General features: G+C 61.5%; 204 protein-coding genes, 3 tRNA genes and 12 pseudogenes (2 of these 219 running past the window's edge). 95 read left to right on the top strand and 124 right to left on the bottom strand.

Translation table 11 applies throughout. From position 1 onward, the window contains the following. The 8 genes from ACZYHG_RS23360 to ACZYHG_RS23325 all read right to left on the bottom strand — a co-directional run. On the bottom strand, nucleotides 1–748 hold the 5' portion of the coding sequence (locus ACZYHG_RS23360) for an agmatinase (RefSeq protein WP_464610575.1). It extends 158 nt beyond the left edge of the window; 748 of the gene's 906 nt are visible here — the first part of the coding sequence; its start codon is at nucleotides 746–748; its stop codon lies beyond the left edge, outside the window. Nucleotides 749–1227: 479 nt separating this feature from the next. Beyond that, entirely contained in the window at nucleotides 1228–2049 is an 822-nt protein-coding gene (locus tag ACZYHG_RS23355; protein WP_464610574.1) for an MBL fold metallo-hydrolase, read from the bottom strand. A 3-nt stretch (nucleotides 2050–2052) separates the two neighbouring features. After that, the gene (locus ACZYHG_RS23350) at nucleotides 2053–2847 is read right to left on the bottom strand and encodes a TatD family hydrolase (protein WP_464610573.1); all 795 of its coding nucleotides are present in this window, start codon (nucleotides 2845–2847) and stop codon (nucleotides 2053–2055) included. Next, nucleotides 2847–4400, bottom strand: a complete 1554-nt coding sequence (gene metG, locus ACZYHG_RS23345) for a methionine--tRNA ligase (protein ID WP_464610572.1) — start codon at nucleotides 4398–4400, stop codon at nucleotides 2847–2849. The genes ACZYHG_RS23350 and metG overlap by 1 nt, the downstream gene beginning before the upstream one ends. Nucleotides 4401–4538: 138 nt before the next feature. Continuing rightward, nucleotides 4539–5594, bottom strand: coding sequence for a DNA polymerase III subunit delta' (locus ACZYHG_RS23340; RefSeq protein WP_464610571.1), 1056 nt, complete (start codon nucleotides 5592–5594; stop codon nucleotides 4539–4541). After that, complete coding sequence (gene tmk, locus ACZYHG_RS23335; RefSeq protein WP_464610570.1) at nucleotides 5591–6265, bottom strand: dTMP kinase; 675 nt, start codon at nucleotides 6263–6265, stop codon at nucleotides 5591–5593. The genes ACZYHG_RS23340 and tmk overlap by 4 nt, the downstream gene beginning before the upstream one ends. Before the next feature lie 76 nt (nucleotides 6266–6341). Beyond that, nucleotides 6342–7505 carry a D-alanyl-D-alanine carboxypeptidase family protein gene (locus ACZYHG_RS23330; RefSeq protein WP_464610569.1) on the bottom strand — a complete coding sequence of 388 codons (1164 nt, stop codon included), beginning with the start codon at nucleotides 7503–7505 and terminating at the stop codon, nucleotides 6342–6344. A 112-nt stretch (nucleotides 7506–7617) separates the two neighbouring features. Further along, nucleotides 7618–8850, bottom strand: coding sequence for a septal ring lytic transglycosylase RlpA family protein (locus ACZYHG_RS23325; protein WP_464610568.1), 1233 nt, complete (start codon nucleotides 8848–8850; stop codon nucleotides 7618–7620). Nucleotides 8851–9130: 280 nt separating this feature from the next. Here ACZYHG_RS23325 and ACZYHG_RS23320 point away from each other — a divergent pair. Then, a tRNA-Ser gene (locus tag ACZYHG_RS23320) sits at nucleotides 9131–9220 on the top strand. Nucleotides 9221–9278: 58 nt separating this feature from the next. Here ACZYHG_RS23320 and ACZYHG_RS23315 read toward each other — a convergent pair. The 5 genes and pseudogenes from ACZYHG_RS23315 to ACZYHG_RS23295 all read right to left on the bottom strand — a co-directional run bounded on the left by ACZYHG_RS23315 (nucleotide 9279) and on the right by ACZYHG_RS23295 (nucleotide 12395). Further along, nucleotides 9279–9503, bottom strand: coding sequence for a sunset domain-containing protein (locus tag ACZYHG_RS23315; RefSeq protein WP_464610567.1), 225 nt, complete (start codon nucleotides 9501–9503; stop codon nucleotides 9279–9281). Between the two features lie 899 nt (nucleotides 9504–10402). After that, a complete protein-coding gene (locus tag ACZYHG_RS23310; protein WP_464610566.1) occupies nucleotides 10403–10756 on the bottom strand; it encodes a hypothetical protein in 354 nt (117 codons plus the stop codon). A gap of 123 nt (nucleotides 10757–10879) precedes the next feature. Next, nucleotides 10880–11026 (bottom strand): annotated as a pseudogene (locus tag ACZYHG_RS23305) (ATP-dependent DNA ligase); the annotation flags it as partial. Between the two features lie 355 nt (nucleotides 11027–11381). Continuing rightward, on the bottom strand, nucleotides 11382–11471 hold the full coding sequence (locus ACZYHG_RS23300) for a putative RiPP precursor (protein WP_464610565.1): 90 nt from the start codon (nucleotides 11469–11471) through the stop codon (nucleotides 11382–11384). A gap of 333 nt (nucleotides 11472–11804) precedes the next feature. Next, nucleotides 11805–12395 carry a CatB-related O-acetyltransferase gene (locus ACZYHG_RS23295; RefSeq protein WP_464610564.1) on the bottom strand — a complete coding sequence of 197 codons (591 nt, stop codon included), beginning with the start codon at nucleotides 12393–12395 and terminating at the stop codon, nucleotides 11805–11807. Nucleotides 12396–12770: 375 nt separating this feature from the next. On the opposite strand from ACZYHG_RS23295, the gene ACZYHG_RS23290 reads away from it, so the two are divergent. The 4 genes from ACZYHG_RS23290 (at nucleotide 12771) to rimO (ending at nucleotide 16290) form a co-directional block, all read left to right on the top strand. Next, nucleotides 12771–13469 carry a DUF2161 domain-containing phosphodiesterase gene (locus ACZYHG_RS23290; RefSeq protein ID WP_464610563.1) on the top strand — a complete coding sequence of 233 codons (699 nt, stop codon included), beginning with the start codon at nucleotides 12771–12773 and terminating at the stop codon, nucleotides 13467–13469. 56 nt (nucleotides 13470–13525) lie between these two features. Further along, the gene (locus ACZYHG_RS23285; RefSeq protein WP_033838844.1) at nucleotides 13526–13933 is read left to right on the top strand and encodes a DUF930 domain-containing protein; all 408 of its coding nucleotides are present in this window, start codon (nucleotides 13526–13528) and stop codon (nucleotides 13931–13933) included. Between the two features lie 191 nt (nucleotides 13934–14124). Next, nucleotides 14125–14811, top strand: a complete 687-nt coding sequence (locus ACZYHG_RS23280; protein ID WP_027028943.1) for a TerC family protein — start codon at nucleotides 14125–14127, stop codon at nucleotides 14809–14811. Nucleotides 14812–14976: 165 nt separating this feature from the next. Then, nucleotides 14977–16290, top strand: a complete 1314-nt coding sequence (gene rimO / locus ACZYHG_RS23275; RefSeq protein WP_464610562.1) for a 30S ribosomal protein S12 methylthiotransferase RimO — start codon at nucleotides 14977–14979, stop codon at nucleotides 16288–16290. A 75-nt stretch (nucleotides 16291–16365) separates the two neighbouring features. Here rimO and ACZYHG_RS23270 read toward each other — a convergent pair whose 3' ends face one another. The 8 genes from ACZYHG_RS23270 to ACZYHG_RS23235 all read right to left on the bottom strand — a co-directional run bounded on the left by ACZYHG_RS23270 (nucleotide 16366) and on the right by ACZYHG_RS23235 (nucleotide 24646). Then, nucleotides 16366–17433, bottom strand: a complete 1068-nt coding sequence (locus tag ACZYHG_RS23270) for a BMP family ABC transporter substrate-binding protein (protein ID WP_464614771.1) — start codon at nucleotides 17431–17433, stop codon at nucleotides 16366–16368. 51 nt (nucleotides 17434–17484) lie between these two features. Next, entirely contained in the window at nucleotides 17485–18405 is a 921-nt protein-coding gene (locus ACZYHG_RS23265; RefSeq protein ID WP_464610561.1) for an ABC transporter permease, read from the bottom strand. Next, entirely contained in the window at nucleotides 18405–19535 is a 1131-nt protein-coding gene (locus ACZYHG_RS23260) for an ABC transporter permease (RefSeq protein ID WP_464610560.1), read from the bottom strand. Before ACZYHG_RS23260 ends, ACZYHG_RS23265 begins: the two co-directional genes overlap by 1 nt. Beyond that, entirely contained in the window at nucleotides 19532–21109 is a 1578-nt protein-coding gene (locus ACZYHG_RS23255) for an ABC transporter ATP-binding protein (RefSeq protein WP_464610559.1), read from the bottom strand. Before ACZYHG_RS23255 ends, ACZYHG_RS23260 begins: the two co-directional genes overlap by 4 nt. Before the next feature lie 133 nt (nucleotides 21110–21242). Further along, on the bottom strand, nucleotides 21243–22220 hold the full coding sequence (locus ACZYHG_RS23250) for a quinone oxidoreductase family protein (protein WP_464610558.1): 978 nt from the start codon (nucleotides 22218–22220) through the stop codon (nucleotides 21243–21245). A 22-nt stretch (nucleotides 22221–22242) separates the two neighbouring features. Next, entirely contained in the window at nucleotides 22243–23049 is an 807-nt protein-coding gene (pcsA, locus tag ACZYHG_RS23245; RefSeq protein ID WP_464614770.1) for a phosphatidylcholine synthase, read from the bottom strand. Nucleotides 23050–23087: 38 nt separating this feature from the next. Then, the gene (locus ACZYHG_RS23240) at nucleotides 23088–23702 is read right to left on the bottom strand and encodes a DUF1326 domain-containing protein (RefSeq protein WP_464610557.1); all 615 of its coding nucleotides are present in this window, start codon (nucleotides 23700–23702) and stop codon (nucleotides 23088–23090) included. Between the two features lie 14 nt (nucleotides 23703–23716). Next, entirely contained in the window at nucleotides 23717–24646 is a 930-nt protein-coding gene (locus ACZYHG_RS23235; protein ID WP_464610556.1) for a DUF2182 domain-containing protein, read from the bottom strand. 71 nt (nucleotides 24647–24717) lie between these two features. On the opposite strand from ACZYHG_RS23235, the gene ACZYHG_RS23230 reads away from it, so the two are divergent. Both ACZYHG_RS23230 and hspQ read left to right on the top strand, forming a co-directional pair. After that, nucleotides 24718–25932, top strand: coding sequence for a UbiH/UbiF family hydroxylase (locus tag ACZYHG_RS23230; protein ID WP_464610555.1), 1215 nt, complete (start codon nucleotides 24718–24720; stop codon nucleotides 25930–25932). 149 nt (nucleotides 25933–26081) lie between these two features. Beyond that, nucleotides 26082–26405 (top strand): heat shock protein HspQ, encoded by a 324-nt coding sequence (hspQ, locus tag ACZYHG_RS23225; protein WP_056577259.1) that lies wholly within the window; start codon nucleotides 26082–26084, stop codon nucleotides 26403–26405. Nucleotides 26406–26487: 82 nt separating this feature from the next. Here hspQ and ACZYHG_RS23220 read toward each other — a convergent pair whose 3' ends face one another. Further along, nucleotides 26488–27117: an invasion associated locus B family protein gene (locus ACZYHG_RS23220; RefSeq protein WP_464610554.1), complete on the bottom strand. Its 630-nt coding sequence runs from the start codon at nucleotides 27115–27117 to the stop codon at nucleotides 26488–26490. Between the two features lie 233 nt (nucleotides 27118–27350). Between ACZYHG_RS23220 and ACZYHG_RS23215 the strand changes: the two are divergent. After that, nucleotides 27351–29169 (top strand): annotated as a pseudogene (locus ACZYHG_RS23215) (extracellular solute-binding protein). A 17-nt stretch (nucleotides 29170–29186) separates the two neighbouring features. Continuing rightward, nucleotides 29187–29867 (top strand): DsbA family oxidoreductase, encoded by a 681-nt coding sequence (locus tag ACZYHG_RS23210; RefSeq protein WP_464610553.1) that lies wholly within the window; start codon nucleotides 29187–29189, stop codon nucleotides 29865–29867. Between the two features lie 28 nt (nucleotides 29868–29895). On the opposite strand, the gene ACZYHG_RS23205 is transcribed toward ACZYHG_RS23210, so the two are convergent. After that, nucleotides 29896–30330 carry a hypothetical protein gene (locus tag ACZYHG_RS23205; protein ID WP_464610552.1) on the bottom strand — a complete coding sequence of 145 codons (435 nt, stop codon included), beginning with the start codon at nucleotides 30328–30330 and terminating at the stop codon, nucleotides 29896–29898. Between the two features lie 288 nt (nucleotides 30331–30618). Between ACZYHG_RS23205 and ACZYHG_RS23200 the strand changes: the two genes are divergently transcribed. The 3 genes from ACZYHG_RS23200 to mgtE all read left to right on the top strand — a co-directional run bounded on the left by ACZYHG_RS23200 (nucleotide 30619) and on the right by mgtE (nucleotide 34920). After that, entirely contained in the window at nucleotides 30619–31020 is a 402-nt protein-coding gene (locus ACZYHG_RS23200; protein WP_464610551.1) for a DUF6252 domain-containing protein, read from the top strand. Nucleotides 31021–31391: 371 nt separating this feature from the next. Further along, nucleotides 31392–33284: an ABC transporter ATP-binding protein/permease gene (locus ACZYHG_RS23195; protein ID WP_464610550.1), complete on the top strand. Its 1893-nt coding sequence runs from the start codon at nucleotides 31392–31394 to the stop codon at nucleotides 33282–33284. A 271-nt stretch (nucleotides 33285–33555) separates the two neighbouring features. Then, nucleotides 33556–34920 carry a magnesium transporter gene (gene mgtE, locus ACZYHG_RS23190; protein WP_027028959.1) on the top strand — a complete coding sequence of 455 codons (1365 nt, stop codon included), beginning with the start codon at nucleotides 33556–33558 and terminating at the stop codon, nucleotides 34918–34920. 56 nt (nucleotides 34921–34976) lie between these two features. Here mgtE and ACZYHG_RS23185 read toward each other — a convergent pair whose 3' ends face one another. The 4 genes from ACZYHG_RS23185 to rpiA all read right to left on the bottom strand — a co-directional run bounded on the left by ACZYHG_RS23185 (nucleotide 34977) and on the right by rpiA (nucleotide 39025). Beyond that, nucleotides 34977–36137, bottom strand: a complete 1161-nt coding sequence (locus tag ACZYHG_RS23185; RefSeq protein ID WP_464610549.1) for a serine hydrolase domain-containing protein — start codon at nucleotides 36135–36137, stop codon at nucleotides 34977–34979. 28 nt (nucleotides 36138–36165) lie between these two features. Then, nucleotides 36166–37554: a glutathione-disulfide reductase gene (gor, locus tag ACZYHG_RS23180; RefSeq protein WP_464610548.1), complete on the bottom strand. Its 1389-nt coding sequence runs from the start codon at nucleotides 37552–37554 to the stop codon at nucleotides 36166–36168. 120 nt (nucleotides 37555–37674) lie between these two features. Next, nucleotides 37675–38307, bottom strand: a complete 633-nt coding sequence (locus tag ACZYHG_RS23175) for a DUF2059 domain-containing protein (RefSeq protein WP_464610547.1) — start codon at nucleotides 38305–38307, stop codon at nucleotides 37675–37677. Continuing rightward, nucleotides 38294–39025, bottom strand: coding sequence for a ribose-5-phosphate isomerase RpiA (rpiA, locus tag ACZYHG_RS23170; protein ID WP_464610546.1), 732 nt, complete (start codon nucleotides 39023–39025; stop codon nucleotides 38294–38296). The genes ACZYHG_RS23175 and rpiA overlap by 14 nt, the downstream gene beginning before the upstream one ends. Before the next feature lie 150 nt (nucleotides 39026–39175). On the opposite strand from rpiA, the gene ACZYHG_RS23165 reads away from it, so the two are divergent. Next, complete coding sequence (locus tag ACZYHG_RS23165) at nucleotides 39176–39862, top strand: phosphoglycolate phosphatase (RefSeq protein WP_464610545.1); 687 nt, start codon at nucleotides 39176–39178, stop codon at nucleotides 39860–39862. Nucleotides 39863–39998: 136 nt separating this feature from the next. Next, a tRNA-Val gene (locus ACZYHG_RS23160) sits at nucleotides 39999–40073 on the top strand. Between the two features lie 34 nt (nucleotides 40074–40107). On the opposite strand, the gene ACZYHG_RS23155 is transcribed toward ACZYHG_RS23160, so the two are convergent. Further along, nucleotides 40108–40503 (bottom strand): hypothetical protein, encoded by a 396-nt coding sequence (locus tag ACZYHG_RS23155; protein ID WP_464610544.1) that lies wholly within the window; start codon nucleotides 40501–40503, stop codon nucleotides 40108–40110. A gap of 63 nt (nucleotides 40504–40566) precedes the next feature. On the opposite strand from ACZYHG_RS23155, the gene ACZYHG_RS23150 reads away from it, so the two are divergent. The 3 genes from ACZYHG_RS23150 (at nucleotide 40567) to ACZYHG_RS23140 (ending at nucleotide 42288) form a co-directional block, all read left to right on the top strand. After that, entirely contained in the window at nucleotides 40567–40824 is a 258-nt protein-coding gene (locus ACZYHG_RS23150) for a PepSY domain-containing protein (RefSeq protein WP_464610543.1), read from the top strand. Nucleotides 40825–40953: 129 nt separating this feature from the next. Next, nucleotides 40954–41694 carry a lysozyme inhibitor LprI family protein gene (locus ACZYHG_RS23145; protein ID WP_464610542.1) on the top strand — a complete coding sequence of 247 codons (741 nt, stop codon included), beginning with the start codon at nucleotides 40954–40956 and terminating at the stop codon, nucleotides 41692–41694. Nucleotides 41695–41805: 111 nt separating this feature from the next. Then, a complete protein-coding gene (locus ACZYHG_RS23140; RefSeq protein ID WP_464614769.1) occupies nucleotides 41806–42288 on the top strand; it encodes a hypothetical protein in 483 nt (160 codons plus the stop codon). Between the two features lie 69 nt (nucleotides 42289–42357). Here ACZYHG_RS23140 and ACZYHG_RS23135 read toward each other — a convergent pair. Both ACZYHG_RS23135 and ACZYHG_RS23130 read right to left on the bottom strand, forming a co-directional pair. Continuing rightward, a pseudogene (locus ACZYHG_RS23135) lies at nucleotides 42358–44236 on the bottom strand (L,D-transpeptidase family protein). A 211-nt stretch (nucleotides 44237–44447) separates the two neighbouring features. Further along, nucleotides 44448–45194, bottom strand: a complete 747-nt coding sequence (locus ACZYHG_RS23130) for a 3-oxoacyl-ACP reductase family protein (protein WP_464610541.1) — start codon at nucleotides 45192–45194, stop codon at nucleotides 44448–44450. A gap of 100 nt (nucleotides 45195–45294) precedes the next feature. On the opposite strand from ACZYHG_RS23130, the gene ACZYHG_RS23125 reads away from it, so the two are divergent. Then, nucleotides 45295–45909 (top strand): TetR/AcrR family transcriptional regulator, encoded by a 615-nt coding sequence (locus ACZYHG_RS23125; protein ID WP_464610540.1) that lies wholly within the window; start codon nucleotides 45295–45297, stop codon nucleotides 45907–45909. 67 nt (nucleotides 45910–45976) lie between these two features. Continuing rightward, nucleotides 45977–46372, top strand: coding sequence for a rhodanese-like domain-containing protein (locus tag ACZYHG_RS23120; protein ID WP_464610539.1), 396 nt, complete (start codon nucleotides 45977–45979; stop codon nucleotides 46370–46372). Between the two features lie 70 nt (nucleotides 46373–46442). On the opposite strand, the gene ACZYHG_RS23115 is transcribed toward ACZYHG_RS23120, so the two are convergent. Continuing rightward, nucleotides 46443–47348: an alpha/beta hydrolase gene (locus ACZYHG_RS23115; RefSeq protein WP_464610538.1), complete on the bottom strand. Its 906-nt coding sequence runs from the start codon at nucleotides 47346–47348 to the stop codon at nucleotides 46443–46445. Nucleotides 47349–47395: 47 nt separating this feature from the next. Between ACZYHG_RS23115 and ACZYHG_RS23110 the strand changes: the two genes are divergently transcribed. Then, nucleotides 47396–47848 carry a MarR family winged helix-turn-helix transcriptional regulator gene (locus ACZYHG_RS23110; RefSeq protein WP_027028975.1) on the top strand — a complete coding sequence of 151 codons (453 nt, stop codon included), beginning with the start codon at nucleotides 47396–47398 and terminating at the stop codon, nucleotides 47846–47848. Between the two features lie 47 nt (nucleotides 47849–47895). Here the strand turns inward: ACZYHG_RS23110 and ACZYHG_RS23105 are convergent, their stop codons facing one another. Then, complete coding sequence (locus tag ACZYHG_RS23105) at nucleotides 47896–48507, bottom strand: pyridoxamine 5'-phosphate oxidase family protein (protein ID WP_464610537.1); 612 nt, start codon at nucleotides 48505–48507, stop codon at nucleotides 47896–47898. A 190-nt stretch (nucleotides 48508–48697) separates the two neighbouring features. After that, entirely contained in the window at nucleotides 48698–49051 is a 354-nt protein-coding gene (locus tag ACZYHG_RS23100; protein ID WP_464610536.1) for a gamma-butyrobetaine hydroxylase family protein, read from the bottom strand. A gap of 197 nt (nucleotides 49052–49248) precedes the next feature. On the opposite strand from ACZYHG_RS23100, the gene moaA reads away from it, so the two are divergent. The 12 genes from moaA (at nucleotide 49249) to ACZYHG_RS23040 (ending at nucleotide 58436) form a co-directional block, all read left to right on the top strand. Next, nucleotides 49249–50244, top strand: coding sequence for a GTP 3',8-cyclase MoaA (moaA, locus tag ACZYHG_RS23095; RefSeq protein ID WP_464610535.1), 996 nt, complete (start codon nucleotides 49249–49251; stop codon nucleotides 50242–50244). Between the two features lie 55 nt (nucleotides 50245–50299). After that, the gene (locus ACZYHG_RS23090; protein WP_464610534.1) at nucleotides 50300–50773 is read left to right on the top strand and encodes a hypothetical protein; all 474 of its coding nucleotides are present in this window, start codon (nucleotides 50300–50302) and stop codon (nucleotides 50771–50773) included. 120 nt (nucleotides 50774–50893) lie between these two features. Beyond that, nucleotides 50894–51253 carry a hypothetical protein gene (locus ACZYHG_RS23085; RefSeq protein WP_027061703.1) on the top strand — a complete coding sequence of 120 codons (360 nt, stop codon included), beginning with the start codon at nucleotides 50894–50896 and terminating at the stop codon, nucleotides 51251–51253. A 177-nt stretch (nucleotides 51254–51430) separates the two neighbouring features. Next, complete coding sequence (locus tag ACZYHG_RS23080; RefSeq protein ID WP_464610533.1) at nucleotides 51431–52351, top strand: DMT family transporter; 921 nt, start codon at nucleotides 51431–51433, stop codon at nucleotides 52349–52351. A 45-nt stretch (nucleotides 52352–52396) separates the two neighbouring features. Further along, nucleotides 52397–53020, top strand: coding sequence for a molybdenum cofactor guanylyltransferase MobA (mobA, locus tag ACZYHG_RS23075; RefSeq protein ID WP_464610532.1), 624 nt, complete (start codon nucleotides 52397–52399; stop codon nucleotides 53018–53020). Continuing rightward, nucleotides 53017–53526 (top strand): molybdopterin-guanine dinucleotide biosynthesis protein B, encoded by a 510-nt coding sequence (gene mobB, locus ACZYHG_RS23070; protein ID WP_464610531.1) that lies wholly within the window; start codon nucleotides 53017–53019, stop codon nucleotides 53524–53526. Before mobA ends, mobB begins: the two co-directional genes overlap by 4 nt. 158 nt (nucleotides 53527–53684) lie before the next feature. Further along, nucleotides 53685–54470, top strand: a complete 786-nt coding sequence (locus ACZYHG_RS23065) for an ABC transporter substrate-binding protein (protein WP_464610530.1) — start codon at nucleotides 53685–53687, stop codon at nucleotides 54468–54470. A gap of 81 nt (nucleotides 54471–54551) precedes the next feature. Further along, nucleotides 54552–55271: an ABC transporter permease gene (locus ACZYHG_RS23060; protein ID WP_464610529.1), complete on the top strand. Its 720-nt coding sequence runs from the start codon at nucleotides 54552–54554 to the stop codon at nucleotides 55269–55271. Beyond that, nucleotides 55268–56089 (top strand): ABC transporter permease, encoded by an 822-nt coding sequence (locus ACZYHG_RS23055; protein ID WP_464610528.1) that lies wholly within the window; start codon nucleotides 55268–55270, stop codon nucleotides 56087–56089. Before ACZYHG_RS23060 ends, ACZYHG_RS23055 begins: the two co-directional genes overlap by 4 nt. Before the next feature lie 112 nt (nucleotides 56090–56201). Beyond that, nucleotides 56202–57071 carry an NAD(P)-dependent oxidoreductase gene (locus ACZYHG_RS23050; protein WP_464610527.1) on the top strand — a complete coding sequence of 290 codons (870 nt, stop codon included), beginning with the start codon at nucleotides 56202–56204 and terminating at the stop codon, nucleotides 57069–57071. A 6-nt stretch (nucleotides 57072–57077) separates the two neighbouring features. Further along, on the top strand, nucleotides 57078–57782 hold the full coding sequence (locus ACZYHG_RS23045) for a DNA alkylation repair protein (protein ID WP_464610526.1): 705 nt from the start codon (nucleotides 57078–57080) through the stop codon (nucleotides 57780–57782). A gap of 87 nt (nucleotides 57783–57869) precedes the next feature. Next, nucleotides 57870–58436, top strand: coding sequence for a DUF3299 domain-containing protein (locus tag ACZYHG_RS23040; protein WP_464610525.1), 567 nt, complete (start codon nucleotides 57870–57872; stop codon nucleotides 58434–58436). Nucleotides 58437–58442: 6 nt separating this feature from the next. On the opposite strand, the gene ACZYHG_RS23035 is transcribed toward ACZYHG_RS23040, so the two are convergent. The 4 genes and pseudogenes from ACZYHG_RS23035 to ACZYHG_RS23020 all read right to left on the bottom strand — a co-directional run bounded on the left by ACZYHG_RS23035 (nucleotide 58443) and on the right by ACZYHG_RS23020 (nucleotide 60924). After that, complete coding sequence (locus ACZYHG_RS23035; RefSeq protein ID WP_464610524.1) at nucleotides 58443–58934, bottom strand: Lrp/AsnC family transcriptional regulator; 492 nt, start codon at nucleotides 58932–58934, stop codon at nucleotides 58443–58445. A 108-nt stretch (nucleotides 58935–59042) separates the two neighbouring features. Next, on the bottom strand, nucleotides 59043–59717 hold the full coding sequence (locus tag ACZYHG_RS23030) for a uracil-DNA glycosylase family protein (RefSeq protein WP_464614768.1): 675 nt from the start codon (nucleotides 59715–59717) through the stop codon (nucleotides 59043–59045). Beyond that, a complete protein-coding gene (locus tag ACZYHG_RS23025) occupies nucleotides 59657–60268 on the bottom strand; it encodes a glutathione S-transferase (RefSeq protein WP_464610523.1) in 612 nt (203 codons plus the stop codon). Before ACZYHG_RS23025 ends, ACZYHG_RS23030 begins: the two co-directional genes overlap by 61 nt. A 34-nt stretch (nucleotides 60269–60302) precedes the next feature. Further along, nucleotides 60303–60924 (bottom strand): annotated as a pseudogene (locus tag ACZYHG_RS23020) (thermonuclease family protein). A 76-nt stretch (nucleotides 60925–61000) separates the two neighbouring features. On the opposite strand from ACZYHG_RS23020, the gene ACZYHG_RS23015 reads away from it, so the two are divergent. Further along, nucleotides 61001–62521, top strand: coding sequence for a sensor histidine kinase (locus ACZYHG_RS23015; protein ID WP_464610522.1), 1521 nt, complete (start codon nucleotides 61001–61003; stop codon nucleotides 62519–62521). A gap of 33 nt (nucleotides 62522–62554) precedes the next feature. On the opposite strand, the gene ACZYHG_RS23010 is transcribed toward ACZYHG_RS23015, so the two are convergent. Next, the gene (locus ACZYHG_RS23010; protein WP_464610521.1) at nucleotides 62555–63553 is read right to left on the bottom strand and encodes a nicotinate-nucleotide--dimethylbenzimidazole phosphoribosyltransferase; all 999 of its coding nucleotides are present in this window, start codon (nucleotides 63551–63553) and stop codon (nucleotides 62555–62557) included. 197 nt (nucleotides 63554–63750) lie between these two features. Between ACZYHG_RS23010 and ACZYHG_RS23005 the strand changes: the two genes are divergently transcribed. Both ACZYHG_RS23005 and ACZYHG_RS23000 read left to right on the top strand, forming a co-directional pair. Continuing rightward, the gene (locus ACZYHG_RS23005) at nucleotides 63751–63981 is read left to right on the top strand and encodes a DUF1289 domain-containing protein (RefSeq protein WP_096446020.1); all 231 of its coding nucleotides are present in this window, start codon (nucleotides 63751–63753) and stop codon (nucleotides 63979–63981) included. A 72-nt stretch (nucleotides 63982–64053) separates the two neighbouring features. Next, nucleotides 64054–64758, top strand: a complete 705-nt coding sequence (locus ACZYHG_RS23000) for a TIGR02281 family clan AA aspartic protease (protein WP_464610520.1) — start codon at nucleotides 64054–64056, stop codon at nucleotides 64756–64758. A 2-nt stretch (nucleotides 64759–64760) separates the two neighbouring features. Here ACZYHG_RS23000 and dusA read toward each other — a convergent pair whose 3' ends face one another. Next, entirely contained in the window at nucleotides 64761–65759 is a 999-nt protein-coding gene (gene dusA / locus ACZYHG_RS22995; protein WP_464610519.1) for a tRNA dihydrouridine(20/20a) synthase DusA, read from the bottom strand. 196 nt (nucleotides 65760–65955) lie between these two features. Here dusA and ACZYHG_RS22990 point away from each other — a divergent pair, with 196 nt between their 5' ends. The 8 genes and pseudogenes from ACZYHG_RS22990 (at nucleotide 65956) to ACZYHG_RS22955 (ending at nucleotide 74340) form a co-directional block, all read left to right on the top strand. Then, nucleotides 65956–66936, top strand: coding sequence for a site-specific integrase (locus ACZYHG_RS22990; RefSeq protein WP_464610518.1), 981 nt, complete (start codon nucleotides 65956–65958; stop codon nucleotides 66934–66936). A 61-nt stretch (nucleotides 66937–66997) separates the two neighbouring features. Further along, on the top strand, nucleotides 66998–67225 hold the full coding sequence (locus ACZYHG_RS22985; protein ID WP_464610517.1) for a hypothetical protein: 228 nt from the start codon (nucleotides 66998–67000) through the stop codon (nucleotides 67223–67225). Nucleotides 67226–67326: 101 nt separating this feature from the next. Next, a complete protein-coding gene (locus ACZYHG_RS22980; protein WP_464610516.1) occupies nucleotides 67327–67761 on the top strand; it encodes a tyrosinase family protein in 435 nt (144 codons plus the stop codon). After that, complete coding sequence (locus ACZYHG_RS22975; protein ID WP_464610515.1) at nucleotides 67758–68438, top strand: tyrosinase family protein; 681 nt, start codon at nucleotides 67758–67760, stop codon at nucleotides 68436–68438. Before ACZYHG_RS22980 ends, ACZYHG_RS22975 begins: the two co-directional genes overlap by 4 nt. Before the next feature lie 689 nt (nucleotides 68439–69127). Beyond that, nucleotides 69128–69991, top strand: coding sequence for an NAD(P)/FAD-dependent oxidoreductase (locus ACZYHG_RS22970; RefSeq protein ID WP_464610514.1), 864 nt, complete (start codon nucleotides 69128–69130; stop codon nucleotides 69989–69991). 14 nt (nucleotides 69992–70005) lie between these two features. Then, nucleotides 70006–71353, top strand: a pseudogene (locus ACZYHG_RS22965) (LodA/GoxA family CTQ-dependent oxidase); the annotation flags it as partial. 126 nt (nucleotides 71354–71479) lie between these two features. Then, on the top strand, nucleotides 71480–72913 hold the full coding sequence (locus tag ACZYHG_RS22960; RefSeq protein WP_464614767.1) for an iron-containing redox enzyme family protein: 1434 nt from the start codon (nucleotides 71480–71482) through the stop codon (nucleotides 72911–72913). A gap of 488 nt (nucleotides 72914–73401) precedes the next feature. Continuing rightward, entirely contained in the window at nucleotides 73402–74340 is a 939-nt protein-coding gene (locus tag ACZYHG_RS22955) for a S1 family peptidase (RefSeq protein ID WP_464610513.1), read from the top strand. A 336-nt stretch (nucleotides 74341–74676) separates the two neighbouring features. Here ACZYHG_RS22955 and ACZYHG_RS22950 read toward each other — a convergent pair whose 3' ends face one another. Further along, a complete protein-coding gene (locus ACZYHG_RS22950; protein WP_464610512.1) occupies nucleotides 74677–76392 on the bottom strand; it encodes a S53 family peptidase in 1716 nt (571 codons plus the stop codon). Between the two features lie 460 nt (nucleotides 76393–76852). On the opposite strand from ACZYHG_RS22950, the gene ACZYHG_RS22945 reads away from it, so the two are divergent. Then, entirely contained in the window at nucleotides 76853–77341 is a 489-nt protein-coding gene (locus tag ACZYHG_RS22945) for a hypothetical protein (RefSeq protein WP_464610511.1), read from the top strand. Beyond that, nucleotides 77338–78435: a hypothetical protein gene (locus ACZYHG_RS22940; RefSeq protein WP_464610510.1), complete on the top strand. Its 1098-nt coding sequence runs from the start codon at nucleotides 77338–77340 to the stop codon at nucleotides 78433–78435. The genes ACZYHG_RS22945 and ACZYHG_RS22940 overlap by 4 nt, the downstream gene beginning before the upstream one ends. 209 nt (nucleotides 78436–78644) lie before the next feature. On the opposite strand, the gene ACZYHG_RS22935 is transcribed toward ACZYHG_RS22940, so the two are convergent. Together ACZYHG_RS22935 and ACZYHG_RS22930 are read right to left on the bottom strand one after the other, a co-directional pair. Beyond that, nucleotides 78645–78845, bottom strand: a complete 201-nt coding sequence (locus ACZYHG_RS22935) for a helix-turn-helix transcriptional regulator (protein WP_464610509.1) — start codon at nucleotides 78843–78845, stop codon at nucleotides 78645–78647. Between the two features lie 128 nt (nucleotides 78846–78973). After that, a pseudogene (locus ACZYHG_RS22930) lies at nucleotides 78974–80242 on the bottom strand (Ti-type conjugative transfer relaxase TraA); the annotation flags it as partial. A 156-nt stretch (nucleotides 80243–80398) separates the two neighbouring features. Between ACZYHG_RS22930 and ACZYHG_RS22925 the strand changes: the two are divergent. Next, on the top strand, nucleotides 80399–80746 hold the full coding sequence (locus tag ACZYHG_RS22925) for a hypothetical protein (protein ID WP_464610508.1): 348 nt from the start codon (nucleotides 80399–80401) through the stop codon (nucleotides 80744–80746). A gap of 10 nt (nucleotides 80747–80756) precedes the next feature. Here ACZYHG_RS22925 and ACZYHG_RS22920 read toward each other — a convergent pair whose 3' ends face one another. Next, nucleotides 80757–81035, bottom strand: a complete 279-nt coding sequence (locus ACZYHG_RS22920) for a LexA family protein (protein WP_258581105.1) — start codon at nucleotides 81033–81035, stop codon at nucleotides 80757–80759. Nucleotides 81036–81078: 43 nt separating this feature from the next. Between ACZYHG_RS22920 and ACZYHG_RS22915 the strand changes: the two genes are divergently transcribed. From ACZYHG_RS22915 to ACZYHG_RS22890, 6 genes are all read left to right on the top strand, one after another. Next, on the top strand, nucleotides 81079–82203 hold the full coding sequence (locus tag ACZYHG_RS22915) for an IS630 family transposase (protein WP_258580779.1): 1125 nt from the start codon (nucleotides 81079–81081) through the stop codon (nucleotides 82201–82203). A 251-nt stretch (nucleotides 82204–82454) separates the two neighbouring features. After that, a complete protein-coding gene (locus tag ACZYHG_RS22910; RefSeq protein WP_464610507.1) occupies nucleotides 82455–83003 on the top strand; it encodes a DUF4365 domain-containing protein in 549 nt (182 codons plus the stop codon). Between the two features lie 213 nt (nucleotides 83004–83216). After that, nucleotides 83217–84068 carry a uracil-DNA glycosylase family protein gene (locus ACZYHG_RS22905; RefSeq protein WP_464610506.1) on the top strand — a complete coding sequence of 284 codons (852 nt, stop codon included), beginning with the start codon at nucleotides 83217–83219 and terminating at the stop codon, nucleotides 84066–84068. Between the two features lie 24 nt (nucleotides 84069–84092). Then, nucleotides 84093–85325: a hypothetical protein gene (locus ACZYHG_RS22900; RefSeq protein WP_464610505.1), complete on the top strand. Its 1233-nt coding sequence runs from the start codon at nucleotides 84093–84095 to the stop codon at nucleotides 85323–85325. Beyond that, nucleotides 85322–88174: an amidohydrolase family protein gene (locus ACZYHG_RS22895; protein WP_464610504.1), complete on the top strand. Its 2853-nt coding sequence runs from the start codon at nucleotides 85322–85324 to the stop codon at nucleotides 88172–88174. The genes ACZYHG_RS22900 and ACZYHG_RS22895 overlap by 4 nt, the downstream gene beginning before the upstream one ends. Next, complete coding sequence (locus ACZYHG_RS22890; RefSeq protein ID WP_464610503.1) at nucleotides 88171–90573, top strand: S8 family serine peptidase; 2403 nt, start codon at nucleotides 88171–88173, stop codon at nucleotides 90571–90573. Before ACZYHG_RS22895 ends, ACZYHG_RS22890 begins: the two co-directional genes overlap by 4 nt. Nucleotides 90574–90819: 246 nt before the next feature. On the opposite strand, the gene ACZYHG_RS22885 is transcribed toward ACZYHG_RS22890, so the two are convergent. The 7 genes from ACZYHG_RS22885 to ACZYHG_RS22855 form a co-directional block, all read right to left on the bottom strand. Next, complete coding sequence (locus ACZYHG_RS22885; RefSeq protein ID WP_464610502.1) at nucleotides 90820–91326, bottom strand: hypothetical protein; 507 nt, start codon at nucleotides 91324–91326, stop codon at nucleotides 90820–90822. Nucleotides 91327–91329: 3 nt separating this feature from the next. Then, nucleotides 91330–92775 (bottom strand): GMC oxidoreductase, encoded by a 1446-nt coding sequence (locus ACZYHG_RS22880; RefSeq protein WP_464610501.1) that lies wholly within the window; start codon nucleotides 92773–92775, stop codon nucleotides 91330–91332. 23 nt (nucleotides 92776–92798) lie between these two features. Continuing rightward, complete coding sequence (locus ACZYHG_RS22875) at nucleotides 92799–93698, bottom strand: hypothetical protein (RefSeq protein ID WP_464610500.1); 900 nt, start codon at nucleotides 93696–93698, stop codon at nucleotides 92799–92801. Between the two features lie 1145 nt (nucleotides 93699–94843). After that, the gene (gene aspS, locus ACZYHG_RS22870; RefSeq protein ID WP_464610499.1) at nucleotides 94844–96160 is read right to left on the bottom strand and encodes an aspartate--tRNA(Asn) ligase; all 1317 of its coding nucleotides are present in this window, start codon (nucleotides 96158–96160) and stop codon (nucleotides 94844–94846) included. 338 nt (nucleotides 96161–96498) lie between these two features. After that, nucleotides 96499–97263 carry an ATP-binding cassette domain-containing protein gene (locus ACZYHG_RS22865; protein ID WP_464610498.1) on the bottom strand — a complete coding sequence of 255 codons (765 nt, stop codon included), beginning with the start codon at nucleotides 97261–97263 and terminating at the stop codon, nucleotides 96499–96501. Next, nucleotides 97256–98416 (bottom strand): hypothetical protein, encoded by a 1161-nt coding sequence (locus tag ACZYHG_RS22860; RefSeq protein WP_464610497.1) that lies wholly within the window; start codon nucleotides 98414–98416, stop codon nucleotides 97256–97258. The genes ACZYHG_RS22865 and ACZYHG_RS22860 overlap by 8 nt, the downstream gene beginning before the upstream one ends. Nucleotides 98417–98481: 65 nt before the next feature. Continuing rightward, nucleotides 98482–99195, bottom strand: coding sequence for a TetR/AcrR family transcriptional regulator (locus tag ACZYHG_RS22855; RefSeq protein WP_464610496.1), 714 nt, complete (start codon nucleotides 99193–99195; stop codon nucleotides 98482–98484). A gap of 171 nt (nucleotides 99196–99366) precedes the next feature. Between ACZYHG_RS22855 and ACZYHG_RS22850 the strand changes: the two genes are divergently transcribed. From ACZYHG_RS22850 to ACZYHG_RS22830, 5 genes are read left to right on the top strand one after another with little or no spacing between them, the layout of a single operon-like run. Further along, nucleotides 99367–99834 carry a serine hydrolase domain-containing protein gene (locus ACZYHG_RS22850; RefSeq protein WP_464610495.1) on the top strand — a complete coding sequence of 156 codons (468 nt, stop codon included), beginning with the start codon at nucleotides 99367–99369 and terminating at the stop codon, nucleotides 99832–99834. Further along, a complete protein-coding gene (locus ACZYHG_RS22845) occupies nucleotides 99779–100771 on the top strand; it encodes a serine hydrolase domain-containing protein (RefSeq protein ID WP_464610494.1) in 993 nt (330 codons plus the stop codon). Before ACZYHG_RS22850 ends, ACZYHG_RS22845 begins: the two co-directional genes overlap by 56 nt. A 9-nt stretch (nucleotides 100772–100780) precedes the next feature. Next, on the top strand, nucleotides 100781–101284 hold the full coding sequence (locus ACZYHG_RS22840) for a lysozyme inhibitor LprI family protein (RefSeq protein ID WP_464610493.1): 504 nt from the start codon (nucleotides 100781–100783) through the stop codon (nucleotides 101282–101284). A gap of 50 nt (nucleotides 101285–101334) precedes the next feature. Continuing rightward, nucleotides 101335–101835, top strand: coding sequence for a lysozyme inhibitor LprI family protein (locus ACZYHG_RS22835; protein ID WP_464610492.1), 501 nt, complete (start codon nucleotides 101335–101337; stop codon nucleotides 101833–101835). Then, nucleotides 101832–102362 (top strand): hypothetical protein, encoded by a 531-nt coding sequence (locus ACZYHG_RS22830; RefSeq protein ID WP_464610491.1) that lies wholly within the window; start codon nucleotides 101832–101834, stop codon nucleotides 102360–102362. The genes ACZYHG_RS22835 and ACZYHG_RS22830 overlap by 4 nt, the downstream gene beginning before the upstream one ends. A gap of 155 nt (nucleotides 102363–102517) precedes the next feature. Here the strand turns inward: ACZYHG_RS22830 and ACZYHG_RS22825 are convergent, their stop codons facing one another. The 5 genes from ACZYHG_RS22825 to ACZYHG_RS22805 all read right to left on the bottom strand — a co-directional run bounded on the left by ACZYHG_RS22825 (nucleotide 102518) and on the right by ACZYHG_RS22805 (nucleotide 106501). Beyond that, nucleotides 102518–102982, bottom strand: coding sequence for a GyrI-like domain-containing protein (locus ACZYHG_RS22825; RefSeq protein ID WP_464610490.1), 465 nt, complete (start codon nucleotides 102980–102982; stop codon nucleotides 102518–102520). 122 nt (nucleotides 102983–103104) lie between these two features. Next, the gene (locus tag ACZYHG_RS22820) at nucleotides 103105–103512 is read right to left on the bottom strand and encodes a hypothetical protein (RefSeq protein ID WP_464610489.1); all 408 of its coding nucleotides are present in this window, start codon (nucleotides 103510–103512) and stop codon (nucleotides 103105–103107) included. Between the two features lie 511 nt (nucleotides 103513–104023). Beyond that, a complete protein-coding gene (locus ACZYHG_RS22815) occupies nucleotides 104024–105337 on the bottom strand; it encodes an RNA polymerase sigma factor (protein ID WP_464610488.1) in 1314 nt (437 codons plus the stop codon). Further along, nucleotides 105334–105696 (bottom strand): YciI family protein, encoded by a 363-nt coding sequence (locus tag ACZYHG_RS22810; protein WP_464610487.1) that lies wholly within the window; start codon nucleotides 105694–105696, stop codon nucleotides 105334–105336. The genes ACZYHG_RS22815 and ACZYHG_RS22810 overlap by 4 nt, the downstream gene beginning before the upstream one ends. A 28-nt stretch (nucleotides 105697–105724) precedes the next feature. Beyond that, a complete protein-coding gene (locus ACZYHG_RS22805) occupies nucleotides 105725–106501 on the bottom strand; it encodes a VOC family protein (protein ID WP_464610486.1) in 777 nt (258 codons plus the stop codon). 291 nt (nucleotides 106502–106792) lie between these two features. On the opposite strand from ACZYHG_RS22805, the gene ACZYHG_RS22800 reads away from it, so the two are divergent. Both ACZYHG_RS22800 and ACZYHG_RS22795 read left to right on the top strand, forming a co-directional pair. After that, complete coding sequence (locus tag ACZYHG_RS22800) at nucleotides 106793–107137, top strand: ArsR/SmtB family transcription factor (RefSeq protein ID WP_464610485.1); 345 nt, start codon at nucleotides 106793–106795, stop codon at nucleotides 107135–107137. Continuing rightward, nucleotides 107134–107652 (top strand): SRPBCC family protein, encoded by a 519-nt coding sequence (locus ACZYHG_RS22795; RefSeq protein WP_464610484.1) that lies wholly within the window; start codon nucleotides 107134–107136, stop codon nucleotides 107650–107652. The genes ACZYHG_RS22800 and ACZYHG_RS22795 overlap by 4 nt, the downstream gene beginning before the upstream one ends. Before the next feature lie 16 nt (nucleotides 107653–107668). Here the strand turns inward: ACZYHG_RS22795 and ACZYHG_RS22790 are convergent, their stop codons facing one another. Next, entirely contained in the window at nucleotides 107669–108028 is a 360-nt protein-coding gene (locus ACZYHG_RS22790; protein WP_464614867.1) for a hypothetical protein, read from the bottom strand. Here ACZYHG_RS22790 and ACZYHG_RS22785 point away from each other — a divergent pair. Then, nucleotides 107960–108505, top strand: coding sequence for a GrpB family protein (locus tag ACZYHG_RS22785; RefSeq protein ID WP_464610483.1), 546 nt, complete (start codon nucleotides 107960–107962; stop codon nucleotides 108503–108505). The two genes, ACZYHG_RS22790 and ACZYHG_RS22785, sit on opposite strands and share 69 nt — an antisense overlap. A gap of 336 nt (nucleotides 108506–108841) precedes the next feature. Here ACZYHG_RS22785 and ACZYHG_RS22780 read toward each other — a convergent pair whose 3' ends face one another. Continuing rightward, nucleotides 108842–109642 (bottom strand): DUF2066 domain-containing protein, encoded by an 801-nt coding sequence (locus tag ACZYHG_RS22780; protein WP_464610482.1) that lies wholly within the window; start codon nucleotides 109640–109642, stop codon nucleotides 108842–108844. A 53-nt stretch (nucleotides 109643–109695) separates the two neighbouring features. On the opposite strand from ACZYHG_RS22780, the gene ACZYHG_RS22775 reads away from it, so the two are divergent. After that, nucleotides 109696–110343 carry a CGNR zinc finger domain-containing protein gene (locus tag ACZYHG_RS22775; RefSeq protein WP_464610481.1) on the top strand — a complete coding sequence of 216 codons (648 nt, stop codon included), beginning with the start codon at nucleotides 109696–109698 and terminating at the stop codon, nucleotides 110341–110343. A gap of 796 nt (nucleotides 110344–111139) precedes the next feature. Here the strand turns inward: ACZYHG_RS22775 and ACZYHG_RS22770 are convergent. The 5 genes and pseudogenes from ACZYHG_RS22770 to ACZYHG_RS22750 all read right to left on the bottom strand — a co-directional run. Continuing rightward, a pseudogene (locus tag ACZYHG_RS22770) lies at nucleotides 111140–111970 on the bottom strand (transposase); the annotation flags it as partial. An 87-nt stretch (nucleotides 111971–112057) separates the two neighbouring features. Continuing rightward, entirely contained in the window at nucleotides 112058–112657 is a 600-nt protein-coding gene (locus ACZYHG_RS22765) for an invasion associated locus B family protein (RefSeq protein ID WP_464610480.1), read from the bottom strand. Between the two features lie 20 nt (nucleotides 112658–112677). Beyond that, entirely contained in the window at nucleotides 112678–120813 is an 8136-nt protein-coding gene (locus ACZYHG_RS22760) for a hypothetical protein (RefSeq protein ID WP_464610479.1), read from the bottom strand. A 4281-nt stretch (nucleotides 120814–125094) separates the two neighbouring features. Further along, nucleotides 125095–126894 carry an ATP-binding response regulator gene (locus ACZYHG_RS22755; protein WP_464610478.1) on the bottom strand — a complete coding sequence of 600 codons (1800 nt, stop codon included), beginning with the start codon at nucleotides 126892–126894 and terminating at the stop codon, nucleotides 125095–125097. Continuing rightward, nucleotides 126891–127520 carry a response regulator gene (locus ACZYHG_RS22750; protein ID WP_464610477.1) on the bottom strand — a complete coding sequence of 210 codons (630 nt, stop codon included), beginning with the start codon at nucleotides 127518–127520 and terminating at the stop codon, nucleotides 126891–126893. Before ACZYHG_RS22750 ends, ACZYHG_RS22755 begins: the two co-directional genes overlap by 4 nt. A gap of 762 nt (nucleotides 127521–128282) precedes the next feature. Between ACZYHG_RS22750 and ACZYHG_RS22745 the strand changes: the two genes are divergently transcribed. After that, the gene (locus ACZYHG_RS22745) at nucleotides 128283–129986 is read left to right on the top strand and encodes an adenylate/guanylate cyclase domain-containing protein (RefSeq protein ID WP_464610476.1); all 1704 of its coding nucleotides are present in this window, start codon (nucleotides 128283–128285) and stop codon (nucleotides 129984–129986) included. 708 nt (nucleotides 129987–130694) lie between these two features. Here ACZYHG_RS22745 and ACZYHG_RS22740 read toward each other — a convergent pair. Both ACZYHG_RS22740 and ACZYHG_RS22735 read right to left on the bottom strand, forming a co-directional pair. Next, complete coding sequence (locus ACZYHG_RS22740) at nucleotides 130695–132740, bottom strand: SPFH domain-containing protein (RefSeq protein ID WP_464610475.1); 2046 nt, start codon at nucleotides 132738–132740, stop codon at nucleotides 130695–130697. Between the two features lie 303 nt (nucleotides 132741–133043). Then, entirely contained in the window at nucleotides 133044–133949 is a 906-nt protein-coding gene (locus ACZYHG_RS22735) for a LysR family transcriptional regulator (RefSeq protein ID WP_464610474.1), read from the bottom strand. A gap of 114 nt (nucleotides 133950–134063) precedes the next feature. On the opposite strand from ACZYHG_RS22735, the gene ACZYHG_RS22730 reads away from it, so the two are divergent. From ACZYHG_RS22730 to ACZYHG_RS22715, 4 genes are all read left to right on the top strand, one after another. Beyond that, a complete protein-coding gene (locus ACZYHG_RS22730; protein WP_464610473.1) occupies nucleotides 134064–135398 on the top strand; it encodes an amidohydrolase family protein in 1335 nt (444 codons plus the stop codon). 69 nt (nucleotides 135399–135467) lie between these two features. Next, nucleotides 135468–136661: an arabinose transporter gene (locus tag ACZYHG_RS22725; RefSeq protein WP_464610472.1), complete on the top strand. Its 1194-nt coding sequence runs from the start codon at nucleotides 135468–135470 to the stop codon at nucleotides 136659–136661. Nucleotides 136662–136711: 50 nt separating this feature from the next. Beyond that, nucleotides 136712–137482 (top strand): SDR family NAD(P)-dependent oxidoreductase, encoded by a 771-nt coding sequence (locus ACZYHG_RS22720; RefSeq protein WP_464610471.1) that lies wholly within the window; start codon nucleotides 136712–136714, stop codon nucleotides 137480–137482. 108 nt (nucleotides 137483–137590) lie between these two features. Then, complete coding sequence (locus ACZYHG_RS22715; RefSeq protein WP_464610470.1) at nucleotides 137591–137962, top strand: YybH family protein; 372 nt, start codon at nucleotides 137591–137593, stop codon at nucleotides 137960–137962. A 67-nt stretch (nucleotides 137963–138029) separates the two neighbouring features. On the opposite strand, the gene ACZYHG_RS22710 is transcribed toward ACZYHG_RS22715, so the two are convergent. From ACZYHG_RS22710 to ACZYHG_RS22675, 8 genes are all read right to left on the bottom strand, one after another. Further along, a complete protein-coding gene (locus ACZYHG_RS22710) occupies nucleotides 138030–138332 on the bottom strand; it encodes a DUF982 domain-containing protein (protein WP_027029005.1) in 303 nt (100 codons plus the stop codon). Between the two features lie 137 nt (nucleotides 138333–138469). Beyond that, complete coding sequence (locus ACZYHG_RS22705) at nucleotides 138470–139450, bottom strand: ABC transporter ATP-binding protein (protein WP_464610469.1); 981 nt, start codon at nucleotides 139448–139450, stop codon at nucleotides 138470–138472. An 8-nt stretch (nucleotides 139451–139458) separates the two neighbouring features. Beyond that, nucleotides 139459–140418: an ABC transporter ATP-binding protein gene (locus tag ACZYHG_RS22700; protein ID WP_464610468.1), complete on the bottom strand. Its 960-nt coding sequence runs from the start codon at nucleotides 140416–140418 to the stop codon at nucleotides 139459–139461. Beyond that, nucleotides 140415–141386, bottom strand: a complete 972-nt coding sequence (locus tag ACZYHG_RS22695) for an ABC transporter permease (protein ID WP_464610467.1) — start codon at nucleotides 141384–141386, stop codon at nucleotides 140415–140417. The genes ACZYHG_RS22700 and ACZYHG_RS22695 overlap by 4 nt, the downstream gene beginning before the upstream one ends. Continuing rightward, on the bottom strand, nucleotides 141386–142402 hold the full coding sequence (locus ACZYHG_RS22690; protein WP_464610466.1) for an ABC transporter permease: 1017 nt from the start codon (nucleotides 142400–142402) through the stop codon (nucleotides 141386–141388). The genes ACZYHG_RS22695 and ACZYHG_RS22690 overlap by 1 nt, the downstream gene beginning before the upstream one ends. A 23-nt stretch (nucleotides 142403–142425) precedes the next feature. Next, nucleotides 142426–144087 (bottom strand): ABC transporter substrate-binding protein, encoded by a 1662-nt coding sequence (locus tag ACZYHG_RS22685; protein WP_464610465.1) that lies wholly within the window; start codon nucleotides 144085–144087, stop codon nucleotides 142426–142428. A 17-nt stretch (nucleotides 144088–144104) separates the two neighbouring features. Then, nucleotides 144105–145010, bottom strand: a complete 906-nt coding sequence (locus ACZYHG_RS22680; protein ID WP_464610464.1) for a proline iminopeptidase-family hydrolase — start codon at nucleotides 145008–145010, stop codon at nucleotides 144105–144107. Between the two features lie 37 nt (nucleotides 145011–145047). Further along, the gene (locus ACZYHG_RS22675; protein ID WP_464610463.1) at nucleotides 145048–146562 is read right to left on the bottom strand and encodes a leucyl aminopeptidase; all 1515 of its coding nucleotides are present in this window, start codon (nucleotides 146560–146562) and stop codon (nucleotides 145048–145050) included. A 264-nt stretch (nucleotides 146563–146826) separates the two neighbouring features. On the opposite strand from ACZYHG_RS22675, the pseudogene ACZYHG_RS22670 reads away from it, so the two are divergent. From ACZYHG_RS22670 to ACZYHG_RS22660, 3 genes and pseudogenes are all read left to right on the top strand, one after another. Further along, nucleotides 146827–146958: pseudogene (locus tag ACZYHG_RS22670) on the top strand (LysR family transcriptional regulator); the annotation flags it as partial. A 197-nt stretch (nucleotides 146959–147155) separates the two neighbouring features. Next, nucleotides 147156–147728, top strand: coding sequence for a LysR substrate-binding domain-containing protein (locus tag ACZYHG_RS22665; RefSeq protein WP_464610462.1), 573 nt, complete (start codon nucleotides 147156–147158; stop codon nucleotides 147726–147728). Nucleotides 147729–147935: 207 nt separating this feature from the next. After that, nucleotides 147936–149393, top strand: coding sequence for an NCS1 family nucleobase:cation symporter-1 (locus ACZYHG_RS22660; RefSeq protein WP_464610461.1), 1458 nt, complete (start codon nucleotides 147936–147938; stop codon nucleotides 149391–149393). Nucleotides 149394–149494: 101 nt separating this feature from the next. Here the strand turns inward: ACZYHG_RS22660 and ACZYHG_RS22655 are convergent, their stop codons facing one another. From ACZYHG_RS22655 to tpiA, 5 genes are all read right to left on the bottom strand, one after another. After that, nucleotides 149495–150034 (bottom strand): DUF1697 domain-containing protein, encoded by a 540-nt coding sequence (locus ACZYHG_RS22655; protein WP_464610460.1) that lies wholly within the window; start codon nucleotides 150032–150034, stop codon nucleotides 149495–149497. 18 nt (nucleotides 150035–150052) lie between these two features. Further along, nucleotides 150053–151690 (bottom strand): CTP synthase, encoded by a 1638-nt coding sequence (locus ACZYHG_RS22650; RefSeq protein ID WP_464610459.1) that lies wholly within the window; start codon nucleotides 151688–151690, stop codon nucleotides 150053–150055. A gap of 139 nt (nucleotides 151691–151829) precedes the next feature. Further along, nucleotides 151830–152957 carry a L,D-transpeptidase gene (locus ACZYHG_RS22645; protein ID WP_464610458.1) on the bottom strand — a complete coding sequence of 376 codons (1128 nt, stop codon included), beginning with the start codon at nucleotides 152955–152957 and terminating at the stop codon, nucleotides 151830–151832. Between the two features lie 212 nt (nucleotides 152958–153169). After that, nucleotides 153170–153646 carry a preprotein translocase subunit SecG gene (gene secG / locus ACZYHG_RS22640; RefSeq protein ID WP_464610457.1) on the bottom strand — a complete coding sequence of 159 codons (477 nt, stop codon included), beginning with the start codon at nucleotides 153644–153646 and terminating at the stop codon, nucleotides 153170–153172. A gap of 167 nt (nucleotides 153647–153813) precedes the next feature. Further along, entirely contained in the window at nucleotides 153814–154584 is a 771-nt protein-coding gene (gene tpiA / locus ACZYHG_RS22635) for a triose-phosphate isomerase (RefSeq protein ID WP_464610456.1), read from the bottom strand. 144 nt (nucleotides 154585–154728) lie between these two features. On the opposite strand from tpiA, the gene ACZYHG_RS22630 reads away from it, so the two are divergent. From ACZYHG_RS22630 to ACZYHG_RS22610, 5 genes and pseudogenes are all read left to right on the top strand, one after another. Then, nucleotides 154729–156621, top strand: coding sequence for a peptidylprolyl isomerase (locus tag ACZYHG_RS22630; RefSeq protein ID WP_464610455.1), 1893 nt, complete (start codon nucleotides 154729–154731; stop codon nucleotides 156619–156621). Beyond that, nucleotides 156618–157627, top strand: a pseudogene (gene trpD, locus ACZYHG_RS22625) (anthranilate phosphoribosyltransferase). The gene ACZYHG_RS22630 and the pseudogene trpD overlap by 4 nt, the downstream one beginning before the upstream one ends. A 3-nt stretch (nucleotides 157628–157630) precedes the next feature. After that, nucleotides 157631–158443, top strand: a complete 813-nt coding sequence (trpC, locus tag ACZYHG_RS22620; protein ID WP_464610454.1) for an indole-3-glycerol phosphate synthase TrpC — start codon at nucleotides 157631–157633, stop codon at nucleotides 158441–158443. Nucleotides 158444–158445: 2 nt separating this feature from the next. Further along, nucleotides 158446–158928, top strand: coding sequence for a cyclic pyranopterin monophosphate synthase MoaC (moaC, locus tag ACZYHG_RS22615; RefSeq protein ID WP_464610453.1), 483 nt, complete (start codon nucleotides 158446–158448; stop codon nucleotides 158926–158928). Next, nucleotides 158928–160133: a molybdopterin molybdotransferase MoeA gene (locus tag ACZYHG_RS22610; RefSeq protein WP_464610452.1), complete on the top strand. Its 1206-nt coding sequence runs from the start codon at nucleotides 158928–158930 to the stop codon at nucleotides 160131–160133. The genes moaC and ACZYHG_RS22610 overlap by 1 nt, the downstream gene beginning before the upstream one ends. Before the next feature lie 47 nt (nucleotides 160134–160180). Here the strand turns inward: ACZYHG_RS22610 and ACZYHG_RS22605 are convergent, their stop codons facing one another. Together ACZYHG_RS22605 and ACZYHG_RS22600 are read right to left on the bottom strand one after the other, a co-directional pair. Next, nucleotides 160181–161011 carry an alpha/beta hydrolase gene (locus ACZYHG_RS22605; RefSeq protein ID WP_464610451.1) on the bottom strand — a complete coding sequence of 277 codons (831 nt, stop codon included), beginning with the start codon at nucleotides 161009–161011 and terminating at the stop codon, nucleotides 160181–160183. An 84-nt stretch (nucleotides 161012–161095) separates the two neighbouring features. Continuing rightward, on the bottom strand, nucleotides 161096–161320 hold the full coding sequence (locus tag ACZYHG_RS22600; RefSeq protein WP_464610450.1) for a hypothetical protein: 225 nt from the start codon (nucleotides 161318–161320) through the stop codon (nucleotides 161096–161098). Here ACZYHG_RS22600 and ACZYHG_RS22595 point away from each other — a divergent pair. The 4 genes from ACZYHG_RS22595 (at nucleotide 161319) to lexA (ending at nucleotide 166291) form a co-directional block, all read left to right on the top strand. Further along, the gene (locus ACZYHG_RS22595; RefSeq protein WP_464610449.1) at nucleotides 161319–162944 is read left to right on the top strand and encodes an AMP-binding protein; all 1626 of its coding nucleotides are present in this window, start codon (nucleotides 161319–161321) and stop codon (nucleotides 162942–162944) included. The two genes, ACZYHG_RS22600 and ACZYHG_RS22595, sit on opposite strands and share 2 nt — an antisense overlap. Then, on the top strand, nucleotides 162941–163777 hold the full coding sequence (gene kynA, locus ACZYHG_RS22590; protein WP_464610448.1) for a tryptophan 2,3-dioxygenase: 837 nt from the start codon (nucleotides 162941–162943) through the stop codon (nucleotides 163775–163777). Before ACZYHG_RS22595 ends, kynA begins: the two co-directional genes overlap by 4 nt. Before the next feature lie 81 nt (nucleotides 163778–163858). Further along, the gene (kynU, locus tag ACZYHG_RS22585) at nucleotides 163859–165106 is read left to right on the top strand and encodes a kynureninase (RefSeq protein ID WP_464610447.1); all 1248 of its coding nucleotides are present in this window, start codon (nucleotides 163859–163861) and stop codon (nucleotides 165104–165106) included. Nucleotides 165107–165550: 444 nt separating this feature from the next. Further along, on the top strand, nucleotides 165551–166291 hold the full coding sequence (gene lexA, locus ACZYHG_RS22580; protein ID WP_027029021.1) for a transcriptional repressor LexA: 741 nt from the start codon (nucleotides 165551–165553) through the stop codon (nucleotides 166289–166291). Here lexA and ACZYHG_RS22575 read toward each other — a convergent pair. Then, a complete protein-coding gene (locus ACZYHG_RS22575) occupies nucleotides 166285–168744 on the bottom strand; it encodes a ComEC/Rec2 family competence protein (protein ID WP_464610446.1) in 2460 nt (819 codons plus the stop codon). The genes lexA and ACZYHG_RS22575 overlap by 7 nt on opposite strands. A gap of 102 nt (nucleotides 168745–168846) precedes the next feature. Here ACZYHG_RS22575 and gltX point away from each other — a divergent pair, with 102 nt between their 5' ends. Together gltX and gltA are read left to right on the top strand one after the other, a co-directional pair. Beyond that, on the top strand, nucleotides 168847–170271 hold the full coding sequence (gene gltX, locus ACZYHG_RS22570; RefSeq protein WP_464610445.1) for a glutamate--tRNA ligase: 1425 nt from the start codon (nucleotides 168847–168849) through the stop codon (nucleotides 170269–170271). Nucleotides 170272–170454: 183 nt separating this feature from the next. Further along, nucleotides 170455–171778, top strand: a pseudogene (gene gltA, locus ACZYHG_RS22565) (citrate synthase). Nucleotides 171779–171807: 29 nt separating this feature from the next. On the opposite strand, the gene lpxB reads toward gltA, so the two are convergent. The 13 genes and pseudogenes from lpxB to ACZYHG_RS22500 form a co-directional block, all read right to left on the bottom strand. Beyond that, nucleotides 171808–172983 (bottom strand): lipid-A-disaccharide synthase, encoded by a 1176-nt coding sequence (gene lpxB, locus ACZYHG_RS22560; RefSeq protein ID WP_464610444.1) that lies wholly within the window; start codon nucleotides 172981–172983, stop codon nucleotides 171808–171810. Further along, nucleotides 172976–173890 (bottom strand): LpxI family protein, encoded by a 915-nt coding sequence (locus ACZYHG_RS22555; RefSeq protein WP_464610443.1) that lies wholly within the window; start codon nucleotides 173888–173890, stop codon nucleotides 172976–172978. The genes lpxB and ACZYHG_RS22555 overlap by 8 nt, the downstream gene beginning before the upstream one ends. Continuing rightward, nucleotides 173862–174695 carry an acyl-ACP--UDP-N-acetylglucosamine O-acyltransferase gene (lpxA, locus tag ACZYHG_RS22550; protein WP_464610442.1) on the bottom strand — a complete coding sequence of 278 codons (834 nt, stop codon included), beginning with the start codon at nucleotides 174693–174695 and terminating at the stop codon, nucleotides 173862–173864. Before lpxA ends, ACZYHG_RS22555 begins: the two co-directional genes overlap by 29 nt. Before the next feature lie 13 nt (nucleotides 174696–174708). Next, a complete protein-coding gene (gene fabZ / locus ACZYHG_RS22545) occupies nucleotides 174709–175176 on the bottom strand; it encodes a 3-hydroxyacyl-ACP dehydratase FabZ (protein ID WP_464610441.1) in 468 nt (155 codons plus the stop codon). Then, nucleotides 175169–176224, bottom strand: coding sequence for a UDP-3-O-(3-hydroxymyristoyl)glucosamine N-acyltransferase (gene lpxD, locus ACZYHG_RS22540; RefSeq protein ID WP_464610440.1), 1056 nt, complete (start codon nucleotides 176222–176224; stop codon nucleotides 175169–175171). The genes fabZ and lpxD overlap by 8 nt, the downstream gene beginning before the upstream one ends. Nucleotides 176225–176299: 75 nt before the next feature. Further along, nucleotides 176300–178667 (bottom strand): annotated as a pseudogene (gene bamA / locus ACZYHG_RS22535) (outer membrane protein assembly factor BamA). A 217-nt stretch (nucleotides 178668–178884) separates the two neighbouring features. Next, nucleotides 178885–180026, bottom strand: a pseudogene (gene rseP, locus ACZYHG_RS22530) (RIP metalloprotease RseP). A gap of 103 nt (nucleotides 180027–180129) precedes the next feature. Further along, nucleotides 180130–180945: a phosphatidate cytidylyltransferase gene (locus tag ACZYHG_RS22525; RefSeq protein ID WP_464610439.1), complete on the bottom strand. Its 816-nt coding sequence runs from the start codon at nucleotides 180943–180945 to the stop codon at nucleotides 180130–180132. Then, complete coding sequence (locus ACZYHG_RS22520) at nucleotides 180942–181676, bottom strand: isoprenyl transferase (RefSeq protein WP_464610438.1); 735 nt, start codon at nucleotides 181674–181676, stop codon at nucleotides 180942–180944. Before ACZYHG_RS22520 ends, ACZYHG_RS22525 begins: the two co-directional genes overlap by 4 nt. Nucleotides 181677–181708: 32 nt before the next feature. Next, a complete protein-coding gene (gene frr, locus ACZYHG_RS22515; protein WP_027029034.1) occupies nucleotides 181709–182260 on the bottom strand; it encodes a ribosome recycling factor in 552 nt (183 codons plus the stop codon). A gap of 109 nt (nucleotides 182261–182369) precedes the next feature. Continuing rightward, nucleotides 182370–183092 carry a UMP kinase gene (gene pyrH / locus ACZYHG_RS22510; protein ID WP_464610437.1) on the bottom strand — a complete coding sequence of 241 codons (723 nt, stop codon included), beginning with the start codon at nucleotides 183090–183092 and terminating at the stop codon, nucleotides 182370–182372. A 141-nt stretch (nucleotides 183093–183233) separates the two neighbouring features. Continuing rightward, nucleotides 183234–184343, bottom strand: coding sequence for an aldo/keto reductase (locus tag ACZYHG_RS22505; RefSeq protein ID WP_464610436.1), 1110 nt, complete (start codon nucleotides 184341–184343; stop codon nucleotides 183234–183236). Nucleotides 184344–184379: 36 nt separating this feature from the next. After that, a complete protein-coding gene (locus tag ACZYHG_RS22500) occupies nucleotides 184380–184907 on the bottom strand; it encodes a nuclear transport factor 2 family protein (RefSeq protein ID WP_464610435.1) in 528 nt (175 codons plus the stop codon). Between the two features lie 130 nt (nucleotides 184908–185037). Between ACZYHG_RS22500 and ACZYHG_RS22495 the strand changes: the two genes are divergently transcribed. After that, nucleotides 185038–185973: a LysR family transcriptional regulator gene (locus ACZYHG_RS22495; RefSeq protein WP_464610434.1), complete on the top strand. Its 936-nt coding sequence runs from the start codon at nucleotides 185038–185040 to the stop codon at nucleotides 185971–185973. Nucleotides 185974–185986: 13 nt separating this feature from the next. Here ACZYHG_RS22495 and tsf read toward each other — a convergent pair whose 3' ends face one another. From tsf to ACZYHG_RS22470, 5 genes are all read right to left on the bottom strand, one after another. After that, the gene (gene tsf / locus ACZYHG_RS22490; protein ID WP_464610433.1) at nucleotides 185987–186907 is read right to left on the bottom strand and encodes a translation elongation factor Ts; all 921 of its coding nucleotides are present in this window, start codon (nucleotides 186905–186907) and stop codon (nucleotides 185987–185989) included. Between the two features lie 109 nt (nucleotides 186908–187016). Beyond that, a complete protein-coding gene (gene rpsB / locus ACZYHG_RS22485; protein ID WP_023777441.1) occupies nucleotides 187017–187799 on the bottom strand; it encodes a 30S ribosomal protein S2 in 783 nt (260 codons plus the stop codon). A gap of 177 nt (nucleotides 187800–187976) precedes the next feature. Next, nucleotides 187977–188588: a LysE family translocator gene (locus tag ACZYHG_RS22480; RefSeq protein WP_464610432.1), complete on the bottom strand. Its 612-nt coding sequence runs from the start codon at nucleotides 188586–188588 to the stop codon at nucleotides 187977–187979. Continuing rightward, nucleotides 188585–188863 carry a DUF4031 domain-containing protein gene (locus ACZYHG_RS22475; protein ID WP_027029041.1) on the bottom strand — a complete coding sequence of 93 codons (279 nt, stop codon included), beginning with the start codon at nucleotides 188861–188863 and terminating at the stop codon, nucleotides 188585–188587. The genes ACZYHG_RS22480 and ACZYHG_RS22475 overlap by 4 nt, the downstream gene beginning before the upstream one ends. Nucleotides 188864–188899: 36 nt before the next feature. After that, complete coding sequence (locus ACZYHG_RS22470; RefSeq protein WP_464610431.1) at nucleotides 188900–189730, bottom strand: cell envelope integrity EipB family protein; 831 nt, start codon at nucleotides 189728–189730, stop codon at nucleotides 188900–188902. A 138-nt stretch (nucleotides 189731–189868) separates the two neighbouring features. On the opposite strand from ACZYHG_RS22470, the gene ACZYHG_RS22465 reads away from it, so the two are divergent. The 5 genes from ACZYHG_RS22465 (at nucleotide 189869) to ACZYHG_RS22445 (ending at nucleotide 194610) form a co-directional block, all read left to right on the top strand. Beyond that, on the top strand, nucleotides 189869–190333 hold the full coding sequence (locus ACZYHG_RS22465) for a RidA family protein (RefSeq protein WP_027029043.1): 465 nt from the start codon (nucleotides 189869–189871) through the stop codon (nucleotides 190331–190333). Nucleotides 190334–190346: 13 nt separating this feature from the next. Further along, entirely contained in the window at nucleotides 190347–191075 is a 729-nt protein-coding gene (locus tag ACZYHG_RS22460; RefSeq protein WP_464610430.1) for a glycerophosphodiester phosphodiesterase, read from the top strand. A gap of 55 nt (nucleotides 191076–191130) precedes the next feature. Next, nucleotides 191131–192345 carry a GNAT family N-acetyltransferase gene (locus tag ACZYHG_RS22455; protein WP_464610429.1) on the top strand — a complete coding sequence of 405 codons (1215 nt, stop codon included), beginning with the start codon at nucleotides 191131–191133 and terminating at the stop codon, nucleotides 192343–192345. A 98-nt stretch (nucleotides 192346–192443) separates the two neighbouring features. Further along, nucleotides 192444–194117 (top strand): sulfatase-like hydrolase/transferase, encoded by a 1674-nt coding sequence (locus ACZYHG_RS22450; protein ID WP_464610428.1) that lies wholly within the window; start codon nucleotides 192444–192446, stop codon nucleotides 194115–194117. A gap of 64 nt (nucleotides 194118–194181) precedes the next feature. Further along, on the top strand, nucleotides 194182–194610 hold the full coding sequence (locus ACZYHG_RS22445; protein WP_464610427.1) for an HIT family protein: 429 nt from the start codon (nucleotides 194182–194184) through the stop codon (nucleotides 194608–194610). Nucleotides 194611–194613: 3 nt separating this feature from the next. Here ACZYHG_RS22445 and ACZYHG_RS22440 read toward each other — a convergent pair whose 3' ends face one another. From ACZYHG_RS22440 to ACZYHG_RS22420, 5 genes are all read right to left on the bottom strand, one after another. Further along, the gene (locus ACZYHG_RS22440; RefSeq protein ID WP_464610426.1) at nucleotides 194614–195555 is read right to left on the bottom strand and encodes a phosphatase PAP2 family protein; all 942 of its coding nucleotides are present in this window, start codon (nucleotides 195553–195555) and stop codon (nucleotides 194614–194616) included. Between the two features lie 54 nt (nucleotides 195556–195609). Beyond that, the gene (locus tag ACZYHG_RS22435; protein ID WP_464610425.1) at nucleotides 195610–196251 is read right to left on the bottom strand and encodes a chloramphenicol phosphotransferase CPT family protein; all 642 of its coding nucleotides are present in this window, start codon (nucleotides 196249–196251) and stop codon (nucleotides 195610–195612) included. A gap of 63 nt (nucleotides 196252–196314) precedes the next feature. Continuing rightward, nucleotides 196315–198786: an ATP-dependent Clp protease ATP-binding subunit ClpA gene (gene clpA, locus ACZYHG_RS22430; protein ID WP_464610424.1), complete on the bottom strand. Its 2472-nt coding sequence runs from the start codon at nucleotides 198784–198786 to the stop codon at nucleotides 196315–196317. 6 nt (nucleotides 198787–198792) lie between these two features. Then, nucleotides 198793–199122, bottom strand: a complete 330-nt coding sequence (gene clpS, locus ACZYHG_RS22425; protein WP_027029050.1) for an ATP-dependent Clp protease adapter ClpS — start codon at nucleotides 199120–199122, stop codon at nucleotides 198793–198795. 295 nt (nucleotides 199123–199417) lie between these two features. Beyond that, nucleotides 199418–199747 carry a phasin family protein gene (locus tag ACZYHG_RS22420; RefSeq protein WP_027029051.1) on the bottom strand — a complete coding sequence of 110 codons (330 nt, stop codon included), beginning with the start codon at nucleotides 199745–199747 and terminating at the stop codon, nucleotides 199418–199420. A 285-nt stretch (nucleotides 199748–200032) separates the two neighbouring features. Between ACZYHG_RS22420 and ACZYHG_RS22415 the strand changes: the two genes are divergently transcribed. Next, complete coding sequence (locus tag ACZYHG_RS22415; RefSeq protein ID WP_464610423.1) at nucleotides 200033–201484, top strand: SPOR domain-containing protein; 1452 nt, start codon at nucleotides 200033–200035, stop codon at nucleotides 201482–201484. A gap of 47 nt (nucleotides 201485–201531) precedes the next feature. Here ACZYHG_RS22415 and ACZYHG_RS22410 read toward each other — a convergent pair whose 3' ends face one another. The 3 genes from ACZYHG_RS22410 to ACZYHG_RS22400 form a co-directional block, all read right to left on the bottom strand. After that, nucleotides 201532–202233 (bottom strand): DnaJ domain-containing protein, encoded by a 702-nt coding sequence (locus tag ACZYHG_RS22410; RefSeq protein ID WP_464610422.1) that lies wholly within the window; start codon nucleotides 202231–202233, stop codon nucleotides 201532–201534. 276 nt (nucleotides 202234–202509) lie between these two features. Next, a complete protein-coding gene (locus ACZYHG_RS22405; RefSeq protein ID WP_464610421.1) occupies nucleotides 202510–202947 on the bottom strand; it encodes a DUF1489 family protein in 438 nt (145 codons plus the stop codon). A gap of 77 nt (nucleotides 202948–203024) precedes the next feature. Beyond that, nucleotides 203025–204428, bottom strand: a complete 1404-nt coding sequence (locus ACZYHG_RS22400; protein WP_464614766.1) for an L-serine ammonia-lyase — start codon at nucleotides 204426–204428, stop codon at nucleotides 203025–203027. A gap of 179 nt (nucleotides 204429–204607) precedes the next feature. On the opposite strand from ACZYHG_RS22400, the gene ACZYHG_RS22395 reads away from it, so the two are divergent. Beyond that, a complete protein-coding gene (locus ACZYHG_RS22395; protein ID WP_464610420.1) occupies nucleotides 204608–205327 on the top strand; it encodes a DUF599 domain-containing protein in 720 nt (239 codons plus the stop codon). Here ACZYHG_RS22395 and ACZYHG_RS22390 read toward each other — a convergent pair. From ACZYHG_RS22390 to ACZYHG_RS22360, 7 genes are all read right to left on the bottom strand, one after another. Next, entirely contained in the window at nucleotides 205300–206097 is a 798-nt protein-coding gene (locus ACZYHG_RS22390; protein WP_464610419.1) for a YdcF family protein, read from the bottom strand. The genes ACZYHG_RS22395 and ACZYHG_RS22390 overlap by 28 nt on opposite strands. Before the next feature lie 28 nt (nucleotides 206098–206125). Continuing rightward, the gene (locus ACZYHG_RS22385) at nucleotides 206126–207691 is read right to left on the bottom strand and encodes an amidase (RefSeq protein WP_464610418.1); all 1566 of its coding nucleotides are present in this window, start codon (nucleotides 207689–207691) and stop codon (nucleotides 206126–206128) included. Continuing rightward, nucleotides 207691–208146, bottom strand: coding sequence for a GNAT family N-acetyltransferase (locus ACZYHG_RS22380; protein ID WP_464610417.1), 456 nt, complete (start codon nucleotides 208144–208146; stop codon nucleotides 207691–207693). Before ACZYHG_RS22380 ends, ACZYHG_RS22385 begins: the two co-directional genes overlap by 1 nt. A gap of 7 nt (nucleotides 208147–208153) precedes the next feature. Then, nucleotides 208154–208441 carry an Asp-tRNA(Asn)/Glu-tRNA(Gln) amidotransferase subunit GatC gene (gene gatC, locus ACZYHG_RS22375; RefSeq protein WP_027058916.1) on the bottom strand — a complete coding sequence of 96 codons (288 nt, stop codon included), beginning with the start codon at nucleotides 208439–208441 and terminating at the stop codon, nucleotides 208154–208156. A gap of 80 nt (nucleotides 208442–208521) precedes the next feature. Next, nucleotides 208522–209382, bottom strand: a complete 861-nt coding sequence (locus ACZYHG_RS22370) for a radical SAM protein (RefSeq protein WP_464610416.1) — start codon at nucleotides 209380–209382, stop codon at nucleotides 208522–208524. Continuing rightward, the gene (locus ACZYHG_RS22365) at nucleotides 209379–209795 is read right to left on the bottom strand and encodes a hypothetical protein (protein WP_464610415.1); all 417 of its coding nucleotides are present in this window, start codon (nucleotides 209793–209795) and stop codon (nucleotides 209379–209381) included. Before ACZYHG_RS22365 ends, ACZYHG_RS22370 begins: the two co-directional genes overlap by 4 nt. A 24-nt stretch (nucleotides 209796–209819) precedes the next feature. Then, complete coding sequence (locus tag ACZYHG_RS22360) at nucleotides 209820–210527, bottom strand: metal-dependent hydrolase (protein ID WP_464610414.1); 708 nt, start codon at nucleotides 210525–210527, stop codon at nucleotides 209820–209822. Nucleotides 210528–210651: 124 nt separating this feature from the next. On the opposite strand from ACZYHG_RS22360, the gene ruvX reads away from it, so the two are divergent. Further along, nucleotides 210652–211158 (top strand): Holliday junction resolvase RuvX, encoded by a 507-nt coding sequence (gene ruvX, locus ACZYHG_RS22355; RefSeq protein WP_027029064.1) that lies wholly within the window; start codon nucleotides 210652–210654, stop codon nucleotides 211156–211158. Here ruvX and ACZYHG_RS22350 read toward each other — a convergent pair. From ACZYHG_RS22350 to ACZYHG_RS22340, 3 genes are all read right to left on the bottom strand, one after another. Continuing rightward, nucleotides 211076–211417, bottom strand: coding sequence for a DUF6105 family protein (locus ACZYHG_RS22350; protein WP_033838495.1), 342 nt, complete (start codon nucleotides 211415–211417; stop codon nucleotides 211076–211078). The genes ruvX and ACZYHG_RS22350 overlap by 83 nt on opposite strands. Beyond that, nucleotides 211417–211965, bottom strand: a complete 549-nt coding sequence (locus tag ACZYHG_RS22345; protein ID WP_464610413.1) for a hypothetical protein — start codon at nucleotides 211963–211965, stop codon at nucleotides 211417–211419. Before ACZYHG_RS22345 ends, ACZYHG_RS22350 begins: the two co-directional genes overlap by 1 nt. Before the next feature lie 145 nt (nucleotides 211966–212110). After that, nucleotides 212111–213739, bottom strand: coding sequence for a DNA alkylation response protein (locus ACZYHG_RS22340; RefSeq protein WP_027029066.1), 1629 nt, complete (start codon nucleotides 213737–213739; stop codon nucleotides 212111–212113). A 177-nt stretch (nucleotides 213740–213916) separates the two neighbouring features. On the opposite strand from ACZYHG_RS22340, the gene ACZYHG_RS22335 reads away from it, so the two are divergent. From ACZYHG_RS22335 to dprA, 4 genes are read left to right on the top strand one after another with little or no spacing between them, the layout of a single operon-like run. After that, nucleotides 213917–214882, top strand: coding sequence for an aspartate carbamoyltransferase catalytic subunit (locus tag ACZYHG_RS22335; RefSeq protein ID WP_464610412.1), 966 nt, complete (start codon nucleotides 213917–213919; stop codon nucleotides 214880–214882). Next, nucleotides 214879–216165 carry a dihydroorotase gene (locus tag ACZYHG_RS22330; RefSeq protein ID WP_464610411.1) on the top strand — a complete coding sequence of 429 codons (1287 nt, stop codon included), beginning with the start codon at nucleotides 214879–214881 and terminating at the stop codon, nucleotides 216163–216165. Before ACZYHG_RS22335 ends, ACZYHG_RS22330 begins: the two co-directional genes overlap by 4 nt. Nucleotides 216166–216222: 57 nt before the next feature. Further along, nucleotides 216223–216810 carry a glycerol-3-phosphate 1-O-acyltransferase PlsY gene (gene plsY, locus ACZYHG_RS22325; RefSeq protein ID WP_464610410.1) on the top strand — a complete coding sequence of 196 codons (588 nt, stop codon included), beginning with the start codon at nucleotides 216223–216225 and terminating at the stop codon, nucleotides 216808–216810. Between the two features lie 17 nt (nucleotides 216811–216827). Further along, a complete protein-coding gene (gene dprA, locus ACZYHG_RS22320) occupies nucleotides 216828–217958 on the top strand; it encodes a DNA-processing protein DprA (protein WP_464614765.1) in 1131 nt (376 codons plus the stop codon). A gap of 9 nt (nucleotides 217959–217967) precedes the next feature. Here the strand turns inward: dprA and ACZYHG_RS22315 are convergent, their stop codons facing one another. The 5 genes from ACZYHG_RS22315 to ACZYHG_RS22295 form a co-directional block, all read right to left on the bottom strand. Beyond that, nucleotides 217968–218174 carry a hypothetical protein gene (locus ACZYHG_RS22315; protein WP_464610409.1) on the bottom strand — a complete coding sequence of 69 codons (207 nt, stop codon included), beginning with the start codon at nucleotides 218172–218174 and terminating at the stop codon, nucleotides 217968–217970. A gap of 16 nt (nucleotides 218175–218190) precedes the next feature. Continuing rightward, nucleotides 218191–218967, bottom strand: coding sequence for a trehalose-phosphatase (gene otsB / locus ACZYHG_RS22310; RefSeq protein WP_464610408.1), 777 nt, complete (start codon nucleotides 218965–218967; stop codon nucleotides 218191–218193). Then, nucleotides 218967–220736 carry an alpha,alpha-trehalose-phosphate synthase (UDP-forming) gene (locus ACZYHG_RS22305; protein WP_464610407.1) on the bottom strand — a complete coding sequence of 590 codons (1770 nt, stop codon included), beginning with the start codon at nucleotides 220734–220736 and terminating at the stop codon, nucleotides 218967–218969. Before ACZYHG_RS22305 ends, otsB begins: the two co-directional genes overlap by 1 nt. Before the next feature lie 109 nt (nucleotides 220737–220845). Further along, nucleotides 220846–223008: an amylo-alpha-1,6-glucosidase gene (locus ACZYHG_RS22300; RefSeq protein WP_464614764.1), complete on the bottom strand. Its 2163-nt coding sequence runs from the start codon at nucleotides 223006–223008 to the stop codon at nucleotides 220846–220848. A gap of 39 nt (nucleotides 223009–223047) precedes the next feature. Continuing rightward, nucleotides 223048–224109 carry a glycosyltransferase family 4 protein gene (locus ACZYHG_RS22295; protein ID WP_464610406.1) on the bottom strand — a complete coding sequence of 354 codons (1062 nt, stop codon included), beginning with the start codon at nucleotides 224107–224109 and terminating at the stop codon, nucleotides 223048–223050. A 174-nt stretch (nucleotides 224110–224283) separates the two neighbouring features. Between ACZYHG_RS22295 and ACZYHG_RS22290 the strand changes: the two genes are divergently transcribed. Then, a complete protein-coding gene (locus ACZYHG_RS22290; protein ID WP_464610405.1) occupies nucleotides 224284–224781 on the top strand; it encodes a hypothetical protein in 498 nt (165 codons plus the stop codon). A 56-nt stretch (nucleotides 224782–224837) separates the two neighbouring features. Here the strand turns inward: ACZYHG_RS22290 and ACZYHG_RS22285 are convergent. Then, a tRNA-Lys gene (locus ACZYHG_RS22285) sits at nucleotides 224838–224913 on the bottom strand. A 302-nt stretch (nucleotides 224914–225215) separates the two neighbouring features. Here ACZYHG_RS22285 and ACZYHG_RS22280 point away from each other — a divergent pair. Further along, nucleotides 225216–225716 carry a BA14K family protein gene (locus ACZYHG_RS22280; protein ID WP_464610404.1) on the top strand — a complete coding sequence of 167 codons (501 nt, stop codon included), beginning with the start codon at nucleotides 225216–225218 and terminating at the stop codon, nucleotides 225714–225716. A gap of 70 nt (nucleotides 225717–225786) precedes the next feature. Here the strand turns inward: ACZYHG_RS22280 and glpK are convergent, their stop codons facing one another. Continuing rightward, nucleotides 225787–227277 carry a glycerol kinase GlpK gene (gene glpK / locus ACZYHG_RS22275; protein WP_464610403.1) on the bottom strand — a complete coding sequence of 497 codons (1491 nt, stop codon included), beginning with the start codon at nucleotides 227275–227277 and terminating at the stop codon, nucleotides 225787–225789. A gap of 92 nt (nucleotides 227278–227369) precedes the next feature. Continuing rightward, nucleotides 227370–228024, bottom strand: partial view of an ABC transporter substrate-binding protein gene (locus tag ACZYHG_RS22270; protein ID WP_464610402.1) — the 3' portion only. It continues 1070 nt past the right edge of the window; the window shows 655 of its 1725 coding nt (coding positions 1071–1725); its start codon lies beyond the right edge, outside the window; the stop codon is at nucleotides 227370–227372.

Below are 228024 nucleotides of genomic sequence, written 5' to 3'. Positions count from 1 at the left end.
GCGTGTAGGTGAGGCCGCCCGGCGTACGCGCGGCTACGCCCGGCATGATGCCGGGATCGAGACTGTCGCAGTCGAACGTGACGACGACTCGTGCGCCTTCCGGAATATGCCGAAGGGCGGCCTCCACACCTTGAGCATGAACCTCGCGCGCGGTCACGAAACGGCTGCCGTAGTGCTGCGCCGTTTCGATTTCAGCGCGGCGCGCGCTGCCGACGCTGCGCAGGCCGACCTGCACCATGCCGGCGACATGCGGCATCTCGCTCGCTCGCCGCATCGGGCTCGAATAGCCGTAACGTTCGCCGTGCACCTCGTCGCGCCAGTCGATATGGGCGTCGATCTGCAGGATCCAGACCGGTCCGTGATCGGCAAAGCCGGCAAGGAACGGAATGACGACGGAATCATCGCCGCCAAGCAGGATCGGCACGGCCGGTAAGGACAGGACTTCGCGCGTCTTCGCCTCGATCCGGTCGCGGTTGCCGGCATTGTCATGCAGGATGGTCAAGATGTCGCCGGCGTCGACACAGGAGATCGGCTTGCCGTCGAACAGCGGCCCGCCGAGATCGAAATCCCAATGCTCGACGAGCGAAGCCTCATCCTTGCTGGCTGCGCGGATCGCGTCGGCTGCCAAGGCATGGCCGCTGCTGTCCTTGCCGGGATAGGCGCTGCCGTGGCCGGCTCCGAAGATCACCGCACGAGGCGTGCGGCCATCGGCGAGGCGATCGGGAAAGCCGAGAAACGATGCGGTCATTAGCTTGATGGTCCTGATGATATTGGGTGGGAGGTTAGCACGCGTGACGACACATTTCGCTATCTCCGGACCCATGTCTGAAAGTCGCATAAGATAGATTATGGAACTATCATATTGATCGGCGGATGGAAATTGCCGCTGATTTTCATAGGCTTGGCACTATCGATGCGTGTTGCCTTGAGCGGATCGCCAACGCTACGCTGCGAGAATGACGACAACAAAGCGTGAGATCGAAGTGGCGATCGAGGTGTTCGTACATGGCCGTTCGGAGATCTCGGCTACCGGCTGCTTCGGAGATGTATGTTGAGCCTTCGCACCGGCGTCGCGGCACCAGTCGCTGATGTCCAAAATGCTGCATGACGATCTGGCGCTTGGATCGAGGTGCTGGGTGCTGGCGGCGACGCACGCCCCGCATGGGCTACGAGCGCATCGGCACACCGCTGATATTCCAACCAAAAAAGAGAAATGAAAAAACGTGTTTATGGCGCTGATTTATAAGGAATTTCGATGACCATGCCATCATAGGCTGGCACTACGTTGTCCGGCGTCTCGGCCATCACCGTAGCGTAGTCCAACGGCACGTGCATGTGCGTCAGGACAGAGTGTTTCGGCGCCAGCCGTTCGATCCATTCAAGCGCCTGGCCAAGCGATATGTGACTCGGGTGCGTCTTGTACTGCAGCGCGTCGATGATCAGGACATCAAGGTCACGCAGTCGCTCGGCGGTGGCGTCGGGGAAGTCGCTGATATCAGGGCAATAGGCCAGCTCGCCAATGCGGAAGCCGAGCGAAATGATGTCGCCATGGATCTGCGGCAAGGGCTCGAAGGTGAGGGCACCCCCCTCTCCTTCGATCACGACAGGCGTGGCGTGGTCGATGATATGGGCGCTGACGATCGGCGGATAGGAACTGCCTGGTGGCGTCTCGAAGCAGTAGCCGAACGCCTGGCGCAGCCGCAGCATTGTTGGCTCGTCGGCATGGACATCGATCCGGTGACGCTGATCATGGACGAAGCCGCGCAGATCATCGATGCCGTGAATGTGGTCGGCGTGCGGATGCGTGTAGACAGCAGCGTCAATGCGCCTGACCGATGCCATCAGCATCTGCTGACGAAAATCCGGTCCGGTATCGATGACGACTGTCGTCCGAGCGCCATTCGCCGTGATCCGCTCGACCAGCACAGCAGTGCGCATACGCCGGTTCTTTGGATTGCCCGGATCGCAATTGCCCCAGTCACCAGTGATGCGCGGTACGCCTGGCGACGAGCCGCAGCCGAGAATGGTGAGGCGCAGCCGGTCAGTCATGCTCTAGGCGCTCCGTAGATCCGGACGCGGCATTTTCTCAAACAGCCGGAAGAAATTGTTGGTCGTCAATGTTGCGATTTCCTGCTCGCTGACGCCGATCGTCTCCGCCAGCACCTTGGCGGTGTGCGCGACATAGGCAGGCTCGTTGCGCTTGCCGCGAAACGGGATCGGCGCGAGATAGGGCGCATCGGTTTCGACGAGCAGCCGGTCGTGCGGTAACTCGGCGGCGATGGCGCGCAGCTCCGGCGAGTTCTTGAACGTCAGGATGCCCGAAAACGAGACATAGCCGCCGAGCGCGACGCCGATTTCGGCCAGCCGGCGTCCCGAGGAGAAACAATGCAGGATGAAGGGGAAAGCGCCCTTCCCTGTCTCCTCCTCGAGAATGGCGGCCATGTCGTCATCGGCATCGCGTGAATGGATGACGAGCGGCAGCCCGGTCTCGCGAGCAGCGGCAATGTGGGTGCGAAAGCCCTGTGCCTGCGCCTCGCGCGGCGCCTTGTCGTAGAAATAGTCGAGCCCGGCCTCGCCGATCGCCACCACCTTGGGGTACGCCGACAGACGCACGAGCTCGGCAGTGGTGACGTCGAGCTCTTCGGCCGCATTGTGCGGATGGGTGCCGACGGAGCAATAGACCTCGTCGAAAGTCTCCGCGATTTCAAGGATTTGCTGAAAGCGCTTCACACGGGTAGAGATCGTCACCATGCGGCCGATGCCGGCCGCTTTGGCGCGGGCGACAATGGCCGCCCGCTCCTCGGCGAAATCTGGAAAATCCAGATGGCAGTGGCTGTCGACAAGCATCAGGCGTTCGCGCCCGGCTGTTCGACGTAGCGCGGAAAGACGCCTTCCGGCGCGGGCAACGCCGTGCCGGGAACCAACGCATGGTCGGCATGGACATGCACGAAATCGCGCTTGTCCGCCGGCACCGCCAGCAGGTCGAGCAGCTTCGTCGCCGAGCCCGGAATGTAGGGTTGGCTCAGAAGTGCGACGCGACGAACGATTTCGGCGGTGGTCCACAGCACCGTTTCCATCCGCGCCGGGTCGGTCTTCTTCAGCGCCCAGGGCTCCTGAGACGTGAAATAACGATCGGCTTCGGCGGCCACGCCAAAGATCGCCGCCAACGCCAGATGGATGCCCTGCTCCGCCATTGCCTTGCGCGCCGTGCCAAGCGCTTCCACCGCCTGGTCGAGGATCGCCCTGTCGGCTTCGGTTAGCCCGCCACGCTGCGGCACCACGCCACCGCAATTCGCAGCGATCATCTTCAGAGAGCGTTGCGTCAGATTGCCGAGACCATTAGCGAGGTCGGCATTGGTGCGGTTGACGATCGCTTCATGGCTGTAGCTGCCGTCCTGGCCGAACGGCACCTCGCGCAGGAAGAAATAGCGCACCTGGTCGAGACCGTAATGCTCGATCATGGTGAACGGGTCGATGACGTTGCCGACCGACTTCGACATCTTCTCGCCGCGGTTGAACAGAAAGCCGTGGCCGAAAACGCGCTTCGGCAGCGGGATGCCGGCCGACATCAGGAAGGCCGGCCAGTAAACCGCATGGAAGCGCACAATGTCCTTGCCGATGATGTGCGCATCGGCTGGCCAGAAACGCCATTTCTCATCATTTTCATTGGGATAGCCGACACCTGTGATGTAGTTTGTCAGCGCATCGACCCAGACATACATCACGTGCTTCTCGTCGCCCGGCACCGGCACACCCCAGTCGAAGGTGGTGCGCGAGATCGACAAATCCCTCAGTCCGGATTTGACGAAGCTCATCACCTCATTGCGGCGCTCGGCCGGACCGATGAAGTCAGGCTGGTTTTCATAAAGCGCAATCAGCTTGTCCTGATAGGCCGAGAGGCGAAAGAAATAGCTCTCTTCCTCGACCCATTCGACCGGCGTTCCCTGCGGCCCATAGCGAATATCGTCAGGACGGACCTCCGTCTCCTCCTCGCCGTAATAGGCTTCGTCGCGCACCGAGTACCAGCCGGCATAGCCGCCCTTGTAGATGTCGCCATTCGCGTCCATCGCCTTCCAGATCGCCTGCGAGGCCGCGTAATGCCGCTCTTCGGTGGTCCGGATGAAATCGTCGTTGGACGCGTTGAGCGCGGTCGCCATGCGCTTGAAATCGGCCGAGTTGCGATCGGCCAGCTCGCGCGCCGAAATGCCTTCGCGCTTGGCCGTCTGCAGCATCTTGATGCCGTGCTCGTCCGTACCGGTGAGGAAGAAGACCTGCTTGCCGTCGAGCCGCTGGAAGCGTGCGAGCGCGTCGGTGGCGATCAGCTCGTAGGCGTGGCCGATATGCGGCTTGCCGTTCGGGTAGGAAATCGCTGTCGTGATGTAGAATGTGTCGCGTGACATGAATGAACCATCATGAAAGTCTGAATGGAAGCCGTGGCGGTGGATATCGCATCGGAATGGCGATTGCCATCCCGGTGCTGATGCATGCCGCCCAAAAGTGGCCCCGGTCTTGGGGCGACGGCATGCACGACGAAACCGTCACATTCGCATTGCAGAATTCAGGCGGTCGATCATGGTCAGGGCGTGCTGCTTCTTGTCGAGATTGTAGGTGTCGGTCTCAGATATAGCGTCCAGCGCCTCATGCCAAGTGTCCGACAGCGTTTTGGCCCGTGCGAGATCCCCGGCGAGGGCAGCCTCGCTTGCCGCGTCCGACAGGAGGTCGAGAGCCCGGCGGTTGAAGATATCGAACTGGATCGCCTGGTCGCGCCCGGCAACGGCTTCCGCCAGCCGATAGGCTCCGTTGACGTCGCTCTTTCCCTTCGCCACCAGCGCATCGAGCGTCTGGGCGATCTCCAGCCCGCCATATTGCGTCAGCAGGATCGCGTTGCGGGCGCTGCCCCCTGCCCGCTCGACCAGGGCTGCCCGCGCGGCCGGATCGTCCGGTGGCGGCGGGTCGGCGGTTTTCAGCACCGCCAGCAAGTCGTCGGTATCGAGCGGCGTCAGGCGCACCACCTGGCAGCGTGAGCGGATCGTCGGCAGCAGGCTGCCCGGCGCATGGACGATGAGAATGAACAGCGTTCGCGCCGGCGGCTCCTCAAGGTTCTTCAGCAAGGCATTGGCGGCATTGGCATTCATGTCGTCGGCGGGATCGACGATGACAACCCGGTAGCTGCCGTCATGCGAGGTCAGCGACAGGAAGCGGTTGACCTTGCGGATCTCGTCGACGGTGACCACGGTCTTGAAGCTCTTGGTCTTGTCGTTCAGTGGGCGGGTCAGATGCAATACGCCCGGATGCGCTCCGGTTGCGATCTGGCGAGACAGCGGCGAGGCCGGATCGGGCATGGCAAGGCTTTCCGGCGCCTGTTCGAAGGCCGGGTGCTTCAGCAGGTGATGCGCCAGATGGAAAGCCAGCGTCGCCTTGCCGATGCCGACCGGTCCGGAAAAGATCAGCGCATGTGGCAGCTTTCCCGACCGATAGGCGGCGGCGAGCATGCCGGCTGCTTGCCCGTGCCCGACCAGACGCGGCGTTTCGGACGGTTCGGGCACGCCGTCCAGCGTGTCATGCTGTTCGGGCGCAATGCGTTCGAAGATCATACCGGTGCGGCCTGCCTATTGCGCGCGGGCGCCCTCGCCTCCAATGCCGCGAACACGGCCGCGGTGACGACGTGCTCCACCGTATCGGGATCGGCGGACGCGTTGATGACGATGCAGCGTTCCGGCTCGGCCGCGGCGATCGCCAGAAAGGCCTCGCGGCGGGCCTGATGGATGGCGAGCGTTTCCTTCTCGAAGCGGTCGGCGTCGGCGTCGTTGCCGCGCCGCAGCGTCGCGCGCCTGAGGCCCTCGGCCGGATCGATATCGAAGATCAGTGTCATGTCTGGCATCATGCCGTTGATGGCAACCTCTTCGAGCGCCGCCATGAATGCCGGATCGATGCCACCGGTGACGCCCTGATAGACACGTGAGGAATCCAGAAAACGGTCGCACAGCACGACGGAGCCGCGCTCGACCGCCGGCCGGATGACCTGCTCGACATGGTCGGAACGGGCGGCAGCGAAGAGCAGCGCCTCCATCTTCGGTCCGAATGGCTCCGCCGCGCCCGAGAGCAGCACATGCCTGACTGCCTCGGCGCCCGGCGAACCGCCGGGTTCGCGCGTCAGCAGGACATCATACTTCTTGGCGCGCATCTTCCTCGCCAGCCGCTCGATCTGCGTCGACTTGCCTGCGCCTTCGCCGCCTTCAAAGGTGATGAAAAATCCGCGCGCCAATCGAAAGGGCCTTTGTCCATGTGGATTGTTGCGCTCTAGATAGTCCGCGTTCGGGAAAACGTCCATGCCGTCGGCGCTATCGCAGCCAGCCGATCGCCAGTTCCTTGACGGCATCGAGCGCGCGCTGCGGCAGTGTGCCGACACCGATCGATTCAGCGGCGAAAAGCGGTGTCTCCTGGCTCAGTGTGTCGCCGATGAAGACGCGCAGCGCCCCCACCGGCTGGCCCTCCTCCACGGGTGCCGCAACCGGGCCAGTATAGACGATCCTGGCCGTCAGCTTGTCACGGTTGGTGATCGGCAGGAAGATGTCGATCGGCCCATTTGCCTTGAGCGTCACGCCGGATTTCGCACCGCCAAAAACCTGCGCCTCGCCGACCACCTCGTCCTTGGCGAAGATTTCGGTCTTCTGGAAGGAGCGCGCGCCCCAGTCGAGCAGCTTTCGGGCCTCCTCGGCACGCTCCTTATCGTTGGCCAACCCGCTCATCGCCATGATCACCCGCGTGCCGTCATGGCTGACCGAAGCGACGATGCCGAATCCCGACGCCTCGCTCGCGCCGACAGCCAGGCCATCGGCGCCGATATCCATCGCCAGCAGCGGGTTGCGGTTCTTCTGCGAGATCTTGTTCCAGGTGAAATCCTTCAGGCCGTAGTAGCGATAGAAGTCGGGATAATCGCGCCACAGATGCAGTGCCAGTTGCGCCAGTTCGCGCACGGTCGTCTGCTGGCCGTCGGCCGGCAGGCCGGTCGAATTGACGAAGGTCGATGTCTTGAGGCCGATCTGGTGCGCGCGCTCAGTCATCTCAGCGGCAAAATTGTCCTCGGACCCGGCCATCCCTTCGGCGATGACGATGCAGCCGTCATTGGCCGCCTGCACGGTCACGCCCTGGATCAGGTCCTCAAGGCGGATCGCCGATTTGAGCTTGGCAAACATCGTCGATGTTCCCGACGGGGCGCCGCCCTTGCGCCAGGCGTTTTCGCTCACCACGAACGTGTCGTCGAGTTTGAGGCGTCCGGATTTCAGCGCGTTGAAAACCACTTCCATGGTCATCAGTTTGGCCATCGAGGCCGGCGGGATCGGCTTGTCGGCATCTTTCGAGAACAGCACCGTGCCGGTGTCGGCATCGATCATGAAGGCCTGTGTGGCCTTGGTCTCGAAAAGCTGCGCTTGGGCTGGAGCGAGTGAAAGCAGAAAGCCGAGGAGCAAAAACCCGGCAAAAGGCTGTAGCAAGCGAAACTGCATGAAATTCAATCCGTTGGCCGGTCCCTCCGGCAAGCCCGCGAAACTATCGGGCTTTTTCCAAGACGGATCAACTGTGACGGATCAACTGTTCAGCGGAAATCGGGTTGGTAATTCAGTTGCGCACTGCCAGCGCATCGGGTGCGCCATGCGACCATGCGGCCTGCAGCAACTCGTCCAGGCCGCCATGGCCATTGGGATAGAGGTTGACCGCATACCAGTCATTGCCGTCGAGATCGGTACGCTGGATCTCTGTTCTGCCAAAGGGCTCAAGTGCCGCGGCCACGCGCTTGGCTTCGGCGGCGTTGTCAAACGTACCAGCAGCAACATAGTCGGCGTTGGCGGGCGAGGCTTGCGGGCTGGACTTCTTCCACGACCGCAGGATGTCGGCGGGCGACATGCCGCTATCGTCCAGCGCGGCAAAAACATCGGCGCGCCGCACACGTTCATCCGCATAGTTCAGCGAGGCCATGGCGAAGGGCGACTGCGGCGGCAGGCCGATCGCCGGGCGCTCGGGTACGATCGGCCCGAAATTGGGCAGCGCCAGATTGCCGAATGCGGGTGTTTGCGCCGACAGGGACGGCTGCTCGTCGAACGCTTGCCCCGAATTCGTCAGTTGGCCTGGGAACGGTACGGCGGCGGCACCCACGGGCACGCTTGGCGACGGTCCGTTCATGGCCACCATGACGCCGGTTGGCAAGCCATCCGACGGATCCGGAATCCTGTTGCCTGGATGGTAGGAGGCCATCAGGTATTGATCGTCATTGCCGTCGAGCGGTGCGCGGCCGACATATTCGACCTTGACCTTTGCGGTGCCGACCTTGGCGTAGTCGAGCATCTGCGCGGCACGCTCGGAGACGTCGATGATGCGGCCCTCGTGATAGGGGCCGCGGTCGTTGACGCGCACGATAACCGAACTGCCGGTTTCGAGGTTGGTGACGCGGGCATAGCTTGGCAGCGGCATGGTCGGGTGCGCCGCCGTCAGATGCGTCATGTCGTAGACTTCGCCATTGGCGGTCAACCGGCCGTGAAAGGCGTCGCCATACCAGGAGGCCAGGCCGACCTTGGCGTAGCCCTTCTTGTCTTCCTTCGGATAGTACCACTTGCCGCGCACCTGGTAGGGCTTGCCGAGCTGGTCACGGCCGCCGCCGCGGCGCATGAATTGGACGCGCGGGCTGGCCTTCACCCCATATTCGGTTTCGGCGAAATATTCCTTGGAACGAGGCTTGGAATTTACCATGGCTTTCGGCTCAGGCTGCGACGCGCAAGCCGCCAGCAAGGCAGCCGACGCCGCAAGCAGCGTAAGCGTGGAAGCGCGACGAAGACGCTGATGCGTCGTAGCCTGCATTTTCCTGAAAATCCCCTACAGTCTCAATCAAAGACGCCGTCGTTTGAACAGCAGAGGAGCCAAAGCACTCACTCGACGATACCAACGGCGCCCTGAACCCCGATCCTTTGTGCGCAGGAATTGTTTATTACGGTATTAACCGATTGTGGCCGGAACCGGGCAAGATTGTGACGATGAGGGCCGCACGGTGGTCGGCCGCCAAACATGCGCGCTTCACGCATGCCGGTTGACAGGCCTTTGCCAGGCACACTAGAGCATTCGCACGTGACGAACAGTCACTGGAGGAATGGCCGAGCGGTTTAAGGCACCGGTCTTGAAAACCGGCGTGGGTGCAAGCTCACCGTGGGTTCGAATCCCACTTCCTCCGCCATACCATCAATAAAATCAAACAGTTAGGTTAAGTCTTTGGGGTTATCATAACCCCTGGCCTAACGCCGCGATTTACGCCAGCCAGCCGCCCTCGCCTCAGTCTCGCTGCAGAACCACTGCTCACCGAACTCCGGCCGGATGATCGTCTCGCTATAAAATCTCTGGCCAGGCACATGATAGATGCGCTCGCCGGTATTGATCGAGATGTTGCCACTGATATTGCAGCCAACGCCTGCCGACACGGCAGCTACGGCGCTGGTTGATCGACCATAATTGGAAATCACACACCCACTCGAAACTCTTGGCGACACTCTCGGCAAGCGAATCTGCGTGAGTTAGCAGGGTCGTCGTCGTCTTCGGCAGTTAGGCTAGACGTCACGCCTGTGAAGTGACACTTCGGGCACCAGCAGTCTCCATCTCGTACTGGCTGGTAGGTCGCCAGCCGCCACAACCGACCTGCTATTCTTGCGATCTTTTCGGCGATTTCGACCAGTCCACCGTGCAGTGGCAATGTTGAGCTCATCATTGAGGCTTCCCCTTTCCTGAAGCGGGCAGTGCCTGTACAGCGCTGCACCGAATCACACCATAGGAGGTGCCGCCATAGATTCCGTGCCAGGAAACCTTGCGGAAAAAGCCCGCCTAAGCGGGCATTCAAATCAAGGTGGCAGAACTCAAGCAAACTCTGCCGCGAATCGTGGTTCCACGTAGGTGTCGTACAAAGCGAACTGTTGGTCGGGTGCATCCACCTTCAGAGCCTGCGCCAGAGCAACTGCGCCCGCATGGTCGTCAGCCAACTGCCAGTCCACCGGTCCGCCTCTTTCGTCAATCCGAGCAACTTGCGACCCTCTATACAGGCCCCTAACCAGAACGGCATTCCCCTCAAAGTCGGTGATACTATTTCCTCTGAAAACAACTGGCCGCCAATTCGGCCACGCAAACCACGATGCGCCCAGGTTGAGATGGAGTCAAGTCATTGATTTTACTAGGCGTTTTCGTATCTTTTGCGGCGCCAGAATAGGCGTTTTCGCCTACTCTCAAGGCGTTTGCACAACTCGACATGACGTAACGGAAAGACTCAGCTATGTCTGAGGTGCGGCGGACCTGAAAAGGACCGTCTGGCCGGCGCCATTCAGGCAAGCTCCCAGCAGAAGCGCGCCGGCCTTCTTTCAGTGCCTTTAATATTTCATGGCTCGTTGATCAGCCGCTTGATCTTCTTACCTTGATATCCGTAGTCGTCGACCAGCTTCTGGCAGGCCGGCGAAAGCGGTTCCGGCTTGGGGCCGCCGGGAGGCGGTGTGCCGGCAAAGGCCATGGCTATGTCGCCGTTAGATTTAAGCGCGGCGCTGATGTTGCCTTGATTGTCCAGTTCCGTCTGCAGCATCTGCAGTCTCGGAAGATTGATAGATAGCGTCGGGCAGCCATTCAGCCCTTCCATCGCCTCCGAAATCTGCTTCCTTACTTTATCGGCTTTGGTTGCGGCCAGGCATGGCGTCACAGTCATGCAGGCTATCAAGGTGGCAGCAAGTACAGCTTTCATCGCATTTCCCCCTGTCCCGGAAACGATAGTGTCGTAAACTGCCGGGTCACGTCAACGGGGGGCAGCCTCACCCTTGGGATGACTGGCTAACTCCTGCGCTACCGGCCGTAGGAGGCCGCACCGGCCGTTGCGCGTGAAGGTGCGGACATCATGGTCGATGATGATCTGGGAGCGATAGCCGTCGAACTTGATCTCGTGAATCCATTCGTCGCCTTCGGGAGGCTTGTCGACAAGGGTCGGCAGCAGAGGCTCGACGAACTTCAGACGCATGCAGGTCCTCAAACACGAAACCGCGATTCAATCAGCATGCGCTAAAATAATTCCGGAACATTTTAGGCGAATTGAAAGTTCGATGGGAATGACGAAGCTCTCAGACCTTGGCCCACCCATCCCCGGCAAACTGCACGGTGGCGACCTGATCCGAGAGGAAGGTCATTTCTACAACTACCCGAACTGTGGCCAGCGGGTCGATCAGCGCGATTTGCGCGAAGTGTTTGGAATGAAGAGCCCGGGCACGAGCCGCTTGAGCCCGAGACCGAGCGGAACGTTCCGGAATTCCGTAAGCGCAAATAAAAAGCCCGCCGGCCGATGCCAGCGGGCTGATCGTCGGTGGAAACTTTGGACTTCAGGTGGCGGTGGGAGCCGACGGGCCGGCAACCACCCTGGACAGCCGATCTCGCTTGATCAGAACCGGCTTTTCGTATGTCTTCTTCATATAACTGTCCTCGCTTTTCCCTCACCGGAAGAAGTGACCTGCAACGGGGAACCTTGTCAAGGCGCCCGGACCGCCGCAAAACTGGGACATGGCTCCAGAAGTTGACACCGGCGAGCTAATGCTCTCGGATATCGCAGACCCGGTTGCCGCTGCAAAGCCCGCGCGAGATGTCTACGGTCCTGATGCCACGACGGCGGCTGCTTACTGCGCGATGGAAGCGCATTTCGCGGGTCGGACGGCCGACTTTCAATACTGGTGAAGTTCGCGTTCGTGTCGCCATCGCCATGGACCGCATCGCGATCCCAATCGTTCGTCTTGTCGGTGGCCGTTCAGTCAGTGACGGGCGAGGAAAGTTTCTACCGGCCCGACCAGAGCGTCGCCTTCAGCCATGATCTTGTCGTCATCCCAATCCCACCAGCGCAACGATATCAGGTGCTCGATTGTTTCCGGCGGAAATCGGTACCGCAAAATCTTCGCTGGCATCCCGACAACTATCGCGTAGGGCGGAACGTCTTTCGTCACAAGCGCATTCGTCCCGATGACAGCGCCGTCGCCAATCTTTACCCCAGGCAGGACAACGGCGCCGAAGCCGATCCAGACATCGTTGCCAATCTTGACACCGCGCGGCCTTCCCGCGTTTGGCACAGCCGGCGGCCTATCTAGCAGGCGGTTTTCAATCGGAAAGGTCGTCGCCGAATTGGTGGCGTGCTGGCCGGCACACAAGATCCTGACACCGGGCGCGATCGAGCAAAAGGCGCCAAGGCTCAAAGGCGCATCTTTTTCGGCAAACAGTACGTTTTCCGGGTGGATTCCGTATGAGTGGCGACCAATGGTGACGTGCGGCGGCAATCGCTTCTTTTTCTTCGGCAACATTCCCTTAGCGCGCAGCCAAATCTTCCATGTCTTCAAAGTTTTGTTTTGCATAGATGGGAACCCTTTACGAACCGAACTAAGCAAAGCTTACTGCTCTGTCAAACCAGCGCGGCAGCGGAGGTTGCCCGTGCCCGTCATCTCTATGATTCTGGGTAGGGTGGGGTGGGATCGGATTGGCAAAGTCAAAGTATAATTTGGGGAGCCCTCCCCCTATGATGCGGCCGCCCTCTCCTGCCGCATCCGCTCGATCTCATTCTTCATGTCCTGGATCACGTCACGCGTGCCGTACACGGCACCGAAGTCCTGCCGCAACTCGTCGTGTCGGCGGTTGAAATTAGCCGTTTGTGAACGTGCGATGGCAGGCAGTTCAGCAAGATGCCATCCGACTGGAGGGCTTTTTGCCTCGAATCGGCTAGACCTTGAGGCATGAACGAGACCTCCCTTTATGCGCCGGTGAAGCGGTTCCTCGAAAATCTCGACTTCGTCGTGAAGGGGGAAATTGGCGGCTGCGACATCGTTGCGCTGCGCGAGGGTGAGCCGCCGGTGGTCGTCATCTGTGAATTAAAGCTGCAGTTCAATCTCGAACTGGTGCTGCAAGGCGTCGACCGTGCGGCTGTTTGCGACGAGGTCTGGCTGGCGGCGCGCATGTCGGCGCGGGGCAAGGGCCGCGAAAGCGACGCCCGGTTCCGCAACCTCTGCCGCCGGCTTGGCTTCGGCCTGCTTGGCGTGACAGCCAATGACAAGGTCGAAGTGCTTGTCAGCCCCGCCGCACTGCCGCCGCGCAAGAATGCGCGGCGGCGCTCTCGTCTCGTTGACGAGCACCAGCGCCGCCGCGGCGATCCTGTCGCGGGCGGAGGATCGCGCAATCCAATCATGACCGCCTACCGCCAAAGCGCCCTCACCTGCGCCGCGGCGATGGTCGACGGACCCAAACGGCCGCGTGACCTGAAGGCCTTGACACCGATCGCGCCGAAAATTCTGCAGCACAATGTCTATGGCTGGTTCGCGCGCGTCGACCGTGGCCTCTACGATCTCACGGATGCTGGCCGCGCCTCGCTGGTCCGTTGGCCGCAGGCCTCGCACGATGCGCCGCAACACGAGATTTTGATTGCGCCGACCCCCTGAATGCTGGGGGCTGCCGAGCATGAAGCGCCCCTCTTGGTTGATTTTTCAGACAAAATATGCTGCTTGTCCCGCCCATGAAGACACTCTGCATGACGGCCATTGCGTCCCTGACGCTGGCATTCCCGGCCAGCGCAATGGACAACGCCTTGCGCAACGGACTGATGAAACTTGATCCGCAAACACGCCTTGAGCAGCGTTGCGATGCAGAAATCCTGGACCGGATCACCCACGACGATCGCAAGTTCAAGGCCGACCGTGTCGTCGCTTATGCCTTCGCCACACCCGAGATGAGCGCCGATGCGATCAGGAGCACGGGCGCGGCATTCCGCAGCAAGGGACAATGGTATCGGCTGAGATTCAAATGCCAGACGGGGCCGGACCATATGGAAGTCCTGCAGCTCCGCTACCGGATCGGTGACGAGATCCCTGAAGCCGACTGGGCCAAGTACAATCTCTACGACTAATTTTTATAGACTTGCCTTGGCGCAAGCTTGCCTGCAGCGAGTGCTGAGAATCCCCCTGTAATGCCGCTGTAACAAAGTGGTTTTCTAACGTTGTCCGATGCAGCGTCTTGACGTCAGCGGACCATCCCATTAGGCCCGTCTGGATAGTCGACGACCAACACTCGGCGAACAGGCAAGGGGCTTCCAGATCGATGGAAATATTCACTGCCGCGGGCTTATCGGCTCTTCTTCAGGTCATTGCTATCGACCTTGCGCTGGCAGGCGACAACGCCATCGTCATAGGCCTCGCCGCAGCCGGCCTGCCGGCCAGCCAACGCCAGCGGGCCATTCTCGTCGGCATTGCCGCGGCCACCGTTCTTCGCATCTTCTTCGCCCTGATCACGCAATGGCTGCTCACCATCGGCCCCATGCTGCTTATCGGCGGCGGCCTGCTGTTGTTGTGGGTCTGCTGGAAGATGTGGCGCGAATTGCGTGTCAGCCATGAGCAGGAGCGCGATGCCACCGAATCGCTGTCGAACGGCGACTTCGACAAGGACGGCGTCGTTGGCGGCAAGGGTCCGAGCAAGACCTTTTCGCAGGCCGCCTGGCAGATCGTCATCGCCGACGTTTCGATGTCGCTCGACAACGTTCTTGCCGTAGCGGGAGCGGCGATGAACCATCCGACGGTGTTGATTGTCGGACTGGCCCTGTCGATCGCCCTGATGGGCTTTGCCGCTTCGTTCGTCGCGCGACTGCTGCACAAATATCGCTGGATCGCTTATCTCGGTTTGGCGATTATTCTCTACGTTGCGGTGAAAATGCTGCTCGACGGTGCGGTACAGCAGTACCCCGATCACTTCGCGTTCCTGGCGCCCTGGTTCGGTTCAGGGGGGCACTGAGACGCGTTCGGCGGCGCGCCGGTGCCGGTCTTGTTTGCTTGATTGCTGAACCCATGCTATTGCGCCGCCCAAATCGAGCTCCCGCGGGAGCCATGCAAACCGTCATATGTTGAGACTGCGGACCGGATCGATGTTTCCGGCGTCGCGTCCATTGGAAACTTGCCCATGTCCGCCCCTCGCGTCAGTTTCGTCAGCCTTGGATGTCCGAAGGCGCTCGTGGATTCCGAACGCATCATCACGCGCCTGCGCGCCGAAGGCTATGAGATCGCCCGCAAGCATGACGGCGCCGATCTCGTCGTCGTCAACACCTGCGGTTTCCTGGATTCCGCCCGCGACGAGTCGCTCAATGCCATCGGTTCCGCACTTTCGGAAAATGGCAGGGTCATCGTCACCGGCTGTCTCGGCGCCGAGCCGGACGTCATCCGCGAGAAACACCCCAACGTGCTGGCGATCACCGGCCCGCAGGCTTATGAGAGCGTGATGGCGGCCGTGCATGAGGCGGCGCCGCCTTCGCACGATCCCTACATCGATCTCCTGCCGCCGCAGGGCGTCAAGCTGACGCCGCGCCACTATGCCTATCTCAAGATTTCGGAAGGCTGCAACAATCGCTGCACCTTCTGCATCATTCCCGCACTGCGTGGCGACCTCGTCTCGCGGCCGGCGGCCGATGTGCTGCGTGAAGCCGAGAAGCTGGCCAAGGCCGGTGTCAAGGAGCTGCTGGTCATCTCGCAGGATACCAGCGCCTACGGCATCGACATCAAGTACCAGACGTCCATGTTCGGCGACCGCGAAGTGCGCGCGAAATTCCTCGATCTTTCAGAGGAACTGGGCAGGCTCGGCATCTGGGTGCGCATGCACTACGTCTACCCCTACCCGCATGTCGCCGACGTCATTCCGCTGATGGCCGAGGGCAAAATCCTTCCCTATCTGGACATCCCGTTCCAGCACGCTTCGCCGCAGGTGCTGAAGAACATGCGCCGGCCGGCGCATGGCGAAAAGACGCTGGAGCGCATTCGCGGCTGGCGCGAAGTCTGCCCGGATCTCGCCATCCGCTCGACCTTCATCGTCGGCTTCCCCGGCGAGACCGACGACGATTTCGAGATGCTGCTCGACTGGCTGGACGAGGCCAAGATCGACCGCGCCGGCTGCTTCAAATACGAGCCGGTCAAAGGCGCCCGCTCCAACGACCTCGGCCTTGAACAGGTGCCGCAGGAAATCAAGGAAGCGCGCTGGCACCGTTTCATGCAGCGCCAGCAGAAGATTTCGGCGACCCAGCTCGCGAAGAAAGTCGGCAAGCGCCTGCCGGTGCTGATCGACGAAGCGCACGGCACATCGGCAAAGGGACGCACCAAATACGACGCGCCCGAGATCGATGGCTCGGTCCACATCCAGTCGCGCCGTCCGCTGCGCCAAGGCGACATCGTCACCGTCAAGATCGACCGTGCCGATGCGTATGACCTCTACGGTTCCGCTGTCTGAGCCTTTGATCCGTTCTCTCGGCAAATGAAAAGGGCGCCTCGCGGCGCCCTCTCTATGTTCGGTATGTGATGTGCCTTACTGCGGCAGCTTGTCGTCGACGCCTTTGACGTAAAAGTTCATGCCGAGCAGCGTGCCGTCGTCGGCGACTTCGCCGTCCTTCAGCCATGCCGAGCCGTCCTGCTTGGCGATCGGTCCGGTGAAGGGGTTCCAGCCGCCGGCGATCTTCTTCTCGGTCGCCTCGGCCATCGCCTTCACGTCGTCGGGCATGTTGGTGTAGGGCGCAAGCTTGACCGCGCCATCCTTGATGCCGAGCCAGACATTGTCCGGCTTCCAGGTGCCGTCGATGGCGGCCTGGACCCGGCTGATGTAGTACGGACCCCATTCGTCGGTCAGCGAGGTCAGCTGCGCATTCGGCGCGAACTTGATCATGTCTGACGACTGGCCGAAGCCGTGCAGCTTGCGCTCCTCGGCCACCTGCAGGGCGGCGGTCGAATCGGTGTGCTGGACGATGATGTCGGCGCCCTGGTCGAACAGTGCCTTGGCGGCGTCGGCTTCCTTGCCCGGATCGAACCACGAGTTCACCCAGACGATCTTGGCCTTGAAGTTCGGGTTGATCGACTGCGCGCCGAGCATGAACGAGTTGATGCCCATCACCACTTCCGGGATCGGGAAGGAAACGATGTAGCCAGCGACGCCGGCCTTCGATTCCTTGGCGGCGATCTGGCCGAGCACGTATCGGCCTTCATAGAAGCGTGCATTGTAGATGCCGAGATTGTCGCCGGTCTTGTAGCCGGTCGCATGCTCGAACATCACCTTTGGAAACTTCTTCGCGACCTTCACTTCGGCGTCCATGAAGCCGAACGATGTGCCGAAGATAAGTTTGCAGCCCTCGCGCGCCAGGCGCTCGAAGGCACGGTCGGCATCGGGGCCTTCGGAGACGTTCTCCAGATAGGCGGTCTCGACCTTGTCGCCGAGCGCCTTTTCGACCTCAAGGCGGCCCTGGTCGTGCTGGTAGGAGTAGCCGAAATCGCCGATCGGGCCGGTGTAGACCCAGCAAGCTTTCAGTTTGTCGGCAGCCTGCGCGGACGCCGCCAGCGACAATGCCGCTGTCGTCGTCATCAGGGCAATAAGCAGTTTTTTCATCATGTTACCTCTCTGTGTTAAGCCTTGGAGCTTCCCGTCTTTTTATTGTTGTCAACGATCCGGAACGAATGGCTGCCCCAGGGATGCCGGCGTGTTCATCATCGTCAGACGCTTGTTGCGCGAGATTAGAACGAGAACCACGACGGTTGCCAGATAGGGCAGCGAAGAAAGCATCTGCGAGGGCACCGGAATGCCAAAAGCCTGTGCATGAAGTTGGCCGATCCACACCGCGCCGAAGATATAGGCGCCGGCCAGCACCCGCCACGGCCGCCACGATGCGAACACCACCAGCGCCAGCGCGATCCAGCCACGGCCCGCGCTCATGTTCTCGACCCATTGCGGCGTGTAGACCAGCGACAGATGCCCACCGGCAAGGCCGGCGCAGGCGCCGCCGAAGATCACCGAGAGATAGCGGTAACGGATGACCTTGATGCCGAGCGCGTGCGCCGAGGTATGGCTGTCGCCGATCGAGCGCAGCGTCAGGCCAGTGCGTGTCTTGAACAGGAACCACATCACGGCGGCGGTCAGCGCGATCGAGATGTAGAAGATCGGATCCTGGCCGAACAGCAACCTGCCGATCACAGGAATCTCGGTCAGCACCGGGATATCGAGATTGGGCAGCCTGACGCCTGGCTGGCCGACGAAGCTCGTTCCGATCATGCCGGAGAGACCGAGGCCGAGCAGCGTCAGCGACAGACCGGTTGCCACCTGGTTGGTGGCGAGCGACAGCGTCATCACGGCAAACAGCAGCGAGAACAAGGCTCCCATGGCGATCGCCGCAAGCAGGCCGATCCAGGGCGATCCGGTCAGATAGCCGGCGCCGAAGCCGCCGACCGCGCCCATGATCATCATGCCCTCGACGCCGAGATTGAGCACGCCGGAGCGCTCGACCACCAGTTCGCCGATCGCCGCGATCAACAGGGGCGTTGCTGCCGTGGCGATGGTCAGGAGGATGTTGACGGCGATATCCATCAGCGGGCTTCCTTCAGCTTGGGTGCGGCTTCGAGCTGTGCGGCACCCTTCGGCTTGGTCAGTGCGACGCCGATCAGCCGGATGCGGTAGTGGATGAGCGTGTCGCAGCCGAGCACGAAGAACAAAAGCATGCCCTGGAACACCCTCGCCACCTTGTCGGAAATGCCGAGCGCGCTTTGCACCGCCTCGCCGCCGAGATAGGTCAGCGCCAGAACCAGGCCGGCGGCGACGATGCCGAGCGGATTGAGGCGGCCAAGGAACGCAACGATGATGGCGGTGAAGCCATAGCCGGGCGAAATCACCGGCTGCAATTGTCCGATGGCGCCGGAGACTTCCGAGATGCCGGCCAGGCCAGCCAGTGCACCCGACAGCAGGAAGGCGAAGAACACCATCCGGTTGAGGCCGAAGCCGGCGAAGCGCCCTGCCCGCGGGCTCGAGCCCAGCACGCGGACCTCGAAGCCCTTGAGCATGCGGCTCATCAGGATCCAGACCAGCACAGCGGCAACCAATGCGAAGACAAAACCCCAATTGGCGCGTCCGGCATCCGGCATCAGTTCCGGCAGCACGGCGGAGTCGCCGAACTGGATCGTCTGGGGGAAGCCGTGGCCCTGCGGATCGCGCCATGGGCCGCGCACCAGCCAGTCGAGGAAGAGCTGGGCGACATAGACCAGCATCAGGCTGGTCAGGATCTCGTTGGTGTTGAACCGGGTCTTCAAAAATGCGGGTATCGCGGCGTAGGCCGCGCCGCCGACCATGCCGAGCAGAAGCATCAGCGGCAGCACCAGCGGGCCTTCGAACTGCGGGAACAGCACCGGAATGGCCGAGCCGAAGATGGCGCCGAAAACGAACTGGCCTTCGGCGCCGATGTTCCAGATGTTGGCCTTGTAGCAGACCGACAGGCCGACAGCGATCAGGATGAGCGGCGCTGCCTTGATCGCCAGCTCATGCAACTGCCAGACCTGGCTGATAGGCTCGATGAAGTAGATCCGGAACGCGGTCAGCGGATTGACGCCGAGCAGCGCGAACAGAACCGCACCTGCGATGATCGTCAGCGCGAAGGCGATGAATGGCGACAGGGCTGAAAACAGTGCGGAACGCTGCGGGCGTTTGACGAGTTCGAGGCGCATCATGCCGTCTCCAGCGTGTGTTCGGCGTGGCCGGGCTCGGCACCGCCCATCAGCAGGCCGACCTTCTCGAAGGTCGCTTCCGCGATTGGCATCGGCCTGGATAGTTCGCCATTGTGCATGACCGCGATCGCGTCCGATATCTCGAACAACTCGTCGAGATCCTGGCTGATCACCAGCACCGCCGAGCCGCTGCGCGACAGTTCGATCAGCGCTTGGCGGATATGGGCGGCGGCACCGGCATCGACGCCCCATGTCGGCTGGTTCACCACCATGACGCTTGGCCGGCGGTCGAGTTCGCGGCCGACAATGAATTTCTGCAGATTGCCGCCCGAAAGCGCTGCCGCTTCCGGATCCGGCGCGCTCTTGCGCACGTCCATCGCCACGATGATGCGCTGGGCGGCGGCGTAGATCGCTGCGGCCCTGACCATACCACCACTGCTGACGAAAACCTTCCCGTCGGTGGCATGGCGTGACAGCAACAGGTTTTCCGAGAGCTTCATGCGTGGCGCCGCACCATGGCCGAGACGCTCTTCGGGCACGAAGGCCGCACCCAGCAGGCGCCGTCCGGTGATGGTGAGGCTACCAGCGTCCTTGTCGCGGATGCGCACCGAGGCCGCATCCTGCTGCAAGACCTCGCCGGAGACGGATTCGAAGAACTCGCCCTGGCCATTGCCGGCGACACCGGCAATGCCGATCACCTCGCCGGCGCGGACATTGAGGCTGATGTTCTTGAGCGGAATGGAAAACGGCGTTGCCGGCTTGCGGCTGAGGCTGCGGATTTCGAGCAACGGCTGTGCGGTTTCGATCCCTTCGACCGGCGCACGCACCACGGCCTGCACTTCGTTACCCACCATCATGCGGGCCAGCGACGACGCGGTTTCCTCACGCGGGTTGCAGTGTCCAACTACCTTGCCATGCCGCAACACGGTGGCTTGGTCGCAGATGCGTTTGACCTCTTCCAGCCGGTGCGAAATGTAGAGGATCGATTTGCCTTCCGTGCGCAGCCGCTCCAGCGTCTCGAACAGCTTGTCGGCTTCCTGCGGCGTCAGCACCGAGGTCGGCTCGTCGAGAATGATGAGCTGCGGCGTCTGCAGCAGGCAGCGGATGATCTCGATGCGCTGGCGCTCGCCGACCGACAGGTCACCGACCAGCGAGTCCGGATCGAGCGGCAGGCCGTAGCTGAAGGAGAGCGCCCTCGCCTTGGCGGCGATCGAACTGATCGGCGAACCGTCATCCAGTGACAGCGCGATGTTTTCGGCTGCGGTCAGGGCCTCGAACAGCGAGAAATGCTGGAACACCATGCCGATGCCGAGCTTCTTCGCGGCACCCGGGCTGTTGATCCGCACTGCCTGGCCGTTCCAGAAAATCTCGCCGGAATTGGGCTCCAGCGAGCCGAACAGCATCTTGACGAGCGTCGACTTGCCGGCGCCGTTCTCGCCGAGCAACGCGTGGATTTCACCCTTGGCGATGTTGAGATCGATATGATCGCACGCCGTAAGCGTGCCGAATATCTTGGTCAGGCCACGAACCTCAAGCAGGTTCGCCCCGTCATGATCTGCACTCACAGTGCCTCCCATCTGGTTAGCCAGATATGTTCTGTGTTCCCGCAAGCATGGTAGGCGTCGCCGGCTCCCATCGGAAAGCGGCACGCGTCTTGAAAGAGCTTCAAGAATTTCAGCGGAAATTCAAGGGATAGCAAGCCTGGCGGGACTAAGGGATGAGAATGGTCGTCCCTGTTGTCCTGCGGCCCTCGAGGTCAGCATGCGCCTTGCCCGCATCCCTGAGCGCGTAGCGCTGGTTGATCTGGATCTTGACGGCGCCGCTGAGCACGACCTCGAACAGCGCAGCCGCGGAGGCATCGAGGTCCTCGCGTTTTGCGTTGTAGACGAACAGCGTCGGCCTTGTGGCGAACAACGAGCCCTTCTGGGCCAGCAGCGACATCGAAAACGGCGGGATCGGTCCTGAGGATTGGCCGAAGCTGACGAACATGCCGAGTGGCTTGAGACAATCGAGCGAAGCCGGAAATGTGTCGTTGCCGACTGAATCGTAGACGACGTCGCATTTCCTGCCGCCGGTGATGGCCGCGACGCCGGCGACGAAATCCTGCTCCTTGTAGTTGATGACGTGATCGAAACCATGTGCCCTGGCGAGCTCGATCTTGTCGGTTGTACTCGCCGTGCCGATGACGGTTGCGCCGAGATGTTTGGCCCATTGGCCGAGAATGAGCCCGACGCCGCCGGCCGCGGCATGAAACAGGATCGTATCGCCCGCCTTCACTTTGAAGGTCCGGCGTAGCAGATACTCCGCGGTCATGCCTTTCAGCATCATCGCGGCGGCCTGCTCGTCGCTGATGCCTTCGGGAATCTTCACCACGCGGTCGGCGGCGATGACACGTTGCTCGGCATAGGCACCGACATTCGTCGAATAGGCGATCCGGTCGCCCGGCTTCAGCCAGTCGACGCCCTCACCGACCTCCAGCACCACGCCAGCCGCTTCGCTGCCCGGAATCAGCGGAAAACCGCCAGGCGGCGGATAGAGACCGGTGCGGTGGTAGACATCGATAAAGTTGAGGCCGATGGCCGTATGCCTGATCAGGATTTGCCCCGAACCCGGCTGGCCGGGGTCGGTGTCCTCATAGGTCAGAACTTCCGGGCCACCATGGGCGTGGATGCGGATCGCCTTGGGCATGGATTGTGATTCCTCTGGCTGATCAGGCCTTTTTGGCGCCGAGATTTGGAAAGAACTGCATGATCCCACCGATAGAGGCGAGGTAGAGCCCGCTGATGGTGATGCCGATCTTGATGAAAGTGCTGACCTGCTCGCCCAGCACGCCGATCTGGTCGTAGAAGGCGGCAAGTGCCGCCTGCGCAAGCGCAAGCGCACCGAAAGCGCACCACAACAGGGTCATTGTGAGATTGATGCGCCGCAACCGCACCACCCGCACCGGATGAATGAAATTGATCGGCACGAAGGTGAGAATACCGGCCACCACCACAACAGCGAACGAAACCCATTGTCCCGGTTCGATGACAAACAGCGTGAACACCACCATGTTCCAGACCACCGGGAATCCCTTGAAGAAATTCTCCTTCGTCTTCATGCCGGTGTCGGCATAGTAGATCGCGCTGGAGACGACGATGATCGCCGCCGACAGGAACGACAGGCCCTCGCCCATGAAGCCGCGCTGATAGAGCGCGAAGGCCGGGATCAGCACGTAGGTCACGTAGTCGATGATGTTGTCGAGGAGTTCGCCCGACCAGGTCGGCAGGATTTCCTTGACCTCCAGCTTCCTGGCGATCGGCCCATCGATACCGTCGACGAACAGCGCCAGTCCAAGCCACCAGAACATCGCCGTCCAGCGCTCCTCGCTCGCCGCCACCAGCGACAGGAAGGCAAGGAACGAGCCTGACGCTGTCAGCAAATGGACGGAGAACGCCCTTGCCTGTGGCCAGGTGACTTTCTTTTTCGGTCGCGGAATCCGGTCCGTGATCTTCTTGGCGGCTTTGCGTGCCGCCATATTCCTGGCCGCCATGTTCCTGGGCGTTGTGTTTTTGCTCACGGGCCCCGCCAATCCAGCTTGCAGATTTCGGCCGAGCGGCCGGCAAAATTCCAGTTGCGGCCAAAGGCCCGCATCTTGCTCTTGTCGGACCTGGCCACGATGATCTCCGGCGCGATCCAGTATTCCGAATTCGTGATCACCGTATCCTTGTCGCGATCCTTGCCGGCGATTGGCGTGACCGCCCCGTCGATGATCTTCGGTATCTGGAAGATTCGCGTCTTGTCGCGCGTCTCATAGGTGATCGGCACCTGTTCGACACCAAGAGATTTTCCGACCAGGATCGACAGCAGCGACGTTGTCCCGCCGGCCTTGCCGGTGAAGATCTTCGTCAATGCCTTGACCGCGTAGACCGAGGCGCGTTTGTCGATGAAAAGGCCCGCGGTCCAGTTGCCGCGGCTCATGTAACCGGGAATTTCCATGATCAGACCAAGGTTGAGACCGGAGAGGTCGACCTCGCCGAAATGACCGGCATCGATACGGAAACCCGCCCAGGTCTGGCAATAGCCCTCGGTCGGAGGGTGATTGCCGAGCGACAGTACGCAAGGGCAAAAAACCGTGCAATTGCAGGAGAGTACGAGCTCTCCTTTCATTGCCCAGCCCTGATCTGTCATCGAATTTCCCCCACTCACAGCGAGACTACTAGCAGCGCGGCTGCCCAGACAAGCAGTATCGCACCGGCCAGCCGGGTTGGAAGACTGCCCGTCGTCTGTTTTTCAATCAGGGTGAACACGCCGATCAGCGCCATCCAGAAGATGTTCATCACGCCTACGGCAAACATCACCAGCATCAGCGCCCAGCAGCAGCCGACGCACCAGATGCCTTGCACGATGCCGAGCCGGAAGACGCGGATGGGTTTGGCGCTCCAGTTCGAAAACAGGATCGAGAACGGGTTGCGGCATTTCTTCAGGCAGGCTTCCTTGAGACCACTGAACTGGTAGAGGCCGCCAATCAGCAATGCCAGCGCGCCGGCAACGCCAAGCACCGGATCGAAGATCCCGCCGGGCGCAGCGACTGTATGCACAGCCAGCGTCAGAGCCGCAAACAGCATCGAGGCGGCCAACCAGACGCCGAGATAGCCGGCAACCAGCACCAGCGGATGAACGACAGGCTCGCCCTTGATCCGGGCTGTATCAGCGATCTCGCAATAGGTGCGGATCATTGGCGCCGCGGACGGCAGCATCGCCGCGATCGCCATCAGCAACCACATCAGGATGAGCGCCAGGGCACGCGGACCAATGCTGGCATCCAGCGGCGTCGGTGAGAGGCAGAGCGCGAAAAACCGTTCGAGGAAATTGGGCAGCGGCAGCTGTGGCAGACCACGCAGGAGAATGTCGCCAGGCGCGCTGCCTAGAGCCTCGGCGCCGCGAATCGCCATGGCGGCCAACAGCACCCAGGCAAGCGCAACGCCGGCACCGACAACGATATTGACCGTCAAGCGCGGATTGCGCGCGATATCAGCCGTGGCGCGGCCGGCGCGGTCGAGATGGCGGAAATCGTCCTGGTGGCCGGTCATGACACCCGAATGGGCCGAATCGCCGCGTTGATCAAGCCGCATGAACTGACCTATATGCTGCTTGACTGGCGGGCCCTGGTGGGCCGCCTCGCACAGCAAGCCGGAAGCCGACCTTGGAGCATCAGGAAACAGCGCGGATACTGATTGCCGGCACCGGGCCGGCGGGACTGATCGCGGCGCTCGCTTTCGCAGATGCCGGCTTCCCGGTGACGCTGGTCGGGCCCGAGGCGTCAGCACCCGATGGCCGGACAACGGCACTGATGAACCCTGCCCTGAAGGTGCTTGAGCGGCTTGATATCCTCGAAGACATCAAGCCCAAGGCCGCACCCTTGAAGGTGATGCGCATCGTCGATGCGACCAGCCGGCTGATCCGCAGCCCTGTCGTCACCTTCCGCGCCAGCGAGATCGACGAGGAACAGTTCGGGCTGAACCTCCCCAACAGCGTCTTTGGCCCAGCGCTTGCCGGAAAGGTGGCCGCCCATCCCGGGATCGAATGGCTGAGATCGATGGTCAAGACCTGGACTCTCGGCGCCGATAAGGCCGAAGCAATCCTCGCCGACGGCAGCGAGGTTGGCGCATCGCTGGCTGTCGCCGCTGATGGGCGCCAGTCGCCTGCCCGTGAGGCCGCGGACATCGCGACTGCCGCACGCTCCTACCCGCAGGCGGCTCTCGTGCTCAATTTCGGGCATAGCCGCGAGCATGCGTTCACTTCGACGGAGTTTCACACCGAGACGGGACCGTTCACGCAGGTTCCGCTGCCCGGCAATCGCTCAAGCCTCGTCTGGGTGGTGAAACCAGAGACCGCAAAGGCGCTTGCCGCATTGGATGACGCCACGCTCTCGCTGCGGGTCGAGCAGCAGATGCAATCGATGCTGGGCCGGGTGACGGTAGAGCCGGGCCGGCAGATCTATCCACTTTCGACGGTGACCCCCTTGCGCTTCGCGCGACAGCGCGTGGCACTTGTCGGCGAGGCCGCGCACGTATTCCCGCCAATCGGCGCGCAAGGCCTTAACCTTGGCATCAGGGATATTGACGATCTGGTTGGAATTGCAGGGGAAAATCGTGAAGATCCGGGCGCGGCCAAGGCGCTGGCCGCCTACGATTTCAGGCGTCGCCCCGACATTCTGGCACGCAGCAGCGCTGTTAATCTGCTCAACATGTCGCTACTCTCCGACATGCTGCCGGCGCAGATGGCGCGCGGCGCCGGTCTCGGCGTGCTCGGCGGCTTTGCACCGCTGCGCGCCTTCTTCATGCGCGAAGGGCTTCGCCCCGGCAGCGGCTTTGCAGCACTTGCAGGTAGCCTGCGAAAGCCGGTACGGCAACAGTAGCGATCTTGCCGAGTTTATCGCGACATCGCGACATCAATCAAAAACCTTTGCTCCGCATTCTGCGTAGCTTGAAGGCGCTCAAACGCTTCGGGATTGAATTGACTCGGAGTCTGCGCCAAATAAAGTCAAGGAATTCAGTGGTGAGTACGATGAAAACAGCCAAATTCGCTATCGGACAGGTGGTTCGCCACCGGCTGTTTCCGTTTCGGGGCATCATTTTCGACGTCGACCCGCAATTCGCCAACACCGACGAATGGTACGAAGCCATCCCCGCCGACGTGCGGCCGCGCAAGGATCAGCCCTTCTACCATCTGCTCGCCGAGAATTCGGAGACGGAATACATCGCTTATGTCTCGGAGCAGAACCTGCTCGAGGATCGGTCGGGCGAGCCTGTCCGCCACCCGCAGATCAAGGAGATGTTCGACAAGAAGCCGGACGGACGCTACGAGCCGAAACGGCAATCCAGGCACTGAGATCTCGAGCGCTCCTGGAACGAAAAAAGCGGGGCATTACCCCGCTTTTTCTTTAGGATTCGGTTTTGGCCGAGGCCGGTGATCAGTTGGCTGTCTTCGCCTTGTCCTGCTCTTCCTTGAGCTTCTTGGCGAAGTCCTGCTGATTTTTGGCCGCGTAATCCTGAAGCTTCTTCTGCCGGTCCTCGATATCGGACTGCTGCAGCGGCGGGCCGTCATAGGCACCGCTGAAGCCCTGCAACGCGACCTTGATCGGGTTCGGCTGGTTCTGGAAATTGATCGAGGTCAGGGTGATCGCCTGTCCCTTCTTGAAGGCGCCGACGAGCTGGTCGGTCAGCGGTACTTCCGCCACGCAACGGTCGGGGAAGCAAACCACGTATTCAAGCTTCTGCGCCTTGCCCGTGTCGATCTGCAGGCCGATGCCGGCACCGACCAGTCGGCCGGTCGGAACCGTTACCTGGAACACCTTGCGGTTCACCTTGCCCTTCAACTCGATCAGGCTGACGCCAGTGACCAGCTGCCCGTTCTGGGCGGTGGTGATGTTCTGGACGTTGCAGATATCGACGTCTTCCTGCTTGGTACAGGCCTTGAACCAACCCTGTGGAATCTGTTGCTGCTGCTGTGCGGAAGCAGAGGGAAGTCCTGCGCCCAGAAAGCCGATCACGCCAGCGGCCATGACCGACAGGCGGTACGCGTTGCTGTTCAGGCTCGTCATGTCGTGCACTTCCTCTCAAATGATCCCGGGACCGGCTTCTTCGTGCCGTGTGGTCCAGCTACCTGTTGCCGAAATGAGGCAACAGAATGACTTCGGACGGCGTGTTACACTGCAAGTGATGTCGAATCCAGCCCGCCCACTTGTAATTCTTGAAGACCCCATTGGCCGGCAGACGGCTGCCTCATGCTAGGGTGCGCACCGAATCATCAAGCCGACCTGTTAAGGAGACGGTCATGGGCCGCGTTCTTGTTTGGCTGATCACCGCGATATCGCTTCTCATCCTGTCGCCGCCCGCGCTGTCGGAGCCAAAATACGCGATTGCAATGCAGGGCGAACCCGCGCTGCCGCCCGACTACACGCATTTCAGCTACGTTAATCCCGATGCGCCGAAGGGCGGCAGCATTACTTATTGCGTTGTCGGCAGCTTCGATAACCTCAACCCGTTCATCCTGAAAAGCCTGCGTACGACGGCGCGGGGCATGATGGACACGATCTACGGCAATCTGGTCTTCGAGCCGCTGATGCAGCGCAACTATGACGAGCCCTTCGGCCTCTACGGCCTGCTTGCCGACAGCGCCGACATGGATTCTGAGCGCAAGTCGATCGAGTTCCATCTCAACCCAAATGCAAAATGGTCGGACGGCCAACCGGTAACGCCGGAGGATGTGCTGTTCACCTACGACGTCTTCACCGACAAGGGCCGCCCGCCCTACAGCGCTCGCATGAGCCTGATCGCCAAGCTTGAAAAGACCGGTGACCACAGCGTGCGCTTCACCTTCAACGACAAGGCCAATCGTGAAACGCCCCTGATCATCGCGCTGACGCCGATCATCCCGAAACATGCCTTCGACAAGGAGACTTTCGACAAGACAACGCTGAAGCCGGTGGTTGGCAGTGGACCTTACACCATTGCCCAGGTGGCCCCCGGCCAGCGCATCGTGTTCAAGCGCAACCCTGACTACTGGGGCAAGGATGTTCCGGCCAAGCGCGGCTTCGACAATTACGACCAGATCACCATCGAATATTTTCTCAACGCCAACGCCAAGCTCGAGGCCTTCAAAAAAGGTCTCTGCGCCATCGACGACGACAGCGATCCGGTCAAGCGTGAGCGCGATCTCGATTTCCCGGCCTTCCACAGGGGCGACGTGATTGCCGAGACCTTCGATACCGGCATTCCGCCTGTCGTGACCGGTTTCCTGTTCAACACCAGGCTGCCAAAGTTCTCCAACCCGGTCGTGCGGCGTGCACTTGGCATGCTCTACGACTTCGAATGGGCCAACAAGAACCTGTTCGGTGGCAAGTACGCGCGGGCAATGAGTTACTGGCAGAACTCCGAGCTTTCCGCGCTCGGTCACCCGGCCGACGACAGGGAAAAGGCGCTTCTGGCACCCTACCCCGGCCGCGTACCGGCCGATGTCATTGACGGTACATACCGACCACCCGTCACCGATGGTTCAGGTCAGGACCGCAAGGTGCTGAAAGCTGCCTTCGATCTGCTGAAAAGCATCGGCTATAATGTCAAGGACGGGACGATGCTCGATCCCGGCGGGCAACCCTTCGGTTTCGAGATGCTGGTTGCTTCGCAAGATGAGGAACGCTTGGCCGGCATCTATCAGCGTACGCTGGAGAAGATCGGTATCAATATCACCATTCGCAGTCTCGACGGTGATCAGATCCAATCGCGCAAGCAGCGCTTCGATTTCGAGACTTCTGATCGGATCGAGCGGCTTCAACAATTCACTCTCGCCCGGCTTCGAACAGCTCGGGCGCTGGGGATCCGAGGCGGCCAAGGCCGAAGGTTCCTTCAATCTTGCCGGGGTCGCCGACCCGGCGGTTGATGCGGCGATCGAGGCAATGCTGCGTGCTCGTTCGAAGGAAGACTATGTCGCGGCCGTGAGGGTCCTCGACCGGCTGCTGATCTCGGGCAACTACATGGTGCCGACCCAATACAACACCCAGCAATGGATCGCCTATTGGAGCTACTTGGAACATCCCAAGAAGACATCCATATTTGGCTATCAACTGCCGACCTGGTGGCGCAAGGCTAACTGAAGATTCGGGAGATCGAGATGAGCGAATTGAACGCCATCACCGTTGATGTGGTGTCCGACGTCGTTTGCCCCTGGTGTTTCATTGGTCAGAAACGGCTCGACAAAGCGATATCAGCTGTTGGCGACGCCGAGGTGCATATCCGCTGGCGGCCGTTCCAGCTCGATCCGACCATTCCGCCGCAAGGCAAGGACCGCCGGGAGTACATGCTGACCAAGTTCGGCAGCGAGGAGCGCATTCGCGAAATCCATGCCCGCATCGAACCGCTTGGCGAGGCAGAGGGCATTTCCTTCGCCTTCGATGCCATCAAGATAGCGCCAAACACGCTCGATGCGCACCGCCTGATCCGCTGGGCCGGCGCTGCTGGCGAAGCCGTGCAAAACAAGCTGGTCCGTCGCCTGTTCCAGCTGAATTTCGAGGAGGGCGCCGATATCGGCGACCATGCCGTGTTGGTCGAAGCCGCCCGCGAGGCCGGCATGGACGCGTCCGTGGTCGCCACGCTCTTGCCGACCGACGCCGATGTCGAAGCGGTGCGCACCGAGATCGCCACGGCGTCAAGCATGGGCATATCAGGCGTGCCGTGCTTCCTCCTCGAAGGCAAATATGCCGTGATGGGAGCACAGGACGTCGACACGCTGGCTGATGCCATCCGCCAGGTGGCGGCCGCCAAGGCACGCGGCGAACTGGAAAAGGTCGGCTAAGGTCCGTGGCCTCCGCGGGCACTGCAGCCTATCGCACCGTCACCTTGGCTTTGCTCACGAAGAACCCGTGACCATTGCTGCCCGTGCAGGTCAGCCCCTTTGTCGACGACTGGCAGGTGAACGGCCCCTGGCTCCAGCTGTTCCCATAGTCAAGCTTGTCTACGTCGCTGCAACAGCTCTGTTCACCGGGGTTCTTGATCAGGGTGGCCGGCCCTTTCGGGCCGAGGATTACGGTCACGTAGCTCGGTTCAACCCGGGAGCAGCTCAGCTCCGGACCGCCATCCAGTGGTGAATAGGTGCTGGTGCCGCCTTTCGGCGTGTAGATGCAGCCGATGTTGCCGGAGGGAGCATTGAACTCGACCTGTCCTTCCGAACTTGCCGGAATGGATTGATCGCCGGCATGCGCGAGAGGCAGCCAAGCGAAAAGCAAGAGGATTGCGGGTGCGGCTGCGCGTGCAAGCATCGGAAAGCTTCCTTGTTGGAGAACCTGATACGCATTGGTGCCGACAGCTCCGGAATAGGTTCAACCTCATGTGCATATTTTGTCAAACGGCACTCTTCGCATGACGATCTGGGCATGACGATCTGGTGAATCGCGTGGCGGCAGGCTCTGCGCTATTGTCCCAGTGCGGTTCATGGATGGGGGACTTCAATGCTCATGGAACTCCGAGGCGTTTCATTCTTGCTGCTTTGCCTCACGGCCCTGGCAAGCCCGCAGCTCATATCGGCAGCAAACGCCGAGGACGCGGTGATGACCGCCAGTTTTGACGGTAAACCGTGGACGGCATCCTTCGCTCAAGGCACGACCCTGGAGATGGCCGGCAAGCCGGTGCTGAACCTGTCGGGAACTCAACAGGGCTCGCCGACGATGACGTTCAATTCCATGCTCGTGCTCAAAACGCCTGGCGATTATGTCGGCATCTACAAATTCGGCGGCGGCTTTCCGGCCAATGGCGGCAACTTCAATATCCTCGATTCCGGCGCCATGGTCGGTCATCTCAGGTTCAAGAGCGGTGAAGTGGTGATCGAGACGTACGACCCCGCCGCGAAGACCATCTCGGGTCATTTCTCGGCCTCCGGCAAGGACGATGACGGCAAGCCTGGAGAGATCTCGGACGGCATTTTTTCGGGCGTTCAGGTCAGTCCGCAATAAAAAGTCGATCGGTTTGGAGGATTTTTGATTCACAAAACCGTGTGAATAGCTTCCCCTGGGGAAGCTTTTGAATACTTGCGTCGGCCATGTTCAACGCTCTGAAATCAATATAAAAAATCTGATTTTCATCTACCGTTTCAAAGGCAATTCAGCGCTGAATTTGTTGCCTCACGGCAACGGCTTCGGAGGCAATCCGGCCGACCGGGTTTAAAAATTAATGGAAAATGATCAATTGGTGTTACCATCCGTAACAAAACAAAAAAGGTTTGGGCGGGATCGTGATTCGGATCGGCAGACGATCGCAGGAGTCAGTACCGGATAGACTACAAAGCGATGCCCCAGGGCGGTCGCAACTAACGCCGGTATCCTCGATGCGCAGTTTCTGGGGCCTGATGAAGGCCTACTGGGTCTCGGACAGGTGGAAAGAAGCCTGGACGCTGACACTGGTGATTGCGCTGCTCACGGCGCTGTCCAGCAAGGCGGGCGTCTGGTTCGCCGAAGCCTCGGGTGAACTGGTCAACTCGATCGCCTTCTTCCATGACGCCGCCAACACCACGCCGCTGCGGACACTGCTGGTCAATGCCGGCATCCTTGTCCTGCTGGTCGTGCTCAAGGATGCCGGCTTCACGGGCATCCGCAATCTTGTCTCGGTGACCTTGCACCGCAAATGGCGCGGCTGGCTGGACAGCCGTTTCAACGAGGCGTTGCTGGACGGCAATCACACGCATTTCCACGCCCAGCATGCTTCGACCGGCGCCGGCACGTCGGCTCCCGACAACATCGACCAGCGCATGCAGGAATTGATCAAGGACATGACAGGTGGCGCTATCGGCCTCGCCATGGGTGTGCTTGGAGTTGCCACCTCACTCTATTTCGTCGGCCAGAAACTGCTCGAAACGTCGGTGGAGGTGAAGGGGCTGGAATTCCTTGGCAGCTACGGCAGTGCCGTCCTGGCCTTCCTGGCAGTCGCCACCTATGTGCCGCTGAACACCTGGATCGCGGTCAAGCTCGGCGGCCTGCTCGAGCGCCTGAATATCCGGATGCAGCAGGCCGAAGGCAGCTACCGCGGCGAACTGACGACCTTTCTGCGCCGCAGTTTCCATGTCGCGGCATCGCGCGGCGAAGGCGTGCAGAAGACCATGCATCGCCGGCTCTATGTTGATATCGACGGAACCTGGTCGCGACTGAACATCGTCAACACCGTCTACATGTCATTCGAGCTGATCTACAATTTCATCGGTGCCCGCATTGTCGCGTATGGGCCGGGGCTGGTGCCGTTCATCCACAATGGCCTTGATCTCAAAGGCTACATAACCGGCTCCGAACTGGTCAATTCGCTGATCGGCCAATGTTCGTGGTTCATCCATGTCATGCCTGCCATCGCTTCGCTGCGTGCCAACAGCCAGCGTGTCACCGAACTCGCCAACGCGATCGAGAATGTCCAGCATCCTCAGGACTTTTACAGCCAGACCGGTCAGTCGGACTTCCACTATGCCAGCCAGAATCCAGTTTTCGGCCTGACCATCCAGAAGCTCGAACTGGCGCATCAGGGCGAGGACGCAACGCCCTTCCTCAGTGCCGCCAATTTGCGCTTCCGGCGCGGCGAATGGACCTTCCTGAAAGGCGAATCCGGTTGCGGCAAAACCTCGCTGATCAAGGCGATCAACGGCCTCTGGCCTTATGGCCGCGGCACCATCGTCTTTCCCGACAGCGTGAAGAGTTTTTATGCCGCCCAGGAGGTCAAGCTGCAGCAAGTGTCGCTGAAACAGCTGGTCTGCCTGCCCGGCTCCGAATTCGACCATGGTGATGCTCAGGTCGCGTCCGCCCTGCACAAGGCCGGCCTCGGCGACTTCATCAAACACATGGCCAATGAGAACCGCGAAGGCAAAAGCTGGGACCAGGTCCTGTCGGGCGGCCAGAAGCAGAAGCTGGTGGTGGCTCGCATCATCCTGCAGCAGCCGGGACTGCTGTTCCTCGATGAGGCGACCGGTGCGCTCGACCCGGAGGGCAAGATTGCCTTTCATCAGGCGATCAAGGACAACTGCCCCGATGTCACAGTGATCAGCGTCATGCATGAGGCGGTGGCGCCGCGATCGGCCGCCGGCACCGAGTTCTACCACTCAATGGTCCTGATCGCCGACGGTGTCGCCAGCAAGAAGCCGCTGGCGCCGGCCTTGCCTGTCGAACTCACCACGATTCTGGCCCAGCCACGGCCGGTCGAGGACAAATGGCTGCGTTTCTCGCGCCGGCTGAAGCAGAAATAACGATGAATTCACCGTGGCTTGCCGCATCTGGCGGCAGCCGACGATCACAGTCTCGCGATCGGAGCCATCAGGCGCCGTTTTCCCTCCCCACCGCGATTGACTCGGCAAGGCGCGCTCCTATGTTGCGCCGGCTTGCTGACAGTCGAATCCGAACCCGCAAGCGGAAAGGTCACCGCGCCATGCCTGGCGACAGTATTAGTCGAACGCAACCGCCGTCCGCCTAGACGTGACCTGAATGGTTCATGTCCTGCCGGAAGGCAAGGAGTGAGCCATGAACGATTTTTCCCCTGTAGCGGACGACGAGGCCGTCGCCATCGCCCGCATCCTTGCCAACGACCACGTTGCCGACGTGGTCGAGGCGCTCAATCATGAATCGCGCGAGACCGCGACGGATCTGCTTTGCGCCGTACCCTTCGAGCGGCTGGTCGAGATTTTCGATCAGCCTGAACTCGAGGGCGCGCCCGAACTCGCGGAGGCCCTGCCCCGGCCCAAGGCAAGCAAGCTGCTCACCGCCATGTCGGTCGACCGGGCGGCCGACATCCTGCGCGAACTCGATGAGCCGGCACGCTCCGAACTGCTCGGTGCGTTGGCGCCGCCGCTGCGTGCGACCCTGCTTTCCATTCTGGGCTATCCCGAAGGCAGCGCCGCATCGATCATGACGACGGAGTTCGTCAGCGTTCCCTCGGACTGGACCGTCGGGCGCACACTCGACTACATCAAAAAGGTGGAGCGGACGCGCGAGACCGTCTACGCGATCTACATCGTCGATCCCGAGACGCACCTTCTGGTGCGGTCGACCGGCCTGCGCCGGCTCATCACCGGCGAGCCGGAAGACTCGATCATGTCGGTGGCGCCAGACCGCGTGCCGGTGACGGTCACCCCGTTGACCGATCGTGAAACCCTGGCGCAGACGATCTCCAAATATGATCTGCTCGCTGTGCCGGTCGTCGACCACGGCAAGATCCTTGGCATCGTCACCATCGACGACATCATCGATACGATGATCGAGGAGACGACGGAGGACGCGCATCGGTTCGGCGGTATGGAGGCGCTCGACGAGCCCTATATGAAGATGAGCTTCCTCGCCATGATCAAGAAGCGCGGCGGCTGGCTGTGCGCGCTGTTCATCTCGGAAATGCTGACCGCCAACGCCATGCAGAGCTATGAGGGGGAGCTGGAGAAGGCGATCGTGCTGACCCTGTTCATCCCGCTGATCATGAGCTCCGGCGGCAATTCCGGCTCGCAGGCGACCTCGCTTGTCATCCGGGCGCTGGCGCTGCGCGAGATCGGTCTTCGTGACTGGTGGCGGGTGGCATTGCGTGAATTGCCCACCGGTCTCGTGCTCGGCGCCATGCTTGGCGTGGTCGGCATCTGCCGCATCGCGCTCTGGCAGTATATGGGCTTCTACGATTACGGCCCGCATTGGCCGCTGATCGCCACCACGGTCGGTGCGGCACTGGTCGGCATCGTCACCTTCGGCTCTTTGTCTGGCTCGATGTTGCCGTTCGCGCTTAAAAGGATCGGTTTCGACCCGGCCAGCGCGTCGGCGCCATTTGTCGCAACGCTGGTCGATGTGACCGGGCTGGTGATCTATTTCTCGGTGGCGATGGTCATCTTGCGCGGCACGCTGCTGTAGCGGCGTCAACTGTCTCCGCTGCCGGCGACCTGCGGCGGCGGAGATTCTCCCTGCCTTCAGACCGGCTTGCCGTAAATCGCGTCGCGGAGCGCATCGGGAAATGCGCCCGTCATGCCGGCGATTGCCGTATTCGTCAGCGCCACCACCGTCAGCTCCAATGCCGGATCCACGAACCAGGAATGACCGTAGACGCCGCCCCAGCGCCATGTGCCGGCGGTTTGAGGCGTCGACGCGGCGAGCGGGTCGCGCAGGACGCCGAATCCGAGCCCCCAGCCCCAGCCAGGCATGGTGGTTTCGAGGCCCGGTGTTGCATCGCAGGTCATCGCTGCGACCGTTTCGGGGCGGATGACTGGCGCACCGCCCGAACGCAGCGCCTCGAGCAGCTTGAGGACATCGCCGGCGGTGCCGTTCATGCCGGTGCCGCCTGAGGCGAAGGAAGCAGGGGCGAAGACACGCCCGGGCGAAAATGAGATGGAACCGTTGCCGAACGGCACGCGGTGATGGTTTCCCATAAGAATGGCCTTGCCCGGCCCATCGGCGTAAGGCGTCACCAGCCGGGATCGATCGCCCACGGCAAACGCCGCGTCATGCATGCCGAGCGGCTGGACGACCAGCCGATCGACCAGCTCCGGCAGCGAGGCGCCAGTGGCTCTCGCCATGGCCTCACCCAGCACATCCATGGCCACCGAATAGCTCCATCCCGTTCCCGGCACGTAGGACAGCGGCACTGAAGCGATACGCTCGAGATTCTCGGCCATGGAGAGGCCGGGCTGGTCGAGACCGTCGGAGACATCGGCGCGATGGTAGGGTCCATCGGCTACCTGGCGAAAACCATAGTCCAGCCCAGCGGTATGGGTCAGCAACTGTCGGATGCTGATGGCCGGTTCGCTGCCATCTGCCAGTTTCGGCCGGAACTCCGGGATGAATTTTGCCACGGGATCATCGAGGTTGATGACGCTGGCCTCGACAAGGGCAAGTGCCGCGGTCGCGACAACAGGTTTGGTCACCGACGCGAGCCGGAAGATCGCATCCTCCCTCATCGATTTCCTGGCCTCACGGTCGGCAAGGCCGGCGGCGCGGCCGTAGATGATTTCGCCGCGCCGGGCGACAAGGATCACGGTGCCGACGATGCGTCCCGCCTCGATCGCCCTGTCGACGACCTGATCGACACGTCCGCCGAAGTCATGATCGAGCGGTTTGGAACCGGTTACGGACATGAATCACCCCATCGGCGGCAGGCGAATGTCAGACGCGCTCGCCGTTCTTCACCCGGTATGTCGGCTTGTACATGGTGACGAGCTCTTCCGCTGCCGTCGGGTGGACGGCCATTGTGCGGTCGAAATCATCCTTGGTCAGGCCGGCCTTCAACGGAATGCCGAGCAGTTGCGCCATCTCGCCGGCATCCGGGCCCAGGATGTGGGCGCCGAGCACTTTCTTCGAAGCGCCGTCGACCACCAGCTTCATCAGCATCTTTTCATCACGACCGGACAATGTGTGCCGCATCGGCCGGAATGTGGCGCGATAAATCTCGATATCGGGGAACCGCTTGACCGCATCATCTTCGGACAGGCCGACAGTGCCGATTTCCGGTTGCGAAAAAACGGCGGTCGCGATCGTATCGTGGTCGGGTGCCGTCGGATTATCCTTGAATGCCGTCTCGATGAAGCACATCGCTTCGTGGATCGCCACCGGCGTCAGCTGGACGCGGTTGGTGACGTCGCCGATCGCCCAGATATTGTCGATGTTGGTGCGGGAATAGTCGTCGACCTTGATCGCGCCGGCCGCGGTCATCTCGATGCCGATGCCCTCCAGGCCCATATTCTCGGTGTTGGGGATACGCCCGATGGCCAGCATGACCTGGTCGACCGTCAGCGTCTGGCCGCTGGACAGAAGGGCGTCGAGCCTGCCATCCGGCCGCTTGCGCACCGATTGGGACACCGAATGGCAGAGTATCTTGATGCCTTTCTTCTCCATGGTCTCGTGCAGCATGCGGCGCAGATCCATGTCGAAGCGGCTGAGGATTTCCTTGCCGCGATAGACCAGGGTGGTGTCGACGCCGAGGCCGTGAAAGATGTTGGCGAACTCGACCGCGATATAGCCGCCGCCTTCGATCATGATCGCCTTTGGCAGTTCCTTGAGGTCAAAAGCCTCGTTGGAGAAGATGCAGTGTTCGTGGCCGGGCAGCGCTGGATGCGCCGCCGGACGGCCGCCGGTGGCGATCAGGATCTGGTCGGCGGTGACGGTACGGTCCTCGCCCAGAAGATGCACCACATGCGGGTCGATGATCATCGCCCGCGAATGATAGGCCTCGCCGCCGGCGCCCTCGACATTCTTCTTGTAGATCGCCTCCAGCCGGCTGATCTCGCGATCCTTGTTGGCGACCAGCGTGCGCCAGTCGAAACTGGCCTCCGGCACCGTCCAGCCATAGCCCGCGGCATCGGCGAAATGCTCCGGAAATTGCGAGGCGTAGACATAGAGCTTCTTCGGCACGCAGCCCCTGATAACGCAGGTGCCGCCGAAGCGGTATTCCTCGGCGATGCCGACGCGCTTGCCGAGTGCAGCGGCGACGCGCGCCGCCCTCACCCCGCCCGAGCCGCCGCCGATGACGAAGAGATCATAGTCATAACCGGCCATGGCGCGGCTCCTTGAACGTCGGGAAATGTGAGTGACAGGTAGGCCGCCAACGGCCAAAAGAAAAGCCCGGACAAGCCGGGCTTCACAGATGGCCACAGAGGCCGATTTGAAAACGCAGGATCAGTTCTGCGTGTCGGCGGGAGCTGTGCCATCGGCGGGTGCGGCGGCGCCGCCATCCGCCGGTGCCGTATCGTCAGCCGGGGCGGCTCCGTCCGCCGGCGCGGTGGTAACAGGGGCAACCGGCGCATTTGCCTTGGCGGACGCGGCCAGCGTTTCGCCGACCTGCTGGGCGAGATCGCGGGCCACGCCGTTTTGCCAGATGTCTGCTGCCTTGATCAGATCACGCGTCACGGCCGGGCCGCTGTCGAGAAGCTTCTTGCCGGCGTCCGAGCTATAGAAGGCCGCGATGTCGGTGAGTTCCTTTTCGGAAAAAACCTTCGCATAGGCCAGAGCCGCTTCCTTCTCGAGATCCGCGCGGCGCGAGGCCAGCGCCAGTGCCTTCTCGCTGATCGTCTTGCCGATCAGTTCCTGCATGTCCGGATTCTTCTGGATGAGCTGCGATTCGAGCGCGGCCGCCGCTTGCGGCAGGATGTTATCGAACGGGTCCGTCGCATGGATCGCTGCAACCGCCGCCCGTGCCGCCTTCAGGTGCGAGTCCGTGACGTCCTGCGAAAACGCCGGCGAGGAGAAGGCGAAAACGGCCGAAGCCGCCAGAACGACGCAAAGGCCGCGAACCCGGTTATGCAACATCATGATTGGTAGAACTCCCTGGTTTTCGGGCGGCATGGACGGTTTGGATACCGTCGCCACCGGCGATGATGGCCGCTGACGCCAGCCCGATGAAAAGACCATGCTCGACCACGCCTGGAATGGCGTGGAGAGCATTCGAAAGCGCTCTTGTATCCGGAATGCGGCCAAAAGATGCATCGAGGATAAAATGGCCGCCGTCTGTAACAAAAGCCTGGCCTCCCGTCATCCTCAATGTAAGCGGGCCGGAAAGGCCGAGATTTTCAGCCGCGGCACCAATCGCAATGGTCGTTGCGCGCAGGCCGAACTGGTTGACTTCGATGGGCAGCGGAAAACGGCCGAGTGTCTCAACCATCTTCGAGCGGTCGGCAATGACGATCATGCGCTGCGAAGCCGCGGCCACGATCTTCTCGCGCAGCAGCGCGCCGCCGCCGCCCTTGATAAGGGTCAGGTCCGGGTCGACCTCATCGGTGCCGTCGATGGTGAGATCGAGTTCGGGCGTTTCCTCAAGCGTCGACAATGGCACGCCAAGCTCGCCGCACAGTGCAGCGGTGCGTTCCGAAGTCGGCACACCGATGACGGTCATGCCGGTGGCGACCTTATCGGCGAGCAGCCGCACGAACTCTTCCGCCGTGGTGCCGGTGCCGATGCCGAGCCGCATCCCGTCGGTGACATGGGCAAGCGCCGCTCGCGCGGCCTCGACCTTCAACTGTCTCGCATCCATGCTGCTTTGCCGCCCTGAAACCGTGTGTGCCGGCTCCTAGCATTTTTGCTCGTCTGGTCAAAGCCCTTGGCGCCTGCCCGCCGCAATGCTTGCCTTGACGCGCCGCAGCCGCTATCGCCTGCCAGTGTACAAACCTGCTCAGGATGGATCATGACTCGCCCGATTATCGTGTTCGACCTCGACGGAACGCTGATCGACACGGCGCCGGACCTGCTCGACAGTCTCAACCACAGCCTGGCCGCCAGCGAGCTTGCGGCCGTCGATGAGGCTGGCTTCAGGCGTTTCGTCGGCCATGGCGGCAGGGTCATGATAGAGCGCGCGCACGCCGCCCAGCAGCGCTCGCTTGATGTCGCCCAGCACGACCGGCTGCTAAAAGTGTTTCTGGATCACTACACCCTCAACATCCCCGGCAAATCCCGCCCCTACCCCGGTGTCATCGAGGCGATCGCGCGCTTCGAAAAGGCGGGCTATCTCCTGGCCATCTGCACCAACAAATACGAGGCCAACTCGCTGGCGCTGATAGAAGCCCTCGGCCTGACCAGCCATTTCGCGGCAATCGCCGGACAGGACACGTTCGCGTTCCGCAAGCCGGATCCGCGCCATCTGATCGAGACCATCAAGCTGGCCGGCGGCGACCCACACCACGCGCTGATGGTCGGCGATTCGCAAACCGACATCGACACGGCCAAGGCCGCCGGCATTCCGGTGGTGGCGGTCGATTTCGGCTATACAGACCGCCATGTGCGCGAATTCGAACCCTCGGCGATCATCTCGCATTTCGACGCGCTGACCGTGGATCTGGCGCAGAAGCTGATCAACGCTGCCGCCGGATACTGATCGGCGACCGGCTTTGCGCGGAAAAACAGGCTCCAAAGTGCGGCAATCCGATCCTTATCAGAACGCGTGACACCGCCTTGACTTAACCCGCAGGCCTCCCTTATATCGCGGCTCGCTTGGCCTTCGGGCAACGAGCGGGCGATTAGCTCAGCGGGAGAGCACACCCTTCACACGGGTGGGGTCGCAGGTTCAATCCCTGCATCGCCCACCATCTACCTTCCTGAAATCGCACTCACGGTTGGCAGCTAACAACTACAGTCCGCCCCTTCCCCGCCAAAGTTCTTCTGCGCGAAATTCAACGCACTGCTGTAGCTGGTATAGCTCTGGAACTGGCAGACGTCGGAGCCGTTCCGCACCTTCATCTGTTCGAGATCCCAGAACGACACCTCGATGTGGTCGTTGGCGCAGTAGACGGTGTACCGTTCCGGCTCCAGCGCCCTGGCTTTCTGCACGGGCATGGAAACGGCCGGGATGGAAAGCACTGACAGTGCAAGCATGACGATATGACGTGAGCGCATATGGATCCCCAGTGAAATGCCAGCACTATGGCTGGAAATATTGAAGCGGCGCATCATGGTTTTTTGGCGGACGTCTTTTTTCCCGCGCGCAGCCGCGAGTCGATGGGCTGAATAGTCCTGCATTCCAGCTACGGAACCAACCAGTATGCCAGCGAGTTTCTCTGCGTCGAAACTTGAGGGAAAACCATGTCCAGATTTCTTGTGGCAACCAGCGTTGCCTTTGTTCTCATCGCCGGCCCGGCTCTGGCCGCGGACGACAACCCGTTGCCGCCGCCCAATGCCAAGAAGCTGTCGGAGATACTGGCCAAGGTGGAGCAGCGCGACGGCTTTCGCTACGTGAAAGAGGTCGACTGGGACAAGGATGCCTACACCGTCACCTACTACACATCTGATAAGGCCAAGGTCGAAATCACCTACGATCCGGTGACGGCCGAGCCCAAATAGGAATCTCGGTAGACATTTCCTCGGACGATCTCGATTGCGAGCCGCCGCAAAAAGTCCACTCTTGGCGTATGATGTGCATGCCAGGGCGCCGGGCAGCGCCTTGCGCTGTCTCTTGGCTTGGGGGTCGTCATGCGATTTTCCGTTCGAACAGATGTCTTGCTGGTCTTTGCCGTCATCCTGACGGGCGGCATGCTTGCGGCGCCTCCGGCGCGGGCCGAGGGGCCATCCTTCGACTGCGCCAAGGCAAGCCTGCCGGCGGAGAAGGCGATCTGCGCCGATCCGCAGCTGTCGGCGATCGATCTGCTGGTTGCCAAGGCCTACAAGGAATTCGAGCCGGCCTTCGGCGGCGACAAGCGCAAGATCGCGCGTGGCTTGATCGCCGACCGCAACGCCTGCAAGAGCGATACCGCCTGCATCGTCAACGCGCTCAACAACGCCTTGCAGACCTATGGCAATGCGCCGTCATGGGTGCAGGATTATAACATCGCCCTGATCGGCAAGAAGGCGCTGGATACTGCCGCACGCAACCCCGGCAACAACGACCAGCCCCTGCCCTCGGCCGTCGGGCAATGCGCGTCCACCCACATCAAGACGCTGACCGCGCGGCTTGGTGACGACCCGCTGGAAACAGCCACGCCCGACGCGGGCAGTGCTGCGACGTTCACCAACGGTGGTGGATCTGTCTCCTATGATCGCGAGCCGGGCCTGGCATCCTCGAAGGTCGGAGAACCCGTCGTAATGTGCCTGATCTCGATACCCAGGGACTGCCCCAAGGACGACGACCGCGGCCGGGTCTATTATTCCATCGACCTGGTCGCCAAGGGGAGCTGGGCCCTGCCGGACTCCGAGCATTTGTGTGGCGGCGCCTGATCACCCTGCTTCGTGATCCACGAAAGCCGCCAAAGCAGCCGCTTGCGCCTCCCCTTGCAACGGATCGTCTTTGATGGGCGACTGGACGGGTTGACTGCGCCGGACGGGGGAATGGGCATGGCGACGGCAAAACACGTGATCAAACGTATATTGATGATGTTAGCCGGCTATCTTGTGGCCGTGCTGATAGGGCTCATCGCCGTGGCGGTAATCTACGCCGCGCTCAGTTCCCTGCCCAACGCGCCCGAGTATTTCGGTTTCGCCGTCGTCACCCCGCTTGCGGCGCTGGTGGTGCCACCGCTGGGCATGTTCATCTACTTTGTGACAATCGTCATAACGGGTCTGCAGACCCTCATCTTCGCGCTGATTGCCGAATTCTTTTCATTGCGCAATGTCCTGCTGCACATGCTCTTCGGCGCAGCGGCTGCTGCCGGCGGCTTCTTTCTCATCTGGCCGACGCAGCCCGAGGACATGAATCCGGAGCGCTGGGCCGACATCGGCATCATCGCTGCTTCCGGCCTCGTTGCAGGGCTGATCTACTGGCTGATTGCAGGTCGGGACGCCGGTTTCCGGCGTCCGCTGTCGGAGCGGTAAAAAGCAGCTCAAGGAAAAAGCGGTTCAACGATCCGACGTTGAACCGCTCCTGGTGCGAAAAGGCCGCGCTCAGCTCGACGGTGAGCGCACAGCTTCAGTGGCGTCCAAGGCCTGCTTCAGCCTGGAGTTCGCGGTCATAGACGTCGCCGAAATACTCGACCTTGCCGGACATGTCGGGCCAGGCGGTGAAATAGGCGACATAGACCGGAATCTTGCGCGTCACGTCCTCGGTCGAATGTCCGTGCTTCAGCTTCTCAGCGATGTAGTCGACATCCGTGCCAAGCACGGCCGCCGCCATGCCGCGCGGGTCCTGCAGACGCACGCAGCCGTGGCTGAGCGCGCGCATATCCTGCTTGAAGAACGATTTCTGCGGCGTGTCATGCATGTAGATCGCATGCTTGTTGGGGAACAAGATCTTCAGCTCACCCAGCGCATTGGCCTCGCTCGGCTGCTGGCGCACATTGTAGGGAATGTTGGCGCCATAAGCGCCCCAGTTCACCGCCGACGACGGAATACGCTTGCCCTTCGCATCGGTCACTTCGTAGCCGGCACGGTCGAGATAGCCGGGGTCGCTGCGCAACCGGGGCAGCATCTCGTTGACGATGATCGACTGCGGCACGCCCCAATAGGGGTGGAAGTCGACTTGCTTGATCTGGTCGTAGAAGAATGCCGTCTGGTTGGTGACGCGGCCGATGACGGCGCGTGTCTTCAGCAGTTCCTGGCCGTTGTCGATGTAGCTCGCGGTAAAGGCCGGCTGATTGATGAACACACGCGGGCTGCCGAGATCGGAAGGCAGCCAGCGCAGTTCTTCCAGCGCCACTTGTACCTTGAGCAGCCTGTCGGCCTTCGACGAGCCCGCCAGCAAGGCAACGGTGCGCGGGCCGATGACGCCGTCGCCCTTCATACCTTCTTTCACTTGCACCGCCTTGATCAGCGGAACGAGCTCGGGCACGTAGACCTCGCTGCTCGCCAGCCGCGACAGGACCTCGCCATAGGTGCCGCCCATGTCGTCATCGAGACTGCGTGCGATCAGCGTCAGCAGCTTCGGCAGTTCGGGGCTGGTTTCGCCTGGCTTGAGCAGCAGCTTGGGATCGACGACGATCTCATTCTCGGCGCTGGCCTGCAGCGATTCCAGCTCGACGCGCAGCGCCTGATATTCCGCATTCTGCGGATGCCGCGATTCGAGGTATGTGCGAACTTCCTGCGTATGCGCCAGCGTCTTCAGCACGCCGCCCAGATCGAGCGGCTTGGCCGGGAAATCATAGTAGCCGGTCATCCGGTTGGGCTCGACACGGCCGTTCTGGGCGTCATGGGCGTAGCGCAACACGCGCGCCGACAGCGCCATCTCGAAGCGCACGAGGTCCTTCAACTTGGCCGCCTCATCCGTCGAGGCCGAATTCGCGGCCGGCACATCGACCGTATAGTCGGCGGGCGTCAGGCCATAGCTGGCTGCTTCGCCAAGCACCCGCACCGCATCCTGGGCGCGGCTGTTGAGGCTGGTTCCGCTTACCCAGATGAAATCCGGGTTGGCCTGGTAGTAGGCGATCAGGGCCTTGGCGATGTCGGGCTCAGCGTAAAGCTCGTAGTCGCTCAAACTGGCAATGGCGTCGTGAAAAGCAGCCCCCGTGGCAGACGGAACGAACGCGGCATCCTGCGGCGTTGCCGGCTGGGGCGCCGCCGACAGCGTCGAGAAGTCGACGCGCACCAGCTTGTCGGCCCTATAGGTGTAGTAGGATGGACTGCTGATCTTGACGCCGCCGCCCGCCGGGGCCTTGGGTCTGTGCTTTGGTGGCGGGGGTGGAAACTCGCCCTGCGGCTGGTGCTTGATGCCGCCGCCGAACAGCATGTCGAACAGCCCTTGCGCACCGGCCTGAGGCGCACCCAGGGCGAGCGTTGCCGCGATCGCCATCAGCGGCAGCGCGGTTGTATTTTTACCGAGGAGTTTCATGAATCACCCGCTCCGGCCGCAACCGGTTCCCGTTCCGCACGCTAGATCGTCTCGCTCACCGCATGGCGGATGTAAGGCGTGACTATACCGATTCATACCGATTTCGTTAAGCTTTCATAAATTTCGGAAAGCCTGTTGCAGAACGGTTTCACAACATCGTGACGGCGGGAGCGCGGGTGTTTTCGCTCCCGCCCGGGAAACTCCGAGAAAATCAGGCGTTGGCACCGCCATCGATGGTCAATGCCGCACCTGTCACGAAATTTCCTTCCGGTCCGGCAAGCCAGGCAACCATGCCGGCAATGTCATCGGCCTTGCCGAAGCGCTGCGTCGCCATCTTCTGGCGCTGGTGTTCGGCATGCGGTCCGTCCGCCGGGTTCATGTCGGTGTCGGTCGAACCGGGATGGACGACATTGGCGGTGATGCCACGTGCGCCGAGATCGCGTGCGAGCGCCTTGGTCAGGCCGACCAGAGCCGCCTTGCTGGTGGAATAGGCACCGAGGCTGGTGTCGGTGACACGTTCGGCGAGATTGCTGCCGATCGAGATGATCCTGCCGCCCTCGCCCATATGCGCCGCTGCCGCCTTCGAGGCGATGAACGGGGCCCTCAGATTGACCGACATGGTCTCGTCGAAATCGGCAAGCGACAGCGTATCGATGGGTGCCGCACGCCAGATTCCTGCACTGTTGACCAGGATGTCCAGCCGGCCGAATGCAGCCACGGTGTCATCGACGGCCCTGTCTATCGCCTCGGGGTCCCGGTTGTCGGCCTTGATCGCGATGGCGCGGCCGCCCTTGGCCTCGATGTCGGCGACGACCGAGCGGGCCTGTTCCTCGCCATGCACATAGGTCAATGCAACATTGGCGCCATCGGCCGCCAGTCTTCGCGCAATCGCTGCTCCGATGCCGCGGCTGCCGCCGGTGACGAGCGCCGCCTTGCCGTTCAAACTGCTGGAAGACATTGGTTTCTCCATTTATGTAGTGATCAATACATAAATACCTGGCAGGCTTGCCCGAGCGCGTCAACTGATTTATGTATCGATCAACACAGAAAAGAGCATCATGTCGGAAAGAGGCCGTCCCCGCACCTTCGATCGAACCGCAGCCTTGCGGCGCGCGATGGAGGTGTTTTGGGCCAAGGGTTATGAAGGCGCGTCGATAAGCGACCTCGCCACCGCGATGGGCATCAATTCGCCCAGCCTTTACGCCGCCTACGGCAGCAAGGAGGCGTTATTCCTTGAGGCTGCGGATTTCTATTCGCGCTTCGAAGGTCCGGATATCTGGCAGGCGCTGGATGAGGCGCCGACCGCGCGGCTGGCGATTGAACTTTTTCTAAGCCGCACTGCAAAGGCCTATTCGCAGACCGATCGTCCGCAAGGCTGTCTGATCACGCTTGGCGCGCTGCATCAGGATTCAACCAGCGGCCTGATCTGCGCCGATCTGCGCCGCCGCCGCGCCGAAAACCATTCTGCCTTGCGCAATCGTCTCGAGCGGGGCGTTGTCGACGGCGAATTGCCTGTCGGCTTCGACTGCGACGCCGTGGCGACCTTCTACGCCACGGTACAGCACGGCATGTCGATCCAGGCGCGCGACGGTGCTTCGTGCACCGCGCTGATGGCGACGGTTGCCGGAGCCATGGCTGCCTGGCAGACGTTGGCGGGCACCGACAGAGCGTGACAAACGCCTGACGTTGTGGTGGAGATTCACACAGCCAGCCCTAAGGCGCGGTCGGGAGGATAAGTCTGTGAAAAAGGGGTATCGCGAACTGCTGGATGAGGCGAACGCCGAGATCGAAGTGGTTTCACCGGAGGAAGCCGCGGGATTACTCGAGGACGAAAGCACGATCTTCGTCGACCTGCGCGATCCGCGCGAGGTGGAACGCGACGGAAAGATACCCGGCGCCAAACATGTCACCCGCGGCATGCTGGAATTCTGGATCGATCCCGAGAGCCCCTATCACAAGCCGTTCTTCGCTTCAGGAAAGAGTTTTGTTTTCTTCTGTGCCGGCGGCTGGCGCTCGGCGCTGGCCACCAAGACGGCGCAGGACATGGGACTTTCCCCCGTCAAGCACATCCTTGGCGGCTACACCGCCTGGAAGGCAGCAGGATTGCCTGTCGAGCCCGGCGAGAAGAAGAAATAGCCCAATGCATGTCGCTCAAAAGTGGTCCCGGTTTTGAGACAACGACATGCGTGGAAACGAGGATTGCCGCTCAGTGAAGCAGCGATGGCTCTCGGGCGACGAAGGCGACGGCGCGTTCGACAACGCCCTTGTCGGCAAGAATGCGGCGGTGGCCGAGCCCGTCAGCCCAGTGCAGCCGCACATGACCTCCGGCGCCGGCATAGCGTTTCGCATGTTCGGCTGGCACTTCACGGTCATCGGGCGCGTGGATGACCAGGGTCGGCACGGGCGCGTGGGCGAGCTGGCGGTCGCCGGTGAATTCATGCAACGGCCGGCCGGACAGGTGTTCGACACGGTCCGCCATGGCGACCTGCGAACGCGGCCCGACATTGAGCATGCGGCTGAAGTCGGCGAAGATCGCCGGCAAGGAACTCGGTGCGGCGATCAGCACAAGACGTCCGGCGGCCAGTGGCGGAATGTTCTTGACCGAACCGGCGATGGCATTGGCGGCAACGGCGCCACCGAAGGAATGTCCAACCGCCGCCACGAACGGACCGAACCATTCGCCGGCGACCCGTACGGCCTCGACAGCGTTGACCATGTTCAGGTGCCGGCCCTGCGAATGGCCATGGCCCGGCAGGTCCAGTGAAACGACCCTGTAGCCGGCCGCGCGATAGCCCTCGATCAACGCACGCATATATTCGGTGCGCGAACGCCAGCCATGGACGACAAGCACCGTGCCAAGGGCTGCCCTGCCCGGCTCCGGCCGGAATTCGTGCACCATGACGCAGCCGGTCTTGGTCTTCAGCCGATGATGGCGCGCCTCCGTCATGAAGTCAGCGGCGCGGCTGATGGCGCGGCGTTCGCCGTCGGTCAGGGCTTTGGCGCTCGGCGTGCGGCAGAACAGTTCGAACGCCGCGCGCCCGGTGATGCGCGGCGCAATATGTTCGGCCGCACCAAATACGCCCCGGATGACCTTCAGCCCGATTGATGCCATAGTGAGAATCCATCCATACGTTCAAGCATGAACATAATAGTTCAAAGATGAACAATAAACAAGAGTTACCTTGGGACAACCCGCGTTTTCGCAACTGGGTCGCGGTGGCGCGCGCCTGCCATGTGCTGGAGCGCACGCTGGCAGTGAAACTCGCGCCGCTGGACCTGAAGCCGGCGCAGCTCGACGTGCTGATGAACCTCTACCGCCATCCCGGCATGTCGCAGCACGACCTTGCCCGCAAGCTGCTGGTCGGCCGTTCCAACATCACCATGCTGTTGCCGCAGCTGGAGACGCGCGGCCTGCTGCGCCGCGAAGGCGACGAGAAGGACAAGCGCATCTTGCGGCTCGCTCTGACCGAAGCCGGCGAGGCCCTGCTGATGCAGGCGCTGAAAGTGCACATGGCGCTGATCGAGAAGGCGATGAGCCAGTCGACACCCGAACAATGCGACATGATCGGCGAACAGATGCGCAAGATCTACGATGTGCTAAAGGAGGCCTAGCACCAAGGTGTGCCGAGATTCAGGTCACCTGAACATCGGTGCACCGGCTACCACATCGTCTTCTTCGCCCGTTCCGGCCATTCCTTGTCATAGGCCTCACCGTCAATGTTCTTGCGGCTGGTGACTTCCAGGATTTTTCCGGGCGTCGGCAGCGATTTCGGATCGACATGCCTTGCCGGGTTCCAGAGCTCGGACCGCACAATGGCGCGGGCGCATTGGAAATAGACTAAATCGACATCGATGACGGTCACCGAGCGTGCCGCCTTGCCGTCGACCATGAAGGACGTGCAAAGCTCGGCGTCGGTGGTGATATGGGCTCGCCCGTTGATGCGCAGCGTGGTGCCGGAGCCCGGCACCAGGAACAGCAGCCCGACGCGCGGGTCGCGAATGATGTTCCGCAGCGAATCGGCGCGGTTGTTGCCGCGCCGATCCGGCATCATCAGCGTTTTCGGATCAACGATACGCACGAAGCCGGCGAGATCGCCGCGCGGCGAACAGTCCAGCCCCTCCGGCCCGCTGGTGGCCAGCGCGACAAAGGGCGAGGCCTCGATGAAGGCGGCATACTCGGGAATGACGTGATCGAGTTCCTTGACCAGCGAGGCTTCGCCTGGAACCCCATAGAGCGCTTCGAGCTGTTCGACCGTGGTGATGCGCGACATCTCTTCCGTCTCCGAACCTTTGCCGGCGCTACTCCACATCGATGACGTTTTCACGACAGCGGCGGGATCAGAGCATGATCCCGAAAAGTGGGAGCCGGTTTTCTCAGACAAACGGTTTCCGTTTGTCCAGAGATCATGCTCCAACAAAAAGCTAGATCAGGATGACGATTGAACCAATCGTCATCCTGATCTAGCGATCGCGGCTCAAGCCTTTTTCCGCAAGCTCCGCCAGATAGGAATTCCAGCGCCCATCCCTCTCGTGGCCGAGCGTGTGCAGGTAGTTCCAGGTGAAGATGCCGGTGTCATGGAAATCGTCAAAGGTGATGCGCACCGCATAGTTGCCGACCGGCTCGATCTTCAGGATCGCCACATTGCGCTTGCCGGGAACCGTCACCCGCTGCTCGGGCGAATGACCTTGCACCTCGGCCGATGGCGAGGCAACGCGCAACAGTTCCGCCGGCAATTCGAATGGCTGGTGATTGGGAAAGGTGACCGACAGCAGTTTGCGGTCCTTGGAGACCCTGAGTTCCTTTGGCGCGGTCATGCTGGTCGATCCCACATCATCCACCCTTCCCTACGCTGCTTCGCCAGTGCGGAAAAGACCGTTTGAGATGAGCCGACATGCGATGTCGGCCCGGGGATGTTACCAAAGATCGAGAAGCGGTATCTTGAATGGCGGGCCGCTTCGTATCACATAGCTGTATATAACGACGCCGGTACCGGCCACGGAAACGCTCAAACATGAACATGATCGACCCCTTCGGTCGCACGATCAGCTATCTCAGAGTGTCGGTCACCGACCGCTGCGATTTCCGTTGCACCTATTGCATGGCTGAGGACATGACCTTCCTGCCGAAGAAGGACCTGTTGTCGCTGGAAGAACTGGACCGGCTCTGCACCGTCTTCATCGAAAAGGGCGTCAGAAGACTGCGCCTCACCGGCGGTGAGCCGCTGGTGCGCAAGAACATCATGCATCTGGTGCGCCAGCTGTCTCGCCATCTCGCAAGCGGCGCGCTGGAAGAACTGACGCTGACCACCAACGGTTCGCAACTGTCGCGTTTCGCTTCCGAACTCGCCGATTGCGGCGTCAGGCGCATCAACGTGTCGCTCGACACGCTCGACGCCGACAAGTTCCACAAGATCACCCGCTGGGGCCATCTCGACAAGGTCATGGCGGGCATTGATGCGGCGCAGGCGGCGGGGCTGAAGGTCAAGCTCAACGCGGTGGCGCTGAAGGATTTCAACGACGCCGAACTGCCCGACATGATGCGCTGGGCACATGGCCGCGGCATGGATCTGACCGTCATCGAAACCATGCCGATGGGCGAGATCGACGCTGACCGCACTGACCAGTATCTGCCGTTGTCGCTGCTGCGCGCCTCGCTGGAGCGCCAGTTCACGCTGACCGACATTCCCTTCAAGACCGGCGGCCCTGCCCGCTATGTCCACGTCGCCGAGACCGGCGGCAAACTCGGCTTCATCACGCCGATGACGCATAATTTCTGCGAAAGCTGCAACCGCGTCCGGCTGACCTGCACCGGCACGCTCTATATGTGTCTCGGTCAGGAGGATGCGGCCGACCTGCGCTCGCCGTTGCGCGCATCCGAGGGCAATGAACTTGTCGCCGACGCGATCGACGAGGCGATCGGCCGCAAGCCGAAAGGTCATGACTTCATCATCGACCGCCGCACCAGCCGACCGTCGGTGTCCCGGCACATGAGTGTGACGGGCGGCTGACCTTCCCGCCGATCTGTGCAAGGATTGCCTTCCAGCATCGGCTTTGGGGCAACACATGCGGCGGGTTTCTCTGACAATGGCGGCTTTCGCGGCGATTGCAGGAAGCAGCGCATTCGCCGCGCCCTCCACCTATGTGAACGAGCGATTCGGAACCGTTTGCACCTTTCCCGACGAGATCTTCACCGATCGTCAGCCCGAGCCTGAAAATGGCGACGGACAGGTCTGGCTGAGCGCGGACGGCGCCAGCCTAACCTGCTCGGGCATCTACAACGTCAACGACGACACGCCGAAAGGCTTTGTCGCTGACGAGAGGGCCAGCAAGGAACCTGGCTACACGGTCACCTACAGCAAGATCGGCAAGGGTTGGGCGGTGCTGTCGGGCATGAAGGACGGAAAGATCTTTTACGAGCGGCGCCTGTTCGGCCGGGATGGCGTCATCCGCACGGTCTGGATCGATTACCCGCCTGCCCTGAAGTCGAAATACGATCCGCTGGTCGGCGCCATTGCCGGCAGCCTCAAGGGACAGTGAGTGTTTCGGATCACACCCCAGAAAAAGTCTTGTGCGCGAACCACCGCCGGATTTACGGCCAGCCTGTTCCGGCCTAGCCTTCGCCCGGAAGCGGCTCATCGCTCACAGGGGGAACACGTCATGCGCAAACTCATTCTTTCTCTTGCGTTGCTTGGCTTCACGGCCCTGCCCGCGGCGGCTCAGTCGATCGGCGGCACCTATACCGTGGCCGGCACGAATTTCGATGGATCGAAATATGGCGGCGAGGCAACGATCACGCTGACCAGCGAGACCACTTGCACGATCCATTGGGAGACTGGCGGCTCGTCCTCTGACGGCATCTGCATGCGCAACGACGACGCCTTTTCCGCTGGCTACGTCATGGGCAAGGATATAGGCCTCGTCGTCTACAAGGTCGGGGAAGACGGGTCGCTGCACGGCCTGTGGACGATCGCCGGCAAGGACGGCAACGGCACCGAGGTGCTGACGCCGAAGAAGTAGGCATCGTTGCTGCCGGATAACTTTCGGGAGGCGATGCGCCTTCCGACAGGATTCGTTCCTGATCCAGGATTGATTTCACACCAGCGGGATTGAATACCCGCCTGGCCCAGCCCTTTGCCATTGCTGTTTCGTGGCGGGCTGTTACAGGCTAGCTTGCCCAGGCAATCGGTAGATGTCTTGCCCCTTTCTCCAAATCTTCGCGGCGCGTTGTTCATGATGGTGGCGATGGTTGGCTTCACGCTCAACGACGCCATCACCAAATATTCTTCGCAATCGATGAACATGGCGCAGGTCATGCTGATCAGAGGGGCATTTGCCTCGCTCTTCGTCGGTCTGCTTGCCTGGCAACGTGGCGCGCTTTTGCGGCCGCGCCTGATGCTGCAGCCTTTGGTGGCAATCCGTGTCCTGGGCGAGGCTGGCGGCACGGTGTCATTTCTCGTAGCGCTTGCCCATTTGCCGATCGGCAGTGTCTCGGCCGTCCTTCAGGCGCTGCCGTTGGCGGTAACGATGGGCGCCGCGCTGTTTTTCGGCGAAGCGGTCGGCTGGCGGCGCTGGCTGGCGATCGCTGTCGGTTTTGTCGGTGTACTGGTCATCGTGCGGCCGGGCTTTGACGGCTTCAGCATCTATTCCCTTTGGGCGCTGGCCAGCGTCGCATGCTGCACCGTGCGCGATCTCGCCACCAAGCGCATCCCACAAGCCACACCGACAATGCTGGTCTCGACCGCCACCGCACTGGCGATGACCATCGTTGGCGCGGTGCTGTTGTCGCCGATGGGCGGCTGGACGTCGATGACCAGCAGAAGCACGGCGCTGCTGGCGCTGGCCGCGGTGCTCGTGCTCATCGGTTATCAAACCATCATCATGGCAATGCGCTCGGGCGAAATCTCCTTCATCGCGCCGTTCCGCTATACGGCGCTGCTCTGGTCCATCCTGCTTGGCTTGATCGTCTTCGGCGATTTCCCTGACATGCCGATGATCGTCGGCGCAGCAATCGTCGTCGGCTCGGGTCTCTATACGCTTTATCGCGAACGGGTGGTCGGCCGGCGAAGGATCGTCGCCGAGAGTACCGGACCGGCCATGGCGCCGGATGGGATCTAGGAAGGTGCTTGCGATTTCCGGCGGCCGGCGTAGAGGCTGGGTGGCATGAAACGGGATGTCGCGGGGATCATTCTGGCCGGCGGCCAGTCAAGGCGGATGGGCGGCGGCGACAAGAGCCTGTTGCCGCTTGGCGACGGCTGCGTGCTTGACCAGGTCCTGGCGCGCTTTGGCCCGCAGCTTGAAACCATGGCGCTGAGCGCCAATGGCGACCCCGCACGCTTCGCCCGTTTCGGCCTGCCGGTGCTTGCCGACACCGTCGGAGGCTTTGCTGGACCGCTCGCCGGAATTCTCACAGGCCTCGAATGGGCCGTTGCCAATACGCCTTGCAAGGCGATCGTCACCGCTGCCGGCGACACGCCTTTCCTGCCGCTTGATCTCGTCGACCGTCTGGCGGCGGCGGCCGGCCATTCCGATTCGATCGCCGTCGCATCGTCGGCCGGCCGGAAACATCCGACCTTCGCGCTGTGGCCGGTCGGATGCCGTGACGCCTTGCGGCATTTCCTGGTCGATGAGGACAACAGGCGGGTGTCGGCCTTCATCGAGCGCCACGGCCATGTCGAGGTGGAGTTCCCGGTCCTGCAATCCGCGAGGCTCGATCCTTTCTTCAACATCAATGTGCCGGACGATCTTGCCGAGGCCTTGCGCCTGTTGCAGAGCATGACGGCATGAACAGACGCGTCTTCGGCATCACCGGCTGGAAAAACTCCGGCAAGACCACACTGACCGAAAAGCTGGTCGCCGAGCTTGTGCGGCGCGGCTGGAAGGTCTCGACGGTCAAACATGCCCATCACGATTTCGACATCGACAAGCCGGGCGCGGACAGCTTCCGCCATCGCCAGGCTGGCGCCACCGAGGTCGCGATCGTGTCCGGCAATCGTTGGGCGCTGATGCACGAATTGCGCGGCGAGGATGAGCCGCCGCTGGACGAGGTCCTCTCGCGGCTCGCGCCCTGCGATATCGTGCTGGTGGAAGGCTACAAGCGCGAAGCCCACCGCAAGATCGAAACCAGGCGGCTGGAAGCCAAGGATCGGACTCCTCTTTCAGCGGGCGATCCCAATATTGTCGCTGTTGCCGCGGATTTCGCCGCCGCGGACAACAGCCTGCCGGTATTCGACCTCGACGACGCAAAATCCATAGTCGACTTCATCGAGCGGACAACCGGCCTCGTTGCTTGAGATGTAACGTAACGGCAGAACCCCATTACCGATTTTGGTGGTTTTGCAGTTGCTTTTTTCTTGGAAAGAGTGGGAGTATCGCGCCAGCGGGCGGTCAAAAGCACCGCCCCACAGAGCCGTTTCGGAACGACGGCCGGGACCATAAAGAGAGGACTATCATGCGTATTGCACTGCGTATCGCGCTCGCCGCATCGGCTGCGCTGCTGACGCTCGGCGTAGCCCAGGCCCAGGAAAAGACCCTGCGGATCGGCACCGAAGGCGCCTACCCCCCTTTCAACAACCTGACCTCCGACGGCAAGCTCGTCGGCTTCGACATCGACATCGCCCAGGCGCTTTGCGATCAGATGAAGGTCAAGTGCACCTTCGTCGCCCAGGATTGGGACGGCATCATCCCGGCGCTTCAGGCCGGCAAGTTCGACGCCATCGTCGCCTCGATGTCGATTACGCCGGAGCGCAAGGAGAAGGTCGACTTCTCGCACAAATACTACAACACGCCTTCGGCGCTTGCCGTGCCGAAGAACTCGACGCTGAAGGGCGTGACCAAGGCGGATCTCGCCGGCAAGACCGTCGGCGTCGCCACGACGACCACCCATTTCAACTACGCCTCGAAGACCTACACCGACAGCACCGTGAAGGGCTATCCAAGCAGCCCCGAGGAGCAGGCAGATCTTGCCAATGGTCGTCTCGACGCCATCGAGGACGATATCGTCGTGCTGCAGCAATGGCTGGATACGCCTGATGGTGCCTGCTGCAAGATTCTCGGCCAGCCGTCGCCGCAGCCTGTGGAGATCTTCGGACCCGGTGCCGGCATCGCGGTGCGCAAGGGTGAAACGGATCTTGTCAATCAGCTCAACTCGGCCATCGACGCCATCCGCGCCAATGGAAAATACAAGGAAATCAACGACAAGTATTTCAAGTTCGACGTCTACGGCGCCGAGTCCTGATAGACAGGATCAAGACGGCGGGGGGAATTCCCCGCCGTCTTTCTATTCATCCTGGGAACGCCGTGGAGATAAGATTCGTCAATGCCAGCCCAAAGCATATGGACACTGCTCAGTTGGGGACCTGATGGCTGGAGTGACGATATTGCGTATGGCGTCGCAGTAACGGTCCTGCTTGCGCTGGCGACGCTCCCCATTGGTTTGGCGATCGGCTTTTTTATCGCGCTGGCCAAGCAGTCTGAAGAGCCCTCGCTGCGCCTCGCCGCCAACATCTACACCACGGTCTTCCGTGGCCTGCCGGAGTTGGTGACACTTTTCCTGTTTTTCTTCGGCATGCCGATCCTGCTGCAGCATCTCGTCAGATTTTTCTGGCCAGACGCGACAATCGACGTCAACAGCTTCGTTGCGGGCATGATCGTGCTCTCGCTGATCTTTTCGTCCTATGCCAGCGAGGTTTTCCTTTCGGCATTCCGCGCCATACCGAAAGGCCAGTACGAAGGCGGCTACGCCATCGGTCTTTCGTACTGGCTGACAATGCGCAAGGTGATCCTGCCGCAGTTGTTACGGATCGCCTTCCCCGGCCTGGAGAATTGTTGGCTCAGCCTGTTGAAGGACACCTCGCTGGTGTCGGTCGTCGGTCTCGCCGAGACCTTGCGCAACGCCGGCGTGGCCGCTCGCGTGACCAAGCATTCCTTCCTGTTTTACGGCGTGGCGGCGCTGGTCTTTCTCTGCCTGGCAGTCGTGTCGTCTTTCGCCACCAGCGCCATTTTGCGCTCGCTCGGCCGACGTGAGGCGCAACGATGAGCGCCACGGCCGCCATGGTTGAACCGCCACCGCCGCAGCTGCGCGGCTGGCCGCGCAAGCGCCTCGTCGGCTATGCGCTGGTCGGTGTTTGGATAGCCTTTGGCCTTGGCATCGTCAGCTACCTGTTCTTTGCCTGGAATGCCGCCTTCTTCGCCAAATATGCGCCGGCCTATCTGCAGGGTCTGGGGGTCACCCTGTCGCTGGTGGCCATTTCGATGGTGCTCGGCGCCGCCTTGTCCGTGCCTGTTGCCTATGGGCGCATGTCCAGGAACGGTATCCTGTCCGGCCTTGCCTATTGCTACGTCTATTTCTTTCGGGGCACGCCGCTACTGGTTCAGACGTTCCTGGTCTATTACGGTCTGGGTTCGTTCCGGCCGGAGCTCCAGATGATTGGGCTCTGGGATTTTTTCAAAGACGCCTTTAATTGCGGCGTCTTCGCCTTTGCGCTCAACACCGCCGCCTACCAGGCGGAAATCCTGCGCGGCGCCATCGAGAGCGTATCAAGGGGCCAATGGGAAGGCGCTGCCTCGCTTGGCCTGCACAAATTGCAGACGCTGCGCAAGATCATCCTGCCGCAGGCGTTGATTGTCGCCTTGCGGCCTTATGGCAACGAGCTGATCCTGATGATCAAGGCGTCCGCCATCGTTGCCATCATCACCGTCTACGATCTGATGGGTAACGCGAAACTCGCCTTCGCCAACTCGTTCGACATCCAGGCCTATATCTGGGTCGCCCTGGTCTACCTTGTCATGGTCGAGTTGCTGCGCCATGGCGTCGAATGGATCGAGCGCCGGATCACCATCCACCTGAAACGCTGACCTTTTCCCACTCGGCTGTGCCAGTCGATCGGTCTGGACACGTCTTGACGAATTGAGCGCAGGGCCTAGAGCTTTCGCAGCAATTTCGTTTTTCCGTCTGAAGGGCAAGCTCATGGCATCTGTGGCATTTCTCGGTCTTGGCGTAATGGGTTATCCGATGGCCGGACACCTCCGCAACAAGGGCGGCCACGACGTCACCGTCTACAACCGCACCAGGGCGAAGGCCGAGCAATGGGTCGGCCAGCACGGTGGCAGCTTTGCCGAGACGCCGGTGGAGGCAGCAAGGGACAAGGACTTTGTCTTCTCCTGCGTCGGCAATGACGACGATCTGCGTTCGGTGACGACAGGTCCGCAAGGCGCCTTCCAATCGATGAAGAAAGGCTCGGTGTTCATCGACAACACCACGGCCTCGGCAGAAGTCGCGCGCGAACTGGCGGCAGCAGCGCAAGCAGGTGGGTTTTCATTCCTCGACGCACCGGTTTCCGGCGGCCAGGCCGGCGCCGAGAACGGCGTGCTGACCGTCATGGTCGGCGGCGACCAGGCTGCCTTCGACAAGGCGCGGCCGGTCATCGACGCCTTTGCCCGCATGGTCGGGCTGATGGGTCCGGCAGGCTCCGGCCAGCTTACCAAGATGATCAACCAGATCACGATTGCCGGCCTTGTACAGGGCCTGGCCGAAGGCATTCATTTCGGTAAGAAGGCCGGGCTCGACATCGAGAAGGTGATCGAGGTGATCTCCAAGGGTGCGGCCGGTTCCTGGCAGATGGAGAACCGGCACAAGACGATGAATGCAGGAAAATATGATTTCGGCTTTGCCGTCGACTGGATGCGCAAGGATCTCGGCATCTGCCTGGATGAAGCCGACCGCAACGGCGCCAGACTGCCGGTGACTGCGCTTGTCGACCAGTTCTACAAGGATGTGCAGGCGATGGGCGGCAAGCGCTGGGATACGTCCTCGCTGTTGGCGCGTCTGGAGAAGTAGGCGATCATGTCCCTGCCCGCTCCAGATTGGACCGCTCAGGACATTATCACTCATCTGCGCTCGATCGGCACCGCGGAAAACCGCGCCGGCATGGCGCGGTTCGGCATCAACACCGCGACCGCGCTCGGCGTCGGCAATACGGATTTGCGGCCATTGGCACGCAAGCTGAAGCGCAACCATGAGCGATCCCTGGCGCTGTGGGCCAGCGGCATTCGCGAAGCGCGGCTGATGGCGGCTTTCACCGGCGAGCCAAAGAAGATCACCATCGAGGAATGCCGCCGCTGGGCCGACGATTTCGATTCCTGGGAAGTCGTCGACACCGTCTCTGATCTGTTCGTCGATACGCCGTTTTGGCGGACGCTGATCGAGGTGTTTGCGGCCGACGAGCGCGAATTCGTCCGCCGCACGGCCTTTGCCATGCTGGCATGGGCAGCCGTGCATTTGAAAAAGGAACCGGACGGGACGTTCCTCTCCTATTTGCCTCTGATCGAAGCCCATGCCGGCGATGAGCGCAACTTCGTCAGGAAGGCGGTCAACTGGGCGCTGCGGCAGATCGGCAAGCGATCGATGAGCCTGCACGCCCCTGCCCTGGCCCTGGCGCAGCAACTTGCCGGCTCACAAGACAAGACGGCACGCTGGATCGGCAAGGACGCCGTGAAGGAACTGTCGGATGCCAAAACGCTAGAACGCCTCGCTGCCAGAGGGGTTTGAATGGCCCGGTCTCGCCGACATGTGATGCGGCTCGAGCATTGACGCCATTGGCTTCGGCGTCTTTACTCCCGGGCAAAGGAAGCGGCCATGGGCATCCACCTGAAATCAATCCTGGCGCTCGCGACCGCGCTAACCGCATCCGCTGCCGGTGCCTCGACCGAGACCATGCACATCCTCTGGAAGGATTTGCGCCCGGCGACCCAGGCTGTTGCCGAGGACCCCAATCTGCCGATGATCGCGGCAAAATTGCCCGATCATGGCGAGACGCTGTCCCTCATTTTGCAGGATAAGAGCATACAATTAGCCGGCTATGCATTGCCGGTCGATCGCGATGGCGATCTCGTCTATCAGTTCCTGCTGGTGCCATGGACGGGCGCGTGCAGCCACATGCCGACACCGCCGCCCAACCAGATCGTGCTGGTCACGCCTGCCCATCCCTACAAGATGTCGCAAGCCTACCAGCCGGTCGCCGTCACGGGTGCGTTGAAGGCGGACATGGAAAAGAGCCAGCTGTTCATTCTCGATGGCGTCAGCGTCATCCAGTCCGGTTACACCGTGCGCAAGGCGGAGGTGGTCGGCGTCGATACCGTGCCCGACACCGTCACCTTGCCGGTGAACTCGCCCTGGAGTTTCCTCAACAAGAAGAAAAATTGACCGCCCTCAAGCCGCGTTGGCCCCCAATTCCTTGTCCAGCACCATGTAGTCGAGCGGGATTTCCGTCGTGTACTTGATCTGCTCCATGGCGAAGGACGACGAGACGTCACGGATTTCGATCTTGGCGATCAACCGCTTGTAGAAGGCGTCGTAGGCGGCGATGTCGGGCACCACGACGCGCAGCAAATAGTCGACATCGCCGCTCATGCGGTAGAACTCGACCACCTCGGGAAACTCCTGGATGACTTCGGAAAACCGCCGCAGCCATTCGTGGCTGTGGGAATTGGTGCGAATCGAGACGAAGACGGTGACCCTTACATTGACCTTTTCATGGTCGAGAATGGCGACACGCCGCTTGATGACGCCCTCCTCCTCGAGCTTCTGGATGCGGCGCCAGCAAGGCGTCGTCGACAGGCCGACTTTCTTGGCGACATCGGCCACCGCGAGCGTCGCGTCCTCCTGCAGGAGGCGGAGAATTTTTCGGTCAAGGCGGTCCATGGGAGGCTCCTGGGGGAATAGTTTGTCTATAATCCCTCTTATTCGAGGCTTTCACAAGAAAGAAATTCTGCCAATCGCCATGAAAGCGAGTGATTTCTTGCTGAATGCCTAGCCGATGCGATAGCGGATTTCCGAGCGAAGGAAAGGCAGCAAATCCATTTCAAACCACGGATTCTGCTTCAGCCAGCCGCTGTTGCGCCATGACGGATGCGGCAACGGCAGCACTTTCGCACCGACGGAATTCTCCCAGATGGCGCGCCAGTCCATCACCGTTTCCGTCAGCGAGGGCCGGCGCGCGGCGCCCATATGCCAGGACTGTGCATAGATGCCGATCGTCAACACCAGGTCTATTCGTGGCATCAGCGCCATCAGTGGCGCGCGCCAGGCCGGCGCGCATTCGCGCCTCGGCGGCAGGTCACCGCCCTTGGCATCCTGGCCGGGAAAGCAGAAGCCCATCGGCACGATGGCGAACTTCTCGATGTCGTAGAATTCGTCGCTGGTCACACCAAGCCAGTTGCGCAAGCGGTCGCCGGAGGCATCGGTGAACGGCATGCCCGACAGGTGCACCTTGGTTCCCGGCGCCTGGCTCGCGATGAGGATGCGGGCACTGGACGAGGGCCGCAGAACCGGACGCGGCTCGTGCGGCAGCGGTTTGCCGATGGGGTTTTCGACGCAGATGCGGCAGGCCCGGATCGTCGCGGCAAAACTGTCCAGTTCCATACTCAAGCGGCGGCACTCGGCCGGCTGGAGATCGCCTGATACCAGCGCAGCACATTGGCGCAGTCCTCCGGCACCCTGATGCGCGCCGGCTTCATGAAGTCGATCGCGATCAGGCCAGTGATATCGGCGATCGAATAGCTGTCGCCGGCGGCGAATTCCCGGCTGGCCAACTCGTCGTCGAGAATTCTCAGGAATTCCACCGCCTTCGACTTGTTGGCCTCGCCCCATTCGGGGATCTGCGGGATTTCCCATTCCTTCATCGCTGGATGGATGTGGCGAAAGGCCTGCGCGACGCAACTGAGCAGGTTGAACTCCATCCGCCTCTGCCACATCTCGACCTGGGCCTTGCCGAGCGCGCGCTGCCCGAACAGGGCCGGCTCCGGATGCAACTCTTCGAAATAGCGGCAGATGGCGACGGATTCAGTGATGATGGTGCCGTCGTCAAGTTCCAGCACCGGCAGGCGTTGCAAAGGGTTGCGCTCACTCACCGTTTGGCTCTTGTGCTCCAGCGCCCCCATGTCGATGGACACCAGTGGAACCGTAATCCCCTTCTCGGCTAGGAAAACGCGAACCCGCCGCGGATTGGGTGCCCGGCCACCGTCAAAGAGCTTCATTTCGATCCTCCTCTTCCCTTACAGGCGATGCGCTTCACCAAAAGCGAAAAATCTCCCGCACAGCATCGCCGATCGACGCCAGCGTGCCGTGTTTTCGCTCCACGACGTCGCCATGATGGCTGTTGCGCCAGTCCTGCGGCTGGTCGAACGTGCCCGCCCAGATACCGATCTTTGCCGCGCGAGCAGTCGCTTCCTGGCTTTCGAAGTCGCCATAAGAAACGGCCCAGCCCGCTTCGACCTGGGCGCGGTTGAGGTCGGTGTCGCCGGCCTTGCAGTCGCCCAGCAACCGGCGATAGCGATCCCGCTGCCAGCCGCTGCAGGTGACCGGCCTGCCGGCGATCAGGCGCACCAGCGACTGGCGCGCCAGCGTGCCACAGGCATAATCGATGCCGTTCCTACTGCAGGTCTGGGTGTACTCGGGGGCGTCGATGCCGCGCATGCGGATGCGCTCGGTGCCGAGCGTGATCGAAATCGCCGTCATTGATGATGGCCGCGCCTTGCGTCTGGCGCGTCTCCACGCGGTCGAGGCGCGCCGCCAGCAGGATCAGCAGCCCCAGAATGATGGATGTAAGCCCATAATCCAGAAGTCGCCGCCACGGGCTCCTGGGCGTCGCCGCGTACCGTCGGCGCGATCTTGGCGACCAGGAACGGCTCATATGGCAAACGGTTGGTTAATCATTCGAACGTAGCTTAACACCTTGAAACCGCTGCACGTATAAACTGAAGTTTTTGATGCCCTTGCAACGCTCGAACACAGCGGACAAGTTCATTGTGGACCGCATGAAACGGCATCGCAACAGCGATGTCGCGCGTGCGGTGCGCAAGACGCGCGACCGTCTTTCGCAGCAGGCAGGCAATCCCGATTTCGACCGCGAACTGCTGAAACTCCACGCCCGCGCCATGACAAACGGCGCCGTGGTCATCCCGTTGCTCGTGCTGGCGATCGCCGCTGCCGGCCGGCTCGCCGGTGTCGGCAACGAGATCGGGCTTTGGGCGTTGTTCACGCTCACCTGCTATACGATCGTCACCTTCATGGCGCGGCGCATCGAGCGTACGGAAGCGTCCGAGCTCAACCCCTTGCAAACGCGACGGGAATTCCTGGTTGGCCATTTCCTGTGCGGCCTCGGCTGGGCCTGGTTCGTCTTGCTGGGCTGCGGCGCCTGCGAGGTCGACCAGTTCCAGGTGGTCAAGGCGGTGGTGCTGCTGTTTGCCATGGCCGGCACGGCCCTGATGGCCTCATCGCTCAGCGGAGCGCTGCTGGCAACCTTTGCCGTACCGGTGGCGCTCTGCGCCTATGTCGGCATCAGGCTGTGGATGCCGGTTGAGGCAATCATGGCAGGGCTGCTTGTCTTGTCGTTGCCCTTCTTCGCCTATGTCGCCCGTCACCTCAACCGCTCCTCGCTGATGCTGCTGTCGTTCCGCTCCGAAAAAGATGCGCTGATCGCTGAACTGGAGACGGCGAAATCGATGTCGGACGAGGCGCGGCGGCGCGCCGAGGACGCCAATCTGGCGAAGTCGCGTTTCCTCGCTTCGATGAGCCATGAACTGCGCACGCCGCTCAACGCCATTCTCGGCTTTTCCGAGGTGATGTCGAACGAGGTGCTGGGACCGATGAACAACCCCACCTATCGCGACTATGCGCACGACGTGCACGAATCCGGCCAGCATCTGCTCGACCTGATCAACGAGATCCTCGACCTCTCGCGCATTGAGGCCGGCCGCTACCAGCTCAACGAAGAGCCGGCTCTGTTGCTGAACATCGTCGAGGATTGCTGCCACATGATGGAACTGAAGGCACGCAACAAGGATATCCGCGTCGTCCAGGATTTCGAGCACGAATTGCCACGCCTGTTCGCCGACGAACGCGCCGTGCGGCAGATCACGCTCAACCTTTTGTCCAACGCCATCAAATTCACCGCCACCGGCGGCGAAATCCGCGTCCGCGTCGGCTGGACGGCGGGCGGCGGGCAATACATCTCGATCAAGGACAATGGCCCCGGCATTCCCGAGGACGAGATCCCGGTGGTGCTCTCGGCCTTCGGCCAGGGTTCGATCGCCATCAAGAGCGCAGAACAGGGCACCGGGCTTGGCCTGCCGATCGTGCAGGGGCTGCTCGCCATGCATGGCGGCGAGTTCGAGCTTCATTCCAAGCTACGCGAAGGCACCGAGGCGATCGCCATCTTCCCGCTGAGCCGGGTGATGGAAGAGCTGCCGGCACTGCCGACCGCAGCGGTGGCGGCGAGAAGGCGGTAACGGGACCTCGTCAGCTCCCTGTGTGCCTCGTGCCTAACCTCGAACAGCTGCCGCCATGCCTGAGCTGGTCAGCGCCGCTGCCTTAACCAGGCCTGCCGCTAGAGCAGCCCCTGCCCCTTCGCCATGGCTTATGCCGAGGTCGAGCAGCGGAAGCAAAGCGAGCAGCTCGGCGGCCCTTGCATGCGCCAGCTCCGGCGACAGGCTAGCCAGAAGGCAATGGTCTAGAGCCGAAGGGTTCGCGGCATAAAGCACTGCTGCGGCTGCCGTTGCCGCAAAGCCGTCGAGCAGCACGGGAATCTTCTGCATCCGCGCAGCGAGGATGGCGCCGGCGATCGCCGCGAACTCGCGGCCGCCGACCCGGCGCAGCACTTCCAGCGGGTCCTCGAGATGGCCGCGGTGAAACGCCAGCGCCGCATCGACCACATCAGCCTTGCGGGCTTGCATCGCACCGTCGGCGCCCGATCCCGGGCCGATCCAGTCGGCACCCCTGCCCCCGAACAGCGCCGCGAGCAGGGCTGCGGCCACGGTGGAATTGCCGACGCCGAGATCGCCGAGGCACAGCAGGTCGGTGCCGCCTGCAATCGCTTCCATGCCGAAGGCCATGGTGGCCGCGCACCCGCGCTCGTCCAGCGCGGCGTCCTCGGTGATGTCGCCGGTCGGGATATGCAGGGCAAGATCGAACACTTTCAGCCCGAGATCGTTGGCGATGCAGATCTGGTTGATCGCAGCACCTCCGGCCGCACAAAGCTCGACAGCGTTGGCGGTTGCCGCCACCGGCCGCGCCGAAATGCCATGACGGGTCGCCCCGTGATTGCCGGCAAAGACCGCCATTAGTGGTCTTGTCACGGCGGGTGGAGCACGTCCGCTCCAGCCGGCGAGCCAGGCGGCGATATCCTCGATACGACCGAGTGAATGCGCTGGCTTGTCGGCTTTGGCAAACAGCGTACGCACCCGCGCCTCGGCTGTCGTGTCGGCCGCCGGCAAATTGGCCAGCAGGTTGCGAAAATCATCGAAAGGCAGCGCGCTGGTCATGTCTAAGCAATCATTCCTGGAACAGGTGAGCGGCATAGCCGCGTTGTGCGATCGGCACAACCTCTGGGATGATGCTTCTTGCATTGCCGCAAAGGCGGCCTGGGACGGCGCAATCGCGAGGGCTTGCATTGGCTTTGCGGTTGCACCATGTGGAGATGGAATGCGGGATTCCGGATGGAGGCCCTGAAGAGAAAGTCATGACGGCCATCGAATCCCCGTGCATCCTGGTCTGTTCGATCGATATGAAAACCGGCTTCTGCTTCGGTTGTGGTCGCACGCGCGAGGAAATCGGCGCCTGGATGGGGATGACGCCGGAAACACGCCGCAATGTCATGGCTGAGTTGCCGGCCCGGCTGGAAACGGTCGAGCGCCGGCCGCGCCGGGAAACGCGCCGCACGCGCATGGCGCGCGAACGCGACGCGATCTAACTCTTTGTTTTAACGCAATTCCTGTGGGAAAACGGTTTCACACTTTCCTGGAATTGCTCTAGCGAGGCACGGATGAGCAGCCGGCTGTTCTGGATTGTGATGGCGATGATCGGCGTGGCAGCAGTCCTGCTCATGCTCAACGATTCCGCCGGCAGCACGCTTGGCATCGAGAATTACGATTTTGGCCGCCTGGTCTGGCTTGGCGCGTTCGGCGCCCTCATCGGCGCCGGCCTGCTGCGGTCAGCTCCGTTGGGTGTGATGGCCCGCAACCTCGGCGCCTGGGCCGCAATCGTGCTGGCGCTGATCGCCGGCTACCAGTATCGCTACGAGCTGCAGGACGTCGCCAGCCGGGTGACCGCGGGCCTTGTGCCCGGCAGTCCGCTGGCGCTTGGCGTCGAAGACGGCCACGCCACCGTGACCCTGGACAAGGCCGACAATGGCCATTTCGAAGCGCGCATCCTGGTCAACGGCAATCCAGTACGAGCCGTTGTCGACACCGGCGCGACCAGCACGGTGCTGACGTCGGAAGACGCGCAGGCAGCCGGGTTCAACCCAGCCGCGCTCAACTACACCATACCGGTCTCCACGGCCAACGGCATGGCACGTGCCGCAGCGGTCAAAACGGACGCGGTGGCGATCGGCGGCATCGTGCGCAAGGACATGTCGGTGATGGTTGCCGCCCCCGGCATGCTGAGCCAAAGCCTGCTTGGCATGAATTTCATCGGCTCGCTGTCGGGCTTCGACGTGCGCGGCGACCGGATGATCCTCAGAGACTGAGGTCAGGCCGCTTCGGCGGCCCTTCCGCCAAAATCGACGGCCGCGAAAGCCGTCTTCAGCACGTCAGGCCCGGCACCGGGCCGGTTTGCGTCGGTCGACAGGATCTGGCGGTAGCGGCGCGCCCCCGGCAATCCGTGGAACAGCCCGACCATATGGCGGGTGACATGGCCGAGCCGGCCACCCTGCTCGATATGGCGTGCCGCGTAATCCGCCATCGTGTCGATCAGCGCGGCGAAATCGAACGCTTCTGATGGGGCGCCGTAGAAGGCGGCATCCGCCCCCGCCAGAATACCGGGCGTGTGGTAGGCCGCGCGACCGAGCATCACGCCATCGACATGATCAAGATGCGCCCACGCCTCTTCAAGCGACTGAATGCCGCCATTGATGCCTATGAATTCGTTTTGTTTTCTGGCCTTCAACCGATAGACCCTGTCATAGTTGAGCGGCGGGATATCGCGGTTTTCCTTGGGGCTCAGCCCTTCCAGCCACGCCTTGCGCGCATGCACCCACAAGGCGTCGGCGCCGGCGTTGAAAACTCCGTCCGCCAGCGCATCGAGCGCCGGCTCGGGATCCTGTTCGTCGACGCCGATGCGGCATTTGACGGTGACGGGAATTGTCACCGACCTTTTCATTGCCGCGACGCAGCCAGCGACGAGGTCCGGCACTTTCATCAGGCAGGCGCCAAACGTGCCCGACTGGACGCGATCGGATGGACAGCCGACATTGAGGTTGATCTCGTCATAGCCGAACGCCTCGCCGATGCGCGCCGCCTCGGCAAGTTTTGCCGGATCGGAGCCGCCGAGCTGCAGGGCGACCGGATGCTCCGCGACGTCGAAACCAAGCAGCCGATCGCGCGCGCCGTGGATGACCGCGTCGGCAACCACCATCTCGGTATAGAGCAACGCACGGCTGGTCAGCTGGCGATGGAGGAACCGGCAATGCCGGTCCGTCCAGTCCATCATGGGTGCGATAGCCAGTCTATGATCTTGATTTTTCAGCATTTTTTCTTTAACATCAAATCGTTAGTACCTGCCGAGTGCACACGAATTTACGCCAGAATACGACCCTTTTCGCCACGTTTCGATCTCTCAGTGCACACAGAGCGCACACGAAAAAACGGCCACCTACACAAAACTCTCGTCCGGTTCCTGGCGTGTCCAAGTCCGTCGCAAGGGTCGCTACGTCAGCGAGACCTTCTTGCGCCGAGACGACGCACGGCGCTGGGCAACCGAAGTCGAGCGCCAAGTCGATCGTGGTGAGACGCCGACCAAGTCCCGTATAGCCCGCCTGAAAACTTTCGGTGAACTCATCGACCTTCATATCGACGACATGTGCGATGTAGGCAAGTCCCCTCGCCGCTCCAAGGCCGCAGCTCTCGATATGCTCCAAAGACATCTGGGGAAGTGCAACATCGCGGCTCTCGATCGCGAACGGCTCATTCGTTTTGGGCGCGACCGGGCCGCCCAAGGTGCCGGACCGATGACGCTCGGCATCGACATCGGCTTTGTAAAACTCATTCTGGCTCATGCCGCTGCGGTGCACGGCCTGCCCGTCAAGGTCGAACCGGTTGATCTCGCGCGTATTGCCCTAAAGAGGCTTGGCCTCGTTGGTAAGGGCAATCAGCGCGACAGGAGGCCGACCCAGGATGAACTCGACAGGCTCATCGCCCACTTCGATGCAAATCCTCGTCAAATAGCGCCGGTTGGTCAGATAATACGTTTCGCCGTCGCAACCGCAATGCGCCAGGAGGAAATCTGCAAGGCGCGGTGGTCCGACATGGACGCCCGCACGCGGATGCTTCTCATCCGTGACCGGAAAGACCCGCGAAACAAAAACGGAAACAATCAACGCATACCCTTGTTCGCGGCAACTGGGTACGACGCATGGGCGATTGTCGAGGACCGACTGGCCAAGCGAAGCAATGACGATGATCGAATTTTCCCATTCAATCATAGGTCAGTCGGCACCGCCTTCCGTCTAGGGTGCGCTGACCTGGACATCCACGACCTTCATTTTCATGATTTGCGGCATGAAGGAACGAGCCGCCTTTTCGAGGCTGGATTCACGATCGAACAAGTTGCGCTGGTAACTGGGCACAAGGACTCGAAAATGTTGAAGCGCTACACCCATCTCAAGCCCGAGGCTCTCCACGCGCTGTTGGCAGCGCGCGCCGCATAGATGTGAGTGTCAAAAGGTTCACGATAGAAGTTTCTAACCCACCTAGGTCATTGATCTAGCTGTGTTTGTTCTTGCCTGTGACGCACAGCCGACCCATGAGTCGTCAAGAAGTTACATTTCTGATTCTAAAAGGAAAATCGCCGAAAAATACTTTGAGATTTTCACCAACTATCGGGATCAATCGGGCGATTTTTCACTTTGCGGCGGTCGACGCCGCGCCCAGGCCGTCTCAAAAAGTACCGTCACCGCCAGCCAAAAAGAGCATTTACTCGACGAACTCGTTTGTTAGTCGATCCGGGTGCCTCGGCACAAATAAATGTGTTCGAGGTCTGCATAGCAACTTCGCCGGATATCTGCGAGGATGCTAGTTGATGCTTGTGGGGGCACTCGATGATTATCCGAAAAGACGCGATGCATTTACTACCGTCCGAGAAGAAGGCTTTCTCGGACGCTGTTCTCGCTTTGAAGAAACAACCGAGTAAACTACACCCCGCCGACAGAGCACGCGGACGCTACGATGACTTCGTAGAAGTCCATTACAACGCCATGATGGCGATGATGATGGGTCACATGCCGAATTGGGGGCACCTGTCAGCCGCCTTCGGACCATGGCATCGCGTCTATTTGTATCACTTCGAGTCCGAGCTACGCGCTACCAGCGCTGCGGCGGCGTCGGTGGCGTTGCCATACTGGGACTGGACGAACAAGGCGTCCACGCCGCCGTATTCGCCTCCGATCTGCTCGGCAGCAATGGTCGAGCCGCCGATGGTCAAGTCATGGACGGGCCATTCGCCCATGCCGCCGGCAATTGGAACGTTGTCGTGAAAGACAACGAGACGGATCCTGATTTTCTGGCGAGACAGTTCGGCGCCGATCCCAGTGCGCCAAAACTTCCGGGCAAAACAGCTCAGAACGCGGTAATGGCCCTCGGCATCTATGACGAAGCACCATGGTATGACGACAGAAGGAAGACAGCCGCGCAGCGCAACCGCGCCGATCAGTTATTTCGGTTTCGGCTGGAGTACGACCTACACAACCTGGTGCATCGATACATCGGCGGCGACATGGGACTGGCCTCCTCGCCGAACGATCCGGTGTTTTGGCTGCATCACTGCAATCTCGACCGGCTGTGGTCCTATTGGGAACAGACGAAGGGCGTCGATGCTCCATACGCTCCCGACACAGGTGGCCCCGACGGCCAAAGTGGCGACAAGCCACTCATCCACGCATTCTCGAATGGGACGCCACCATGGCTTGGGGCGACGAAACCCCAGGACGTCTACCATTCTAGAGCGCAGATTCAGGTTGGTTATGACACCGATCTAGAGGAGACACGTGTGCTGGCGGATCTTCGATCTGCCAAAGTCATGTTGGCGGACATGCACATGCCAATGCCGGCCAAGGACATGTATCCCCTGCGACGCGAGTTCCACGAAGCGTCAGCGTCGGCAATGAAAATGTTCCCACTCAGAAGCGAGTTTAAAACTACCAAATTGCTGTAGCGGAACTTCGTGAAGGCTGGCTGGCGAGAGGCCGTGGTCGAAGATTGATTCCGTGAAGAAAGCCAGGGTCACAGGTCGGCCGAAGTTTGTCAAAGTCCTTCGCTGGAGTCTTCTGGGAAGTTGTCTTAACTATTGCGTTGCATGGGAAACCGGCCATATTCAAGCACTGTGTCCAATATGCAAGATGCGCCTGCCACATATTTTTGTCCGCGTGCTGTTGGTAAAGTTTGATTTTCCGACAATATAAAGCAAGTTGTATTGACATGTAAAGGTTTCTCGGCTCCATTACTCTTATCTGTCCGGTTGGCGAGGCGGCAGGGGTGCACGCGACGCGGGGATCCGATAGCCGACGAAGGCGCCGAGCCGATGCTGCTCACCGCTACCTCATCTCAATAACTTTGAAGAGAACTTAAACGTAGCCCCCCCCACATAATTGTTGTGATCGCGTCAAAGAAAAGGGTCAAATATATGGTCCGTGCATCTTGACTGCCCAACGCGCCCCCAAATCTGTGTGGGACTTTGTCGTCCTTGGAGACGGGCCGGCTGCATCGCGTTTCGCAGCTCGGCTCGTGGCAGCAGGGCGCTCTGTCGCCGTCGTTGGACGCCGTTCCATCAAGAAACCCTTCCTCGAGACGCTATCGGGGTGTCTGACTCTAGAAATACCGCGATCTTCTCTCGAGCACGCATGCATGGAAAGAATATCCGCGTGGGGCGCTTCAAGTATTACCGAACGCCCGAGCATGCTGCAGCCGTGGGGTCCGGATTGGTTTGTTGATCGCGCTAATTTCGATGGCGCGCTAAAGGCGATGGCTGCGGGAATAGGGGCAGTATACTACCACGCCGCAGTCGTTAGACTACGTCGAGAAGCCGAATTATGGACCATCGACTTTAGCGATGTTCCAGGCATCAAGGCCAGTGTAGTTGTCGACGCGAGCGGCCGTGCGAGTTATTTTGGTCGTCGGCTGGGGGGGCGTAGGGTCTTTGCAGATCGGCTAGCTGGACTAGCGTGCTCGATGACGACAGCTGAACTCGAGCCCTATGCAATTGCTGTATCTTCATCTCCAGGGGGCTGGTGGTATGCTGGCCCCGCTGCGGATGGGACGCATAGTTGCATCTTCTTTACCGATGTTGACTTGCCCCAGTTTGGACGTGCGCGCTCATTGAGCGGCTTGGAGAATCTGTCTCGCGAGAGCGTTTTACGGAACGGCTGGCAAATTGCTGGAAAGCCTCGCGCGTTTGCAGCATTCTCCGGCTTTCTGTCACCATGCATAGGCGCTGGTTGGTTAGCTCTGGGCGATGCAGCCGCCAGCTTTGACCCGCTCTCGGCCAGCGGACTGGCCAATGCTTTTGAGACCGCCGACCTCGCTGCAGAGACATGTATCCAGGGCGACGATCTCCGAACCTATAGCGAAGCAATCGCCAGCAAATTCGTCGCCTACTTAGCAAATAGGGCCGCAGTGTACGGGAGGGAACGCCGCTGGCGCGGCCATCCGTTCTGGTCGCGCAGGACCATGGCGTACGACAACAGCTTAATGGATCATTGGGGGAACTGATATGACCAAAGGTAATATCGTGGCTTGTCGAAATCTATCCGGGTATTGGCATTGCCAGGCTCGGCGACAGTCCAGATAGCTATTTCATCGGCCCTGAGACTCCGGGCCTATCTCCCACGGCAGATGCCAAATTCAAAGACGCTCAGGGACGCATCCGTCGGCAGGCCGCGCGTTTTCGGATCTTCGGCGTAGATGCCAATGGCAACTTTGTTGAGGAAATCAACTCACAACTCGCTGGCGCTAAAGTGGAGTGGACAGTGGCCGTTGCGAATCGCAAGGCAGCGGGTGTGAAGTTCTCTGGCGTAAGCCATGATATGCGGCCGGGCGAGATATCCGATGACCCCTCGCAGCTGAGGAACCGCAATGTCACGGATCGTTCGACACTCGAAATAGTGCCCTCCCAGCGCAACATTGCCGGCACAAACCAAGGCGGAGACCAGTTCGCATTCGTTGATGGATCGTTCAATGGCAGAAGCGTGTACCTCGGCGAATTGAAGACGGACGCCCTGGGCCGGCTGGTCGTCTTGGGAGGTCATGGCGCGTCCGGAAGCATGCCTGGGTCCAGACCACTAACACAATATGCCGACAACGACGGATGGTTTGATGACACTTCCGACGGCCGCGTCTCCGCCAAGGTTCAGTTAGATGGCCGGGATATACCCCTTGTCGCTCCGTCTTGGGTGATCGTCGCGCCACCAAAGTTCGCTCCCTTTATCCGGAACGTCGTCCCACTTTATGACGTGATGGCCGAGGCTGCAGGTGTACCGGCGCCGGCGCAGCTTTCATTTACCGACCATATATATCCCCATTTTGCAGCATTTGCCGATATGCAGTGGGTGAATGGGATGTCTTTGCGGGGACATGGTCCGCAAAAGGCGGGAAACTTCCGAGACCCAGGTATAATACAAAAACTCAATGACAGTTCGAAGGAGCTCGCAGGCTGGCGCGCTCAAGTCTTTAAGCGTCTGCGTAAGCCATCGAGTACCGACGTAGCTGAGGCCTCGTACAATTTCATGCCCGCGCTTTCCGGAGACAATGGCGACGCCACCATTGGGAAACCTGCAACTTGGCTGTCATTGCCGCAATCCACCTACAAAATGCTGGAGCGCTGGGCAAAGGGTGATTTTGATAGTGACTGGCCTGGTGTACTTCCGATGCCCACTACCCTGGAAAACTTGCCTTTGGAGTTGCAACCGGCTGCGCTGAACAAGGCTGCGCTAGAACCATGTGTCGGCGGGCCATTTTATCCGGGAATTGAGATCACCTACTTCTGCCGTCTGCCCGATCTTTACTCTGAACCGTTTCGGTTCGAACTCAACCAAGCTTAAACCGGGCGACATCACTCAACGTATGGCGGTACCATGGCAAGCAGACTTCTACGAATGCCAAACTCATTGGTGGCCGGCCCAGAGGCCTGACGACGTTCTGAACGAGACCACATATTTACGCGCCCTCATCGACTTTCCAGCCGAAGCGACAGCAGGTGAGTTGGCCAAAACACTCAGCAATCGCATCCGTTGGGACCGAGGTGTCGGCGATCACTGGATCAACCCGGAGGCCGACCCTCCAAATGATGCGATGCCGGCCGCCGTCGGCGACAATGATATGGTGGAACAATGGAAGAAGATGGGCTTCGTTGTACCTGTCCGAACAGAAGCCGGGGAGACTCTTCATGTGGAAACAGGGCGGAGTTCCTACGACGGGTTGGGTGACCGAGACTACTTTTTCTATCTTTTGAATATTGATTCTTACCCAGATTTTGTCCCTCAGGCACGGGCTCTTGCGGAGCGTTTTCTAAGCAACGCTCGAGCGTTGTTGGATGACCCGACCCCGGGTGCAGTCGATGACATGTATCGATATTTTCGCTATTCAAAGGATGCGTTCCATCAGCGCCTAGATGAGATCTACTCAGCTCTGCAAGCTTATGCGGCCGAAGATCCATTGACCCCGGATAGCCCATTCCAGACGCGCGAAGATATGATTGAGCGTATCCGCCAGTTCGCCCCGCTCAACCAGCTCGATGGTGCTTGGCTTCGCAATGTGGCCCGTGCCGGGCCAATAGATGAAGTGGGTTCCCTTCTGTTTTCGGTCTGGATGGATGAAGTGGGGGATGGCAATCCGAGCCAGAACCATGCCAATCTTTACACGCGCTTCATGGAGGGGGTGGGCGTGCAACTCCCACCAATAAATACAGTAGACTATGCTTACGATCCAAGCCTGCTTAACTCGGCATTCACTGTCCCAATGTTTGAGCTGGCAATCTCAGAGTTCACGGACAGCTACTATCCCGAAATCCTTGGCATGACACTGCAACTCGAATGGGAAGTGCTTGCGCTCTGGCCCACAGTGAAATTGCTTCGAAATTTCGAAATTGATGCGCATTTCTATGAGCTCCATATCGGCATCGACAACGCGGCCGATGGACATGGCGCGAAGGCTCGCGATGCGGTGAACCGCTTTCTGGACGACGCATACAGACGCGGCGGTGACGCTGAGGTTCAGGCAGTTTGGCGTCGGATCTGGACTGGGTACGTGGCTTTCGCGACGACGGGCACCCTTGGAAGCGATTTGCGAGATCTCCTCGATCGCCGGCGGACGCAGCCCGACACGCCAGCTGACGGCGTTATGGCAATAATTCAGGAAAAGAAAAAATACGGCAGCCTCAATCACAGGGACAAACAGGCCGCCGGCAAACGGATAAATGATCTTTTCGAGGAGCCACAGGCCTTTATGAGCGCCCTCGTTGATGGCGGATACATAGTTCCTGGCCGACCAGATCAGAGCCCATTCTTCAAGCTAACGAGTTTTTCGGGCCCCATGTATAAGGTCTTCTCCGAGGATGAGCTCAAGACTATTGAGACCTGGGTGATCTCTCTTGGAACCGGCGAGGCGCCGCCCGAGAAGACCCCCCTGCAGAACTGATGGCCGCCTGCGTGGATCATTTCCGCGAACAACAGGTCGGGACGCCCACGCATCAGATTGTCCAACTTACGGGAGCAGATCCGTCAAATCCTGGCCAGACGATCACGCAACCCCTGGCGGCATGGTTCGAGGCTCCAACCAGAGTTCTGCTGGCAGCCTTGGCAGACCCTGTGAACAAGCTGATCGTTCCGAGTAATTCGGCCAAAAGCCCCTTTGTCGCCAAGTATCTAGATGGGAAAAACGCGATGAACCGAGCCTTTAGCGCCGTAGCTCCCAATACGGGCGGCAAGACGTGGCGGGACGTTGTGGTCGACTGGATCAATAACGGATGCCCATTGCCCGCTGCCAACGCTGCCAGGTCGTTGAACCCTGGAAGGGGACCCGCAACGCGTCTCCTTCTGACCAGTTCAAGAGCCGTCGAGGCAAATCACCCGCGGGGACGAGTACAGGGCATGGGTACTGTACATTAACCAGAAAGGACGCCTGACATGTCAGATACCCAATGCGCAAAATGTGGCGGACGCCACGAGTTTGACGCCGAGCTTGCACTGGCCCGTATGGGCAGGAAACACGAACAACTCGCCAGCGTCATGAATCGCTTCATGGCCGGGGTCGTAAACACAACGCCTCCTTCCGATCCCGCAATTTTAAGAAAACGCACGAACCTTGTATTGACCTTGTCAGATGAACTAGGTCGCATTGTAGGGGGCAATCCGACGACTGATTTTCCGGATTGTTGTCTAATTGGCCACCGCAACCCGAATGGAACAATAAGCTGGTTCTGCACAGGTGTCCTAATTCATCCTCAAGTCGCACTGACCGCAGGGCATTGCTTTGTTCCCGACGAACGCGCCAACGTCATCGCTCTCGGCGCATCGGATCAAAACGAACTTCAGCATGCGGAGTTGATAAACCTCCGTCGCTTGGTGGTTCATCCCCGATATCAACAGACACATCGCATATCTGATATGACTGTACTGATCCTTCGACAACCGGCAGTCACTCCCCCCGCTATCATAGCCACGACGGCTGAACTGGCCGCAGCGAAACAGACTACGCTTGTGGGATTCGGAAACGACGATATCAACAGCACAAAAGGGTTTGGCGTTAAACGTGAGGTCAAGGTCGATTTCATGGACCTTCGGCGAACGCCAGCGGACGATCTAAACTCTGATGAACAGCGATTGGGTTTCGAATCCGACTACGAGTTTGTAGCAGGTGGCGCGGGTTTTGATACTTGCAATGGCGATAGTGGCGGGCCGGCTTACATTCAGGTCGGGGCTAAGCAGAAAGTAGTTGGACTTACATCTCGCGCCACCGATACCGCGATTCATAAGTGCGGAGACGGCGGAATCTACACTCGCATCGATGTTCATATGGACTTTGTTCGACAAGTCGCAGCTGACGCCGGTATAGTCATTCCTTAGAGAAAATCCTTCAGAAGCCTGACATATTATGGTTCGTAAGCAAGCCCAGAGCGGGCGAGCTGCATTCATTCTGTCAGTAACGAGAACCCCGGGCTTAGCCCTCAGAACGGTCGGACCGTTCTGAGGTGCCGAGGTATCCGGCGCGAGGTTCTGGCTCGTCGTTGAAGGTGCTTCGAACCTCAGCGCGGCCTTGATGTCTCGTGTTAGCGCATCCTGAAGGCTGCAAATGTATAAAAGACCTTCCTTCAGGTCCGCTCGCCGAACGCTCCCAATGTTTGTCCAAGTTCCCCGACGGATCGGACTTGCTATGCGGTTGCACAGTGGGGGGCATTCTCCTTAGGCCTGCGGAGCAGGTGCCGTCTTCAGCGCGTGCAGGAGCTTGACCCCGTCCGGACTGCCAAAGCCGGTGCATGCATCCCAACCTGGACCCGCCAGATAGGACCCATTGTTCCCCTTGGTAATGTCATTAAGCACGCCTGTGGTGCAGCTTGCGTAGAGCGTGGGATTGAGGAAGCCGATGCGACTCCCAAGACCCTGGTTCAGTCGGATTAGAAGGCTAGCCCACAACGGCGCTGCCGCACTGGTCCCACCGATCGGCTCCAATGTTTTGCCATCAATACGCATGATGACCAGGCCGGTGATCGGATCGGCGACGGCAGCGACGTCGGGTACGCCGCGGCCGATCGTGTGCGGCGGATTAGCCGCAGGCGGCACGCCGGCGTTGTGCTGATACGCGGGGAGCGGGAAGATCGAACTCACGCCACCGCCACCAGCACCCATCGGATTCGGTAGGCTAAGGTCGTTCCACACAGTCTCGGAGGCGATTGATCGAGTGCTGCCCGCCGTCTCTTTGAGCGAGGTTCCTCCAACACCCAGGACCCACGGGCTCGAAGCGGGGAAGTCGGCGTGCGCACCGCTCGTCGCATCATCCCGGGAACCGTCGTCGCCCGAGGCGCAGCAGACGGTGATCCCTCGGCTGCCGGCCGCCTCCATCGCTTCATCGACGAGTTTAACACCGGCAAGCGTCCACGCTCCGTTGGGGTCGTCTTCAGGATTTCCATAGCTGATAGAGATCACCGAGACGGCGTTTTTGTCCGTAATGGCAGCATGAAGAGCCTCCACCCAACCCTGGTTCGTGAACTCGGTGAAATAGACGAATAGCTTCGCGCCTGGAGCGACCGACCCCACAACACACAGGTCGAGCATCACTTCGCCTGTCGTGTCGCCGTTGTTGCCAGAAAATGGAGTATCCGGTCCCGGATCATTGCCGGGGCCTTGAACGACGACATCCTGAATCATCGGCGTCTTGCCCTTCAAGACATGCTCAAAATAAGTCTTGAGTGCCGGCAGTTTGTACCCGCCGTGTGGATCGGGCGAGTTACCACCGTTGAACGCAAAGATGGCCAGATTTTCGCCAGTACCGTCGAACTCGGTCGGATAGTCGTAAAGAGTGGCGATCTCCGGCGGAAAGAAAGTGCCCCGCCACTTGTTTGGCCAACTCTTACCTTTTGTCGTCTTGGCCGGCAGGCCGGCGAAACGACTGCGCACCAACCTCGGCTTTCCGGCGGGCCGCGTGTCGAGCCCTTCAACGGCGGTAATGATGTTGAACAGGTCTCCCGGCAGGAAGATTTCACCGGTTCGCCCACGGAAGCTGCCGAGCGCGCTGCGTTCATATTCATTAAGCTCGACGCCAAAAGTCGTTTCGATGTCTCCCACGGTGCCTTCGACGAGAACGCGCCGCTTGACTGCGCTCGAATCAGCGATCTTGAACTTCGAGCTGATTGCGAATTTTTCGACCGCATCCAGGTCGTCGGCCGCGGCACCGTAGACTTTGGCGAACTCTTCGAGCGTCAAATACTCGCGTGACGCTATCGCCTGGCTGCTAATGGCGTTGGCCTTTGCGAGAAGCTCGGGCGGGGGTGCTGGATTTCGACGCGTGAAAATGCTGACCTTGATCAAAGCAGAAGTGTCAGATCGACCAATCAGGTTGGCCCCCGGAACTGACCGGCGCAGGCTGCCGGGCAGCGCAATACGACCTGTTTGGTTCGACATAGCTGACGTCCTTTTCTAGCACCACCAATTGAATGCTTTCAGGAACAATTCACACCCGTAATATCAATACCGTGGCTAATCGTATTCGCCCATAATATTCAGATTTGGGCACTTTTACGCCTACCGTGGAAGCACATTCTTGTTCACTTTTTTGTGATTGTAGTACAATGATAGGCTTAATAGTGCATCTTGTATGAGTTACGTGGATCGATTATAATATTGATGTTTGGCGCATTGCAATACACGGCGGGCGGAGGTATTTATCTAAATTGAACTAAAGAAGATTTCGGCAGCAAGAATACAATTCCCAGGGGTCAAATTTGGCTATGAACGCGGTGACGGCAGATGATTACTAAGCCAAGCGGCCTTGGGCTGGCGTGTTAATCGTGATGGCCTCTAGTCGCTGCGTCGCACCGTGTCCCGAACGAGCATCTGCGAGATTGCACAAAAGGAGCGAGCAATGACTGCTGGCAGAGCGTGGTTCGAACGCAACCTTGGATTTGACCCGCTTTCGGCACCTCTGCCCGAGCAGGCCGTCAGTCACAAGCCGGCGGCTCGCGCCTTAGCCAAACCTGAGGATTTTCAGCGAGAGATTATCGACTTCGATTCCGAGGCGGCAGAGGGTATCGCCTTTACCGCCTTCAGCAAGGCGACGAGCCTTTCGCGCTTTACAAACATCCAATGGCCTGAAGGCCTCGTGCCGCAGACGGCGACAGACCTCAATAATGGCGGGAGCAGGCCGCTGCCGACCGCCGATATCCTAGTTGTCACCTGGACGGTCGATGAAGGATACGCTCTCAGTCGGGTCCTTACGCCCGGAAAGGACTCGAAGCGCGACTACATCCACTACACTCACAATTTTGCAGCGATTTCGGCCTGCTCGCGGGCGGGATGTCCGGCCTTGGAAGAAGGGGCCGGCCAGAGTTTTCTCCTTGGGGACAAGAGATGACGCAGACCGTTGCCAACGCGAACCCGCTAAAATCCTGCCCGAAGTGCCAGAGCACGATAGCCAAGGCTGCGGTGGTCTGCCCGATCTGTCAGTCGGACATTGCGGAGCACAAACAGAATGGTTTCGTAGCTTTTGCGAGAATCCTCAAAGATTGGATCGGGTTCCCGACCGCCGTCGTCGCGGCGGTGGCGCTCATCGGACCGGCGACCAACGCTGTTCTCGCCTATCTCGGCAAAGACGGTGCCACGCTTACGCTGAAATATGTTGGGCCGAACATCGTCAACATCGGCCTTGACGACACCCCGGTTACAGAGCAGCCGAACGAAGTCTTCGCCTACATCCCCTACGTGCGGCACGTTCTGATCAACAACGGCCTGTCCCCAGCCACCATCCAGACCGCATTTACCTGCTACCGCAATGAGAACGGAGAGGGACAAGTCGTTGGGAACTTCTATTTCATAGATCTGCGAACGCAGAAGAGGCTCGCCAATGACCCTAAACTAGGCCCGGGAAAGTCGGTCCTAGTCGATGTCGTGGTACGAGACATTTCCCCGATCGACGCTACCGATATGACGTTTCCGGCTTCAGACACTTGTACGCTTCCGTATACGGACAAGTATGGCACCCATACATTCAACTTTCCTGCGGCGCTCGGGAGCGGGACCCCTTCCCTGTTCGGCATCGACGCCCCTGAAGACAGAAGGGTAGCTTTGCGAGAAAAATTCTGCCCGAACATGGTCAGAGGGCTGCAATTGGGAGCTGAGCCGGTCGACTGCGTCGACGACACCCATATCTTCGCGATAGAACCGGTCTACCTTTGGCAGGACGGCCTCCAGCGGGTACTCCGACAGTCCGGCAACTTTCACCAGATCACGCAAGGCGGGGCGGTACGCGCTCCGGGATTGGTGCTGACCGGCTGTTCTGCACCCAACTGCTCGCAGCAAGAACAACAGATGCGGCAGGCGCTCCGCAAATTCACGCCTCCAGTGGCTGTGTGGCTATGCCCTCCCGAAGTCGACGGCCCTAAAGCGCCCACGACAATCGATTTCAAAAAAGACTGTCCGCCCGTCGAGTTTTCTCCGGCACCGCCATGAACGGGGACGCCGCAGTCTTCATTCTCGGTGCCGATATCCGCCAAAGGTAAGGCTAGTTCCTTAGCCGGGTGTCCTGCTCTCACTAGCAGGGCGGCTTGGCGACACGGCTCGGCGTGCAACAACCTTCTGATAAGAAGCACGTTCGAAAGCGCCGGCATTGAGTTCATTGCAGAGAATGGCGGCGGCCCTGGCGTGCGTTTGTCTCGCAATCACTGATATTCTGTTCGCCATGCGACGGGATTTTCGATCCATCGATTGATATCGGATTCCCGCCAGCCGGCCCCGTTGACACTGATCTTGATCTGCGCCGGGAATGTGCCTTCGGCGATCTTGCGATTGATGGTCGAGCGGGACAGGCCCGTCCGGGCAAGGACGGTTTTGAGGCGTATGATACGATCCGGCTCGGGCATAGCTTGCCTGCACCTCGCTGGTTCTTCCTGATTTCTGCGGGAACACACACGACGAACGCATGCCGGAGGCAATCAGGTTTGTCGCCTCAGCCGGCCGCGGCGTGGAAACGGCGGCAAATCGGCATGCCTTAGATCCCAATGCCCCGCCCCTTACCGATGCCGTGGCTGAAGGCGAGTTCCGCACCAAGGCGCCGGCCGGAATCGATGTTGATGCCAAGCTCACGTTTACGGTTTGCCAGTAGGGATTCAAGTTGAGGGTCGCGTTCAAGGCTCTTGGCCATATCGGACATGGCCGAACGCGTTGACTTGTAGCCGGACATGTCGCCGGCCTGATATTGCTCCTGTCCCCTACTGTCGAGCTTTTGCCAACGTTCCACGAAACGGTAGGCGCGCCGGCCGAGATCTAAGTCCAGTCCGGTGCGGATTTCCGTCTCAAGTTGGAGAGCAAGCACGACGCGGCTGACGCGGCCGGCGCTCGCTTCGCGAACCAGTTCGGGATTTTTCACATAGGCCGCTTCCGCATCGCGCCAGCCATACGGCCGCGCCTTCTCGAAAGCGCTACGGGCATCCCTCAATTCGCGCATCTGGTCGGGACTGCCCTGCCCGTTAGCATTTCCAGTACTGAGGATCGCGTCGATAGCGCGCGCATGACGCACAAGCGCCTTGGTGCGAGCGCTGCGCAACGCCGCTTCCGCGTCCACCGGCACGTTCGTGTCGCGCGGCACTCCGGTGGCTAGATTTCCTCTGCCGGGCGTCGGGCCTGCATGTCCGATCCGCACCCCAACATTTTCCCTTCCCGGCCCGCGCCCACCTTCCTGGCTGGGCTCGCGGTCTCCGGGCGAACGCAACCCGTCCAGCAACCCGCCGATCCTGTCGCGCAGCTTCTCCGGAACGATCCGGCGCACGATCTCGACCACACGCTCGCGGAACGTGATGCCACGCCGCTCCGCATAGCTCTGCGCCGGGTCGATCTGCCCGTAATCCGACGCCATGTCCTTGGCGCGGTCCCGTGACAGCGTGCGTGCAAGTCGCTCACGGCTGGCGAAGTCGTCGCTGCCATAATGCAGATCCATCCTGTCTCGATGCCGCGACAGTGCGACGTAGCCGCCATGTGCATCCATGCCAGGCGTTGCGAGCAAATGGGTCCGGTCGACGGTCATGCCCTGCGCCTTGTGAATGGTTGCGGCATAGCCGTGGTCGATGTGGGAATAGTCTTTCAGGTCGAAGCGAACCGATCTGTCGTCATCGGTGCGAACCGTCATGTTTTGTGTGCTGACTTCCTCCACAATGCCAAGCGTGCCGTTCTTGACGCCAAGCCCGCGCTTGTTGCGCAGGAACATGACACGGTCGCCGCTGGCGAAGTCCCTTGCACCGCGTTCGACATTCACGTGAACCTCCGAGGTGCTCACGCATCTGGCATGGATCACGGGTCATGACCGCGATCAGGCAGAGGAGTATGTGCGGACGACGGCCCGCCAGATTGGGACGCCACACCGCGCGGCGATAGAGATGGCCCTGGGCTGGGCGCCGCAAGGGCTGGTCTAGGAGGAAAGATGGCGACTCTCACTGAGAGGGAAGTGCGATATAGCCAAGATATCCTGAAAAAGGATGGCGCGCTGCGCGACTTCCTCGCTCGTAGCATGTTGCCGCTGGACATCGATGAGCATACTTGGCTAATCCACCTAACCGGCATAAAGGCGATCCTAGGCAATCTCAGTAACGACGTCGGCTTCGTCGCAACCCTCCTTATCAAGCGCTATCTTGCGGAGCGCTTCGCCATCGTCGATTTCGACGCGGCGGCGAAGCCGCAAGGCGCTGCCGGCGCGGATATCGTCGCTGCCACCGCTGATGGCCGCAAGATTGTCGGCGAACTGAAAACCACTAGTGTACCGTCGCAGTGATTGTGACGGGTTAGTCTACGCCGAGAATGGGCAGGTCCTGTGGCGGGACGAGCAACTGGATGCTGCGAGCGACACCGGGCTGCTTGTCGATCAAGCCGAGTTGGTTGAGGGTCTTGAGCATCTGATGGACTGACGGTGCGGTGACCCTGAAGTAGCGCTGGAAGTCCGCCTCCGCCGGAGCGCGGCGATTGATCTGCGAATAGGCCCAGATGAAGGCGAGGTACTGGCCTTGTTTGGCGGTGAACCGTACTGTCGGCGCCGGCGTCTTTCGGTCAAGCAATTGATTCATTGTAGATTCACCTACGGCTCTTCCACCAAGAAGGGCTTTGGGAATGAACATACGATATCGGGTCGAACTCAGCCAATCCGAACGAGACGAGCTGCGTGCTTTGGTGAGCGGGGGTAAACTGCCGGTGCGGCGGCTCAAGCGGATGCAGATCCTGCTGGCCGCCGACGCCGGGGTCGCCGACGAGGCCATCGCCATCTCGGTGCAGACCAGCGACTCGACCATCTACCGCACCAAGAAGCGCTTTGTGGAGATCAGCCTGGAGGCCGCCCTCAGTGAAGGGCCGCGTCCGGGGGCGGCTCGCAAACTAAGCGGCAAGCAGGAGGTGCAACTGGTGGCGCTGGCCTGCTCTGATCCGCCGCAGGGATGCGCCCGGTGGACTTTGAAGCTTCTGGCCAACGCCCTGGTCGAAGTGATGGAACACCCGAGCGTCTCACGCGACACCGTCCGCCGGCGGTTGAACGACAACGATCTGAAGCCCTGGCAACAGAAGATGTGGTGCATCGCCAATATCGATGGGGAGTACATCGCCCGCATGGAGGATCTCCTCGATCTCTATGCCGAGCCGCATGATCCCAAGCGACCGGTGGTCTGCTTCGATGAAAGTCCGATCCAGCTCATCGGCGAGGTGCGCGTGCCCATCGTGCCGAAACCCGGAAAGCGATACCGCTACGACTCCGAGTACAAGCGTAACGGCACGGCCAACCTCTTTGTCATGGTCGACGCCAACCGGTCGTGGCGCAGGGTCAAGGTCACCGACCGGCGCGCAAACGAGGACTTCGCCGTCTGCATGCGCGACCTGGTCGACGTGGACTATCCCGGCGCCGACAAGGTCCGCGTCGTGATGGATAACCTATCAACCCACACGGCCTCCGCTGTCTATCAGACCTTTCCAGCAGTCGAGGCGCGTCGGATCTTGCGACGCCTGGAGTTCCACTACACACCCAGGCACGCCAGTTGGCTCAACATCGTCGAGATCGAAATCGGCGTTATGCGCCGCCAATGTCTTGATCGCCGCATCGCTAGCCGCGACCTCCTTGAAACAGAGATCCGGACCTGGGAACGCCGCCGCACCGAAAGTGGCGCCCGCATCCGCTGGATGTTCTCCACACAGCAGGCCCGAGCGAAGATGGCAAAATCCTATCCCACGCCATCTCTCAAAGAGTCATAATCACCGCGACGCGACACTAGTCCCTATCAGCCAGGGTTCGGCGCGCAGCAGCGAACGACGATCATCAAGGACCTTGCGCGGCTGGCGTCGTCGGGCGCCTATCACCGCTTCATGTTCGTCACTAACGCCGACACGTTCATGACTTTGTGCAAGCCGGTGTGGATGGCGCGCGCACCCGGCGTCGAGATCGTAGAGCTCGTTTCGGGCCGCTCCTACCTGTGCCCGCCCGCAAGCCCGGCTTGAGAAGCAGCATGATCACGCGACGGTATACTCCTCAGGAGCGAATTGGCATTAGCGCCGTCGAGCATATCGTAGCGGCGAAGATGGGCTGGATCTGGCGCAAGCAGCCGGTCGCCGACTATGGGATCGATGCGCACATCGAGGCTGTACGCCATGACGGGCGGCCGACCGGCCAGTTGTTTGCCGTGCAGGTGAAATCTGGCGTCTCTTACTTCCGCGGCGGGAGGGATACCGTCGCGTTCTATGTCGACGACGATCATATCCGCTATTGGGACCAACATGCGCTGTCAGCCATCCTTGTCCTCCATAATCCCGACGACGGAGCGACCATCTGGCAATGGGCCAATCTCAAGGCCGCGAAACCTACTCCAAAGGGTTGGCGAATCGATGTGCCACGCGCGAACCGAGGCAGGCACGGAGGGCCCCCGTCTTTTAAACAAAAACAATCAATTAGCGGGTGGTTCCGCGAGCATATCCGTCGTTTGTACTCAAGTTGTCTGGCGAACCCGAGGATAATACGGAGAAATGAGCCAGTCCATCAGCCTCTCGACAGCGTATGAAGCTGTTCTTTCGGCTCAAGAATATCTGTACCGTAATGTGATGAAATTTACCCAATTTACGGAGGGGCCAAGTAAGTATAACTTGGCCCTATAGTCGGAGCAGCAAGCGGACTGTGGGCTGACGGGGGCAGCTCTGTCGGTAGGCGGGCGATCTGCTCGAAGTGGAGAGTCAGCGCTTATCCGACACCTATCCCGAGGGGGCGGAGAATAGGTATGGACGCTCTGCGCGCGACCATGGAGGTGTTCCTCGCAGATTGGCGCGCCGATCTCTCGGCAGGCTGGACCGCCTTCTTCGCAGGTGTTGAGCCCGATTTCATCGCCGTCCCCGACGCCCTGACCTTTGACACAGCGCATCCCGTGATTCCGGGCCGCAAGGCGCATCCGATCCTGGGCGCCCCTGCCGGGTCCCATGTGTTTCGGGCTTTCGACAGGATAGCGCCTGAAGCGGTGCGGGTCGTCATAATCGGTCAGGATCCCTATCCAAGGGCGGATCGAGCGACAGGACGCGCGTTCGAGGATGGCGCACTTCAGAGTTGGGCAGACAATGTGGCGATCAGCCTTCAGCATCTCTTGCAGTCGGCGCTGGCTCTACGGCTTGGACGCCCGGAATTGATGCAAAGTGCCGGAGAATGGACGACGATCAAAAGTGAAATCGTCCAGGGTACGATCGTCCTCGAGCCACTTGCGACCTATTTTGACAGGTTGCAGGCAAGCGGCGTCCTGTTCGTCAATGCTGGATGGACGTTGACGCGGTTCCAGTCCGGTGGCTCGCCTGAGCAGAAGGCACATATCGGGCTGTGGCGCCCCCTGATGGTGAGATTGCTGAACGGTCTTGCGGAGCGAGCCAACGAAACCGTCGTCTATCTATTGCTGGGGTCGTTTGCGCAGAATTTGTTCGATGCCAGCGGGACCAGACAGGCAGCCGAGGCGGCGGGTACCTGGCAGGATGGAGTGGCAGTTGTTCGCCACGCGCACCCCAATTCCTCGCAATATTTTGCTGACAATCCGCTTGCGAAGGCGAATGACACCCTCGCTGCGATGGGGGGTGTCAAGATCGACTGGTAAACAACGGCAACAAAGGAGCACGGTATGGTGGGGGAACTCGATCGCAAGGCACTTGCTCGCTACATCATCGAATATGGCAGCGAGGACGATGAGCCGACAGGGCGCGAGATCGTCGCAGCCGACGACGAACCGATGGCGGATGGCGGGCTGGGCCTGAACTTCCCGGCGGGGACAAAACCCACCGTCATTCCCTGGCCCGACGATGTCCATCCAGACAATCCCCTGCCGACCGGTGATGTCCTGGTCGTAACCTGGACGGTCGCAGAGCATCAGGCTCTGGCCGACGTCCTGACACCCGGCGTCACCTCGCGCAACTGGGCGCCGTACCAGCGCAATTTCCAGGCGAACTTCAAGCCGCATATCCGGGCCGGGGCGCCCTCAATGAAGGTCAATCGGCTCGGGTCCTGGTGCGCCACGCAGATCGCTGGCAAGAAGCTCATCTGCGTTAAGTCCGAACTCCATCTGAACCAGGATGGCATCGCCACCGGCGAGGGCACAGCGACGCTTCCGGTCAAGGACTTCTTCAGGCAGATGATCGGTGAGGTTAAGCCCAAGCTGGTGATCACCGTCGGCACTGCCGGCGCGGTATTCCCGCCGGCGGCCACGACCAAGCTCGGCGCCATGATCTGCTCGCCCCATCAACTGGGCGACGTCGTGATCACGCGCGGTGCCAAGTTCAGGCTGAACGACGAGTTCCGCAAAGAGGCCTTCGCCAACAGCAGCTATCGCTGCGAGAGCTTCACGATTCCCGACAGCCGACTGGACGATGCCAAGGCGCTCTTGGCGGTAAATGCCGACAAGCTCCGCGAACCACCATTCGCACCGCCGCATACGGGCTACAAATGGCCGGCTGGCGGTCCGCTTCCGGGATTTGTGAACAGACCCGATCTCAAGATCGACGGCCGCGACATACCGGAATTCCACCCGATCCTGACCACGAACTCGTTCGAGTTCGGCACCTCTACGAACGGCCTTGAGCAACAGGGCGCTGCTGTCGAGATGGGCGACGCGGTTCTCGGCATGCTGATTGACGAGATGAAGAAGGCTGGCGAGGACGTTCCCAACTGGCTGGTGATCCGCAATGCCTCGGATCCTCAGATCAACGGCGCGCTGCCCGATCGTAATTCTCCCGGAGTGCCACCACAGATGCGTCGCGGCCTCGATATGCAGGCCCATTGGGCAGTCTGGTATTATGAGACCTACGGCTATTGGACGAGCGTCAACAGCGCTATCGCAGTATGGGCCATGGTCGCATGACAAACGCTGTCCAGATGCTGCCGGTCGAGGTCGAACTCGCGCTCGACGTCATGCCATGTCAAGCCATGCGCCGTAGCTATGATGGCGCACCAAAACCGCACCCATGCGCTCATTTCGCCGAGTGGGGCGTGCTGCACAGCTATGATTACGCGGCTGCGGGACCACCACCGGCACCCGGTATCGAGCAGCCCAGCGTCTATGCCGGGAAGCGGGCCGTGGTCCCCGAGATCCTTTCGGGATGTCGAAAGGCACCGATCCTGGCTGTTGGGATCAACCCGAACCTGCCGGGATGGGGCCCCCGGGATCGCAATGCCATCCATCCCTATTTCGAAGATTACCTGCAATATGCCCACTATTTTCGGTGGCGGGCGACGGACAAGCTGAGAATCCCCCTCGACACCTACAATCAGCTCCGAGCAGGCCGGGACGACGGCCCCGATGACGGCCAGCCACTTCTGCCCAAGGGCAGCCAGATGTCGCTCGAGCGCATGCCGGTGCTGATGTACGAGCAATATCAGACACTGCTCGACGGGCTTGCCGAACGCGAAGGATGGGCCGAGCATCGCCTCACGGTAGGCGAGGATCTCGCCTACGCCAATATGGTGGCCTGCGGCAGCGCGCGCTGGACCGTGCGCAATCGCCCTGGCGAAGAGACCATGCCCCTGATGGGACCCGAGCGTGCGGCCGGAATCGTCGATGAATGCTTCAACAAGCGCTTGCACTTCCCACGCCAGCTTCTCCAAAGCCTGCCGGCGGTCGTCATCGTGTTCAGCCAGACCACCGCCAATGCGTTCATTGCGCGGCTCGGGCAGCATTTCACCAAGGGCAATCCGGTCGTGGGCGAGTCTCTCGATGCCTTGCTCAAGCGCGAACATCGCATCAAGCTTGGGACGGCTAAGGACGGCAGCGCCATCGACGCCCGCGTGATCTTCTCGCCCCATGCATCCTCCAATCCCGACGATTTTGCCGCTGCACGCGACCAGATCATCGGTCATTTGTCGGCCGAGGTGCAGGATGGGCGCCTGGCGCTCAATCCCGCGACGGGCCGGCTTCAGCGAACGCGCGGTGGATGCCTGTTTTGCGAAAACGCGCTCTATTCGATTGGCGCGTGCGATTATCGGGACGAATTGCGGCCACTCGACGGTGAGCGGGTCGTCGCGCTTGATGGCGGGCTGACGCCGATTGATCCGATGAAGGAACGCGCGGCGCATCTGCGTCTGCTGGAAGACTTCATGCGCCCGCCCGCGAGCAGCGTCCCGGTGCAGGGCGAACTGTCGGCGGAGTTCGCCGTTCTGGATGATGCCGGCCCATCGTCGCCCCGCCTGCGGCTTCACGGCAAGATCGCCACCATGCGGGACGGCGAAGCGCCGATCCTCGACGGTGCACTTTACCTGGCCAAAGGCAAGATTGTCTCAGTCGCACGGCAAGGTGACCCGCCTCCCGCCGGATTCCAGGACGTGGCCGCGATCGAGACCGGCGGCGTGATCGTACCCGGGCTGGCTGATCTCCATAACCACCTCGCCTACAACGCGCTTAGCCTGTGGTGGCCTCGACAGCCACGGACGAACCGCGCGCAGTGGCTGCGCGATGCCGATTATAAATCGAAGGTCGGCATGGTGATGGATGTCGTCGCCAAGCGACAGGACCTGCTCAAGGCACTCATCCGCTACGTCAGCGCCAAGCTCCTGATGGGTGGCGTGACCGCCGGGCAAGGCATGACCACCAAATATGGCGGCAAGCCGCTGTTTCACGGGTCCATCCGCAACTTCGAGCAGCCGGACGATCCGGCGCTTACCCCGATCCGGCACAAGATCACGGACCTCAAATCGACCGAGATCGAGGATTTCAGGACCGCACTGGCAACCGGGGCGCGGATGTTCTTTCACCTTGCCGAGGGCACCGATGCGGCGGCCGAGAAGCAATTCGGCATGCTTGTCCAGAACAACCTGCTCAAGAACAATGTGGTTGGCATCCACAGCCTTGGTTTGACCGACCAGGACATGGCCGCGTTCAAGGCCGCGGGCGCGAGTGTGGTCTGGTCGCCGTTCAGCAATTCGCTGCTCTATGGCCGGTCGATCGATCCCAAATTGCTGCAATCAACGGCCATACGCTTCTCGCTCGGCAGCGACTGGACGCCTTCGGGAAGCCGCAACATCCTTTGCGAGATGAAGATCGCCTATCTCACCGCCAAGGCGGGCGGGGCGGCGATGTCGGCCGATGTCCTGACGCGCGCGGTGACGATCGGGGCGATGCGCGTCGCAGGATGGGACGCGCTTCTAGGATCCCTCGAAATCGGAAAATATGCCGATGTGACCGTGGTCACTGACCGCGGCGATCCCTTCGAGAGCGTGCTGAAGGCTACTGAAGCGGATGTGATGCTCGTCTGCGTTGCGGGCCATGCTCGCTATGGGAACCGAGCCCTCGTGGAGGCCGCGACCATGGGCAGTGCTGCCGTTCTCGAAGGCATCACGGTCAGCGGACAGGACAAGGCGCTTAATCTGCACCATCCGTCTTCGCCGCTAAACAATCTCAGTCTGGCGGACGCGGGACGGGCGCTGGCGGCAGCCTTCGCGGATCTACCCCAGGCACGTGCGGCGGCGGCCTTTGCGCCGCTCGACGATGGGCCACAGATCGAGATAGAGCTGGAGTTGAACGAACTGGAAGACGACATCGCTTCCGAGAACGGGGAATTTTCGACACTTGCTGATGCTGTCCTGCCCCAATCGGTTCCGCTCGATCCGCTGACGGTCATTGATGATCCGGGCTTCTGGGCGATGATCAACTCAATCCCTCATCTGCCTGACTTCCTGAAACATGATGGAGGCCTGAAAGGGTTTTACCACCCATGAGCACGCGGCACGTATCAGTCCTTTGTCTGAGCGAATCCCAGAAGGACGCGGTTCGGCGCATCCTTCTGGGAGGCAATTCCGAAGCCAATGGCGACTACCTGACCGGTCTCGTCGACGAACAGGGGCAAACGGAACTCGAAGCAGGCGGGTTCCTGTATGATCTTGAACCGGCTCGCGCGGCCGCCGGGATCCCAGGCGCAACTGCCGGAGATTCGTTCGCGGCGCGTGCTCTGAACGACACATCCGCCGATACGGCGAGCGGAGCCTCGGACAGCGTCGTGTTGGATCTTTCTGCCCCGCTCGGTCCCAACCTCGTCCATCGACTTCTGGACGCCGGTGCGAAGCTTCGTGAGCGCGTCGGCAGTTCGACCTACATCGCCGGTTATGTGGGCAATCTCGCTGATCTCCAGGTGATCGCCCAGGTCCGCGACGTTCGCTGGTTCGGTCAGTCGGCGACTTTGAGCTCGCCCGATCTCGTCGGCCTTGCCCGCGAAACGCCCTCCATACCGCTGACCGAACATGTTCCCGTTGCACCGACCCGAAGCGGCTTCCCAAAGACCTTGGGCTCAAAGCCTTCGACGCAATTCTCGATCAATGAAGATGGAGCGGAGGACCCTTCAGGCCCGACAGGCGCTTCGGATGGCACATTCGAAACAATCGAACCCACGCAGGAGCCAGCGGAAGCGGCAGATGCGACACCCTTGATAGCGTTCGACGTGCGATGCCATGCGCTCGATCAGATCGATGCCTGCGCAAGCGCGATCGCGGCGGTTCCCAACGTATCGCATGTCGAGAAGGGATCCCAGCGGATCCGTTTCTGGGCGCGGCCCGAGCAGGCCGAGATCGTTCAGAAAACGGTATCCAAGCTTACACAGACCGCAATTGTCGAGCCATATATCCATCCAGAGACGCTGCTCGACTATGCGCGCCGGACCCTGTGCGGTGGTGGTCCGCAGGCATCTACAGGTGTTTGGACAGGCGACGGCGAGTTGGTGGCGGTCGCGGACACCGGCATCGATCTGGAGCATCCGGATTTTGCCGACCGCGTCGACCTGATAGGGCCAACCATTCTCCCACCCGATCGCGATCCCCAAGGCCACGGCACGCATGTCTCATCGATCATTGCCGGCGACGGTAGCGCGAGCAACGGCACGCTTGCTGGCGTGGCACCCAAGGCGCGGCTCGTCGTGCAGCGCCTTGGTGCGGGGCTCACCGCGATGCCGCTCGAAATCTCCACCCTCTATGCGGGTGCCTATGATAGCGGTGCGCGCATTCAAAACCTGTCCTGGGGCTCGCAGGTCAAAAGCCACTATGTGCTCAATTCCGACGACCTCGACACGTTCGTGGCGTCGCACCCGGATTTTCTGATCGTCGTCGCCGCAGGCAATTGGGGCGTGCAGGATATTACCGAGCCAGGAAATCCGATCGGACTCTCCAGCCTCGGCGCGCCCGCCAGCGCCAAAAACTGCTTGACCGTGGGCGCCTGTTGCTCGCCGCGTAAAGATGGGCCGTACGCAGCGCTCGACTGGGCTCAATATGACGGCAGCAACCCGCCTGGCAGCCCGCCGATGGCGACGCTTCCTCTGACTGGGGACGACAATATCGTTGCGGCCAATTCGAGCCGCGGTCCCTCGGATGACAATCGGATCAAGCCCGACCTTGTCGCGGTAGGCGTCGGCGTCGCGGCTGCCCGCAGCGCAGATCGTGGCGCGCCGATCAAGCCGTGGGGCAATAATGGCCACTACATGTACCTGACCGGCACGAGCATGGCCGCCCCCGTGGTCAGTGGCGCGGCGGCATTGGTACGGCAATATCTGCGAGAGAAAAGGGATCACAGACCGTCGGCCGCGCTGTTGAAGGCGATCCTGATCAACGGTGCACGCTGGCTTGCGGGAGCACAGCAGGAAGGCCCCACAATTGGTCAGCCGAACTCCCATCAGGGATTTGGGCGCCTAGATCTTTCGCTCGCATTTCCGCTCGCCGAAGATGCGGGTTTCCGTCTCAATATCACTGACATAGCCGATACCGATACTTCCGCGGTTCGCATGGAGACGGTTGGCGGTGGACCGGCGGTGAACTGGCGCGGCACCTTCTCGGTATTTGCCTCGGACACGCCATTGGCGGTCACGCTGTGCTGGACAGATCCACCGGGTCGCTGGCTCCAGCACGATCTGGACCTCGCGTTGATCGGTCCCGACGGTAAGGCCTATGCAGGCAATAATATGCTGGCGCGGATGCCGGGGCAGAAGACCGACCGGCTCAACAATGTGGAGAAGATCCTCTTGCCTGAACCGGCCACGGGCGAATGGGTGGTTATGGTCAAGGCCTTCAACACCTTCCTCCATCCCCAAGGCTTCGCACTGGCGGTGACGGGCCATATCAGCGACTGGATAGAATGATCCTTCTCACACTAGGAAGTAACGCTCGTCTCTCACAAATATGAAGTTGAACGCACGATCTCCGTCGAGAAGTCACCGGCGGCGGCTCGTCCCGGCAGACCACCCGCTGATTTGCGATCACGACCGGCGCAACAACGATTTCACCCAGGCTATCGAGCGTAGGGGGTTGCTCGTCTGCTTCGCTGTGAAACCAGAGAATGCAGCAGGTGTCTGTCGTGGTAACGATGACTTGGTCGAACCCTCTTTCTATGAACTGTCTCGCGTTGATGCGCATCCATCCGTGAAGCGCCGTTCGGAAACCTGGACCATCGCTATAGGAGACCCCGCGTGCAGCAATCGCGACATGGGTTTGACCCTGCTGCCAGTCGATTGCCTTATCGAAGAGATAGAATGGTCCCGCGGCACCGTCGGTGATCTGTGCCAGCGGTTTTGGAAACACGGCGCCGGAGGTCGAAGCGTAGACCCCCCGTGGGTCTGGTTGTAGACCCGTCCGCGCAAGGTGTCGTGCATGCAGCGGTCCCACACGTCGACCGACGGGTAGCAGATGAGGGCGAACTCGTCGGGGATGCCGGTCGGCGCTGCGGCGAGCACAGCAGGTAGATACGCCGCAAGCCCGAGTGGCTGCAACATATAGGGGGTGCCAGGCATGAAGGTCTCTCCTACCCCCTTGAAGAAGGCGGCATGATCGAGATCAGCCTTGGCGTAGCCGCAAAAGACGCGGATCGCTTCGCAGGGTATCGGCAGGTTCTGCATGACTCAACTCTCCAGATCGGCAAGAAGCCGGCTTGCGGCACGGCGGGCGCACGCGATTATTGTCAGGTGGGGATTGGTGGGCGAAACGCTGGGCCAGGCGGCGGCATCCGCCACGACAAGGTTGCGCATCGCGTGCATCCTGCCCCAACGATCGGCGACGGACCTCGCCGGATCGTCGCCCATGGGAAGGCCTCCAGCCTCGTGGTGGCTGGCGCCCATCGGCATCGTCTGGACCTCGGCCAGGTCAGCGCCCATGGCGGCGCCGGCCGCTGTAATCGCGGCGATCATCTGCTCCCGAAGCGCGAAATCTGCATCCGAAAGGGTGAGCGTGACCTGAAACGCGCCCGGCCTGTCACCCTCCAACGGCGTTACGCGATTTTCGGGTCGGGGCACGACGGCGCCGAAGCTGCGTACCATGGCGGCATAGTCGATCGATTTGTCAGGCGCCCAGCGCATACCGTCCCGAGCGATGAACATATTGTCGTTGGGCAGATGCAACTCAAGTTGGTAGGCCCTGCCGTCAGTCGCTGGCGACCAGACGATCGCGATCTCCGGTGCAGTTTGATTGTAGTAGGTTGCAGGCAACGGGAAATAGGCTCGACAGAAAAGGTGGTCGGAGATGTTGCGACCAACCAACCCGGCGGCGTCGGGAATGGCCGAGACTTGGACAAGGCGCACCGATTCAAAACCGCCAGCCGCAAGAACGACCGAGCGTGCATGGAGAATGTGCGTATCCCCGCTATCGAGATCGACAGCCTCGACGCCTGTGGCGACGCCAGCGACCGACACTATCTGGCGGACAAAGGCGCGCACGCCGAGTTTCAGCAACTGCTCGGGCGCGGTTAGCAGGCCACTTCGCAGCAGTGGTGCCAGAGCATTCCCGACCATCCCAGCCAGAAAGCCGTCGCGAGATGGACGACAGTCGACCGCATAAGGGCCTGGCTCGGCGTCGATCGCCGCCGCGCGAAGCCTGCGGCAGATCATCTGCGCGAGCGGACCATCGGCGTAGGTACGATTAACGCTATATTCGCGCTCCGCCCAGGCATAGTGGTCGCCGAGCTCGTCGATTTCAAAGGGCCAACCCACGAAATCTCGAGGCGCGAAGCGCGGTGCCGCGCCGTTCCAGAACATTCCTCGCCCGCCGACACAACCAATCAACGCACCGAAGGTGGTGCCGTCGGGGCCAGCGGGTGAATATTGGAGCGCATTCTGAAGATTGCGTACAAGTTGCCGATCAAAGCGCAGATCGGTCGACTGGACATGGCTGAGCAGAGCGAGGGGTCCCGCTTCGAGGATCACGACGCGTTTGCCACCCTCGCAGAGGCGTCGCGCCGCACTGATCCCAGCACTACCGCCTCCGATCACGATCGCGTCAAAGGGCTCAGTGGCGGTCTCATGAGCCAGGTCTCCCAGGCCGGTGGTGAGCAAATTGGATATATGTTCTGCCATAACGCCCCTCCTCCAATGCGAACTCAGATCAGGATGATGTGGCCCTCACCATCCTTGCTGAAGCACTGCAGTGCCTTGGCGTTCGCGGGCCCGGCGAATTCAGCAACCTTCGTCCAGTCCTTGCAATCGGCGTGGATGCGGTAGACGACCGTGTGTCCGTCCGGCCTGTAGGCGACGAAATAGGGATCGCCTTGGCCAAGCGAGAGCGGAGCCACGCGGGTGATGTCATAGGCGTCAACGAGCGTCATGCGCGTCGCTACTTCGTTCGTCCCTAGAGCGTGGCTACCGTTGATGTGATCAATGTTGACGTTACGCCAAAGATCGTTGGTCTTGAGGAAAAACGTCTCGTCCCCAAGGGCGAAGAATGCAAAACGGGTCCATCCGGTCGCCCACATGTGCGACCAGGTCGGCTGAATTAAGATCGGTGGGCCGCCGTCGACACCACGCGCCGTAGCGGATATATCGAAGATCGCTACTCGCCCCGATTCATGGTCATATCCCATAAACGCCGCCCGGTTGCCTTCATCGAACACGCCAACCGTTGTGAAGGCGGCAGTGATGCCGGGTTCATGCGTGCGCCGAAAACCGAGCGCCTTGCCCAGGCTAAGGCCGTTTCGAAGCTCGCGCACCTGGAAAGCGCCCAAATCCTTCGTGTAGCTGATGAGATAGGTCCGGTCGGCGAGCGCAAAGCTGGTGATGATGTCCGCCGACCTTTCGATCTCGAGATGGTGGGTCGCGCCGATGCCGTCAACGGTCAGAAGCGCGATGACGCCAGACGTTGACGTATATTGAAGGATATAAGGTTGACCGTCGAAATGGATTGCGGTCCACGCAGTTGACATATCGTCCGTGTTAATATCCCCCAAAGGTGTTATGGTGACCTTATCGCGCCCTATGTCTTGGCCAATCTTGAAGATCTTCATTTTTAACCTCTCATAGTCCTCTATAAAGTCGGAACTCCTATGAAATATACTCCAACCGACGCACGCTGCATTCCACAAACCATCTCGGTGTGCGGCGCAACCGACATGGTCGCCAACATCTGAAGATAGACCCCCTCTTTGACGCAAGTTGCGGATCAAGAATCAACGCAACAAACTCCCCTCTGCTATGTAGTATACTAAGAAGGGCGCAGCATTTCTATGGCCAATTAAGTCCAGATTCTCTCTGGATGTTCGCATGCGCTGCGCCGTAGCCAAGCATGATAAACTCGGAGTCGGCGTTCAGGATGACCGATTCCCAGAAAAGCTCCTCCGGACATCCACAGCACCAAGGCCCAAAGGGCGGCAAGCGGCCTAGTAGTGTTCGGCACTAATTCTTCGACATCGTCGAACGCAGACGCGTTTGCAGATACACTGGAAGGTCTCTAGGAGATATCGGGCCTTAAGCCAGGCGATCGCCTTCACCAACTGCCAGATAGGCGCAGATGGCCAGCAACGCCCTCTCCTCAGGTCTGAACTTGACGCACACAACCGACCTTCGGCCACCGCGGCATCATCGAGCAGACTTCGACAGCATTTTTTCCACAAGAAGGTTTACGGCGAAATTGGTACGATTTCTTGTGCTTCCGTAGTGCTTCCGCGCACAAAGAGCGAAAACACTTGCCAAAACATCTTCGACTAACTATCTGATATTTATGTTTAAAATGGCGCACCCGACAGGATTCGAACCGGTGGCCTCTGCCTTCGGGGGGCAATGACTACACTCTGCCTCCAGATTGGAAAGTTTTGAATTCAGCGGCGGGCCTTCGATAGAAGAAGTACGCCTCGTCGATAGTGGGTCTCGCGATGTAGCGCTCTTCCGACTTGAACGCCGACATAAGGGCTTCGATCAAAGTCGCAACACTGCAGATCTAGACACGCCATTTTCCTTTATTAGCGCATGCAATTCGGCTGGAGGCTCAAGGGACAGAAAGATCGAAAGCTTCCAGTAACCCCAGGCGATCCTCAACTGTACAACTGACCGACTGGTTTTGGGCCGTCTCGCCCGCTGCAATTACCGACGAGTAGGATCACAGCCGAGGGCGATGTGCCGGCTTGGCACATCGCCTCGCGCACATGCGCTGTCATTACGGCCGAAGGCGTCTAGGCGTGCGACTGATCAGGGTGACTTCTCTGATGCTGGGAATGTTCAGGAGGCGCATCAAGATGCGGCCGAGGCCCACACCCATTCCACCATGCGGTGGGCAACCGAACCGAAAGAACTCGAGATAATCGGATAGGTTATCAAGGTTCAGGCCTCGTCCCTGAGCCTGTGCCATGAGGCGGTCATAGCGATGCTCGCGTTGCGCGCCGGTGGTGATCTCAAGGCCACGCCAGAGAAGATCAAAGCCCTTGGTGAGATCGGGCCGATCCTTCTGGCGCATATGATAGAAGGCTCGGTTGCTGGCCGGATAATCGGTGATGAACAGAAACTCGTGCCCCGTTTCACCTGCCATGTGTTGGGAAAGAATACGCTCGGCATCCGCATCAAGATCATCGTGCCGCGCCGCGACATGACCGACCTTTGCAATGATCTCTCGGGCGTCAGTGAAGGTGATCTTGGGAAACGGTAGCGTTGGCAGGGTAATTCTAATGCCCAAAAGTGCCTCGATCTGCGCGCCATGAACCTCCGCCACCGTGCGGATGGCATGGGACAACCAGCGCTCCTCGAAATCCATCAGGTCATGATGGTCATCGATCCAGCCGATCTCCATGTCGATCGAAGTGAATTCGGTTTCGTGCCGCGAGGTGAACGAGGGCTCGGCACGAAAGACCGGGCCGATTTCGAAGACCTTTTCCATCCCGCCTGCAATCGCCATCTGCTTGTAAAATTGGGGCGACTGCGCGAGAAAGGCCGTGGTGTCGAAATACTTGACGGGGAAGACTTCCGATCCGGACTCGCTGAACGTGCCCATAAGCTTGGGCGAGTGGATTTCGCGGAAGCCGTGCTGCTTCCAGAACGCGCGCATGGCCTCTTCCAGCGTCGTCTGAACAGCAAAGATCAGCTGCTGCTCGGGGTAACGCAGGCTTACCTGCCGGTGATCTATCCATTTTTCGAGGCCGGAATCGCGGGCGATCGGTAGATGGGCATCGGCCAATCCGCAGATTTCGACGCTATCGAGGATCACTTCCAGGCCGCAGAGCTTAACACCTGGGGCGGTGGTAACCGTGCCGGTGACGATCAAGGAGCTTTCGGGTGTCAGCACATCGAGCGCTGCATTCAGGGCAACATTTTCCTTGCTCTGCGTGAGTTGAACCTTTCCGGTTGAATCGCGCAGGATGATGAAGCGCATGCGCTTCTGATCGCGAATGGTTTCCGCGAAACCCTGGAGCTTTATGCGCTGCCCAATGTGCAGGGGCAAATCGCAGATATAGGAACGCATTATGGGTGGGGTATGGGACATGACTTTCTCCGGGAACAAAAGCCGAAACGGAGAAGCCAAAACCTGCAGCCCTTCCGAAACCGGCAGGGCTGTGGTGATCTGAGCTACGTTAGAACGTGCACAAGCCATCCACGACCCCGAAGGGGCCGTTATTATTGACAGTGTACGACGACGTGCTCATGGAACAATTTTGTTGCATCTGCGGGTGAATGTAAACCACAAATCGCACAACGTTGAATACCAGATCGATGAGTCGCATACTCTGCCTTTCATTATGAATGGCTGTTTCCGCAATATCGCCAAACCATTCACATTGTCTTGTTCATCCCAACGGCTTGGGCGAGCCAGCGCTTCATACATTACTCGACTGCTGCTGCAGTGCTGTCCCTAAGCGCCCGCATGACTTCGGCCTCGAATGCGCCAGGCAACTGACCGGCCTCGGTCAATTGTCGGGCATGCCAGTCGCGCGCCACGCGGCCATCGGCCAGTAGAATGGCGCGGTTGCACAGACCGGGCACCGATTCCACGACATGGGTGGAGATGATGACGGCATGGCGGCCACTCGAAACCAGAGCCAGGATGATGCGCTTCACCTCGAAGGCGGCTAGCGGATCGAGTCCGTTCAGGCTCTCGTCGAGGATCAGCAGCGGTGGCGCACCGAGCAGAGCTGCGGCAATGGCGATCTTGGCCCGCGTGCCGAGGGAATACTCGGCGATCGGCCGCTCGATCCAGCGCTTGAGCCCGAGCCGTTCGGTGACATCGGCACCAGGCCAATCGTCTTCGGCGCAGCCACGGATCGAGGCGACGAGCTCAAGATATTGCCGCCCGGTCAAAGCCGCCGGCAGATCCGATGGATCCATGGCGAGGCCGAAGCCGGACTTGGCGCGTTCCGGTGAACCGGCAAGGTCGGCGCCGTCGATCGCCACGGTCCCCCCGAGCGGCCGGATCTGGCCGGTGATCGCCCTGAGCACGGTGGACTTGCCCGAACCGTTGGCGCCGAGCAGGCCAAGGATGTCGCCCCGGGCGAGCGATAGTTCGATGCCGCTGACGACGGCGCGGCCCCCATAGCCGGCTCTGAGCCCGCGAACCCTGAGTATCTCGGCAGGATCGGCGCTGCTATCCATGGCGATATCTCCGTTGCGCCCGGTGCCACAGGAACAGGACAAGGGCGGCAAAACCGATCAGCACCGTGCGCCCATATTCGAGCGATTCGTAGCTGGTGTAGGCGATGGCACTGAGGAAGCTCAGCGCGGCGACGAACGGCGCCGTCATGAAATAGGCGGCGAACACCGCATAGGCGCCGTTCAGCGCCAGCAGCCAGAAGCCACTGGCGAGCGGCATCGCCCAGGCCGATGGCTCCGCCGCCAGGGCAGCACCTGCCGGCATGAGAAAGAAGGCGAGCGACAATTGCAGGGGCAGCCGCGCCAGGCGCAGCCATGCCCTGACGAAACCGATTGGAGCCGTGCGCAGTACCGGCGAGCCGAGCGGATGGAAGCGCGCGCTCAGCATGAAGACGAGGAGGCCGCCGGTCAGGCCGGCCATGGCCGCCGGCACGGCACTATGATGAACGAGGCTGATGGAGACGGCAACGACCGCCGCGAAACCGAGCAGGATGGCTGCCCCCATCAGCCGCCATGAAAGCACTATGCGGCCGGCGGGTTGGCCCCAGGCCCAGCTGGAGAGCCAGGCCGGCGTTGAACGATCGAAGGCGCCGAGCAAGGGTCGGCGCCCTCTTGAATCCATCGCCAGATCGGAATGTTCGACGCGGACGAGGTCGCGAGCGTTACGCAGATACAGCACGGCTGTCACACTGAAGCCGGCGCCGAACAGGATCGCGGCGCCAAGACCCCAGGCTGGTGCGAGTGGCTTTGCGATGACGAAACAGCCAAGGCCCACTGACGCTGCGACCATGAAGGCTATGGGAACGCCCAGCGCACATGCCGCCACCGCCGCCATGCGCCGGCGGTCCCGAAGCGACAGCGGCAATGCCTTCAAGAAAGGCGCGAAGGCACGCGACAGGCAAAGTCTCGCGATCGCGCTGCCAGCGAAACCTCCAAGGCCAAGAAGTGTCACCGGCAAGCCAAAGGTCCACAGCGCCTGCGCCTGCCGCAGCATGGCCGCCCCCGCCTGCAACGCGACAACGATGTCTGCGATGGCATAGGCAAGCAGAGCGCCGCCACCAAGCCCGATCCAGGCAAGGTCGCGGCGGCGCATCGAGCGCAAGCCAGCCAAGAGCTCGCGCCAAAGCAGGGTCAGGGCAAGTCTGTCGTGCGGCATTGTTGCATCTTCCAGGTTTCGACTTAGCTTGACGACGATTGCGCCGCCACTGGGGCGGTTGCGGTTTACTCGGCCATGAGGACTTCCGAGACACCGGATGGCATGCCCGGCATTTCGAGCTGGGCCTCGATGCCGTCAAGCAAGGCCTTGAGGCCGAACTCAAAGCTGTTGTCCGGCGCCGCGGCATAGCCGGCCGCAGCGGTTTCGAGGCGCACCCGCAACCGCGGGAACCCGGTCGCGATGTCGCGGGCTTTCGCTCTTGCGGCTCGCATAGTCTCCTGAGCGTTGCCACCGTTCTGGCTGAGCTTCCTGGTTAGCGAAGCCGACGCCGCGTGGCAGAGCGCGTTGCCTAGCACGAAGATGAAGACGCTCGCTGCGGCCTGGTCGGCCTTTGCGCCGGCGAGCCCCGCCTTCTCGTAGATGGCGAGGCTGTGGTCGTCGTGTCGGGCCTTGCCGGGGCCGTACACCATGTAGGAGCCGAAGGCCTGAACCAGCCATGGGTGACGCAGGAGCATGCTATGCAACTCGGCGGCCATAGTGGCGGCGGCTTTGCGCCAACCCACCCCGGAAAGATCGGGCAGTGCGATCTCCTTCCAAGCAACGTCCGCGGCAAGTGCGAGAAGGTTATCCTTGCTTCCTACGTGCCAGTAGAATGCGGTCGCCGCAAATTCTAGCCGTTTGCCGAGCACGCGCATGCTCAGCCCTTCGAGCCCCTCGCTGTCCAGCAGCTCGACTGCAGCCTCTATGATCTGATCTCGTGTCAGTGTGTCGCGGACCATGCCGACAAGTTAGCGCAGCACTTGCACACTGTGCAAGTGGCTTATAGGATGCTACTTGAACGCTGTGCAAGTGCACCAGATGGCACTACGCCGTCCCTACGGGATCCGCATCAACAGGACCCACGGCCACTGGCTGGAAATGGCGTGAAGCAACGTGGGAAGGAGTATGGAATGCATTGCGACGTGCTGTCCGATTTTGTCGCGGCAACGGCGGTAACGTTTGGCGTACCCGGCGTGGCCGTAGGTGTCTGGGGGGAGGGGCGGGAGAGTTACGCGTGCCATGGAATAACCAGTATCGAAAACCCCCTGCCCGTCGACGAACAGACCCTTTACATACTAGGTTCGGTCACCAAAACCTACACGGCCACGGCGATCATGCGCTTGGCTGCGCAAGGCCGCGTCGATCTCGATGCGCCGGTGCGCCTTTACATACCCGAGCTCATGCTCCCCGACAAAACTGCCGCCAATGCCGTCACGGTGCTCAACCTCCTGAACCACACAGCGGGACTGGACTGGAGGATCAACATCGACACTGGCGAGGGCGACGACGCCCTTGCGCGCGAGGTGGCGAGTTCTGGCGGCGATGAAGCTGATTGCGCCGCCCGGCAGCCGAGCCTCGTACAGCCAGGCCGGGTATGACTTGGCTGGGCGGATCGTCGAGAAAGTCACAGGTCTGACCTACGAAAACGCAATGGCCTCGCTTCTCTTCGGGCCGCTGGGGCTTTCGCACAGCTTGTTCGCGCGCGACGACGTCATGACGCGGCGGTTCGCCGTCGGGCACAATGTCGGCGACGACGGGAAGCTTCACGTCGCGAAGCCTTGGAGGCATTGGCGCAGCGACAATCCGGGCGCCGGGCTGGCTTCCTCCGTGACGGACCAGATCCGCTGGGCACGATTCCATCTCGGCGACGGACGCGGCGAAGGCGGAGAGCGAATTCTGCCGGCGCAAGCGCTGCATAGGATGAAGGAGCCCACGGTCGCCCTGCGCGGCAGTTCTCTGGGCGACGCCTTCGGCATTTGCTGGTTCCTGCGCGACGTGGGTGGGGTCCGCACGGTTGGCCATGGCGGTTCGGCAAACGGCCAGTTCGCCAACCTGCTGATCGTACCCGAAGGCAAGTTCGCCGTCGTCACTCTGTCCAACGCCGGCCCGGACAGCGGCCTCGCATTCAACCAGGCCGTCGTGCGCTGGGCGCTCGATCATTACCTCGGCGTGGTCGACCGGGATCCGGATCCGGTGCCGTACGACGAAGCGCGAGCCGCCGAAATCACCGGCAGCTACGAAAACGAGATGATGAGGCTCGACATCGCTAGCGACGGCGTCGGGCTGACGATTGAGTGCGGGATCAGGCCGGAGGTCCGCGCGGCAGCGAATGGGGAATTGCCGCCGAACGTTCCGCGGGCCGGGCTTGGACTGCTCCCTGGCAATGCGGACGACTTCATTGTTACAAGCGGCGGCTTGCGCGGGCAGCGCGGTTTTTTCACCCGCGACGGCCGTGGGGCGATCATAGGCGCCGATCTCGCCGGTAGATTTTTCAAGCGTGCCCCGACGCTTCATTCTAGCCGGGTTGGTGATTGAGACCAACATTTGGAGACCCGCTATCAGACAGGCGGACGGCCGTCGGTCGGGATGATCGCGCTTTTCCTTGAATCCGGACTTGCGCTACCAATCAAAGGAGTTCCAATGAAAGCCCTGATTACTGCATTTTGCCTTATGGTCGCAGCCATACTGCCAGAGCAGGCAGCCGCCGTCTCGAGCAGCGAGCCTCCCGACGTCGAAGCCTGCATCAAGCCGGAGCAGATGGACGTCCACCAGATCGAGGACTGCCTCGACAGGTTGGTGCTCTCATCCAATGCGGAACTCGACCGAGAGTACGCTGCGGCGATGGCCGGCTTGGATGCCAGGTCGCAGAGCTTGCTGGAGACGTCGCAGGACGCCTTCAACGCGTGGTGGAAACTTGAAGTCGAGGCCGCACACGGGCCTTGGCGCGAAAAGGACCCGGCGACGCGCCAGATCGAAGCGATGGTCAATGCCATTACGATCTGCCGTGAGCGCCGCGACGAACTGCATCGCCTCTATGTGGACAAGTGAGGCGACGACGATGACGGCAAAGGTCGTAGGACGCAGCCGCGACCATGCCCATGACTATCTACTCCTTTGCCAGTAAGGAAAACACGATGCGCGTATCATCTTCTGCCCAGAAGCGTTGGCCCTTTGTCGTGGTCTGCCTGGCCTCGCTTTTCGTGGAGACGCATATGGCGGGAGCCCAGTCTTCGAAGCTGCCGAAGCTGCCAGCAGAAACGACCGAGAAGCAAATCGAGGACGCTGCAGCGACCTGCTTGGCCGCGCCAGAAGGTCAGACCACCGCCGGGATGGAGGCTTGCTCCATCAAGGCCTACGCTGCCTACGACAAGCTGCTGAACGAAACTTACCATGCGGCGCTTGGCAGCGTGGACAAGTCGTCCGCCGATGCAATTCGCTCCAGCCAGAGGGCTTGGGTCATCTACAGGGATGCCAAGCGCGCGGCGGATCGAAGCCCTTGGTCTACAACTCGTGGGTCGATGGTCGGCCCTGATCTCCAAGCACTTGAAATCGACGGGATCAGGCAGAGGATCCGCGAACTGCGGTATTACGGCGAATGACGGGCCGCCAACGTCTGCGTCTGCACTCGACGGGCATCATGCTGGCGGCGCAGGTTCTCGCCACCCTTGCGTCCACCCTCATCATGACCGACGCCTTCCGGTTCAACTCGGGCTTCGAAATAGCAAGGGATTGGCTGGCCATCGCAACCTTGTCTTCCGTGCTGGCCGCACTGCTATTCGGTGATTGGCTGCGGACCCGATCATCCTGGACCTGCATTCTTGCTGGTCTTACGGGCCTGCTCTGCCTCGTCGTGGCCATCGTGCTGGCCTGGGAGGCCGCCGCAATCTTGGAAAACCTCCAAGGGCCGTTGTCGAACGGAGCGAGCATCGCCTCGAATGACTTCATCCTGGACGCCATCAACATGAAGAATCCCGGCGATGTGGTCAGCTCGCTGGAAGCCATTTTCATCCTCACATTCGGCTTCGCCGGGATACTCACCTTCTTCGTTCCCCACCTGGCCGCGATCGCCGCAGGCGTCGTTGTCTGGCGTTGCGCTGGGCGGAACTTGCACACCGAAACGAACTGAACTGAGGAGCCGCGCCGTCGCCGGACGGTTTGCGTAGCGCGAACGGGTTCGGTCGATCACCGGCAAGCTTGCCACTGCTGCTTACGACAGTCGAACAAGGCCCTCTCAGCTCTGCCGAATCCGCGCACGCGCCCGTGCAACCTGCGCCAGCACTCCTAGTCGCTTATCGGCCGGCTCAGTTCGGTACGCCAATTGACCGGATCGGGTGTGGATTCCGGGCCGACGACATAGCACTCGTACAGATCGCCCGTAGTCTTCAATCCATTTGCTTTTATCCACGCGTCGAACTCATTCCACGCGTCGCCTAGTCCCTCATAGGGGCCGTGATAGACTGTTCGTACCATCTTGAGCACAGGCCGCTGCCAAAACTTCACGCGGCCGACAGCCGTAACGGGCGCCGACACCGGCACGCAGATGTCGAAATCGAAAGCCTCCGGCGTCATCTTCAGGTGATGCGCAAACCACGGCCCGGCTGGGCCAACGCCTTGCGCTTTCACCGCGGCCATTGCCTCACCAATGCCCGGTCCCATGACGTGCTGCATTTTCGAGCGAGGCGTTTCGATGTGGATCATGGCAACCATTTGAGCGGCGGCCTCAATTGTTTTCGGTTCTTCGATCATGTGGGTTCTCCGGTTGAGGTTGGAACAAGTTTACAAGTCGGTTGTCGGCTAAAGAGCCGCGGCTTTTGAAGATCCGACGGCCTTCCCTCAAGCCCGCATCCACCTCGCGTCTGACCTGGAAATCAGGTCACAGCCGCTCGGCGCGGATTTGCAAGTTTGGCACCGAACAGGACGCAAGGAATTGCCTCGACAGGGATCGAGATCGCATACCAGGCAGGACCTAGTTTCCCATCGCCGATTGCGTAGTAAGCGACGACGCCGGCCAGCCCCGCGACCAGGCCGATTGCCGCCAGGATCATCGCGTGGCGCATCGGGCGGTCTGGAGCGAGGCGTGCGGTGGCGTATCCTCCTGCAACAGTGAAGACGGCCCGATAGGCTGCCGCCAAAGCGAACAGCGAACCGGTCATGTCTTGTGGCGAAGCCGGAAATATACCCAAGCCGTGCATAACCGCGTCAGCGGCTGTGGAGGCTATCGCAGTGACGGCGAAGCCGGTGATCACCGCGCCTGCGCTCACCAGTAGTGGTCTCAAGATCATAACTCCTCGACCTCAACAATAGAATGCGTGTCGAATTTCCGGATCAGGTTGGCCCTCAACCGGCAGGCCAGAGCGAATCGCGTAACGATCTCTCCACACGATGGAAGGTGGTAAGGTCGGCCCATTTTCATAAAAAGATTTCAGTTGGTGACGTGACGCTGATTTCGAACCACACTGGTCTCGACCATTCTTCCATTCCGAATCTCCAACACCGCGTAGCACCGAATTTGTCCCATCCACTCCTTGGAGAAGGCCAGGTGGGCGGAGGTCCAAAGTCAAGATATTTTTAGATCCATACATATACATAGATGTGTATATGTATGGAAGTCAACCTTTGCTGGCCCCCTGTCGGATAACCGCGTCATAAGCGGAATGGCAGGGGGTCAAACAGGCGACTCGACACCAAGCGGCTTCCCATGTCGTTTGTTCTTCGACAAAAATAGAAAATCGCGGCCGGCGCTGATGTGCGTGTTCGAGGCACCGATCAAGAGTAAGCGTCGCCCGGTTACGAGTCTCGTTGGGCAGGATCAGTGCGATTCAGAGCTGGTGTCCGGTGGACAGGCTTTGCCGGCAGCGAGCCGGAAGCATGATCAATTTGTGATCGGATATATACGGCCTCAGCAGCCGTCCTGGAAAGCGCGATTGCCCTGTCGAAAGCGGTGCAGGCTTCTTCAGCTCGTCCGAGCTTCAAAAGTAGCGATCCCCTCACGCCGAAATAGTTGAAATAGCCGGAGAGCGCATGCGCCAATGGGTCGATCAGATCAAGCGCCACCTGAGGTCCGGATATCTCCGAGACGGCGACCGCCCGGTTAAGTGCGATCACTGGAGATGGCTGTAATCTTTCGAGCGCGCCATAGAGGCGTTCAATCTGCACCCAGTCCGTTTTTCCGGCAGTGGCCTGGACATGAACGGCGGCAAGTGCAGCCTGAATTTGGTAGGGACCGGTCGAGCGGTGGCGCATGGCCTTGTCAATCAGCGCCACCCCCTCAGCAATGAGTTCTTGATCCCAAAGCTCGCGGTCTTGCTGGTCCATGGATACGAGACAGCCACTCTCGTCGAATCGGCTGACCCATCTGGACTGATGGATCAGTAGGAGTGCTGCAAGCCCCATCACTTCAGGCTCGGAAGGAAACAGACCGAGCAGAAGGCGCGCAAGCCTGATGGCCTCGGTACAGAGCGGCGAATGCCCGGCGTGATTGGGGCCCGCAGTGTATCCTTGGTTGAAGGTCAGATAGATGATCCCAAGCACGCTGGTCAGCCGCTCTTCCCGCTCGGCCAAGCTCGGCGGCTCGAAGGGAAGGCCTGAATTTGCGACAGCGGTCTTGGCGCGTGTGATGCGCTGCTGCATTGCGCGTTCGTTGACAAGAAAAGCATTTGCGATCTGCAGCGGGCTCATGCCGCAGACAACACGAATCGCAAGCGCAATCTGCTGCGTCAATGGAAGACCGGGCTGGCAGCACATGAACAGCAGGCGCAGTATGTCGTCGCGATAATGCGATCCGTCCAGACGTTCGGCGGCAAGTGCTTCGCCATCGTCTATCTCCTTCAACAGCCTGTCGACCGACGGAAGCGGTTCGGTGCGTTGGCGGCGGCGGACATCCTCGATTGCGGCATTGCGGCCAACAAGTATCAGCCATGCCGCAGCATCGCGCGGTCGGCCCTTCAGTGGCCAGCTTTGCAGAGCCCGCAGACAGCTGTTCTGGAAAGCCTCTTCAGCGAGGTCGAGATCCCGAAAGTAGCGCATCAGTCCGGCCATTACTTTCGGGCGGACGCATACCAGCAGCTGCCCGATCAGCGTGACATCCGAACTTGCGCTCATTCTTCGTGCCGCACCGAACGGATCGGCCTGATCTCGTATCCACTGCCCCATGGATTGGCGGCCAGCAGGCTCTTCGCAAAATCTACTGCCACGTCCAGCGACGCGCACTCGACGAAGTAAAACCCTATCAAATGTTCCTTCGACTCAATGAACGGGCCGTCGAAGACCGGAGTGTCGGTCCGGTTGTTGCGCACCGACACTGCGGAGGTCACCGGCTGTAGCCGAGCGGCTTGGGTCACCCGTCCTTCGAACGCCTCGCACACGAGTTCGAGGCGGTCGATGACCTGCCGGTCCTGGCCGGGCGTCCAGCTTGCACCGCTGAGCTCTTCGGGAGTGAAACAGAGGATGGCGTATTTCATCGAGCGAACTCCGATGTCTGCGGCGAACTCAAGATGTTTTCTGTCCGACCAGCGCAAACACGGCGCCTTGATTATCAAGACACTTCAAAGTGAAGCCGCCGTCTGGCACCTCGCGCGGGCCATCAAACACCTTGCCACCCTCGGCAAGGACGCGCCGCGAGGCCGCATCGATGTCGCCGACATGGAAGAAGGGGCTCCACAAGGGACCAAGCATACCTTGTGGTCTTCGCATGATTCCACCAGTTGGCCAGCCGCCGGACGAAAACACGAGGTATGGTCCAGCCGGACCCATATCGAAAGTCTGGCCGCCCTTCCATTTGAGGGCGTCATCATAAAATGAAAGAGCCGCGTGCGGGTCACTCGTGTAGAGTTCATGCCAAGCGACATGGCCGGCGGCTGCCGGATCGGCTTGAACCCGTTCTGCGTCACCGGGCCGTGGCGCGAACAGCCCAATCGGCGCACCTTGCGGATCGTCGACAATAGCAAACCGACCGATGCCCGCAACGTCGCATGGAGCTTGGCGCACGACCACGCCGAGCTCGGTCATCCTTGCGGCGGTCTCATCGACGTCATTCACCGCGACATAGCCGATCCATCCCGAAAGGGGCTGGCTAACCCCATCAACCGCCGACACATCCAGAACTGCGGCGGTCGGGCGGCCGCCCGAACTCAGAATCTTGTAGGCAATGCCCTCGACCAGCATCTTCTCGGCTGAGAAGCCGACCACGCTACAATAGAAAGCCGTCGCTGCCTCGACGTCGGGCGTGAGCAGTTCATACCAGATAAAAGTGCCTTCTGCGGCCATGTCGCTCGGTTCTCCTGTTCCTGAGACCAAGGACGTTCCAGCTCCGCGGTTTACGACATGCCAAACGAAATATTCCTGAAATTAGTGCGTCTTCTGTCGCTAGAGGCTACCGTAAAGGTCTTCACCATGGAAAGTGCCCGGAGACCTTGGGCGAGAAAACATGCGGCTGAGATGTCACTCCACTGCCCTACGCCTGGCGGCGTCAGACAGGGGTGAGGTCGGTTATTAGCATCGGTGACGGTTCCGCGGCCAACTTGACACTCAGCCCTGCATTTGAATAGGTGTATATACATGGAAGAGCAAATACGCCTATTCTCCGCTCTCGCCGACCCTGCCCGGCTCCGGATGGTCGAGGTCATGAAGACCGGCGAATGCGCTGTTGGCGACATCGTCGAGCGGATGCAGATTCAGCAGTCCGGCGTCTCAAGGCACTTAAGGATCTTGTCGGAGGCAGGCATCGTTACGATGCGCCCGGATGGACAGAGGCGTCTCTACTCTCTGCGGAAGGAAGCTTTCGACCAGCTTGAGGCGTGGGTGGCTGGCTACCGAAGCCAGTGGGAAGCCCGTCTCGATCGACTGGGCGCCGAGCTGAAACGACGCCGCGCAACGAACGCCGATCCCAAGGAATTGCCATGACAACCCGCGTACCCTCATCGGCCCGTGCCCATTTCATGATCGAACGCAGCTATGCCACCGCCACCTTGGACGACGTCTGGGCACTTTGGACAACCGTAGCCGGAATCGAAGCGTGGTGGGGGCCAGAAGGCTTCGACGTGGCTGTCACATCTCTCGATCTGAGGCCGGGGGGCGAACTGGTCTACACCATGACCGCCACGGCACCGCAACAAGTCGAGTTCATGAAGCGAGCGGGAATGCCTCAAACGACCGAGTGCACCGTGAGATACACTGCGGTGTCGCCGCCCCATCGCTTGGCCTATTCGACAATCGCCGATTTCATTCCCGGTGTAGTGCCGTACGAAGTTGCCACGGTCGTCGACTTCAATGCTACCGCGCAGGGGGTGACGATCGACATCAGGTTCGACGCCATGCACGACGACATCTGGACGGAGCGCGCCCGTGCTGGCCACGAGAGCCAGATGCGCAAGCTGGACCGACTGATTGCCGCCCGGCAACTGGCAGGGCTCGCATAAAGATATGGGCCTCGGTCTACGCCAAGCCGCAGCAGGCTTTCTCAATCATCAGCCCGCATCGATCGCGCAATATCCATTTGTCGAAGATCGTCCCGTGGGCAAAATCACAAAATGGCATCAGATTGGCGCTGTTATAGTCCGAGGAGGAACCAATGGCTTGCCTGGCAAAAACTTCGCTGAGCCAATTGCTTGACGCTGCATGCCCGTTCAACCGCCGTGGCCAGCTCGCATTGTTGGCCGAAGACGCCGTCTGGCGCTCCCGCTTTCGCCGCAGGAACGTTGCTCCCTGACCGTTGAAGAAGCGGCGATGGAAGCCAATACTCCACTTCTTGATGAAGACGTTCGACTCGCCGCACCGGATCCGGAATGGCCACATATGGCGCGGGACCTTAGGACCTTAGTCTCAGTGGTGACGGGAGTGCCGGAAGAACGCATCGAGCACATCGGCAGCACGGCCATCGCTGGCCTCGTCGCGAAGCCGATCATCGATCTGATGGCAGGAATGGTCGGTCCCGACGAGACGGAGTATACGGCGCGGCGTCTGAGCGACGCTGGGTGGCAGGATCTTGGGGAGGCTGGTGTGGCCGGTCGCCGATACCTCCGTTTCCGCATTGGCTTCCCAGTTAGTGTCCATCTTGTGATCCATAGCGGCGATCTTTGGCGCGATAATATCAACGTGCGTGACTATCTTCGGCTCAATCCAGACGAAGCAGCTACCTATGCCCAGTTAAAGCGCGATTTCGTGGCGCGAGGACATCGGCGCCTGATTGCTTACTCGGATGCCAAGTCGAAATGGCTGGCCGAACTCGCTCAACGCGCCCGCTCATGGAGCGAGGCCAAGGACAGCGATTGACACCAGTATCCATCAAAGAGCTGAGAACAGGTGCCGGGAGAACCGATCGACTGGCAACCAAAGGTACGGGACAGGCTTGGCAAGCGGTGTCAGTCCCTGACTATCGATAGAGCGGTAGCTTAGCCCGTGGCTCGGCAAGATGATGAACACAGTGGTGCTGCCGACGCTATGATGATGTCCTCCACCGCGTCCTCAATGGGCGTCAGCTTCTGACGCTAGATCTAGTACGACCTTGAGCGCGATTTCTGGCAAAGGAGGGCGCGAACCGCCCCTGTTGCCAGGTTAGCGTCGGAGCGCGGTATGCCTGATGGTTGCCGACAGCCTTTTCATTCTGGCCTAGTTGGTTGGCCGCAGCCGCTTGGCGCCTCCTCCCACGGCATCGCGGAAGGCGGCATCGAAGTTTACGCCAGCGATCTCCCAACTTGCATCTTTAGCATTGAGGGGCAGCCGCCAAATGGCATGCCAGCCCGGCTCATTGGTTTCCCAATCAAGCCGACCGACCAGGATCGCATCGGCGCCCAATCTGGATTTCAGCGTCATCAACTTCTCGGCCGGTATCGCATCAATGCTCCCGGGCGCGACCGCCGCCGCCGCCAGATCGGCCTCTTTCGCGAACATCACAGGGATCGAGAAGCGTGCCGAGGCATCCTCGAAGCTCGCGCGCAGGTCGGCGCCGTGGGCGCCATCCGTGGTGAGCATGTAGCTGCGCGCCATATCGGTAACTTCCAGGACGATTGCCAGCTTCGGGCGCGGACCCAGCCACGGCTTCTCGCCTAGCGCCGCCATCGCATCGTCCATCCGCTTTCGGTCAAACTGGAAGGTGAGGTCGAAGGGACGGTCGCGTGTTCCCTGCTCATCATGGATCGGAAAGCCGAACATGCGGTCATGATATGTATACGACCAGACGATGACGGTGGCCCGGATCGCCAACGCGGCGAAGGCTGGATTTTGCGCGATATCAGGATTTCCCGTCAGCTTTTGCGCCGCCAGTTCGAAGCCCTGTGGAACAGCGGGGACGCGTGTTTCCTCGCGATCTCCAGTGACAATCACGCTTGAGCGATAAAGCGCATCATCGTCCGCCTGCGCCAGATTGGCGAACGCGACCCACGCCGCGAGCGTCAACAAGGTGGCTTTCACGGGCATCTCCCTTCCCTCTTGAGTAACCGTATAAAAGGTTACATCTTGTGAGGATGGAATCAACCGAATTTGTCCGCACCTACGTCTCGCCGCTCGGTCCCATGCGCATGCTGGGCGGCGCGCCCGCGTTCGACCTTGCAAACACTTTGCACTGGCGCGACGGGAGCGAGTTCGATTTCATTCCGAGCTATCAAGATATGTTGGCCTTTTGCACCCCTGCCCGGTTGCTGTCTGACGACGAGGAGCGAGTGCTCAGGCGCATGGCCGGAAATCATGGAAGCGTGGCCAGCCATGTGCATCTCGAGGTGCTGAAGCTGCGCGCGGCCCTCAAATCGTGGCTCACTGTTTCGGCACGAAATCTGAACCATGGAACCGCGCCCAGGCAACCTGCCCTCCGCGGTATCCAGGACGCGATAGACCGGGCGGGAGGCAGAGCCGGCCTTGGCGAAATCATGAAGCTCACATCCGATTCCGCGCATGAAGCCATTCACCTGCCCCTGCGCCGGTCCGCGGCGGCGGCGGCCATGCTGGTGCTATTTCCGCCGGGAAACGACATCCGGCAATGCGAGGCCGACCAGTGCGGCGGCTTCTTCATCAATGACAGCCGCTCGAAACCGCGGCGCTGGTGCTCGATGGATGGTTGCGGCAACCGGGCCAAGGCAGCGCGCTATCGCCTGGCACACCGAAAATCCATTGCGTAGCATCCGCCCGATGCGCACTCTTCAAAGGCAGGGTGGCGACCGTGCTGCCCAAAGAAATGCTATCTCGCGGACCACCGAAACGACCTTTTCAGCCGACGACAAAGTCGTCTCCAAGTCCAGGCACAATGTTGATTCCACAGTTAAGCGGCTGACGTCTGCTTTTGGGCAGAGGGCAAGATATCCTAAGCGACCGAGATTGGGCGCAAAGCTGCAGTTCAAAAGGTATCAGCCTGGAAGTTCGTGCTGACGCGCTATCTGGCGCATATGCCAGAAGTCGCTACGTTCAAAGCTATCCAAAAACCGAATCTAGTGTCCCATTTTGTCCATTAGCAACCGCAATTCGGGCTGACGCGCGACGCAGAAAGTTCGAAAAGCTTCTAGGAACCCCAGGCAAATTGGACGCCGTATCGGACAACAAGGGGCACGGATATCGCAGCGAACGTCCACAATAGAACGGTCAATATCGTCGGCAAAAGAGCGTCAAAATAGGGTTGTCGGCTGCTCCGTCGCAGGAACGAAAAAAGAAGAGAAGCAGAACTTTCGTGTGCGATTTTTGCACACAGCGACTCGTAAATAGCTGATTTTATTTATCTATCCGCCCCATCCATCATGGGCGCCACGGCCACTCTATGATCTTCATTGTTCAGCATTTTTTCTTTAACATCAAATCGTTAGAACCTGCCGAGTGCACACGAATTTACGCCAGAATACGTCAGCGAGACCTTCCTTCGCCGGGACGACGCACGGCGCTGGGCAACCGAAACCGAGCGCCAAGTCGATCGCGGTGAGACGCCGATCAAGTCCCGTATAGCGCGCCTAAAACTTTCGGCGAACTCATCGACCTCCATATCGACGACATGTGCGATGTAGGCAAGTCCCCTCGCCAGTCCAAGGCCGCGGCCCTCGATATGCTCCAAGAACTCCCGTCGCTTCCCATGGCGTGCATGATCACCGCGAGCTTGGGCGCCACAGCGACACAGGCCTCGCGACGACAGGAGCGTTTGGCGATCTCTCGGCCCCAGATCTTGACCTTGTTCTTGCCCTTGAAGCGTCCCATCAGACAGGACGCCGCCTCGTAGAGCGCGCGCCGCACCTCCGCGTCGCCGGCCTTCGAGATGCGGCCCTGAAAGTCGATCGAGGTACCGGACCGGCAGCGCCGCGAGGTCAGCCTGAAGTAGGCGGCGACGTCACGCGAGCGGCGGAAGCGCGTGGGATCGTCAATGCCGTCATGAACAAAAGCGCCGTCACCGGGCCGACGCCAAGGATCGCCATGAAGCGCCGGCATGGTTCGCTGCGCGCCACCATTCTCAAGACAAGATCGTGCAGCCGGCAATACCGTTTCCATAGCGCCGCGCGCCCCGACAGCATGGCGTCCGCAGTTCGGCCGACTGCAGAGGATGTGCAACGGCTGCGCACCGCCTGCTCGAAAGAGCCGCGTCCGACTGTGCCGAGGCGGATGCCAAACGACTTCAGCGAATGGCGGACGGCATTCTCAAAGTCGAGGAACTTGGCCCCAGATTGCGCCGGAGGGTTAACAAAAGCCGGGTTCGGTAGCAGCTTCTAGATGGATATAGGCCTGGCGAGACCAGCCGGGGCGCATGATGTGGGCATAACCGAGCGCAACAGCCAAAGCGCTTCCCGATGCTGGCGAAAGTCCTATCCTTTCGCACCGTGCTGAAGATCTAGGCTCATGAGTTGTATTAAAGCGCCATGATCATTGCTTGGCAAAATCGTCCAAAGCGTGGGCCAGGCCTTTGAAAGAGATAGGTACCGTCGCGTCCTGTCCATTGCCGGTCTTGAAAGTCATCTCGCCCATGGCCGACAGCGCACGCCACTTCTCAAGCACTCCGTCAGTCATCTGCAAGCTGGCAAAGCACCCGGTTGGCAGGCAGCGCGTATAGGCAACCTCAACCGGTTGAGCGTTCGACTTCTCGGCGGAGATGCGAATTGTGCTGGGCAAAGAGATGCTCACAGGCACGACGGCCGTGAAATACAAGGGCGCATCTTGTGTCAGTTTGCCAAATGCGATCTGAGCGAAAGGCGCAGACTGGCCCTGTACCATAATGTTCTGCACGACTTCGCAGTTCTTCTTGCCAGGCTGGCCCTGAGCCGCTTCCGTCAGACCGCACCGCACCACCCAGTCGCCGAAGGTGGCGGTTGTCAGGTCAGGTGCGCCCGCAGCCGCGGTGGCGTCGGCGGGCGCTGGGGCCTGATCCGTAGTCTGGCCTGGCGTTGCTGCCTTGGCGTCGTGTGCCGCAGGCGTAGCCGCCAGCACCATCAGAGCCGGAACGAGCAACGCAAGTTTCTTGAGCATAAATCCAAACTCCAGACATCTCACCAGTTCACCTGCAGACCCAGCGTTCCGTTATAGGTCGGAGAAACACCCTTGCTCAGATCGCCGCTGAAATTGCCGAAGATCGCGGCACTGTCGCCGAGGGACAGTTTCGATCCGAGACTGAGGCGAAGCGAGTCTTTGGCAACTGACCCGCCATTCGTGACGAAGTCATACCCAGGTGCCGCCAGGAAGGCCGCATCAACCGAACGGTCGGGCAGGAATTCATGTCGCCAAGCGGCACGAGCCCAGCCTGCCCACTGTACGGAGTCAGTGAGATTGGCTTGCGATTTGACTTGCAGGCCAAGAAAGCCAGGCAAAGAGTTGATGGTACGGTCAGCGAAGCTGAGGCCAAGGGCGCTGGGCGCGCCGCCAACTGTCTCGCTGTAGGGATCGGAATGTATGGATTGGAATTGCATTCCGGCAAACGGCGTGAATTCAATCGCGCCCGAAGTCAGCTTGTAGCCGGTTTCGAGACTGGTGCTGAACAAGCGGCTGTTGAAGCTCCCATCCACCGTCTCCGACATTCCAGGGATCTGAACTGCGCCGCCCAGCTGTTGCAGGGTGACGCCCGGTATCGATACAGCGCGCTGCGTGGATATGTCATAGAACGCCAGGCCAAGGCTGCCAGTCGCATAGAAGGCATTATCCTGGTAGGTGGTGTAGACCGCGAAATGCCCGTCACCCTTGCTGCGGCCGGACGTTAAACGATCCGGTGTGTCAAAGCTGCTGTTGCCGTAACCCGCCGCCAACCCCATCAACCAGTTTTCATTCGGCTGATAGTCGAGGCCGACTGCAACGCCACCGGTACGGTCGGTCGATGCGGCTGAGCCTACACCGGCATCCGCCGCCGACTCACCATATCCGCCAAAGGCCGCCACCCAGGCGCGGTAGATGGGACTGCTGACCGGCATGCCGATATCAGCCGGCATGCCACTTTTGGCAGGCTTGGTCGGGAAGTAGCCAAGTGGGATCGAGGCGGTGTCCTGAAGGACCGTCGTGCCGGCATTGTCGTTCGATATCCAGCCCCTGGTGCGCTGAAACACCGTCGACAGGAAGGCATCGTTGGCATCGAAGGTCATCTGCTGGAAGCCGGACGTGCCCGAGCCCGACAGCGAATCATAGGCTTTGCCGAGCGCGGCCGTATCGGGCTGGAAGAACAGCAGGGTCGCGATCGGGGCGAAGGCCGGCGAGGTCTGATCCGTCTGGATCATGTTCACCGCATTGCCGACAGAATGCTGGTTGTCGGTCAATCCTTGCGGGGAATAGTCGATCCGGTAGCTGATATCGATGTCTGTATCCGGAACGGCCGGGTAGGTCAGCGCATACGTAGCAACCGCCGTGTTGGGCGCCACAAGATTGATGCCGTCATGCGTTTCGCCCAGGTCGGCCGAAACAATCGTGATGTCATGCGTGCCGGGCTTAGCCTTTGCCGCATTGATAGCCGGGTTCAGCAAATTGATCGAAATGTCGCCGGCAACAGAAGCAATGCCTGTGAGGTTCAGGCGGTCCGCGGTGACCAAAGCCAGATCGAGATCGACAGCGTGGATGCCCGTTGCCGATTGGGTAAAGTCGCCCGTCAGCTGCGTTGTCTGGACGAAGTTCAATCCGCCCAGGGAAGACAGGCCGTCATTGCTGTACAAGCCACCGGCCAGATCAACATTCACGCCTAGGTCGAAGACCCCCTTGGCCTGGTTGTGGAAGCTGTTGTCACCGTCTTGCAGGTCAACCGAGCCCATCACCAGGCCTGCGTTTTCGATCGCGTCATCGCCGCCTGTGCCGCGGATGGCATAGCCGTTGATGCCAGACACCGTTTGCGCCGTCGTCGCATTGGGCGCGAGATAGGACAGCGTGGCATTGATTGCATCCACCGAAACGAAATCGCCTGTAACCTTTTCGACCGCGGTGACGACGCCGTCATTGTTGACCGTGTTGGTCGCGCCGTCGAGGATCTGAAGGCCCGCGCCATTTCCAAGTCCGCCTACGATGAGGCTCGTTGTCGTTGCCGACGGATTGAAGATGTTGACGGTGATATCGCCATTGCCGTCGGCCGCGCTGCTTTGTGCCAGCATGGCAATGCTGTTGTTGCCGGTGGCAATCAGGTTGCCGGTCTGGTTGAAGATGGTGGCTGCCGCCAGGCCCGCGCCACCAGCGCTGCTGGAATAGCGCAATGCGCCAAACGTCTGGGGCTGCGCGAAGAGCCTGGCGAACATCTGCGGAGCCTGCGTTTCGCTCACGCCCACGGCGCCACCGCCGCCACCGACCGATTGCGAGTAGATCGCGATCGCGTTGTCGCCGTTCATGATGATAGAGCCCGCGGTGTTGGTCACCGTGACGATGCCGCCATTGCCGGTGCCGCCCGATTGGGACTCCACCGCTCCAGCGCCGCCGCCGGCTTTGACCAGGCCGCCGCCGCCGCCGACCGATTGGGCGAAAATGCCGATCGAGTTGTCGCCGTTGATGGTGATGGAGCCGGTGTTGGAGACTGTCACCGCGCCGCCCTTGCCCTCGGCGCCGGTGTCGCCGCCTATTGCAATCGGCACCTCCGAGATACCGAGTGCCGAGGCCGCCGTTCCGCCGCCGCCGCCCACCGACTGCGCCATGATGCCAAGCGAATTTTCGCCATTCAGCACAATCATGCCGTCATTGGTGACCTTGACGTCGCTGCCATCGCCGGCCGCACCGCCATTGCCACCCAGGGTCACGCTCACGCCCAGCGGATTGGTAAGAGGCGTTGCCACCGAAATGGCCGAGCCACCATTGCCGCCGCCACCGCCCACTGACTGCGCAAAGATCGCGGTCGAATTGGCTGCATTGGTCACGATCGACGCATCGGCATGATTGGTCACGGTGACCGTGCCGCCATTACCGCCGGCGCCGCCGCTGCCGCCCACCGTCACACCTTCCGCGGGCAGGACTGGCACAGCCTGAATGCTGAAGCTTCCAGCATTGGCGCCATTGCCACCGCCGCCGCCAACGGATTGAGCGAAGATGGCCTGCGAGGATGCGCCATCGGTCTGCAACATGTCATAATTGTCGACGATGACCGCGCCGCCATCACCGCCTGTAGCGCCCTTGCCGCCGACGCTGTTCGAGACGCCGATGGGCGAACCAGCATAGGCCGCGCCGCCATTGCCGCCGCCGCCGCCGATCGATTGCGCGAAGATTGCGTTGGACAGGATGCCCTTGGTCCAGATCTGGCCGCCCTTGTTGTTGGTGACCGTGACCGTACCGCCCGCCCCCGTCGAGCCACCGCCGCCGCCGACCGCGACCATGCCGTAGGCATTGCCGCCCTCACCGCCACCGCCGCCCACCGACTGGGCGTAAATGCCGTCGGCCTTGTCGCCCGAGGTAAGAAGGAGCCCCGAGTTAGTGACATTGACAGCACCACCGATACCAGCATTGCCGCCCGCACCGCCCACCGAGACAAGCAGCGAAGCCCCAACCGTCATGGCGCCCGTATCGGCGCCCTTGCCGCCAGCCGCGCCGCCGCCGCCGCCGATCGACTGGGCGCGGATCGCATCCGCTCCAGCGCCGGCCGTCTTGACCTGCGCCGTATTCGTGACGTCGACCTGGCCACCATCGCCGGAAGCGCCGCCAGCTCCGCCAACCGACACAGCCGACAGGAATGTGCTGCCGCCGGTGCCGCCGCTGCCGCCCACGCTTTGGGCATAGATGCCGATGGAGCCCAGAGCCTGCGTTTCGATCATGCCGTCATTGAGGACCGTGACATGGCCGCCCTTGCCCGACGATCCGCCGCCACCGCCGATAGCGACTGCTGCGGCCAGCGTGTTGCTGCCGCCATTGCCGCCGCCACCGCCGATCGACTGGGCAAGAATGCCGTAAGAGACTAGGCCCTTGGTGAGGATCGTTGAGCCCGTGGTGTTCTCGACCTTGACCTCGCCGCCTATACCGGCGGAACCGCCCCAGCCGCCGACCGTAATGCCGGTGAGCCCAACGGCGCCGCCATTGCCGCCGCCGCCGCCCAGCGATTGCGCGACGATGCCGTTGGAAAACAGGCCGTCGGTCTGGATGTGCGCAGCGTTGACGACATGCGTGTAGTCGCCGTTGCCTTTGACCTCTCCGCCAGACTTCGACAAGACATTGCCGCCGACCGCGATCAGGCCGCCGGCCGCGCCGCCATCGCCGCCGCCGCCGCCGATCGACTGGGCAAGAATGCCATCGGAAAACGCACCCTTGGTCCAGATATCCGCGCCGACCTTGTTTTCGACATCGACAGTGCCTCCGTCGCCGGCCGCATTGCCCATGCCGCCAAGGGACACGAGGCCGAACAGGCCGGCGGCCGACTTGCCGCCATCGCCGCCGCCACCGCCAATCGACTGCGCCATGATGCCGTGCGAGAAAAAGGCGCCCGACGTGGTGATCGCGCCTTCGTTGGTGACGCTCACGGCCTTGGCATCGCCTGCCGAACCGCCGGTGCCGCCGATGGCAACATTGCCCAGCGACTGCACGAAACCGGAAGTGCTGTTGAAAGTTGTGCCGGCAATGATGGCGATATCGGTCGGGTTCAGCGGGATCGGCAGGGGATTGGCGTAGAGGCCGTCGGTGCCAACGATCGCGTTACCGCCCGATCCGCCACCGCCGCCGATTGACTGCGCCACGATGCCGGAAGACATCATATCCATCGTCGTAATGAAGCTGTGGTTGATGACCGTGACGGTGTTTGCGTCATTGCCCGAGCCGCCGAAGCCGCCGACATTCACCTGTACGTTGACGCCCTCGGTGCCCTTTTCAGGCGATTTGCAGGATTTGATCAGATGAACGTCCACGATTGCCAGGGGATCGAACGTACAAGCGCTGCCTGCCTGGAGCGAGATGGTGTTGGCGTTGCCGCCATTGCCGCCGCCGCCGCCGATGGACTGCGCGAAGATGCCGTTTGAACCGACGCCATGGGTGATGATGCCGCCGGTCTGTTCGACGAATACCGCGCCGGAATAGTTGCCGTCGCCACCCAGGCCGCCGACAGATACGGCGACGTTGACCGGACGTCCGGTCTCGGCGTTTCCTGCTGTCAGAAGGCCGGTAACAGCGCCGCCACCATTGCCGCCGCCGCCGCCGATGGACTGCGCCAGAATGCCATGGGCCGCCGGTCCGTATGTCTCGATCGCGCCCTCATTGGTGACCGAGACCTTGTCGGAGAAACCACTGGAGCCGCCGAAGCCGCCCATGGTGAGACCCATGTTCAGGCTGGTCTTTTCGCTGATGAAGCCGACGGCGCCGGAGATCGCAAGGCCGCCATTGCCGCCGCCGCCGCCAATCGACTGGGCGAGGATGCCCGACGCATCGCGGCCGGTCACCACCTGCACGGTGGTTGGCAAGCCGAACGCGGTCAGTGTGTCGTCGGTCACGTGAAGACCTGTCAGGCCAGACAGTTGTTGCGCGAGGTTGACGGTCGTCCGCGAGCCGGTCGTGATGTTGCCGGTGTTGTTCACAACGACTTCGCCGGACTGGCTGCCGGCGCCGCCGAAGCCGCCCACGGAAGCCTTGATCTGCTTTCCGTCGGCCCCGGAGAACCCGCCAGTCACGGACAGGCCGCCATTGCCGCCGCTGCCGCCGATCGATTGCGCCATGATGCCGTCCGAGCCATCGCCCAGCGTTTTTATGTCGCCGACATGCGTCACATCCACTTTGGCAGCCTTGCCGCCGTTGCCACCCGCACCGCCCGATGACGCGCCGATGGCGACGCTTGTCTGGCAGTCGGTGCAAAGATCGAGGGTGGCGGCGACGCTGATCCCGCCATTGCCGCCGCCACTACCGATCGACTGTGCGAGAATGCCAACCGCGTGATTGCCTTCGGTCGTGATGTCACCTCTGGAATTCACCGTGACGGAGCCCGCGTCGTTGCCGCTGCCGCCGAAGCCACCCAGGGACGCTGCAAGTGAAAGACCCTTGGAATCACCGGTGATGGTGCCGGCGAAGCTGAAACCGCCGTCGCCGCCGCCGCCGCCGATCGACTGCGCCAGAATACCGTTCGAGCCGTCGCCATGGGTTAGGATATTGTCGACGCTGGTCACGTCGACACTGCTTGCCGTGTTGCCGGTGCCGCCGAAGCCGCCGACGCTCAGAGCCAGCGTCGCCTTGGATTCGATCGAGCCTGCCAAGCTTCCGGAGAAGCCGCCATTGCCGCCCTTGCCGCCGATCGATTGTGCCTCGATGCCGTTCGAGCTCTGGCCCTTGGTTTCGATGGAAACACCGGTGATCGTCTGGCCGACATTGTTGTTGACCACGACAGCGTTGCCCTTGCCGCCCTTGCCGCCGAACCCGCCGACGGAAGCCGAAATCCCGGCCGTGCCGATAGTGAAGGTGCCGCTCAGCGAAGCGCCGCCATTGCCGCCGCCGCCGCCGATCGACTGTGCCAGTATACCGTTGGACTGTGTGCCTTCGGTCAGGAACCGGCCCGTGCTGTTGACCGTAACCGTGCCGGCGTCGCCGCCGCCCGCACCGATGCCGCCGACACTGAAGGCACCGGCGAATTCACCGCCGGCAGCGGCGGCCAGGGAAAAGCCGCCATTGCCACCGCCACCGCCGATCGACTGGGCGGAGATGCCGTTCGAGAAATTGCCCTTAGTGTAGTAGTTCTGCACCGATGTGACGTCGACATTGCCGCCGGTACCGGCGCCACCGCCAAAACCGCCGACCGATGCGGAAATGCCCGCACTTGCATCAGCGAATGTAACGGCAGCTGAGAATCCGCCATTGCCGCCGCCGCCGCCGATCGATTGGGCGAGCAGGCCGTCGGAGCGGTCGCCGTGGGTTTCGATGCGGTAGCCGAAATTGGACAGCACGGAGGACGTATCGGGAGTGTCGTTGGTCGCTACACCGTATTCGGTGACCGAGACGTCGCCGCCATTGCCGCCGCCTGCGCCAAAGCCGCCGACCGACAGGCCAACCGCGGGAGCTTCGAGGCTACCGCCCGCGCTGATCGAGAAGCCGCCATTGCCGCCACCGCCGCCAAGCGACTGTGCCACGACACCACGGGAATCGTTACCCTCGGTCAGCATCTGGCCGAGGCTGTGGACAGTGACTTTCTCTGCCTTGCCGCCTGTCGAGCCGAAACCACCCACCGATGCGCTGCCGCCGATCTGGCTGCCGGCGCCGAGTGCACCCGAGAAGCCGCCATTGCCGCCGCCGCCGCCGATCGACTGCGCGAGGATCGCGTTCGCAAAACTGCCCTTGGTATGAATGTTCTGGTCCGAAAACACGTCCACAGTGGATGCATCGCCGCCACCGCTCAAAGCGAAGCCGCCGACCGAAACGCCGACGCCGCCATCGCCACCCACGCCACCTGCGACCGAGAAGCCGCCATTGCCGCCGCCGCCGCCAAGCGACTGTGCAAGGATGCCGTTCGAACGGTCGCCAAGCGTTTCATAAGTCCAACCCTGGACGGTATTGTAGGTTGTCTTGGTGATCGCGTTGTTGCTGTAGTCGTATCCGGTAGTGACTGTTACCTTGTCGGCGTTGCCACCGCCTGCGCCAAAGCCGCCGACGGAAACGCCAACTCCAACCGTGCCGCCAAAGGCGCCGGATACCGAAAACCCGCCATTGCCACCGCCGCCGCCAATCGACTGCGCCAAGATGCCGTTGGAATCGTTGCCATTTGTGAATGTTTCACCATAGGCATTGACCGTGGCGGACATCGCATCACCGCCCTCAGATCCGAAACCGCCCACCGACGCCGAGCCACCAAACTCGGCGCCGCCGGCGAAGCCCGCCGAGAAGCCGCCATTGCCGCCGCCGCCGCCGATCGATTGGGCGAGCACGCCGTTCGAATTGTTGCCCTTGGTCAGGATGTTGTGGGAGCTGTCTGCTTCCGCGGTTCCACCTTTGCCTCCTGCGTTGCCAAAGCCGCCAACAGAAACGCCGATACCGGCGCCCGTTGCGCCGACGCCGGCCGCTACAGAGAAGCCGCCATTGCCGCCGCCGCCGCCAATGGATTGGGCGAGCACGCCGTTCGAATTGTTGCCATCGGTCTCAAGCGTGATCTGGCCGCCGTCCTGAATTTTTTTGGGTGACGGATTCTTGACGTTGTTGTCTGAAACCAGGTGATCGATTGCATACGCTTCGGCCTTGACACTCGAGGCATCTCCGCCCGCTCCGCTGAAGCCGCCGACCGACACGCCAATGCCCGCTGGTCCCAGATTGACCGCCGCCGCTGCCGAGAAACCGCCATTGCCGCCGCCGCCGCCATCGACTGTGCGGCGACGCCATTCGAATTGCTGCCGGCGGTAAAGATTGTGCCGGTGTTCTTGGCATTCGCGATATCGGCTTTCTGACCGTTGCCACCTTTGCCGCCGACAGAGACGGCGGCAGCAGCACCAATGTCCTCAATCGAAGCGGAGAGCGCGGCAGATACGGCAAACCCGCCATTGCCGCCGCCGCCACCGATCGACTGGGCGAGAATGCCGGACGAGTTGTCGTAGAGCGTGCTGATGTTGCCGGCGTTCGTGACATCGACGCGGCCGGCCGTGCCGCCCTGCCCACCGGTGCCACCCACGGACACCCCGACGCCCAACGCGCCGCCGGCGGAAAGCGAACCGGCAAAGCCGCCATTGCCGCCGCCGCCGCCAATCGACTGAGCGAGAATGCCGTACGAATTGTTGCCGGTCAGGATCTTTTGGTTGATGTCGCGGTCGCCTGTCGAAATGTTGCCGATCGAATCCACTGTCACCGACGAGGCATTACCACCACCGGCGGCGCTACCTCCGACCGCGACCCCGACACTGCCACCGCCACCCGCCGCGATGCCGACCGTCGATCCGCCATTGCCGCCGCCGCCGCCAACCGATTGCGCGACAATGCCGGAAGACTGAGAACCGTAAGTCGTTATGTTGCCGTTGTTCGTGACCTTGACGATATCGCCATTGCCGCCACCGGCACCCTTGCCGCCGACCCCGACGGCCGCCGCCGCGGAAGATCCCAGCGCGCCCGATCCGGCAAAGCCGCCATTGCCGCCGCCGCCGCCAATCGACTGCGCGACGAGCGCGCTCGACTGTTGACCGTATGTGACGATGTTGCCAATGCTTTTGAGTTCGGCCTGGGCACCGTTGCTTGCAGCGCCGCCATTGCCGCCAACCGCGGCGGAACCCGAGAATCCAGCGGAGCCCGAGAGGGCGACGCTGACGCCTCCGTTGCCGCCGCCGCCGCCGACCGACTGGACGATGATAGCGTTCGAAAGGTTTCCGACGGTGGTGATGTTGCCATTGCTAAAGGCATGGGCATTCGCGGCAGCGCCGCCATATCCACCAGCACCACCCAGGGTGATGGCTAACGAGCCGGATCCCAGGGAGCCGGCAAGACTGCCGGAGAAGCCGCCATTACCGCCGCCGCCACCGATGGACTGCGCTACAATGCCTGACGAATTGTCGTTCAACGTGAAAATATTGTCGACGGGCCTGCCGTTCCAACCGCTTTCAACATAGGCCGTGCTGGCATCGCCGCCACCATTGCCACTGCCGCCAAGCGAGAGGCCGAAGGCTGCGCCACCACCCAGGCTCAAGGATCCCGCAAACCCACCATTGCCACCGCCGCCGCCGAGCGATTGGGCCACGATGCCGGCAGAGTTCTTGCCTGTCGTGACCGTGTTCCAGTCTCCGGCATAGCCGGAGACCGATAGATTGTGGCCGGCGCCATCGGTGGTGACCAGAACCGAGCCAGCATTCTGACCCTTTCCGCCCGTACCGCCGACGGCGACGCTAGCTGAGATGCTCGCGGACAGGCCACCGGCAACCGAATTGCCACCATTGCCACCGCCACCGCCGATGGATTGGCCCAGCACCGCGATAGAGTTGTCACCGGCCGTATGGACGCTGCCTGACGAATTCACCGTCACGACCGCGGCCGTGCCGCCTGTTGCACCCGAACCGCCAACGCCGACATTGATCGAGGCCGCGCCGACGCTGGCCGCGACTGCCAGGCCGCCATTGCCGCCGCCGCCACCGATCGACTGAGCCGAAATACCGAGCGAATTGTTTCCCGTGGTCGTTATGTCACTCAGACTGTCGACGTCGACGGTCGAAGCGTTGCCGCCCTTGCCGCCATTGCCGCCGACACCGACCGAAACCGCAATGCCCGTGCCAACGCCCGCCGCAACGGCCGTGCCACCGCTACCACCGCCGCCACCGATCGACTGGGCAAGGATGCCCGATGAACTTATACCACCGGTGTTGATCGAACCCTTGGTCTGCACCAAAACGTCGGCGGCATTACCGCCGGCGTTGCCGCCGCCGCCAACGCCCACCGAGAGATTGAACGGCAATCCGACACCGCCGCTGGCGGCGACGGCAAAACCGCCATTGCCGCCACCGCCGCCGACCGATTGCGCAATGATGGCGCTCGACGTGTCGCCGTGGGTGGTGATGTCATAGGATGATGCTTGCGAGGCATTGATGTTATCACGCAGGATCTTGACGCTTTTGCCGTCACCAGCCATGCCGCCATTGCCGCCAACCGCCACCGCGACCGGGCTTACGGCGACCGCATTGCCGCCATTGCCGCCGCCGCCGCCGATCGACTGTGCCAGGATGCCAACCGAGCTTTTGGAGCCTGCATTGATGCCGGTCTCGATGCTACCGCCGTTCGTCACCGTCACGGTGCCAGCATCGGCCGCATCACCGCCGCTGCCGCCATAGGCAAACAGGCCACCCGAATTGCCGCCATTGCCGCCGCCGCCGCCAATCGACTGCGCCAGGATACCGTTGGCCAGCGAAGAGTAGGATTTCAGCGTTCCCGTATTGGTCACGCTGACATTGCCGCCGGTCGTGGTGCCCGAACCATCGCCGCCGAGCGAAACCAGGCCGCCTGACGAACCACCATTGCCACCGCCGCCACCGATCGACTGCGCGATGATGACGTTGGCGCCGATACCGTGGGTCGTGATGTTGCCGGCATTGGTTACGGACACAGTGCCGCCGCCGCCGCCGCCCTGCCCGCTGCCGCCCAGGGCAACGGCACCGGCAGCCGTACCACCGTCGCCGCCGCCGCCGCCTATAGACTGCGCGATGATGCCATAGGCATTCGCGCCGAAAGTTTCGATGGTACCGTTGGTGTTGACAGTTGCCTGACCGCCCGCGCCGCCCGTGCTGCCATTGCTGGCGCCGGAGAAGAACAGGCCAAATCCGCCCTGCCCATTGCCGCCGCCGCCGCCAATGCTGCGCGCTGCAACACCAAAGGCATAGTCGTCCTGAGTGACGATTTTGGTATTTGCCCCGGTCTGAGCAAAGGCCGTGCCCGCCTGCGCGGCACCGCCACCATCACCGGTCACAAACACCAGACCGCCACCTTGGCCGGCGTTGCCGCCATTGCCACCCTGGCTGAATGCAGAAACGCCGATATTGCCTTGACCGGTTGTGGCGACCATGCCGCTGTTGAAGATCGCGGACGCCGAACCGCCATTGCCGCCCGTGCCACCATTGCCTGCATGGCCGCCCAGGCCTTTGAAGTCGCCGCCATTGCCGCCATTACCACCGAGCGATTGCGCAAGGATGCCGGGAGCATTGGCTCCGACAATGTTGCCGTCGAAATTTACTATTACTAAGCCGCCATTGGCGCCATCGCCGCCCTTGCCGCCATCGCCGAAGACATAGGCATTCGATCCATGGGCTCCGGCTGAGCCCGACGATGAGCCCAGTACAGCGGCCTGTCCGCGGTTTGTGCCGACGTCGTATGTTCCGGTATTGGCATTGATGGTGACCTTCGGACCATTGTTGCCGGTTGCACCGGCCGCGGCGGGGCCGGGAGCATTGCAGGTTCCATCAGGGACAGTGGTTGTACCGCCATTGCCGTCGGGAACCGTTTTCGTATTCGGCGTGCAAGTCTGGGCGCCATTTGAGTCCACTCCGAAGCTGCACGAGCCCGTGCAGGTAATGGCCTGGTCGGACGGGGCGGCGGGATTGCTGCCGGTGCCGGTCAGCGAAATGAACGTCGTTCCGTTGGTGACATTGTGCACCTCGATATCGTTGATTGCGGGCGAGGTTCGGGAAATGGAGGCCGGAATATCTGTGTCGCAGGTGGTGGTGGTTCCCGCATCCGTACAGGCGGCCCGCGCCTCGTCCCGTGGCCCGGCAATGAAAATCAGCGGCAGCGCAAGGAGAGCAGGCACACATAGCAGGATCAGCTGTCGGCGCCAGAATTGCAGCGCAACAAGCACGCAAGACACGAAAGCACCCATATCCACGCCCGCCAACTCACCGGATTTCGCCGGAGATCCCCCGTACAAACGTGACCCTGGCTTCCCCAAGCCGGCAGGGTCCGTTCCTTAACGCAAGGTTAAAGCAGGAAAGGCAATCTGAAAGATACCCCTCAAAATTGACTGTTTTCATGGCCAATTCGCATTGCGCGGTCGCAATATCCGCCACTAAAGTCGCAATATCCGACACTAAAAAGGGCCGACACGGCCCATTTCAGGCCGGGCAGGTGCTTGCCTTGGGGCGATCCGGGAGATCGCCACTTTTCATGGCATAAGCAATTGCCAGAGCCAGGCGCTCGCCCGCAACGGGTTTGTGCAAGACCGGCAGGCCGCTGGCCTGTGCTTCCAGCAAAGGTCCCGGCGCCGTTTCGCCTGTGATAATCAGGGCGGGAACTTCCTCGCCAATGTTATCCCGAATTTGCTTGATAGCCGCGATACCGTTGACCGGATCGCGCAAACGCAGATCGCTGATGATGAGATCGGGCTTTTTGCTGTTGCAGTAGGATTTGGCCTCCTCAACCGAACCAACTGCCGTGCAGACAAGTCCCCACTGTTCAAGCAGAATTGACATCCCCCGCCTCACCGATTCGTCATCATCGACCACCAGCACCTGGCTTCCCGGATACACAACGACGTCCACGACGTTGGAACCATCCTCCGCCGGTGGAGCAGAATCGACACCGGGAATGATCAGCCGAAACATGCTGCCTCGTCCCGAGACGGAATTCATGGTCAAGCTGGCGTTGATAGACTCGGCCAAGCGCCCCGCGATGGAAAGACCGAGGCCGAGGCCCTTGCGGCGATCACGCTCTGGATTTCCGACCTGATAGAACTCCTTGAAAATGTCCGAGTGATCCTTCTGGTCTATCCCGATGCCAGTGTCCCAAACTTCGATCGCCAAATCGTGATTTCGCTTGCGGCATGCGACAAGCACCCCGCCATCGTTCGTGTATCGAATGGCATTGGAAATAAGGTTTCGCAGGATCAGTTCGACGATGGCTGGATCCGAATAGCCGATCAATTCGGTATCTCTCGTCCGGTATGACAAATGTTTCTCATCAGCTTGCGGTGCGAGTTCGGTTTCAATGCCGCCGAAGATGTCCTGAACGGCGAATGCCTTGATCCGCGGCTTGACCACGCCCGCCTCGAGGCGCGAAAAATCCAGCAACGTGTCCAGCATCTCGGAGGTCGCCTTGGCTGCCGAGCGGGCATCGTCAATGGCCTGTCTCTGATCGGACCGTGGATTGCGAAGGTTCAAAACTTCCAGAAACAGCCCGAGTGCATGAATCGGTTGACGCAAATCGTGGCTCGCCGCGGCAATGAAGCGGGATTTTGCAATGTTTGCCTCAAGGACTTCGGAATAGGCAGTCTTCGATTTTTCGGCTTCGATGCGCAGGTCGCGCGTCAGTTCAAGGTTTTCAAACTTGAGATGAATGGATTGCATCGTTGCTATGCTGCTGTTGCGCGCCAGCAAAGTCATAGCCAGCAAATACGGCAGTGCGCACAGTGCCAGCGCCGCGAAGGAACGATCGTGCATAGTCAGGAATCGCGGAACGAGCACACTTAAGTCGACAAGCGCATAAGTCACAAAAACTGGCAGTACAGGCGACATGAGCGGCACCGCGCCTCCCACGATGCCCGTCAAAACCGCCACGATCAGGATGGCTTGCGTCGGCGTGGCGGAGTTCAGCGAAATCCATGACAGCAAGGTCCACGCCAGCGCGTCAAGCCCATGGATGAGCATCAGCCTTGCCACCTCGTAGTTGAGCCTCGAACGCTCGAAGACTTTTGTGCGCTGCCTGCCTGCATCGAACATCTGAAAAAGCTTGCAGGCCACGACACCCGTCAACCAAAAGCTCAAGGCAATTTCCACATCCGGCTTGCGAAGTGCGAAGAACAAGATGACCGCGACGCTGATAGCTGGAACGACGGTCAACCCAACAAGATCGTAGATCAGTTTGATCTGCTCGATACGAGTGCGCACATAAAGGTCGTCAGCCGAATCCGCGGTCACCTGATCAGGCCTGTCCTCTGCGCATTGAACACGGCTGCAGACCTGCTGTTCACGCCCAGGATCTTGAAAATCGACTGTACATGGCCGCGCACGGTGAATTCAGAGAGATTGACCTGCTTGGCGATGCGCTTGTTGGACAAACCTTGACGCATGAGGTTCAGCACTTGCAGTTGCCTGGCAGACAAGGGTTGTTTTGCTGACAAGCCGGTATTGGCAGGTTCTGCAGATACACCCAGTACTTCGGCGACGACGTCCAACAGGATGCGTCCGCCGCTGGATTTGCTCAAGTAGCCAGCGGCACCGAGGGCCAGCGCCCTGTCTTTTGTCTCAGCCCGGTCATCCGCCGAAACGACGATAACCGGACTGAGTGGCCACCTGGCTCGGAGCATCTGAAAAGAATCCAGACCGTTTGCATTGTTCAAAATGACATCGAGAAGGATGAGGTCAGGATCGCTGCCGGCAATCGCCAACGCGTCTTCCAGCGCGCCGGCTTCTGTCACGGAAAATCCTGCGAAATGACTTTCGAGGATCAGTCTCAAGCCGGAACGAAACAAGCCATGATCATCGACAACAAGGATATGACTCGCAAGGAGTGATGCGGAGAGACGGTCCGATCTGCTAGCCAATGCTTTTTCCCACATATCAATTGCAGGCCTGTCAGCAGACTACTTGTGCGCCCACGCACGGCAGAGTGGAATCGCACTTTTGGTCATGATCAAAGGTCACTGCGCACGACCCACCCGATCTGGAAGCCCATAGTTTTCCGGCATGAATTTGTTAGCGTCTGCCCGAATTTCGCGCACGTTGCCGGGTTCATTCGTCCGCAGGTTGAGGCTTCGCAAATTCTCTTATATCAGTCAAAGCTTAAGGAATTTGCACGGCGTGCGGCGCGAAAACAATGGCGAGATCCTCAGATCGGCCTCTCTTCACCGGCCAGATTGGCTGAGGCACAAAGCTTCTCGGCATGAACGCCGAACACGCATCGATCCAACCTCAGATCTCGCCAGGACAGGCTGGTGACATCGATAGGACAATTGGTCTCCGAGCCGCATGCCTCCGGTAGCAAAAGACTGCCTCTTCGATAGTGGGCCTCGCGATGTAGCGGTCTACCAACTCGAACCCCATAGATGCTTGGATCAAGGTTGCACCACAGCGGATCCAGACGCCCCACCTGCTTCAAAAGCGCGCGCAGCTCAACGGGAGCCGCAAGACAGAAAGTTCGAAAAGCTTTCAGGAACTCCAGGCGATTTGGCCGTATCGAACTGCCACCACGTCGTGGAATGGCAGGCGGCAAGGCTTGATTGACTGATTGTCGCCGCCGACAAATCTTGACCGGAAGGCGCTATTGCCGGCGTGTTTTGGTTAGCGAATCGTTCAAGGCACTGGAAATGAGCCAATCGCAGGTCCCAGCAGCACCGCCCGGATGGCTGCCGGACGCGTGGCTCCGCAACGCACGGCTGGTGTCCGGCCTCGTGCTGATGGCGTTCGTGACGCTGCATTTCCTGAACCATGCGTTGCTCCTGATCTCGCTTGAAGCAGCGGATAAGGGGCGCGCGGTGTTCCTGCTGATCTGGCGCAACCCGGCCGGGACGCTGCTCCTCTACGGCGCGGTCGCCACGCATCTCGTTCTGTCGCTGCTGGCGCTCTACCAACGCCGCACGCTGGCCATGCCGGTGCGGGAGTGGGCACAGATACTGCTCGGCCTCGCCATCCCGCTTCTAATTGCCGAGCACGTGGTCGGCACGCGTGCCATGCACGCCCTCTATGAGGCCAACGACACTTACGAGTTTGTGGTGCGCTCGCTATGGATCCTGACACCGCAGGTCGGGGTGCGGCAGGCGATCGCGGTGGTCGTCATCTGGGCGCATGGCTGCCTCGGCCTCTACTTCTGGCTGCGCTATCGTCGGTGGTATCCGCGCGTCGCCTCGGCTCTGCTGGTCTTGGCGGTGCTGGTCCCGGTGCTGGCGCTGCTCGGTTTCGCTAGCGCCGGAAAGGAGGTCTCGGCGATGGGACCGCCTCGGTCGCAGTCCATCGAGCCAGCCCTTTTCGACCGGGCGTTGGCGACCAAGGAGCGCATCGACAGCAGCATCTATGCCGGTTTTGCGGGACTGATCATCCTGGTGCTGGCGGCGCGCATCGTTCGCGACCGCATCGAGCGGCGCAACCTGATAGAGGTGCGCTATGCCGGCGGGCGCAAGGTGCGCATTCCCCGCGGCTACAGCGTGCTCGACGCCAGCCGGCTGGGCGGCATCGCGCATTATGCCGTCTGCGGCGGGCGCGGACGCTGCTCGACCTGCCGCATCCGCGTGCTCGACGGCCTGGCCGAGCAGCCGGAGTCCGGTTCGATCGAAGCGGCGACCCTGCGCCGCATCGCGGCCGACGGCGACGTGCGGCTCGCCTGCCAGCTCAGGCCGCGCGGCGATCTTCGCGTCGCGCCGCTGCTGTCGCCGCCGGTCACGGCGGAGAGCCCGCTCGCTGCAACCGCCAGCGATCCCGGCCACGAGAAGGTTGTGGTGGTGATGTTCTGCGACATGCGCGGCTTCACGGCGATGGCCGACCAGCGCCTGCCATTCGACGTGGTTTTCCTGCTCAACCGCTATTTCGGCGTGATCGGCCGAGCCGTCGAAAGCTCAGGCGGCCGCGTCGACAAGTTCGTCGGCGATGGCGCCATGGCGCTGTTCGGCCTGGAGACGACGCCCGGCGAGGCATGCCGCAACGCACTTTCTGCCGCCAGCGCCATCGTCGAAGGGGTTCGCGCCCTCAGCGACGACCTTGCCGAGGAACTGCGCGCCACCATCAAGGTCGCGATCGGCATCCATGTCGGCCAGGCGATCGTCGGCTCGATGGGCTACGGCGCGGTCATGAACGTGACCGCGATCGGCGACACTATCAACGTCGGCAGCCGGCTGGAGACCGCGGCGAAGGAATTCGAGGCGGAGATCGTCGTCTCCGAAGCGGCGGTGCGGCTTTCGGGCATGGACCTCCCCGGCGCGGAGGCGCGCGAGATCGACATCCGCGGCCGCGCGCGCCCGCTCGGCGTGCTCGTCGTGCCGCGCGGCGCGGCGGTGCCGATCGCCTTGCCGGCAAAATGAGATAAGGCGGGCTCGAAATGCCCGCCTCGCACACTCCCTACGATGCCGGAGGTCAGTCGGCGCGAACCGGATCGAGCGTCATCTGCTAAAGTTCGTTGTCGCGCAATTCATCAGGCGGATAGTGCCCTTCGCGCCAAAGGGTGGCGCGTTGGATCCGGCTTCGCCAGCGCCAACTCTTCTGGATCGAAGGTCCGACTGCAAGCGTGTCGACGTCGCGCTAGTTCGCTTGAGATCTCCGCATCCAATTCCCCTGGCAAACTGGACGCCGCGGCAGACAATGAGGTTCACGGATATCCCGGCGAACATTCGCAATGGCACGGTAAATATCGTCGGCAGAAGAGCGTCCGAAAAGGGCTGTCGGCGGCTCCGTCGTGGGAACGAAAAAAGAAGAGAAGCAGAACTTTCGTGTACGATTTTTGCACGCGGACTCCCGCAACTATCTGATATTATTCATCTAGCTCTCCCATCCATCATGGGCGCGACAGATAGCCTATGATTTTGATATTCCGTCATTCTTCCTAGGATGCCAGATCGATCATAGTGAGACGCCAAGCAAGTCCCGTGCAGCGCGCCTAGGACCTTCAGCCAACTTACCAGATCTTCATATCGACGACATGCGCTATGTAGGCAAGTCCCCTCGCCGCTCAAGGCCGCAGCCCTCGTTTCGGCAGCGCGCAAAATGGGCCGGTACAAACGGCCCATATCAAATCATTGCCCCTCAACGGGTTCCGGGATCACATCCGATAGGTTCTGCCGCCCAACCCGGTCGGCAACGAGCATCGAAAGCATCATCTCGACAAGGCCATTGGCAGCCCCCTTCTCGCCACCGGTAGCGCCGATCTGGATCTGCGGCACGAGCGGCAGCCTGCCATTCTCGATCGCCTCGGCGAAGCGCATGAGAACCTGCGAGTTGAGCTGATAGTCCGGGCCGCCGAAGGCCGCGACCTTCTTCTCGGTGGCCTCGGCCTCCGCCAGACCGACGGCGCGCACCCTCTCGGCATCCGCAAAGCCGGTCGCCTTGATGCGTTCGGCATCGGCAAGCGCGATCGCCTTGATCATATCGGCCTCGCCCTGGCCGCCGAGGCGCACCTTCTCGGCCTCTGCCTTGGCAGTGACCTGAATGGTTTCCGCCTGCTGACGGGTGCGGGCGAGTTGCGCCTTGCCCTCGTTCTCACTGATCTCGATGGTAAGTGCCGACGTCGTGATCTTGGCTTGCTGTTCAGCGAGCGCCTCCTTCTCACGCAACGTGCGTTCCTGAATGGCCGCCTTCTCCTGCAATTTATAGGTCTCGACCTTTTCGACCGCGATCTGGCGCTCGCGCAGCTGGATCAGGATCTGCTCTATGCTGTTCTGGCCATTGCCAGCACGGGGCGTACCAATCAGCACTTCCTGCAGCTCGAGGCTGTAGGTATTGAATTTTTCGCGCATCTCCTCGCCCGATTTGCGCTGGATATCGCTGCGCTCCTGCAAGAGCTGGATCAGCGTCTTTGTCTGGGCAATATTCTTGAAGTAGGCAGAAACCATCGGGTCGAGCGTCTGTTCGACCAGCCGCTTGATGTCACCGAAACGCTGCACCACGAGCGGCGCCTTCATATAGTCGATATGCACGACGACGGAGAGCGGCAGCACAGGCTCGAACGCATCCTTGGTGATCAACGACACTTCAGACAGGTTCTCGTCCAGCCTGTGTTCGCCAAACTGCTCCTTCGTCCATTTGAGCACGAAGTTGGTGGTCGGCACGGTGATGATCTTGCCGGCATAGGTATTGAACGCATACTTGCCTGGCAGCAGCGGCGTTGACCAGACACCGCGCGCGCCGATTTCGACCAGCTCGCCGTGACGGTATGCCTGCCCGGATATATCCGTGCCGTGGCGGCCGTTATAGGAGACGACGACACCCACCGTGCCAACGTCAATGATCGTCTTCTCGACCAGTTCGACGGTCGCGAAAATGCGATTGAGGAAGTAGCTGCCGTCGGCCAGCACCTGCAGCTGCCGGCCACGGTAGCCACCGGCATTGAGAAACTTCTCCGGGTCCTGAAAATTGTTGTGGAAGTTGGGGTCGTTCGGGTCGTTGGCGACAGTCGGTGCGATGATTTCGCCGTCCGGCAAGGCCGGACCGTCATGGATGGTGACGATACCAATCATGTCCTCGGCATTATGGATGACGACTGGCTCAAAGCCGCCCCGCTCCGAGATCATGCTGGACATATTGCTGAAAAGGCTTTCTTCCGACGCGCCCAGATTGACGGCATAGATCGACTGGGCGGTCAGCACGATGAATTGCGCGAGATTGATGGCATAGGTGCCTTCACGCAAGATCTTGCGTTGCGGTCCTTTCTGTCCGCCTTTTTCGAGAAAGCCGCGCACATCCTGGAAATCATCGGCGTCGGTGTTGCAAGCAAGTGTCTGCGTCGGAGGCAACGGCTTGCCATCACGGGCAAAGACATAGCCGATCTGACCTTGCGGGATGGTGACAAGATTGGCGCGATGCATCGAATATTGGAACGGCATGAAGAAATGAAGGCCACCGCGCACGACTTCCGGCTGGTAGCCTGCCTCTCGGTTGAGCGCGATGAAGCCATTGCTCACCGAGCCGCGAAAACTCCATAGTTTTTCCAGGATGCCGAGCCTGTCGTTGGGGATGTAGCGGACCACGCCGCTCCGCCAGAACAAGATTGCCAGCACGATGAGCGGCACGGCTATCTCGATCGCCGGCCATTTCATCGGCTCGAGATATTGTAGGGCGTCCATTTCTTCTCTCCTATGGGCGCGCGGGTTCGTTCACCCGACGGCGACCCGGTTGGTGTTGATTGATCAGGCGGGGGATTGCGCAGCGACGCGCTCGACGCACTAAGAGTGTGTCGAACGTTTGGGCTGCTCATCGTATGGGAAAATGACCGCGCGTCCCGAGTTCCCAGTGAGGGGTGGCGTGGCCGTGAGCGATGTCACATCGGTTTTGCCTTGATAGACATAACGCAAAATGACGTAGGGATGGCGCCAACAGGTTTAAAGATATTCGGCGCGGAAATAGTATAAATATTTCCAGCGCTTTGGTTAAAGCTCCCGACACACCTCGACGCAGAAATCAACGAAGGCGCGTACCTTGGCGGGCGGATGTTTGCGCGACGGGTGAAAGGCAAACAGCGGGAAGAGCTCGCCGTGCCAGTCCGGAAAGAGATCGATCAGCATTCCATCCGCCAACAATTCCCCAACGCCCCAACTGATGACCTGGGTGACACCGGTTCCAGCGATGCATTCCTCCAGCATCGATTTGGGGTCGGTGAAGATCAGAGGTCCGCTGGTCGCAACCTCGATCGTTTCCTCGCCGCGCACGAACGCCCAGTCGAATGGCGTGCCGCTGTGCGGGTCCAGGAATTGCAGGCATCGATGCGCTGGGAGGTCCGTGGGATCGCGGGGCCGTCCATGGCGCTCGATGTAGCGCGGGGAAGCGACCGTCAGGATCGGCGCCTCGATCAACTTGCGCGCCACCAGGGTCGAGAAGCGCGGCTGCCCAAAACGAATTGCAAGGTCGATGCCATCCGACACCAGATCCCCGAACTGCTCTCTCGACACGAACTCGATCTTCAGCTCGGGATAGCGATCGCAGAAGGTGCCGAGCCGGCCTGCCAGAACCAGCGGCAGGAAGAAGGGGTCGATGTCCACCTTGAGGCGGCCTCGTACAGCCGAGGCCGTACCGGAGGCGATAACCGCCGCATCCTCGATCGCATTCAGATGGGGTTTTACGTCTTCGTAGAAGCGCCGGCCCTCGTCGGTCAGCGACAGAGATCGCGTGGTTCGATCGAGCAGCCGCACACCCAGACGCGCCTCGAGCCGTCCAATGGCCCGGCTTACGCCCGAATCGGTGATGCCGATGAGCGCGGCGGCTTTGACGAAAGTGCCGCCTTCGACCACCGCCGCCAGCACGCTTACCCCCGACAAGATCCTGCCGTCGAACGCCATGGTCATTCCTGATTTTTTGTCAGGGAGCATCGGACATATCAGCACTTAATTCAAGTTCGTCCTGGAGCGATAAGGCTGGTCATGCGACAGCACGCATCCGGAAAGGAACAGACCATGAGCACGCAGAAGAATCCCCACACCCTATTCAAAGGCGGCATCGTCATAACGATGGATGCCGCCGTCCCCAATCTCGCTACCGGCGATGTTCTGGTCGAGAACGATCGTATCGTCGCGATCGGTGCAAACATCCAGGCGGATGGCGCCGAGGTGATCGATGCCTCGGCAAGCATCGTCATGCCGGGGCTGATCGATGCGCACCATCACATGTGGCTCGGCGTGATGCGGCGTATGATGCCTGACGTCGACGACCTTTTCGCCTATATCGGTGTCGTCGCCGAAACGCTCGGCGCGCATTACCGCCCGCACGACATGTATGTCAGCACCAGCCTGACGGCCGCGGCCTCGCTCGATGCCGGCATAACGACTGTTATCGACGCTTGCCACAGTTCGCGCGGTCCCGATCACACCGATGCGGCGCTCGACGCGCTCAAGGGTTCCGGCATCCGCGCCCTGCACATGGTCGGCGCCGCCATGGACAAGAAGGCGTCCAGCGCGCATCTGCCTGCTGATCTCGAACGCCTCGCCCGCAATTGGAATGCAGGCGGCCTCGTGCAGGTTGGACTGTTCGGCCAGTTCAATCTCGACTGGTGGAAGGCCGCGCGCGACCTCGACATGCGGATCCTGACCGAGTTCATCGGCGATCTGGCAAAACTGCCCGAGGAAGTCACCGAAAAAGGCTCGTTAGGCCCGCACAACATCTTCAACCATTGCACGCGCCTGCCCGAGGATACCTGGCAGCGCTTTGCCGATGCCGGGGTCAACGTGACCGTCAATCCGCGTTCCGACGCGCTGTTTGGTTTTGATGACGACCGCTTCGCCTATCAGCAGGCCATCGACCACGGTCTCACGCCAGCGCTTGGCATCGACCTCGACACGGCCTTCGGCAGCGACCTGTTCGGCGAGATGCACGCACTGTTCGGACAGCAGCGTTCGGCGATGCGCTACCGCCGCTTCCGGGGCGAAACCGACGTGCCGGGGCCGATTTCCGTCGAAGCGGTGCTGCAAGCCGCCACCATCAATGGCGCCCGTGCCGCCGGCCTTGAAGACTCTATCGGCACGCTGACATCAGGCAAGCAGGCCGACATCATCATGGTGCGCACAAACGATGTCGCCGTGTTCCCGCTCTCCAACGCCATCGGCACCATCGTCCAGGCGGTCGAACGCTCCGACGTCGACACCGTGATGGTCGCCGGCAAAATCCGCAAACGCGCCGGCAAACTGGTCGACATCGATCTCGCCAAGCTGGCATCCGAGGCAACAGCCTCACGCGATTATCTGCTCGAAGCCAGCGGTTATCGCAGCAGCCTCTTCGGTGCCGCCGCGAAATAATCCGTCAGATCCGGCAGGTCGCCCACAAGCGGCGGCCTGCCGCCCCCCAACCATTCCATGGAGGCTGTCATGTCAGCACTCGCTGCGGTTAACCGGTCGAATGCCGCGCCGGCTCATCTTTCGCGTCCCGCGCCCGGCATCATCGCGGCGCTGTTCTGCGGCTATCTCTGCGTCGGCCTGCCGCTGCCGGTGCTGCCACTGTTTGTCCATGACAAACTGGGGTTCAGCAGCCTGATCGTCGGGCTGGTGATCGGCATCCAGTTCCTGGCTACCGTGCTGACGCGCGGCTATGCCGGGCGTGTCACGGATCAGCAAGGCGGCAAGCGCGCGGCAATTCAGGGTGCGGTCGTTTGCGCGTGTGCCGGGCTGCTCTATTTCGTCTCCGCGCTGCCTGGCCTGTCCCCTGCAACCAGCCTCGCCATCGTGGTTGTCGGCCGCCTGACGGCCGGGTTTGGCGAGAGCCAGTTCGTCACCGGTTGCGTCTCATGGTCGATCGCCTCGGTCGGCCCGCAGCGCGCCGGCATGTCGATGTCCTGGACCGGCATTGCGATGTTCGCGGCCCTCGCCGTCGGCGCGCCGGTCGGCATGGCACTCTATCAGGCTTACGGCCTGGACGCCGCCATGGTTGCCTGCATCGTGGCACCGCTTGTCGCCGCCGCCATCGCCTTCGGCTCGACCTCCTACATGACGCCTGGCGGCCAACGACTGCCCTTCTACCGCGTCATCGGTCAGATTTGGCGCGAAGGTCTAGGCCTCATGCTGCAAGGCGTCGGTCTTTCCGGCCTCACTGCCTTTGCCTCGCTCTATTTCGCTGCGCATGGCTGGAGCCATGCCGGTCTGGTGATGACCGCTTTCGGCATTGGCTTCATTCTCATGCGGGTCTTGTTTGGACATCTGCCCGACAGGATCGGCGGCTATCGCGTCGCCCTGTGGTCGATGGTCATAGAGGCGATCGGACAGGTGATGATCTGGAGTGCCCCGCATGAGAGCGTCGCGCTGGCCGGCGCCCTGGTCACCGGGCTGGGCTGCGCGCTGATCTTTCCTGCCCTTGGTGTCGAAGCCTTGAAGCGTGTCCTGCCGGCCAACAGGGGCAGTGCCATGGGTGCCTTTGTCGCTTTCCTCGATATCGCCTACGGGCTCGCAGGACCTGTCGCGGGCTTCGTCGCCGGCCAGTTCGGGTATGCTGCCGTCTACCTGCTTGGTGCGGCCAGCGCGTTGCTTGGCGTGGCGTTGGTCTCCACAGCACGCAGCCACGAAGATTGATCGTCGACCTATCCCCGCGCAACGACGCGGCCAGTTTCAAGGAGATTGCCATGTCGCGTATCTTCATTTCCGGCTCGTCCGCCGGCCTCGGCCTGATGGCGGGCGAACTGCTCATAAGCCAGGGCCACCAGGTCGTCCTTCATGCCCGCAACGCAGCCCGCGCCACTGACGCCCGTCAGGCGTTACCCCAAGCCGAGGCGATCGTGGAAGGCGACCTCGAGACAGTTGCCGGAGCCAGGCAACTTGCCGCGCGCGTCAATGAATTCGGCCGCTTCGATGCGGTGATCCATAATGCCGCCGTTGGCTATCGTGAAGCCCATCGCCTGACGGCCGATGGCCTGCCACATATCTTCGCCATCAACACTTTGTCAGCCTATGTCTTGACCGCCTTGATCGAGCGGCCACACCGGCTCGTCTATCTCAGCTCGGGCATGCATCATCACGCCGATGCCAATCTCGACGACATCCTTTGGCGCAAGCGCCGCTGGAACAGTTCGACCGCCTATGTCGAGAGCAAGTTGCACGATGCGATGCTGGCGTTCGCGGTAGCCCGTCGCTGGCCTGAAATCTTGTCGAATGCGCTCGAACCCGGCTGGGTGCCCACAAAAATGGGTGGCCCCGGGGCGCCCGACGACATGAAGCAGGCTCACGTGACGCAGGCCTGGCTGGCGGCCAGCGACGAGCCGCATGCCAAAACGACCGGCCGCTATTTTTATCACCTACGTCCGCTGGCCGCCAATCGTCAGGCCGACGACAAGGCGCTTCAGAATCGTCTGCTTGAAATCTGCGCCGAGCTTTCCCGCATCGCGCTGCCTGCCTGAGCCTGGGATTCAGAGGCCCCGCAGCTGATCCAGAACATTCCCTAAGCTGTCACGCATACGACAGGTCATCCTACGGTAGGATTGGTCGAAGCAGGAGCGGAGGTCAGCATGAACGATCCAGCCAGGGGAAAACCTGTCTACGATCCACAAAATCTGGAGCCGCTGCTGATTTCGCTGCAGCATGCTGGCGATGTCGATGGCATGACCGCTTTGTTCGAACCTGATGCGGTGATCGACTGTGGCGGCGGACGTTTTCTACGCGGCCGCGACGCCATTCGCGGCTACTATGCCGAGATCGTCGAGTCAGGCCGCAAGTTTGCCATGGGAGAACAGCGGCCAGCGCTCATTTGCGGTGACCTGGCGCTCACCTCCACCTGTCTTCCCGATGGCGACATAACCAGCGAAGTTGCCCGACGGCAAAGCGATGGCTCGTGGCTTTGGGTTATCGACCGCTATTCCGTCGCTTGGGCACACAGATAAAAACCCCTTGCGCCGTTGCGGACGTAGTCCGTAACGTTCAGCAATAACATCCAGCAATCCGGCCCGGCTATCGCCGCAGCGCGTATACGGCCGCCATGGTATCGCCGGCGACAGGCAGCGCCATATCATCGTCCAGAAGCCGCGTGATACGGGCAAAGCCCGTGAACGCCTTCCTGGCTTCCTCGGCCGACATCTGACCCGACAAAGCCGCCGAGCAGCAGTTCAGCGCACATTGAAACACGGGCCCACGTCGTCCCGTCGGCCATTTACGCAAGAAAACCATCGCCTCGGCGACACTATCCACTTCTTCTACAGGATGCCCCTGCCCGCGCGAGATCCGCACGGGCGAAAAGAAATGCAGGTAGTCCATCGTTTCCTCCCGGTCGATCGCGATGCGCTCGATCGAACCCTATGAAACGCGCTGTCCGGCGGTTGGTTCCATGCGGAAAACAAAATCTTCGGAAATCTTTTGGCCGGCAGCGATCAACGATGCGGCGGTGGCGTCGGCTATATCGTCGGGAAGTGGCAGGCCACTTTGCGGCCTGGTCGATATTCCCTCAGCTCCGGCCGTTCCGAGCGGCAACGCTCGACCGCGATCGGGCACCTTGGGTGAAAACGGCAGCCGGATGGAGGGTTGAGCGGGCTCGGCACGTCACCGGTCAGGATGATGCGCTTGCGCGTACCGCTGGGCGTCGTCTCGACGACGGGAACGGCCGAGATCAGCGCCTGGCTGTAAGGATGGGCCGGGGCCGCGAACACCTCTTCCGCCGGCCCCTCTTCGACAATCGAGCCGAGATACATGACCGCGATGCGGGTCGACACCTGACGCACCACCGACAGGTCGTGGGCGATGAAGATGTAGGTGAGGTTCAGCTTCTCCTGCAGGTCTGCAAGCAGGTTGACGATCTGCGCCTGCACCGACACGTCGAGCGCCGAGACCGGTTCGTCCAGCACGACGAGATCGGGATTCAACGCAATCGCCCGCGCAATGCCGACGCGCTGGCGTTGCCCGCCGGAGAATTCATGGGGATAGCGCATGACATGATCGGGCTGCAGCCCGACAAGGTCGAACAGTTCGGCTACCCGTGCGGTGATCTCGCGAGACGAAAGCTTGCCATGGATGCGCAACGGCTCGGCCACCAGATCGCCGACGCGCCGGCGCGGATTGAGCGAGGCCGACGGGTCCTGGAACACCATTTGCAGGCGGCGGCGCAGTGGCTTGAGTTCAGACAGCGACTTCGACGTGATGTCGTCGCCTTCGAACAGGAGTTGACCGTCTGATATCTCGTAGAGCCTCACCAGGCAGCGCGCCAGCGTGGACTTGCCGCACCCGGACTCCCCGACCAGCCCGACTGTTTCGCCGCGCCGCACGGTCAGCGAAACATTATCGACCGCATGGACGGTTCGCTTGCCTTCGGCGGAAAACCGGCTGCCGATCGAAAAACGCTTGCCCAGCGAACGCGTCTCGAGAATTGGGCTGTCGATCATCGGTCCGCTCATGCCTGCGCCACCCGATAGCATGCCGCGGCATGGGTGCCGCCCCTGAGGTCAGGCTTGTCGGCCACACAGGGCTCATATCGAACCGGGCATCGCGGACCGAAGGCACAGCCTTGCGGCAAGCGCAGCAGCGATGGCGGCGAGCCGGGAATGGCCGGCAGACGTCGCGGTTTCTCGCCGGTCAATGGCGGGATCGAACCGAGCAGCGCGCGTGTATAGGGATGTCTGGGATCGGAAAACAGCTCTGTGCGGCTGCCGCGTTCGACCACGCGGCCGGCATACATGACCATCACCCGGTCGGCGAGTTCGGAGACCACCCCCATGTCATGCGTGATGAACACAACCGCAGATTTATGCGTCGCGCGCAGCTTGCGCACGAGGTCGAGAATGCCGGCCTGCACCGTCACGTCGAGCGCCGTTGTCGGCTCGTCCGCCACCAGCAGCGCCGGATTGCACGACAAAGCCATTGCAATCACGGCCCGCTGGCGCATGCCGCCGGAAAGCTGGTGCGGATAGCGCGACATCGCCTCATGCGGGTTGGGAAAATTCACCTCGGCCAGCAGTTCTTCGACACGCTCCATCGCCTTGGCCTTGCTGATGTTGCGATGCGCGCGGATCTGTTCGGCGATCTGCCAGCCGATCGTGTAGACAGGCGTCAGTGCTGTCATCGGGTCCTGGAAAATCATCGCGATCTCGTTGCCACGCAGCCGCCTCAGTTCGCGCGCGGGCAACCCCACCAGTTCGCGGTCCTTGTAGCGGATCGAGCCTTCGATGATGGCGTTGGGATCGGTGATGAGGCCCATGACCGCCAGCAGCGACACCGTCTTGCCGGAACCGGATTCGCCGACGACACCGAGGATCTCGCTTTCCTCGAGGTCGAAGGAGACGCCGTCGATGGCCCGCACCAGGCCGCCATCGGTGCGGAAGGATACTTTGAGATCGCGCACCGACAGTATCATGATGTCCTCAGGCGCGGGTCGAGAAGGATATAGACGAAATCGACGACGGCATTGGCGATGACCACGAACATCGACGCGTACATCACCGTTGCCATGATCATCGGCAAGTCGAGATTCTGCAGCGCGTCATAGGTCAGCTTGCCGATGCCGTGCAATCCGAACACCACTTCGGTCAGAAGGGCTGAACCCCCCACCAGCGCGCCGAAGTCGAGACCAAACAAGGTGACGAAGGCGATCAGCGACGTTCGCAAGGCATGGCGCAGCAGGATGCGGGTCTCCGACAGGCCCTTGGCGCGGGCGGTGCGGATATAGTCTTCCTGCAGGGATTCGATGATGGCCGCGCGCAAGACGCGCCCGTAGATACCGATATAGAGGATGGCCAGCGTGATCCATGGAATGACCAGGGTCAGGAACCAGCCTTTCGGATCGTCGGAGAAATTCTTGTAGCCAAGCGGCGGCACCCAGGAGAACGCCCAGCTGTCGTGGTAGCGGCTCTGGGTGATCAGGTTCATCACCTCGCCCAGCCAGTAGACCGGCATGGAAATGCCGAGCAGCCCCAGCGCCATCAGAAGCTTGTCCAGCCAGCTGTCGCGGGTGGCGGCGGCGACGATGCCGATGATGATCGAGACAACCACCCACAGGATCGCCGCGCCGAACACCAGCGAGAGCGTGACGGGGATCGAATCCATGACCGCCGGCACCACCTTCCAGCCGCGATTGACGAAGGAGGTCAGGTCGCCGGTGACGAAGATCTTCTCCATCATCTTCACATACTGCACGTAGAGCGGCTGGTCGAAGCCAAAGGAGTGCCGGACCGCTTCCAGCACCTCCGGCGACGCGTTGCGGCCGGCGATGCGAGCCGCCGGGTCGGCGCCCGGCGTGGCGAAGAAGATCAGGAAGACGATGACCGAGATGCCGAACATCACGAACAGCATTTGGCCGAAACGGCGAAGAATGGCGTAAAACATCAGTCGCGCCCCAGCCGAACCTTGGAGCGCGGATCGAGCGCATCGCGCAGGCCGTCGCCGAAAACATTGAGAGTCATCACGGAAACGGCGATCGCCAGGCCAGGCACCAGCGCCACAAGCGGCCGCGTGTAAAGCAGCGCCTGCCCGTCCTGGATGATGGTGCCCCAGCTCGCGGCCGGCGGCTGCACGCCGATCGACAGGAAGGAGAGCGCCGATTCCGTCAGCATGTTCAGCGCCATCATCAACGGCACGAAGACGATCAGCGTGGTCGTGATATTAGGCAGGATGTCACGCCACAGGATGCGCCATCCCGGCACGCCCAGATTGATCGCGGCGTGCACGAATTCGCTGTGGCGCAGCGCCAGAACCTGGCCGCGTATCGGGCGCGCAACGTAAGGCACATAGACGATGCCGATGATGATGATCGGCAGCCACAGGCTGCCGGATTCGATATCGATCGGCCCGATCCTGATGCCTTGCGCGATGGTGACGATGGAAAGCGAAATCGCCAGCAGATAGATCGGGAACGCCCAGAGAATGTCGAGCAGGCGCGACAACACCGTGTCGGTGATGCCGCCGAAATAGCCGGCGATCAATCCGGCCAGCGTGCCGACGATCAGCGTGAACAGCGTGGCAGCACCGGCGATCAGCAGCGAGCTCAGCCCGCCATAGAGCATTCTCGCCATGACATCGCGGCCCTGGCTGTCGGCCCCGAGAAAATAGTTGCCGAGCTGCCAGGTTGGGCCGATCGGCGTATAGCCGAGGCCGAGCCCCTCAGTCGACGGCTCCATCACCGGGACGTCGGCGCCGTCGATCTGGATGACGGCGTCGAGCGTCGAGGCGAAGGGGTCCGTGCCCGCCCATTTCGCATAAAGAGGTGCGCTGAAACAGGCGATGACGATCAGCAGGAATACGGCCAGGCACGCCATGGCGGCCCTGTCCGTTGCCAGCTTCGCAAACGCGACGGCCCAGGGCCCTCGCGTCTTGCGCGGCATGGCTGCGACTTGGTTGGACACGGGTATGTGCCTTGCGTGGTTCGTTACTGCACCCAGGACTGGGTGACAATCCAGTTGAACTGCGGGTTGAACTTGAAGTTGCCGATGCGCTTGCTGACGAAGTCAAGCCGCTTCGGCGTGAAGAGGCCGACGGCCGGTGCCTTGTCCGTGACCTGCCTGTCGACTTCGGCCCACAATTTGTCGGCCGCCTTCTGGTCGGTCACTCCGAGGTCCAGCGCCTTCTGCATCTTGGCGTCGATGTCCTTGTCGCAGAAGCCGGCGATGTTGATCGAAGCGTCCGAACCTTCCCGGAAGGAAGCGCAGCTGAACAGGATGTTCAGGAAGTCCGAAGCCGCCGGATAATCCTTGTACCACTGGGTGACGGACATCTGCACCTTATTGTTGGTGTTCTGGATGTAGGTGAACTGCAGGTTGGACGAGATCGGCTTGACGTCGGCGACATAGCCGATGGTGGTCAGCACGCTCTGCAGATAGACGCCAATCGAGCGCGAGATGGCTGTATCCTCGACGATGATGGTCACCTTCTGGCCCTTGGTGCCGGATTCCTCGACGAGCTGCTTTGCCTTGTCCAGATCGGGTGCCGACCATTTGGCGCCTGGGTTCTTGGTGAAGGGGCAATAGTCTTCGTGGCCGGGGAAGTCCGGCGGCAGAACCTGGCAGACCGGCGAGGCCAGCACCTTGCCGCCGAACAGCTTGACCAGCGTGTTGCGGTCGATCGCATAGGCAACGGCCTGGCGTGCCTTTTCATTATCGAACGGCGCGAGACGGTTGTTCAGCGGCGCGTACCACCACGCCGAAAGCGGCGAGATGTGCAGCTGGTCCATGGACTTGCTGCCAAGTTCGCCCAAGCGGTCGCTCGGCAGCGCGTCGAACATCCAGTCCGCCTCGCCGTTCTGGATCGCGGTGACGGCTGCTTCCTCGGACAGGCCGAAATCATATTGTACGACATCCGGGTAACCGTCCGGCTGCGCTTCCTCGCTCCACTGCTTGAAGTTCGGGTTGCGCGATACCGTCATGCCCTTGTTGGGATCGAAGGCGGAGATCATGTACGCACCGGTGCTGGGAATGGGCTTGGAACCCATGTCCTCCGCCGGCGTGTCGGCCGGCAGGACCACGGCGTGCGGCAACGCAAGCTTGTAGAGGATCTCAGCGTCAGGCTTGGTGAGATTGATGGTGACGGTGCTGGCCGCTTCGTCGCCGACAACGCCGCCGTCCAGCGTGCAGCTTTTGGTGTCGGCCAGACATTTGTCGGCGCCGACGATGCCGGCATAGAAGGTGCCGGAGGTCGGCCCGGACACCTTGAAGATGCGCTGGAAGGAGGCAACGACGTCTTTTACGCCAAGCTCCTGGCCGCTGGAGAACTTGATGCCCTTGCGCAGCTTGAAGGTGAAGGTCTTGCCGTCATTGCTGACCTGCGGCAACGCTTCGGCCAGATCGGGAACGATGGTGAAGCCATCCTTGCCCTCGGCCTTGCGGAAAGCCACCAGGCCGTCATAGACCGGCTGGTACATCTGCCAGCCCTGATCGGTGTAGTTGATGTGCGGATCGAGCGTTCCCGCCGCCGAGCGGGCCAGAAGGCGAATGGTGCCGCCTCGGTGCTCCCTAAGATATTCGGCCTGTGCCGGGGCCAGCCATGTGCCGGCCAGTAAAGCCGCGGCTGATGCGGCCAAAAGCAGTTTCTTCATGTTTAGTTCCCCTTTTCTCAGTTGTCGTTGTCGTCCAGGAAGTCGCCCACCACCCGCATGCACGCATCTTGCTCTTCGACATGCGGCATGTGGCTGGAATGCTCGAATGTCTCCCAGTGCGATCCCTTGATGCCGTCCTTGAAGGGCTGCACGGTCGCGGGCGTCGCCTCGTCGTAGCGTCCGGAAATGATCAGCGTCGGAACATCGATGGCCGGCAGCCGGTCGATGATGCTCCAGTTCATCAGGGTTCCGATGACATGGAACTCGTTCGGCCCATTCATCACATTATAAACCGTCGGATTGCGCACGATCTGGGCGAAGGTCTCCGTCACCTCGGGCGGGAATGGCACGACCCGGCAGACATGCCGTTCGTAGAACCGTATCGTGGCTTCCTGGTACGCCGGATCGTCCGTCGTGCCAGCCTGTTCGTGCCGGGTCAGCGTCTCCTGCACATTCGCAGGCAGGTCGGCGCGCAATCTGTTCGCCTCTTCGACCCATAGCTTCATCGAAGCCGGCGAGTTGGCGATGGTCAGCGACTTCAGGCCTTCCGGCCGCGTCACGCCGTATTCGGCGCCCAGCATGCCGCCCCAACTCTGGCCGAGCACATGGAAGCCTCTGCGGATGCCGAGATGATCGACGAGGTTTTCTAGCTCGTCGATGAAAAGCCGGGGCGTCCAGAAGTCGGCGCCCTTCTGCGGCAGCAAGGTGGAATTGCCGCAGCCCAACTGGTCATAGTGGATGACCGCGCGGCCTCGTCGGGCAAGAAGCTTGTAGGCATCGACATAATTGTGGGCGGCGCCCGGCCCGCCATGCAGGATAACCACCGGGGCCTTGCCGGCGTCGAGGTCGCCAGAGATTCGATACCAGGTCTCGTAGTTGCCGAAGTTGGCCCGCCCCTCCTTGCTTGCGATCTCGGACGACATTTCGGTTCCTCGCGTGGCTGAAGACATGCTTGATCGCCTAGTTCGTTGTGCGCGTGGAGCGCACCCATTCTTCCAGCATCTGCACGCCGAAAGCCGTGGCGCCTTCGCGGCCGAGCGGCCGATCCGCGTCAGCCATTTCCTTGCCGGCGATGTCGAGATGCACCCAGGGCCGATCCTCGGTGAAATGGCGCAGGAACGCCGCCGCGTAAGGCGCGTCGCCGTCTTCCATATCCTTGGCGTGGTGGCGGATATCGGCGAAGGGCGATTGCAGCCCCTCGTCATAGGCTTTGTCGAGCGGCAGCTGCCAGAACCGCTCACCGGCCGTTTCGCCTGCAGCAATCATCTGCGACGCGATGGCGTCGTCGGTGCTGAACAGGCCGGCGAAGACCGATCCCAGACCACGCATCACTGAATAGGTCAGTGTCGCCAGATCGACGATCACCGAGGGATTGAAGCGCGAGGCGGCGTAATAGAGGCAGTCGGCAAGGATCAGGCGCCCTTCCGCATCCGTGTCGAACACTTCCACGGTCTGTCCCGAGGCCGTCGTGATGATGTCGCGCGGCTTGAGCGCGGTGCCGGACGGCATGTTCTCGGCAATGCCGAGAACACCGACGGCATGCACCGGGCTGCCTTGCCGGGCGAGCGCGATCAGCAGGCCGACGACAGCCGCCGCGCCGCCCATGTCGGCCTTCATGTCGAACATCTGCTCGCCGCGCTTGATGCAGAGGCCACCGGAATCGAAGCATACGCCCTTGCCGACGAAAGCCATCGGTTGCGAAGGAGCGCCCTTGCCGCGATAGCGCAGCACCGCCACGCGCGGCGGCCGTGCCGAGCCTGCGCCGACGGCCAGGATCGCGTTCATGCCGAGCTCCTTCAGCCGCGCCGTGTCGAGTATCTCGACATCGATTCCGGCTTCGCGCAGCGGCGCCAGATGATCGTGGAAATTGTCGGGGTGGAGATGGTTCGGCGGCAAGTTGACCAGGGTGCGCGCATACTCGACGCCATCGGCGATGGCATTGACCCGTGTCAGCGCCGTGGTCAGCTCTGGGCCAGCTGCTCCAACCATCCGCACCCGCAAGGTTCTGTCCGCCCCTGCCCCTTGCCGTTGGTTGCGCATGTCGAAGCGATAACGCCGCAGCCGCATGCCAAGCGCGACGCGCGACAGGATTTCCGCCCCCGGCAGCTCGACGCCGGCGATCGGGTCAAGGACAAGGGTGGCCGCACATTCGCACTTGCTCTCCAGATGCGCGGCAAGCAGACCGCCGGCGCGTGCCAGGGAGAGTTTGGTCACGGCTTCCGCCTTGCCCAAGGCCAGCACGATCACGCGCCGGGCCGATACCGATTGCGGAGCGATAAGATCGATACAGGCGCCGGATTCGGCCAAGGCAGCCGGGTCGGAGCAGGCACGAGACAGGATTCCGCTCATTTCAGCATCCAGCGCCGCTGCCCGGGGGCCCAAGCCTGTCTGGGCAGTTTGCAAGATCACGACGACCGGGGTTTCCGCGGAAACCTCGTCTGCCGTTTCAAAGATCGGCACTGGCGATTGAGGCATAGGCTGGCATTCTCCCCTTTTCGGGAAACTTTCGGCCCAGGCGGCTGATTGCGGCATGCGCAAAGCTTCGCCTGCCATCGGAAGAACCGGTCAATCCGGTCGCCGCCGTTGGTTGAATGGTGCCGAAGTTCCCCAAATAGTCGTTTTCTTAAGGCGACTTAATTGTTCCTGCCATTTGGGTAGCCCCGAACAGGGCAGGCGATCAAACGCCAATTTTGTCCATGTCGATTGACAAAAACTCAACTGACAATTCAAGATCGGCCAATGGCCCTACCCTCACTCAACGGCATGCGCGCTTTCGAGGCCGCGGCACGTCTTGGCAGCGTCAAGGATGCAGCCGAAGAATTGCACCTGACGCCCTCTGCCATCAGCCGCCACATCCGTGCACTCGAAAGAAATCTCGGCCAGGATCTGTTCGAGCGCGGCTTTCGCCAGATAACGCCGACTATCCGGGGCTCCTATTATGCGCGCAGCCTCTCCGAAGCGTTCGAAGCCATCTGGCGCGCTACCGACGATGTCAGTCTCTCCGATGGCCCGAGCCACGGCAGGACCCAGCGCGTCAGGGTACTCTGCGTCCCGGCGGTTCTGAATCTTTGGCTGGCGGACCGGTTGCCGAACTTTCGTCGGCTGCATCCGGCGGTGGAGTTGGAATATCGACCTCAGGCAAGCGCGCCAACTTCGATTTGGCGATCGTCGACGAGTTTGTCTACAAGGCCGGCCCGGCCTTGACGCTGCTGATCCCGCTGGTTCTAACGCCGGTCTGTGCGCCCTCGCTACTCGAAGGGCCGGTGCCGCTGGGATCGCCCGCCGATCTGGTCAATCACCACCTGATCCATGAATGCGAGACCATGAGATGGAAGCGCTGGCTGGAACAGGAAGGTGTTCTGGACACGACGCCGAAATCCAGCACGACCCTGGATGACTGCACGCTGATCATGCGCGAGGCGATCAATGGCGCTGGAATTGCGCTTGCCGACACGATGATGGCGCAGGATTTTCTGCAGCAAGGCAAACTTGTCGCCCCATTTCAGGCGCGCCACACCTACCCGGCCGGCATTTATCTGCACCAGCGCCGCAGCATCGGCAACAAGCCGGGCACCGGCCTGTTCCAGGATTGGCTGTTGTCCGAAGTCGAGGACCACAAGCGGGTGATGGCTATCGCATAGCCAGAAGTACGGTTGCCGAATTCAAATCACCTGACCGGTGGGTTCAGCGGCGATCCACCATTGCGGCGCCTCGATAATCGCGGTTCGCATTGAATATCTTTAAGGCCAAAGCCAGCAAATGGATTGCTTGTCGGTTCCCCTGCGTCAGGCTTACCTTGCGGGGCCAGCGCGTGAGGGCGCGCGGGCACTCAAGGGGAGGACATTGCAATGACGATACAAGGCGCATCGCCTGATCTCTACAACGAGGATCTGGCTCCGGCCAAGGTTCGAAACTGGGGGCCATTCTCGATCTTCAACGTCTGGACGTCGGACGTCCACAGCCTGTGGGGCTATTATCTCGCCGCCAGCCTGTTTCTGTTCTGCGGCGGCTTCGTCAATTTCATCATCGCCATCGGCATCGGTTCGCTGATCATCTATGCGCTGATGAACATGGTCGGCTATGCCGGCGTGAAGACCGGCGTGCCCTACCCCGTGCTCGCCCGCGCCTCCTTCGGCATCTGGGGCGCCAACATACCGGCCCTGGTGCGCGCCATCGTCGCCTGCTTCTGGTACGGCGCGCAAACGGCAGCAGCTTCTGGTGCGATCGTGGCGCTGCTGATCCGCTCGCAATGGTTCGCCGATTTCAATGCCAACACTCATTTCCTCGGCCATTCCGGCCTGGAAGTGATCTGCTTCGTCGTCATCTGGGCGCTGCAATTGCTGATCATCCAGCGCGGCATGGAGACCGTGCGCCGCTTCCAGGACTGGGCGGGGCCGACAGTCTGGGTGATGATGCTGATCCTGGCGGTCTATCTCTGCGTCAAATCCGGAACCTTCGCCTTCACCAGCGACATCCCGATGGATGTGCTCCTGGAAAAGACCAAGGATGCCGGCGTGCCGGGCACGCCGGGCTCGTGGACGGCACTGTTTGCAGTGGCCGCCATCTGGGTGACCTACTTCTCGGCGCTCTACCTCAACTTCTGCGATTTCGCCCGCTATGCGCCCGACCAGGCGTCGCTGCGCAAAGGCAACATCTGGGGTCTGCCGGTCAACCTGATCTTGTTTTCGCTGGTCGCCGGCGTCACCACCATTGCCGCCTATGACGTCTACCACGAAGTGCTGCTACACCCCGACCAGATCTCGGCCAAGTTCGACAGCTGGTTCCTGGCCGCACTGGCCGCCCTGACCTTCGCGGTTGCCACCCTTGGCATCAACGTCGTCGCCAACTTCGTCTCGCCGGCCTTCGACTTCTCCAATGTCTTTCCCAGGCAGATCGATTTCAAGAAGGGCGGTTACATCGCCGCCGTCATCGCCCTGGTGCTCTATCCCTTCGCACCATGGGAAGGCGGTGCCGCGCATTTCGTCAACATCATCGGCGCGACGATGGGACCGATCTTCGGTGTGATGATGGTCGACTACTATCTGATCCGCAAAAGCGAGGTCGACGTCGAGGCGCTGTATCGCGAGGACGGCGAGTTCCGCTTCCAGGGCGGCTGGCACGTCAATGCCTTCATCGCCGCCGGCATCGGCGCGGTCTTCTCATCGATCCTGCCCAACTTCACCAATTGGCTGCCCGAGTGGTGGGGTGTCTATGGCTGGTTCTTCGGCGTCGCCATCGCCGGCATCATCTACTACGTGCTGCGCACCGCTGCCGCGGGCGCTGGTGTAAAGACTGCTAAGGCCTGAAGATGAGGGAGTAGGCAGTAGGGGCTAGGGATACAGACTGCTTCCCTACTGCCTACTGCCTACTGCCTACTGCCTACTGCCTACTGCCTACTGCCTACCGCCTATCCGCCAACCATCTCGGCCAGCTTGCGGACCGTGTTCCAGTTGCGCGCGGTGCCGATGCCGAGACGCTTGTGGTTCATCGCCGCGAGCAGCCGTGAACTCGGCCTCTCGCGCGAAAAGACGACCCAGATGTCGCCGTCGACTGAAAACACCTTTTCGTCCTCGGCCGCATAGGCCTGGAGCCCGGCGACGACATCGGCGGGCGCAGGGTTGCGCATCACCCGCACCGCCACTTGGTCGCCCGCTGCGGCTGAGTCGACCGGGAATGGATTGCCGGCGGCAAGCCTCAGCCAATCTTCGGCGCCGCGAACGACGATGACGACATGGCGGCCGAACGTCTTTTCGAAGGCTGTTTCCAACTGCCGTTCCAGCTTGCCGACGTCGGTCGCTAGCGCTTCGAAGACCAGATTGCCGGTTGCGACCAGCGTGCGCGGGTTTTTCAGTCCGAGGCTTTCGGCCATCGCCTTGAGATCGGCCATGACCAGCCTGCGCCCTTCGCCAAGGATGATGCTGTAGAGCAGCGCGACATAGGTCTGCATGGTAGCAGCGCGGCCGCCTTACACCAGCCGCGACTGTTCAACCGCCGCCTCGATGAAGCTGGCGAACAGCGGATGCGGATCGAGCGGCCGGCTCTTCAGTTCCGGATGGTACTGGACTCCGATGAACCAGGGATGGTCGGGATATTCGACCGTTTCCGGGAGGACGCCGTCAGGCGACATGCCGGCAAACACTAGACCGCACTGCTCAAGCCGCTCCTTGTAGTCGATATTGACCTCGTAGCGGTGGCGGTGGCGTTCGGAAATCTGAGTGTCGCCGTAGATGTCGGCGATCTTGGAGCCCTTGGCGAGTTCGGCCTGATAGGCACCGAGCCGCATCGTGCCGCCGAGATCGCCGGTTTCCCGACGCTTTTCCAGCATGTTGCCTTTCAGCCATTCGGTCATCAGGCCGACGACCGGCTCCTGGGTTGGGCCGAACTCGGTCGAAGACGCATGCTCGACACCGGCCAGCGAGCGCGCTGCCTCGATGCAAGCCATCTGCATGCCGAAGCAGATGCCGAAATACGGCACCTTGCGCTCACGCGCGAACTTTGCCGCCAGGATCTTGCCCTCGGAGCCACGCTCGCCAAAGCCGCCGGGAACCAGGATGCCATGCACCTTTTCCAGCCATGGCGTTGGATCTTCCTTTTCGAAGATTTCCAATTCGATCCAGTCGAGCTTGACCTTGACGTGGTTGGCGAGCCCGCCATGCGAAAGCGCCTCGATCAGCGATTTATAGGCGTCCTTGAGGCCGGTGTATTTGCCGACGATGGCAATGGTCACCTCGCCTTCCGGATTGTGGATGCGGTTGGACACCGCTTGCCAGGGCTCCATGCGCGGCTTCGGCGCCGGATCGATGCCGAAGGCGGCCAGCACTTCCGAATCAAGCCCTTCCTTGTGGTAGGCCATCGGCACGTCATAGATGTGCGGCACGTCGAGCGCCTGGATGACGGCGCTTTCCCGGACATTGCAGAACAGCGACAGTTTGCGGCGCTCTTCCTTGGGGATGGCCCGGTCAGCGCGGACCAGCAGGATGTCGGGAGCGATGCCGATGCCACGCAATTCCTTGACGGAATGCTGGGTCGGCTTGGTTTTCAGTTCACCCGCCGTCGGGATGTAGGGCATCAAAGTGAGATGCACATAGACGGCATTGTTGCGCGGCAGATCATTGCCAAGCTGGCGGATAGCCTCGAGGAACGGCATCGCCTCGATGTCGCCAACCGTGCCGCCGATCTCGCAGAGCACGAAATCATAGTCGTCATTGCCGTTGAGGACGAAATTCTTGATCTCGTCGGTGACGTGCGGAATGACCTGCACGGTGGCGCCGAGATAGTCGCCGCGCCGCTCGCGCTCGATGATGTTCTTGTAGATGCGGCCGGTGGTGATGTTGTCCTGTTGATTGGCCGAGCGGCCGGTGAAGCGCTCGTAGTGGCCAAGATCGAGATCGGTTTCGGCACCATCATCGGTGACGAACACCTCGCCATGCTGGTACGGCGACATCGTGCCGGGATCGACGTTGAGGTAAGGATCGAGTTTTTTGATGCGTGCGCGATAGCCTCGCGCCTGCAGGAGAGCCCCAAGGGCCGCTGCGGCAATGCCTTTTCCAAGTGAGGAAACCACGCCGCCTGTGATGAATACATATCGCGCCATGGGAGTCATCGCTTAACGCGGCCGGATTGATTCCGCCAGAGAAAAAACCACCGCGAAGGCTTTTTCCCAAGAAGGCGCGATGCCCCTGAGGGCAAGTCAAAACAAAAGGGCCGGCTGAGCCGGCCCTTTCGGCAGCATGATTGAAACGTCAGATGATAACGACTTTGGTGCCGACCCTGACGCGGCTGTAGAGATCCATGACGTGCTCGTTCATCATGCGGAAGCAGCCATTGGAGGCGCTGGTTCCGATCGACTGCGGCGCGATGGTGCCGTGGATACGCAGATGCGTGTCCTTCTTGCCGTCATAGAGGTAGATGGCGCGGGCGCCGAGCGGGTTCTGGCCGCCACCGGGCATGCCGTCCTTGAACCGGCCATAGTGGCTGGGCTCGCGCTTTTGCATGTCGAGCGTCGGGATCCAGCGCGGCCACTCCTGCTTGTCGCCGACGGCGACAGTGCCTTTGAACTGCAAGCCTTCGCGGCCGACCGCGATGGCATAGCGGCGGGCCGTCGTCGACAATTCGACGAGGTAGAGGCGGCGGGCGCTGGTGTCGATGACGATCGTGCCGGCATCGTAGCCGGTGAACTCCACGTCCTGCGGCACGAATTCCGGCTTCACCTTGAACGGCTTCCTGGCGTCTTTCTTGGCAAGAGCCTGGTCGAGGGCACGCGTCTCGGGGAGATATGAAATCGAGGAAGATGAGGACGTGCCGCCGAACAGGCCAGCGAACAGGCCGCCGCTTGGCTGATTCTGGCCGACGACCTCGCTGCGCAGCTCGCCATTGTTGCCGGTCAAGGCGACATTCATCGCCTCGGCCGGGATCGGCTCGGCCGACTGGATTGGCGCAATCGGTTCAACCGGCGCGATGACCTTGGTGGTCTTCTTGGCCGGCTTGGCGTCGGCCACTTCGGTTGCCTGTGCTTTCTGGCCCTTGCTGGCCAGGAACGCCTGCCGGTCCGCTTCGGCCTTGGCCTTGGCAGCTTCACGCATCGCCAGCTTCCTGGCTTCAAGCGCCTTGGCCTTGGCGTCTTCCTTGTCGGCAACGATCTTGGCTTCGATCTTCTTGATCTGGGCGAGATCGTCCGGTGTCGGGTTTTTCTTCCTCTTGAGAAGCTTCAACTGCGTCGCATCGCTCTTGACTGCGACGTTGATGGCGTCGGTTTTTTCTAGCGAAACCGACTGTTGCGCGGCCATGTTTGCCGGCATTCCGGCGAAGGCCGGGGAATTCAGGCCGAATGCGGCGCAAAGTCCCAGGAAAATGAAGCTGCGAAGCTGCATGGCGAAGATCCGATCGTTCAATGCTTGTTGCCCACGGCGTCGCCCGGCATCCCCCAAGGACACCGAAAATGCCGCGTGCAATCTATAGTCGAATAAGGGCGGGTGCCTCAAGCGCGAGACCGCGCTGTTACCCGTCGAATCTTCGTGATCGAGCAGCATTTGCCGCGACTGTGTTCAAACGATCACAGATCGCGGCTTTGGAAATGGTGAGGTTACTTGTTCGGAACCTGGGGGGCCGCCGGCGCGGTGTTGGTCGTGCCGTTGCTTGCCGGAGGTGTCGAGCCGGCCGCGGGAGCGGTGGCCGGAGCCGTTGCCGGAGTCTTCGCCGCGGCATCGTTGCCGGACGGCGGCGTCGGCGTGGTGGTGCCGGCCGGTGCCGGGGTGGTGGTGCCGGGCAATTGGTTGAGCACGCCCTTGCCGGCGCCGTCCGACGTCGCGGGAACGCGGTCGAGAATGTCGATCGGCTTCTCGCCGTAGCGAGCGATGACCGACAAGGTCAGCGATGTCACGAAGAAGGCGGCCGCCAGGATCGCCGTTGCGCGCGTCAGTGCATTAGCCGCACCACGCGCCGTCATGAAGCCCGATCCGCCACCAATGCCAAGGCCGCCGCCTTCGGAGCGTTGCAGCAGCACCACGCCGACAAGGGCGAGCACGACCATGAGATGGATGACGATCAGTACGGTTTGCATAGTTTATCCTGGCAAGGCCTTGCCCGGCCGCGGACACGACCGGTGAATTGGAGGCGGCTCAATACAATGCTTTCACGGCATTTCCAAGCCCGTGGCCGGAATATGGGAAGCAACGCACTCTTTGCAACGAATTTGGACGGGATGAGAGCCGTCCAGCATCGCGGATCTCAGCCTGCAATGCTGCGATAGGCTTCCGCGATACCCAGGAAATCAGCCGCTTTCAGGCTGGCGCCGCCGACCAGCGCGCCATCGACATTCCTGACGCCCAGCAGCTCCACCGCGTTGGACGGCTTGACCGAGCCGCCATAGAGAATGCGCATTTTGGCAGCGATGGCGCCGAGTTTTTCCGACAGCTGTTCGCGGATATGCGCATGCGCTTCGGCCACATCGGCTGCCGTCGGCGTCAACCCGGTGCCGATCGCCCATACCGGCTCATAAGCAATGACGGTGTTGGATGGCGTGGCACTTGGCGGCACCGAGCCTGCGACATGGCGCGACAGCACGTCCAGCGTAGCGCCCGCTTCGCGCTGCTGCTGCGTCTCGCCGATGCAAATGATCGCTACGAGCCCGGCGCGCCATGCGGCGGTGGCCTTGGCCTGGACCGTCGCATCGTCCTCGCCGCGTTGTTCGCGGCATTCGGAATGGCCGACAATGACATGGCTCGCGCCCGCGTCCTTCAGCATCTCCGCCGATATGCAGCCGGTGTAGGCGCCGCTCTCCTTGGTGTGGCAGTCCTCGCCGCCGGCGTGGACCGGCGTTCGCGACAGAATCTCCGCGGCATGGGAAAGCAGCGTCGCCGGAACGCAGACCAGCGCTTCGGTCTCCGCATCGAGCCCGCTCATGAACCCGTTGCCGATCATCCTGAGCTCGTTGAGCGAGGCGCTGGTGCCGTTCATTTTCCAGTTGCCGGCGACAAGCGGGCGAATTCCTGGCGTCATGGTCTGCTTCTCCGGGCAATATCAGGCTCTGGCCCTCACTACCAAAATCAGGCCACAAAGCAATCGACAGTAGGCCGGAAGGGCGCTATTGCGCTTGTTTCAGAACTCGGCGCATGCGAAAATGCGCATAAATCGGAAGTAACCATGCTTGGTATATTGAGAAGCGCGGCGGGTACCTGGGTCGCGAAGACATTGCTTTCGCTGCTGGTGGTCAGTTTTGCCGCCTGGGGCATCTCCGGGAAGTTGATGGGCGGCTTTGCCGGCCACGATTCGGTGATATCAGCGGGTGGCACCAAGGTATCGATCAACGAATATCGCCTTGCCTATGATCGCCAGCTCGCCGTCATGTCGCAGCAGTTCGGTCAGCGCCTCACTCACGAACAGGCAAAGGCACTTGGCATCGACAACACGGTGCTGGCGCAGCTCGTTTCCGGTGCTGTTCTCGACGAACAGGCGCGCAAGCTGGGCCTCGGCCTGTCCAAGGACCGGCTGGCCGAACTGACGCGTGAGGATCCGGCGTTCAAGGGCCCGAGTGGCCAGTTCGACAGGAAAACATTCGAATACATGCTGCGCCAGGTCGGCATGCGGCCTGAGGACTACCTGAAGAACCGAGCCCAGGTGGCGGTGCGCCAGCAGATCGTCGAGGCGGTCTCCGACGGCCTCAAGACGCCGGACACATTCTTCAAGGCGGTGGCGCTTTATCGGGGCGAGGACCGCACCATCGACTATCTGGCATTGCCGAAGACGCTCGTCCAGCCGATCGAGGCACCGAGCGACAGCATTCTGTCGGCCTATTTCGAGGCCAACAAGAAAACCTACGCCGCGCCCGAATACCGCAAATTCTCCTATGTCCGCCTCGAGCCGGCGGACATCGCGGATACAACCGCGGTTACCGACCAACAGGTCAGCGACGACTACAACAAGAACAAGGCGCGCTACACGACGCCCGAAATGCGCACCATCGAGCAACTTGTTTTCAAGACGCCGGATGCGGCCAAGGCCGCGCTCGATTCGCTCAAGGCCGGCGCTACTTTCGAAAAGCTGGTGACCGCCGAGGGCAAGACCCCGGCCGACACGCTGCTTGGCACACTCGCCAGGGACAAGATCGCTGACAAGGCGGTCGCCGATGCCGCCTTCGCGCTCAACGCCAACGAAGTCAGCCAGGTCGTTCAGGGCTCCTTCGGCCCGGTGCTGCTGCGCGTCACCGAGATCAAGCCCGCGGTGGTGAAGCCGCTCACTGAGGTCTCCGACCAGATCAAGAAGGACTTGGCGCTGGGCGAGGCAAGCCGCATCCTTTTGGATGTGCACGACAGCTACGAAGACACCCGTGCCTCCGGCGCTTCACTGGCAGCCGCTGCCGCCAAGCTGAAGCTGAAGGACGTCACCATCGACGCCATCGATCGCAGTGGCCTCCGGCCGGACGGCTCCATCGTCAAGGACCTGCCGGAATCGCCGGATTTGATCAAGGCCGTGTTTGACGCCGAACCCAACACCGAAAACGAAGCGCTGACCACGTCCGACAATGGTTTCGTCTTCTATGAGGTTGGTTCGATCACGGCGGCTCGCGACCGGACACTGGATGAAGTCCGTCAGAAAGTCGTCGCCGACTGGACGGCGGCAGAGACGACCAAGCGGCTCGCCGTCAAGGCGGGCGAACTCGAAAAGCGGCTGAAGGCAGGCACGACGCTCGACGTCATCGCCGGCGAGCTCAAGCTGGACAAACAGACCAAGCGCGGCCTGAAGCGCGAGGCCGACGATGCCGATTTCGGCAAGGAGGGCGCTGCCGTAATGTTCGGCGTCGGCGAAGGCGGCACCGGCTTGATCCCCTCGCCCACCGGCGACGGACAGATCCTGTTCAAGGTCGCCGAAGTCTTCGAACCCGCCGGGGCCGATGCCAGTTCGGTGCCGGAGGATGCGCAGAAATCCTTCACTTCCGGCATGTCGGACGATTTGCTCGACCAATTGGTGGCGCAGTTGCAGACGCAGTACGACGTCCGCATCGACCAGGCCGCAGTTGCCCAAGCCTCGACACGATGAGCGCGCTGAAAACCCACATCGCCAAGGTTGCGGGCGGCACCGCGCTTTCCTTCGAGGAAGCGCGCGAGGCCTTCGACATCATCATGTCTGGCGATGCGACCCCCGGCAGATCGGCGGCTTCCTGATGGCGCTGCGCGTGCGCGGTGAAACGGTGAGCGAGATTTCGGGCGCTGTCGCCACGATGCGGGCCAAGATGCTTCGCGTCGAGGCGCCCGCCGGCGCGATCGATATCGTCGGCACCGGCGGCGACAATTCCCACAGCGTCAACATTTCGACGGCATCGGCGTTCGTCATCGCCGGCAGTGGCGTTCCAGTCGCCAAGCACGGCAATCGCGGCCTGTCCTCGCTGACCGGTGCCGCAGACGTCCTGATCGCCCTTGGGCTCAAGATTGATATCTCACCGGAAACGATCAGCGGCTGCATCCGGGAGACCGGTCTCGGCTTCATGTTCGCCCCCGCGCACCATCCGGCGATGAAGCATGTCGGCCCGACCCGCGTCGAGCTCGGCACCCGAACCATTTTCAACCTGCTCGGGCCGCTCTCCAATCCGGCGGGCGTAAGGCGGCAGATGGTTGGTGTATTCCTGCCGGAATGGATCCTGCCGATCGCTGAGACATTGAAGGCGCTGGGCACAGAGCATGCCTGGGTCGTTCATGGCGACGGCTATGACGAAATCACCACCACCGGCGAGACGCAGGTGGCAGAACTGATCGGCGGCGAAATCCGCAGCTTCACGCTGACCCCGGAAGAGGTCGGGCTGAAGCGTCACACCAAGGACGAGCTGCGCGGCGGTGACGCCGCCTACAATGCCAAGGCATTGCGCGATATGCTGGGTGGCGCTGCCGGCGCCTATCGCGACACCGTGCTGATGAATGCCGGCGCGGGGCTGGTTATCGCGGGCAAGGCAACGACGCTTGGCGACGGCATCGCACTCGCCGCGCAGGCCATCGACAGCGGCCGTGCACTGCATGTGCTCGACCATCTGGTCGAAATTTCGAACGGGTGAACCGTGTCTGACATTCTGCGCAAGATCGAGGCCTACAAGCGCGACGAGATCGCTGCCGCCAAGGCACGCATACCGATGGCCGAGATCAAGGCGCGGGCCAAGGATGCCGATGCACCACGCGGCTTTCTCGCGGCACTTGAGGCGAAACGCAGGTCGGGCAACTTCGCCCTGATCGCCGAAATCAAGAAGGCTAGCCCCTCCAAAGGGTTGATCCGGGCCGACTTCGATCCGCCGGCATTGGCTCAAGCCTATGAGGCAGGCGGCGCCGCCTGTCTTTCGGTGTTGACCGATGCGCCGTCCTTCCAAGGCGCCCCGGAATTCCTCACCAAGGCACGGGCAGCCGTCACCCTGCCCGCGCTGCGCAAGGATTTCCTATTCGATCCCTACCAAGTCTATGAGGCTCGCGCCTGGGGCGCTGATGCCATCCTGATCATCATGGCCAGCGTCGACGACGCCTTGGCGAGCGAATTGGAAGCGACCGCATTCGAACTCGGCATGGATGCGCTGATCGAGGTGCATGACGAGGGCGAGACGCTGCGCGCGGTAAAACTCTCGTCGCAGCTGATCGGCATCAACAACCGCAATCTGAGAACGTTCGAAACCAGCCTCAAAACCTCGGAGCGGCTGGCACCGATGGTGCCGGGCGGCCGCCTGCTGGTCAGCGAGAGCGGTATTTTCACGCATGACGACTGCCTCAGAATGCAGAACAGCGGCATCGTCACCTTCCTTGTCGGCGAGAGCCTGATGCGGCAAGAGGACGTCACCGCGGCGACGCGCCTGCTTTTGACGGGCAAGGCCGTGGCTGAGGCCGTCTGAGGATGTCGCCCGCCCTCACCCATCTCGGCGCGCAGGGCGAGGCCAACATGGTCGATGTCGGCGACAAGGAAGAAACGACGCGAACCGCGATCGCCGAGGGCTTCGTTTCGATGCAGCCCGAGACGCTGAAGACCATTCTTGCCGGCAACGCCAAGAAGGGTGATGTGCTCGGCACCGCGCGCATCGCCGGCATCATGGCGGCGAAGAAGGCGCATGAGCTGATCCCGCTCTGCCATCCGCTGCTCCTGACCAAGGTTTCCGTCGACATCGAGCCTGATCATTCGCTGCCGGGCCTTAAGGTCACCGCGTTGGCGCGCGTCACCGGCAAGACCGGCGTCGAGATGGAAGCGCTGACCGCAGCGTCGGTCGCCTGCCTGACCATTTACGACATGGCCAAGGCGGTGGACCGCGCCATGGTCATCTCCGGCATCCGGCTGGTCGAAAAGACCGGCGGCAAGTCGGGCGACTACAAGGCTGGTGCCTGATGGCGCTGGTTCCGGTCGCGGAAGCACTCGAACGCCTGCTGGACGGTGCAGCACCTCTGGCCGGTGAAAGCGTTTCTCTCTTCGAGGCGGTCGATCGCGTATTGGCGGAGCCTGTCGTGGCGCTGCGCACCCAGCCGCCCTTCAATGCTTCGGCCATGGACGGCTATGCCACCCGCGCAGCCGATGTCGCGTCGGCGCCGTCGCGACTTTCGGTGATCGGCATGGCTCCAGCCGGGCGTGGCTTTGACGGCGTTGTCGGCGAGCTCCAGGCGGTGCGCATCTTCACCGGCGCACCGCTGCCTGAAGGCGCCGACACCATCGTCATCCAGGAAAACGTCCGGGATCTCGGCGACGGCCATATCGAAGTGACCGAACCGACGGCGGAGTGGCGCAACATCCGCCGCATCGGTCTCGACTTTTCCAAAGGCGACGTCTTGCTGGAGAAAGGCCGCTTGCTCGACCCGGCGGCGCTTTCATTGGCGGCATCGGCCAACCATCCCGCGGTCACCGTGGTCAGGCGGCCGCTGGTCGCCATCATCGCCACCGGCGACGAGTTGCTGCCGCCGGGCAGCGAGCTCGGGCCGGACCAGATCATCTCGTCCAACGCTTATGGCGTCGCCGCTGCCGCGCAATCGGTCGGCGCTCGCGCACTCGATCTCGGCATCGCCGCCGACCGCAAGGACGCCATCGCCGCACTGGTCAGGAAAGCGGTCGCGGCCGGTGCGGATGTCATCGTCACGCTTGGCGGCGCCTCGGTCGGCGACCACGATCTCATCCACGACGTGCTGACCGGCGAAGGCATGACGCTCGGCTTCTGGAAGATCGCCATGCGCCCCGGCAAGCCGCTGATGTTCGGCCGCCTCGGCGATATCAGGTGCATCGGCCTGCCCGGTAACCCGGTGGCCAGCCTGGTCTGCTCGCAATTGTTCATGAAGCCGCTCCTGGCAAGGCTCGGCGGCCGCAATCATCGCCAGGACATCCGTCCGGCACTGCTGGGCGCTGCAATGCCGGCCAATGATCTGCGCCAGGATTATGTGCGGGCGGTGGTCAGGGAAGACGATGGTGGGCTGGTGGCGACGCCGTTCAGCATCCAGGATTCCTCGATGCTGCGGATGCTAGCCGACGCCAACGGGTTGATCGTGCGGGCACCGTTTGCCTCCGCATCCGCGACCGGAGACCCTTGCAAGGTCCTGATGTTGCGCTAAAGTAGCGCTAGACAACCAACTGATAGAATTACGGAAAATGATCTCTTCTATTCCGAGATCAAGGTCCGCGTCAGCGCATGTGCCGGATCGGCAAGCCCGTCCACAATGTCGTAATGATGCCGGTCGGGTTCGACGATCGCACTGGTGGTGGCGCCAAGGCCGGTCCAGATGTTGGCCAGCAACGCATTCTGGCGCAGGAACTCGGAACGCTCACCGCCTCCCGCCCAGCAGGTGATGCGGGTACCTGCCAGGGGCCGCAGCAGCGCCGGGCTTTCCGCAAGGGCTTCGGCCTCATCGATTGCCAGCGCCGCATTATGCCCGATGAACATAAGTGGCCGCAGGTCATGCAGGCCTGAAATCGAGACGACGTGGCGTATGCGCCTTGCCACATCGGCCGCCAGAGGTGTGGTCATGGTGACCATCCGACTGGCGAGATGTCCGCCGGCTGAGTGTCCTGTCAGCATCAGCGGCCCCCCGACCATCGCCGCCGCCGTGCCGATCACCGCGCCGATTTCGCGGACAATACCGGCGATGCGTATGTCCGGGCACAGCGTGTAGGACGGCATTGCCACGGCAAAGCCGTTGCCGACCGCGCCCTTGGCGAGGTGCGACCAGTCGCTCTTGTCGGACTCCAGCCAGTAACCGCCATGGATGAACACGACGAGCCCCTTGGGCGCGGCATCGGGCAAGAAAAGATCGAACCGATTGCGCGGCCGGTCGCCATAGGCGATGTCGATGCGCGCCCGGCCCTGCGCCGACAGTGCGTCACGGAAGGCTTGCGCCGGTTCCGCCCACGCGGCCGGCCAACGGTTGCTGCCGGCGATATTCGCGCCATTGGCGTAGGCATTGTTCCAATCGGCAATGCGATGTCCAGGCATCGGCACCCTCCCCAAAGCGCATCCGTTTCAGCACCGGCAATGGCCGTCACCATGCCATGCCTCAACGCTCCAGGCAAAAACATTTTAGGCTTGAAACAAATTTCGACTGGTGCGATCCTGCCTGACGAACAGCCGACAATGGGAGGTCAGCTGTGCTGTCCAAAACTGCGGATCGCCACCTTTTTTGTCGGTGGCGTCGTCGAACACTGGCTGCACGAAGCCTCTCGCGAAAGATGGGAACTTCAGATCCACCGCCTCGGACAGATGCTTCGCGCACTGCCCAGGCAGCAGATGGGATGGCGGCGACATGCTTGGGCCTTCAGCGCATATCGACACGTTCACGCGCGATCATCTGCCGCCGCCGGATCAATGGCCTGATATCCTGCTCGACGGCTTCGACTATCCCGAACGCCTCAATGCCGGCGTCGAACTGACCGACAGGCTGGTCGAGAAGGGGCTCGGCGACCACACCGCGCTGATCGGCAATGGCCGCCGCCGCACCTACAAGGAATTGTCCGACTGGACGAACAGGCTGGCCCATGCGCTGGTCGAGAATTACGGCGTCAAGCCGGGCAACCGGGTGCTGATCCGCTCCGCCAACAACCCCGCAATGGTCGCCTGCTGGCTGGCCGCCACCAAGGTCGGCGCCGTGGTCGTCAACACCATGCCGATGCTGCGCGCCGGCGAACTCACCAAGATCGTCGACAAGGCGGAGATCAGCATTGCGCTTTGCGACACCAGGCTGATGGACGAGATGACCGCCTGTGCCAAGGACAGCGCGTTCCTCAAGCAGGTCATCGGCTTCGACGGCACCGCCAACCATGATGCCGAGCTCGACCGCGCCGCCCTCGACAAATCGGTCACCTTCACCGCCGTCAACACCGGCCGCGACGATGTCGCCCTGCTCGGCTTCACCTCGGGCACAACGGGCGTGCCGAAGGCGACGATGCATTTCCACCGTGACCTTCTGATCATCGCCGACGCCTACGCCCGCGAGATCCTCCAGGTGACGCCAGACGACATCTTCGTCGGCTCGCCGCCGCTCGCCTTCACCTTCGGCCTTGGCGGGCTCGCCATCTTTCCGCTGCGCTTCGGTGCCGCGGCAACGCTGCTGGAGCAGGCGACGCCGCCCAACATGATCCAGATCATCGAGACCTACAAAGCGACCATCTCCTTCACCGCACCGACCGCCTATCGCGCCATGCTGAAGGCCATGGACGAAGGCGCTGATTTGTCATCGCTGCGCGTTGCCGTTTCGGCGGGCGAAACATTGCCGGGTCCTGTCTTTGAAGAGTGGACTGAGAAGACTGGCAAGCCGATCCTCGACGGCATCGGCGCCACCGAAATGCTGCACATCTTCATCTCCAACCGCTTTGACGACATGAAGCCTGCTTCCACCGGCAAACCGGTCGGCGGCTACGAGGCGCGCATCGTCGACGATGCGATGCGCGAGGTGCCGCGTGGCGAGACAGGACGGCTGGCGGTACGCGGCCCGACCGGCTGCCGCTACATGGCCGACGACAGGCAGAAGGAGTATGTGCGCGACGGCTGGAACCTCACCGGCGACACGTTTACCCAGGACGAGGACGGCTTTTTCCACTTCGCCGCGCGTTCCGACGACATGATCGTCAGCGCCGGCTACAACATTGCCGGCCCCGAAGTCGAGGCAGCACTCCTGTCGCATCCCGATGTTGCCGAATGCGCTGTCATCGGTGCCAAGGATGCCGAACGTGGGGAGATTGTCGAGGCACACATCGTGCTGGTGCAAGGCGTTTCGCCCGACGCGCTGACCATCAAGCGCCTGCAGGACCACGTCAAGGCAACGATTGCGCCCTACAAATATCCGCGCTCGGTCAAATTCATCGCCGCCCTGCCCAAGACCCAGACCGGCAAGATTCAGCGCTTCCGGCTGCGCACGGAGAAAATCAATTGAGCGAGCCCTACGATCCGGCGTCCGAAGGCGCGCAGATGTCGTTCCAGGAGCGCATGTCCTACAGCGACTATCTGCATCTGGAAAAAGTGCTGGAGGCGCAGACGCCGCTGTCTTCGGCGCATGACGAAATGCTGTTCATCATCCAGCACCAGACCTCCGAACTCTGGATGAAGCTCGCTTTGCACGAGATCGGTGCCGCGATTCGCTCCATCCGCGCCGATCGGCTCGAGCCGAGCTTCAAGATGCTGTCGCGCGTCGCCCGCATTTTCGAGCAGCTGAACAATGCTTGGGACGTGCTGCGGACGATGACTCCCAGCGAATACACCGAATTCCGCGACGCGCTCGGCCAATCCTCCGGCTTCCAGTCATGGCAGTATCGCGCCATCGAATTCATGGCCGGCAACCGCAACCTAGCGATGCTCGGACCCCACAAGCACCGGCCGGACCTGAGCCAGAAGCTGGAGTCGATCCTGGCCGAGCCATCGCTCTACGACGAAGCGCTGCTGCTTCTGGCGCGCAACGGGTTCGACATCGGCGTCGACGCCAAGCGCACGGACTGGCGCGAAACCCGCACCGAGAATGAGGCGGTGATGGTCGCCTGGCAGACCGTTTACCGCGATCCGCAGCGCTATTGGATGTTTTATGAACTGGCCGAGAAGCTGGTCGATTTCGAGGACTATTTCCGTCGCTGGCGCTTCAACCACGTCACCACGGTCGAACGCATCATCGGCCTGAAGCGTGGCACCGGCGGCACATCAGGCGCGTCGTACCTGAAGAAAATGCTCGAGGTCGTGCTGTTTCCGGAACTGTGGACGGTCCGCACCCGGCTTTGACATAATCGATAGAGAACAGCCGCACTGGGCGAACGTCGTCGTGGCCGGGACCCGTCGCAAACAACCAAGGAATGACTGACCATGAGTGGAGTTCCTGATCTCGCTGCAATCGAAGCAATGGATGCCGCCGATCCGCTGCGTGCGATGCGCGATCGTTTCATTCTGCCCGATGGGGTGATCTATCTCGACGGCAATTCGCTCGGGCCGGCCTCCTCCGCCGTGTTCGGTGAACTGCAGAAAGCGGCAACCCAGGAATGGGCCCAGGATCTCATCCGAGCCTGGAACACAGCCGGATGGTTCGAGATGCCTCTGGAACTCGGCGATCAACTTGGACGCCTGATAGGAGCCGCCGCCGGCCAGACCGTGGTCTGCGACACGACGTCGATCAACATCTACAAGGTGCTGCATGCGGCGCTGAACATGCGGCCAGGCCGACCGGTTATCGTCGCCGAGGGCGACAGTTTTCCCACCGACCTGTACATCGCCGAAGGGGTCGCCTCGACCCGAGAGGGCATCGTACTGCGGCTCGCTGGCGTCGACGCGCCGACCATCGAAGAGCTGATCGACGAAAGCGTAGCTGTGGTGCTGGTCAATCACGTCAACTACAAATCGGGTGAATTGCGCGACATGGCGGCGCTGACGCGCAAGGCTCATGCAGCCGGAGCGCTGATCATATGGGATTTATGCCACACGGCAGGCGCTCTACCCGTCGAACTCGACCATGCGAATGCCGATTTCGCCATCGGCTGCACGTATAAATATCTCAACGGCGGTCCGGGCGCGCCGGCCTTCATCTACGCCGCGCAACGTCATCACGGCGACATCAGCCAACCACTCAGCGGCTGGTGGGGGCATGCCCGCCCCTTTGCGTTTGAACGCGGTTACGTCGCAGGAACCGGCATTCGCCGCTTTCTCTGCGGCACGCAGCCCGTCCTGTCGATGCGGGCGCTCAAGGGTGCGCTCGCCATCTGGGACGATGTCGACATGGCTGCGTTGCGAAAGAAGAGCGTCGCGCTGACCGAACTGTTCATCCAACTCGTCGAAGCAAAGTGCGGGGCCTATGGTCTCACGCTGGAAACCATCCGCGACCGGACCAAGCGTGGCAGCCAAGTGTCGTTCCTTCACGATCACGGCTATCAGGTCATGCGTGCCTTGATCGAGCGCGGTGTGATCGGTGACTTTCGCGCGCCGTCCACCATCCGCTTCGGGTTTACGCCGCTCTACGTCGCCTACAAGGATGTGTGGCTGGCGGTTGAGGTCCTACAAGAGATTTTGCACACCGGTGCCTGGAAGGCCCCGCGTTTCGCTGTCAAGGAGTCCGTCACCTGAAGCGACGATCTCAGCGATCGGCTGTCACCGGCGGTATAACGAGCAGCGAATTTCCAGCTCACAAATGGATCGCCTCTTGGTCGAGGAGCTAGTGGTCGTGAACAAGCCCGAGGTTGGCGTTTTGGCTTCGTTTCGTTCACGGCAAACGAGCGCTCTCAAAACTGGAAATGCTTGGCATGGAACTCTGTGGCCGACTGATGCCAAGCCAAGCCGCCGGATAGGCCACAAGCCATTAACCAAAACGATTTCAATGGTTGCCAACATGCGGCGACAGAGTTGACGCGTCGGTCGTTGCCGCAGCCGTATGCCAAATAATTTCAGACGCCTTAACAAATTCACTAAACTTTAAACGGTTGCAGAACACAACTGGAACAGATAGTGTTTGTTCTGGGTTTGTTTTTCGATTCTGGTTCAGACCCTTCGTTCAATGCCTTGGGGGCCGCCATGCTGACGCGCAAGCAACATGAACTTTTGATGTTCATCCATGAACGGCTGAAGGAAAGCGGTATCCCGCCGTCCTTCGACGAGATGAAGGAGGCGCTCGATCTCGCCTCCAAGTCAGGCATCCATCGTCTGATCACGGCACTGGAGGAACGCGGTTTTATCAGGCGGCTGCCCAACCGGGCACGCGCGCTGGAGGTGCTGCGGCTGCCGGATTCAATCGCGCCGGGTCTCAACGCTGCCAAGAAGTTCTCGCCAAGCGTCATCCAGGGCAGTCTTGGTCAGGGCGGCCTTGGCCGCCAGCTCAAGCCTGCAACACCATCGCGCCTGCCTGCTGCCGGCAATGATGACGACGTGGTTTCGGCGGTGTCGATCCCTGTGATGGGGCGTATCGCCGCCGGCGTGCCGATCGATGCCATTCAGCATCAGACGCATTCGATCTCGGTGCCGCCGGACATGATCATGGGTGGCGAACATTATGCGCTGGAGGTCAAGGGCGACTCGATGATCGAGGCCGGCATCTTCGACGGTGACACCGTCATCATCCGCAATGCCGATACCGCCCAGCCTGGCGAGATCATCGTGGCGCTGGTGGATGAGGAGGAAGCGACGCTGAAGCGGTTCCGCCGCAAGGGCGCCTCGATTGCGCTTGAAGCCGCCAATCCGGCCTATGAGACGCGCATCTTCGGGCCCGACAGGGTGAAGGTGCAAGGCAAGCTCGTCGGACTGATCAGGCGCTACTGAAGCGGCGGCGGTTTAACGGCTGGCTTTTCGGGTTTCTTGTAAGGTGGCAGACCCCTCGCCTCATGTGAGAATTTGCGTTGCGCGTGCCAGGGTCGGTACGGACTGTCCACGGCGAAGCTGACGATTGCCGGCGTGACCGCCGATTGGTTGTCGAAGAAGACGGCCGCACTGCCTTTGCGAGCAAGTTGCCGCTTGGTGATGACGAGAACCAGCGGGTTGTGACAGGAATCATAGCCCGTTGCGTCATTGACAACGATCAAATCGGCGAAGCCGCAGGCTTTCCAGGTGTCCTTGCGGTCTTCGACATAAGCAATGATCGCACCGGACGTGTGCTTGGCCACACAGACGCCGTCAGTGCAATAGAACGGCACTCCTGGCGGCAGTTCTGTAGCGTCCGCGATCTCGAATTGTCCGTCACCTCTGGTGAAGGTTTCCGGCACGACGATGGCTTCGGATCGCAACGCGCGTTTCCAATTGTCGACCATGAATTCGTTTGGACGCGCGCGGCTAACAGCGAGTTCGCCGCCTCCGATCGGCATTGCAACCAGCCTGGCGTCCTCCGAGATCAACACATCCGGTGTTCGCGTATCCGGGATGGTCAGCACACTGGCGAGAACGAAGGGAACCGCCGCCAGCCGAAGCCATGTCGTCGCCGTGGTCGCGATAACCAGGGCAATCGTCACCAGCAAGACGGACTGTTGGGAAATCAGGCCAACCCCATCGACTGGAGAGCGATCCGATATCCACGCCGATATGGCGATCATTGCGGTCAGGCCTTTGCCCATCAGATAAAGCGCAGGCCAATCCAGCCCAAATGGCATCAAGAGCGCGCTGGCCACGGCCAGAAACATCACGACCGATACAATCGGCATGATCGCCAAATTGGCGACCAGGCTGAGCGGCGACACGCGCTGGAAATGCCAGATGGCAAACAGCGCTGTGGCACTCCCGGCTATGATGGAGGTCATGGCCAATCCGCCTGTCGCCAGCAGAAATTTTCGCGCTAGGAAACCGGGCAAGGATCGCTTTGGGGGCGGTGGTCTGGACTTTCCCGCACGGTGATCCGCCCAGCCAGCATATGCGCCGACAAGTGCGGCCGTCGCTGCAAAGGACATCTGAAAACTTGGGCCGACCACCTCATGCGGCGACACCACAATGACGGCGATCGCCGAGATGGCCAGATTGCGCATGGTCAGCGCTGCCCGATCGAACAGCACTGCAATCAGCATCACCGCCAGCATGATGAAGCTACGCTCGGCAGCAACGACGACGCCCGAAATGACGAGATAGGCAGCGATCGAGACCAGCGCTGCGGTGGCCGCGTATTTTTTCACCGGCCGGCGCGCGGAAAAATCTGGAAACAGCGCGAAGGCGCCGCGCAACAGACCCATGATTGTGCCGGCGACCAGCGCCATGTGCAGACCCGAAATGGAGATGATGTGATAAATGCCGGTGCGCCGCATCGCTTCGTTGATTTCATCGGGAATGCCGGCACGCACGCCGACGATCAGCGCCGCCGCGATCTCGCCTTCGGCGCCGCTGACCGTGCCCCTGATATGATCGGCGATGGCTTCACGGGCATTTTCTATTCCTGAGGAAAGACGGGCCGAGATCGGCATGTCATCGTCGCTGGCCGACACAACTTTTGGATTGCCTAGAAAGAAGCCGCTGCCGCCGATGCCAGCGAAATAGCTGTCGAAGGAAAAGTCGTAGCTCTCCGGCCGCACCGGACCAGTTGGCGGCAACAGTTTGGCATAGCCGGTGATGAGTGAGCCGGCGGTCATCTCTGGCGGTATCTTGCGCGCCGAAAGCCGTACCCTTTCCGGCACGTAGCGCAGTTTCGGCCGGGCGGTCGCTGTCACGTCGATGGTCAGTCGGATGCGGCCAGTTTCCATTTGCTCGAGCGAGACCACACGCCCGGTCAGTTGTGTCGAGATTTCCGAACCCAGCATCTGCGTTCCGACCCGCCATGTCTCGACCTTGCCTGCGAGCAAACCCAGAGCGCACAGCAGCGCCGCCATGAAGCACAGATGGGTTTTCGGCCAGGAACGCGAGACAAGCGCACATATCCCCGTCAGCACGACGACCGCGATGAGCCTTGGGAAATCAGGCTCTGCGGCCAGCGAAAAATAGGCGATCGCCCCAACCGCCAGGCAGACCGGCACCAGCAGGAAGGCGATGCCCCGGTCAAGCTCCAACTCCGCCGCCTTGGCCACGCTATGGCGCAGGCGCGGCAATGAAGCTTGGCCAAGTTGCCGACGGACCAGCGCAATCCTGCCGTTAGCGGGCGAAACTGGCGCTGGAATATCCGCCTGCAAGGGTTGATTGCCAGCACCTGGAATGACAGGTGATGGCGACGGCGAGGTCGGCAAAGGCATCGCAAACAGGGACCGCTCGCTGACGCCGACACTGGCGTCCTCGCCCTGATCCAAGCCCCGGCCTCTTCCCGCCATCGGGTCTGCCCCTTGCACCCCTGACGCCCTATGCTACATGAACGCGCAACGCGCGAAAGTCCGTGCACCAGCACCCCGTTTAAGATGGTTTCCGAGAGTTCCATGCCCGACAAGGTCGTCACCCGTTTTGCCCCCTCGCCCACCGGCTACCTGCACATCGGTGGCGCGCGCACGGCGCTGTTCAATTGGCTGTTCGCAAAGCACACCGGCGGCACGATGGTGCTGCGCATCGAGGATACAGATCGCGAACGCTTCAACGAGGCGGCTACCCAGGCCATTCTGGATGGGCTGACCTGGCTTGGGCTTTCCTGGGACGGCGAGGCCATATCGCAGTTCGAGCGCGCACCGCGCCACCGTGAGGTGGCAGAGGAACTCGTGCGCATGGGCAAGGCCTATTACAGCTACGAGACGCCAGCCGAGCTCGAGGCGATGCGTGAGGCTGCCCGGGCCAAGGGCCTGCCGCCGCGCTACAACGGCCAGTGGCGCGATCGCGACCCGTCCGAGGCACCGGCCGGCGTCAAGGGCGCGATCCGCATCAAGGCGCCGACCGAGGGCGAGACGGTCGTGCACGACCGCGTCCAGGGCGAGGTGCGCTTCCCTAACAAGGATCTCGACGATTTCATCATCCTGCGCTCGGACGGCAACCCGACCTACATGCATGCCGTCGTCGTCGACGATCACGACATGGGTGTCACGCACATCATCCGTGGCGACGACCACCTGACCAATGCCGCCCGCCAGACCGTGATCTACAACGCCATGGGCTGGGACGTGCCGTCGATGTCGCACATCCCGCTGATCCACGGTGCCGATGGGGCGAAACTGTCGAAGCGGCATGGCGCGCTCGGCGTCGAGGCCTATCGCGCCATGGGCTATCTGCCGGAGGCGTTGCTCAACTACCTGGCGCGCCTGGGCTGGAGCCATGGCGACGACGAGATCATGTCGATCAAGGACATGATCTCCTGGTTCGACATCGGCGACGTCAACAAGGGCGCGGCCCGCTTCGACTTCGCCAAGCTGGAGGCGATCAACGGCGCGCATATGCGCAAGATGGCCGACGCCGAGCTGTTCGACATCTTCATCGCCACCTTGCCCTATCTCGAGGGCGGTCCGGCAATGGCCGCGCGTCTTGACGATCGCAACAAGGCGCAGCTTCTGGCAGCTCTTCCGGGCCTGAAGGAGCGCGCCAAGACACTGGTCGAGCTCGTCGACGGCGCTGCCTTCCTGTTTGCCACGCGGCCGCTGCCGATCGACGACAAGGCAACCCTCCTGCTCAATGACGATGCCCGCAAGATCCTGCGTGGCGCTCACGAAGCTTTGAACGCGCTTTCAGGTGACTGGACGGCTGCCGCGGCCGAGGCTGCGATCCGCGAGGTTGCACTGGCTGGCGGCCACAAGCTCGGTGCCGTGGCCCAACCTTTACGGGCCGCGCTGACCGGCAAGAGCACCTCGCCGGGTGTGTTCGACGTGCTTGCCGTGCTCGGGCGCGAGGAGAGCCTGGCGCGCATAGCGGATCAAATCGATTAGGAGCAAACTGGCCCAAGAAGATTGGCATTGAAAGGCGCGTTTCGCAGTGCAACATTAGGCCTTGGCCCAATCTGGCACGCACCTCCTGAAATGCGGTGGCGAATACGCGCATTGCGGTGATTTCGACGTGTCGCTCTGCAGAATTTGCCCTTGCCGGCATGAGGAAACAAGAAGGAGTTTGCAATGACCGAAGCTGCGAAAAAACTGGATGTGGGCGGCCAAGAGGCTACGGCAACGCTTGAGTTCGCCGGCAAGAACTCACGAGTTCAAGGTGCGAAGCGGCTCCGTCGGCCCCGACGTCATCGACATTGCCTCGCTCTACAGCACGACCGGCGCCTTCACCTACGATCCCGGCTTCACCTCGACCGCAAGCTGCGAGTCCGAAATCACCTTCATCGACGGCGATGCTGGTATTCTTCTCCATCGCGGCTACCCGATCGACCAGTTGGCCGAGCACGGCGACTTCCTCGAAGTCTGCTATCTCCTGCTCTATGGCGAATTGCCGACCAAGGCGCAGAAGGACGATTTCGACTACCGCGTGACGCGCCACACCATGGTGCACGAGCAGATGTCGCGTTTCTTCACCGGCTTCCGCCGCGACGCGCACCCGATGGCGGTGATGTGCGGCGTGGTCGGCGCGCTGTCGGCCTTCTATCACGACTCCACCGACATCTCCGATCCCTACCAGCGCATGGTCGCTTCCATGCGGCTGATCGCCAAGATGCCGACGATCGCCGCCATGGCCTACAAATACCACATCGGCCAGCCCTTCATTTACCCGAAGAACGAGCTGAACTTCGCCGCCAACTTCCTGCATATGTGCTTCGCCGTGCCGTGCGAGGAGTACAAGATCAACCCGGTGCTGGCGCGCGCCATGGAACGCATCTTCATCCTGCACGCCGATCACGAGCAGAACGCCTCAACCTCGACGGTTCGTCTTGCCGGCTCGTCGGGCGCCAACCCGTTCGCTTGCATCGCGGCCGGCATTGCTTGCCTGTGGGGCCCGGCCCATGGTGGCGCCAATGAAGCGGCACTGAACATGCTGGGCGAGATCGGTCATGTCGATCACATTCCGGAGTTCATCGCCCGTGCCAAGGACAAGAACGACCCGTTCCGGCTGATGGGCTTCGGTCACCGCGTCTACAAGAACTATGATCCGCGTGCGAAAATCATGCAGAAGACCGCGCATGAGGTTCTGGGCGAGCTCGGCATCAAGGACGACCCGCTGCTCGACATCGCCATGGAACTGGAAAAGATCGCGCTGACCGATCCCTACTTCATCGAGAAGAAGCTCTACCCGAACGTCGACTTCTACTCCGGCATCACGCTGAAGGCGCTGGGCTTCCCCACCACCATGTTCACCGTGCTGTTCGCGGTCGCGCGCACCGTCGGCTGGATCGCGCAGTGGAAGGAAATGATCGAGGATCCGCGCCAGAAGATCGGCCGCCCGCGCCAACTCTACACCGGCGCGCCGGAGCGTGACTACGTTCCGATCGCCAAGCGCTGATCTGGGCCTATTGAATTGAAAAAGGCGCCTCAGGGCGCCTTTTTTGCGTAGCGCAGCACAACGCCCGCCGCGATCTCGCCAGATGGCTTGTCGGTCGCCATGCGCCTGGCGATCTCGGCAAAGCCTTGCCTCTGCCAGGCTCGCATGCCGCTGTCGGCGAACAATGCTTCCATCTGCCGGGCCAGATTGTTCGGCTTGACGTACTCGTTGTAGAACTCCGGAATAAGCGCACGATCGGCGATCAAATTGGGCAGCAGCGCCGACCAGACCGAAACGAAATAGGGCGCAACGGCACGCGCGATGGGGTCGAGCCTGTAGCTTGAGACCATCGGGACGCCTGCCAGCGCGAGTTCCAGCGATACGGTCCCAGACGCGATCAGCGCGGCATCGGCCTTGCCGAAGGCCTGCCATTTGCGCTGGGGATCGACGATGATTTCGGGCTTTTCGTCCCATCGGGTGACGCCAGCGCGGACGAGCTCCGCGACATGCGGCACTGTCGGCAGCATCAGCCGCAGGCGATGCCCGCGAGCCTTCAGCATCGACACGGTCTCGCCAAATGGCTCGAGCAGCCTTCGCACCTCGCCGCGCCGTGAACCGGGCAGGACCAGCAATGTCTTGACGCGATCCGCGGACAGGTCGCGCGGCAGGTCTTGCGCCTTCGCCGCCGCCAGCACGCCCGCATCATGGGTGAGGCGATGCCCGACATAAGTGCCAGGCGGACCACCGAGCCGTTCCAGTTCCTTGACCTCGAACGGCAGGATGCAGAGGATATGGTCGACATAGGGTTTCATTGCCGCCGCCCTGCCCGGCCGCCACGCCCATACACTCGGGCAGACATAGTGGATGATCGGGATCGACGGATTGGCCGCGCGCACTTTCCTGGCCACGCGCAGCGAAAAATCCGGGCTGTCGATGGTGACCAGGCAGTCCGGCTTTTCCTGAGCAACGGTCTTGGCCAACTGATTGATCCGCCGCATCAGCCGAGGCAGGTCGCGCAGGACGGCGGTGAACCCCATGAGTGCGATCTCGCCGGCATCGAATGGCGATACCAGGCCCAGGGCCTGCAGATGGCGGCCACCAAGGCCGAGGAGTTGCACATCGCGACCGGTCGCCTGTTTCAGCGAACGCACGATGTCGGCGCCAAGTACGTCTCCGGACTCTTCGCCAGCGACAATGGCAATCCTGAGCGGCCTGTCATTAACCATTAGCCGGCTCCACAGCAGGCAAACCGACGATGAAGAGGCCAAGCGCATTGGCCCGGGCGATGGTCGCAGGGCCTTCCAGAACAAGCGAACGTCCTGCCTCGACGGCAATGCCGGCAAGCCCGGCCGCATGCGCGGCTTCAACTGATTGCGGGCCAATGGAAGGAAGATCCGCGCGCAGCTCCTGACCGGGCTTGGCGCATTTGACGAGAACGCCACGGGTCTTGCCCGCAATACGGCCGTGGCCGCGCAGCAGCTTCGCCCGGTCGAGCAATCCAGCCGTCCCCTCAATGCCTTCCAGCGCGATGACGCGGCCGCCGATCGCTATCGCCGCCTGGCCGATATCCAGCGCCCCGATGGCCTTCGCCGCGGCGAGCCCCGCTTCGATGTCGCGCCGATCCGAATCCCTGGGCGCTGCTTTCGTCAACACGCCCTCGGCGGCAACGAGGGTCGGAACGATTTCGTGGGCGCCGACGACCCTTATTCCACGCGCCTCCAGGCCTCGCGCCACGACCTTCAGCAGGCCGTCATCGCCGCGTGCGAGTGCCATCACGACAAGCGGTATGACCGCAAGCAGGCTGAGGCTTGGGCGCAGATGTGTCAGTCTCGGTCTGCGCCTGATCTCACCCGCGAGCACCAGGTGGGTGATCCCGTGGCGTCTGAGCAAGGGGAGCAGTGAGCCGATGGCCTCCAGGGCAAGGGTCTCATGCTCATACTGGCGCAATTCGGCCAGTCGGTCGGCCTCACCTTCCATGAGAATGATGAAGGGCGGGTAGCCCTGCCCGGCCGCACCGGCCGCGACTTCGACCGGCAGACTGCCGCCACCGGCGATGATGCCGACCCTGGCATCAGGCGAAAGATCGAGACCCCTCGCGACGACCTCAGTCTTCATCATCGACGTCGTCGCCATCGCCGCCCTTCAGCGACGGCACGGCATAGTGCCGCTTGCCGCGGCTGGAGATGAAATCGATGATCTTCATGGCTGTCGGCGACGAGGCGAATTCCGCCTTGGCCAGCTCGACATTCTCGGCAACCGTGCGGGAACGATCGAAAATCGTCCTGTAGGCTTTGCGCAGCAGGTAGATTTCCGCGCGCGGCAGGCCGGCCCGCTTCAGGCCAATGATATTCAGGCCGCGCAGGCTGGCGCGGTTGCCAACGGCAATGGCATAGGGGATGACATCGCCGACAAACGCCGAGCATCCGCCGAGGAAAGCGTTGTCGCCGACGCGCACGAATTGATGCACGGCGCTGAGGCCGCCAATATAGACGTTGTTGCCGATCTCGCAGTGGCCGCCCAGCGTTGCGCCATTGGCAAAGGTGGCATTGTTGCCGACAACGCAATCATGGGCGATGTGGGCGTAAGCGAGGAAATTGCCATTGTCGCCGACCGAGGTCTCGCCGCGGCTGGTATCGGTGCCGACATGCATGGTCACACCTTCGCGGATGGTGCAGTTGGCGCCGATGACCAGCGTGGTGCGACCGCCCTTGTGCTTGGTGTTCTGCGGCGGCGCGCCCAGTGTCGCCATCGGATAGACCTTGGTCGACGCCCCGATGGTCGTCGCGCCCATCACCGAGACATGGCTGACCAGTTCGACACCGTCGCCGATCACGGCATCGGCGCTGATGTGGCAAAACGGCCCTATACGGACACCTCCGCCAATTTGAGCGCCTTCTTCCACGACGGAGGATGGATGGATTGAAGTTTTGATTTTCATAAGCACCCGATCGTCAGTCGCCGGTGACCATCATGGCTGAAATCTCGGCCTCGGCCACCTTGGTACCTTCGACCATGGCTTCGCAGGCGAATTTGAGCAGGTTGCCGCGCTTCTTGATTTTCTTGACGTGGATTTTCAACTGGTCGCCAGGAACGACCGGTTTGCGGAATTTGGCGTTGTCGATGGTCAGGAAATAGACCAGCGACGGCTTCGATGCTCCAAGGCTGCGGATGCAGATGGCGCCGGCCGTCTGTGCCATGGCCTCGACGATCAGCACGCCTGGCATGACCGGCTGCTCAGGGAAATGGCCCTGAAAATGTGGCTCGTTGATGGTAACGTTCTTGATGCCGACGGCCGAGCTATCGCCATCGATGTCGACAATGCGGTCGATCATCAGAAAGGGATAGCGATGCGGCAGGAGCTTCATCAGCCCCATGATGTCGACCGCTTCCAGCGTTGTCGCCGCCACCATATCAGCCATTTCCGTTGCCCTGCTTGCGTGCCCTGGCCATCGTGCGCAACATGGCTATCTCCCGCATTGCTTCCGCCATCGGCTGTGCCGGGTAGCCACCCCAGATCTCGCCGGCAGGGACATTGCTCATAAATCCACTTCTGGCGGCAAGCTTGGCCCCAGACCCGATGGTCAGGTGATCCGCAAGCCCGACGCCGCCGCCCATGGTGACATTGTCACCCACGACGACCGAACCCGAAATACCCGAAAGTCCCGCGATAATGCAATTGCGCCCGATGCGGACGTTATGGGCGATCTGCACGAGATTGTCGATCTTGGTGCCCTGGCCGATGATCGTATCGGACATGGCGCCGCGATCGACCGTCGTGTTGGAGCCGATCTCGACATCGTCCTGGATGACAACTCGCCCGATCTGGGGAACGCGTTCCGGCCCCTTGGCGCCGCCGACAAAGCCAAAGCCATCCTGGCCGATCCTGGCACCGCCATGGATGATGACCCGGTTGCCGATCAAGGCATACTGGACGCTGACGCCCGGGCCGATATAGCCGTCACGGCCGATCTGGCAGGACTGTCCAATCACCGCGTTTGGCGCGACGACGGTGCCGCTGCCGATCGAGGCGCCGGGGCCGATGACCACGCCGGCCTCGATGATGGCGCCGGCTTCGACATGCGCGGTCGGATGGACATGGGCATGCGGCGAAACACCGGTCTCACCGGTCATTGGCCCCGGCGTGGCTGCCGCGGGGAACAGCAGCCGACCGATCAGCGCGAAGGCCTGTTGCGGCCGTGGATGGGTCAGGACGGCAACGCCGGCCGGAGCCTTGCTGGCGAATTCCGTCGGGCAAAGGACCGCGGCTGCCCGCAGCGACGGCATCAACGCGGAATTGCGCTTGCCATCAACGAAGACCAGCGCATTGGCACCGCCCTCGCTCGCCGGTGCGAGCGCCTCGATAAATATGTTGGAATGGCCGGAATCGACAAGCACCGAGCCGGTCAGATTCGCGACTTCGGCCGCCGTATACCGGCGTGATGGCGCGAAGAACACCGGATCGGTCATTCCAGAAGCTATATCCAGCTAGGTCGGAACATTTCTCCCGGATCCGTAAAATCCGGGAGCATCGTTGGCCGCCGATCAGAAGCGGGTCGATATGCCGAAGTTGAATTCCTGCACGTCGTCGTGAGCTTGCTTCTTGACCGGGATCGCATAGTCGATACGGATCGGCCCGAACGGCGAAGCCCACATCAGGCCAAGACCCACCGATGCGCGCAGTTCCAAATCAGTGGATTCCTGCGTGAAGGAGGTTTTGATGGCGCTACCATACAGGGTCGCAGCGTCCGCAAACACAGCCCCACGCAGGCCAAAGCTCTCGGGCACGACTGGCAACGGAAACTGAGCCTCCGCGGAAGCATTAAAATAGGTCGTACCGCCGAGATGGTCTCCGGTACTTGGGTCCACCGGGCCAATGCCGCCATAGGCAAAGCCGCGGATCATCCTGTCAGAGCTTTGGAACTGATCGAAAATGCGGAGGCCGTCGCTACCGTAACCTTCGACATGGCCTGCGCCGCCCGAAATGAGGCCGACAAGGTCAAGCGACTCGGACAGCGTCTGATAGACGCTGCCGCGTCCCGTGATCTTCACGAACTTCGCATCGCCGCCCAGACCCGCCACTTCGACGGTCGTGTTGGCATAGATACCTTCGTGCGGGTTCTTCATGTCGTCGATGGTGTTGTAGACCAACCCCAGGCTGACTGAAGATTTGATCCACGGGCTCTGCTCTATGCCGTTCAAGATGGCCGTGGAAATGTTGCAGGTGCCCTGCGGAATCGCATCGGTGGGATTGCAGCTGTCGTCCACCTTATATTTTTCTTGGGCGATATTATACGCCAGCTGGGTCGTGATGTTGTTGGTGATCGGCAGGCCGAAACGGATCGTCGCGCCTGTGGTATCGCTGTCATAGTTGTTGTTGTATTGCCGCGTCGACTTGTAGATGTCGAAGCCCGCCGCGATGCGCCGTCCGAGGAAATAGGGCTCGGTAAAGGACAGGCTATAGTCGCGCGAATTCTTGCCGCCGCCGGCTGAAATCTTGATGAACTGGCCACGGCCAAGGAAGTTGCGCTCGGTGATCGATCCTTCGACGGACGGACCCGCCGTATCGCCGCCGGTCGAATAGCCGGCGCCGATCGAGAACTCACCCGTAGACTTCTCGACCACGGTGACCACCAGAACGACCTGGTCGGGCGCCGATCCCGGGACTGTCGAAATATCGACCGACGTGAAGTAATCGAGGTTCTCCAGGCGCTTCTTGGCGCGCTGGATGAGCACCTGGTTGAATGCGTCGCCCTCGCTGACATCGAATTCGCGGCGGATGACGTAATCACGCGTACGATCGTTGCCGCGGATCTCGATGCGCTCGACATAGGCCTTGGTGCCCTGGTCGATGGTGTAGACCACCGAAATCGTATGGTTCTCGAAGTTGCGGTCGCCGCGCGGCGTCACCTGCGCGAAGGCATAGCCGGAACCGGCCACCTTCTCGGTAAGCGCGATGATCGAGTCCTCGACGTCCTTGGCGTTGTAGACATCGCCCTTGCGGGTCAGGACCACCGATTCCAGCGACTTCGAGTTCGACTTCCGGGATCGTGCTTTCGACGCTGATATCGCCGAAATTGTAACGAGTGCCTTCCTGGACGGTGATCGTCACCGTGTATTTGTTCGTCGCACTGTCGAGTTCGCCGACCGCGGACACGACCTGGAAGTCGGCATAGCCGTGATTGTAGTAGAAGCGGCGCAGCAGCTCCTGGTCGGCGCGCAGCTTGTCCTCGTCGTAGACGTCGTCGCGCAGGATGAACGAAACCCAGGAGGAGCGCTTGGTGTTGATCACGTCCGACAGGCGGCGGCTAGAATAGGCGCTGTTGCCGACAAAATTGATGGCCGCGATCTGCGTGCGGTCACCTTCGGTGATCTTGAAAAGCACATTCACGCGGTTGTCGCCGAGGTCCATGACCTGCGGGGTCACACCAGCATCGTCGCGGCCGATATGCTTGTAGGCGGCTTTGATCTGCTCGACGTCGGCATCGAGGGTCGCCTGCGAGAACGTGCCGCGCGGCTTCAGCTGGATAGCCATCTGCAGCGCGGGGTCCTTGATCTTCTTGTTGCCCTGGAAGAGCACCTGGTTGACGACCTTGTATTCGGCAACCTTGACCACCAGCGTCGAGCCGACCTGGTTGATCTGGACGTCCGAGAACAGGCCGGTGCCGAACAGCGCCTTGACGGCCGCGTCGATGTCGGAACTGGAGAAGGCCTTGCCCGGCTTGATGGTGATGTAATTGCGGATGGTTTCGGCGTCGACACGCTGGTTGCCGCTCACCTCAACCCTGCTGACGACAGCGGCTTCAGCCGTCGATGTGGCAACGAATTGCACTGCGAGCGCACCCGGCACAACCAGAGCCGCGGACAGTGCCGCCGCTGACGCGGCGTTCAGAAACTTGGAAGCTGCCTTCATCGGGCTTAATAACCTTTTCTCGTAGTCCCCACGGCGAGAAAACCGGACGTGCGGTAATTTCCCCTACCGTATTAACCGGATTTTCCCTACACGCAAGGCTTCTGGTTAATTTGTATTTACTTAACCCTGGTGCGTGGCTTTCGCGTCACTCATATCCCCGTGCATGGTAAACGGCGTCTCAACATCGACCATGCCCAGGCCAAATTCCTTCATGATTTCAGCATCCAAACAGATCGTTCCAGAACACGAACCCCATGAAGCACAAGACCAGAAGCAGACCGGCCCGATAGGCCATTTCCATCATCCGTTCCGACACCGGACGGCGGATGACGGCCTCCACCCCGTAGAACAAGAGATGGCCGCCGTCGAGGGGGGAATCGGCAAAAGGTTTAGAATGCCTATCCCCACGGACAGCAGTGCGACGAGTTGCACCAGCCACTCGAAACCCAGTTTGGCCGCCTTGCCGGCCATGTCGGCGATCTTGACCGGACCACCCAGCTGGCACTTGTCCTCGCGCCCGACGGCGAAGCGCTGCATGAACTGGCCGGTGCGCTCGATGACGTGGCCGGTTTCCTCGACAGCTGCCGCAACGGCGCCGACCGGTGAATAGGTGATGAGACGAGGCTGGCCGAGTTCCTTGTTGTTGACGACGCCGATCACCGCGACCTTGACCTTGTTGCCGAGCGCGTCTTCCTGCTCCATCAGCTGCGGGCTCGCGGTCACCGTGACTTCCTTGCCATCGCGCAGCATGACAAAGGTGATGACATCGCCGGCGCGGCCCGAGACCAGCCGCTGCACGTCACCGAAGGTTTCCACCTTGCTGCCGTCGACGCTGACGAATTGGTCGCCGGGCTGAATGCCGGCCTTTGCCGCCGGACTGTCTGTTGTAACCTCGGCCACCATGGGCTCTGCGACATAACGCCCATAGGTGGCAAACAGCACGGAAAAGACGACGATCGTCAGCAGGAAATTGAACAGAGGCCCGGCCGCCACCGTCGCAGCGCGCTTCCAGATCGCCTGGGTGTGGAAGGCAACCTTGCGCTCCTCGTCGGTCAGCGTTTCCAACTCGTCCGACGTCGGCTGGCTGGAGGTGGCGTTCATGTCGCCAACAAATTTGACATAACCGCCAAGCGGTATGGCGCACAGCTTCCAGCGCGTGCCATGGCTGTCATTGAAGCCGATGAGTTCGGGACCAAAGCCGATCGAGAAGGCCTTGACGCCGATGCCGCACCAGCGACCGACGAGGTAGTGGCCCATTTCATGGACAAACACCACCACGGTCAGCACGAAGAGAAACGGCACGAGCGTGCCGAGAAGCAAGCCGTCCGTGCTGAAAAGCGCGTGAAGAATCTCGTTCAAGACAAACCCTCAAATTCTTCCGCGGCACAGTAGCGCCGTGACTGTGACATCAATCCGGGCGAATCCAAGGCACGCCTGGTGCCGGATCACGAAATGACATCGTTCAAATGGGAAACAGGCCCTGCGCCGGATGATCGGCGCCCGCCGAAATCCAGCCGATGACGTATAGAGCCAGAGCCGCTGCGACAAGCCCGTCGACACGGTCCATGACCCCGCCATGGCCTGGAATGAGCATGCCCGAATCCTTGCAGCCGTGCCGCCGTTTGACCCATGATTCGAACAGGTCCCCGGCCTGGGCAACAATCGAGAGCACGAGCGCCACCAGACCGAGAAGCGCCAGATTGCCGGCACCGGCAACCGCGGCCAGAATCAGCCCGGCAACGACACCGCCAACCGCGCCACCGAGTGCGCCGCTGCGCGTCTTGCCGGGCGAAATCGACGGCGCCAGTTTGGGACCGCCCACAGTGCGCCCGACGAAATAGGCAAAAATGTCGGTCGCCCAGACGACCGCGAACAGGAACAGGATGGCGACGAGGCCCGAATGATCGCCGTCGCGCAGCAAGGCAAGCGACAGGCCGGACACGCTGGCATAGGCAAGGCCGCACGCGTCCCACTGCCCGCTGTTGCGAACCAAGGCGGCTATCGCTGTCACGACAATCAGGGTGACGACAAGCGGCAGCAGCCAGAATGCTGGAAGGCCGGCAATCAAGGCGCCAATGAAAACGACCATCAGCGCTTCTGGCAGGAAGCCCAGTCCATTGGTCGACATGGGCCGCGACATGCGCGTCCACTCGTAAAAGATCATCCCCGACATGGCCGCGCACAGCAATCGGAAAGGCAGGCCGCCAAGCCAGGTCAGGCCAAGGGCGACGATGGCAAGGACAACCGCTGAAATGACGCGAAGCTGGAGATTGCTCATCCCGCGGCCGGTCGCGACGCGACGTCCTGCGGCCCATGTCCGCCAAAGCGACGCTCGCGGCCGGCGAATTCGCGCAAGGCTTCAGCGAGATGCTCGCGACTGAAGTCTGGCCAATAGCAAGGCAGGAAGACGAGCTCGCTGTAGGCGGCCTGCCACAACAGGAAGTTGGACAGGCGAAGCTCGCCGCTGGTGCGTATGACCAGCTCCGGATCCGGAATCCCTTGTGTGTCGAGAGAGCCGGCAAAGCTTTCGGCGGTGATTGCCTCGCTGTCGATTTCGCCGCGCGCCACGGCCGAAGCAAGCTTGCGGGCCGCGCGGACGATCTCGTCACGTCCGCCATAGTTGAAGGCGATCACCAGCGTCAGCGCTTCGTTGCCTGATGTCAGCGATTCGGCCTCGTCGAGCAGCCCTCTGATGTCGGCCTGCAGCCCTGCCCTGTCGCCGATGATCCTGACCCGCACGCCGCTCTGGTGCAGTTCGGCCAGGTCACGGCGGATGAACAACTTCAACAGTCCCAACAGGTCGCTGACCTCGGACTTCGGCCGCGACCAGTTCTCCGATGAGAACGCATAGACGGTCAGGAAGGAGATGCCGAGACCGGGTGCCGCGCGCACCGTCTTGCGCAGCGCCTCGACGCCAGCGCGGTGACCCGCGAGCCTCGGCATGCCACGCGCCTTGGCCCAGCGTCCATTTCCATCCATGATGATCGCGACATGCGCGGGCGTTGTCATGATCTCGCTTTCGGGTCGGCCTAAGGCCAACCCTAAACCTGCATGATTTCAGCTTCCTTGTCGGAAAGCAGATGATCGATGGTGCTGATTGTCTCGTCGGTAAGCTTTTGGACCTGGTCCGAACGCTTGCGCTGATCGTCCTCGCTGATGGTGCCGTCCTTCTCAGCCTTCTTCAGGAAGTCCATGCCGTCGCGGCGCACATGGCGCGCGGCGACACGGGCATTCTCGGCATAAGTGTGCGAGATCTTGACCAGTTCCTTACGGCGCTGCTCGTTGAGCTCCGGCAGCGGAATCCTGAGATTGGTGCCGTCGACGATTGGGTTGAAGCCCAGATTGGATTCGCGAATGGCGCGGTCGACCGCGCTGACCATCGCCTTGTCCCAGACAGACACCGAGATCATACGCGGCTCCGGCACCGAGACATTGGCCACCTGGTTGATGGGCATAGACGTGCCATAGGCCTGCACCTGGATCGCATCGAGCAGATTGCTGGAGGCGCGACCGGTCCGCAAAGAAGCCAGATCATGCTTGAATGCCGCGATTGCCCCATCCATGCGCCGCTTGAGATCGTCGTACTCACTCATTTTAGTCTCCTCGACCCGTCTGCCGCGGGTTCACTGCTTCGGGGCAAGGCCCCGTTCGAGCCTGATTTTCGAAAAGCCGGTTTCCCCTTTTTAGGGATCAGGCCCCGGATCAATCGTCCGCGACGACCGTACAGCGGCCGCCGCCCCTCAGAATATCGCCGAAACCACCTTTTTCGTGGATCGAATAGACGATTATCGGAATGTTGTTTTCGCGCGCAAGTGCAATTGCAGCCGTATCCATGATGGAGAGGCTGCGTTTTATGACTTCACCATGGCTGATGCGCTCGAAACGGGTCGCATTCGGGTCTTTCTTCGGATCGGCCGAGTAAACGCCGTCGACCTGTGTGCCCTTGAACAGCGCATCCGCGCCGATTTCGGCGGCGCGCAGTGCCGCGGCCGAATCAGTGGTGAAGAACGGATTGCCGGTACCGCCGGCAAAGATCACCACCTTGCCCTGGTTCATATACGCATCTGCCTGGCGCTGCGAGAAGCTCTCGCAAAGCTCGGGCATGGCGATCGCCGAAAGCACCACGGCGTCGACGCCGATCTTGTTCAGCGAGGTGCGCAGCGCCAGCGAATTGATGACCGTGGCGAGCATGCCCATGTGGTCGCCGGTGACGCGATCACCGCCCTTGGAGGCAACGGCGACGCCGCGAAAGATGTTGCCGCCGCCGATGACGACGCCGACCTCGATGCCCAGCGCGCGCGCTTCGGCAATATCGCTGGCGATACGATCGACGACTGAGACATCGATGCCGAAATGCTGTTCGCCCATCAATGCTTCGCCCGACGCTTTCAGCAAGACACGTCGGTAGAGGGGCTTCACCGTCATCTGGGCCTCGTCATTTTGCATGTGGCGTCCGGGCATGCATCCGCGCGGGCGCGATCCCAAAACACTGGGTTCCGATACACGAAGGGCGCCGCGATGTCACGCGGCGCCCTTCACCCAAATCTGCCTGCCCGTCGTCGTCTGTCAGCGGCTGGTAATGCTCACGGCGGCGCCCTCGACCAGCAGCGGCGGCGCATAACCCGCCGGCTTGTTGCCGGTCACCGCACCACCGGTAACACGGGCCTGAATTTCGGAACCGAAGTACGAATAGGGAAACGGCGGTGGCGTTTTGCTGACCGCATCGAGCCTGGCGCGATGTGCGTCTGGAAGCATGAAATCAAGCGCGGCAAGGTTGTCCCGCAGTTGCGCCAGCTTGGTCGCGCCGAGGATCACGCTGGCGACGCCCGGTTGCGTTGCTACCCAGTTGAGCGCGACCTCAGCCATGCTGCGCCCGAGCTCGGAGGCGATCTTTTCGAGCTCGGCCACGATCGCCCAGTTGCGCTCGGTGAATTTCTGGAACCCCGGATGTGTGGTGTTGCGAAAACCGTCGAGCCGACCGGCATTGCCGTCCTGGGTCGGACGGTACTTGCCGCTGAGCAGGCCGCTTGCCAGCGGGCTCCACACCATGATGCCGGCGCCGTAACGGGTTCCGAAAGGCACGAACTCGTGCTCGATCGAACGCTCGGCGAGCGAATATTCGAGCTGCAGCGCCGACACCGGTTCATAGCCGCGCAATTCGGCGATCGTTTGCGCGCGGGCGGCATACCAGGCCGGCACGTCGGACAGGCCGACATGGCGAATTTTGCCTGCCCGCACAAGATCGTCCATCGTGCGCATGACCTCTTCGACCGGTGTCAGCCCGTCCCATACATGCAGGAGGTAGAGATCAATGTAATCGGTGCCCAATCGCTTGAGCGATGCGTCGACGGCGCGCAAGATATTTTTGCGGCCGTTGCCGCCGGCGTTCGGATTGCCGGGTTCCGCGTTGAACGTGAATTTGGTGGCGATCACCGCCCTGTCGCGCAAGCCCCGCTCGGCAATGAATTCGCCGAGCCAAGTTTCGGCGGTGCCACCCGTATAGAGATCGGCGGTGTCAAAGAAACTGCCGCCCGCCTCGACATAGGCGTCAACCATGGCGCGAGCGGTTTCCCTGTCTGTGCCCCAGCCCCATTCCGTGCCGAAGGTCATCGTGCCCAGCGCCAGCCGGCTGACCCGGAGGCCGCTGTTGCCAAGAGTGTAATAGGTCATGGTCATGATCGTCTTCCAATGCTGGTGATGAATGCCGCCGGCTCACTGGCCAGGCGTCGCCTTGACCCAAGGGTTGCCGCGCTCATGCGTCATGCGGAACGCGAAGCCGTCGACCTTCCAGCCGCCAGCGGAGCGCGTCAGGTGATGCTCATAGGTGCCCCAGACTTCCCAAAGCGGGTCGCCATTGCCTTCCATCCGGTTCCAGGCATAGCCGTTGGAACGGACCGTCGCCGTATCCGCCTCGAGCACGATCTGGTGATTTGTGCGCAGATGCAGGCTTGTCTTGCCGGCCTTGAGGTTGCCGGCCCAGGCACCGATCAGGTCGTCGGAGGCGATGTTGGCCGCGGGCTGCCCGGACAGGCTGCTGAAATCGGCGGTAACCCGATCCGCGAAATAGCTGCGCGCCAGTCTCCAGTCCTGCGCGTCGACGGCACGGTCGATGGCATCGGCGATGCGGATGACCGCGCGTTCGTCCGTGAGCGCCCGCCAGTCGGATGGTTCGGCGCCTCCGGCATCGATCGGCGCCAGCGCCATGCCTGCCGCGAAAGTTACGTGCTTCAACGCGTTCATGTCTCTTCTCCTTGATGCCATCAGCGATTGCCGATGTGTGAGCACCGATGTCGTTGGCGACAATGTGGGCCACCGCATTGGCATCAATAAGATTGCATTGTTTGCAAAGACTATGCGATATCATGCATGAATGAACCGGGATCTGCTTACCCATCTGCCCGTTGTCATTGCCGTTGCCCGGCGCGGCGGCTTTGCGCTTGCCGCGGCCGAACTCGGTATGAGTCCGTCCGCCGTCAGCCATGCGGTGCGCCTTGTCGAAGAGCGTATTGGTCAGCCGCTGTTTGCGCGCACGACGCGCAGCGTTTCGCTGACGGAAGCTGGCAAGGCGCTGGTGGAGACGGCGGCCCCTGCCCTTCAGGACATTGCCGAGCGGATGGACCGCATCCGCGCCATCAAGGGCCGGCCGTCGGGCCTGCTCAGGCTCAATGTCCCCAACATCGCCATTCCGCTGGCCGTGACGCCCGTCGTCGCGGCGATGGCCGAGCGTTATCCGGATGTGACAGTTGAATTACTCACCGACCAGGGGCTGGTCGACATTGTCGGCGAGGGTTTCGACGCCGGCATCCGGCTGGGCGAAATGATTGCGCAAGACATGGTCACTGTCCGGCTCACGCCGCCGTTCAAGGCCGTGATGGTCGCATCGCCAGCCTATGTCGGAAAGCACGGCCGTCCGCGCGGCGTGGCCGATCTCGCCAACCACAATTGCATCGGTTACCGGCTGGTTCGCTCCGGTGCGCTCTATCGCTGGGATCTGACAGAAGACGGCAAGGATGTCGTTGTGGTGGCGAAGGGCACCGTCAACGTCACGGATTCGCTGGCCGCGATAGACCTGGCGCTCGCAGGCGTCGGCCTTGCCTATGTCTTCGAACCGCTGGTGCGGGCGGATCTTGGCGCCGGCCGGTTAGTGCAGGTCCTGCCGCAATCAGCGATCGAGGAACCTGGCCTGTTCCTCTACTTCCCGCGCCGGGCGGCGATGGCGCCGAAACTGCGGGCCTTCATCGACACCGCAAACGAAATCGGCCGGGCATACCTGCGGGCGCCCGGCCGAAAAACACAGTCGGAATAAAGCGTTAGGAATCTTACTTCTTAACCGCCGCCGCGACTTCCGCCGCGAAATCGGTCTCTTCCTTTTCGATGCCTTCGCCGAGCGCGAAGCGCAAATAGGCGGTGATCTTGGCCGGTGCGCCGATGTCCTTCTCGGCATCCTTCAGCGCCTTCTCGACGGTGATGTCGGGATTGAGCACGAAGGCCTGCTTCAGCAGCACGACTTCCTCGTAGAATTTACGCAGGCGGCCTTCGACCATCTTCTCGATGATCGCTTCCGGCTTGCCGGACTGGCGCGCCTGGTCGGAGAAGATCGCCTTCTCGCGCTCGACCGCCGCTGGATCAATCTGCTCCGCGGTCAGCGCCAGCGGGTTGGTGGCAGCGACATGCATGGCGACCTGGCGACCAAAGGCGTTGGCGGCATGCTCATTGCCCGTGGTTTCGATCGCGACCAGCACGCCGAGCTTGCCAAGGCCGTCGGCAACCGCGTTGTGGACGTAGGTGGCGACCGCGCCGTGCGGAACGGTCAGCTTGGCCGAGCGGCGGAAGCCCAGATTCTCGCCAATGGTGCCGACAGCGTCCTTGATCGTGTCGGTAACCGACTTGTCCGAACCCGGGTACTTTGCGGCAGCGACAGCCTCAGTCGTGCCATAGGCCAGCGCGACCTTGGCAACGTTGGCGACGATTTCCTGGAACGCGGCATTGCGGGCAACGAAGTCGGTCTCGGAGTTGACCTCAACGACGGCTGCCTCGCGCACGCCATTGTCGACGCCGATCAGGCCTTCGGCAGCAGTGCGGCCGGCCTTCTTGTCGGCCTTGGAAATACCCTTCTTGCGCAGCCAGTCAACGGCCTCTTCCATGTTGCCGTTGGTCTCGGTCAACGCCGCCTTGCAGTCCATCATGCCCGCGCCGGTCAAGTCGCGGAGTTCTTTGACCTGTGCAGCCGAAATGCTCATTGTCGCCTCTTTGTCTAGAATGCACCGACGCACCATCGGTATTCGATGGTGCGTCTGTTTAGCGTGCCAAAATATGAGAAAGATGAAGGCCGTTGCCGGCCTTCGATTATCAAGCCTCGGGGGCTTCCGATGCCGGAGCCGGATCGAGTGCCGGCTCGACCGGTGCTTCGACCGAAGCGCCGATGTCGACGCCGAGCGCGCCCTGCTGGCGGGCGATGCCGTCGATCGCAGCCTTGGCGATCAGGTCGCAATAGAGCTGGATGGCACGGGCCGCGTCGTCATTGCCGGGGATCGGGAAGTCGATCTTGTCCGGATCGCAGTTCGAATCGATGATGGCGACAACCGGAATGCCGAGACGCTTGGCCTCGAGGATGGCGATCGCTTCCTTGTTGGTGTCGATCACGAACATCAGGTCGGGCGTCGAGCCCATGTCCTTGATGCCGCCCAGCGCCTTGTCGAGCTTCTCGCGCTCGCGGTCGAGGTTCAGGCGCTCCTTCTTGGTGAGGCCCTGGGCCTCGCCGGCCAGCATCTCGTCGAGCTTGCGCAGGCGCTGGATCGAGTTCGAGATCGTCTTCCAGTTGGTCAGCATGCCGCCGAGCCAACGCGAGTTGACATAGTACTGGGCCGAACGCTGTGCCGCATCGGCAACGATGTCGGACGCCTGGCGCTTGGTGCCGACGAACAGCACGCGGCCGCCCTTGGCGACAGTGTCGGAAACCTGCTTCAGCGCCTGGTGCAGCAAAGGCACCGTCTGCGAGAGGTCGATGATGTGGATGTTGTTGCGGGCGCCATAGATGTAGGGCGCCATCTTCGGGTTCCAGCGGTGGGTCTGGTGGCCGAAGTGAATGCCAGCTTCCAAAAGCTGGCGCATGCTGAAATCAGGCAGTGCCATTCTCATTTTCCTTTCCGGTTAGCCTCCACGGACACAGGCATTTTTGGACGAAGTCCTCGAACGCCACCGGAGGTTTCAGCCGGATTTCTCCCGGGCAGACACCAAAGTCCGTGTGTGGAATGAGCGCGCATATAGAGGGGAAGCGCGACAAACGCAAGCACCGCAGCGCTTTACCGCTCAGCGTGCGGCAATCAGCGCTCCGGTGCCGATCATGGCGCTGCCGGCAAACCGGTTCATCAACCGCATGCGCTTGGGTGTCCTGAACCAGCCCGAAGCCCGGCCCGCCAGCGCAGCATAGACACCCATGGTGACGATGTTGACGGTGATGACCACAGCCACCACCAGCAGGCCATCGGCAAAGGTCATGGTGTCGAGGTTCAGGATGAGCGGCATGATCGAGGCGTGGAACAGGATCGCCTTCGGATTGCCGAGCGCAATGGACGCGCCGAGCAGGAACGACCGCGACAATCTCGTTTCAACAGCCTTCGGTTCAGTCGGTCCTGTGGCGGCAGCGCGCCACATCCGGATATCGAGATAGATCAGATAGGCAGCGCCTGCATATTTGAGCAGCAGGAAGACCCATTCGAATGTCTGGGCCAGGGCCACCAGTCCGAGCAGTGCGAGGGTGACCAGTACGGCATCGCCGGCGGCAACGCCGACGCCGGCCATGAAGGCGCGACGAAACCCGCGCGACACGCCATTGGTGATGACCGTGAACATCGCTGGCCCCGGTGTCGCGGCAGCGAGCGTGACGGCAGCGCAATACGCCAGAAATGCCGTTGGTGTCATCGCTTGGCCTTTCCGTTGGGCACCCGCACCCGGCGGAAGATCGCGACGATCTCCTCGCGGCTGCATTCGATGGCGCCGAGCCGCACCGCGCGGTCGCGCTCGAAACCGGTTATGTCATAATGAGGAGCGGATGTCTTGGGCGGTCCCTGGTAGGATGAACGCTTGACCCCAAGCTGGGCCGCGAAACGATGCAGCTCATCGGTGTCGTCGGCCATCAGGTGGCACCAGCGATGGCCGGCCCACTTCCAGATCGCCGCATCGACATAGACAGCCATCAAGCCCGCCGCGGCCAGCCCAATTGCACACTCCTGCTATTTCGAGACCGGGCAAGGCTTCGTCTGGTCGAACAGCGACAGGTTGACCAGCTTGCCGGTCATCGAGAAGTCGCCATAGTCCATGACGAGATCGCGGGTGATGCCGTTCTCGTGCAGCTTGAAGCTGATCCGGTATTCCGGCACCTCTTCGCCGTTCTGGGCGCTGTCGTCGAAATAGGCGATGTCGACCGGCCAGTATTTGTCGGTGGCAAGCTTCGCCAGCGCCGGTGCCTCCGGATCGGCCTTGTCGGCTTCGGTCTTCTTGCCGACGACGACGGTGGTGGTCATCACCTTGTTGGCGTCCTCCGAGCCGTCGAACAGGTTCGTCTGGTAGAAGTTTTCGCCCTTCTCGGCCTTGCCGATCAGTTCGACCAGATGCTGGGTCGGAAACTGGGTGGCGGCGAGTTCCAGACTGTTCTTCTCGGGCTTGTCGATATCGACCTTGAGGCCCTTGGCGTCTTTCGTGGCGATACCCTTGACCTCCTTGTCGAGGTTCTGGTCGACAAAGGATTTGGTCACGAACGAAAATGTCTTGCCTTCGGCATCCTCGAAAGTCGTCGTCTGCTGGTCCGTCAGCTTGGTGTTGTCGTTGGTCGCGATCTGCGTGACAAAACGAAATTTCACCGTATAGCCTTCGCAGGCAGAACCATTGAACTCGTAGACCATGCGGCCGGTGATACCGGTGATGCCGGAGCGATCGTCAGCCTTCTTGAGCGTGAGGTCGTACACGGCGCGATGCGCCTGCAGTGCGGGCGCTGCCAAAGCCGGGACTATCGGGAAGGCCGTCGACAACAGGACAGCGTGGAATGCAAGGCGCGTTGCGCGCATGTGGTACTCCGATCGTCGCGGCTGATGGCAGGCCGCAGGGAAAGATGGTCCAGCTTAAAAAAAGTCGTGGCGGAAGCGAGGCAAAAATAGCAATTTCGGCCCCGCCAGCGCAGCACCTTCCAGCAATAGGGAAAAGCAATGAGTGAAACAATCGAAAAGCGGCTAAGTGATCTCGGCGTGACGCTTCCCGCCGCCGCCGCACCCGCCGCCAACTACGTGCCCTATGCAAGGACCGGCAATCTGCTGTTCACCGCCGGACAATTGCCGCTCAAGGACGGCAAGCTGCAAGCGAGCGGCCTGCTCGGCCGCGACGTCGACACGGCAAGCGGCAAGGACGCGGCAAAATACTGCGCGATCAACATTCTGGCGCAGGCCAAGGCAGCACTTGGCGATCTCGAGAAGATCCGCAAGCTGGTGAAGATCACCGTCTTCGTCGCCTCCGCCGCCGACTTTGTCGAGCAGCATCTGGTTGCCAACGGCGCCTCCGATTTCCTGGTCGCGGCCCTTGGCGAGCGCGGCAAGCATGCCCGCTCAGCCGTCGGCACCGCCTCCCTGCCGCTTAATGCCGCAGTGGAAATCGAAGCGATCTTCGAAGTCGAATGAGCGAAGGCCTGACATGACCGACCTATCCTGGCTGACCGCCCGGCCCGTGGCCCATCGCGGCTTTCACGACATGAACAAGACGCGCTGGGAAAACACGCTTTCCGCCTTTGCCGCCGCCGCCGAACGGGGCTACGCCATCGAATGCGACGTGCATCTGTCGTCGGATGGCATTCCCATCATCATCCATGATGACGACCTGAAACGGCTGACCGGACAGGACGGTTTCGTCTGGCAACGCAGCGCGGCCGAACTGACCGCGCTCAGGGTTGGCGGCACATCAGACCACGTGCCGACGCTGCAGGAGGCGCTCGACCTCGTCGATGGCCGCGTGCCGATGATCGTCGAACTGAAAGGCATTCCCGGCCGCGACGAAGGCCTCGTGGCGCGCGTCGGCAAGATGCTCAAGCGCTACAAGGGCAAGGCAGCGATCATGTCGTTCGATCACTGGCTGATCCGCGACTTCCCCAAACATGCGCCCGGCATTCCCGCTGGATTGACTGCCTACGGCAAGGACCTCAAGCTGATCGAAGCGCATTTTTCGATGCTCGCCCACGAGCTCTCCTTCACCTCCTACGCCGCCGGCGACCTGCCCAATCCGTTCGTCAGCTTCGTGCGTGAAAAGCTCAAAATGCCCGTCATCACCTGGACGGTGCATGATCAGCCCGCGATCGACCTGACCTTCAAATATGCCGATCAGATGACATTCGAAGGGTTCGAACCCGATCTGGTGAAGGTCGCTTGAACGGGGTGTCTCAAACGTGACTTGTAGCGGCCCGGATGGAGCTTAAATAAGCCTCATGGATCAGGGCGACGATGGTGACGGGCAAACAGCAAATGCGGACTATTCGATCCGCATCGCCGCCGGCATCGGTGCTTTCACCTGCGATGAATGGAACGGCCTTGCCGGCACCACGCGCGGCGACGCGGAAAATGGCTATAACCCGCTCGTTTCATTCGCTTTTTTGAGCGCCCTGGAAGATTCCGGTTGCGCCGTGCGGCGCACCGGCTGGCAAGGACATCACCTGCGGCTGGAGACTGCGCAAGGCAGGCTGCTGGGTGCGGTCCCTTGTTATCTCAAATCGCACAGCCAAGGCGAATATGTGTTCGATCACGGCTGGTCGGATGCCTTCGAGCGCGCCGGTGGCAACTATTACCCAAAGCTGCAATGCGCCGTGCCTTTCACGCCTGTCACCGGCCCTCGCCTGATGGTCGGCAAGGGCGAGGATCCGGATGCTGTGAAGGCCGGGCTTGCAGCCGGTCTCAAAATGGTGACCGACAAGCTCGGCGTGTCCTCGGCGCATGTAACCTTTGCGCAGGAGAGCGACGTCGCGACCCTCGAGGCCGCGGGCTTCCTGCATCGCACCGATCAGCAGTTCCACTTCTTCAACGAAGGCTTTTCGACGTACGACGACTTCCTCGCCACGCTGGCCTCGCGCAAGCGCAAGGCGATGAAGAAGGAACGACGCGAGGCGCTTGCCCCAGGCATCACGATCGACTGGCTGACCGGCAAGGACCTGACCGAGCAGGCCTGGGACGACTTCTTCGCCTTCTACATGGATACCGGCAGCCGCAAATGGGGCCGCCCCTATCTGAACCGAAAGTTCTTCTCGCTGATCGGCGAACGCATGGCGGACGACATCCTGCTGGTGATGGCCAAACGCAACGGGCGCTACATTGCCGGAGCCATCAATTTCATCGGCTCGGATGCTCTCTATGGCCGCAACTGGGGCTGCATCGAGGATCATCCCTTCCTGCATTTCGAGGTCTGCTATCACCAGGCCATCGACTTCGCGATCGAACGCAAGCTGAAAGTGGTCGAGGCGGGCGCGCAGGGAGAGCACAAGCTGGCGCGCGGCTACCGGCCGGTGACCATGCATTCCGCCCACTACATTTCCCACCCTGGCTTGCGCAACGCCGTGGCCGACTATCTCAGGCGCGAGCGGCGCGAGGTGGAGCGGATGGGCGAATATCTGGAAGAACATACCCCGTTTCGCAAGGTTCTGGAGGAATAACAGGCCCTCCCGCTTGCCGCCGGCCGCTGTTTACCGCCCAGCCGGAATCCGCTAAGCCATGTCCTGGGACATGGGTGCGCAAGCACCCTGGGGGAAACATGCAGGGTTTGGCATCTCTGGGTGTCGGGCAATGGCTCGGTGCGGCGGGGCTGGTGGTCGCGCCGCCTTTGGTTGCCTGGCTCGAAGGCAAACGCTCGGCATGGCCGCTCGGCTTCGCAAGCCTCTTTCTTCTGTTCGGCTTCGCGCATCTCCTGTTTCCGGGTGATATCGTCGCCTTGTGGGCGGCACTGCTGCTGACGGCCATAATCGGCATCATCTCCAAACTGAAGTATCGCTATCTCGGCTTCAATTTCCTCGCCGGGGACATCTGTCATCTCGCGGCAAGCAGTTTTCGAAGCGTGCTGGCTGACCATGCGCGCATGACGGTCCCTGCCCTCACGGCCATGATCGCGATCGTCCTGGCGATAATTGTCCTGGCGCTGATGCTCGCCGAGCCGGCGATGCCGCTCCCGCAGCGTCTTGCCTTGTTCAGCGCGGCGGCCTTTGTGTATCTATGTGTCTTCTGGGCAAGTGGCGGCCCGAAGCGATTTCGCTTTCACCATCTGACCGGCGACCGGTTTCACCTTTCCGCCTTTGTCGCCTCATGGTTTGGCGCGGGGCCATCACGGCGACCCGGCTTTGTCGACATCGATCCGGAGCCGCTGCCGCTGCTGCCGCCAGTGCCGGCTAGCAGACCAGCCGGTGAGCGGGCGCCGCACATCGTGATGATCCTGCACGAATCGACATTCGACCCGAGGCGGCTCGGCATGGCGGCCAATGAAGCATTCGAACGGTTCTTCACGCCGCCGGACGCTCTCTCCGGCGCGCTGCATGTCGACGTCTTCGGCGGCAGCACGTTGCAGACTGAATTTTCGGTGCTGACGGGCCTTTCTTCGCTCTCCTTCGGCAATGACAGCCGCTACGTCTTTCACCTTCTGAGCGGACGCGTGCGGCATTCACTTCCATCCGTACTGAGCGGTATCGGCTACAACGTGTCCCATATCAGCTGCGACCGGCCTTCCTTCGTCAATTGTGGCCGGTTCTACCAATCGGTCGGGTTTGACGAGGTCAGCTATGCCGAAACCTTGCCGCCGCCTTTCGACGCCGACCGCTGGAAACGGGAAAAACACGACGAGCAACTCTACGATCACGCGCTGAATCAACTTTCGAACCGCGTCGCGGCCAGCAAGCCATGCTTCCTTTCGATCACGACCCTGATGAACCATGGCGACCACCGCCGCCGGATCTTTCCGATCGAGCGTCATGCGGAACTTCGCCGCGAGGCCGTCGCGGCAACCGGCATTTCCTACTATGGCGAATATACAGTGCGGCTGGCCGAGAGCGTTAAAGCCTATGCGGCCTTTCGCAGGCGGCTCGACATCATGCTGAGCGGCGAACCGGCCATTATCGTGCGCTACGGCGATCACCAGCCGTCATTCACCACCGGGCTTACCGGGTTGCCGCCTTCCCATATGGCCTTGCGCCAGACATTTTACGCCATCGAGGCCGTAAACTGCAGGCTGCCGGACGATTTTGTGGCTCCGCCAGTCCTCGATTGCGCTTTTCTGTCGACACTGACCTTGCTGGCGGCCGGACTTCCGCTCGATCCGGTATTCGCCACGCGGGCCGCCTTGTTGAACGACTGCGCCGCAGCTTATTTCGACGCCGCATCGCCGCGCAAAAGACGTTTCCATCGCGCGCTTGTCGAAACAGGCATGGTCGATCTCGCCTGAACGTCTTGCCGCTCAAGAGCGGCTTCGCTACACCGATGGCGAGCTGCAACCCGGAGCGCCCGCCATGGCCGACTATGATCCCGGCAATATCTTCGCAAAGATCCTGCGCGGCGAGATTCCATCACACCGCGTCTACGAAGATGACGCCGTCATCGCCTTCATGGATGTGATGCCGCAAGGACCGGGCCATACACTGGTGGTGCCAAAAGCCCCGTCGCGCAACCTGCTCGACGCCAACCCGTCGACCTTCGGCCCACTTTTCACGGTCGTTCAGAAAGTGGCGCTGGCAGTGAAGAAGGCGCTTGATGCCGACGGCGTCACCATCCTGCAGTTCAACGAGCCGGCCTCCGGGCAGACCGTCTATCACCTGCATGTCCATGTCATCCCGCGCTTTGACGGAGTCCCGTTGAAGCCGCACACGGGCAGCATGGAAAAGCCTGAGGTGCTGGCTGAGAACGCCGAAAAGATACGGACTGCGCTGGCCGGGCGATAACGCTTAGCCCTCGCCCGCCAATGCCTCCCCTTTGACCATCGGCAATGGCCGGCGCTGCTGCGCCTCGAAAGCCAGCAGGCCCAGTCGCCAGCAGGCTATTGTAATCACCGTACCACCCAGCACATCCATCAGATTGTGCCCGCCATGGATGAGAATTGCCGGCAGCAGTGCGGTGTTGGCCAGGATCAGCGCGAAACGCGCAAAGCGACACGGCCAGATCGCGATAAGGGACATCAGCGCCATCACCGTATGGAAGGAAGGGAATCCTATCAGCCCTGTCACCTTTATGGCTTTAATGTCGTTGATGCCTTCAACAAGCAGGCGATTCAATTCCGCTCCGTAGGTGGAATTGACCACGGGTCGAACAACGCGATCGATTTCAGGGTCCAAGGTCCAGTAGGCGGAAGCCCCGCTGGACGGAAACAGAGCCCAGCAAAAGATGGTGGCCAGTGCCGCAAACACCATGGCAAACATGGCAGCGTGCAGTTGCCGCCGATCATTGGCCATACCCAGAAACAGAAAGACAAACAGGACCTGAGCCAGCGTCAGGCTGTAGACCAGCCTTAGCGCATCCGACAGGGCTGGGTATTGAGAAATCCACGCACAGGCGTCTGGCCACGAGTAACCGAACCAGGAGTCGATCCACACCAGAGTGGCGTCGATCGGCACCGAGTACCGTGGCAGGAGCAGAAGGTTGAAAAGCGAGGCGACCACTGAAAAGAGGATGAACAACGCCAGAACATGCGTGGTAAGCGCGATCCGCTCGGCTTTGCGGACCCGGCGATAGAATTGGCCAAGGACGGCCATGACAATGGCAAAGCCGAAGGGAAAACCGTAGCCGTCAAGCGTAACGGCGATGCCCTTGTCCCAGGCAAGGAACAAGCAGACTGCGGCCAGCGCCAAAACGACGGCCAGTATTGTCCGTTCTGCAGGCAGTAAGACCATGTTTGTACCATGGCCAAGCGGCGTTAATTCGGAGTGAAAATTGGCTGTCGACAGTCAGGGAGGCCCATAACTCGCGGAGTCCGAAGCCAAGATCCTTTGAAACGCTGTCGGATGAAGACTATCTATTAGCAGTTGCTTACGGATTGCGTCTGCGCATTGCACAGGGTTCAGGAGTGACGTGTCGACTTCCAGATCGTAAACGCCCGGCCGGTGCACCTCCTCCTGCCACAGACGCACCGGCAGTGGCACAGGATCGTCTGAAGAGCCGGTGACATAGCCGCTGCCCGCCTCGCTGGCGGCTCGCCGCTCCATGATGATGTCAACCGGGCAACGGACACCGACAAGCAGCACCGGCAGGCCGGCAACCCGGCGCGCGCCATCGATCAGGCAGTCGAGAGGTTTCGAATACGCATCGTGATGGCCGACATCCGTCACGACGTTCAGGCCCAGCCGGCTGTGGGCCGCGATCAATTCGTAGAGGGCGGCGTATAAACGCGGCACGAACACTTCGAGATCGGGGCGTTCGCCGCCAGGGCGCAACCCTATTCCCGGACGAAGTCGCGGGGGCGTGATATGCTCATAGCCGTCGACGCCCAGATTCATCCACGGGCCGTCAAAGCTTTCCTGAATGGCCCGAGCGATGCTCGACTTACCCGATCGCGGCGCGCCGTTGAGGATGATGATCTGGCCCGGCATAGCCACCCCATTCTCCAAATGGAAAAAGCCCCGTTGCCGGGGCTTTCTTTGAGTGAGTGCTGATCAGCTCTTGCGAGGCAGTTGCGGCACCAGGCTGCGCTTGCCGCCATCCTTGCCCTTGGGCTCTGGCTTCTGCGCCACCAGCTTCTTTGCGGCAGGCTTCTTGGCCACGGCCTTGGGCGGCTTCGGCGCGTCTTCCGGCTCTTCCTTCTTCGGCGTGACGGGCGCTTCGTCGGCGAGCGATTCGAGCTTCAGGCCGGTCTCGCCGGTTTCCTTCTTCTCGACGGTGACGCGCACCGTGCCGCCCTTCTTGAGCTTGCCAAACAGCACCTCATCGGCCAGCGGCTTCTTGATGTGCTCCTGGATCACACGGCCGAGCGGCCGGGCACCCATGCGCTCATCATAGCCCTTGTCGGCGAGCCAGGCGATGGCGTCCGGCGACAGGTCGAAGGTGACGCCGCGTTCCGAGAGCTGCGCCTCGAGCTGCATGACGAACTTCTGCACGACCTGATGGATGACCGGCACCGGCAGCGAGCCGAACGGGATGATCGCATCGAGACGGTTGCGGAACTCCGGCGTGAACAGCCGGTTGATCGCCTCGACATCGTCGCCTTCGCGCTTGGTCGAACCGAATCCGATCGCCGCGCGCTGGGCATCGGATGCGCCCGCATTGGTGGTCATGATCAGGATGACATTGCGGAAGTCGATCTGCTTGCCGTTGTGGTCGGTCAGCTTGCCGTGGTCCATCACCTGCAACAGGATGTTGAACAGGTCCGGATGCGCCTTCTCGACTTCGTCCAGCAACAGCACGCAGTGCGGATGCTGGTCGACGCCGTCGGTCAAAAGGCCGCCCTGGTCGAAGCCGACATAGCCGGGAGGCGCGCCGATCAACCGCGAAACGGTGTGGCGTTCCATATATTCCGACATGTCGAAGCGGATCAGCTCGACGCCGAGCGAGGCGGCGAGTTGCTTGGCGACTTCCGTCTTGCCGACGCCCGTCGGACCCGAGAACAGGTAGGAGCCGATCGGCTTCTCCGGTTCGCGCAGGCCGGCACGGGCCAGCTTGATCGCCGAGGTCAGCGCGCTGATGGCGGTGTCCTGGCCATAGACGACGCGCTTCAGCTCGATATCGAGCCCCTGCAGCACCTTCTCGTCGTCGGCCGAAACCGTCTTCGGCGGAATACGCGCCATGGTGGCGATCGTCGCTTCGATCTCCTTGATGCCGATCGTCTTCTTGCGCTTGGCTTCCGGCACCAGCATCTGCGAGGCGCCGGTCTCGTCGATCACGTCGATCGCCTTGTCCGGCAGCTTGCGGTCGTTGATGTAGCGCGCCGACAGTTCCACCGAAGCCTTGATCGCCTCGTTGGTGAACTTCACCTTGTGGAACTCCTCATAATAGGGCTTGAGGCCCTTCATGATCTCGATGGCGTCCTCGATGGTCGGCTCGTTCACGTCGATCTTCTGGAAACGCCGCACCAGAGCGCGGTCCTTCTCGAAGAACTGGCGGAATTCCTTGTAGGTGGTCGAGCCGATGCAGCGGATCGCACCCGAAGACAGCGCCGGCTTCAACAGGTTCGATGCGTCCATGGCGCCGCCTGACGTGGCCCCGGCCCCGATCACCGTGTGGATCTCGTCGATGAACAGCACGGCACCCGGATAATCTTCGAGCTCCTTGACGACCTGCTTCAGCCGTTCCTCGAAATCGCCGCGATAGCGCGTGCCGGCCAGCAGCGTACCCATGTCGAGCGCGAAGATGGTGGCGTTGTGCAGCACTTCGGGGACGTCACCCTCGACGATGCGCTTGGCGAGGCCCTCGGCGATCGCCGTCTTGCCGACGCCGGGATCACCGACATAGAGCGGGTTGTTCTTGGAGCGGCGGCACAGCACCTGGATGGTACGGTTGATCTCGGTCTCGCGGCCGATCAGCGGATCGATCTTGCCGGCTTTGGCCTTGTTGTTGAGGTTAACGCAGTAAGCGGTCAGCGCATCCTGCTGCTGCTTCTTCTTGCCGCCCTCTTCTTGTGGCTCCGAGCCGTTCTGGCCATTGCCCTGCTCATCATCGGCGCCGCGCGGCGAGCGCGTCTCCGACGCGCCGGGGCGCTTGGCGATGCCGTGCGAGATGTAGTTGACCGCGTCGTAGCGGGTCATCTGCTGTTCCTGCAGGAAATAGGCGGCATGGCTTTCGCGTTCGGCGAAGATGGCGACGAGCACGTTGGCGCCCGACACTTCCTCGCGGCCGGAAGACTGCACATGGATCACCGCGCGCTGGATGACGCGCTGGAAGCCGGCGGTCGGCTTGGAATCCTCGTCGTAACCGGTGACGAGGTTGTCCAGCTCGGTGTCGATATAGGTGAGAACAGTGTGCTTCAGCTCGTCGAGATCGACGTTGCAGGCGCGCATGACGGCGGCCGCCTCGGTGTCGTCGATCAGCGCGAGCAGCAGATGTTCAAGGGTTGCGTATTCGTGGTGCCGCTCATTGGCGAGCGTCAGCGCCTGGTGAAGCGCCTTTTCCAGGCCTTGGGAGAAAGCCGGCATGTTACCTCACTTCTTCTCCATCACGCATTGCAGCGGATGCTGATTCTGTCGGGCGAAATCCATGACCTGAGACACTTTGGTCTCGGCCACCTCGAATGTATAGACCCCGCACTCGCCCACCCCATGATTGTGAACATGAAGCATGATGCGTGTGGCGGCTTCGCGGTCTTTCTGGAAAAAACGCTCCAGCACGTGAACCACGAACTCCATCGGAGTGTAGTCGTCGTTGAGGATGAGGACCCGGTAAAGGCTGGGCTTCTTGGTCTTGGTTTTGGTGCGCGTGATAACGGCGGTCCCGCGGCCGGCTTCATTGCCGTCGCCGCCGCCGTTTGCCATCCGCGCCACTTGTCTCGTGGCAGTCAAAGCGATCGTCACGTAATCCTGCCTCTTTCGAATCCTCATGCGAGTTCGACATGTAGGTGTTCGATGGACGATTTTAAGCCCTTCTGGTTAGCTGACAATATGGCTAGGTGACCAAACTTGGCGGATTTTCGCAATCGTGAAGCAGTACGCGGCTCCCAGGGGAAAATTCACATGAAAAAACCCGGCCGCGCTTCCGCGACCGGGTTTTTCCCGGATCCAAAGGGCCGGATTCGGAACTGTCAGGCGAAACTAGGTCGCCCGGGCGAAATTACTTCGCCTTGGCAACAATCGATTCGAACGGCTTGTAGGCTTCCTTGGCGAGTTCGGCATAGAGGTCGCCGATCTTGGTGGCCTCGGCGACGAACGCCTCGTAGGACTGCTTGGCATAGTCTGTGTGAATCTCGATTGCCTTGTCCAGCGACTTGGCCGAGAACAGCTTCTCGACAGTGGCGCTGCCGGCTTCGAAGCTCTTCTTGGTGTATTCACCGGCCTCGGTCGCGATCGCCTGCGCGCCCTTGGAGAGCGAAGCGAAGCTCTTCAATCCGGTGTCGGCAAATTCCTTGCCGTATTTGCTGAAGTCCTCATAGGTCTGGGTCATTTCACGATTCCCTTGACGGTTGTGGCGTCCTTCTTCGGGGCGCCCTTGTGCAATGCACGATAATATATTGTGCGCCGCACAAAAGTCAATATTTCGCAGGCGTGCGGGGCTTGCCTGCGCAGGCAATGGCTAAAAATCAAATAAAGTGAGTTTCAAGCCCGAAGAAAATGGTGAACGCGACGGTTACCATAAACGGATTGGTAACGCTGGCCCGATAGCTTGGCTGGAAGTGAGGCAGGACCCTTTGCCGCCTCCAACGCAACGAAGAATTCAAGGGAAGTATCAGTGCGTAAGGCGTTGTTGGGCATCGTTTCCAAATCCACCTCCCCCCTCAAGGCGGCCATGGTCTTCGCCTTGGCGTTGACATTCGTCTGCGCCGACGTTGCCTTGTCACTGGCAGCGCGGCCGGCGGCCATCGTCGTGGATGCCAAGACTGGCAAGGTGCTGTACTCGGCGGATGCCAACGGCAGGCGCTATCCGGCGTCACTGACCAAGATGATGACGCTTTATCTGACCTTCGAAGCGATGGCGAAGGGCAAGATCAGCAAAAACTCCCCAGTCGTGTTTTCGGCCCATGCATCTGCCGAGGCGCCAACGAAACTCGGCGTGAAGCCGGGCGGTTCTGTCACTGTCGAGACCGCCATCCTGTCGATCGTCACCAAGTCGGCGAACAACTCGGCCACCGCGCTGGGTGAAATGATCGGCGGCAACGAAACCACTTTTGCCCGCATGATGACCGCCAAGGCGCGGGCACTGGGCATGAACGGCACCGTCTTCCGCAATGCCAACGGCCTGCCCGATCCCGGCCAGTTCACCACCGCGCGCGACATGGCGACGCTCGGCATCGCGCTCAGGGAGCATTTCCCGCAGTACTACGGCTATTTCTCGCAGCGCTCGTTTCTCTACGGCCGTCAGCGCATCAATGGTCACAATCGCCTGCTGGGACGCATCAAGGGCGTCGACGGCATCAAGACCGGTTACACCCGCGCGTCCGGCTTCAACCTCGTCTCGTCGGTTAATGACGGCAACCGCCGTCTCGTCGCCGTTGTCATGGGCGGCACGTCGGGCGGTAGCCGCGATAACCAGATGGCAGGCCTGATCAACACCTACATGCCAAGGGCCTCGACCCGCGGCGGTGGTGCCCTGGTCGCCGATGCTGATGCTGATCGCGGAAATCCGATCAAGGCGCTTGCCAAGGTCCTCCTGCCCAAGCACGACGCGCCGACCCCGGATGACAAGCCGGTGGCGGTAGCCAGCGCCGACGACACGGCCGTTGCCGAAGACACGACTGTTGCGCAGGGCGATACCGTTGCGCAGGGCGACAGCGATGATGAAGAGAGCGCCGAGGCTGAAGCACCGAAGCTGGTTGTCCCGGCAAAGAAGGTGAAGACGGTCATCGTCTCCGCCCCCAAGGTCGCCACCGCGCAGGTCGTATCGGCCTATGCCGAGCCCGCGCCGGCTGTCGATCCGGTCAACACCGCTTCGGTTCCGTCGGGCTGGGCCATTCAGGTCGCCTCTTCGCCGAAGCAGTCCGAAGCCCAGGCCTTCCTCGACAAGACCAGCAAGCAGGCGCCCAAGGTGCTGGCCGATGCTGCCGGCTTCACCGTCGCCTTCGACAAGGACGGGGTCACCTATTACCGCGCCCGCTTCGGCGGCTTTGGTTCGAAGGACGCCGCCTGGAAGGCCTGCACCGCTTTGAAGAAGAAGAAAATCTCGTGCTACGCCGTCCAGCAATAGGACGGCGTGGAAGCGATCTCCCGGAAAAATTTTTGCGTCGAAGGAGACTAGTTGTGGTTGGAGAGCAAGACGTCCTTGGCTTCGTTGATTCGCGCCGCCAGGAAAGACGTACCGCCGATATCGGGGTGCAGGCGCTGCATCAGGCGGCGGTGCGCCTTGCGGACATCCGCCGCGGCGGCCCCCGCTTCAAGACCAAGGACCTTGTAGGCCTCCTCCTTAGTCATGGCGCCCGGACCTGGCGCAACACCCAGCCGTTCGCCACCGTTCGTCTCAGTGTTTTTGCGCCAGACGGGAAATCTGCCGTCAAGATACGTCTCTAGCAACTGGCGGCTCTCCGCGTCGCCAGAGAGCTCGCGGTAGAGATGCTGCAACTCCGCAAGGCCCATCGCTCCAAGCATCTTGCCGTCGTGGCGGCCGGCCAGAACCAACCCTTCGAGGCCGCCGGTATCGTGATCCAGCTCCATTTCGAGCGCTGCCGTCCGCACCGTTGAGCGTTTCCCCGGAGCCAGCCTGACATCAGGCCGGTTTGTGCGCGTGGCTGCATACCAGCCGATTGCCACGAACAGCATGACGCCGCCGATTCCGCTTCGGCCAACCAGAAGCACCGCACCGCCAACCAGGGCCATCAGGATCGGCCCAGCCGTCCTCGTCCCATTTGCGAGCCTTGCAGGATCGGCACGCAGAAACGCGGCGGCTACGCTCAGCAGCACCAACAGCAATGCAACCAGAACGATAATTGCGCCTAGCATTTCCCACCGCCTCGCGGATCCCCTGAACGTTTGGACAACCGCGTCATTTCATCAAACACTTTTTCTGCGCCGGAATCATGGCCTCCGGGATCGGAAGAGGACCGCCTTGCGATCCCGTTCGACCAACGCAGCAGCCCTTTGTCGATTTCGACAGCTTTTCATTGGGCATGAATTTCAAGATGTGGCGTTGTCTCGCCGCTTGCAAGTCCAGCGCGAAGCAAGATTGAGGGCCAGAGAAAGCCCGCGCACGAACATGCGACGTTACCGCGGGATGACCTACAGCAGACCGAGATCGGCAAGTTCGCGCCTGAGTTTCGGCGGCATTTCGATCAGCCCCGCCTTGCCCTTACCGAGATCGACCGGCGCATCCGACGGTTTCAGATAGCGCCAGCCCTGAAAAGCCCGGCGCGGCTGCCAATCGGTGCGCACGACCTGTGGGTCGAGCATCAGGTGGCAGCGACCAATGCCGTCGTCGTCGGTGAACGGCCGGATCTCGGTGATCAGCTGGCGACATTGCACATTGCCTTTGACCACCCAGTAGAGCGAACCGCCATCGATGATTTCGGCGCCCCGCGTCGGCACCATGCGCGTGGTATGCCAGTGCTCGACCGGTTCGCCGGCCCGGCGCCGTTCATCGAGACGAAACTCGATCCATTCCTCGAGGTCCTCGACGCTGTCGCAGCCGACGCACAGTTTTAGGAGATTGAGAGCCATTGGCTAAGGTTAGTCCGGAGCGCCGCGACGTCAACGGCCTGACGGACTTCTCCACAGTGCCGGTTTAGGCCAGCGCCTCAGCATTCCACGACGTTGACTGCAAGACCGCCAAGGCTGGTCTCCTTGTACTTCTCGTTCATGTCGAGGCCGGTCTGGCGCATGGTCTCGATCGCTGCGTCGAGCGGCACGAAATGGACGCCGTCGCCCTTGATCGCCAGTGACGCAGCCGTGACCGCCTTGACCGCGCCCAGCGCATTGCGCTCGATGCACGGCACCTGGACCAGCCCGCCGACCGGATCACAGGTCATGCCGAGATGGTGTTCGAGCGCGATTTCAGCGGCATTCTCGACTTGCATCGGCGTGCCGCCCATGACGGCGCACAGGCCGGCCGCGGCCATTGCCGAGGCGGACCCCACTTCGCCCTGGCAGCCGACTTCGGCACCGGAGATCGAGGCATTGGTCTTGATGATGCCGCCGACAGCGGCGGCCGTCAGCAGGAAGTCGCGGATGCTCGGCTGGTCGGCCTCGGGATGGAAATGCAGCCAGTAGCGCAGCACCGCCGGCAGCGTGCCGGCGGCCCCGTTGGTCGGCGCGGTGACGACACGACCGCCGGCCGCATTCTCCTCGTTGACCGCCATGGCGTAGATCGACAGCCAGTCATTGGCGAGCAACGGATTGGGTTTGTTCTGCTGCCACTGTTCCTGCAGCTTGTCGTGCAGCATGCGCGCACGGCGCCGGACCTTCAGCCCGCCCGGCATGATGCCGTCCTGCGACAGGCCGCGGTCGATGCAGCTCTGCATCGCACCCCAGATGGCGTCGAGGCCGGCATCGAGCTCCTCGCGCGTCATCTGCGTTTCCTCGTTGACGCGCTTCATCTCGGCTATGGAAAGGCCGCTTTTGGCCGCCATCTTCAGCATCTCGACCGCATTCTTGAAGGGATAGGGCACTCGTCTGCCTTCGGTCGTTACCGACCCCTTGGCCTTCATGCGCTGCAGTTCTTCTTCCGAAACCACGAAGCCGCCGCCGATCGAATAGTAGATGCGCTTGAGCAGCAGACGGTCGCCGGAATCGTAGGCGTAAAACGCCATGCCGTTGGCATGACCGGTGAGCTGTGTCTTGCGGTCGAGCACCAGATCGGTGGCCGGATCGAAGCGATAAGAGGGATGGCCGGGAGGCGAAATGCGCTTTTCAGCAGCGATTTGGCTGGCAATCCCGTCAGCCTGGTCGGGATCGACCGTCTGCGGCGTCAGGCCGGCAAGGCCGAGGACGACCGCGCGATCACTGCCGTGGCCGATGCCGGTATAAGCAAGCGAGCCGTGCAGGCTGGCGCCAAGCCGATCGACCTTGACGCCGGCCGGGCGCGGCCAGTCACCATTGAGGATTTCGTCGAGGAAACGCGACGCCGCCGTCATGGGTCCCATCGTGTGCGAACTCGAGGGGCCGATACCGATCTTGAACAGGTCGAAAACCGAAAGGAACACGAGGGCGTTGTCTCCACAGGTCACGTCGAGGACTGCATATAGGAATTCCAAGGATGTTTCCGCTCTTTTGGCAATCGCGGCGCAGCACCTGCCGACCTTGTTTGCTCCGGCAGCGACATTGCCGTCCTTCGCGGGAGCCGGCATCGAGGCGACCGCGCTGGATGTGGTAAATTCAGCCCATGGGTGATTCCTCTTATCTGTCTACGGCCGATCTCGGGGCGTTGGCCCTCTTCCTGATCGCGTGGCTGCTGCACACGCTCGCTTCCGACGGCAGGCTGGTCAGCCGGGTGTCGCTGACGACAGCGATGAATGCGCAGCGCGAGGCCTGGATGCGCACCATGGCCGAGCGCGAGATCCGCATCGTCGACACCGCCATTATGAGCGGCCTGCAGCAGGGAACCGCCTTCTTCGCCTCCAGTTCGCTGATCGCGCTCGGCGGCTGCTTTGCCTTGCTCGGAGCGTCCGACCGGGTGCTTGAAGTGCTGAGCAACCTGCCGCTTGGCGGCGCTCCATCGCGCCCGGCCTTCCAGATCAAGGTGCTGGGGCTAGTGTTGATTCTGGCCTTTTCTTTCTTCAAATTCGGCTGGGCCTACCGGCTGTTCAATTACTGCTCGATCCTGATCGGCGCCGTGCCGATCCCGCATGGCGAAGCCTCACGCAATCCGGTCACCGAAACGGCTGTGTGGCGCGCGGCGCAGATGAACATGCTGGCCGGCAAGCACTTCAACTCGGGCCTGCGCGGTGTATTCTTCTCGATCGGCTATCTCGGCTGGTTCGTCGATCCGGTGGTGTTCGTGCTGTCGACGCTTCTGCTGCTGGCTGTGCTGGTGCGGCGCCAGTTCTTCTCGGCGGCGCGGCGCGCCGTCATCGGTCAGCCGCCAGGCGCTGGAAAAGGCTGATCGATGCGGCCGGAAAGCCAATAGGCGAACAGCCCGATCCATTCGCGAACCGCTATGGTCGCATTCTGCACGGAATCGGCGGCATTGTCGCGAAACAAGCCGACACCCTCCTTGCCCGAAGTACGATAGTCGACCGGCCATGCGACGGTGGGAAACCCAGCCTTGTCGAACAGCGCCTTGGCCCGTGGCATATGGAAGGCGGAGGTCACCAGCAACCAGGTCTCGCCCGGCTTCGGTTCAACAAGTTTGCGGCTGAAGACGGCATTTTCATAGGTGTTGCGGGACTTGTCCTCGAGGACAAGACGATCGGCCGATACACCCAGCGGGACAAGCAGGCGGGGCGCGGTATCGGCGTCGCCCTCGCCGTCAAGGAAAAGCGAGCCGTTTCCGCCTGATACAACCACCTTGGCCTGTGGGAAGCGCCGGGCGAGGATTGCAGTCTCGACCATGCGATCGCCACCGCTGCTCAATTCGTAGCTGCCGCGAACCAGATTGATCCCGCCCTCGAACCCGCCACCGAGCACGACGATGCCGTCGACCTTTTCCGGCAGCGGCGGACGTGGAAAGCGTTCTTCCAGCGGGTTGAGCATCATGGCGCCGAGCGACGTCCAAGCCGACAATGCAAGAATCAGGAAGGCGAGCACGCTGCCGGTAACGGCCAGCCGCCGGCGACCGATCATTCCCGCAATCAGCCCCACCAGAAGCAGGAAAATCGTCAGGTTAAGCGGCTGGATGAAGAACCAGAAGATCTTGGAAAGATAGTAGAACATCGCTCACCCCTTCAGACGAGCGATATCCCTACCACCACTTCTCCGGCTGAAATGTGCCGGCCGCCTGTTCGATGACGGCGGCGGTCTGGAACAGCGTCTCTTCCTCGAACGGGCGGCCGATCAGCTGCAGGCCGAGCGGCAGCCCTTTGGGGTCAAGGCCGGCAGGCACGGCGATGCCCGGCAGGCCGGCCATGTTCACTGTGACAGTGAAAATGTCGTTGAGGTACATCTTGACCGGATCGGCGGCCATGTCCTCATCGGCGATGCCGAAGGCCGCGGACGGTGTCGCCGGGGTCAGGATGACATCGACGCCGGCGGCAAAGACATTCTCGAAGTCGCGCTTGATCAGGTTGCGCACCTTCTGCGCCTGCAGATAGTAGGCATCGTAATAGCCGGCCGACAGCACATAGGTGCCGATCATGATGCGGCGCTTGACCTCGCGGCCAAAGCCGGCGGCGCGGGTCTTCTCGTACATCTCTATGATGTCCTTGCCCGGCACGCGAAGCCCGTAGCGGACCCCGTCATAGCGCGCCAGGTTGGACGACGCCTCGGCGGGCGCCACGATGTAATAGGCCGGCAGCGCGTATTTGGTGTGCGGCAGGGAAATGTCGACGATCTCTGCGCCAGCATCCCTGAGCCAGGCAATGCCCTTCTGCCACAGCGCCTCGATCTCTTCGGGCATGCCGTCGACGCGGTACTCCTTGGGGATGCCGACCTTCATGCCCTTGATCGGCTTGCCGATCGCCGCCTCATAGTCCGGCACCGGCCGGTCGACGGAGGTGGTGTCCTTCGGGTCGACTGAAGCCATTGATTTCAAAAGGATCGCGGCATCGCGCACGTCGCGGGCGATCGGTCCGGCCTGGTCGAGCGACGAGGCGAAGGCGACAATGCCCCAGCGCGAGCAACGGCCATAGGTCGGCTTGATGCCGACCGTGCCGGTGAAGGCGGCGGGCTGGCGGATCGAGCCGCCCGTATCCGTCGCTGTCGCGCCGGCGCACAGGAAAGCCGAGACGGCGGTTGCCGAACCGCCGGAAGAGCCGCCCGGCACCAGCTGTGCATTGTCCAGGCTGCGCTGGGTTTTCGTGCCGCCGGCAGAGACGAAGCCGCCGTCGCCCTGATGCGTCGTCGGCATCACCACCGTGTCGACGCGCGAACGCCGCCACGGGTTGATGACCGGGCCATAATAGGACGTCTCGTTGGATGAGCCCATGGCGAACTCGTCCATGTTGAGCTTGCCGAGCATCACCGCGCCGTCGGCCCACAGATTGGCGGTGACGGTCGATTCGTAGCGCGGCTTGAAGCCGTCGAGCACATGGCTGCAGGCCTGGGTATGGACGCCTTCGGTGCCAAACAGGTCCTTGATGCCCAGCGGAATACCTTCCAGCGCACCGCCCTCGCCCTTGACCAGCCTGGCGTCGGACGCCTTTGCCATGTCGCGCGCTTTGTCGCCGGTGACCGCGACATAGGCATTGAGCGCCGGATTGGCGCGATCGATCGCCGAGAGATAGGCCTCGGTGATCTCGGTCGCGGTGATTTCCTTGCCGCGCAGCTTGGCGCGGGCCTGCGAAATCGTCAGTCGGGTCAGGTCGCTCATCAAAGGCTCTTTTCGTAAAACACCGACCACTCGGAATCGGGATAATCCAGCACCGGGCCGCAGCGCGAAAATCCGGCACGTTCGTAGACGGTCCAGGCGGCGGGATGACGATCGCCCGTCTCCAGCACCAGCCGTTTCAACCCTTCATCGCGGGCCAGCGCCTCGACCCGCTCGACGATCTTGGCGCCAATCTTGCGGCCGCGATGCGAAGGCCTGGTGTACATGCGCTTGACCTCGCCGATGGCGTCGCCATGGCGCTTCAACGCGCCGCAACCGATGGCGATGCCATTGTCACGGGCGATGAAAACGGTCGTATCCTGGCCTGCCATCTGTTCGACGGTCAAATGGTAGCAGTGCTCCGGCGGCGTCAGTTCGAGCAAGGTCTCGTTGAGTTCGTTGACCAGGCCGCGCACATCGTCCTGCAGCGGCGTCTCGATGGCGATCTCGATGACCATCGGCGCCTTACTCCACGACCTTTGGCACGAGGAAGAAATTCTCTTCGGTCGCCGGTGCATTGGCAACGATGTCGGCCGCCTTGTTGCCGTCGGTGACGACATCCCGGCGCTTCTTCATCTCCATCGGCGTCACCGAGGTCATCGGCTCGATGCCGGAAACATCGACTTCGTTCAGCTGCTCGACGAAGCCCAGTATCGCATTCAGCTCGCCGGTCATGCGTTCTGCATCTTCTTCGCTCACCGCGATGCGGGCGAGACGCGCGACGCGCTTCACTGTCTTGACATCAACAGACATATATTTGCCTCGGGGAAAACCAGTCCGGGCTATAGCGGCGCGGCGCGCAGCACGCAACATCCATCGTGTCGGACCCAGTGCTAGACCACAGCAGGGCTGAGCCGGTCCTTGGGGCGTCGCAGCGGGTTGGGCAACTCAAACAGTCGCCTCTTAGCCGAACACATGCTGCATGCGTGCTCGTCTTCCAGAGCCGCGAAGGCTCGCAATTGCGCGTTGGAACAGCCTGGCTCGAGCGGCCGATACGCCAGATAGGGATCCCATTTGCCGGAAAGGCGGTATTTTGCCTTCTGCATCGGCAGATAGGCGAGAGGCGCGCACTTCCAAATCTGCCCGGCGTGGAGTTGCTTGCAATGGCGAGCCGGGCAGATTTCCCAACTGACGCGAGCATCGCCATCCTCGAACGGCAACATGGTGTTGCCGAAGCCTTCGTAGCGACGGGTCCAGTTCTTGTCGGACGGGCGGATCTCGATATGCAGCCGGTGTTCCCGACGCCAAGCCTCCACGAGATCGAACACCGGTTTCAATCTCTCCTGGTACTCCTCCGAACCATGATGAACCGAGACGGTCAGCCGGGCGTTGCGATCGGCGGCAAGAATTGCCGGCAATGTCGGGTGACGGTGCAGGAAAAAGCCATTGCTGACGATTTCTATTATGGCCTCTGGCCAGTGCCGCCGCACCAGTCCAACGAAAGCGGGCAACTGCGGGTGTATGGTGGGCTCTCCACCCAGGATATTGAACCAGGTGACCGATACGCGCCGGCTCCAAAATCCCATCCAGCGGTCCGCCTCCTCGAGCGAAACGGTGCCGGAATGACCATGGTTGGAGTAGTGCGCGCAACTTTCGCAAGACAGATTGCAGCCATGCGCGACGTGGAGTTCCAGTTTTGGGAACACTGGCCGCTCGCGGCGAAAAAGCGACCTGACACGGTTCAGCATCGTCATGGCAGGGCAACGCCCTCGCACAGATAGTAGCTGCCGCTGTTGCCGCTCGCCTCGCTTTCGTCATCGATGGGCCGGACCGAGACGAGATCAACCTGCGTCGGGTTCATTTGCGTCACCGAAAGCACGTCGGGAAAGACATAGCCCGGCTCCTGGCAGATGGCCGTCACCGCCCAGCTTGGCGAGCGTGTCGCCCTGCTGATCTGAACGAATTCGCAATTGTATTCAACACCTTGCAGTCCGTGCGCCGACAACACGACATTGCCTGCGTCGATCAGCGTCTGCAGCGTATCCTTCTTGGCCTGTGCACAAAGCTCCTCGGACTGAAGGTAGACGGCTTCGATGAAATCATCAGCGGCAAGCGCCGGCGACGCCGCGGCAAACATCGAAACGAAAAGAGTTTGCCGCAACGCCATGGTTTTGTTCCGCTTTGGCTGTCTCTAGATCGTAATCGTCTCGCCAATCTTCGGCAACGCTATTTCAACGCCGGATCCTTCCAGGCCGGCCTGGAATTTCTCGGCCGTGGGATCGATCATGGGAAAGGTGCCGAAGTGGCAAGGGACCACCGTCTCGAACTTGAAGAAGCGGCGGCAGGCGAGCGCCGCCACAGCACCGCCCATGGTGAAACGGTCGCCGATCGGCACGATGCCGATCTTGGGCTCATGCAACTCGTTGATCAAAGCCATGTCGGAGAAGATATCGGTATCGCCCATGTGGTAGAGTGTCCGGTCTTCCGGGAAATGCAGGACGAGACCGCCCGGATTGCCGAGATAGATGTTCTTGCCGCCGTCTTCGCCAAACGAAGAGGAGTGCAGCGCCTGGACGAAGGTCGTGGTGAAGCCGCCGCAATCGACCGTGCCGCCAATGTTGCCGGGATTGATCTTGTTGCCGTCGGCACCCTTGCCGACCAGATACATGCAGATCTCGAAATTGGCGACCAACTGGGCGCCGCTATTGCCGAGGACTTCCAGCGCGCCGCTGATGTGGTCGCTGTGCCCGTGCGTCAACAAGACATGCGTGATCCCCTCCGCCGGTCCTTCCCAGCCGCCCGTCCAGGACGGATTGCCGATCAGGTAGGGGTCGATGAGAATCTTGGCGTCGCCAGCTTCGATGCGGAAGGCCGAGTGGCCGTACCAGGTCAGTTTCATGAATGCATTCCTCGATTTTTGCCTTGCCAAAGGATAGAACGCCGATGGCCCTGAGATCAAAGGGTTACTGTGTCCACCGCGCGCTTCACAAGACACGTGGTGGTGAAAGGGCGAAGGACCACCGTTGGGCATTGTCACGATCGAAGAATTGCCGGCCCGGCTTGCCGGCGGAAAAACTCTGGCGGGGCTCGATCTCGGCGACAAGACGATCGGCGTTGCGGTTTCCGACCGGGGATTCTCCTTCGCTCATCCGCGCCCGGTCATCATGCGAAGGAAGTTCTCGCTCGATGCCGCGGTCCTGCTGGCCTTGATGCAGAAGGAGAACGTTGGCGCGGTGGCGATCGGGCTGCCGATCAACATGGATGGGTCGGAAGGTCCGCGTGCGCAGAAGTCACGCGCCTTCGTGCGCAACATGGCGCAGCTGAGCGACCTGCCTTTCGTGTTCTGGGATGAGCGGCTGTCGACGGTCGCCGCCGAACGGACGCTGATCGAAATGGATTTCTCGCGCGCCAAACGCGCCGGCAAGATCGATTCGGCGGCCGCGGCCTTTATTCTGCAGGGAGTTTTGGACCGGCTTCAGTCACTCGATGCAGCCGATCGAACGGGACAGGACCCGCCCAGCGCCGTCTGACCCAGCCGGCGATTTCGCGGCGGCGGCGAAACGCCCATAACGCCATCAGCAGAAACCCATCGAAGATGCAGGCCTTGGCCACCATGCCGGGGATGATCGCCGGATCGATGCCGAGCATCTGGCCATAGAGCTGGAACACAAAATCATGCAGTTGCCGGGTCAGCATGACGTAGCCGAAATTCATGTCGTTGAGCGACAGGTAGAACCAGCCCCAGAACAGCGCCATCGGAGCCGCCCACAATGCGAAGATATAGCGCATCAGCGGTCTCCCTTGCCGTTCGGTCCGGTGCGGCCCGATATCAGGGAGAGCAGCGAATTATGGGCTGCCGCCTTCGCCATGCCGTGTGCCGTAGCGCGAAAATCGGCGTCATCCGACACGGCTGCAGAGCGCCGCTCGGCGAGCATCGCGACATAAGAGGCCAGAAGTGCGGCGAGTTGCACGGCCACCACCATGAACAACCCGTTGATGCCTTGGGCCGCGCCGCCGATCAGGATCATCGACATCACACCGGAAGCGGAAATGAAAGCGATGCGCACGACACTGTCGGCGCCGGGGCTCGCCGCATCGTTGATCAGCGTATCGATAAAGGCCCAGAAGAACAGCACCGACACGACCAGCAGTGCAACCGCCAGCGGCGCGACCACGACGATGTTTTCCAGATTGACGAAGCGGGCGCTCTCTACGGTCACGCCCAGCACGCCAAGCGCTGCCGCAACACCGCGGTTTCCATCGATGCAAATCAGCGCCAGCAGGGCGAAAACGATCGCCCAGTGCACAGACAAAAAGGAGGTCAATACGTGTCGCATCGTGGTTCCTGCTTCGGCAGGAATAACAGTGGGCTTTGCCGCTCGCCGCCGCAACGGAAACCATTTGTTAAGGTTAACGGCCATCCACAGGGCGCACGACGATGCCCTCAGACGTGTGCAAATCTAGCGACGAGCCGCTCGCGGCTCAGTTCACCGGCGGATAGAGCGTGTCGATGATCATGCGCGCGTCGTGGCGCGAATCGAGCATGCCGTAGGTGTTGCGCCACTGGCCGGCCAGGCGCGTTTCGACGAAGGCATCGGCAATCCGCCCTGCCCCAAGCCGGCGCAGCTCGGCCGCCGCGGCTGACAGCGCCAGCTGTTCCGTCAGCAACCTGGCCGAGCCCTCGTCGGTTGAAGCAACCTGCATCGCCGCCTTCAGGACGCCTACCGTGCCACGTCCGCCGGCACCGAGATCACGATCTATCCCCCCCAGCACCTCTTCAAACAGGCCGGGCGCGCGGCCAAGCACACGCAGCACATCGAGCGCCATGACATTGCCCGACCCTTCCCAGATCGCGTTGACCGGGGCCTCGCGATAGTAGCGGGCGAGCGGCGCTTCCTCGACATAGCCGTTACCGCCAAGGCACTCCATCGCTTCGTAAAGCAGTGCTGGCGCTATCTTGCAGACCCAGTATTTGACGACCGCCGTCATGGCGCGCGCAAAGGCCGCCTCACCGCGATCGCCCGCCGCCTCGTCGAAGGAGCGCGCCAGCCTAAACGACAGCGCCGTGGCGGCGGCGACATCCAGCGCCATGTCGGCCAGCACGCGCTGCATCAGCGGCTGCTCGATCAAGGCCGAGCCGAAAACCTGGCGATGGCGGGCATGATGAACCGCTTCCGCCAGCCCTGCCCGCATGATGGCCGAGGATGCCACCGCGCAGTCGAGCCGGGTCAAGGTCACCATGTCCATGATCGTCTTCACGCCGGCGCCGGGTTCGCCGACCATTTCGCCGATGGCGTTGACGAATTCGACCTCGGAAGACGCGTTGGAGCGGTTGCCGAGCTTGTCCTTCAGCCGCTGGAAGCGGAAGCCATTGCCCGATCCGTCGCCGAGAACACGCGGCACGAGGAAGCAGGACAGCCCTTCCGGCGCCTGCGCCAGCACCAGGAAGGCGTCCGACATCGGCGCCGACATGAACCATTTGTGCCCAGTCAGGCGATAAAAACCGCTGCCGGCACGCTCGGCCCTCGTCACATTGGCGCGCACATCGGTGCCGCCCTGCTTCTCCGTCATGCCCATGCCGAGCGTCAGCCCGGTCTTCTCCACCGGCGGCTTCTGGCTCTGGTCGTATTTGCGCGTCGTCACGCGCGGCGCCCATTCGCGAAACAGCTTTGGGCTGGCCATCAATGCCGCCAGCGAGGCGCTGGTCATGGTGATGGGACAGAGGTGCCCGGTTTCGAGTTCGGCGGTCAGATAGAAACGCGCGGCACGCACCTGATGGCGGCGGCCGATCTCGGCGTCACCATTCTCCCAGACCGAGGAATGCAACCCGTTCGCCACCGAACGACGCATGAGGGCGTGGTAAGCGGGATGGAACTCGACCAGGTCGAGGCGCCGCCCCTGGCGGTCATGTGTCCTCAGTTTCGGCGTCTCGACATTGGCGAGGCGGGCCAGTTCCTGGGCTTCCTGGGTCAGCACGAAACGGCCAAGCCCATCGAGTTCCCTGCGCACCGGATCGGAAAAGCGCTCGGCAAGCTGGATCAGCAACGGATCGCCTCGCCAGGCGTTGCCGCCCGTCAGCGGCGGCGGCTGGTTCGTTACGTCGTCGGTCACGCCCAATCCTTCAATCCGTAGAAAGGTCCCTGTCGTGCGAAAGCCACGAATCCGAGGCCATCGGCTAGATATAGCCAAGCGTTGCCGCGCGCGCGACGAAAATACCGGGGAGAACAGCGCCAATGTAAAGCTGGTGCTTGCAGGCGCAAAATCCGCACCCTATAGCACCCCCTTGAGATGACCGACGCTTCGTCCCTGCCACTCTACCCTCACCGCCATCTTTTGGGCATCAGCGATCTTTCGCCCGCCGACGTCGAGTTGTTGCTCGACCGGGCGGATCTGGCTGTCGCGATTTCGCGGCAGTCCGAGAAGAAAACCGCGACGCTGCGCGGCCGCACCCAGATCAACCTGTTCTACGAGGCATCGACCCGTACGCAGTCCTCGTTCGAGCTGGCCGGAAAGCGGCTCGGCGCCGATGTCATGAACATGTCGGTGGCGAGCTCTTCGGTGAAAAAGGGCGAAACCCTCATCGACACGGCGATGACCCTGAACGCCATGCGGCCCGATATATTGATCATCCGCCATCAGTCGGCGGGTGCCGCCGCCCTTCTGGCCCAGAAAGTCAGCTGCTCCGTGGTCAATGCCGGCGACGGCGCGCATGAGCACCCGACACAGGCGCTGCTCGACGCGCTGACCATCCGCCGCGCCAAGGGTCCGCTGTCGAAGCTGATCGTCGCGATCTGCGGCGACATCCTGCATTCGCGCGTGGCGCGCTCCAACATCATGCTGCTCAACGCGCTCGGCGCGCAGGTTCGGGTCGTCGCCCCTTCAACGCTGCTGCCCTCCGGCATCGAACGAATGGGGGTGATTGTCACGCGCTCGATGGCCGAAGGCCTGAAAGACGCCGACGTGGTGATGATGCTGCGTCTGCAGCGCGAGCGGATGGAAGGCGCCTTCGTGCCTTCGGTTCGCGAATATTTCCGCTATTTCGGCCTCGACGCCGAAAAGCTGAAGGCCGCCAAGGATGACGCGATGGTGATGCATCCCGGCCCGATGAACCGGGGCGTCGAGATCGCCTCGGAAATCGCCGACGGCCCGCAAAGCGTCATCCAGGAGCAGGTGGAGATGGGCGTTGCCGTGCGCATGGCGGTGATGGAAGCGCTGCTCGACCCCCGCCGTAATCAAGAGGGCCGCGGCGAATGAGCACGACGGTCTTTGAACGCGCCCGCATCGTCGACCCTTCGCGCGGTATCGACGAAGTCGGCTCCGTCATTGTCGATGGCGAGAAAATCGTTGCCGCCGGCAAGGCGGCACTGAATCAAGGCGCCCCTGAAGGCGCTGCAACAATCGACTGCGCCGGCAAGGCGATCATTCCCGGCCTGATCGATGGCCGCGTCTTCATCGGCGAGCCCGGCGGCGAGCATCGCGAAACCATCGCCTCGGCGAACGTCGCGGCGGCCGCCGGCGGCGTCACGTCGGTCGTCATGATGCCCGACACCGACCCGGTGATCGACAATGTCGCGCTGGTCGAGTTCGTGCTGCGCACCGCCAAGGACACGGCGATCGTCAACATCTTCCCGGCAGCGGCGATCACCAAAGGCCTCGATGGCCGCGAGATGACCGAGTTTGGCCTGTTGCGCGAGGCCGGCGCTGTCGCCTTCACCGATGGTCGTCACACCATAGCAAGCGCGCTGGTGATGCGCCGCGCACTGACCTACGCCCGCGATTTCGGCGCCACCATCGTGCATGAAACGCAGGATGCCGACCTCGGTTCATCAGGCGTCATGAACGAGGGCCTGTACGCCAGCTGGCTCGGCCTGTCCGGCATTCCGCGTGAAGCCGAATCGATCCCGCTGGAGCGCGATCTGGCTTTGGCGCGTCTGACGCGCGGTTCCTATCACGCGGCAAAAATCTCGACGGCGATGGCGGCAAGCGCTGTGACGCGCGCCAAAGCCGATGGTGCAGCCGTCACATCGGGCGTGTCGATCCACAATCTGTCGCTTAATGAAAATGATGTCGGCGAATACCGCACCTTCTTCCGCCTGACGCCGCCTCTGCGCGCCGAGGAAGACCGGCTGGCGATGATCGAGGCGGTCAGGGACGGTACGGTCGACATCATCGTCTCCTCGCACGATCCGCAGGATGTCGACACCAAGCGCCTGCCTTTTGCCGACGCGGCAGCCGGCGCCATCGGATTGGAGACGCTGCTTGGCGCGGCCTTGCGGCTCTACCACAATGGCGACGTGCCCCTGCTGCGGCTGATCGAAACGCTCTCCACCGCCCCGGCAAAGGTGTTTGGGCTGCCCGGCGGCACGTTGAAGCCGGGTGCTGTCGCCGACCTTGTGCTTGTCGATCTCGATGAACCCTGGATCGTCAGTGAAAGCGGCATTCGCTCGCGCTCGAAGAACACCTGCTTCGAAGGCGCCCGCCTGCAAGGCAAGGTCTTGCAAACGCTGGTGGCGGGCCGCACAGTGTTCTCGGTCTGATCCGGCAATCGCGCACTGAGCCTGACCTGACCGTTTGGGAGAACTGCGGGGGAAACAATGACTTACGGCCTCATCCCAGCGTTGGTGTTCGGCTATCTCTTAGGCTCGATTCCGTTCGGCCTGCTGCTCACCCGCGCGGCCGGCCTTGGTGACGTGCGCAAGATCGGCTCCGGCAACATCGGCGCCACCAACGTGCTGCGCACCGGCAACAAGGGACTGGCCGCCGCGACCTTGTTGCTCGATGCCCTGAAAGGGACGACCGCCGTGCTGATTGCTGGCCATTTCGCGCCGGAAACGGCGGTCTGGGCCGGCCTCGGCGCCTTTCTTGGTCACCTCTTTCCGGCTTGGCTCGGCTTCAAGGGCGGCAAGGGCGTCGCGACTTATCTCGGTGTGCTGATCGGCCTTGCCTGGCAGGTGGCGCTGATCTTCGCCGTCGTCTGGCTGGTGATGGCGTTCCTGTTCCGGTTCTCATCGCTTGCAGCGCTGACGGCAGCCGTCGTCGTGCCGATTGCCCTGTATTTCATGAGCACACCACAGATAGCCGTCCTGTTCGTTGTGATGAGCGTCATTGTCTTCATCAAGCATAGGGAAAACATTTCGCGCCTGCTTGCCGGCACCGAGGGCAAGATCGGAGCCAAGGGGTGAGCGAGCACGCCACCGCGGTGAGCGAGCCGGCCACCGGGCCGCGCCTCAGCGACCGGCAGCGGCTGAGCTGGCTGCGGCTGATCCGCACCCACAATGTCGGCCCTGCCTCCTTTCGCGACTTGATCAACCGCTTCGGGTCCGCCGAGGTGGCGCTGGAAATCTTGCCGGAACTGATGATTTCGGGTGGCGCCAGCCGGATCGCCCGCATTCCGTCGATCGCCGAAGCTGAGGCCGAACTGGAAGCAGCCCGCAAGGCTGGCGCGCGCTTTGTCGGCATCGGCGAGCCAGACTATCCGCCATTGCTGAGAAGCATGGACAATCCGCCGCCCTTGCTGGCGGTGAAAGGCAATGCCGCCGTGTTCCGGCTGCCGGGAGTTGCCATTGTCGGTGCCCGCAACGCATCGCTGGCCGGCATCAAGATGGCGCGTGTGCTGGCGGCCGATCTCGGCCGCGACGGCTATGGCATCGTCTCCGGCCTGGCGCGCGGCATCGACACGGCGGCGCATCAGGGCAGCCTGGCGACTGGCACGATCGGCGTCCTGGCCGGAGGCCTCGACCTGCCCTACCCGCCCGAAAATACTGGCCTTTGCGAGGAAATTGCCGAGCGTGGCGCCATAATCTCCGAAATGCCGTTCGGGTGGCAGCCGCGCGCCCAGGATTTTCCGCGCCGCAATCGCCTTGTCGCGGGCGCCGCCCTTGGGCTGGTGGTGGTCGAGGCGGCACAACGTTCGGGCTCGCTGATCAGCGCCAGGCTTGCCGGCGAAATGGGCCGGCTGGTGTTCGCCGTCCCGGGGTCGCCACTGGACCCACGCGCGGCCGGCACCAACGGCCTGCTCAAGGACGGCGCCACGCTGGTCACCGAAGCCTCCGACATTTCAAGGGCGATCGCGCCACTGACCGGCATGCGGGCGCCGGAAATGCCTCCGTTTGAAGACCCGCCGGATTTCTCGGCCACACCGCCACCCGGCGAGAGCGACCGCGCCCGCGTCATCGAGGCGCTCGGTCCGACACCTGTGTCGGTCGACGAGATCATCCGCCATACTGGCCTGCACCCGGCCCAGGTCTTCATGGTGTTGCTGGAACTAGACCTCGCCGGCCGGCTCGAACGCCATGCCGGCGGCAACGTCTCGATGGTTTTCGGAAACTAAAGCTGATCGTCAGTGGCGATTGGTCTTTTTGTTCTGGACATAGTCCTGCGTGTTTGCCCCAAAGAGATCCTTTTCGACGACCTTGCGCCACACCATGTCCGCATCCTGCGGCCGCGCTGGATCGAAGCTCGCTCCGGCCTCCTGCATTTTCGGGCGTGAGCGCCGGCGCAGCCAGGCAGGCATGATCTCGCGGATGAGGCTGGTAAACTGGGTCATTGCCGGCTCCATCGATTTATGTGGTGACAGTCAATCTCTCCGCATCGCTGTGGCTCACGCCATCAAGCCAGGCCAGCGCCTCGTCGACACCGGCAAGCGCATGGCGCGCGGCGGTCGGTCCGCGCGGTTTGATGCGTATCGAGACACCATCCATCTCATTGATGACGTCAAAGCCGTTTTCGTCCGAAGTATCGTCTCCAAGGAATACAGGGCTACGGCCTGCAAATGCCGGTTGCTGCATGAAGCGTCGGATAGCTGCTCCCTTCGCCGCTTCTAGCGGCATCAGTTCAACCCCTGCATTACCGGCCAGTACCCGATATCCCACAGGCAGTTTGTCCAGTGCCTGTTCGACAAGCTGTATGGAGCGCTGCAGCAAATGCGGCGCAGCGCGCGTATGAATGGCCAGGATCGGCCCCTTGCGCTCGATATAGACGTTGGCACTGTCGAGTTCCGCTTCGATTTCCTCGGCAAGCGCTGCAATGTCGGCCGGTTCGCCGGCCGCCTCGACCGGACCATCACGCACCAGCCTGTGTTCGAGGCCATAGAGCCCGGCGGCGCGCAATCTGAGGGGCTGGAAGAGATGGTCGACGGCGGCGATCGAGCGTCCCGTAATGAACGCCAAGGCTCCGTCCAATTGCGTTTCAAGCCGTGCCAACAGCATGCGCAGCTCCTCACTGACAGCCACCGCATCGGGATGCGCGGCATGTTCGAGAAGCGTGCCATCGATATCGAGGAACAGGCTCCATGGCCCTTGCGGGACGACGGGTTCCGGCAGGTTTGACGATATCGACATCACAGCGCCGCCACGCGTTTACGTTCGAGCAGCGATATCACGTTGGCAGGTACCGTGGGAGCAGCGCCGACGGCTCGGTCGACTGCATTGCGCTTGCGCAAATGCGCGGCATCCAGAAGCATGCTTCCCGCCCATTTATAAACGTTGTTCTCGCGCACGATCTCGCGCATGCGTCGCATGCGCTGGGTTTGCTCCTCCTGCGACATGGTCAATGCCTGCAGCAGGACGTCACCCATCATTGCCGCGTCGTAGGGATTGACAATCAGCGCCTCCAGCAGCTCCTTGGAGGCGCCGGCGAACATGCTCAGCAGCAGCACACCTTGTTCATCCTCGCGCGCCGCGACAAACTCCTTGGCAACCAGGTTCATACCGTCATGCAGGCTGGTCACCATGCAAACGTCGGCGGCCCGGTAGATTTCGTGGACCTGCTGCTGCGAGTGATGTTCCGTCACCATCAGGACGGGCGTATAGCCTTCGCGGCCATAGCGCTGGTTGAGATCCTCGGCATGGCGCATGCACTCTTCATACAATTGCTGGTAGGCGGGCAAGGTGCCGCGGCTGGGCGCCGCGATCTGCAGGAACGCCACCTTGCCGATCCATTCCGGATGAAGCGTCAGCAGTTCATCAAGTGCATTGAAGCGATCGAGGATGCCTTTGGTGTAGTCGAGACGCTCAACGCCCACGCACAGCCTGACATGGTCGGCCAGGCCGAATTTCTCGCGAACCTGCCGACGGCAGGTTGCCACGTCCGGCAGCTTGTCCAGTTGCGGCGGCGACCACTCGATTGAAATCGGATAGGCGTGAACCAGGCTGATCTGGCCGCCATAGGAGATGGCCGAATCCTCGCGCTCGATCCTGCTTTCCAGGAAACGGTCGACGCTGTCGATGAAGTTGTTGCAATGGAATTGGGTGTGAAAACCGACGATGGAACTGCCGAGCAGGCCCTCGAGAATCTTCTCGCGCCACGGGCAGATGCTGAACACTTCCGAATTCGGCCAAGGGATGTGCCAGAAGGTGATAATAATCGCCTCGGGCAGGCGCTCCCGGATCATTCGCGGCAGCAGCGCGAAATGGTAATCCTGGACCAGCACGATCGGCCGCTCGTTGCGGGCTTCGGCGATGACGGTGTCGGCGAATTTGCGGTTGACCGCTTCGTAGGCTTCCCAATCGGAGGCACGGAATATCGGCCGGGTGAAGGCGATATGGCACAGCGGCCAGAGGCCTTCATTGGCAAAGCCGAGATAATAGCCTTGCTGTTCTTCCTCGCTCAGCCAGACGCGGCGCAGCGTGTAGGAGGGATTGTCGGGCGGTACCTTGATCCGGTCGTTCTTGTCGACCACAAACGCGTCGGCCGAACCGCCGCCGTAGGCGATCCAGGTGCCTGCACAGGCGCGCGTTATCGGCTCCAGGGCGGACACGAGCCCGCTGGCGGGTACGACCAGCTCGATGTCGTCGCCCTCGCGGTTGTGGATGTACGGCTCACGATTCGAGACGACGATCACCTGGGCATCGGGAAGTTCCGTTGCCAGTATATGACGCAGCGTCTCGGGCGACCACTGCGCCAGCGCGGCAACGGTGGACTGCCCATTCTTCTCGAATTCCGGCACCGGGCTGGGAGCCGCATCTGCCTTCACAGCAGCAAGCCTGCGGCCCGTGCGCGATCGCCACATCATCGTCATCAGCACAATAAACAGGACGCCGACAGCTGCAAGAATGAAGAGCCACAATGCGAATAGGGGAATTACCAGGGACGAACTGTTGTCGGGCATTGAAATCGATTACCTTTCAATGGGATACCGAAGAAACTCCATCGGTCGGAACTCCGGCGCCCATAGTCTGGTTGTCCAACGCCCCAGCCCGCACGATGGTTCCGGTTTTTCAGCTTCGGACCACGAGAGGCACCAGCCCCTCATGCGGTTCCGCAAGGAAGGCGCCAACACGATCTCCGACGCGCTGGAACGTCAGATCCACCGCCGCCTGCCCGACCGAAAGATGACGAATGACGAGGCTGTCGATGCCGATCGGCAGGCGCGGCCGGGTAACATGGATCTCGCCTGCCCAGCCATCGATCTGAAGGCCGAGGCACGACTGCATGAGCATGAAGGCGGAGCCGGCGGACCAGGCTTGCGGCAGGCACGCCACCGGATAGGCAATCGGCGCTTCACCAGCCGCGCGCGTAAAACCGCAAAACAGTTCCGGCAACCGCATGTTGAAATGGACGGCGGATTCGAAGGTCCCACTCATCAGCCGCACCACGTCGTCGCGGATACCGTATCGCGCCAGTCCGGCGGCGCAGATCGCGGTGTCATGCGGCCAAATGGATCCGTTGTGATAGGACATCGGATTGAAGAATATCGCGTCGTCCGCCAGCGTTCTCAGCCCCCAGCCGGAATGGAACGAGGCTGACAGCAGCTGGTCGGCGACCATACGTGCGCGATCAGGGCTGGGAAGGCCGACGTAAAGCAGGTGACCGGCATTGGATGTGCGCACCTTGCAGGGGTGACCCTCGCCATCCAGTGCCAGCGCATAGTAGCTCAGGTCCTCGATCCAGAAATGGCGTTCGACTTGCTGGCGAAGTGTGTCGGCGCGTATTTCCCACCCCTCCGCCCGCTCCGTTTCGCCACGCAGCCGTGCCAGTTTCGCCAACCCCTGGAAGGCCGCGAAGACGTAGCCCTGCACCTCGACCAGTGCGATCGGCCCCTTCGGAATGCGGCCATCGGCGTGAAAGACGGAATCGAAACTGTCCTTCCATCCCTGGTTGGCCAGGCCGGATTCCGCGGCGCGCTGGTAGGTGAGGAATCCTGTCGAACGGCTCGCCGTTTCGATCCACTCGGCCGCGGCACACAGCGAGGGCCACAGCGTATCGATGAAGGCCGTGTCCCCCGTGCGATCCGCATAGGCGCAAGCAAGATGGATGTAGAGCGGCGTCGTGTCGACACCGCCATAGTAACGGCCGAAGGGCAGCTCGCTGAGCGCCACCATCTCGCCCTTGCGGGTCTCGTGCATGATCTTGCCGGGTTCGGAATCGCTGAAAGGAGAGGTCTCGGTCGCCTGGTGCTGGGCAAGAAACGCCAGAACGCCTCGCGCCAGCCCGGGATTCAGCCAAAGCATCTGCAGGGCTGAAATCACGCCGTCCCGGCCGAAGGCGGTGGAGAACCACGGTATACCGGCGTAGGGATAAGGCCCGGTCGGCAGTTCCGTCGTGAGCAGCGCGACATCCGCGCGAGCCCGCGCCATCCAGTCGTTGAAGACGCGGCCTGAACTGTGCAGTGTCGCGCCATGCCGGCGTTTGGCGCGCATGCCGAACCGAGCCCGGGCGGCCGCGGCGCGAAACCGGCGGCTTTCGGGGCGTTCGTCCGTCTCATTGCCCACTTCCAGGTAAAGCGTCTGGCTGCTGCGCTTGGTGACGGCGATGACGAAATCCGCCTGCTCGGCGGTCAGCTGATCGGGCGTCTGTGAAAATGATATCGCCGATGTCCGCACCACTTCGTCCAGGCCATCGTAGCGCAATACGACCGCGTTGCCGGCAATCTCGGCCGTATGCGCAGTTCCACGCTTCGCGCGGGTCGAGCCCCGGACCTCGAACATGTCGCGGAAATCGGCACCAAAGCGCAGCGACAGCAGGATCGTCGAATGCTCCCTGCTGTAGTTGGAGAGCGTTATGCGCTCATACAGCCTCTCCTCCCACAGCAGCCGGACGCGCTCGATATGGATCGCGCCTTGCGGAATCTGGCGGCCCGCGGCACTTTCGATCGGTAGATTGGTCAGATTGGTAGTGAACAGGACATTGTCCTGGCTAAGCGACGCGCCAAGCAACGACGTCGACCGCCCGCCGACGGTGAGGCGAAATTCCGAAAGCACGCGCGTGTCGTCGCGAAAGAAGCCGTCACCAACACCGCGTATGTCGCCATAGCCGTCGGCAACGACAAAGCAGTCGCCGTGCTTGAGCGCGAACAGCCTGTGCGGCTCCCTGGGCGCTGACTCATCAAGAGACGCCAGTGCTACCGCTGGATCGAGCGTGCGCTCGTCAAGTTGGCTGATGGTCAAAGTGGGTTGTCCCTGTTCATTCCAAAGACGCCGCTACGAGGCCTTGGCGTGACCGCCGGCGTCGACCAGCTCCGCGTAAGCAGCGGCGTAATCCTGACCCATCCTGCGGGCTGAAAAGCGCCGCTCGAACACGGCCCTGACACGCCGCCTGTCGAACTGCAGGAGAGCCGGCATTGCGGCAACGGCATCTTCTATGGTCTCGACGACGAAACCGGTGACCCCGTCGTCGACGATCTCTGGCATGGCACCGCAATTCCAGGCCATGACAGGTGTCCCGCAAGCCATCGCTTCGATCACGGCAAGGCCGAACGGCTCCGGCCAATCGATCGGGAAAAGCAGGGCGGCCGCGTTTCCGAGAAACGCCGTCTTCTGCTCCTCATTGATCTCGCCGACATATTCGATCTGGTCGCCATCGATCATCGGTTGGACGACCTCCTCGAAATAGGCGCGATCATCAGCACCGACCTTGGCCGCGAGCTTGAGCTTCAGCCCGGTACGGCGGGCGATCTCGATCGCCCGGTCCGGACGCTTGTCGCGCGACATTCTGCCAAGAAACGCAAGATAGGCGCCATCCGAACTTGTCTCGAAATCCGGTTCATAGAGATCGACGGGCAGCCCGTGGTGGATTGTCGCCAGCCAGTTCGCCGATGCAAACCGCGCCCGCTGGCTGCGGGATATCGAAATCATCGGGAACCGCGGGAACCGGTCATAGGCTTGCGCGAGGTCCGCGTAATCCAGCCTGCCATGCGGCGTCGTCACCGTACGCTGCGGCATGTCGCGGAAAAACGGAAAATGCAGGAAATGGCTGAGGTGGAAATGGATGACGTCGAAATCGTCGGCCCGTTTCCTCACCTCGTCGAGCATCGACAGATGCGCTGCGATCTCCGATTTCAAAGGACGGGGATCGAGACGAAGCGCCCGTTCACGGCATGGCACCAGCCTTGCGGAGGTCTTCGTGTCGCCGCTGGCAAACAACGTCACGTCATGGCCAAGGTCGACGAGAGCCTCGGTCAGGTAGGAGATGATGCGCTCGGTGCCACCATAGAGCCTTGGCGGCACCGATTCGTATAGTGGTGCGACATGAGCAATCTTCATGGCCCGGCCTTCCCTCAATGAGCTGGTCATGGAACCCAATGCTTCAGCAGCGGGATCGTTCCTCCATCAGTGGAAGATGCATCGGATGAGCGACGAGCGTTTGATATCAGATAGAGCCGCCCTATTTCCCGGTGACTGCCGAATTGCACGCACGGCAGTTCGCGGAGGCATAAGGTGCAGAACCCGAAGAGCGAGCCGGAACCCAGGGACATCGCGGCCCGGCGCCTGGGCATGATCATCGAGCAATATGTCGAGGCCAGAAAACGGCGTTTTGACTTTGTGTCGACGGATCAGGCTGCCAGGGTAATCCGCAGGATGCTGAAGCCCGCTCTTGCGGACCTGTCCGATCGCAAGCTCGACGATATGATCGCCACGCTCGCGGTCAAGAACGGCTTGGCGGTCATCTTCGATCGCGGCGTCCGAGGACCTGCTGACGGCACTGATGCGGACCTGAACAGAAGGGAACCGACCATGCGAGCACCAACGGAGACCCCGGATGTTGCCGGCGCGGTGGACGCCATTCTGGGCGCTCAGACCGCTCCGTTATCGATGAGCGCGGTGATTTCGCTGCTGCGCGAACGGACAGGCACCACGCGCTCCGACGCGGATCTGGAAGGCCTGATTGCCAAGAAGGCGGCGGTAATGGGCGTGCATCTGTCGCGAAGCGGCTGAACGGTCGAAGCGCGTTGTAAGCTTCACGAACCAAAGGCTGGTAAGTTCTTTGACAATGGTGAGCGCGATGGGATTCGAACCCATGACCTACTGATTAAAAGTCAGTTGCTCTACCGGCTGAGCTACGCGCTCCCTCGGGCTTGAAAAGGCGGCCCTCGAAATTGCGCGGAACATAGGGAGAGTGCCTCGACCGGTCAACCGGAAAAAACGGATCCGGGAGCGAAGCTTTTCCAGCCCCGTCGCCTTGCCCAAACGGCCACTTCGATCGAGGGAGGTACAAGCTCGGAGGGCCAGTGGCCGAGCATCTTGTAGTTTGGATGTCGGGCAAGAGAAACATTACAGATCAGTAACTTGGCGTTTTGGGAGGAACCATCCCGTGTATTGCTCGTTGTCTCGCCACAAGGGACGTCAATCACCCTTCGAAGGAGAAGACAATGAACAAGATCGTAACGGGTATACTGGCGACCACCCTGTCAGTTTCGTTTGGAGTAGCCGCAGCCATGCCGGCCAACGCGGCGCAAATGTTCGTGCCGCAGGCGGCCTCGACTTCGAGCGACGTGCAGAGCGTCGACTACAAGCCTTGGATGAAGAACCACCACGGCAATCGCAATTTCGGCAACCGCAATTTCGGAAATCGCAATTTCGGCGGTCGTAACTTTGCCCGCAACAATGATGGCGGCGGCTATTGGAATGGCCATCGTGGCTATCGCGACTATCATCAGGGTTATCGTCGTCACGGCGACTATTGGTTCCCGCTCGCGGCCTTCGCGACTGGCGCCCTGATCACCGGCGCGATCGTCAACAGCGAGAACAACCGATACGAAGGCAACTCGCACGTCCAGTGGTGCTATGACCACTATCGCAGCTACCGTTCTTCGGACAACACCTTCCAGCCGAATTACGGCCCGCGTCAGGAATGCCGTTCGCCTTACTGATCAAAGAATGAGTATCAGTAGCTGGTAATTGTGAGTACGAGGCCCGCGTCGGAAACGGCGCGGGTCTTTCTTATGCACTCAAGGTCCTGCGAACAGCATCGCGCCAGCCTGCCAGCTTGGCAGATCGCATCGAGGGCTCCATCTCCGGTTTGAAACGTCGCTCAAGCGCCCAGGTTTTGGCGAATTCCTTCGCCTGCGGCCACACACCTGCCTTTGAACCCGCAAGCCAGGCCGCACCCAGCGCCGTCGTCTCCAGGATGGTCGGGCGGTCGACCGGCGCGTCGAGAATGTCGGCCAAGCGCTGCATGGTCCAACCCGATGCCACCATGCCGCCATCGACCCGAAGCACAGTCCTGGCCGAAGCCCCTTTCCAATCCTTGCGCATGGCGTCGAGCAGGTCGCGTGTCTGGTAGGCGACTGCCTCCAGGGCGGCGCGGGCAAATTCGGCCGGTCCGGAATTGCGGGTCAGCCCAAAGATCGCGCCCCGCGCCTCCGCATCCCAATGCGGAGCGCCGAGACCGACAAAGGCTGGCACCAGATAGACGTTCTGCATCGGATCAGCCTCGGCAGCCAGTTTTCCGCTCTGCTCAGCCTTGCCGATCACCTTGATGCCGTCGCGCAGCCATTGCACGGCAGCCCCCGCGATAAAAATCGAGCCCTCCAGCGCATAAGTGGTTTTGCCGTTCAGCCGATAGGCAATGGTCGTCAGCAGCCGGTTCTTGGAGCGCACGAGATCCGTGCCGGTGTTGAGCAGCGCGAAGCAGCCTGTGCCATAGGTCGATTTCATCATCCCCGGCTCGAAGCAGGCCTGACCGATGGTGGCGGCATGTTGATCACCGGCAACGCCAAGGATCCTTATCTCCGCGCCAAACAGATTTTTCTCTGTGATCCCATAATCATCGGCGCAATCCTTTACCTCGGGAAGCATTCTCGCCGGGATGTTGAGAATGCCCAGAAGCTCGTCGTCCCAGGCGTTTTTCTCGATGTTGTAGACCAGCGTGCGTGAGGCGTTGGTGGCATCGGTGGCGTGAACCTTGCCGCCAGTCAGCCGCCAGATCAGAAAACTATCGATGGTGCCGGCGAGCAATTCGCCTTTCTCGGCGCGTTTCCTCGCGCCCTTCACCTTGTCGAGCATCCAGGCGATCTTGGTGCCGGAAAAATAAGGATCAAGCAACAAGCCCGTCTTGCGGTTGAATTTCTTTTCCAGGCCCTGCTTCTTCAGTTTCTGGCAGAGCGGCGCTGTGCGGCGGTCCTGCCAGACGATGGCGTTGTGGATCGGCCTGCCCGTCGCTCTGTCCCAGATGACGACGGTCTCGCGCTGATTCGTAATGCCGAGCGCCGCCACTTCGGAGGCTTCGCGCCCTGCCTTTTTCAAGGCGGCCTTCACGGTCGTCACCACGCTGGCCCAGATTTCTTCCGGATCATGTTCCACCCAGCCCGAGGCTGGATAGTGCTGGGTGAATTCCTGCTGTCCGCTACCGACGACTTTCATCTGGCCGTCAAACAGGATCGCCCGGGTCGATGTCGTTCCCTGGTCGATCGCCAGCACAAAACCGCTCATCCCAACATCCTCCACCTTGATACAAAGAAGGGAGACGGCAACGCGCCGCCTCCCCCGATCTCACACGGGCGCGAACGCCCGCATAGACAGTCCTACTTCTGCCAGCTCTTCACCAGTTCGTCGTAGTTGATGGTGATCGGCTTGTCCTTCTCCTGCTCGAGCTTCAGCTGAGGCGCGAGATTACCTGCCTTGACCGCGTCGGCGTTCCAGTAGGCAAGGTCATGCTCTTCGGCCATCTTTGGTCCGATGTCGCCTTGGACACCGGATTTCTCGATACGGGCCATGACTTTTTCCTGATCGGCGCAGAGCGAATCCATGGCTTCCTGCGGTGTCTTGGCACCCGAGGATGCGTCACCGATGTTCTGCCACCAGAGCTGCGCCAGCTTCGGATAGTCCGGCACGTTGGTACCGGTCGGCGTCCACTGCACACGGGCCGGCGAGCGGTAGAACTCGATCAGACCGCCGAGCTTGGGCGCACGTTCGGTAAAGCTCTTGTCATGGATGGTGGAGTCGCGAATGAAGGTCAGGCCAACCTGGCTCTTCTTCACGTCGACGGTCTTCGAGGTGACGAACTGCGCATAGAGCCAGGCGGCCTTGGCGCGGTCGGTCGGCGTCGACTTCATCAGCGTCCAGGAACCGACGTCCTGATAGCCGAGTTTCATGCCGTCCTTCCAGTATGAGCCGTGCGGAGACGGCGCCATGCGCCATTTCGGCGTACCGTCGTCGTTCATGACCGGCAGGCCGGGC

This window comes from Mesorhizobium subarcticum, assembly GCF_055456085.1.
Note: the sequence above shows the minus strand (reverse complement) of the source record. Positions and strands in the feature narration are given on the sequence as shown.

Coding starts and splice junctions, on each gene's coding strand:
- ACZYHG_RS23355 (WP_464610574.1), bottom strand. CDS start 2,049: ATGACTGACCGGCTGCGCCTCACCATTCTCGGCTGCGGCTCGTCGCCA.
- ACZYHG_RS23350 (WP_464610573.1), bottom strand. CDS start 2,847: ATGCTTGTCGACAGCCACTGCCATCTGGATTTTCCAGATTTCGCCGAG.
- metG (WP_464610572.1), bottom strand. CDS start 4,400: ATGTCACGCGACACATTCTACATCACGACAGCGATTTCCTACCCGAAC.
- ACZYHG_RS23340 (WP_464610571.1), bottom strand. CDS start 5,594: ATGATCTTCGAACGCATTGCGCCCGAACAGCATGACACGCTGGACGGC.
- ACZYHG_RS23330 (WP_464610569.1), bottom strand. CDS start 7,505: ATGCAGTTTCGCTTGCTACAGCCTTTTGCCGGGTTTTTGCTCCTCGGC.
- ACZYHG_RS23325 (WP_464610568.1), bottom strand. CDS start 8,850: ATGCAGGCTACGACGCATCAGCGTCTTCGTCGCGCTTCCACGCTTACG.
- ACZYHG_RS23310 (WP_464610566.1), bottom strand. CDS start 10,756: ATGAAAGCTGTACTTGCTGCCACCTTGATAGCCTGCATGACTGTGACG.
- ACZYHG_RS23300 (WP_464610565.1), bottom strand. CDS start 11,471: ATGAAGAAGACATACGAAAAGCCGGTTCTGATCAAGCGAGATCGGCTG.
- ACZYHG_RS23295 (WP_464610564.1), bottom strand. CDS start 12,395: ATGCAAAACAAAACTTTGAAGACATGGAAGATTTGGCTGCGCGCTAAG.
- ACZYHG_RS23290 (WP_464610563.1), top strand. CDS start 12,771: ATGAACGAGACCTCCCTTTATGCGCCGGTGAAGCGGTTCCTCGAAAAT.
- ACZYHG_RS23285 (WP_033838844.1), top strand. CDS start 13,526: ATGCTGCTTGTCCCGCCCATGAAGACACTCTGCATGACGGCCATTGCG.
- ACZYHG_RS23280 (WP_027028943.1), top strand. CDS start 14,125: ATGGAAATATTCACTGCCGCGGGCTTATCGGCTCTTCTTCAGGTCATT.
- rimO (WP_464610562.1), top strand. CDS start 14,977: ATGTCCGCCCCTCGCGTCAGTTTCGTCAGCCTTGGATGTCCGAAGGCG.
- ACZYHG_RS23270 (WP_464614771.1), bottom strand. CDS start 17,433: ATGAAAAAACTGCTTATTGCCCTGATGACGACGACAGCGGCATTGTCG.
- ACZYHG_RS23265 (WP_464610561.1), bottom strand. CDS start 18,405: ATGGATATCGCCGTCAACATCCTCCTGACCATCGCCACGGCAGCAACG.
- ACZYHG_RS23260 (WP_464610560.1), bottom strand. CDS start 19,535: ATGATGCGCCTCGAACTCGTCAAACGCCCGCAGCGTTCCGCACTGTTT.
- ACZYHG_RS23255 (WP_464610559.1), bottom strand. CDS start 21,109: ATGGGAGGCACTGTGAGTGCAGATCATGACGGGGCGAACCTGCTTGAG.
- ACZYHG_RS23250 (WP_464610558.1), bottom strand. CDS start 22,220: ATGCCCAAGGCGATCCGCATCCACGCCCATGGTGGCCCGGAAGTTCTG.
- pcsA (WP_464614770.1), bottom strand. CDS start 23,049: ATGGCGGCACGCAAAGCCGCCAAGAAGATCACGGACCGGATTCCGCGA.
- ACZYHG_RS23240 (WP_464610557.1), bottom strand. CDS start 23,702: ATGACAGATCAGGGCTGGGCAATGAAAGGAGAGCTCGTACTCTCCTGC.
- ACZYHG_RS23235 (WP_464610556.1), bottom strand. CDS start 24,646: ATGCGGCTTGATCAACGCGGCGATTCGGCCCATTCGGGTGTCATGACC.
- hspQ (WP_056577259.1), top strand. CDS start 26,082: ATGAAAACAGCCAAATTCGCTATCGGACAGGTGGTTCGCCACCGGCTG.
- ACZYHG_RS23220 (WP_464610554.1), bottom strand. CDS start 27,117: ATGACGAGCCTGAACAGCAACGCGTACCGCCTGTCGGTCATGGCCGCT.
- ACZYHG_RS23210 (WP_464610553.1), top strand. CDS start 29,187: ATGAGCGAATTGAACGCCATCACCGTTGATGTGGTGTCCGACGTCGTT.
- ACZYHG_RS23205 (WP_464610552.1), bottom strand. CDS start 30,330: ATGCTTGCACGCGCAGCCGCACCCGCAATCCTCTTGCTTTTCGCTTGG.
- ACZYHG_RS23200 (WP_464610551.1), top strand. CDS start 30,619: ATGACCGCCAGTTTTGACGGTAAACCGTGGACGGCATCCTTCGCTCAA.
- ACZYHG_RS23195 (WP_464610550.1), top strand. CDS start 31,392: ATGCGCAGTTTCTGGGGCCTGATGAAGGCCTACTGGGTCTCGGACAGG.
- mgtE (WP_027028959.1), top strand. CDS start 33,556: ATGAACGATTTTTCCCCTGTAGCGGACGACGAGGCCGTCGCCATCGCC.
- ACZYHG_RS23185 (WP_464610549.1), bottom strand. CDS start 36,137: ATGTCCGTAACCGGTTCCAAACCGCTCGATCATGACTTCGGCGGACGT.
- gor (WP_464610548.1), bottom strand. CDS start 37,554: ATGGCCGGTTATGACTATGATCTCTTCGTCATCGGCGGCGGCTCGGGC.
- ACZYHG_RS23175 (WP_464610547.1), bottom strand. CDS start 38,307: ATGATGTTGCATAACCGGGTTCGCGGCCTTTGCGTCGTTCTGGCGGCT.
- rpiA (WP_464610546.1), bottom strand. CDS start 39,025: ATGGATGCGAGACAGTTGAAGGTCGAGGCCGCGCGAGCGGCGCTTGCC.
- ACZYHG_RS23165 (WP_464610545.1), top strand. CDS start 39,176: ATGACTCGCCCGATTATCGTGTTCGACCTCGACGGAACGCTGATCGAC.
- ACZYHG_RS23155 (WP_464610544.1), bottom strand. CDS start 40,503: ATGCAGGACTATTCAGCCCATCGACTCGCGGCTGCGCGCGGGAAAAAA.
- ACZYHG_RS23150 (WP_464610543.1), top strand. CDS start 40,567: ATGTCCAGATTTCTTGTGGCAACCAGCGTTGCCTTTGTTCTCATCGCC.
- ACZYHG_RS23145 (WP_464610542.1), top strand. CDS start 40,954: ATGCGATTTTCCGTTCGAACAGATGTCTTGCTGGTCTTTGCCGTCATC.
- ACZYHG_RS23140 (WP_464614769.1), top strand. CDS start 41,806: ATGGGCATGGCGACGGCAAAACACGTGATCAAACGTATATTGATGATG.
- ACZYHG_RS23130 (WP_464610541.1), bottom strand. CDS start 45,194: ATGTCTTCCAGCAGTTTGAACGGCAAGGCGGCGCTCGTCACCGGCGGC.
- ACZYHG_RS23125 (WP_464610540.1), top strand. CDS start 45,295: ATGTCGGAAAGAGGCCGTCCCCGCACCTTCGATCGAACCGCAGCCTTG.
- ACZYHG_RS23115 (WP_464610538.1), bottom strand. CDS start 47,348: ATGGCATCAATCGGGCTGAAGGTCATCCGGGGCGTATTTGGTGCGGCC.
- ACZYHG_RS23110 (WP_027028975.1), top strand. CDS start 47,396: ATGAACAATAAACAAGAGTTACCTTGGGACAACCCGCGTTTTCGCAAC.
- ACZYHG_RS23105 (WP_464610537.1), bottom strand. CDS start 48,507: ATGTCGCGCATCACCACGGTCGAACAGCTCGAAGCGCTCTATGGGGTT.
- ACZYHG_RS23100 (WP_464610536.1), bottom strand. CDS start 49,051: ATGACCGCGCCAAAGGAACTCAGGGTCTCCAAGGACCGCAAACTGCTG.
- moaA (WP_464610535.1), top strand. CDS start 49,249: ATGAACATGATCGACCCCTTCGGTCGCACGATCAGCTATCTCAGAGTG.
- ACZYHG_RS23090 (WP_464610534.1), top strand. CDS start 50,300: ATGCGGCGGGTTTCTCTGACAATGGCGGCTTTCGCGGCGATTGCAGGA.
- ACZYHG_RS23085 (WP_027061703.1), top strand. CDS start 50,894: ATGCGCAAACTCATTCTTTCTCTTGCGTTGCTTGGCTTCACGGCCCTG.
- mobA (WP_464610532.1), top strand. CDS start 52,397: ATGAAACGGGATGTCGCGGGGATCATTCTGGCCGGCGGCCAGTCAAGG.
- mobB (WP_464610531.1), top strand. CDS start 53,017: ATGAACAGACGCGTCTTCGGCATCACCGGCTGGAAAAACTCCGGCAAG.
- ACZYHG_RS23065 (WP_464610530.1), top strand. CDS start 53,685: ATGCGTATTGCACTGCGTATCGCGCTCGCCGCATCGGCTGCGCTGCTG.
- ACZYHG_RS23060 (WP_464610529.1), top strand. CDS start 54,552: ATGCCAGCCCAAAGCATATGGACACTGCTCAGTTGGGGACCTGATGGC.
- ACZYHG_RS23055 (WP_464610528.1), top strand. CDS start 55,268: ATGAGCGCCACGGCCGCCATGGTTGAACCGCCACCGCCGCAGCTGCGC.
- ACZYHG_RS23050 (WP_464610527.1), top strand. CDS start 56,202: ATGGCATCTGTGGCATTTCTCGGTCTTGGCGTAATGGGTTATCCGATG.
- ACZYHG_RS23045 (WP_464610526.1), top strand. CDS start 57,078: ATGTCCCTGCCCGCTCCAGATTGGACCGCTCAGGACATTATCACTCAT.
- ACZYHG_RS23040 (WP_464610525.1), top strand. CDS start 57,870: ATGGGCATCCACCTGAAATCAATCCTGGCGCTCGCGACCGCGCTAACC.
- ACZYHG_RS23035 (WP_464610524.1), bottom strand. CDS start 58,934: ATGGACCGCCTTGACCGAAAAATTCTCCGCCTCCTGCAGGAGGACGCG.
- ACZYHG_RS23025 (WP_464610523.1), bottom strand. CDS start 60,268: ATGAAGCTCTTTGACGGTGGCCGGGCACCCAATCCGCGGCGGGTTCGC.
- ACZYHG_RS23015 (WP_464610522.1), top strand. CDS start 61,001: ATGCCCTTGCAACGCTCGAACACAGCGGACAAGTTCATTGTGGACCGC.
- ACZYHG_RS23010 (WP_464610521.1), bottom strand. CDS start 63,553: ATGACCAGCGCGCTGCCTTTCGATGATTTTCGCAACCTGCTGGCCAAT.
- ACZYHG_RS23005 (WP_096446020.1), top strand. CDS start 63,751: ATGACGGCCATCGAATCCCCGTGCATCCTGGTCTGTTCGATCGATATG.
- ACZYHG_RS23000 (WP_464610520.1), top strand. CDS start 64,054: ATGAGCAGCCGGCTGTTCTGGATTGTGATGGCGATGATCGGCGTGGCA.
- dusA (WP_464610519.1), bottom strand. CDS start 65,759: ATGCTGAAAAATCAAGATCATAGACTGGCTATCGCACCCATGATGGAC.
- ACZYHG_RS22980 (WP_464610516.1), top strand. CDS start 67,327: ATGATTATCCGAAAAGACGCGATGCATTTACTACCGTCCGAGAAGAAG.
- ACZYHG_RS22970 (WP_464610514.1), top strand. CDS start 69,128: ATGGAAAGAATATCCGCGTGGGGCGCTTCAAGTATTACCGAACGCCCG.
- ACZYHG_RS22955 (WP_464610513.1), top strand. CDS start 73,402: ATGTCAGATACCCAATGCGCAAAATGTGGCGGACGCCACGAGTTTGAC.
- ACZYHG_RS22950 (WP_464610512.1), bottom strand. CDS start 76,392: ATGTCGAACCAAACAGGTCGTATTGCGCTGCCCGGCAGCCTGCGCCGG.
- ACZYHG_RS22945 (WP_464610511.1), top strand. CDS start 76,853: ATGACTGCTGGCAGAGCGTGGTTCGAACGCAACCTTGGATTTGACCCG.
- ACZYHG_RS22940 (WP_464610510.1), top strand. CDS start 77,338: ATGACGCAGACCGTTGCCAACGCGAACCCGCTAAAATCCTGCCCGAAG.
- ACZYHG_RS22935 (WP_464610509.1), bottom strand. CDS start 78,845: ATGCCCGAGCCGGATCGTATCATACGCCTCAAAACCGTCCTTGCCCGG.
- ACZYHG_RS22925 (WP_464610508.1), top strand. CDS start 80,399: ATGGCGACTCTCACTGAGAGGGAAGTGCGATATAGCCAAGATATCCTG.
- ACZYHG_RS22920 (WP_258581105.1), bottom strand. CDS start 81,035: ATGAATCAATTGCTTGACCGAAAGACGCCGGCGCCGACAGTACGGTTC.
- ACZYHG_RS22915 (WP_258580779.1), top strand. CDS start 81,079: ATGAACATACGATATCGGGTCGAACTCAGCCAATCCGAACGAGACGAG.
- ACZYHG_RS22910 (WP_464610507.1), top strand. CDS start 82,455: ATGATCACGCGACGGTATACTCCTCAGGAGCGAATTGGCATTAGCGCC.
- ACZYHG_RS22905 (WP_464610506.1), top strand. CDS start 83,217: ATGGACGCTCTGCGCGCGACCATGGAGGTGTTCCTCGCAGATTGGCGC.
- ACZYHG_RS22900 (WP_464610505.1), top strand. CDS start 84,093: ATGGTGGGGGAACTCGATCGCAAGGCACTTGCTCGCTACATCATCGAA.
- ACZYHG_RS22895 (WP_464610504.1), top strand. CDS start 85,322: ATGACAAACGCTGTCCAGATGCTGCCGGTCGAGGTCGAACTCGCGCTC.
- ACZYHG_RS22890 (WP_464610503.1), top strand. CDS start 88,171: ATGAGCACGCGGCACGTATCAGTCCTTTGTCTGAGCGAATCCCAGAAG.
- ACZYHG_RS22885 (WP_464610502.1), bottom strand. CDS start 91,326: ATGCAGAACCTGCCGATACCCTGCGAAGCGATCCGCGTCTTTTGCGGC.
- ACZYHG_RS22880 (WP_464610501.1), bottom strand. CDS start 92,775: ATGGCAGAACATATATCCAATTTGCTCACCACCGGCCTGGGAGACCTG.
- ACZYHG_RS22875 (WP_464610500.1), bottom strand. CDS start 93,698: ATGAAGATCTTCAAGATTGGCCAAGACATAGGGCGCGATAAGGTCACC.
- aspS (WP_464610499.1), bottom strand. CDS start 96,160: ATGTCCCATACCCCACCCATAATGCGTTCCTATATCTGCGATTTGCCC.
- ACZYHG_RS22865 (WP_464610498.1), bottom strand. CDS start 97,263: ATGGATAGCAGCGCCGATCCTGCCGAGATACTCAGGGTTCGCGGGCTC.
- ACZYHG_RS22860 (WP_464610497.1), bottom strand. CDS start 98,416: ATGCCGCACGACAGACTTGCCCTGACCCTGCTTTGGCGCGAGCTCTTG.
- ACZYHG_RS22855 (WP_464610496.1), bottom strand. CDS start 99,195: ATGGTCCGCGACACACTGACACGAGATCAGATCATAGAGGCTGCAGTC.
- ACZYHG_RS22850 (WP_464610495.1), top strand. CDS start 99,367: ATGCATTGCGACGTGCTGTCCGATTTTGTCGCGGCAACGGCGGTAACG.
- ACZYHG_RS22845 (WP_464610494.1), top strand. CDS start 99,779: ATGAAGCTGATTGCGCCGCCCGGCAGCCGAGCCTCGTACAGCCAGGCC.
- ACZYHG_RS22835 (WP_464610492.1), top strand. CDS start 101,335: ATGACTATCTACTCCTTTGCCAGTAAGGAAAACACGATGCGCGTATCA.
- ACZYHG_RS22830 (WP_464610491.1), top strand. CDS start 101,832: ATGACGGGCCGCCAACGTCTGCGTCTGCACTCGACGGGCATCATGCTG.
- ACZYHG_RS22825 (WP_464610490.1), bottom strand. CDS start 102,982: ATGATCGAAGAACCGAAAACAATTGAGGCCGCCGCTCAAATGGTTGCC.
- ACZYHG_RS22815 (WP_464610488.1), bottom strand. CDS start 105,337: ATGAGCGCAAGTTCGGATGTCACGCTGATCGGGCAGCTGCTGGTATGC.
- ACZYHG_RS22810 (WP_464610487.1), bottom strand. CDS start 105,696: ATGAAATACGCCATCCTCTGTTTCACTCCCGAAGAGCTCAGCGGTGCA.
- ACZYHG_RS22805 (WP_464610486.1), bottom strand. CDS start 106,501: ATGGCCGCAGAAGGCACTTTTATCTGGTATGAACTGCTCACGCCCGAC.
- ACZYHG_RS22800 (WP_464610485.1), top strand. CDS start 106,793: ATGGAAGAGCAAATACGCCTATTCTCCGCTCTCGCCGACCCTGCCCGG.
- ACZYHG_RS22795 (WP_464610484.1), top strand. CDS start 107,134: ATGACAACCCGCGTACCCTCATCGGCCCGTGCCCATTTCATGATCGAA.
- ACZYHG_RS22785 (WP_464610483.1), top strand. CDS start 107,960: ATGGAAGCCAATACTCCACTTCTTGATGAAGACGTTCGACTCGCCGCA.
- ACZYHG_RS22790 (WP_464614867.1), bottom strand. CDS start 108,028: ATGTGGCCATTCCGGATCCGGTGCGGCGAGTCGAACGTCTTCATCAAG.
- ACZYHG_RS22775 (WP_464610481.1), top strand. CDS start 109,696: ATGGAATCAACCGAATTTGTCCGCACCTACGTCTCGCCGCTCGGTCCC.
- ACZYHG_RS22765 (WP_464610480.1), bottom strand. CDS start 112,657: ATGCTCAAGAAACTTGCGTTGCTCGTTCCGGCTCTGATGGTGCTGGCG.
- ACZYHG_RS22745 (WP_464610476.1), top strand. CDS start 128,283: ATGAGCCAATCGCAGGTCCCAGCAGCACCGCCCGGATGGCTGCCGGAC.
- ACZYHG_RS22740 (WP_464610475.1), bottom strand. CDS start 132,740: ATGGACGCCCTACAATATCTCGAGCCGATGAAATGGCCGGCGATCGAG.
- ACZYHG_RS22735 (WP_464610474.1), bottom strand. CDS start 133,949: ATGGCGTTCGACGGCAGGATCTTGTCGGGGGTAAGCGTGCTGGCGGCG.
- ACZYHG_RS22730 (WP_464610473.1), top strand. CDS start 134,064: ATGAGCACGCAGAAGAATCCCCACACCCTATTCAAAGGCGGCATCGTC.
- ACZYHG_RS22725 (WP_464610472.1), top strand. CDS start 135,468: ATGTCAGCACTCGCTGCGGTTAACCGGTCGAATGCCGCGCCGGCTCAT.
- ACZYHG_RS22720 (WP_464610471.1), top strand. CDS start 136,712: ATGTCGCGTATCTTCATTTCCGGCTCGTCCGCCGGCCTCGGCCTGATG.
- ACZYHG_RS22715 (WP_464610470.1), top strand. CDS start 137,591: ATGAACGATCCAGCCAGGGGAAAACCTGTCTACGATCCACAAAATCTG.
- ACZYHG_RS22710 (WP_027029005.1), bottom strand. CDS start 138,332: ATGGACTACCTGCATTTCTTTTCGCCCGTGCGGATCTCGCGCGGGCAG.
- ACZYHG_RS22705 (WP_464610469.1), bottom strand. CDS start 139,450: ATGATCGACAGCCCAATTCTCGAGACGCGTTCGCTGGGCAAGCGTTTT.
- ACZYHG_RS22700 (WP_464610468.1), bottom strand. CDS start 140,418: ATGATACTGTCGGTGCGCGATCTCAAAGTATCCTTCCGCACCGATGGC.
- ACZYHG_RS22695 (WP_464610467.1), bottom strand. CDS start 141,386: ATGTTTTACGCCATTCTTCGCCGTTTCGGCCAAATGCTGTTCGTGATG.
- ACZYHG_RS22685 (WP_464610465.1), bottom strand. CDS start 144,087: ATGAAGAAACTGCTTTTGGCCGCATCAGCCGCGGCTTTACTGGCCGGC.
- ACZYHG_RS22680 (WP_464610464.1), bottom strand. CDS start 145,010: ATGTCGTCCGAGATCGCAAGCAAGGAGGGGCGGGCCAACTTCGGCAAC.
- ACZYHG_RS22675 (WP_464610463.1), bottom strand. CDS start 146,562: ATGCCTCAATCGCCAGTGCCGATCTTTGAAACGGCAGACGAGGTTTCC.
- ACZYHG_RS22660 (WP_464610461.1), top strand. CDS start 147,936: ATGACGATACAAGGCGCATCGCCTGATCTCTACAACGAGGATCTGGCT.
- ACZYHG_RS22655 (WP_464610460.1), bottom strand. CDS start 150,034: ATGCAGACCTATGTCGCGCTGCTCTACAGCATCATCCTTGGCGAAGGG.
- ACZYHG_RS22650 (WP_464610459.1), bottom strand. CDS start 151,690: ATGACTCCCATGGCGCGATATGTATTCATCACAGGCGGCGTGGTTTCC.
- ACZYHG_RS22645 (WP_464610458.1), bottom strand. CDS start 152,957: ATGCAGCTTCGCAGCTTCATTTTCCTGGGACTTTGCGCCGCATTCGGC.
- secG (WP_464610457.1), bottom strand. CDS start 153,646: ATGCAAACCGTACTGATCGTCATCCATCTCATGGTCGTGCTCGCCCTT.
- tpiA (WP_464610456.1), bottom strand. CDS start 154,584: ATGACGCCAGGAATTCGCCCGCTTGTCGCCGGCAACTGGAAAATGAAC.
- ACZYHG_RS22630 (WP_464610455.1), top strand. CDS start 154,729: ATGCTTGGTATATTGAGAAGCGCGGCGGGTACCTGGGTCGCGAAGACA.
- moaC (WP_464610453.1), top strand. CDS start 158,446: ATGTCGCCCGCCCTCACCCATCTCGGCGCGCAGGGCGAGGCCAACATG.
- ACZYHG_RS22610 (WP_464610452.1), top strand. CDS start 158,928: ATGGCGCTGGTTCCGGTCGCGGAAGCACTCGAACGCCTGCTGGACGGT.
- ACZYHG_RS22605 (WP_464610451.1), bottom strand. CDS start 161,011: ATGCCTGGACATCGCATTGCCGATTGGAACAATGCCTACGCCAATGGC.
- ACZYHG_RS22595 (WP_464610449.1), top strand. CDS start 161,319: ATGCTTGGGCCTTCAGCGCATATCGACACGTTCACGCGCGATCATCTG.
- ACZYHG_RS22600 (WP_464610450.1), bottom strand. CDS start 161,320: ATGTCGCCGCCATCCCATCTGCTGCCTGGGCAGTGCGCGAAGCATCTG.
- kynU (WP_464610447.1), top strand. CDS start 163,859: ATGAGTGGAGTTCCTGATCTCGCTGCAATCGAAGCAATGGATGCCGCC.
- lexA (WP_027029021.1), top strand. CDS start 165,551: ATGCTGACGCGCAAGCAACATGAACTTTTGATGTTCATCCATGAACGG.
- ACZYHG_RS22575 (WP_464610446.1), bottom strand. CDS start 168,744: ATGGCGGGAAGAGGCCGGGGCTTGGATCAGGGCGAGGACGCCAGTGTC.
- gltX (WP_464610445.1), top strand. CDS start 168,847: ATGCCCGACAAGGTCGTCACCCGTTTTGCCCCCTCGCCCACCGGCTAC.
- lpxB (WP_464610444.1), bottom strand. CDS start 172,983: ATGGTTAATGACAGGCCGCTCAGGATTGCCATTGTCGCTGGCGAAGAG.
- ACZYHG_RS22555 (WP_464610443.1), bottom strand. CDS start 173,890: ATGGCGACGACGTCGATGATGAAGACTGAGGTCGTCGCGAGGGGTCTC.
- lpxA (WP_464610442.1), bottom strand. CDS start 174,695: ATGAAAATCAAAACTTCAATCCATCCATCCTCCGTCGTGGAAGAAGGC.
- fabZ (WP_464610441.1), bottom strand. CDS start 175,176: ATGGCTGATATGGTGGCGGCGACAACGCTGGAAGCGGTCGACATCATG.
- lpxD (WP_464610440.1), bottom strand. CDS start 176,224: ATGACCGATCCGGTGTTCTTCGCGCCATCACGCCGGTATACGGCGGCC.
- ACZYHG_RS22525 (WP_464610439.1), bottom strand. CDS start 180,945: ATGAGCAATCTCCAGCTTCGCGTCATTTCAGCGGTTGTCCTTGCCATC.
- ACZYHG_RS22520 (WP_464610438.1), bottom strand. CDS start 181,676: ATGACAACGCCCGCGCATGTCGCGATCATCATGGATGGAAATGGACGC.
- frr (WP_027029034.1), bottom strand. CDS start 182,260: ATGAGTGAGTACGACGATCTCAAGCGGCGCATGGATGGGGCAATCGCG.
- pyrH (WP_464610437.1), bottom strand. CDS start 183,092: ATGACGGTGAAGCCCCTCTACCGACGTGTCTTGCTGAAAGCGTCGGGC.
- ACZYHG_RS22505 (WP_464610436.1), bottom strand. CDS start 184,343: ATGACCATGACCTATTACACTCTTGGCAACAGCGGCCTCCGGGTCAGC.
- ACZYHG_RS22500 (WP_464610435.1), bottom strand. CDS start 184,907: ATGAACGCGTTGAAGCACGTAACTTTCGCGGCAGGCATGGCGCTGGCG.
- ACZYHG_RS22495 (WP_464610434.1), top strand. CDS start 185,038: ATGAACCGGGATCTGCTTACCCATCTGCCCGTTGTCATTGCCGTTGCC.
- tsf (WP_464610433.1), bottom strand. CDS start 186,907: ATGAGCATTTCGGCTGCACAGGTCAAAGAACTCCGCGACTTGACCGGC.
- rpsB (WP_023777441.1), bottom strand. CDS start 187,799: ATGGCACTGCCTGATTTCAGCATGCGCCAGCTTTTGGAAGCTGGCATT.
- ACZYHG_RS22480 (WP_464610432.1), bottom strand. CDS start 188,588: ATGACACCAACGGCATTTCTGGCGTATTGCGCTGCCGTCACGCTCGCT.
- ACZYHG_RS22475 (WP_027029041.1), bottom strand. CDS start 188,863: ATGGCTGTCTATGTCGATGCGGCGATCTGGAAGTGGGCCGGCCATCGC.
- ACZYHG_RS22470 (WP_464610431.1), bottom strand. CDS start 189,730: ATGCGCGCAACGCGCCTTGCATTCCACGCTGTCCTGTTGTCGACGGCC.
- ACZYHG_RS22465 (WP_027029043.1), top strand. CDS start 189,869: ATGAGTGAAACAATCGAAAAGCGGCTAAGTGATCTCGGCGTGACGCTT.
- ACZYHG_RS22460 (WP_464610430.1), top strand. CDS start 190,347: ATGACCGACCTATCCTGGCTGACCGCCCGGCCCGTGGCCCATCGCGGC.
- ACZYHG_RS22455 (WP_464610429.1), top strand. CDS start 191,131: ATGGATCAGGGCGACGATGGTGACGGGCAAACAGCAAATGCGGACTAT.
- ACZYHG_RS22450 (WP_464610428.1), top strand. CDS start 192,444: ATGCAGGGTTTGGCATCTCTGGGTGTCGGGCAATGGCTCGGTGCGGCG.
- ACZYHG_RS22445 (WP_464610427.1), top strand. CDS start 194,182: ATGGCCGACTATGATCCCGGCAATATCTTCGCAAAGATCCTGCGCGGC.
- ACZYHG_RS22440 (WP_464610426.1), bottom strand. CDS start 195,555: ATGGTCTTACTGCCTGCAGAACGGACAATACTGGCCGTCGTTTTGGCG.
- ACZYHG_RS22435 (WP_464610425.1), bottom strand. CDS start 196,251: ATGCCGGGCCAGATCATCATCCTCAACGGCGCGCCGCGATCGGGTAAG.
- clpA (WP_464610424.1), bottom strand. CDS start 198,786: ATGCCGGCTTTCTCCCAAGGCCTGGAAAAGGCGCTTCACCAGGCGCTG.
- clpS (WP_027029050.1), bottom strand. CDS start 199,122: ATGGCAAACGGCGGCGGCGACGGCAATGAAGCCGGCCGCGGGACCGCC.
- ACZYHG_RS22420 (WP_027029051.1), bottom strand. CDS start 199,747: ATGACCCAGACCTATGAGGACTTCAGCAAATACGGCAAGGAATTTGCC.
- ACZYHG_RS22410 (WP_464610422.1), bottom strand. CDS start 202,233: ATGCTAGGCGCAATTATCGTTCTGGTTGCATTGCTGTTGGTGCTGCTG.
- ACZYHG_RS22405 (WP_464610421.1), bottom strand. CDS start 202,947: ATGGCTCTCAATCTCCTAAAACTGTGCGTCGGCTGCGACAGCGTCGAG.
- ACZYHG_RS22395 (WP_464610420.1), top strand. CDS start 204,608: ATGGGTGATTCCTCTTATCTGTCTACGGCCGATCTCGGGGCGTTGGCC.
- ACZYHG_RS22390 (WP_464610419.1), bottom strand. CDS start 206,097: ATGTTCTACTATCTTTCCAAGATCTTCTGGTTCTTCATCCAGCCGCTT.
- ACZYHG_RS22385 (WP_464610418.1), bottom strand. CDS start 207,691: ATGAGCGACCTGACCCGACTGACGATTTCGCAGGCCCGCGCCAAGCTG.
- ACZYHG_RS22380 (WP_464610417.1), bottom strand. CDS start 208,146: ATGGTCATCGAGATCGCCATCGAGACGCCGCTGCAGGACGATGTGCGC.
- gatC (WP_027058916.1), bottom strand. CDS start 208,441: ATGTCTGTTGATGTCAAGACAGTGAAGCGCGTCGCGCGTCTCGCCCGC.
- ACZYHG_RS22370 (WP_464610416.1), bottom strand. CDS start 209,382: ATGACGATGCTGAACCGTGTCAGGTCGCTTTTTCGCCGCGAGCGGCCA.
- ACZYHG_RS22365 (WP_464610415.1), bottom strand. CDS start 209,795: ATGGCGTTGCGGCAAACTCTTTTCGTTTCGATGTTTGCCGCGGCGTCG.
- ACZYHG_RS22360 (WP_464610414.1), bottom strand. CDS start 210,527: ATGAAACTGACCTGGTACGGCCACTCGGCCTTCCGCATCGAAGCTGGC.
- ACZYHG_RS22350 (WP_033838495.1), bottom strand. CDS start 211,417: ATGCGCTATATCTTCGCATTGTGGGCGGCTCCGATGGCGCTGTTCTGG.
- ACZYHG_RS22345 (WP_464610413.1), bottom strand. CDS start 211,965: ATGCGACACGTATTGACCTCCTTTTTGTCTGTGCACTGGGCGATCGTT.
- ACZYHG_RS22335 (WP_464610412.1), top strand. CDS start 213,917: ATGACCGACGCTTCGTCCCTGCCACTCTACCCTCACCGCCATCTTTTG.
- ACZYHG_RS22330 (WP_464610411.1), top strand. CDS start 214,879: ATGAGCACGACGGTCTTTGAACGCGCCCGCATCGTCGACCCTTCGCGC.
- plsY (WP_464610410.1), top strand. CDS start 216,223: ATGACTTACGGCCTCATCCCAGCGTTGGTGTTCGGCTATCTCTTAGGC.
- ACZYHG_RS22315 (WP_464610409.1), bottom strand. CDS start 218,174: ATGACCCAGTTTACCAGCCTCATCCGCGAGATCATGCCTGCCTGGCTG.
- otsB (WP_464610408.1), bottom strand. CDS start 218,967: ATGTCGATATCGTCAAACCTGCCGGAACCCGTCGTCCCGCAAGGGCCA.
- ACZYHG_RS22305 (WP_464610407.1), bottom strand. CDS start 220,736: ATGCCCGACAACAGTTCGTCCCTGGTAATTCCCCTATTCGCATTGTGG.
- ACZYHG_RS22295 (WP_464610406.1), bottom strand. CDS start 224,109: ATGAAGATTGCTCATGTCGCACCACTATACGAATCGGTGCCGCCAAGG.
- ACZYHG_RS22280 (WP_464610404.1), top strand. CDS start 225,216: ATGAACAAGATCGTAACGGGTATACTGGCGACCACCCTGTCAGTTTCG.
- glpK (WP_464610403.1), bottom strand. CDS start 227,277: ATGAGCGGTTTTGTGCTGGCGATCGACCAGGGAACGACATCGACCCGG.